Raw genomic sequence first — 222,448 nt, 5'->3', positions numbered from 1 at the left:
GCAATGGTCGGCGCCATGATCGGCACGGGGCAGGCTTTGGCGGAAACGGGTGCGGAAAGCGCCGAAGGGGCGCTCGACAAGAGCCCGCTCTATCTGCGTATCCGCGAGGTGCTTGCCGAGGCGATTGCCTCCGGGCGGCTGCCGAAGGGCGCCCTGCTGCTGGAAGGGCCGGTCGCGACCCTCTTTGCCTCCACCCGTACGCCGGTGCGCCAGGCTTTCGCACTTCTGGAGGCGGCGGGACAGATCCGGCGGTTCGATGGGCGCGGTTTTCTGGTGGGGCAGGGGCGCGGCGGGCCGAAGCGGGCGGTGCTGACCGCCGAGATGCTCGGCCTCGACGAGGAGGCGCCGGCCTTGCGCAAGGCACCGGCCTGGGAGGCGATCTACGAGAGCCTGGAGCGCGAGATGGTGCATCTGTCCGTCTTCGGCCGCCACCGCATCAACGAGGTGGAGCTGGCCCGTGCGCGCGGCGTCGGCCGGCAGGTGGCGCGTGATGCGCTGACCCGGCTGGAAGCACTCGGCATCACGGAAAAAGACGAGCGCATGCGCTGGACGCTGGTGCCGCTCGATGAGCAACGCATGCGCGACCTGCACGATATCCGCGTCGCGCTGGAGCCGCTGGCGCTGAGCCAGGCTGCGCCCTTCATCCCGCCCGCGGAGCGCGGTGCGATGACGCAGCGACTGGAAGAGGCGCTGGCCGTCTATCCGGATCTCTCCGTCGAAGCGATGGACGGCCTTGAGACCGACCTGCACATCACCTGCCTTGGCTATTGCCCGAACCGCGAATTGCTGATCGCGCTGCGCCGTGCCCGTTTCATGCTGAATGTCAGCAAGCACATTATCGGCGTTTCGCACCGGATGCCGGCCGACGAGCCCTTCATAGCGGAGCATCTGGCGGTGTTCCGTGCGCTCGACGTCGACGACAGGGCGCGTGCGGCCGAAACGCTCCGCCATCACATCACGGTCTCGCTGCCCAAGGTGATCGGCCGCGTCGCGGAGCTGCGTGCGGCGCACCGGCCGGACATGCCTGCCTATGCGACGCCCGTCACCCGGTGAGGAGGAAAGGATGACGGTCAGGCGCATCGTCGCGAATATCGAAACGGCCGATCCGGCGGGTGTGGCCGCTTTTTATCGCGGGATACTCGGGCTGGGGCTGCTGATGGACCACGGCTGGATCGTCACCTACGGCACGCAGGATCGTATGCCATTGCAGGTGAGCTTTGCCTCCGAGGGCGGTTCCGGCACGCCGGTGCCGGGTCTTTCGGTCGAGGTGGACGATCTCGATGCCGTCTATGCGGCGGTCCTTGAGGGCGGTTACATCGTCGAATACGGACCGGCGGACGAGCCTTGGGGTGTGCGACGGTTCTTCGTGCGCGATCCTGCGGGCACACTCGTCAACATCGTCATGCACCTCTGACGGTCAGGTGATCGCGCCGACCTGCCAGGGCACGAATTCGTTGTCGCCGTAGTCGAACGCTTCGCTCGCCGTCTTGCGGCCGGAGGCGGTTTCGATGACGAATTCGAAGATGCGGCGGCCGGCCTCCTCGATCGTCTCGGTGCCGTCGACGATCGTGCCGCAATTGATATCCATGTCCTCCTTGATGTGTTCGTACATCGGCGTGTTGGTGGCGATCTTGATGCACGGCGCCGGCTTGTAGCCGGAGACCGAGCCGCGACCGGTGGTGAACGCGACAAGATTGCAGCCGCCGGCGATCTGGCCGGTCACGGCCGCCGGGTCGTAGCCGGGCGTGTCCATGAAGACGAAGCCCGGTTCCGTCACCTCCTCGGCATATTCATAGACGGCGTTGAGCGGCATCGAGCCGCCCTTGGCGACCGCGCCGAGCGATTTTTCCAGAATGGTGGTGAGGCCGCCGGCCTTGTTGCCGTGCGAGGGGTTGTTGTTGAGTTCGGCGTCGTTCTTTGCCGTGTAGTCTCGCCACCAGTCGATGCGGGCCAGCAGTTTTTCCGCCACTTCAGGCCGGGCGGCGCGGCGGGTCAAGAGATGTTCCGCGCCATAGATTTCCGGCGTTTCCGACAGCACCGTCGTCGCACCCTCCTTGACCAGGAGATCCGAGGCGATGCCGAGGGCCGGATTGGCGGAGATGCCGGAATAGCCGTCCGACCCGCCGCATTCGAGGGCCAGCTTGATGCCCGACAAAGGCTGTGGCGTGCGGCGGATGCGGCCGACATCCGGCAGCATGTCGTCGATCATCTCGCAAGCCGCCTCGATCGTCTTACGCGTGCCGCCCTGGTTCTGGATCATCATGGTGCGGAAGGTTTTCCCCTCCTCCAGCCCGGCCTCCTCGACCAGCGGGCCGTACTGAAAGGTCTCGCAGCCGAGGCCGATCATCAGGATGCCGCCGAAGTTCGGGTTGCGCGCATAGCCCTTGAAGGTGCGGGTGAGAATGCGTCCGCCCTCGGACTTGAGGTTCAGCGCGCAGCCGCCGCCATAGGTCAGCGCCACCACGCCGTCGATATTGTCATGGCCGGTCTCGCGGAACTTGCGGGCATAATGCTCCGCCACATAGCGCGAGACCGTGGCGGAACAGTTCACGGTCGAGAGGATGCCGATGTAGTTGCGCGTGCCGATGCGGCCGTTGCCGCGATCGTAGCCATCGAACGTGCGACGCTCAGCCGCCGGCACCATTGCCGGGAGCGCATTGTCGACGCAGAATTCGTGTTTCAGCGCCACGTCGAGAATGGCAAGGTTCTGCAGGTGAACGTGTTCTCCGGGGCGGATTGCCCGTGTCGCATATCCGATGATCTGGCCGTATTTCCGCACCGGTTCGTTTTCCGCGATCGGTGCGATTGCCACCTTGTGTCCGCGCGGTATGCGCTCGATGGCGGAAACGCCGTTCACCAGCATGCGGCCGGCGTCGACATTGGCAGGAACGACCCCGACATTGTCTTTCGGGTTGAGGACGAGCACGGGGGGGATGTCGGCGAGCATGGCGGCTCCTGCTGTTGAGGTCGGCGCATTATGCACTTTGTCAGCAAAAGTCAATATTGCGATTTGCCTGTGCTCCGCAACAGGTGGTAATGGCCCTGGCCGTCAATTTGTCGTATGATTGCTTCCGATTTGTATGATCAATGATTGAACTGGTGGAGGCAACGTGGCGGAGAAGCTCGCAAGACAGGCGCATCGGCCGTCATCGCGCCGACCCCGGGTGCGTCATAACGTGACCGCGGCGATCGGGGGCGATATCTGCGGCGGGCGTTTTCCGCCCGGCGGGGCTCTGCCGCGGGAAAGCGACCTGTGCGAAAGCTATGGCGTCAGCCGCACCGTCATCCGTGAATCGCTGAAGGTGCTGGAGACGAAGGGGCTCGTGCGAGGCCGGCCGAGGGTCGGCACGCTGGTCTGCGACCGTTCGGAGTGGAACGTGCTCGACGCGCAAATCCTGGAATGGATGGGCCCGGACGTGCTCTCGGCCGAGCTTCTCGGCTCCATCCTCGAAGCACGACGCACCGTCGAGCCGGCTGCCGCCTTCCTCGCGGCCGCCCGCGCGACGGCGCAGGAGATTGCCGACCTCGAGTGCGCCTGTGACGACATGAGCTATGCCGAAGGCGACCTCAAAGCCTTCACCGCCGCCGATACACGTTTCCACGAGACGCTGCTGAAAGCGAGTCACAACCAGGTTTTCCACCAGTTGTCCTCGATCATCCACGCTGCCCTTTCCTACGCGTTGCACGCCTCCAACCGGGCGACGGAGCGTCATGACGAAGCGCTCGGCGTGCATCGGGCGCTGGTCGATGCGCTGCGTTTGCGGGATGGTGCGCGCGCGGAGGCCTGCTCGCGCCATATTCTCGATCTCGCCGCGCGAGATATCTCCGGCCTGATGGGGCGCACCGAGGTGCCATGACGAAGCTGGCGGGTGTGGCATCCCGGGCTTGACGATGAACGCACGGGATATGAAGGCGGCGGCGGTGGACGCAAGCCTTCGTCATGCCTATGTCATACGGGCACACCGCAAAGGAGAGATTCATGCGCCCCATCACCGGTTTCGTCGTCGCCGCACTTACGGTCCTGTCGCTGGCAGGATGCAGCACGACCGCTGCGAACAACACGACCTACGCTCGCCCGGCGGCTTCGGGCGGCGGCCTTTCGATCCCTCTGAATTGATGGGATGCCGGTGATCGCCTTCAGGCGTTTCGGAGCGGCAAGGTGATGGTGGCCAGGTAGCGGCCGCCATCCACCGGACCTGACGAGAAACGCCACCGGTTGCCGAAGCGGGCCTGCAGCCGCTCCCGGATGTTGCGAAGGCCTATGCCCATTCCAGGCGGCTTTCTGCCCATGTCCTCAGTTGGAAGGTCGTTCTCGACACTCAGCACGAGATGATCCCCCTCCCGTTTCGCCTCAAGCACGATCGCGACGTGTTTTCGCGACGGGCCGACGCCATGTTTGACGGCGTTCTCGATCAGCGGCTGGAGAATGAGATTGGGGACCATCACCCCTTCCAGTTCGGCCGGCAGACGGATATCGAAGGCCATGCGGTCTGCGAAGCGCTCATGCTCGATTTCGAGGTAATCGCGCTGCAGGGCGATTTCCTCGGCCAACGGGACATCGTGGAGCGGGTCGAGCGAAAGCGTCTTCTGGAGAAAGCGCGAAAGCGACAGGACCATGCGGTCGGCCCGCCCCGCCGATCCCTCCTCGATGAGGCCGGCGATGGAGTTCAGGGTATTGAAAAGAAAATGCGGGTTGAGTTCGTAGCGCAGCGCCCGCATCTCCGCGTCCAGCTTGCGGCGCTGCGCATTGAGCAGGGAGAGCGCCGCCACATAGAAGCCGAAGACAATGCCGTTCCAGATCAGGCTGAAGCGGAACTGCAGGAGAGCCTTCTCCCAGGTATTGGCGATGGCGAAGCCCGGCACGCTCTGGCCGCCGGGCAAGGCGTGCGGGCCGACCGTCATGATGACGGTGATGTCGAACACCGCCTGGGTGGTCGCGGCGGCGAACACGCAAAGCGTGCCGAAACCTATCGCCTGGACCTTCGACAGATTTTGAAGGCGCTGCAACACCCTTGCGAGAAGCAGCGCGAGCAGGATGCTGCTCAGCCAACCCGGTGCGATGATGGGCAGGCCGCCGGGCAACATGAGAATGTCGTTGATCGATAGCGCCGTCCACAGGGTGACGGCCAACACGAGCGCTTCGCGTCCATTCAACATGCCGGCCATGAATACTCCTCGAAACCGCCTTTCCCGGAGGCGGTTGTCCGCCATGCCCTCAGCTATGCCTTGGAAGTGGGCTCAGGAGAATGCCGCGTGCACCCTTGTTCACGGAAAAACCCGGCTTGCGCAGAGGCAAGCCGGGCTTGAGGTGAGCGAGTGGCCTTTAATGCGAGTCGGCCATGCGGGCGGCCTCGACGGCATCGGACTGCTCGAAGCGTACGCCGTTGAAGAAGGCGTTCAGCAGCACGGCGACGATGGAGGCGAGCACGATGCCCGATTCGATGATGGGATGGATCGCATGCGGCATCCACATCAGGTAGTTCGGGGCCAGCAGCGGGATCAGGCCGAAGCCGACCGAGACGGCAACCACGAAGAGGTTGTTGCGCGAGGACTTGAAGTCCACCGTCGTGAGGATGCGCACGCCCGTCGCGGCCACCATGCCGAACATCACGAGGCCGGCACCGCCGAGAACGAAGGTCGGCACGGCCTCGACGAGGGCACCCATCTTCGGGATGAGGCCGAGGATGATCATGATGATGCCGCCGGCGACGCAGACATAGCGGCTCTTCACGCCGGTGACGCCGACGAGGCCGACATTCTGCGAGAAGCTGGTATAGGGGAAGGTGTTGAACAGGCCGCCGATCATCGTGCCGATACCATCGACACGCAGACCTGCGGTCAGCTTCTGCTGGGAAACCGGCTTTTCGGTGATTTCGCCCAATGCCAGGAACATGCCGGTCGATTCGATCATGACGACGATCATGACGAGCGTCATGGTGGCGATCAGCACGGGATCGAAGATCGGCATGCCGAAGCGCAGCGGCGTGACGACGGCGAACCAGCCGGCATCGGCGACGCGGTCGAAATGCATCATGCCGAGGATGGAGGCAGCAACGCAGCCGATGACGACTCCGCTGAGGACCGCGATGTTGCTGATGAGGCCGCGGCCGAAGCGAGCGATGGCGAGGATCGAGACGAGCACCAGTGCCGACAGCGCGATATGGCTCGGCTCGGCATAGACCGGGTTGGACACGGTCGGTGCGATCGCAAAGCCGCTGGGCACGGCAGGGCCGCCGCTTTCGGCGAGCGTCTTCATCTGGGCGAGCCATTCGGCATGCGCCGGGTCGATCAGCTTGGGCGCGGTCGGGCCGAAGGGGTTGCCGAACGTCCAGTTGATGCCGACGCGCATCAGCGACACGCCGATGACGAGGATGATGGTGCCTGTCACGACGGGCGGGAAGAAGCGCAGCAACCGGCCCATGATGGGGGCGATCAGCAGCGCAATGAAGCCGGCACCTATGATGGCGCCGAAGATCATGCGGGCACCCTCCGTTCCCGGCGTCATCGTTGCCATGGAGACCATCGGGCCGACGGAAGCGAAGGTCACGCCCATCATGACGGGCAGACGGATGCCGACATGCCGGCCAAAGCCGAGCGACTGGATAATGGTGACGAGGCCGCAGACGAAGAGGTCGGCAGAAATCAGGAACGCCACGTCCTGGGGGCTGAGCTGCAGGGCGCGCCCGACGATGAGCGGCACGGCGACGGCGCCGCCATACATGACGAGTACGTGTTGGATGCCCAGCGTCGCGAGCCTGCCTGCGGGCAGTTTCTCGTCCACCGGGTGTATGCTGGATGCGTCGCTCATGGATACTCCTCCGATCACGTCGACTTTTCGAATGCCCGTCCTCCAACGGGGTGCGCCATCTTTGGTAGAGGGGTAGACGGCCGCAAGCATAGCCAGGCGATAAACACTTTACGGTTTCCTGGGGTAATCGAGTGGTGGAGTATGCGCGCCGCGTGCCGCCGACCTGCCGGATTCGGGTGTAATTTCACCTGCTTGGCGCTGGTCCGCAGTGCGATATGCGGCTGGACGTGCCACCCATATGACCGCAAAATACCCCTCGCCGTCAACTCTTTCCTGCACGGCATATGTGTATTTCCGCGTAGCCATCCGGACGGAGCAAAAAGCCGGCGGCATGCGGCGTGCCGCGAGGAAAGCCGGACAATTTTCAAGAGCCGCGCCGGCGCGGGCTGAAAACATGACGGTGTGATGGGGAGTTGGAGCGCGCTGTTGGATTCTCCGAATCCTCACCTTGCAGGCGCCGGTTTCCGGTCAGGATCAGGGGCGGGTCGGCGAAGCAGGTTTTGTGCTGTGGGGGAGAATGCTTCGTACCCAGCGCCCGGCCTTGCCGGCAAGACGCAACGGCGGAAAAGCAAAAGGCCTTCCGGTTTCCCGAAAGGCCTCTGGAATTCGAATGGTGGGCGTGACAGGGATTGAACCTGTGACCCCTACGATGTCAACGTAGTGCTCTCCCGCTGAGCTACACGCCCATCCGATGAGGGGCATAGACCACAAAACCCTGAGGCGCGTCAATAGCTTTTTGAAGCTTTTTTTACGGGCCGATTTTGCGGTCTTTTCCGGGGGTTAGGCGGCCAGCATCTTGTTGACTTCTTCAACGAGATCGCGCAGGTGGAACGGTTTTGACAGAACCTTGGCGTCCTTCGGGGCCTTGGAATCCGGGTTGAGCGCCACGGCGGCGAAGCCCGTGATGAACATGACCTTCAGGTCCGGGTCGAGTTCCGTTGCGCGGCGGGCCAGCTCGATACCGTCCATCTCCGGCATCACGATGTCGGTCAGGAGCAGCGAGAAGGGCTCTTCGCGAAGCCGGTCGTAGGCGCTGGCGCCGTTGTCATAGGACAGCACCTGGTAGCCCGCCTTTTCGAGCGCCTTCACGAGGAACCGGCGCATATCGTTGTCGTCTTCTGCGAGGAGAATCTTGGGTGTCATGGAGTTCGGGAACCGTTGCTAAGGTTGTCTGCCCGCGGACGGGCGGTTCTGTTACAAGAGCGTATTCCGGTAAATATCCGGTGAATGGGGCAGGGCAAGCCCTTATCCCTTGTTTCTCAGTATGGACACGCAGGGTGGCCGCTGGCAACATGGCACACGCAATGACTTGAAGGCATGGTAAAGGGCAACAATGGCGGAGGCTTTGAGCGAAAACAGCCACTTCGAAGTGCTGGAGCCGGTTTCGCAAAGCGTGCCCCTCGTCTTCAATTCCCCCCACAGCGGCCGACGTTATCCACAGGGCTTTCTGGCGCAGTCGCGTCTCGATTCACTTGGTATCCGCCGTTCGGAAGACCATTATGTCGATGAGCTGTTCTCGGTCGCGCCGGCGCTCGGCGCGCCGATGCTGATTGCGCACTTCCCGCGTGCCTGGCTCGACGTCAATCGCGAGCCCTACGAGCTCGACCCGCGCATGTTCGAGGGGGCACTACCCTCCTTTGCGAACATCAATTCGATTCGGGTCGCCGGCGGGCTCGGCACCGTGCCACGGGTCGTCGCCGAGAACATGGAGATCTACCGCCAGCGCTTTCCCGTGGAGGAGGCGCTGGAGCGGGTCGAGACGGTCTACAAGCCCTACCATGCGTGCCTGCGCCGTCTTGTCGTGCGCACCCATGTCACCTTCGGCTTCTCGGTGTTGATCGACTGCCATTCGATGCCGGGCAATATCCGCGTCTCCGGCACGGGCATGCGGCCGGATTTCATCATCGGCGACCGGTACGGCACCAGTGCGTCGGGCGAGCTTTCACGCACTGCTATGCGGCTTCTGGAGGACATGGGCTTTTCTGTGGTGCGCAACAAGCCCTATGCGGGAGGCTTCATCACCGAACATTACGGCCGGCCTGCCAAGGGGCTGCATGCCTTGCAGATCGAGGTGAACCGCGGCCTCTATGTCGATGAAACGACACTGGCCAAGCGACCTGATTTCGCGGTGCTGCAGACGGCGATTTCAGCGTTCCTGCAGGATTTTTCCGACCATGTCGAGGAATACGCCGTCGACCGGGCGCTGGCGGCCGAATAGGGGCCGGTCTCCTCTCAAAAAAAACCGCGCTTGGGGCGCGGTTAAGTCTAGGGAGGAAACACCCAAGGAGGGTATTTACAGCCACGAGTGACTGTAAGAAAACAATAATATTGCGCTGCACAAATGTCAAGCGCAACTGCGGAACAAATTTGCGATCCGTTAAGCAATTTCCTTTGCCTGCGCTGCGCGGGCTTTCGCACCATCCCGGTTCCGTTTTGCGTGTCGATGCAGTAAGGAAGGGCGGTCCGCAGTCCCTCCGAGAGATCCCCCATGTTGCCTGATCGCGCCTTCTTCGACCGCCTTGCCGAAGCTGCAAGGAAGGAAACCCTGCCACGCTTTCGCGCCGGTGCCGATGTCGTCAACAAGGAAGCTGCTGGCTTCGATCCGGTGACGGAGGGCGACAGGGCGGCGGAGCTGGCGATCCGGGCGCTGATCGAGCAGCATTTTCCGGAGCATGGCATCCTTGGTGAAGAGCATGGTTCGGTCGGTCTCGACCGGGAATATGTCTGGGTCATCGACCCGATCGACGGCACGCGGGCCTTCATTTCCGGCGTGCCGGTCTGGGGCACGCTGATCGGCCTCTACCGCAATGGCGAGGCTGTGATGGGGCTGATCGACCAGCCCTTCACCGGCGAACGGTATTTCGCTGACGGCAAGGCGTCGCACTATGCCGGGCCGGACGGCAGCAAGGTCCTGTCGACCCGCTCCTGCAACAGCTTGTCCGACGCGATTCTCTTCACCACCTCGCCGCATCTCTTCACGGAGAGCCGCAAGACGCGGTTCGAGGCCGTGCAGGAAAAGGTCCGGCTCTTCCGCTATGGTGTCGACTGCTACGCCTATGCGCTGCTTGCCGCCGGCCATATCGACCTCGTCGTCGAATGCGGGCTCAAGCCCTACGATGTCGGCGGCCTCATTCCCGTCATCGAGCAGGCGGGCGGCATCATCACCGCCTGGGATGGCGGCCCGGCGGAAATGGGTGGCGAGATCATCGCGGCGGGCAGCCGCAAGGTCTATGACGAGGCGATGGCGCTGCTGAAGGCATGAAGCTTCGCGGTCAGGCGCCGAGCCCCGTCCGCTCGGCGTCGCTTCCCGGAATGAAGGCGTCGATCGCAGCGAGCGCCTGTGCGCGATAGCGGTCAGCCTCCTGGAACAGCTCGTGCCGCGCGCCGTCGATCTCGATGAGGCGGGCGGCGCGGAAGATGCGTGCGAGATCGCCGATTGCCTTGCGCGGCACGAGGGCGTCCCGCGTCGGGCACAGCAGCAGGGTGGGAATGCGGATGCGCGTCAGATGATCCTGGTGCGTCACGCGCGCCATGGTCTTCAGCGTCTCGTTCAGCCAGCGGGCGGAGGGCCAGCTGATGGAAAGCTCCGGATGTTCGGTGAAGATACCGGCATTGCGGGCAAATCGCCTTTGATCCGACGTCACGATGTTGTGTGCGAAGTCCAGCGGTGGATCACCCTTGCGGAAGGTGCGCTTGCCAAGACCCAGCAGTGAGGCGAGGCGGGCGATGATGGTGATCTTGCGCTGGCTCATCGACTGGCCGGCGAGCGCGATGAAGGGTGCGGCGAGCACCATGCGCTCGATGCGATTTTCAAGGGCCGGCGCCTGCGAGAGGGCGACGAGCGCGCCGGTCGAATGGGCGACGATGAAGAAGGGGAGGCGGGCATCCGGCAGCACGATCTTCTCCAGGAAGAGCGAGAGATCGGCTTCGTAGTCGGAAAACCGTATCACGTGGCCGGCACGGCTGTCCGGTATCAGCCGGTCCGAGCCGGCCTGGCCGCGCCAGTCGAAGGTGGCGACCCACAGGCCGCGGGCCGTGAGGTCGTTGATCGTCTCGAAGTATTTCTCGATGCATTCGCTGCGGCCCTGCAGCAGCACGACCGTGCCCTTGGCCTCGCGCTCCTTCGAGCGGAACACGGCATAGCGGATCTTCACGCCGCCACTGCCTTCCAGGAAACCGGCGGAATGGTTCTCCGGAACGGGATTGTCGGCGGTGGCGTTAAGGATGGAATCCATGGCGCTGGCGGGTCTCGGCGGGCGTCGATGATCGATGGATAGGCGCTGGCGCAAGTGTCGTCAAAGAAAAAAGCCGGCTGCATGTGGGCACGGGGGTGGCTTCACATGCAGTCCGGCGCAATTTGACCGGGAAGGAAGGGACGTTACACCCCGGTCGTCAGAAGTTTTCGCTTCCGATGATGCTGTTCTAGCGGGATCAATCTGAACGCTGCCCGAAGTCGCCGTTCATCCACCGTTCATCTCGAAAATTTTTAGGGCGTGGCCTTTTCGGCCGCTTGGGACCCCTTGAACGGCCGAAAACCCATTCCCATCTCATCGTCACGGGCGCCAACAGGGTCCGTCGAGGTTTCCGTCGCCAGAATGGGGCGGAGGCCGGTTTAACCGGGCTGCACCTTTAGAAATCGGGTGTTGCCTTCAGGAAGATCGCAACCGTTGCTCTAAAGGAGGACACCATGCGTCACGTCGATTTCTCCCCCCTCTATCGCTCCACCGTCGGCTTTGATCGCCTCTTCACCATGCTCGACAGCCTCGGTCAGCCCGATCAGGCCCAGACCTATCCGCCCTACAACATCGAACGCACCGGCGAAAACACCTATCGCATCACCATGGCGGTGGCCGGTTTCGATGAGAGTGAACTGTCGATCGAAGCGCGCGAACATGCGCTGACGGTCAAGGGTGAGAAGAAGGACGAAGCGGCTGAGGAAAACCAGTATCTTTACCGCGGCATTGCCAAGCGCGCCTTCGAGCGCCGCTTCCAGCTCGCCGATCATGTGGAAGTGCGCGCCGCTTCGCTGAAGAACGGTCTCCTCCACATCGATCTTCTCCGCGAGATTCCGGAAGCCGCCAAGCCGCGCCGTATCGAGATCGCCGCCGTCCAGCGCGAAGCCAAGCAGATCGAAGCGCAGACGAACTGATTTTTCGCTGTCTCGGGAATGAACAAGGGCGGCGCCGCAGGGCGCCGCCTTTTTGGTGTGTCAAAGCACTGACAGGAACCTGTCGACGTCCTCTTCTGTCGTGGCGAAGCTGGTGACGAGGCGAATGAGGGTTTCGTCCGCGCGCATGGTCGCCTTCAGCTCGGGGCCGGCTGGCCAGTCGTAGAAAACCGCGCCCCTGTCCTTCAAGGCTTTCATCGCATCGTTGCGGATGACGACGAAAAGTTCGTTCGAGCCGGTCGGCCACGCGAGGCGTGCTGTATCCGATGTGGCAAAACCGGTCGCAAGGCGGGCGGCCATGGCGTTGGAATGGCGGGCGAGTTTCAGCCACAGGCCGTCCTTGAAATAGGCGTCGAACTGGGCGGCGATGAAGCGGGACTTGGAGAAGAGCTGGGCCGAGCGCTTGCGCAGGAAATGCATCTGCTGCGCCTTGCCGGGATCGAACAGTATCAGCGCTTCGGCGCACCAGCAGCCGTTCTTCGTGCCTCCGAAGGAGAGGATGTCGATGCCGCGTTTCCAGGTCATTTCCGCCGGCGTCGTGCCGAGATGCGCTAGGGCGTTGGCGAAACGCGCGCCGTCCATGTGCAGCGGCAGGTGCGCCTTCTTCGCGACGTCTGAAAGGGCGGCGATTTCGTCCAGCGTATAGGCCGTGCCGGCTTCGGTCGCCTGGGTGATGGTAACGGCCATCGGCTGCCCGCCATGCACGAAATCCGGTGGGAAGCGGCCGATGGCCGCGGCAAGTGCATCCGGGGAGAGCTTGCCGGCGGGGCCGTCGATCGGCACCAGCTTGGCGCCGGTGGCGAAGAATTCCGGCGCATTGCATTCATCGACATTCACATGGGCCTCGCGGTGGCAGAAGACCTGGCCGCCGGGGCGATTGAAGCTGGCGAGCGCCAGCGAATTGGCCGCCGTGCCCGTGCCGACGAAGAAGACCGCGACGTCGCGTTCGAAAATCTCGGAAAAGGTCTTTTCCACACGCTTGTCGAGGTCGCTGGTGCCGTAGGCCGAGGCGAAGCCGCCGGCTGCAGTCACGAGGCTCTGTGCGATGTCGGGATGGGCGCCGGCCCAGTTGTCGGAAGCGAAAAACATGCGGTTTCCAGTTCGAATGAGGCTGCGAAAGGACCATAATGGAGAAATGAAGGCGATCAATCGCCGAAAACCGCCGAAAGTGCCGCATGGCTCCAGAATGAAAGGAATGGAAACAATGTGCCGGGTGTCCGTAATTTAATTTCAAGCATATGGCGGGGCGGGCAATTTTTCTTCATGAGGTGGTGATTATTTGGCATGATGGCCTTGCGGCCGGGGGGTGTTTCTGGCATAGAGCCCATGAAATAGGACAGGTTTACTGTCCTATTTCGGTCAAGAGACCGAAGAGGCACCGTCCGCGACTGCGGCGCGTTGCCGAAACGGCGCCGGGGGAGGGAAGAGAGTTCTTCCGAAACCCTGGCTGTCCAGACGGTCCTGATGATCATTCCGGTCGACCGTCGCTTGTTGGTCGCATCGGGTTCATGAAGCAGTCGCTCGCGGGGCCGGCCCAGCCGAAAGGCAGATGACGGTCACACGGGCGAAAACGAATGCCCGCAGGATGGGCCACAGGAGGGAAGACGATGATGGAGAAGACCCAAGCACATGACTGTCGGCAGACCCGGTCGCAGACGACTGCGGCGGGCGCCAAAACGCGCGCTTCTACAACGGGCCTGCCGAAAAAACAGGGACTCTATGACCCGCGCAACGAACATGATGCCTGTGGCGTCGGCTTCGTGGCGCATCTGAAAGGCAAGAAGTCGCACCAGATCGTGCAGGACGGGCTGTTCATGCTCGAAAACCTGACGCATCGCGGCGCCGTCGGCGCAGATCCGCTGATGGGCGACGGTGCAGGCATTCTCGTTCAGATTCCGGACCGCTTCTTCCGCGAGGAGATGGCCAAGCAGGGCATCACGCTGCCCAAGGCAGGCGAATATGCCGTCGGCCACATTTTCATGCCGCAGGATGAGACGCTCGTCGATTATTTCAAGAAGGTCATCGGGGACGTCGTTGCTGAAGAGGGGCAGGTCCTCATCGGTTTCCGCGACGTGCCGGTCGACAATTCTTCCCTCTCCAAGGCCCCTGAGATCGCCGCCACCGAGCCGCGCCATGTTCAGGTCTTCGTCGGCGCCGGCCGTGAGGCCGCGACGAACGGCGAATTCGAGCGCCGCCTCTTCACCCTGCGCAAGGTGATCTCTAACCGTATCTACGACGAATATGAGGGCGAAGAGAGCAACTTCTACCCGGTCTCGCTCTCCTCGACGACCATCGTCTACAAGGGCATGTTCCTCGCCTACCAGGTGGGCGCCTATTACAAGGACCTCGCCGATCCGCGCTTCGAATCGGCCGTCGCCCTCGTGCACCAGCGCTTCTCGACGAACACCTTCCCGTCGTGGAAGCTGGCGCATCCCTATCGCATGGTCGCCCATAACGGCGAAATCAACACGCTGCGCGGCAACGTCAACTGGATGGCGGCCCGCCAGGCCTCTGTTTCGTCGCCGCTGTTCGGCGAGGACATCACCAAACTCTGGCCGATCTCCTATGAAGGCCAGTCGGATACCGCCTGTTTCGACAACGCGCTCGAATTTCTGGTGCGCGGCGGCTATTCCATGGCGCATGCGGTCATGATGCTGATCCCCGAGGCCTGGGCCGGCAACCAGTTGATGGGCCAGCAGCGCAAGGCGTTCTACGAATACCACGCCGCGCTGATGGAGCCGTGGGACGGCCCAGCCGCTGTCGCCTTCACCGACGGCCGGCAGATCGGCGCGACGCTCGACCGCAACGGCCTGCGTCCGGCGCGCTATCTCGTCACCGACGACGACCGCGTCATCCTCGCCTCCGAGGCCGGTACGCTGCCGGTCAAGGAAGAGAGCATCGTCAAGAAGTGGCGCCTCCAGCCGGGCAAGATGCTGCTCATCGACATGGAAGAGGGCCGCATCATCTCCGACGAAGAGGTGAAGTCCGCGCTCGCCGCAAAGCACCCTTACCGGGAATGGCTCGACAACACCCAGATCATTCTCGAAGACCTCGGCCCGGTCGAGCCGCGGGCGCTGCGCCGCGACGTCTCACTGCGCGACCGCCAGCAGGCCTTCGGCTATACCCAGGAGGACACCAAGCTCCTGATGTCGCCGATGGCGACGACCGGCCAGGAGGCGATCGGCTCCATGGGTACGGACACGCCGATCTCGGCCATGTCCGACAAGACCAAGTTGCTCTACACCTATTTCAAGCAGAACTTTGCGCAGGTGACGAACCCGCCCATTGACCCGATCCGCGAGGAACTGGTCATGAGCCTCGTCTCCTTCATCGGCCCGCGGCCGAACATCCTTGACCATGGCGGTGCGGCCAAGGCCAAGCGCATGGAAGTGCGTCAGCCGATCCTTACCAATGGCGACCTCGAAAAGATCCGCTCCATCGGCCATGTCGAGGACCGCTTCGACACCAAGACGCTGGACTTCACCTATGACGTCTCGCGCGGTGCCGAAGGCCTGCCGGAAATCCTCGACCGGCTCTGCGAGCGCGCCGAACAGGCGGTCACCTCGGGCTACAACATCATCGTGCTCTCCGACCGCCAGATCGGCCCGGACCGCGTGGCGATCCCGGCGCTTCTCGCTACCGCCGCCGTGCACCACCATCTGATCCGCAAGGGTCTTCGCACCTCGGTCGGCCTCGTCGTTGAATCCGGCGAGCCGCGCGAAGTGCACCACTTCTGTCTTCTCGCCGGTTACGGTGCGGAAGCGATCAACCCGTACCTGGCCTTCGACACGCTCACCGACATGCACAAGCGCGGCGAGTTTCCGAAGGAGGTGGATGCGGAGGAAATCGTCTATCGCTACATCAAGGCGATCGGCAAGGGCATCCTGAAGGTCATGTCCAAGATGGGCATTTCGACCTACCAGTCCTATTGCGGCGCGCAGATTTTCGACGCCATCGGCCTGTCGTCCGACCTCACCGACAAGTACTTCTTCGGCACGGCGACGACCATCGAGGGCATCGACCTCAATGCCATCGCGCAGGAGACCTTCAACCGCCACAAGGCCGCCTTTGGCCGTGATCCGCTGCTCGCCAACACGCTGGATATCGGCGGCGAATATGCCTACCGCATGCGCGGCGAGGAGCACGCCTGGACGCCCGACGTCATTGCCTCGCTGCAACATGCGGTGCGCGGCAATGCGGCCGATCGCTACAAGGAATTCGCCGAACTGGTGAACAGCTCGGCGCTGCGCATGAACACGATCCGCGGCCTGTTCTCCATCAAGGGCGCGGAAGCGGCCGACCGTAAGCCGATCTCCATCGACGAGGTCGAACCGGCGGTCGATATCGTCAAGCGCTTCTCGACGGGCGCGATGTCCTTCGGCTCGATTTCCCGCGAGGCGCACACGACGCTGGCCGTCGCCATGAACCGGATCGGCGGCAAGTCGAACACCGGCGAGGGCGGCGAGGAAGCCGACCGTTACCTGCCGCTGCCGGATGGTTCGATGAATCCGGAACGCTCGGCGATCAAGCAGATCGCTTCCGGCCGCTTTGGTGTGACCACCGAATACCTGGTCAATGCGGACATGCTGCAGATCAAGGTCGCGCAGGGCGCCAAGCCCGGCGAGGGCGGCCAGTTGCCCGGCCATAAGGTGGATGCGACGGTTGCGAAAACCCGTCACTCCACGCCGGGCGTCGGCCTCATCTCGCCGCCGCCGCACCACGATATCTACTCCATTGAGGACCTGGCGCAGCTCATCTACGACCTGAAGAACGTCAACCCAGAGGCGGATATCTCGGTCAAGCTCGTCTCGGAAGTCGGCGTCGGCACGGTTGCCGCCGGTGTCGCCAAGGCGCGTGCGGACCATATCACCATTGCCGGCTTCGACGGTGGCACGGGTGCTTCGCCGCTCACCTCGCTGAAGCATGCCGGTTCTCCCTGGGAAATCGGCCTTGCCGAAACGCACCAGACGCTCGTGCTGAACAAGCTGCGTTCGCGCATCGCGCTGCAGGTTGACGGCGGCCTGAAGACCGGTCGCGACGTCGTCATCGGCGCGCTGCTCGGGGCCGACGAGTTCGGTTTTGCCACCGCGCCGCTGATTGCGGCCGGCTGCATCATGATGCGCAAGTGTCATCTCAACACCTGTCCGGTGGGGGTCGCCACGCAGGATCCAGTGCTGCGCAAGCGCTTCAAGGGCGCGCCGGAGCATGTCATCAACTACTTCTTCTTCGTTGCCGAAGAGGTGCGCGAAATCCTGGCCTCGCTCGGCGTTCGCTCGCTGAACGAGATCATCGGCGCCTCCGAGCTGCTCGAAAAGGAGAAGATGATCTCGCACTGGAAGGCCAACGGTCTCGACTTCTCGCGCATCTTCCACAAGGTCGAAGCGCCGAAGGAGGCGACCTATTGGACCGAGCGGCAGAACCATCCGATCCATGACGTGCTCGACCGCAAGCTGATCGAGGAGGCCAAGCCCGCGCTCGAATCGAAGACGCCCGTCGCCTTCGAGGTCGACATCAAGAACGTCGACCGTTCGGCCGGCGCGATGCTGTCGGGCGCCGTCGCCAAGCGTTACGGCTTCAAGGGTCTGAAGGACGACACGATCTCCGTGAAGCTGCACGGCACGGCCGGCCAGTCTTTCGGCGCGTTCCTTGCCCGCGGCGTCACCTTCGACCTGATTGGCGCCGGCAACGACTATGTCGGCAAGGGTCTTTCGGGCGGCCGCATTGTCGTGCGTCCGCCGGAGGGCAACCGGGCGGTGCCGCATGAATCGATCATTGTCGGCAACACGGTGCTCTACGGCGCGATCTCGGGCGAGTGCTACTTCAACGGCGTGGCCGGCGAGCGGTTTGCCGTGCGCAATTCCGGTGCCGTCGCGGTCGTCGAGGGCGTGGGCGATCATGGCTGCGAATACATGACGGGCGGCGTCGTTGTCGTCATCGGCCAGACCGGCCGCAACTTCGCGGCCGGCATGTCGGGCGGTGTCGCCTATGTGCTGGACGAGGAAGGCGATTTCGCCCGCCGCTGCAACATGGCGATGGTCGAGCTCGAGCCGGTGCCGGAAGAGGACGACATGCTGGAGAAGCTGCACCACCATGGTGGCGACCTCATGCACAAGGGCATGGTCGACGTGTCCGACGACATGACGCGCCATGACGAGGAGCGGCTCTACCAGCTCGTCTCGAACCACCTGCACTATACCGGCTCGCCGCGGGCCAAGGAGATCCTCGACCAGTGGGCCGAGTATCGTCCGAAATTCCGCAAGGTGATGCCGGTCGAGTACCGCCGCGCGCTCGAAGAGATGGAGCGCATGAGGATGGGGATCGCTGCCGAGTGAGGCAGCGGTTCACCTACCTTCACCGACTGATTGCGCTTGGTGTTGCGGTCGCAGTCCCCGGGATTGCGACCCTCGTGAACGGCGAGATCAGGATCGAATTCATCGTACTGGGATTGGTAGCGGGAGTTGCCTACTGGTACTGGGGCCCAGCCGCCCCGTTTTGAGCAAGGATTACAAAAGTGGGCAAGGTTACTGGTTTCATGGAAATCGACCGGCAGGTGGCGAAGTATCAGCCGGCCTCCGACCGCATCCGCCATTTCCGCGAGTTCACCATTCCGATGTCGGACCCCGAGGTGCAGAAGCAGGCCGCGCGCTGTATGGATTGCGGCATTCCCTATTGCCACGGCCCGACGGGCTGTCCTGTCCACAACCAGATCCCGGACTGGAACGACCTCGTCTATAACGGCAACTGGGAAGAGGCGATCCGCAACCTGCATTCGACCAACAACTTCCCTGAATTCACCGGCCGCGTCTGCCCCGCGCCCTGCGAGGAAGCCTGCACGCTGAACCTGGAAGACGCGCCGGTTTCGATCAAGACCGTCGAGCAGGCGATCGCTGACAAGGCCTATGAGATGGGCTACATCGTGCCGCAGCCGGCGACGGTGAAGACCGGCAAGAAGGCCGCGGTCATCGGTTCCGGCCCGGCCGGCATGGCGGCCGCCCAGCAGCTCGCCCGCGCCGGCCACGAGGTCCATCTCTACGAGCGCGAATCCAAGGCCGGCGGCTTGCTGCGCTACGGCATTCCGGACTTCAAGATGGAGAAGAACTTCATCGACCGCCGCGTCGACCAGATGCGGGGCGAGGGCGTCACCTTCCATTACGGCGTCAATGTCGGCGTCGACAAGCCGATGGACGAGATGCTCGCCGAACATGACGCCGTGCTCTATTGCGGCGGCTCCGAAACGCCGCGCGATGCCGGTATTCCGGGCGTCGAATTTACCGGCGTGCACGATGCCATGCCCTATCTCGTGCAGCAGAACCGCCGCGTCGGCCGCGAGAACATCGACAGCGTCGGTTGGCCGTCGGATCCGATTCTCGCCGGCGGCAAGCATATCGTCGTCGTCGGTGGCGGCGATACCGCGTCGGACTGCGTCGGCACGGCCTTCCGCCAGGGCGCAGTGAAGGTCACGCAGCTCGACATTCGCCCGCAGCCGCCGGAAAAGGAAGACAAGCTCGCCGTCTGGCCGTTCTGGGCGACGAAGATGCGCACTTCCTCCTCGCAGGCCGAAGGCGCCGTGCGCGAGTTCCAGGTCGGTACGCTCGAATTCGTCGGCGACGAGGACGGTGTGCTGACGGGCGTCAAGTGCTGCCAGGTGGACGATCGCCGCAAGCCGATACCCGGCACGGAGTTCATCATCAAGGCGGACCTTGCCTTCATCGCCATCGGCTTCCGCGGGCCCTTCACGAACAGCGTGCTGAAGGATCTCGGCGACAAGCTCGCGATCAACACCGACAAGCGCGGCTCCTCGAACGTCATCGCCAACGACCGCGACTACAAGACCTCGGTGGAAAAGCTCTGGACCGCCGGCGACGTGCGTCGCGGCCAGTCGCTGGTCGTCTGGGCGATCCGCGAAGGCCGCCAGGCCGCCCGCGCGATCGACGAGGCGCTGATGGGTTCCACCACACTGCCGCGCTGAGGTTTTTGACAACGATGAAAGGGCGCTCCGGGAAACCGGCGCGCCCTTTCATCGTTGGTGAAGTGCCCCTCATCCGCCTGCCGGCACCTTCTCCCCACAAGCGGGGAGAAGGCGTATGCCGCATCGCTTTCCAGTGTTTTGGGCGTGGCCTTGCCGCAAAATCCCTTCTCCCCGCTTGCGGGGAGAAGGTCGCGGCAGCGGGATGAGGGGCCGCGCCTGCCTCAGACGAAGAGGAAGTCCGACGCCGAGAGGTTGGCGAGCTTGATGTCGTCGAGGCGCAGTTCGCTCTGACCGAAATCGAACACCACGTCCTTGCCGCCATCGGCCGTGCGGGCGATGTCGGTGAGGTCGGCGAAGCTGGAGACGCCGAGGCTCTTGGAAATCTCGATCGTGTCGAAGTTCGCCTGGAAGTCCTCGATCTCGGTCTTACCGGTCTTGAAGACGAAGGTGTCGCGGCCGGCGCCGCCTTCAAGCTCGTTGTTGCCGGTGCCGCCGTCCAGGCGATCGTTGCCGGACCCGCCTTCGAGATCGTCATTGCCCGAACCGCCGAAGAGCTGGTCGTTGCCCGAGCCGCCTTCCAGGTCGTCATGGCCGGAGCCGCCCCAGATCTTGTCGTTGCCGGCGTCGCCCGAAAGCTTGTCGTTGCCGCCGTGGCCGGAGATGCGGTCGTTGCCGTCGCCGCCGGAGATGGTGTTGGCCTTGCTGTTGCCGTTCAGCACGTCATCGCCCGAACGCGGGTCCTTCGGCTCGTCGGTGTCAACTGCCTTGAAGGAGAAGTGGCTTTCCTTGAGGCTCGACAGCTTGGTGTCCTCGAGCGTCAGCGTATTGCCGTTGCCGAAGTCGAAGCGCACGTCTTCGCCGCCGTCGACGGACTTGGCGATCGCCTTCAGCTCGGCAAAGCTCTTCACGCCGAGGGCGCTGTCGATGATGATCTTGTCGGCGCTCGTGGAGAAATCGTCGATCTCGTCGCGGCCGGCGGAGAAGACGAAGGTGTCACGGCCCGAGCCGCCGGTCAGCTCGTCATTGCCGGTGCCGCCCTGCAGCCAGTCGTTGCCGGTGCCGCCTTCCAGGTCGTCATTGCCGCCATAGCCGAAGAGCTTGTCGTTGCCGCCCTTGCCGTAGAGGTCGTCGCCCGTCGACTGGCCCTTGAGCGTGTTGTTGGAAGAGGTGCCGATAATCTTAACCATGAGGAGTGTCCTTGTTCTTTTGGGAGGTCAATGGAATGGGGAGAGGGCGGGGATCAGTCTTCGCGCTCGAGGCGAAGGATCTCACCGGTGTAGCTGTCGATCTTGGCTTCGCTGATCACGTTTTTTGCATCCACGATCTTCGCCTCGAAGTGGCCGTCGTCCATTTCGAGCTCGCGGATAACGTAGCCCTTGGCCGAAAGTTCCGTGGCGACCTGTTCCAGCGTCTTGCGAACGGGTGCAGTGGTGGTTTCTGCAAGGGCCGGCACGCTAAGGGCAAGCAGGCTGGCGGCGAGAAGGCCGGTCGTGATGGGGCGCATTTGCGAAGTCCTTTCCTGTCGTTGTGAGGAGAGGTTTCGCACAGCCCGCCTGTTGCTTGCCTGACAGGCGCTGTCAGCGATTTGTCAGCTTGATGCGCGTATAGGTAGGCCCATGATCAAGAAGATATTGACCCCTTTTCCGCTGGCGCTGGCCCTGTTCGTCGCCCTTTCCGTGGTGCCGCCGATGGGCGCGCAAGCGGACGATGACGACGATGCGGTAGAGCATGAAGAAGCGCGCCGCGCCCTCGAACAGGGCCTCGTGCGTCCGCTCGAGCAGATCATCGTGGAAGCCCGCAAGCATGTCGAGGGCGATCTCATCGAAGTCGAGCTTGAGCGTGAAGGCGATCGCTATATATATGAGCTGGAGTTCATCCAGCCGTCCGGCCAGATCATCGAGTTGCAGCTCGATGCCAAGACGATGGCGATCGTAGAGGACGACGACGACTGATGCGCCTGCTTCTCGTCGAGGACGATGCCCGCATTGCGGCCGATGTTTCCGCCGTGCTGACGGGGGCCGGCTATACCGTCGAGACCGCCTCGGACGGCAAGGACGCCTGGTTCCTGGGAGATACGGAGGATTATGACCTCATCATCCTCGATCTCGGCCTGCCCAGCATGGATGGCATGTCTCTCCTGAAGCGCTGGCGCGCCAACGGCCGCCACATGCCGGTGCTGGTGCTGACAGCCCGCGGAAGCTGGGCCGAGCGTGTCGAGGGCATCGATGCCGGCGCCGACGACTATCTGCCGAAACCTTTCCAGTTCGAGGAGCTGCTGGCCCGTGCCCGTGCGCTCATCCGCCGGTCCGTCGGGCACGGCGCGGCGACGATCGCCATCGGAACCGTCACCATCGACACACGGGCGATGCGCGTCAGCGTCAACGGCGTGCCGCAGTCGCTGACACCGCTCGAGTATCGCCTCGTCAGCTATCTCGGCCATCACCGCGACCGCATCGTGCCGCCGACCGAGCTGCAGGAACACCTCTACGGCGATGATTTCTCCCGCGATGCCAATGCACTGGAAGCACTTGTCGCGCGCCTTCGCAAGAAGCTTGGCGCGGTTGCCATCGGCACGCGGCGCGGCTTCGGCTACTATATGGGCGAGACTGCTCCGTGACGCGCCGTTCGCTGCGTCTCCGCCTGGCGCTTGCCGGCGCCGCATCCATCATCGCCGCCCTCGTGGCGGCGTTCTTCGTTCTGTCGACACTGTTCGAGCGGCATGTGGAGCGGCGCATCGCCGCCGAGTTGATGCTGCATCTCAACCAGGTGATCGCCGGTCTTGCCGAACAGCCGGGCGCCACGCTCCACCTCGTCAAGCCGCCGGTCGATCCGCGGTTCGAGCGGCCGCTTTCGGGGCTCTACTGGCAGATCGAGGGGGACGGGAAGCGGCTGCGCTCCCGTTCGCTCTGGGACGATGTGCTGGCCCTGCCGGATATCCCGGCCGGCGGTGTGCATACGGCGACCATCAAGGGGCCGGGGGATGCGGCGCTGCTGCTCGTCGAGCGTGAGGTTGTGACCAGCGAGCGGGCCGGGGCGCTGCCCCTGCGTGTCGCCGTCGCCATCGATCGAACTGATATTTCGCGCGCCACGGATGAATTCGAGGGAGATCTTCTGCCCTATGTGCAGGTGCTCGCCGTCCTTCTCCTGGCTGCGAGCTTCGTGCAGATCTTCGTCGGTCTTCGTCCGCTGGCGACGCTGACGGAGCGCCTTTCGGCCATTCGCGCCGGCAAGGCGGAACGGCTCGGGACCGATTTCCCGGACGAGGTCCTGCCGCTCACCGGCGAGGTGGATGCCCTCTTGCAATCGCGGGAGAACCAGTTGCGCAAGGCGCGCGAGCGGGCAGCCGACCTTGCCCATGGTTTCAAGACACCGTTGCAGATCCTCTCCGGCGACGTGCTGCGCCTGCGCGAGCGGGGCGAGGAGAGCGTCGCTCGCGATATCGAGGCGATCATCCTGCGCATGCGCCGCCATGTCGATCACGAGATGGCTCGCGCCCGCCAGGCTGAGCGCGGGCACACGGCACGCAGCGATCTCGGCCGCGTCGCCTCGCAGGTCGTCAGCGTGGTCTCGCGCACGCCGGCCGGGCGTGACCTCGACTGGCAGCAGGAAATCGAACCGGGCCTCATTCTGCGCATCGATGCAGAGGACCTCGCCGAAATCCTCGGCAGCCTTGCGGAAAATGCCGCGCGTTACGCCAAGACCACCGTCGGTATTTTTGCCCGGGCGGAGGGGGCGGCCGCGGTCATCGAAGTCGTCGATGACGGGCCGGGCATCCCCGAGGAGGAGATCGAGTTCGTGCTGAAGCGCGGCGGCCGTCTCGACACGACGAGCGAAGGCGCGGGATTGGGACTGGCCATTGCGGAGAGCTTCGTCGAGGAGGCGAATGGCAGCTTCGTGCTGGAAAACCGCAAGCCCGGTCTCTGTGCCCGAATCATGTTGCCCCGGATCGTGGCCTGATTCGACTGCCGAGCAGCGAAAGGCGCACAACAGCCGCGAAGGCAGGGCGCCGTCGCAGCACCCGTCTATGATCAAGGCGTTGCGATTTTATTCAAGCGGAAATCGTCGACCCGGCCGAGCGGGGCGTCGGCGATCTCGCCCTTCTCCACCAGCTTTTCGCGCAGGCTCTTGCCGTTGCCTTTGATCGCCGCGCCCCCGAGCAGTGCGGTGCCGCCATCGAGTGCCGGGTCGGAGAGGCTGATCGGCAGGGTCTTGGTGATTTCGGTATCCTCGGCCGGTGCGGTCACCACCAGATCCTTGAGGTCGCCCTGCAGTCCGGGGCCGTCGGCAGCGGCGTCGCCCAGCACGCGGCGGATTTCCTTCTCCACATAGAAGGCGAGCTTGCGTTTGCCGGCCTTGGTGAAGTTGATGCCGTCGGAGCCGCGCAAGCGCACCTGCTGACCGTTGATGTCGGAGCCGGAAATGACGAACTTGCCGTTCTCGTCGACGAAGCCGTCCCAGATATCGACGAATTCGCCACCGGCCTTCTCGACACCAGCACGATAGATGGTGTTCAGCGTCGTCATGTCGGCCGTCATGGCCGAAGACTGGAAGGCCGGCATGCCGATCCACATCATCGGTTTGCCGCCCTGGCGGGCGAGCGTGGCAAGGCGCTCCACCCGTGCTTCATATTCCTTTGTCCAGGCCTCGGAACGGAACTTTTCCTTCTCGCCGGCCACCGCCATCTGCTGCCGGTCGTTGGCGCCCATGCTGAGCACGACGAGGGCGGGCTTCGTTTCCGCGATCAGGCCGGGCAGGGAAGCCGGCCAGTTGTAGTAGTCCTCGCGTACGATGCCGGAAGAACCGTTGGTCCGCCGCTCGACGATGATGCCGGGTGTCGATTCGAAGGCGGCGACGAGGCCTTCGCCGAGGCTTCCGGCAATGAAGTCGCCGACGACAAGCACGACCTTGGCGTCCGGCAGCTTCTCGATCGCCGCAGGCTCCGGTTTCGTCGCGATGGTCGTCGTCTGCTTCTTCTTGCGGTTGACGGTGCGCGGCTTCTTGATTTGTCGCTCCGGTGCAGCCTCCTCGCGCTTCGGTTTGCCGAAGAGCAGTTCCAGGATGGTCTTGCGCTCCTTGCGCTGCTGGGCTTCGGCCGGAAGAGCGGTCACCACGATGCTCGCCCCAGCCACAAAGGCCAGTCCGAGGCGCACAATCCGCATGGTCGTTGTCGTGCTCATCGCGAAGGCTCCCGTCTCGACCGCTACCCTGCCGGATCCCGGTGGCGGTATGATGGCAAATGCGCGGGCCAAGCGAAAGCCCGAACAAGAAGGGGCGCCGGAGCGCCCCTGTTCGTCTCTATGGGATTCGAGCACTATCGCATGTCGGGGCCGGGGCGCCTTCGCCTCGCTGCGACAGGCCCTAGCGGCGCAGGGCCTTCAGCACTTGCAGGCTCGGCTCGCCATCCGCCGAGAGGCCCATGCGGTTCTGGAAGGCTTGAATCGCGGCCTTGGAGCCGGAGCCGAAATTGCCGTCCACTTCGCCGTCGTAGTAGCCAAGTTCCTTGAGACGGGTCTGCAGCTCGAATTTTTCCGTGATGTCGAGTGTGCCCTCCGGACGCGGCCAGCGCTGCTTGACGCCGCTATAGCCGGCGAGCTGGTCGGCGAGCATGCCGACACCCATCGCGTAGGAATCCGATGCGTTGTAGCGCTTGATAACGAAGAAGTTCTTGGTCATCAGGAAGCCCGGCCCGCCGTTTGCCGGCAGCTTCAGCTCGGCGCGGTCTGCGCCGTTCTTGAAACCGGAGCCGTTCGGGCGCGTGAAGCCGAGCTTCGCCCATTGGGCAAGCGTCTTCGTCTGGCCGGAATATTTGCTGCCGCCGGTCGGTACGATGATCTCGTAACCCCAGGTCTTGCCGGCCTGCCAGCCGTTCTTGGCAAGCAGGTTTGCGGCGGTCGCCAGTGCGTCCGGCACCGAATTCCAGATGTCGCGGTGACCGTTGCCGTCAGCGTCGACGGCATAGATCAGATAGCTCGTCGGGATGAACTGGGTATGGCCCATGGCGCCGGCCCAGGAGCCGGTCATGTCGGAGGCCGCAATGTCGCCGCGCTGGATGATCTTCAAGGCGGCAATCAGCTGCGTGCGTGCAAACTTCGCACGCTTCTTGTCGGCATAGGCGAGTGTTGCGAGCGCTCGCGGTACGTAGTGCAGCCGGTCGTCCTTTTCGAGCACCGCGCCGTAGTTCGATTCCATCGACCAGATGGCCAGCAGGATGTTGCGATCGACGCCGAAATGGCGCTCGAGGGCGGCGAGCGTGCGGCCGTGTTTTGCCGCCATTTCCTGGCCGATGCGCACCGTGTACGGGTTGACGCGCGAATCAAGGTAGTCCCAGATCTTGTGCTTGAATTCCGGCTGGTAGGCGGCCTTTTCGAGGACGGCCGGGTCGGGTGTCTTGACGCCGGAAAACGCCTTCTGGTAGGTCGATTTGCTGATACCGGCTTCCGATGCCGTCGCGTAGAAGTCGGCGATCCACTTCTGGAAGCGGGCGTCCGCGCGGGCTGCGGTGGCCTGGGCGAAAAGCCCGGCCGACAGGAGGAGAGTGAGCGCGGATCGGCGCAGAACGGTTTTCAGATTCTGTGTCATCAGCTGTCGTGTCCGTTTCTCAAATTTCGGTACGATGGCGTGGAACCACCGGCTGAACGCAAAACTTATAAAAACGAAGTCAACAAATTCTTTACCATCAAAAATTTGCCCCGTCTTCCTTCGCAAAAAAGTCTTCCTTTGCAAAAAAATAGCAATTGGCTTCTATTTCGGCACAAATACGTCCCGGCCATGATGGCGACGGGCGCAACGAGGTGAATATGTCGCAGGCACGCAAGGTTCGCAAAGCAGTCTTCCCAGTGGCCGGTCTCGGCACCCGCTTCCTCCCGGCCACCAAGGCCGTTCCGAAGGAAATGCTGACCGTCGTGGACAAGCCCGTCATCCAGTATGTGGTGGACGAGGCGCTGGACGCCGGCATCGAGCACCTGATCTTCGTGACGGGGCGTTCCAAGGCGGTCATCGAGGACTATTTCGACATCCAGGTCGAACTGGAACAGACGCTGCGCCAGCGCAACAAGACCGCCGAGCTGACGCTGCTCGAAAGCATCCTGCCGGTCGCCGGCTCGACGAGCTTTACCCGCCAGCAGGAGCCGCTGGGTCTCGGCCATGCCGTCTGGTGTGCCCGCGAACTGGTCGGTAACGAACCCTTCGCGCTGCTCCTGCCCGACATGATCATGAAGGGTGAGAAGGGCTGCCTGAAGGGGATGGTCGAGCTTTTCGAGCACAGTGGGGCCAACGTCATTGCTGTCGAGGAATGCGCGCCGGAGCAGTCCCATAAATACGGTATCGTCGGCGTCGGCGAAAAGATCGGTGACGGTTTTGCCATCACCAAGATGGTCGAGAAGCCCCCGCAGGGCACTGCGCCCTCCAACTTCTTCATCAACGGCCGCTACATTCTCCAGCCGGAAATCTTCCCGATCCTTTCCACGCAGGAGCGGGGCGCCGGCAACGAGATCCAGCTCACCGACGCCATGGTGAAGCTTGCCGATGTCCAGAAGTTCGCCGCCTACCACTTCCGCGGCGAGACCTATGACTGTGGCGCCAAGGACGGCTTCATTCTGGCCAACATCGCCTTCGCGCTGGCCCGTGCGGATATCCGCCCGGCTGTCGAAGGCCCGCTGAAGGAACTCGTCGCCAAGCTGAAATAGGCTTTAGCGGCGCAGGACGAGGCCGATGCCGGCGCGCGTGACGCCGGTGTCGCTGCCGCGCGACTGGCTCGTCAACTCGTAGGAGACGTCGCCGGTCAGCGCGAGCCAGCGGTTGAGGTCCCAGGTGAGACCCGTGCCGACCAGGTAGACATTCTGATCGGCACTGCCGGACGAACGGAAATCCCGCCACGTATAAGCGCCGCTCAGGCGCGCGACGAGGTTCTCGCGCAGTTCGTGCGTCAGTTCGGCCGTAGTGGCATAGGAGACGTAGCCGCTTTCGCCCGCGGTGGTAGACGGTTCGATCGCCGTGGCGAGGCCGAGCCGGAGTTCCGTGCCACGCTGCGGCGACCAGGTGAGCGTGCCGTCGAGCGCGAGGGCAGCGATCGATTTCAGGCGGCTGTCGTCGAAGGCGGAGCGCCGATAGCCCATACCGAGATCGCCACGCAGCTTCTCGCCAAGGTCGATTTCCACGCCGGCACGACCGACCACCGTTGAACTGGAACGCTCGTAGCCGAGTGAATCGCGTTTCTCGTCATAGATCGAACGGCCGATCGAAGCCTCGAGATAGGGAATCAGTGCCGGCGACAGTTCGAAGCCGACGCGTCCCGTCAGCGTGCCTTCCGTGAAATTCCGATCGGAAAGGCTGAGTTTCCCGCCATTGGCGAGTTTTACCGACCCGTAGACCTCGCGATCGATCTCGGCGCCGATCGTGCCGCGGATCACGCCGAAATCGCGCTGGACGCGCGCACCGGCGGTAAAGCCATGCACGCCGGACTGGGCGCTGGCACCGTCGACGGCGTTGGGATCGGCGGAATCCTCGCGTTCGAAACTGTAGCCGGCGGTGAGGTTCGCGATGGTGTCGTCGCTGAGGTCGAGGCGCAGGTCGCTGTCGATGCGCGCCTGCGGCTCCGTCTCGCCGGTGCCGCTGATGTTGCGCTGGTAGATGCCCTCGGCATTGATGATCAGTTGGTGGCGGGACCAGTCGGAGGTCAGCGAGCCGCGAAAACCGGTCTGCGAATAGGTCCGGCGCGTCGTGCTGCCGGCCTTCGTGCGCTCATGGCCGATGCTCTGGGTAATCGATGGACGCAGCACGAACGTGCCGACGCGGATGCCGGTCGGCTCATAGGGGTCGCCGAAACTGCTTCTCGTCGCGTCGGCGCTGCCTTCCCGCAGGTTCAGCCGCTCACCCTCGCTGGCGGTGCGCCGGATGGCGTCGTTGTCGCTTGCGGCTTCGGAAAGCGCCTCGGCCTGGTCGCCCGTGAGGGCGGGGTCGCTCAGCGCTTCGGTCGATGCCGTGGTCTCGGCACCCGGCAGCGCCGTCGTGTCCGGCGTCTCGCTTCCGGTTGCCTGGACGAGGGGGTCGAGCGGCTCCTGGAATGTGGGTGTCTCGTTTACGGTCTGCTGCTGGGCGAACGTCGGGGTGGCTGCAAGCATGGTGCCGGCAAGCAGAAGACCGGCCAGAGGCCATGACAGGCGGGGCATCCTTGCCTCGCGATCTCTTGCTTCTACCTTTGGCATGTCTGCGGCCTGCGACCCTTTTTGATTTCCTAAGCGAACGTAAAGTCTAATGCTGTTTTGCTTACACGGGCGCTTCGCGCTTAAGTGTTTGGAAAACGGCGTTATTTTCCACGTCTCCGCATATGGTAACACTCTATTAGCCAAGGGTTAGTTTATGGTTAACAGGTGGTGAAAATCTGTAAGGATCTCTTTTCCCTTACCGTGTTTCAGCAAAGCACGCTGTGCATCGCTGCAAGCGAGGGACCTCTTCGAAAATTCGGTGGAGCGAACTCTCGTCCCATGCGACTACGCTGCTAGTGCTCTGAACTGTCGATTGAAACGCCCATGCTGAATCCGATATGGGAAACACCATTGGCTATGATGACGATTGCGGAATGGTCGCCGCTGTCGAAGACGATTTCCGTAATGAATTCCCGGATAGCTGCATGGACTTTCGAGCGAAGACCTAGGGTTACAGTTTCCCTGACATACCATCATCCGTTCGTGCCTTCCCCCGTGGCATGGGATGCCCTGTTGTCTCCAATACGATGACGGGATGTCCCATTTTGACGGCGATCTTGGAATGCTGGATGGTGGAGCTTCTGTCGCTGCGCGATTGGCATTTCCGCTTCCGACCTTAATTTCTGCCGTTCATGGCAGGAGGTGAGGACGCTTAAAGCGTCCCCTGCAGATCGCTAGTTTCTTGAATCAAATCTGTCGTGGGTTGCGTGAACTTGGTGAGATCTGTATGGAGCATAGTATCAAATATCGCAATTTATGAATTGATATCAGTAATTTAGTTGACGTGAATGGAAAGAGAGGGGAGCGTCATGCTGTTTCGATCCGGCAAAAAATTACAAGATCTGGTCAACGGTCGGAATCAAGCCTACCACACTCCTCAAGAGCGACCGTTCGTCGCCGGCATCGGCGAGGTTCTGTCGCCTTGGTATGCCGTCGTCCTTGCCCTATCCCTTTGCGGTGCGCATTCCGCATATGGCGCGGACACTGCTCTCAACTTGGCGGAAGGGCAAGTCCCGGTAGACACCCAAAATTGGGCCTTGCAGGTCACGCCCTATTTGTGGGCGTCCGGCCTCGACGGGCGCATTTCTCCGTTTCAACGAGGCCCGACGATCGGCGTAGAAAAGTCGTTCTCCGACGTCATGGACGACCTGAATTTCGGCGGCTTCATCAACATCTGGGGACGCCACGACCGCTTCGTCTTTTCGGGCGACATCATGTATGTCGATACGACGGATGGCCATGGGGTCGGGCCCCTGCCTGCATTGACGATTCCGGGTGTCGGCGTGATCCCGCCGGGCGGCAACATCGATGCGAAGGTTGACACGAGGCAGTTCACTGCCACGATGATGGGCGGGTACCGGGTTGTCGATACATCGCAGTTCACTCTGGATGCCCTTGGCGGCGCTCGCTTTTGGTACATCTCGAACGATGTAACGCTTACCGGGAGCATTGGCGGCTTGAGAGGGTCTGTCAATCACGACGAAAGCTTCGGCTGGGTCGATCCACTGGTCGGTCTACGCGCCTTCCTTCCTATCACGGAAAAGTTGTCGGTGCAGGCGCAGGCTGACATCGGCGGATTCGGCGCCGGCTCCGATCTCACATGGTCGGCGCTGGCAACCGTCAATTATGTCTTCAGCGATCGCCTATCCGCCTCCGTGGGCTACAAGGTACTCGACGTTGATTACAAGCGCGGCGGTCACGTCTATGACACGCGCCTCAGCGGCCCGGTTCTCGGCCTGACCTATCGGTTCTGATCGGCAACGGTTTCGCGTAGCCTTCTTATGGATGGAATGATGTTCAACATGTCTCGGTTCACACGCTTCCTCGTTACCTTGACCGCCGCTGCGGCGCTGCTGACCGCCGAGGCCCAGGCCTGCACACGGGTCGTCTATCAGGGGCCTGACGGGCGGATTCTGACGGGCCGCAACATGGACTTCAAGGACCCGATGATCAGCAACTTCTGGGTTTTTCCCCGCGGTATGAAGCGCAGCGGGGCCGCCGGTCCGCGGTCGGTGGAATGGACATCGAAGTTCGGCAGTCTGGCCGTTTCCGGCTACGATATCTCGACGGTCGACGGCATGAACGAAGCCGGCCTCAACGCCAGCCTGCTATGGCTCAACGCCACGAAATTTCCGGAGGACGACGGAACGACGTCGCGCATGTCGCTCTCGATCTGGGCGCAATTCTACCTCGATCAATTCGCAACGGTCTCGGAAGCGGTTGAATATACGCGCGCCCATCCTGTGCAGGTCGTGAGCGGTGAAGTGCCCGGCCGTCCCGGCAGCCTCGCGCCACTGCATTTGACGCTCTCCGACGCCACCGGCGACAGCGCCATTCTTGAGTGGATCGATGGAAAGCTGAACATCCATCATGGCCGCGCGTATCAGGTGGTGACGAACGATCCGCCTTATGATGACCAACTCGTCTTGCAAAAATACTGGAGTGCGGTCGACTCCCTCAAATTCCTTCCCGGCAGCGGGCGCTCCGAAGACCGTTTCGTACGCGCCGGCTTCTATATCAACACGGTGACCCAGAGCGACGATCCCCGGGTTGCCGCCGCTGCCGTTTTCAGCGTGATCCGCAACGCTTCGGCACCCTATGGCGTAAGCATTCCAGAGGCACCGAACCTTTCCACGACCCGCTGGCGTGTGGTGGCGGACCAGAAGAGCATGCTTTTCTATGGTGAATCGGCAACGTCACCCAACGTTTTCTGGGTGGATTTGAAGAAACTCGACTTCTCTGAAGGCGCGCATGTCCGCAAACTGGATCTCGGCGTGGACATGGCTCGTATCCTTGCCGGCGAGGCATCGGACCAGTTCGCCCCTGCAAAGCCGTTCGACTTCATGGAAGCCGAATGAAGGCTGTTTTTTGCCAGCCAATTGGAAAGTCGCTGACCGCTTTCCCCCCCTTCTCAGGCATGTTCAAATCAGCCCTGTAATCTAAGGGCTAAATCGGACATACCTCAGAAAACGCTTCGTTCGCCCTTTTGGCAGATGGCTGTATCCCGAGGACATGTTCAACGGTTTCGGAAAGGATCGCAGCATGTCCCATCTCAAGGCCCTCAAGCTCGCCAGCGCAGTTCCGGTTCGCTCCGCTGCCGATCCGGTGCAGCGCGTCCGCGAGAAGATGGTCGCCGTTCTGGCCAAACTGAATATGCCACCGAGAAGATCAACAAACACGGCATCGTTGATAGCGGCGATGCGCTGGATAAGGGCATCGGTTGCCTGACCGCTGAGCGCTACAAATGGCTCGCCGACGAATTGGTCAGGGTGGGGTTGCTGAAGCAGGAAACCGACTACACCAAGGCTTTTGACACGCGCTTTTCCTGAAAGGGTGTCGGATTGGCATTGAAGAAGCCGTAGCCCGGTTTAGGTGATGTTGCAAAGTTCGGTCGCGAAGCTGAGCTTCTCGCGACCGAATATCGCGACAAGAAAATCGCTGATTTCTGAGTGTTGGAGGATTTCGGCGGAAGTCAGGATTTGCGCGACACGATCACGGCATTTACTGCTTCAACGAAGCCTGCACCTCCCGGCCCGCGCGTAATCCAGCGCGGCGATTGGGGGAGCTGGTCGAGGTAGTCAGTCACGGTACTGACGCCTACCGTATGCTGGAAGAACGAGAACATCGGCGCGTCGTTAGTGGAATCTCCGGTGTAAAGGACCGCCGAGCGGTCAGCGTCTATGTCGAGGTCATAGTGTTCTAGAAGCACCCGCCGCGCCATCGCCAGCTTGTCATATTTCCCGAGCCAGCCGAGCACCCAAAGATTGTTAACTGTGGCATCGGCTGAAGCGTCGCAAAGTGCGTTAAGGATCGCGGCGCGCACTTCCGCATCCTTCGGTTGTTCAAAGGCAAGGCTGGTGAGCCGGAACGGCTGATCGTCGGTAAAGCTGGCGGAAGGAACGGCGCGTTGCACTTGCCGCCCGATTTCCTCGAGGCGTTTGGATACGGCCGGACGGTCATCATCACTATGCCAGAAATGTCGCTCGATGCCATGTCCGGCATCATGACGGCGGAAGAAGAACCCGCCATTTTCCCCGATTACGCCATCCACGGGCCACATGCGGGCCATCTGATCGCACCATCCGGCCGGGGCGGCGGTTACCGGAATTACCTTCACTCCTGCCGCCTGCAAATTCTCAAGAGCTAAATAGGTGTGCCCCGCAAGCCGGCCTTGATAGGTCAGCGTCTCATCCATGTCGGTCAGGACGAACTGCACATCTCGAAACGTGGAAATGTCGGCGTGTTCTAGCGGTCGCACATAGTCCTCCAGGAGTGATTGTCGCAAAAATTGCGAATATTGTTCGAGTTCTGCGCATAACATTCGCGGCGTTGCAGAGTACGGATTTTTGCAACGACAACGCCGTTGGTAGGAATGGTGTGCATCCCATCCAGCTCAGTTCCGCACCTCGGCGAACACGTCTAGCAAAACAGTACATTCTTGCGGCAAGTCTTTCGCGCCAGTCGTGCCCTTCAAGACCCGCGCCTCGAGAATCTTCTCGATAGCGACCTTCGCCGCGCGCACATGCACCGGAACGTCATCGTCAAGCCTTTGGCCGAATTGTCATTTCCATCATTCACACCTCAGACGCCAGTTCATCATGGCGCCTCTAAAATCTGGTGCATGCGCATTGTGTATGTAAAGCAACACTGGCTAAATCGTTGTGGTTAACGCTTGGTTGCCGACCGCCAGCTCACTCGCCGTAACAATCTGCGTTCTTTCGTGCATGGACAGAAGATTGCAAAAGCGCTAACGAGGCGCATGATCAAAAGACAGGCAAAAGTTGACAGTGCCGGCGCCATTGCCTCGGCAATCCGTACCGTCGAAACCGAAAAGGCTGGCCTTGCCGCCCTTTCGACGGCCCTTGAAGGGCGGCTCTTCGACGCATTTTGCGAAGCTGTTCGCGTCATCGGCGATATCAGCGGCCGCGTCATCGTGACGGGTATCGGCAAGTCGGGGCATATCGGGGCGAAGATCGCCGCGACGCTTGCCTCCACCGGTACGCCATCCTTCTTCGTGCATCCCGTCGAGGCCAATCACGGCGATCTCGGCATGATCGGGCGTGACGATGTCATCCTCGCCATGTCCTGGAGCGGCGAAACGGCCGAACTGCAGGGTATCGTTTCCTATTCCCGCCGTTTCTCCATCCCGCTGATCGCCATCACGTCAGGCGAGCGCTCGGCTCTTGCCCGCGAGGCGGATACGCTGCTGCTGCTGCCGAAGGAGCAGGAGGCCTGCCCGCACGGCCTGGCGCCCACCACCTCCACGCTGATGCAGCTTTCCCTCGGTGATGCGCTTGCGGTTGCCCTTCTCGAAGCCCGCGGCTTCACCGCAACGGACTTCAAGACCTTCCACCCCGGCGGCAAGCTCGGCGCCAGTCTTTCCCATGTCGGCGACATCATGCACAGCGGCGAAAACATGCCGCTCGTTCCTCTCGGCACGTCCATGCCGGATGCGGTTCTGCTCCTGTCGCAGAAGCGTTACGGCTGCGTCGGCGTCATCAATGACGAGGGCATTCTCGTCGGCATCGTCACCGACGGCGATATCGCGCGCAACCTTTCGCGCAATCTTGCCGAACTCAGCGTCGACGAGATCATGACGCGCGGCCCCAAGACGGTGAAGCCGTCGACCTTGGCAACCGCCGCGCTTGGTCTGCTCAACCAGTACAACATTTCCGCGCTGATCGTTACGGACGAGACATTCCGTCCTGTCGGCGTCGTGCATTTCCACGACCTGCTGCGAATCGGCGTCGCCTGATCCGCATCCTCCACGGCTCGTACCAAAACCCCCGCATTTCCCGGAAATGCGGGGGTTTTGTTTCAAGCAGGCTCGACCATGAGATCGCGGCCATTGCTGGCCGTGACGCGCACGCGCGCGCCGACCGGCAGGTCCGGGCCCTGCACGCTCCACATCGTATCATCGAGGCGAATGCGACCGCGGCCTTCGCTGATCGGCTGCTCCAGCGTCGCGGTGCGGCCGACGAGGCTCTGGCCGCGTTGATTGAGATGAGGCTGGTCGGAGGCGGTGCCGCGTGCGCTGACGATGCGCCGGCCGATCAAAACGGCGACAAGCGACAAAACGGCAAAGACCAGCCATTGCACATGCCAGGTCCAGAAGGCCGTCTCCCAGAGCAGCAGCGAGAGAGCGCCGGTGACAACTGCCGCGATGCCGATCCAGACGAGGAAGACGCCGGGCATCAGCACTTCGAGGATCAGCAGCACGATGCCGAGTACCCACCATGCCCAGGGGCCGAGTTCCGTGACGATGCGCTGGATCATCTCAGCTTCCCTGCGGCGTATCGAACGGGTTTCGGAACGCAGGCGTCGAGGCGGTGGTTGTCGTGGCGGGCGTCGACTGGCGCGTGCGCGGCGTGCTGGCCACCTGCGCGCCGCCGCTCCCAAAGACTTCCCTGGCGATCGCACCGATACCGCCGAGCGAACCGATGAGCGAGGAAGCCTCCATCGGCATCAGCACGACCTTCGAGTTCGGCGCCTTGCCGATCGAGGCCATAGCCTCGGTGTACTTCTGTGCGACGAAGTAGTTGATGGCCTGCACGTCACCGGCTGCGATGGCCTCGGAGACCATCTTCGTTGCCTTGGCCTCGGCTTCGGCGAGGCGTTCACGCGCCTCGGCATCACGAAACGCCGCTTCGCGCTGGCCCTCGGCCTCGAGGATCGCAGACTGCTTGGCGCCTTCCGCGCGCAGGATCTGTGCATTGCGCGAGCCCTCCGCTTCCAGCACCTGCGCGCGCTTTTCACGCTCGGCCTTCATCTGCCGCGCCATGGAATCGACGAGGTCCTTCGGCGGCGCGATGTCCTTGATCTCGACGCGGGTGATCTTCACGCCCCAGGGATTGGCGGCCTCATCGACGACGCGCAGAAGCTGGTCGTTGATCTTGTCGCGGTTGGAGAGCAGCTCGTCGAGGTCCATCGAGCCCATGACCGAGCGGATGTTGGTCATGGTGAGGTTGATGATGGCATGCTCGAGATTGGCGACCTGGTAGGCCGCCTGGGCGGGGTTCAGAATCTGGTAGAAGGCGACGGCGTCGGAGGCGACGCTGGCATTGTCGCGTGTGATGACTTCCTGCGTCGGGATGTCGAGCACCTGCTCCATCACGTTCATCTTCGCACCGATGCGGTCGATAAAGGGGATGATCAGGTTAAGGCCGGGATCCAGCGTACGCGTATAACGGCCGAAGCGCTCTACCGTGTACTGATATCCCTGCGGAATGGTTTTGATCCCGGCAAAAAGAATCAGGATGACCAGCACCACGAGGGCGATGACGACGATATCCAGTCCGGCTAAATCCATAGTTCTTCTCTCCAACAGACAATGCGACGCGGCGCCACTTTAAGGAATACGGACCGCGACGCCAGTCTATTTGGACGAAGACAAGATTTATCCGGTATCAGATCCAGCCGGAAAGCTCGCGTCGCACGACCTTTTCGAGGACGGCCATGCCCTCGGGCGAATCGTTGAGACAGGGAATGTGCGCGAACTTCTCGCCGCCATTGTGCAGGAAGCTCTCGGCGGCCTGCTCGGCGATCTCCTCCAGCGTTTCCAGGCAGTCGGAAACGAAGCCGGGATTGAGAACGGCGATGCGCTTGATGCCTTCCTGTGCCAGCTTCTCCACGGTCTTGTCCGTATAGGGCTGCAGCCATTCTTCCGGCCCGAAGCGCGACTGGAAGGTAACGACGAGCTTCTCCTTCGACCAGCCGAGCCGTTCGCGCAGCAGCCGTGCGGTCTTCTGGCACTGGCAGTAGTAGGGATCGCCCTTGTCGAAATAGCTTTGAGGAATACCATGGAACGAGGTGAGCACCCGCTCGGGCTCCCAGTCGAGCGTTGCCAGGTGCTTCTCGATCGAGATGGCGAGCGCGTCGATATAGGCCGGGTCGTCGTGGTAGGGCGGCACGGTGCGCAGGGCCGGCTGCCAGCGCATCTTCAAAAGAGTCTCGAAGGCCTTGTCGTTGACGGTTGCCGTGGTTGCGGCCGCATATTGTGGGTAGAGCGGGAAGACGAGGATGCGTTCGCAGCCGGCCTTCTGCAGATAGTCCATGCGCGAGGCGATGGAAGGCTGGCCGTAGCGCATCGCCCAGTCGACGACGACCTCGGAGCAATCGGAGAGGGCCGTTGCCATCAGCTCGGCCTGGCTGCGCGTATAGGTGCGCAGGTAGCTCTCGTTCTTCTCCTTGTTCCAGATCGTCTCGTAGGCCTTGCCGACCTTGCCCGGGCGGGTGTTGAGGACGATGCCGAAAAGGATGGGATACCAGGCGATCCTCGGCCATTCGATGACGCGCTTGTCGGTCAGGAATTCCTTCAGGTAGCGGCGCATCGAGGTGTAATCGGTACCATCGGGCGTGCCGAGATTGACCAGCAGCACACCGACCTTCCCGTGTTTGACGGGCGTGTGGTCGGCGGGCTTGGCGGCGATGTCCTGCATGGTGCGGTCCTCGGCGTGCGGAGTGTCGTTCATTGCTCTTGGGCTTTTTCTTCTTGCAAGTGCGGGTGCAAGACCGCGGCATGCGCGCTGGATTGCTCCTAACGCGGCGGACGCCCGGTCGGCTCAGAATCGTTCTAAAAAGAAATGCCGGCCCGGGAAAGCCCGGGCCGGCAGAAATAGTGGAGACAAATTGTCCTTATTTGGTCGGGATGGACAGTTCCGTCCCGACATGCAGGGCGCGCGGCCGCGGATTGCCGTTGGCTTCCGCAATCTTGCGCCATAGCGTGCCGTCGCCATAGGCCGCCTTGGCAAGATCCCAAAGCGTGTCGCCACGGGCGATGACATGCTTGCCGCCGGCCGCCACCGTTGCGGTTTCGGCCGTCGTGGTCGTGGTGCCCGATGCGGCTTCGCCGGATGTTGCGGTGCCTTCGGCCGACTTGGTTGCCGTTTCGCCTGCAGCGGGCTTGGCCTCGGTTCCGGTCGCTGTCTCCGTGCTTGCCGGGGTCTCGACGACCGTGGCGTTGGCGACTTCCGTGATGCGGCCATCCGTATAAGGCTGGTAGGGGCGGTGTGCTGCAAGATAGTCGGCGACGACCAGTTCCAGGTTCGGGCCGAAATCGTAAGCGTTCTGACCCGCCTTGGCGAAGACCGAGTAACCGTCACCGCCGGCGCGCATGTAGTTGTTCGAGACGATGCCGTAGGTCTTGGCCGGATCGAGCGGCACGAAGGCCTCGCCTTCCTTCACCTCGACGGAAACGACGCGGCTGCCTGCCGGCTTCGACTTGTCGAAGGAGTATTTCATGCCGGAGACCTGCGGGAAGCGGCCAGCGCCCTCCTCGATCTGGCCGAGGCCGTTTTCGAGAGCGGCGACGAGGTCCGAGCCCTTGAGCTGGAAGGTGGCGACCGTGTTCTGGAACGGCAGCACCGACAGCACTTCGCCCATGGAGACCGGGCCGCCGTCGATGGAGGCGCGCAGGCCCCCGCCATTGGTGATGGCGATGGTCATGCCCTGGCTCTTGGTGCGGTCGAGGATGGCGTCGGCCACCAGGTTGCCCATCGCGCATTCGGCGGCGCGGCACACTTCGCGCGAGCCGTCGATCGGCGCGGCGCTCTCGGCGACGATCTTGTTCTTCAGCTCCTCGATCGGGCCGCCCAGCTCCTTGATGCGGGCGAGCACGGCCTCGTCGGGCTTGATGGAGCCGTCGATCAGCACCGGTTCACCGGAGGATTCCTTCACGACGCCCGCATCGTCGAAAACGACCTTGAGATTGCCGAGATACTTGGAGTAGGCCGCGGCCTGCACGACGGGCACCTTGTAGCCGCCGGGATTGTCGACCAGCGTCGGGTAAGGGCCTTCCGCCTTGTCCGAGGTGTTGGAGAGGAACGTGTTGGTGTGGCCGCCGACCACCACGTCGACGTCGGGGATCTTGGCGATGGCCGCGAGGTCGCGCGGATAGCCGACATGGGTCAGCGCAATGATCTTGTTGACGCCCTGCTTCTTCAATTCGCCGATGGCGGCGGTAATGTCGGCGACGTCGTCGCCGATCAGGACATTCGGGCCGGGCGAGGAGAGTTCCGCCGTGTCGTTCGCCACCGCGCCGACGATGCCGATCTTCTGGCCACCCTGGTCGAGCACGATGAACGGCTTGATGCGGTCGCCGATCTTCGAGGAGGCGCTGGCCGCGACGTTCGCGGTGACGACGGGGAACTGCACCTTGTCAAGGAAGGTCGCGAGGCCATCCTCGCTGTCGTCGAATTCATGGTTGCCGACGGTCATGGCGTCGAATTTCATGAGATTGAGGAACTCGGCCTCCACCGCGCCCTTGTAGGTGGTGTAGAAGAGCGAACCCTGGAAGTTGTCGCCTGCATTGAGCAGCAGCACGTTCTTGCCCGTCAGTGCCTGGCGCTGGGTGTCGATCGCGGTCTTGAGGCGGGCGACGCCGCCGAAGCACTCACCCTTGCCTTCCTCCTCGGCAGAGCAGGTCGAATCGAACTTGTTGATCGCCTCGATGCGCGAATGCAGGTCGTTGATGTGCAGGATGTTCAGCTCGTAATCGGCAAGCGCCGAGCCGCTGGAGAGCGCGATGATGGAGGCGGCCAGAAGGCCGGATCGGAAAAACGTCATGGTCCTCTTCTCCTTGTTTGCCCGCGATGCCGCGGGAGGGGCGATCCGTTTCTCGATAAACCGGAAACATGACAGCCAGCCGGCGGATGTTTTCACCGGTCGCGGAGGAGTTCAAGAGAAAAGGTGAGGGGCCACAGGCCGCGCATGTTTATGAGGTAAAACGAAAAAAGGGCCTTGCGGCCCTTTCCGTTAATATGCCGGTCGCTCAAGCCCGGCGGGCAAGCGAGAACTGTGCGCCTTCCGCCGTCGTGCAGTTCAGCTGGCTCTGGCTGACCAGCGCGCAATTGACCTTGGACTGGGTGTTGCGCACCAGCGAGGTCATGTTGATCTCGACCAGCGTCGGCGAGGTGTTGATGTAGGTACCGGAGGCGAGAAGCTGGTTCGTGTCGGTCGTGCGCGTCGTGAACGTGCCGGCCTGGAAGGTGGAGACGATGCCGTTCGGGTCTACCCAGGCCCCCTCCACGCCCTGCGCCACGGGGCGCTGGGTCACCGGCAGGTCGCGCGGTGCGCGCTCGGACTGGCACGAGGCAAGCGCGACGGCGGCGGTCAGCAGGCTGAGGACTGTGATCGGCTTCATATGGGTCTCCCAGGGTCACGGCGGCGCGAACCACCCGTCCAATTCGGCAAACCATGCCGCGAAGAGACGTCGAAAGCAAGACGCGCCGCCGGGGCGACGGGCATTATCCCATTGAAAGCGAAGACGCCCGCGGTTTTGCCGCGGGCGTCCTGTTGCGAAATGAAGGCCGGTTCAGCGAACCAGAATGTTCCTGAACTGCCACGGATCCTTCGTGTCGAGGTCTTCCGGGAAGAGGCCCGGGCGGCCGTCGAGCGGGGTCCAGTCGGTATAGTGGCCTTCGACCGGGCCGAGATAGGGCGTCTGCACTTCGAGGCAGCGCTTGTAGTCGACCTCGTCGGCTTCCACGATGCCGGCCTTCGGGTTTTCCAGCGCCCAGACCATGCCGGCGAGCACGGCGGAGGTCACCTGCAGGCCGGTCGCGTTCTGATAGGGGGCGATGCGGCGGGTCTCTTCCAGCGACAGGCGCGAACCGTACCAGTAGGCGTTCTTGTCGTGGCCGTAGAGCAGCACGCCAAGCTCGTCGACGCCGTCGACCAGTTCGTTCTCGTCGAGAACGTGCAGGACGGGCTGCTGGTTGCCGCCGTTGCCGAACATCTCGTGCAGCGAGATCACGGCGTCGTTGGCCGGATGGTAGGCGTAGTGGCAGGTCGGGCGGTAGGTGACGTGTCCGTCCTTGTCGCGCACGGTGAAGAAGTCGGCGATCGAGATCGACTCGTTGTGGGTGACGAGGAAGCCGTATTGCGGGCCGGGCGTCGGGCACCAGGAGCGCACGCGCGTGTTGGCGCCGGGCTGTTCCAGGTAGATCGCTGCCTTGCAGCCCTTCTTGTGCTTCTTGGCGTTCTTCGGCATCCAGTTCTCGTGGGTGCCCCAGCCGAGCTCGGCCGGCTGCAGGCCTTCCGAGATGAAGCCCTCGACCGACCAGGTGTTCCAGAAGGTGTTGAACGGCTTCGGGTTCTTGGTGCGCTGGGTATCGCGCTCGGCGATGTGCACGCCCTTGACGCCGACCTTCTTCATCAGTTTGGCCCAGCCTTCGCGGTCGTCCTGCGTCGGCTCATCGAACTTGATGTCGAGATCCCTGGCAAGGTTCACGAGCGCCTGCTTGACGAACCAGGAGACCATGCCCGGATTCGCGCCGCAGGTGGAGACCGCGGTCGTGCCGCCGGGGTTCTTTTCCTTTTCCTTGCGCAGCGTTTCGCGCAGCGCATAGTTGGTGCGGTCGGCGTTCTTCATGCCCTTGTCGAAGTAGAAGCCGAGCCAGGGTTCGATGACCGTATCGACATAGAGCACGTCGAGCTTGCGGCAGAGCTTGATCAGGTCCACCGAGCCGGTATCGACCGAGAGGTTGACGCAGAAGCCCTGGCCGCCGCCTTCCGTGAGGAGCGGCTTCAGGAGGTCCTTGTAGTTCTCCTTGGTGACATGGGCCTTGACATGGCGCACGCCGTGGCGGGCGTAGATCTCCGCGTCGGCGGCGTCTTCGCGCGGCTCGATGACGATCAGCCGGTTCCGGTCATATTTGAAGTGGCGCTCGATCAGCGGCAGCGTGCCGCGCCCGATGGAGCCGAAGCCGATCATCACGATCGGGCCGGTGATCTCGCCATAAACCGGATAGGTGCTGTCTGCCATTTGGTTCTCCTGCGGACGGCCGCTTTTGCTGTAAAATCAGGGTCTCGACGGGCCCCATAGCATAATATGGCAGCGCTAGAGCACAGTTTTCTGTCACAATAAAGGGCGGCCGTGGTTTTCCGTCGTGATATTCTTAACTGGCCGCAACCGCCCGCAATTCCGCCACCAGCGCCGCCCTTTTCGTGGCGAGCCCCTTGTAGGTCGCTTGCGGCAGGTTCAGCGCTTCCAGCTGGTCGGCAAAGACGAGCGCAATCTTCCGCGCATCGGACAAGGTGCGCAGCGCGGCAAGCGGATCGGTATAGATGCGGATGGTGAAGAGGATGTCGCCGGAGACCGGCAGCTTGCGCAGCGTCTGTCGCTCGACACGGGCGAAGGTAGTCTCGAGCGACAGTGCGTGCCCGTCCGGCAGGGCGCCATGGGCCTTGGACGCAGGGTAGTGCAGGTCGGCATCCGGATTGATCGACCAGTTGAAGCGGAAGACCGGTTGCTCGACCTTCAGATTGTCGAACATGCGGTTGATCAGAAGGGCATTGCGCGTACCCTCGCCGAAATCCGGTACGGGCGCATGGATATCCTCCATCCGCCGGCCGAATTTCTCCGGCAGGGACCACGAGGAGGGGAAGGCGACGTAACCGGCGACAAGGCGCCAGCCTGTTTCGTCGCGCCGCATCAGCACGAGGTCCTCCTGCACAAGCGCACCGGCGGTGACAAGCGGCGCGTCGTCGGCGTCGAGGGAAATGGTGCGCGCATCAGTGGCGATCGCCGATCCTTCGCGGCGATAGAATGCGGGATGCTGCGTCGCCACATGGTCCGCGAGAAGGTCGAGAACCTCCTGTTGTGCGGCACGCGTGCCGACCTCCTCCACGAAGACGACATCACGCTGGTCGGCGATCAGCCGGTCCTTTTCGAGAAGGTAGCGTTCGAGATCGCCATCCGGTTCGATCCAGCGTGCAGGGTCGAGCGGACCGAGGCCGATGGTGAAGAGGCGGGCAGAGCCATCATAGGGCGTGTAGGCGGGTGTTTTCATGAAAGCGTTGCCCGGATGAGCCCGCGCAGGGAATTGCCGACGAAGACCGTGCCCTCGCCGAAGTCTTCCGGCCGCAGGATCTGCTCAGCTGCCTTGCCGCTTTCCAGCAGTTCCTGTCGCAGCACGCCGGCCAGCAGGCCACAGGCGAGCGACGGTGTCTTGAGGATACCCGTGCCGTCATCCAGGAAGAGCGAGGTGATGGTGCCCTCGCAAAGCATACCGTGTTCGTTGAGAAGGAGGACTTCGTCTGCCGTCTCGGTGGGGAATTCGGCGCGGGCCGCGGCATAGGCGGCGCGGCGCGAGGTCTTGTGGCGCAACAGTGGATCCACGGACGAAAGGCGGGTTCTGGCGATTTTCAGGCGCCAGATCGCGTCGGGCGCGAGCGGCGTGAACGGAGCCGTCTGCACGTCGATCCGGCCGTCGGCAAAAAGTTCGAGACGGATGCGCAGAGGCGAGATACCCTGCAGGGCAGGAGCGGCGAGCGCCGTTAACAGGGCCTGCCGCGCCTCCTCTGCGCCGTTCAGTCCAAACACACTCGCCGAATGTGCGAGCCGCGTCAGATGCCGTTCCAGCCGCAGGAAACCGGTGCCGGGTTCCCAGCGCAGGGTCTCGATCAGCGAGAGATCCATTGATCCCCCACCGCAAAGCGCGCCTTCAGCAGGCACTCCTCATATTCCGCTTCGGCGGTCGAATCGAAGACGATGCCGCCGCCGACATTGAAGACCGCTTCGCCTTCTTCGAAGATCGAGACGGTGCGGATCGCCACGTTGAAGCGCATGGTGCCGTCGGGCGCGATCACGCCGATCGCGCCGCAATAGGCGTCGCGCGGACCATCCTCCAGGTCGTGCAGGATTTTCATGGCGCTCATCTTCGGCGCGCCAGTGATCGAGCCGCAGGGGAAGAGGGCGGCAAAGATGTCGCGGATCGAGATGTCGGGCAGCAGTTTCGCCCGCACATGGCTGACCATCTGGTGCACGGTCGGATAAGTCTCGACGGCGAAGAGTTTGGGCACGGTGAGCGTGCCGACCTCTGATATGCGCGAGATGTCGTTGCGCAGGAGGTCGACGATCATGCGGTTTTCCGCCTGCGATTTCGGATCGGCCTGCATGGCGGCGATGATGTCTGCGTCCTCCGCCGCATTGGCGCCGCGCGGCGCAGTGCCCTTCATCGGATGCGTCTCGATCCAGCCGTCCTTGTCGATATCGAAAAAAAGTTCCGGCGAGCGGGAGAGGAGAAGCGGCCCGTCGAGCGAGACGAAGGCGCCGTAGCGCACGGGCTGGCGTTCGATCAGCGACCAGAAGGCGGCGAGCGGATCGCCGGTCCAGCGGGCACGGATCGGCATGGTGAGGTTCGCCTGGTAACAGTCGCCCTCCCTCAGATGCCGGTGCAGGCGGCCGAAGCGGCTGCGGTAGGTCTCGAAATCCCAGCCGGCTTTCGGCTCGGTGAGGAAGGGTTCGTTTTCCGTGCGCTGGCGCGGTCTTGCCAGCGGATGGTCGTCCGCCGGCTTTTCGAAGATGCCGAAGCTCATCAGCGGCGTCGGGCGGTTCTCCGGCGCGAAGGGCGCCAGCTTCTCCTCGAAGAGATGGCCGGCCTCATAGCTCATGAAGCCGGCGATCCAGTGGCCGTTGTCATGCGCCGCCTGCAAGGCCGCGAAGGCGGGTTCGAAGCCGGCGCGATCGCGCACGGTGACGAGGCCAAGCGGCTCGGCGAAAACCACCGTCCGGTCCTCGCGGTCGTCCCTGAGGAGCACAAAGCGTTCGCGGTCGGTCATGCGCGGCTTCTTCTTTCGAGATCAGGCCTTATCAAGCGCTTCCAATTCGTCGATCAGCCCTTCGATCATCGACAATCCCTTGCTCCAGAACGACGGATCGCTCGCATCGAGGCCGAACGGTTTCAGCAGCTCGGTGTGGTGCTTGGTGCCGCCGGCCTTGAGCAGGTCGAAGTATTTTTGCTGGAAGCCGGCTTCGGCTTGGCTGTAGACGGCATAGAGCGAGTTCACGAGGCAATCGCCGAAAGCATAGGCGTAAACGTAGAAGGGCGAGTGGATGAAGTGGGGGATGTAGGCCCAATAGGTCTCGTAACCCTCGGAAATCCGGATCGCCGGGCCGAGGCTTTCCTCCTGCACGGAGAGCCAGAGTTCACCGATCTGGTCGGAGGTGAGTTCACCCTCTTTGCGGGCGGTGTGCACCTTGCGTTCGAATTCGTAGAAGGCGATCTGGCGCACGACCGTATTGATCATGTCCTCGACCTTCTGGGCGAGCATCGCCTTGCGCTCGCGTTTGTCCTTGGTCTTGTCGAGCAGACTGCGGAAGGTCAGCATTTCGCCGAAGACCGAGGCGGTCTCGGCAAGCGTCAGCGGCGTCGAGGCCATCAGCGCGCCCTGGCCGCCGGCCAGCACCTGGTGCACGCCATGGCCGAGTTCGTGGGCGAGCGTCATCACGTCGCGCGGCTTGCCCATGTAGTTGACGAGCACATAGGGGTGCGCGGAGGGTACCGTCGGATGTGCGAAAGCGCCCGGCGCCTTGCCGGGGCGCACCGGTGCGTCGATCCAGCCCTTGTCGAAGAATTCTCGGGCGATATCGGCCATCTCGGGCGCGAAGGCGCTGTAGGCTGACAGCACGGTATCGCGCGCCTCGCTCCACGGAATGATTGCGTCGGGTGTCTCGGGAAGGGGCGCATTGCGATCCCAGAACTCCATCTGCTCCATTCCGAGCCATTTTGCCTTCATCGCATAGTAGCGGTGCGAGAGGCGCGGATACGCTTCGCGCACAGCCGCGGCGAGGGCTGCAACGACCTCGGGTTCGACGCGGTTGGCGAGATGCCGGCTGTCGGCGATGTCGGAAAAGCCGCGCCAACGGTCGGCGATTTCCTTGTCCTTGGCGAGCGTGTTGGTGATCAGCGTGAAGGTGCGGATATTATCCTTGAAGGTTTTTGCCAGCGCTTGCGCCGCCTTGCGCCGGTCATCCGGGTTGGGCGACTGGAGCTGGTTGAGGGCGATTTCCAGCGGCACTTCCTCACCGTCGATCGTGTAGCGCAGCGAGGCCATGGTCTCGTCGAAGAGCCGGTTCCAGGCCGCCGCGCCCGTCATGGATTTTTCGAGGAAAAGCTGTTCCGTTTTGTCGTCGAGCTGGTAGGGCTTGTCCTTGCGCAGGTCCTCGATCCAGGGACGGTAATGCGCGGCAAGCGCGTCCTTCGCCAGCGCCGCCTCGATGCGCTCGTCCGCTATCCTGTTGAGTTCAAGCGAGAAAAACAGCAGATGCGCGCCGAGATCGGTCAACTTGGACTGGATGTCGCCGTAGAATTTGCCGTTGGCCGGATCGGTCGTGTTGGTGAAATAGGTAAGGCCGGCGAACGAGATGAGGCGGCCCATCACGTCTTCCAGCGCCTCGAATTCGCGTACGGCCGCGCCGATGCCGTCGTCGCCGGTTTTTTCCGTCGCGGCGTCCAGCTTGCCCTTCCATTTTGTCTCGAAGGCGAGCGAGCCGGCTTCTGCCTTCTTCATGTCGCCCTGGAATTCGAGGGAGGTCTGCGAGGGATAGAGATCGGCAAGATTCCAGCCGGGAAGATCGCCCAGTTCGGCGCTGGCGGCGGCGTCCGCCGGCGCGAAGTCGATGCGGGGGGATTGGAAAAATCGGGTCATCGTCTGTCTCTCTTCCAGGTGGGCGGGCAGGTGGGCGGATCGGCCCCTTGCTTGCGTCGGCGTTGGTTAAAATGCAAGCCTTTCTCAAAACGGCATGTTCAACCCTTTCTGCCATGGTCCCCTGGTGTTGAGTTCCCTTGGGCGTGCATGACGCACGCTTCAGGCAAGGAGGTTCCAGTGACGGCCCATATTCTTGTCATCGACGATGATCCTGTCCAGCGCAGGCTGTTGAAGAACATGATCGAGCGCTCCGGCCATGTCGCCCATATGGCGGAAAACGGCCGTGCGGGGCTCGATCTGCTCGATCGCAAGGGCGGTCTGATCAATGTGATCCTGCTCGACCTGATGATGCCGGAAATGAACGGCTCGGCCTTCCTCGATGCGCTTGCCGAGCGGGAGAACACCATCCCCGTCATCGTGCAGACGGGGCAGGGCGGTATCGAGACGGTCGTGATGGCCATGCGCGCCGGCGCCTTCGATTTCGTGGTGAAGCCGGTCTCACCGGAGCGGCTGAACGTTGCCGTCGGCAATGCGCTGAAGATGGACCAGCGCGAAGGCCGCGGCCGCGGCGGGCGTCGGGGCCGCAGCGAGGCCGTACATTTCGACGATATCGTTTCGGCCAGCCCCGAAATGCTGCGCGTCATCGAGCTTGGCCGCCGCGCCGCCCAGTCGAACATCCCCGTCGTGCTGGAAGGCGAATCGGGCGTCGGCAAGGAAATGGTCGCGCGTGCCATCCAGGCGGCCAGCGACCGGGCGCAAAAGCCCTTCGTTACCGTCAATTGCGGTGCGATCCCGCACAATCTCGTCGAAAGCATCCTGTTCGGCCACGAGAAGGGCGCCTTCACCGGTGCGACGGAGCGCCATACCGGCAAGTTCATGGAAGCCGACGGCGGCACGCTGTTCCTTGATGAGATCGGCGACCTGCCGCTCGAAGTGCAGGTGAAGCTTCTGCGTGCGGTGCAGCAGGGCGAGATCGAGACGATCGGCGCCCGCTTCCCGCAGAAGGTCAACGTCCGCCTCATCTCTGCGACCAACCGCGACCTCATCAACGAGGTGCGCGAGGGTCGCTTTCGCGAGGACCTCTACTATCGCCTCAACGTCTTCCCGGTGACGATCCCGGCGCTGCGCAAGCGCAAGGAGGATATCCCGGTTCTGGTGCGTGCCTTCGTGCAGCGCTTTGCCGGCGAACAGAAGCTCGCCCGCCCGCTTGGCGTCTCCGCTGCCGCCATGGCGCTGTTGACCGCCTATGACTGGCCGGGCAACATCCGCCAGCTCGAAAACGCCATCTTCCGTGCCGTCGTGCTTTCGGAAGGCGCAGAACTTACCGCCGCTGATTTTCCGCAGATCGCCGCACAGGTTCCGGGCTACGGCCTTGCCGAAGACGGCGTCGTCACCTGGGAATCGGCGAGCCAGCGTCTGCCCGAGCCGGCCGCCGAAACGCGCCTGCCCAGCGTCTATCCGGACTTTCGCCCGAACGATTCGGCAAGCGTCGAAACCGGGCCGGACAACGCCATTGCCAGCGTCGACAAGGGCGGCCACGTGCGCAAGCTGGCCGATGTGGAGGAGGAACTGATCCGCTTTGCCCTGAAGTTTTATCATGGCCAGATGAGCCAGGTTGCCCGCAAATTGGGCATCGGCCGCTCGACTCTTTATCGCAAACTGAAGGATTATGGCATCGACCCGGACGATCCGTTGAAAGAAGCTGCGTAAAAACCCCTTGAATCCCGGCCACTTGCGATTTCTCGATTGCCGTTTATTCCCTGTTAGTGGATTGTTCACTATAACGGGTGCGCAACGACGAGTGTGGCGTATTTGCCATGCTCTCACCGCAATTGGCAGTCATCTGGGATAACGGACGTTCGTTGTCCTTCGGACGGGGAAAGAGTTGGCAAATTTGTTCGCATCGATGAAGCGCCCCGGGGCCTCCCTGGGCAGCCTCTGCAAGACAGTGTTGCAAAAGCTGCCTAAGGCATTGTCCACGGCTGTGCTGTCTGCTGCCCTCATCCTGCCCACGGCCATTCCCGCGACGGTCCAGGCCGAGAGCGGCAACCGCACGCTCAAGCTCTATTTCATCCATACCAAGGAAAAGGCCGAGATCACCTTCAAGCGCAACGGGCGTTACGATGCGCGCGGCCTGAAGCAGATCAACCAGTTCCTGCGCGACTGGCGCCGCAACGAGCCGACGAAGATGGATCCGCGGCTCCTCGACCTCGTGTGGGAAGTCTACCAGAAGGTCGGCGGCAAGGGTTACATCAACGTCGTCTCTGCCTATCGCTCGCCGGCAACCAACGGCATGCTGCGTTCGCGCTCCAAGGGTGTGGCGAAGAAGAGCCAGCACATGCTCGGCAAGGCGATGGACTTCTATATTCCCGGCGTGAAGCTCGCCAACCTGCGCGCGGCCGCCATGAAGTTCCAGGTCGGCGGCGTCGGCTATTACCCGACCTCCGGTTCGCCCTTCGTGCATCTTGATGTCGGCAGCGTGCGCGCCTGGCCGCGCATGAGCCGCCAGGAGCTTGCCCGCCTCTTCCCCGACGGCAAGACCATGCATGTGCCGACAGACGGCAAGCCGCTGCCCGGCTACCAGCAGGCGGTGGCCGACTACAAGCGCCGCGTCGGCGCGGACTCGATCCAGGTGGCCGGCGGCGGCTCGAGCCCGACCGCGTCCAAGCGCAAGGGCGGCTTCCTTGCCGCTCTCTTCGGCGGCGGCGGCGACGAGGATGAAGAACCCGAAATGATCGCCAGCAGCGCCACCATTGCCGACAGCTTCGATGAAGGCGGCGAGAGTGCGGGCGCGAAGGCGAAGGTCGTCGAAGAAAAGAAGCCGGTCGTGGCGGAAGCCGAGACGGAGCTTGCCTTCAACGCGCCGGTGCCGGGCAGCCGCCCCGCCTTCAAGGCCGCCGAGACGACGAGCGAGCTTGCCCTTGTCGCTCCGACGACGAGCGGCGCCGTTGCGGCCCTCGAAGCGGCGACGACCGAAGAGCAGAAGCCTGAATTCGAGGACCTTGCGACCTACAAGATCCCGCTTCCCGTCATGCTCGGTGCGCGCACCGAGCCCGGCGATGCCGAGCCTGGTGCGGTCATGACCGCCGAAGCGGCCGTCGAGGATGCGGAGGAGCTGGCCATGGTTCCAGTGCCGGGCCTGCGTCCCGAGGTCTCGCTTGACCAGACGCAGACCGCGCTGATGGCGGCTGCGGAAGCCGATGTCGCGCTGCCGACCGCTGCCGACCGCTCCGGGCTTGCCGCGCTTGCCGATCCGACGACGGATGGCACTGCCGGCGGTCCGGTCGAAATGGCGGCGCTCGTCTCCACCAATGCCGGAGGCACGCGTTCGCTGGCCGGGCTCGACGCCTTCGACGGCAAGCCGGCGGAAGAGACGATGTCCAAGGGCGGCCGTCCGAAGAAGAAGGATGCCGATGCGGCAAGCCGCGGTGCCATCCGCACCGAGCCGAAGCTGACGCAGAAGATCATCTCGCAATGGGCACTGACCCAGGGCCGTGTCGCGACGCTCTCGAAGCCCGTCAAGGCGCCGCGCTTCGTCAGCCGCACGCTGCGTGCCGCGCCTACGACGGTCTACATGGCCGGCTTCCAGTCGGAAGGCAAATCGATCGATGCCGGCCGCTTCAGCGGAACCGCCGTCAACTTCATGGAAGTGCGCAAGTTCCAGAACGCCGAGAACTAAGGTTCGTCGATCATTCCAATAAAAAACCCGCCGGAGCGATCCGGCGGGTTTTTTGTGGTCTGACCTTGCCTCTTCTCAGCCGCCATGCCCGGGTTTGACCCGAGCATGGCGAAAAAGAGGGAGACGGCTCACGCTTCCGGCGGAAGTTCGATCATGCCGAGGGCCTGCAGGTAGGTGTCGAGGATGGCTTCCTGCTCCATGCGCTCGTCCTTGTCCTGCTTGCGGATCTGGATGACCTTGCGCAGGATCTTGGCATCGAAGCCGGTTCCCTTGGCTTCGCCATAGACGTCCTTGATGTCGTCGGCGATGGTTTTCTTTTCTTCCTCGAGGCGCTCGATGCGCTCGATGAACGCGCGAAGCTGGTCGCGGGCGACGCCGTGGGCATCCGACATGGTCTTCTCCTTGGATGGGATAAAATTCGAAGGCCGTGACTTGCCGCGAACTTCCGGCAAGATCAAGGCCTCCCGCCGATTTTCACGGGGGTAAGGCTCATTCCTTCGGGCGGTTCACCTCGAAGGCGGCCTTCTGTGCCTCGCTCGCCTCGCGCTGGTGGCGCGCGCGCCATTCTTCGTAAGGCATGCCGTAGACGATCTCGCGGGACGCCTCCTTGTCGAGCGGCACGCCCGCTTCGTTCGCCGCCTCGCGGTACCAGTTCGACAGACAGTTGCGGCAGAAGCCGGCGAGGTTCATCAAATCGATGTTCTGCACGTCGCTGCGCTCGCCGAGATGCTTGAGGAGGCGCCGGAAGGCGGCGGCCTCGAACTCGGTCTGCTGTTCCTTGCTGAGCTCGGTCATCGTCTTGGCCTCAATAGGGTCCCGTGCGGGAGGGGAATACGGCATAGGTGTGCAGCGTCTCGTCCGCATTCAACCGGGCGAAGACCGGAGCGAGGCGCTCCACCCAGCGGGCAATGCCTGCCGCATCGCCGATCTCGTCCTGGCGGATTTCGATGAGGGCATGCGGAATGCCGGGCTTCATGCAGTGGCGGAACATCGTGTCGCCGCGCAGCGCCCCGTCATAGGGCTCGTTGTCGCCCACCACGACGTCGCCGGGCGCTTCAAGCGCCGCCAGCAGCGGGTGCACGGCGCGGGGATCGCTGTCCCAGAGCACGGTGACCTGCCAGGGGCGGGCGGCACCCTTCCAGGCCGGCGTGAAGGAATGCATGGAGAGGACGAGCGGCGCCTTGCCGGTCTTGTCGGCAACGGCGCCGATCGTGCGGGACACGGCATCGTGATAGGGGCGATGGAAGGTTTCCAGCCTGTATTGCCATTCTTCTGATGTGATTGGGTGATTGCCTGGAATGATCGCGCCGTCGGAAATGCGCATGATGAGTGTCGGATCGTCCTCGCCGCGATTGGGGTCGATCAGGAGACGGGAAAAACGGCTCATGACGACCGGCGCATTCAGCCGGGCATTGAGGCCGCGCACCACGCCCTCGACGCCGATATCGTAGGCGATATGGCGCTCGAAGGCGCTGTCCGGCAGGCCGAGGCGGCCATAGCGTTGGGGGAGATGATGGGTGGCGTGGTCCGCCAGGATGACGAGCCCGAGGCCGAGGTCGCCGTCAATGATTTCGAAGGGGGAGTGATCCTGCATGCCTTTTGCCGAATTGCGCCGCTCATGCCGACTGATCGCATGGGGCGATGGGAGCCGCAAGCGCAGCCTCTCGCCTTTCAGGAAAGATTCCTTCTCCTGTCGTGAAATTGTAATCGATTAGTGTTGCGTTGACATTCATGCCCTGCCGTCGCAAGAAAGCGCTTATTCAAATCAACGGAGTTGCATCGGAAGCCGTGAGAGCCAAGAGCCATCGCCCGTTTTTCCCGAAAGCCCGCGGCCTCTTCCAGGCCGGCCTTTTCGCCTTTGCCGGCTTTGCCGCCCTGTCCGTGCCGGATACGGCGAAAGCCGATTTCCGCGTGTGCAACGGCACGCAGAACCTTGTCGGCGTCGCTATCGGCTACCGTGCCAAGGAAGGCTGGATGACCGAAGGCTGGTGGCAGGTTCCCGCGACCACCTGCGCCACGCTGATCGAGGGTGAGCTGCAATCGCGCTACTACTATCTCTATGCCGAAGACGCCGCTCGCGGCGGCCGCTGGACCGGTGACGTCAACATGTGCGTCGCCGAGAACGAGTTCAAGATCACCGGCGTGCAGGACTGTTTCGCACGCGGTTTCCAGCGCATGGGCTTCAAGGAATATGACACGGGCCGACAGGGGAGCTGGATGGTGCAGCTCTCAGATACGCCAGGGACCCAGGAAAGCCAGAACTGATGAGACGGAACAGAAAAGTCAAAATCCTCGCCACGCTCGGACCCGCATCGTCCGATGAGCAGATGATCCAGAAGCTGCATGAGGCCGGGGCCGATCTGTTCCGCATCAATATGAGCCACGCCAGCCACGACGTGATGCGCACGCTGATCAGCCGCATTCGCGCGGTGGAAGCCCGCTGTGGTCGCCCGATCGGCATTCTTGCCGATCTCCAGGGGCCTAAGTTGCGCGTCGGCAAGTTCGCCAACGGCTCGGAAGAGCTGAAGCCCGGCCAGACCTTCACGCTCGACAACAAGGATGTGCCCGGCGACAACACACGCGTCTACCTGCCGCACCCGGAAATCCTCGAAGCCGTCAAACCCGGCCATCGCCTGCTGATCGACGACGGCAAGCTGCATCTGCGCGCCGAAACCTCCGATGGCAAGTCCATCGTCTGCACGGTCGTCTCCGGTACCAAGATCTCCGACCGCAAGGGCGTCAGCCTGCCCGACACGCTGCTCGGTGTCGGCGCGCTGACCGAGAAGGACCGTGTCGACCTCGATGCGGTTCTGGCTACCGGCAGTGTCGACTGGGTGGCGCTTTCCTTCATCCAGCGCCCGGAGGATCTTGCCGAAGTGCGCAAGGTGGCCCGCGGCCGCGTAGGCCTGATGTCGAAGATCGAAAAGCCGCAGGCGATCGAGCGTATCGACGAGATCATCGAACTGTCCGACGCGCTCATGGTGGCGCGTGGCGACCTCGGCGTGGAAATGCCGCTGGAAGCCGTTCCGGGCCTGCAGAAGCAGCTTATCCGCGCCTGCCGCCGCGCCGGCAAGCCGGTCGTCGTCGCCACGCAGATGCTGGAATCGATGATCTCCGCACCGGTGCCGACCCGCGCCGAAGTCTCCGACGTCGCGACCGCCGTCTTCGAGGGTGCCGATGCCGTGATGCTGTCGGCCGAATCCGCCTCGGGCGACTATCCGGTCGAAGCCGTCTCGACCATGGCTTCGATCGCCAGCAAGGTCGAGCGCGACCCGCACTATCCGGGCATCATCTATGCCCAGCGCTCGACGCCGGAAGCAACGGGCGCCGATGCCATCTCGCTGGCTGCCCGCCAGATTGCCGAGACGCTGAAGCTGTCGGCCATCGTCTGTTACACGTCTTCGGGCACGACGGGCCTGCGCGCTGCGCGCGAGCGGCCGGATGTGCCGGTCCTGGCGCTGTCGCCGGTCATCGAGACGGCGCGCCGTCTGTCGGTCGTCTGGGGCCTGCACTGCGTCGTCACGGGCGATGCGGAGGACCTCGACGATATGGTGAACCGCGCCTGCCGCATCGTCGTTGCCGAAGAGTTCGGCAAGCCGGGCGACCGCATCATCATCTCGGCCGGTGTGCCGCTGCGTACGCCCGGCGCGACCAACATGCTGCGTATCGCCTATATCGGGGCGGACGGCGTCAGCGGCGTCTGAGCCGTCATTCCTCGTGATCTTTCGCAAGGCGGGCCTCGGCCCGCCTTGCTGATTCCTGGAGGTCGCGCGGCTTGCCGGCGATCTTTTCCAGTGCCTCGATTGCAAGACCGGTGACGATATAGTCCGGCTTGTGGCCGAGATTGCGGATCCAGACCAGTTCCGATCCCGCTATGTCATGCGCCAGCCCCTGTGAGTGGATCTCCTCGTAGACGACACCGTCCGTGTCGCCGGTTATGATCACCGTCGGTGTATGGATCGCGCTGTAGCGTGGCTGGATGCGGCGGACATAGTCCAGGAGATTGGCGACATCGGTGGCGTTGTTGCGGAAGGCGTCGGGGCGCAGAACAAGGGCGGGGGCCGTCTCGGTTATATAGCCGTCGGGGCGCCTGTTGGGTGCGAAGACGAAGTGTGTGCCGCTGTCGATGCGGGACAGGCCTGCGGGGAGCGCGACGATGCGGGTGAAGAGCCAGCCGAGGACGGGCATTTTCGCAACGTCGTAGTACCAGTCGATGCCGCCGGGCCAGGGGTGGGTGGCCGGGGCGAGGAAGAGCAGGCCGGCCGTCTTCTCGGGATGTTCCAATGCGAAGCTTGCGGCGATGGCGCCGCCGAAGGAGTGGCCGACGATGATCGCCCTCTCGATGCCCCGTATCTCCATCAGGCGTGCGATGGCGTGGGCCTGCCCGTCTGGCCAGGCGTTTTCCGGCCCGCCGCGCTCCGAATAACCGTGGCCGGGCCGATCAAGGAAAAGCATGGTCGCCCGGCCCTCCAGCTGTGTCCGGAAGGCATGCATTTGGTCGCGCAGGTTGCCGCTGGCGCCGTGGATGAAGACGATGGGGGGCAGATCGGCATCTGCGCCTGCGGTCACCAGCACGCTGTTCATGCGAAAGCCGCCGACATCGACCAGCTCACCGATATTGGGGAATGCCGCCTCGATCGCTCGTGCCTTCCACGCCGTGAAGGCGTAGCCAGCAAGAGCAAGGGCGAAAGGGAGGGCGAGCAGGGCTGTCAGCATGGTGCGGAGGGCGGAGGGCAAGGCAGGGTCCGGTTTCAGGCGGTGGAAGTAACCGATCTACGAAAACCGCGCCGTGCCGGTTCACTGCCGAAGGTTATGTCCGCTGGCCGGTCAGCTTTTCGGCAAGGTCCCCCATTTCCTTCTGCGCCTGCCGCTCGGTTGGATAGATGTCAAGGAAGCGCTCCCAGGCTCTCAGCGCCATCTCGTCCCGGCCCGACTGCGCGAGGATCGCGGCCATGCCGGCGAGTGCGCCGAAGTGGCGCGGTTCGATGGCCAGCACCTGGTTGATGTCGGACATCGACTTGCGATAGTTGCCCATCTTGAAGTGCAGGGTGGCCCGTCGGTTCCAGCCTTCGACATAGTCGGGCTTCAGGCGAATCGCCTCATCGAGAAAATCGAGCGCCGCGGCGTTCTTTTCTTCGGATATTGCCTTGTCGGCCCACTGGATCAGGAGGTTGATGCTGGCACTACCCGACTCCTGCCATTCCCGGCGAATCTGGTCGGCGATGCCGCGGGCGCTATCCGCGTTTCCCTCGTGTTTCAGCTCGCTGAAGAGCTTGTCGAGGCGTTGCGCCGGGGTCGTGAAGGCGCTGGATGCAGCTGGATCGACGGATGCCTTTACGGCCTGCGCAAGCGCGGCAGTCGGTGCGGTACCGATCAGGGAGAGGGAAAGGCAGAGTGCTGAAAGCATAAAAAAGCGCATGGCGGTTATTGTAAACCGCCATGGCCCAACTTCAAATCGATATTTCTCGATCACCACATCCCATTGCAGGATGGCGACCGCGGCGACAATCAGCCCTGACGAGCCTTGAAGCGCGGGTTCTGCTTGTTGATGATGTAGATGCGGCCCTTACGGCGAACAAGGCGGTTCTCGCGATGACGAGCCTTGAGCGACTTGAGCGAATTCTTGATCTTCATTTTTCTGATCCGCGTATTGCAGGGCGACTCGAGTTCGCCGGATTTCCTCAATCAAAAACGCGCCGTTTCGGGCGCGCTTTCGGGTTGGCAGGCATGTACCCTGTCACTTTTGTGCTGTCAACCATTTGCGGCGGGTTTTCCGCGACACAGGCTGGTTTTCCAGCGTCCCTGACGGCTTTTTTGGCCTTTGTGCGCAGTTTTCCCGGAATCGCATCAGCCCAGAATTTGCGTGACATGCCCCATTTTGCGGCCTGGCCGGGCTTCCGTCTTGCCGTAGAGATGAACGAGCACGCCGGGTCTGGCGAGCCATGCGGGAACGTCCTCGATATCGTCGCCGACGAGATTCTGCATCACGCAATCCGAATGGCGGCGAGGGTCGCCGAGCGTATGGCCGGCGACGGCGCGGATATGCTGTTCGAACTGCGAGATGACGCAGGCCGCCTCCGTCCAGTGGCCGGAATTGTGCACGCGCGGCGCGATCTCGTTGGCCACGAGCCCGCCATCCGGCAGCACGAAGAACTCGACGCCGATGACGCCGACATAGCCGAGCTGGTCGAGTATGGCGCGTGCGGCCTTGCGGGCCTGGTCCGCGGTCGCCTCGCTGATGCGGGCGGGCAGGGTCGAGGTGTGCAGGATGCCGTTCTGGTGGACGTTTTCCGCCGGGTCGTAGCAGGCGATCGTGCCGTCGCGGTCGCGTGCGGCAATGATCGACACTTCCCGCTCGAAGGGCACAAGGCTCTCGAGGATCAGCGGTACGCCCCCAAGTGCCTCGAAGGCGCCATCGCGCTCTTCGGCGGGTGAACGAAACAGCCGCTGGCCCTTGCCGTCGTAACCGAGGCGGCGCGTCTTCAGCACGCCGACGCCGCCGAAGCGGTCGAGCGCGTCTTCAAGCTCGGCCTGGCTGTCCACGGCGGCGAAGTCGGCGGTGAGGATGCCGCAATCGCGGATGAAGCGCTTCTCGACGAGCCGGTCCTGCGAGACCTCCAGCGCGCGCGACGGCGGATAGACCGCAACGGTGGCGGCAAGCGCCTCGGCGGCGGAGACCGGCACGTTCTCGAATTCGTAGGTCACGACGTCCGAGACGCGGGCAAGCTCTGCAAGCGCATCCGGATCGTCATAGGCTGCGATGATCTGGGCGTTGGCGACCTGCGCGGCCGGACAATCGGCCTGCGGTTCCAGGATCACGGTCCGCAGGTTCAACCGGGCAGCCGCCATGGCCAGCATGCGGCCAAGCTGACCGCCGCCGATAATGCCGATCGTGCGTGTGCTCATAGCGGGCCGTCCACGGGATACTCGGCGATGGCGTTCGACTGGTTCTCCCGCCATTCATCGAGGCGGTGGGCGAGCTCGGGGTCGCTCAGTGCCAGAACGGCAGCGGCGAGCAGGGCGGCATTGACGGCGCCGGCCTTGCCGATGGCGAGCGTGCCGACCGGGATGCCGGCAGGCATCTGCACGATGGAGAGCAGGCTGTCCTGGCCGGAGAGCGCCTTGGACTGGACCGGAACGCCGAAGACCGGCAGCGGCGTCATCGCCGCGGCCATACCGGGCAGGTGGGCGGCGCCGCCGGCGCCGGCGATGATGATCTTGAAGCCTTCCGCCCTCGCGCCGCGGGCGAAGCTGTAGAGCCGGTCTGGCGTGCGGTGCGCCGAAATGATGCGGGCCTCGTAATCGACGCCGAGCGCATCGAGCGTATCGGCGGCGTTTTTCATCGTCTCCCAGTCGGACTGGCTTCCCATGATGATGGCGACGGGGGGCGTTTCTGTGGTGTCCAAGGCGTCTCGTCCGGTTAGGCGATGATGTCGGGGATGATCTGGTCTTCCAGCTTGGAAATCTTGTCCTTGAGGACCAGTTTCTTCTTCTTCATGCGCTGGATTCTGAGGGCTTCGCAGCCGACCTGGATCATTGCATTGATAGCGGCATCGTAGTCTTCGTGCTCCTGGCGAAGCCGTGCGGCGGCAAGCCGCAATTCAGCCTGTTCCTGGTCTGCCATGCTATTCTTTCCCCGTCGTCGGCGGCGCGGCAGAACCGCGGTCCCCAGCTTGTATGAAGGCTGCTCCTACCACGAAACCCCTGGTAACGGGAAGTTATCCCTTGCCACGTTTTCGCCTTCGACAAATGAAAAATGACATGGCACACTAGTTCTGTTGCAACCTGGATCACCCGGCATGCAAATGACCGGGTGCAAGCAAAAGGAAGGAACTGTCACATGACGATTGAGGCTCATCTGGCCACGCTCGAAAAGAAGCACTTCGCTCTGGAAGCAGAGCTGCACGCTGCAATGAACCAGCCCTCCTCTGAGGACCAGACGATTGCAGACATCAAGCGTCGCAAGCTGCGCATCAAGGATGAGATCGAGCGCATTCGCGGTTCGTCTCACTGAAAGGACAGGGATTTTTCCAAAATTACGGAAGGGGTGAGGGTCGCGGAACAGTTGGTCTGTATGGGAGGACCAGGGTAGGAGCCCATTTCGCGAAACCGCTCCCGGTACACGAAAACATTAGATGTCGAGACGCCCTGGCCGCCATGATGACGCGCCGGGGCGTTCTGTTTCAGGATGGGACGAAGGCGTTACGCCCAGAACTGGTCGAGCCAGAGATTGAGCCGGTCGAAGCCCTTCGCGTTGATGGCGTAGATGCGCTTCGTGCCTTCGGATTTGACGCTGACGAGATTGCAGTCGAGCAGGGCCTTCAGGTGCTGCGAGACAGCCGGGCGGCTGATCGGCAGACCTTCGGAAAGCTCGTTCACCGTGCGCGGCGCGCGGCGCAGCTCCTCCAGCAGGAACCTGCGGTTGGGGTCGGCAATCGCCGTAAAGGGGTCCGGGTGCGCCATGGCGGGAAGCTATGGCAAAGCAGCATTTGCGGCAAGCGTTTTGTGCGCTGCGAAGGCCCTGGATCTCCGGGCTTAGAGGAAGGCCAGAACCCCGTCCCAGGAGAGCTTCAGGCCGGCGATGAGGGCCATGGCATACATGAAGGGGTAGAAGACCTCGGGCTTCATGCGCTTGACGAGGAAACCACCGATAGCGGTTGCTACGATGGCGAGCGGCACCAGCGTGGCGGAAATCGTCAGGTTGGTCGTGTCGAGCTGGCCGAGGGCGAAATAGGGGCCGAGCTTGATCGCGTTGAGGATTGCGAAGAAGCGCACGCCTGCACCGGTATAGTCGCGCGGGGGCAGCTTCAGCGGCAGGCCGTAAACCTGGAAGGGCGCACCGCCGGCATGGGCGACGAAGCTGCCATAACCGGACAGCGTGCCGAAGAAGGCGGCAGGTAGCAGCCGGTGCGGCTTCGCCGGGACGACATAGCCGCGCCGTGCGCGCCAGCTGTTGTAGAAGTAGCGGGCGACGAAGAGCACGGTGATGAGGCCGATGATGAGGCGCAATGCGTCGCGTGGCACATAGGCCGATGTCGCCCAGCCGATCGCGATGCCGACGAGGGCGCCGGGCAGCAGCATTTTGAGCAGCGTGCGGTCGTTGTGCTGGCGCCAGATCCAGAGCGAGACGCAGTCCATGACCACGAGGATGGGCAGCAGGATGGCGGCGGCTTGCACCGGCGGAACGGCCATGGCAAGCAACGGCACGCCCATCAGGGCCAATGCCTCGCCCATGCCGCCCTTCGTCAAACCGACCAGGAGAACTGCGGGAATGGCGGCATAGTAGATGGTGGGGTCGATGGACATGGAGGGCGATTGATCCTGTTCGTCCTTCCGTCTATCCGCTTTGATCTGTTATGACGAGCCTGAGTGCCGTATTCTAAGGAAGTTCATCCATGTCCGATGCCGAACCCCGCTGCCGTCTGGTGCTGATCCTCCCCGAGGGCGAGGACCTTGCCGCCCGCGCCGCGATGCTGGAGGGCGCACTGAAGGGCGGTGACGTCGCCTCGGTGATCCTGCCGCAATACGGGCTGGACGACGGCCAGTTCCAGAAACATGCCGAAACCCTGGTTCCAATCATCCAGCAGGCAGGCGCTGCAGCGCTCGTTGCCGGCGATACCCGCGTTGCTGGCCGCGCGAAAGCCGACGGCATTCACATCACCGGCGGGCTCGAGGCGCTCGGCGAGGCCGTCGAGAAGTTCACGCCGAAACTTATCGTCGGCGGCGGCAACGCGACCGACCGGCACAAGGCACTGGAGATCGGCGAGGTGCAGCCCGACTACATCTTCTTTGGCAAGATCGGCGGCGACATCAAGCCGGAGGCGCACCCGAAGAACCTTGCGCTTGCCGAATGGTGGGCCTCGATGGTGGAGATTCCCTGCATCGTGCTCGGTGGTACGGATCCGCAGTCCGCGCTTGCTGCGGCCGAGACGGGTGCGGAATTTGTGGCGCTCGACAGGGCGGTTTTCGCCGATCCGGCGCAGGCGCCGCATGTGGTTGCCGCCGTCAATGCGCTTCTTGACGAAAAAGCGCCACGGTTTGAGCAATAGTAGGCGCGCATGATCAGGGCCGTTCTCATCCAAGCTTGCCGTATCGCGCCGGTGGCGTTTCTCGCCGCGGGTGTCGTCGTGGCCATTCCCGCCCTTGCGGAAACGGCGAAGAAGGGACCGTCCGTCACGGCCGGCAGTGCTGAGGTCGCCAAGGATCCGGCGACCGACGTTGAGCCGGTATCTGTCGATGACGCGTCTGCTGCGAAGACGGACAAGCAGACGGAAAAGCCGGCCGATGGCCCTTCGACCGGCCTCTCGGTGCTCGACCGCATGGGGGCGGACCTGCCGGCATTGCCGGCGGAAAAACCCTTTACCGGGAAGATCGACGAGGCGTATGGCGCTTTCCAGCGCGGGCGCTACCTGACGGCGATGGAGCTGGCCCTGCCGCGCGCGCAGCTCGGCGATCCGGCAGCCCAGACACTGGTGGCCGAGGTCCTCGATCGCGGCCTCGGCGTCAAGCGCAACCGCGAACAGGCCATGTTCTGGTATGAGCAGGCGGCAGGCGGCGGCGATCCGACCGGCATGTTCAAATATGCCATCCTTTTGATGGAGCGCTCGGGCTCGAAGGAAGACCGCACCAGGGCGGACGAGCTGATGAAGAAATCGGCCGAGCTTGGCAATGCCTCCGCCCAGTTCAACTATGCACAGGTGCTGGTGGCCGATTCTCCGGGAGAAAAGGGCCTGCGCGCCGCGTTGCCCTACTATGAAAAATCCGCCGAGCAGGGCATTGCCGATGCGCAATATGCCGTTTCGCAGATTTATATCGGTTTGAAGGACCTGCCGGAGGAGAAGACCAGGCGCGCCCGTGAGTGGCTGCTGCGCGCGGCGCGCGCCGGCTTCGATACGGCCCAGCTCGATCTCGGCATGTGGCTGGTTAACGGCACGGGCGGCGAGCGTGACTACGAGGCCGGCTTCAAGTGGCTGAAGCGGGCGGCTGGCGGCGGCAATGCCGTGGCCCAGAGCAAGCTCGCCCAGCTCTATATCCATGCTATCGGCACGAAGGCCGATCCGGTCGAGGCAGGCAAGTGGTTCGTTCTGGCGCGCCGCGCCGGGCTCAACGATCCCTCGCTCGAGGACTTCTATCTCGGCCTCAGCGACACACAACAGAAGGCTGCAGTCGACGCGGCGAACAAGTACCGGTCCGGCTCCTGAGGCCGTCCCGTTTACCCTTTGCAGCATCAGGCCCCCTGCATTGCAGCCGTTGCAGGGGGCGAAGGCTTGAAACTTCGGGGGATTTGTGGTTTTGAGGCCACATATTCCGGTCACGGCGTGCTTTCGCGCCGCGGCTCTGCCGTTTCGAAGCGCCGGACATTCCCGAAGGATTATTTCTACATGGCTCGTTCAGCTCTTCTCAACGTCATGGTTCAGGCCGCCTTCAAGGCCGGCAAGTCGCTCGCGCGCGACTTCGGCGAGGTGCAGAACCTGCAGGTCTCGCTCAAGGGCCCGGGCGACTATGTCTCGCAGGCCGACCGAAAGGCGGAGAAGCTGATCCGTGAAGACCTGATGAAGGCCCGTCCGACCTACGGTTTCCTTGGCGAGGAATCGGAAGAGATCGCCGGCACCGACGGGGCACATCGCTGGATCGTCGATCCGCTCGACGGCACGACCAACTTCCTGCACGGCATTCCCGCCTTCGCCATTTCGATCGCGCTCGAGCGCAACGGCGAGATCGTTGCTGCCGTGGTGCTGAACCCGGCGACGGATGAACTCTTCACCGCCGAGCGTGGCGGCGGCGCCTTCCTCAACGATCGGCGCCTGCGCGTTGCGGCCCGTAAGAACCTGTCGGATGCGGTCATCGGCTGCGGCGTGCCGCATCTCGGCCGCGGCAACCATGGCAAGTTCCTTATCGAGCTGCGCCACGTGATGGGTGAAGTCGCCGGCATGCGTCGCCTCGGCTCTGCCGCGCTCGACCTTGCCTATGTCGCTGCGGGCCGTTTCGACGGCTTCTGGGAACGCGATCTGGCGCCGTGGGATCTGGCGGCTGGTATTCTCCTGATTCGCGAAGCCGGCGGCTATGCAACCGATCTGACGGGCGGCAGCGCCATGCTCGACACCGGCACGATCATCGCGGGCAACGAATATATCCACAAGGCGCTGGGCGAAGTCGTGCATCGCCCGGTGCCGACCCGCTAAGACCCGCAAATGGGCGGCGCATTCCGCGCCGCTGTTGCCGCTAAGCCCTTCAATTCGGCGCAATCTTCCTCTAGTCTCCCGCCCGACAAGGAAGCGGAGAGACGACGACATGGCGAAGCTTGGGCTGTCGGGTTGGGGAGGGTCGCCCGAGACCGGGGAAGATTATCCCCACAAACTCTCAAGCCCCATGGCCTTCTTCTGGACGATGGTGATCTTCCTCATCATCGTCGGCTTCGTGGCCGCCATCCTCTTCCGCCAAGCGCAATCGGCCTTCCTCAGCAACCCCGGCCTGAACGGCCTTATTCTCGGCGTTCTGCTGATCGGCATCCTGCTGGTCTTCAACCATGTGCTGGCGCTGCGGCCGGAGGTGCGCTGGTTCAATTCGTTCCGCGCGGCCGGCAGTGCCGAGAAGGTCGGGCGCGATCCCGTCCTGCTTGCGCCGATGCGTGCTTTGATCGGTCGGCGTCATTCGGTGGCGCTCTCGACCACGGCGTTGCGGTCGATCCTTGATTCCATCGCCACGCGCCTCGACGAATCGCGCGACACCTCCCGCTACCTGATCGGCCTTCTCGTCTTCCTCGGCCTGCTCGGCACCTTCTGGGGATTGCTCGGAACGATCGGCTCGATCAGCGCCGTCATCCAGTCACTCGATGCCGGTGCCGGTACGGCGAACGACATTCTCAACGCGCTGAAGGAAGGCCTTTCCGCGCCGCTCGAAGGCATGGGAACGGCTTTCTCCACCTCGCTTTTCGGTCTCTCCGGCTCGCTGATTCTCGGCTTCCTCGACCTTCAGGCCGGCCGCGCGCAGAACCGCTTTTATACGGAGCTGGAAAACTGGCTTTCGTCCGTCACCGATGTCGGCTCGGAGCTGCAGCCGGTGGTCGACATGGCGGCCAACTCCTCCACCGACGTGCAGGCGCTGGCCCAGCAGATCCTCAAGCTGGCGCAGGAGGGCGGGCCCGGGCGTTCGACCGCGGCCATGGCCAGCCTTGCCGAAGGTATCCAGGGCCTCGTCAAGAACATGCGCAGCGAGCAGCAGATGTTGCGCGACTGGATCGAGGCGCAGCAGGAGGAAGCGAAAGCGCTGCGCCGCACGCTTGACCGGCTTGCCGCACGCAGCGGCGAGAAGACCGTCGAGCGCCTGCCGGAGCGCACGACGGAAAAGGTGCATAAGGCCGGGGGCGAATAAGGATGGCGCTCGCCCGCAACCGGCGCAGCCAGCGCACGGTCGATTACTGGCCGGGCTTCGTTGACGCGCTGTCGACGCTGCTGCTCGCCATCATGTTCCTGCTTACGGTCTTCGTGCTGGCGCAGTTCTTCCTCAGCCGTGAAATCTCCGGCAAGGACGACGTGCTCAACCGGCTGACCAGCCAGATCAACGAGCTGACCCAGCTTCTGGCGTTGGAAAAGAGCGGCAAGCAGGACCTCGAGGATGCGCTAGCCAATCTCCAGGCCTCGCTTGCCCAGTCGGAGAGTGACCGTACCCGCCTGCAGCAACTGCTCGACAGTGGCGCCGGGGTTTCGGATGCCGCCAATGCGCGGGTCACGACGCTGGAGGGCGAGCTCGATTCGGAAAAGCAGGTGAGCGCCCGGGCCATGAGCCAGATCGAGCTGCTCAACCAGCAGATCGCGGCGCTGCGCAGCCAGATCGCCGCCGTCGAGGAGGCGCTGCAGGCCTCCGAAGCCAAGGACAAGTCGTCGCAGACGAAGATCGCCGATCTCGGCCGCCGCCTGAATGTCGCGCTGGCGCAGCGCGTGCAGGAGCTCAACCGCTACCGTTCCGATTTCTTCGGGCGCCTGCGTGAAATCCTTTCCGACCGGGAAAACATCCGCATCGTCGGCGACCGCTTCGTCTTCCAGTCGGAAGTGCTGTTCCCCTCTGGCGGCAACGACCTCAACGAGGCGGGGCAGGCGGAAATGAGCAAGCTTGCCACCGCGCTGCTCGATCTTGCTCGCGAGATCCCCTCGGAGATCAACTGGGTGCTGCGCGTCGACGGGCACACGGACAATGTGCCGCTGTCGGGCACGGGCCGCTACCGCGACAACTGGGAGCTTTCTTCCGCCCGCGCGACGTCGGTCGTCAAGTTCCTGATCTCCAGGGGCGTTCCGGCCAACCGGCTTGTTGCGGCTGGGTTCGGCGAGTTCCAGCCGATCGCCGAAGGCAGCGATGATGCGGCGCGGGCAACCAACCGTCGCATCGAACTGAAACTCACCGAACGCTGAAGCAATCCCGCCGAAGCGGAATTGCTTCGGACAGGCAGGGTCAGTCCATCTGGATGTTGGCGCCCTCGACAACCGGCTTCCACTTGGCAAGCTCGGCCGTGACGTGCTTGCCGAGTTCTTCCGGCGTCGAACCAACGATGGTGGCGCTGAACTCCTTCATGCGCTCGGCGACGGCCGGATCCTTCAGCGCCGCGTTGGCTGCCTCGTTGAGCTTGGTGACGACCTCGTTTGGCGTGCCGGCCGGGGCGAAGAGCGCGTTCCAGGTATAGGTCTCGTAGCCGGGAATGCCCGCTTCGGCGATCGTCGGCACGTCGGGGAACGAAGCGGCGCGCTCCTTCGTGGTGACGGCGAGCGCCCGCAGCGTACCAGCCTTGATGTGGCCGGAGGAAGACGGCAGGTTGTCGAACATGATCGGGATCTGGTTGCCGATCACGTCGTTCAGTGCCGGGCCGGAGCCCTTGTAGGGCACATGCTGCATGCTGACGCCGGCCATCGATTTGAAGAGCTCTCCAGAAAGGTGCAGCGGCGTGCCATTGCCGGAGGAGGCATAGCTGTACCCTTCCGGATCGGCCTTCAGCAGGGCCAGCAGTTCCTCGACATTCTTGGCCGGCAGCTCCGGATTCACCACCAGGACATTCGGCACGATGACCAGCAAGGAGACCGGCGCGAAGTCCTTTTCCGCATCGTAGGGCTTGGTCTTGAGGATCAGCGGGTTCAGTGCATGGGTGGCGACGGTCGCCATCAGGATCGTGTAGCCATCGGGTTCGGCGCGCGCCACACGGTCGGCCCCCAGGCTGCCGCCCGCGCCGCCGACATTTTCCACGATGATCTGCTGGCCGAGGATGTCGCCCATCTTCTGCGCGATGATGCGCGCGACGACATCCGTCGAGCCGCCGGCGGCGAAGGGCACGACAAGCGTGACGGTCCTGTCGGGAAACTGCTGGGCGCTGGCGGGCTGGCCGAGTGCCAGCGATGCAAGCACGGTGGTGCCGAGGGCCATGAGGGTCCGGCGGGTGAGCGTCGAAAATGTCACGTGGTTTCCTCCCGAGGTGACGTGAAGTCCGCCACCTCAGGATAGGGCGCCCAGCCCGTCAGGCAAGGGGCCGCATTCAGCCGGTTGCGCGGTCTTCTCCAAGGAACGCCTGACCACCGTGATCGAACTGCAGGCGGGCGAGGCGGGCGTAGAGGCCGTCCTGCCTTATGAGTGACTGGTGGGTGCCTTCCTCGACGATACGGCCGGCCTCCATGACGAGGATGCGGTCGGCCTTCAGAACGGTTGCGAGACGATGAGCAATGACGATCGTCGTGCGCTTGCCCATCTGGCCGTCGAGGGCCTTCTGGACGAGCGTTTCGCTTTCCGCGTCGAGCGCGGAGGTCGCCTCGTCGAGCAGCAGCAGCGGGGCGTCCTTGAGGATGGCCCGGGCGATGGCGATGCGCTGGCGTTGGCCGCCGGACAGCGTCACGCCGCGCTCGCCCACCATGGTGTCATAGCCCTTGTCGAGCCGTGCGATGAATTCTTCCGCCTGTGCGGCCCTTGCTGCGGCCTGCACGGCCTCGTCGCTCACGCCGGTCATGCCGAAGGCGATGTTGTCGCGGATCGTCGCAGCAAAAATGGTGACGTCCTGCGGCACCAGCGCGATACGGCGCCGCAGCTCTTCCGGATCGGCGGCGCGAAGGTCGACGCCGTCGAGAAGCACGGTGCCGGTATCGGGATCGTAGAAGCGCAGCACCAGCGAGAGGATCGTGCTCTTGCCGGCGCCGGAGGGGCCGACGATGGCCACGGTCTCGCCCTGCCTTACTGCAAAGTCCAAGCCGTTGATGCTGCGATAGCCGGGGCGGGCGGGATAGGAGAAATGCACATCGCGGAAGGTGAGCTCGCCGCGGGCGGGCAGCGGCAGGGCCACGGGGTTCGCGGGCGCGGTGATGGCGGGCGGCTCGGCCAGAAGTTCGGTGAGACGCTCGGCAGCGCCGGCAGCCTGCGAAAGCTCGCCCCAGACTTCCGACAGTGCGCCGAGGCTGCCGGCGGCAAAGACTGCATAGAGCAGGAACTGGCCGAGCGTGCCGGCCGAAAGCGTGCCCGCCAGCACGTCGCGCGCGCCGAACCAGAGCACGGCAACGACAGAGCCGAAGATCATGGCGATGGCAAAGCCGGTCAGCAGCGAACGGGCGCGGATGGCGGAGCGTGCGGCGCCATAGGCCTGCTCGACAGCACCGAAGAAGCGGGCGCGGGCGGCGTCTTCCGCGTTGAAGGCCTGGAGCGTGCGGGTGGCGCCGATCGCCTCGCCGGCATAGGCGGAGGCCGCGGCCAGCGTGTCCTGCGCCTCGCGCGAGCGGCGGCGCACCGAGCGGCCGAAGGCGACGAGCGGGAAGACGATCACCGGAATGGCGGCGATGACGAGGCTGGAGAGTTTCGGGCTGGTATAGACCATCATGGCGATGGCGCCGAAACAGAGGATGAGGTTGCGCAGCGCGACGGAAGCGGTGGCGCCGACGGCGGATTTGATCTGTGTCGTGTCGGCGGTCAGCCGCGAGACGATCTCGCCGGACTGGTTGACGTCGAAGAAGGCGGGCGAAAGCCTCGTCACATGGGAAAAGACGTCGCGGCGCAGGTCCGCCACGATGCGTTCGCCGAGCGTGATGACGAAGTAATAGCGCATGGCGCTCGCCAGCGCGAGCAGGCCGGCCAGCGCGAAGAGCATCATGAAATAGGTGTTGATGAAGCCGGCATCGGCGCCGGAGAAGCCGTGGTCGATCATACGGCGGACGGCGAGCGGCAGGATGAGCGTGGTGACGGCGGCCATTACGAGGGCCACCAGCGCCCCGGCGACGAGGCCGCGATAACGGCCGATATAGGGAGCGAGCCTGCCCAGCGGACGAATGTTGCGGCGCGCCGATTTTTCCTGTGCGCCCTGCTCTTTGTCTGTGGACACCATACCCCCGTTTCCAGCGCCTTCCGGCACGAATTGTCTTTCGGCTCTTGTTATCCAGACGGCCTTCCTGTATAGGCTCGCCATCGAATTGGGAAGCCGTAGGTCCGACCGACCGCGGCTTCATTTACGTCTTTGGCCCCGCTGTCGCAATCCGTTGCGACAATTGGCCCCCGGAACAGGCAGGAAAGTTGTCATGAAGGCTGATATCCATCCCGCATACCACACCATCAAGGTTGTGATGACCGACGGCACCGAGTACGAAACCCGCTCGACCTGGGGTTCGGAAGGCGCAACGATGAACCTCGAAATCGACCCGAAGTCGCACCCGGCCTGGACCGGCGGCAACCAGCAGCTCATGGACCGCGGCGGCCGCGTCTCCAAGTTCAAGAAGCGCTTCGAAGGCCTCGGCCTTTAATCCGCCTGCTTCGGACGAATTTGAAAAACCCGGCTTCGGCCGGGTTTTTTGCGTTTTGGGAGGGGATGATCCCGGCGGGCAGGCGAGGGCGGTCCGTGCAACAAAAAACCCGGCCTGAGCCGGGTCTCCATCGTCATGTCTGGCCTGTCGCTCAGTTGTTGCCGAAGGCCGTTTGCAGCAGGTTGATCTGGGCCTGCACGCTGTTCTGGTTGTCGGGTGCGAAGGTCTGAACCTCCTGCGGGCGATAGATCTCGCGGTCGAGCAGGGCGATGCGGTTCTGCAGGCGCAGCGAGCGCTCGATGAGGTCGCGGAAGGCTTCCGGCAGGTCGTTCCAGCCGGGTGCGGTCTTGTCGACGTTGAAGCTGTCGAGGCGGACCTTGTTCTTTTCCGAAAGCACCTGGTCGCGGCTCATCTCGCCATTGTTGACGGCGCGCTGCAGGAGCAGCCAGGAGGCCATCTGCATCAGGCGGGTGGTGAGGCGCATCGACTCTGCCGCATAAAGCACGGAGGCCATGCGGGGCAGCACCTTGGAAGCCTGGCGGCCGACGCCATCGAGATAGCTCGCGGTCTCCTCGACCAGACCCATGCCTTCGGCGTACAGGGACTTGAATTGCGCCGACGACGCAACGTGGCCAGCGAAGCTGACGGTATTCAATCCTCTTTCGGACATGGTTTCATCCCTGTTGAACGCATCACATGCAGGTAACGGAAGGTCGGCCCGTGGTGTTCCAATCGGCCGGTCTATGTCGTGAGGATGATCCCATAACCTAATTCGCGCAAGGGTATTCTTAAGAAAGGGTTAATCTCCACAATTCTTTCGGGACAGGTTCCTTTTGTGGGCGCGGCAGACAAAAAAAGAGCCGCGGAAAGCGGCTCTCAAGGTAAAACAGGGAGAAAAATCAGACCGAACCCCGAAGGGTGAAAATGTCTGAACCCGGAAGGACCGGATGTTCAAGTAATAACAGGGAAGGCTTAATGGCCGGTTAACTCTATTGCCGGTTTGCTTGTGTCTGTGCCTTTTCGGCAAGGCTGCGGCAGTCCGACGCACCTACCGGAACAGGTTTTCCGCGGCCGATCGGCTGGCGCCCTTCTTCAGCTTTTCGGCCTCCAGCCGTTCGATTTCCGCGCGCAGCAGGTTGATGCGGGCGGAAAGCTCGTCGACGGACAGCAGCGCGAGGTCGCTGCCGATCTCGTGAGCGATCTTCCTTGCCGGGCGGTCGTCTTCGAAAAAGCTCATGCGGGTCGCTCCTCCTGTTGCTCGTCGGCGGCCTGCGGCTGGGCGAGGGCGCGCGGCGAAAGCTGAAGGCTTTCCGGCGTGGTGAGCGTGCCGGGATTGAGGGTTGTGTAGTTCTCGCGCATCTCGGCCGGCTTTGCGGCGCGGCGCCGGCTGCGGAAGATGGCGTAGGCGGTGATCAGGATATGCGCCCAGCAGGTGACCATGAAGAGCGCATAGGGGCCGACCGCCGACATGATCGGGCCGCCGATCGTCGGGCCGATGATCGTGCCGACGCCATAGAGCAGCAGCAGGCCGCCGGAGACCTTGACGAAGTCTTCCGGGCTGGCGAAGTCGTTGGCGTGCGAGACGGCGATCGGGTAGAGCGCGTTCGCCATGGCGCCATAGAGCGCCGTCAGCACCAGAAGCATGGTGACCGAGGCGGGCTGGAAGACGAAGAGCGACAGACCCGCCGCGGCGGCGATGGCGGACAGCGCCGCGAGCACGATGCGCCGGTCGACGCGGTCGGACAGGCGGCCGGCGGGCAGCTGCATCACGGCGCCGGCGAAGATGGCGACACTCATCATGATGGCGATCGTGCTGGGCGAGAGGCCGGCATTGGCGCCGAAGACTGCGCCGAGCGTGCCGAAGGCGCCGTTGGCGATGCCGATCAGCACGATGCCGACGCTGGCGACCGGCGAGGTGCGGTAGAGCGCGGGGATGTCGAGCCTGACCTGCTTGAGCGGCTGCGGCGAGGCGGCCGTGGAGAGCGTCGTCGGCAACATGGCAAGGCAATAGAGGATACCGGCGAACATGAAGAGCAGGGGCGTCGTCACGTCGCCCAGCGCCACGGTCATCTGGCCGCCGACGGTGCCGACGAGGGTGATGGCGATGTAGAGCGAGAAGATCAGGCCGCGACTTTCATTGGTTGCGCGCTCGTTCAGCCAGCTTTCGATGATCATCGAGGTGCCGGCGATCGAGAAGCCGGTGACGGCGCGCAGCGCGATCCACCAGAACGGATCGACCAGCATGCCCGTCAGAAGCGCGATGATGGCGATCAGCGAGGCGAAACCGGAAAAGGCACGGACATGGCCGATGCGCTTGACGACGGTCGGGGCGAGAAGGCAGCCAAGAACGAAACCCGAGGCCCAGGACGTACCCAGCAGGCCGAGCATCGTCGTCTCATACCCTTCGAAGGCGCCGCGCATCGGCAGAAGCAGGCCGTGCAGGCCGTTCCCGAGAAAGAGGAACAGCGTGCCCATGAGAAGCGCGAAGACGGATATGAGGTTTTTTCGCATGAGGTTTTCGTGAGTTTCGCCAATGGGTAAGGAATAGCGCACCTGTCCGCGATTGCCAGATGCAAAGCACGTGGGCGTACGAATTTCAGGTCTCGTGCTGATCGCTTGGAAAAGTGTCTGAGGTGTGACAGGAAGGGGGGAGAAAGGCCGTCATGTCGAAAATCCTTCCCGCCCTGCTGCTTGCCGTCATGCTGCTGCATCTCATCCGGCCTCTCGGCCTGCCGGGGCTGAAACGCCGCGCGGATTTCTGGAAGATCGCCGTCGTCGCCATCGCCCTGATGATGCTGACCGTGCTGGTCCGTCCGTAAGACAAGGCTGTTGCCGGAAAGGCCCGGCGGATCGAGATCAAAGGACCGCAAACCACTCCTTTGTTGCGGTTCGGCGCGGCAGCGCCGTCTCGGAAACGCAAAAGGGCCACCCGAAGGTGGCCCCCATGAGGTTTGGTCCGGCGTGGACCCGGGTCTTTGGACCCGAAGGAAGGCGTGATCAGAACGAGGGCTGCCTCGTTGCGTTCACCACAATTCCCATGCCCGAAGCCAAGACCGAAATCTCATTAGACATTGGATCACCTTCCTTTCTGAACGTTGACGATGTCAGGAATGTAGGCGATCCACCGCCAAGCGCAAGGGCTTTGGCATTATTTCTGTTGGCGCAGGATATCGACGCCCGGCAGCGGCTTGCCTTCCATCCATTCGAGGAAGGCGCCGCCGGCGGTCGAGACATAGGTGAAATCGTCGGCAACGCCGGCATGGTTGAGGGCCGCGACCGTATCACCACCACCAGCGACAGAGACGAGTGCGCCTTCCTTGGTGCGTGCGGCGGCATGTTTGGCAGCAGCCACCGTCGCGGTGTCGAAGGGCGCGATTTCGAAGGCGCCGAGCGGGCCGTTCCAGACGAGCGTCGAAGCGCGCGAGATCCAGGCGTTGACTGCCTCGATCGTCTTCGGACCGACATCGAGCATCATGGCGTCGGCCGGAATGGCGTTGACATCGACCACTTCGTTCTCGGCATTGGCCTTGAACTCGCGGGCGACGACACCGTCTTCCGGCAGAACGATGGCGCAGGTTGCGGTCGCAGCCTCGATCATGATCTGCTTGGCGGTATCGGCAAGGTCGTGCTCGCAGAGCGACTTGCCGACATTGGTGCCCCGGGCGGCGAGGAATGTGTTCGCCATACCACCGCCGATGACCAGTGCGTCGACCTTCTTCACAAGGTTCATGAGGAGGTCGATCTTGGTGGAGACCTTGGCGCCGCCGACGATGGCGACGACAGGGCGGGCCGGATTGCCGAGGCCCTTTTCCAGCGCTTCCAGCTCGGCCTGCATGGTGCGGCCGGCATAGGCGGGCAGCAGATGCGCAAGGCCCTCGGTCGAGGAATGGGCGCGATGGGCGGCGGAGAAGGCGTCGTTGACGTAGATGTCGCCACTGGCGGCGAGAGCCGCGGTGAAGTCCGGGCTGTTCTTCTCCTCACCCTTGTGGAAACGGGTGTTTTCGAGAAGCAGGATATCGCCGTTCGCCAGGGCGGCGATGGCGGTGGCGGCCGGCTCGCCGATGCAATCGGCGGCAAAGCCGACCTTTCTGCCGAGAACGTCGTTGACGGCGGGCAGGATCTGCTCAAGCGACATGTCGGCGACGACCTCACCCTTCGGGCGGCCGAAATGGGCGAGCAGGATAACCTTCGCGCCCTTTTCCGAGAGTTCGCGGATGGTCGGGGCGACGCGTTCGATGCGGGTTGCATCGGTGACCTTGCCGTCCTTGACGGGCACGTTGAGATCGACGCGGACGAGCACGCGCTTGCCGGCGATATCGGTGAGGTTGTCGAGGGTCTTGAAGGTCATGGGGCCGCTCCGGAAGTCTGGTGTCTGGTCATGAAAAAACACCCGGGCATCGCTGCCCGGGTGTTTTGCGTTTCTGCTTAGATCAGCTTGCCGAGGGCAACGGCCGTGTCGGACATGCGGTTCGAGAAGCCCCACTCGTTGTCGTACCAGGACAGGATACGCACGAGGTTGCCGTCGAGGACCTTGGTCTGGTCGGCAGCGAAGTTCGAGGAATGGCTGTCGTGGTTGAAGTCGATCGAGACGAGGGGGCCGGTGACGTAGTCGAGGATGCCCTTCAGTTCGCCTTCGGCGGCGGCCTTGATGGCGGCGTTGACTTCGTCAGCCGTGACGTTGCGCGACGGCACGAACTTCAGGTCGACGACCGAGACGTTCGGGGTCGGTACGCGGATCGCCGAGCCGTCGAGCTTGCCGGCGAGCTGCGGCAGAACGAGGCCGACGGCCTTGGCGGCACCCGTCGAGGTCGGGATCATGGACAGGGCTGCGGCGCGGGCGCGGTACAGGTCCTTGTGCATGGTGTCGAGCGTCGGCTGGTCACCCGTGTAGGAGTGGATCGTCGTCATGTAGCCCTTCTCGATGCCGAAGGCCTTGTCGAGAATATAGGCGACGGGCGCCAGGCAGTTCGTCGTGCAGGACGCGTTCGAGATGACGAGGTCGTCTTTCGTCAGCGTGTTGTGGTTGACGCCGTAGACGATCGTCTTGTCGGCATTGTCGCACGGTGCGGAGACGATGACGCGCTTGGAGCCGTTGGCGAGATGCGCGCCGGCCTTTTCCTTCGTCGTGAACAGGCCGGTGCATTCCAGCGCGATATCGACGTCGCCCCAGGGCAGTTCCTTCGGATCGCGGATCGCGGTGACGCGGATCGGGCCGCGGCCGACGTCGATCGTGTCGCCGGAAACGGTAACGGTACCCGGGAACTTGCCGTGCACGGAATCGTAACGAACGAGATGCGCGTTGGTCTCGACCGGGCCGAGGTCGTTGACGGCAACGACTTCGATGTCGGTGCGGCCGGATTCGACGATTGCGCGCAGAACGTTGCGGCCGATGCGGCCAAAGCCGTTGATGGCAACTTTCACAGTCATGTGGGGTCTCTCCCTATCAATAAACGTTTGGCGGGGGAGGGCGCGACAGCTCGCGCCCTACGCACTCAGGCGAGCTTGGCTTCCGCGGCGGCGACAACGGCCTCCGGCGTGATGCCGAAGTGCTTGTAAAGGTCCTTGTAGGGACCGGATGCGCCGAAGGAGGACATGCCGACGAAGAGGCCGTCCGAACCGATGAAGTGATCCCAGCCCTGGCGGATGCCGGCCTCGATGGCGATCTTGACCGGCGAATTGCCGATGACCGCCTGCTGGTAGGCTTCCGGCTGCTCGGCGAAGAGCTCGAAGCAGGGAACCGAGACGACGCGGGTCGAAACGCCCTTGGCCGACAGCGCCTGCTGCGCCTTGACCGCGATCTCGATTTCCGAACCGGAGGCAAAGAGCGTCACCTGGGCATCGCTGGCCGAGACGAGATCATAGGCGCCGCGGGCGCAGAGGTTTTCTTCCTCGTACTCCAGACGGACCGGCATCAGGTTCTGGCGGGTCAGCGCGATGGCGGACGGGCGGTTGTGGCTTTCGAGGGCAAGCTGCCAGCACTCGGCCGTTTCCGTGGCATCGGCCGGGCGGAAGACGAGCAGGTTCGGGATGGCGCGCAGGGCCGCCATATGCTCGACCGGCTGGTGCGTCGGGCCGTCTTCGCCAAGGCCGATGGAATCGTGCGTGAGGACGTGGATGACGCGGATGCCCATCAGGGCGGCAAGGCGGATCGAGGGACGGCAGTAGTCCGAGAAGATCAGGAAGCCGCCGGAATACGGGATGAGGCCGCCATGCAGCGCCATGCCGTTCATGGCTGCCGCCATGCCGTGCTCGCGCACACCGTAGTGGATGTAGCGGCCGGAGAAGTCTGTCGGGGTGATCGACTTGGTCTGGCTCGTCTTGGTGTTGTTCGAGCCGGTGAGGTCGGCCGAGCCGCCGATCGTTTCGTTGAGAACGCCGTTGATGACCTCGAGCGCGTCTTCCGAAGCCTTTCGGGTCGCCGGGTTCGGCTTGGTTTCGGCAAGCTTCTTCTTGTAGGCGGAGATGGCCGAATCCAGGCTGCTCTCGAGATCGCCGGCAAAGCGGCGGACGAACTGCGCCTTCTTCTCGGCGTCCGTCTTTTCGAGGCGCGCGTCCCATTCCTTGTGGGTCTTGGCAGAGCGAAGGCCGGCAAGGCGCCAGGCGTCAAGCACGTCGGAAGGAACGACGAAGGCTTCCGATTCCCAGTTCAGTGCCTTGCGGGCGGCGGCGATTTCGTCCGCGCCGAGCGGCGAACCGTGCACCTTGTGCGTACCGGCCTTGTTCGGGGCGCCGAAGCCGATCGTCGTCTTGCAGGCGAGCATGGTCGGCTTGTCGGATTTCTGAGCCACTTCGATCGCCGCGGCGATCGCATCCGGATCATGACCGTCGACAGCGATCGTGTTCCAGCCGCTGGCGCGGAAGCGGGCGTGCTGGTCGGTCGAGTCGGCGATCGAGATCGGGCCGTCGATGGAGATGTTGTTGTCGTCCCAGAACACGATCAGCTTGTTCAGCTTCAGGTGGCCGGCGAGCGAGATTGCTTCCTGGCTGATCCCCTCCATGAGGCAGCCGTCACCTGCGAGAACGTAGGTATAGTGTTCGATGAGGTCGGAGCCGAACTCGTCGCGCAGCTTGCGCTCGGCGAGCGCCATGCCGACGGCATTGGCGATGCCCTGGCCGAGCGGACCGGTGGTCGTCTCGATGCCGGCGGCATGGCCGTATTCCGGGTGGCCGGCCGTCTTGGCGCCGAGCTGGCGGAAATTCTTGATCTCGTCGATCGTGATGTCCTCGTAGCCCGTCAAATAGAGCAGCGAGTAGAGGAGCATCGAGCCGTGGCCGGCCGACAGCACGAAACGGTCGCGGTTCGGCCAGGACGGGGTCTTCGGATCGAAGGAGAGAAAGCGGGTGAAAAGAACCGTTGCGATGTCTGCTGCGCCCATAGGCAGGCCGGGGTGACCCGAGTTCGCCTTTTCCACGGCATCCATGGAAAGGAAGCGAATTGCGTTCGCCATCCGGTCGTGTTTTTCGCGAGAGATCATGACTGTTCCGTATTCTTCGGGGTGTCAGGGCCGGTGCCGTTTCCGGCATCGGTTAGGAAGCGGGTGACACATAGCAGGTAAGCCGTCGGAGTCAACGAATTCGGCGGTTTTTCCGGCCTTTGCGGGGGGGGTCCGGCGGCTTTTTTGCCGCGGCAACGGGGCTGTATCGGGCACCTTGCGCAACCCGCCGCGATGCTGATCCACAGCGGCTTTCCCGCCGCGATGGCCGTGCTGTTGACGCTCGTGCCCGCAGTTGAATACTGTCAATGGGAGAGAACCGGCGCTGGCGGCGGCGATTCGTGTTTTTTGAGAGTGCCGGTGAAGGCTTTATGACGAACGGGGAAACAGTCAGAGCGGCGATCGAGGAGCTTCGCAGAGCGATACTCAGCCTCGACAATGCGCTCGACATGCGCTTCGACCGCGAACGCGACCACGGTGAGGTCGAAGGCGAGGTGCGGCGTGTCAATGCCGATCGCTCGCGGCTCGCCCAGGAGCTCGACCAGTCCGAATTCCGTGCAAACCGCCTGGAGGAGGTCAACCGCGAGGTCTCCCGGCGGCTCGTCACGGCCATGGAAACCATCCGGGCCGTGCTCGATCGATAATCAGTCAGGAAATCCCGCATGGCACAGGTAACCGTACAGATCGATGGCAAGGCCTATCGCATGGCCTGCGAAGAGGGCCAGGAGGCGCATCTCGAAGAGCTCGCCTCCGGCTTCGATCAGTATGTCGGGCACCTGAAGAGCCAGTTCGGCGAGATCGGCGACCTGCGCCTGACCGTCATGGCCGGTATCATGGTCATGGACGAGCTCAACGACGTCAAGCGCCGGCTGAGCAAGCTGGAAGCGGAGACGGAGGATCTGCGCAAGGGGCGAGAAGGCGTGATGAGCGAGGTCTCGCGCAGCGAAGACGCCATCGCCCAGGCGCTCGGCGAACTGACGAGCCAGATCCAGGGCATGGCGGCCAAACTCTCAGGCAAGCCGCCGGTCAACTGAACCTAAACAATTGCCACTGGCGAAGCGGCCGCTTTGCGCCTATATAGCGGAGGCGATCTGCGCTTCCCGACAGGAACCACAATCCCTGGGGCCATACTCGATCCAAAGGGAGCTGTCCCTGACCCGGCCCGTGGGCTTGGTCACACGGTGCCCACCTACGTTTGTAGGCACCCAGGATCGTAAATCTCCATCGGTCGTCGTGGATCGCACTTTTTATTTTACATTTCAGTCATTTCTGCTGAATGCATGGCTTTCGCCATGAGATATGCATGATTTCCGGGGGACGCTTAGCCGCGTGCCCGCTATCGATTGTTGAAATTGAAAACCTTCCTGGATCTTCGGCTAGGCGCTCCTTAAATTTTCGCTGTAATCCGTGATCAAAACGACAATCATGGATTGATCACGATGAACGAGGAGCGTCCTTTAACAGATCGTGCTGTTTGGTTGTTTGTCGCAATCGCGATGGCTGGCGGGATGTTCGCAGCGGGTCTCGCGATACGCGCCTTCGTGTCGGGCAGGATAGCGCTTAAACACTCGGTCGTGACTGAGATTGATAAGCCGTTCTTCTTTTACTTGCTGACGGCGCTTTTGGGCCTGCTCGCGATGTGGATGCTTGGCGAAGGCATACGGATTGCCATCAAGCATTTGCCTGAGCGCCGTTGAACGTCGGGTGGACGAATTGAGGATTATTCAGGCGCTGTATTTTGTCATCGGACTCCTCGTGTTTTACACGGCGTCCGCGGCCGGCTTTTACAAGTACGGCGTCCCTGTAGGCCTTCTGTTTATAGCGGGAGCGGTTGGATTGAACATTCTCCGCGCGCGAAGGCGGGGATGACAGCCGGCACTTCAGGTCCCTGTCTCCTTCTCGCGAAGTTTTTTGCGTTTATGTTTACGAGATGAGATTCATACAAAAGGCCGCCTCAAGGGCGGCCTTCGTACTTGGTGTCTGTGGCAAGCCTTTACGCCGCCGCTTTCAGTTCCTTGTCGATCATGGCGCGGAGGCTCCCGAGATCCTTGGCGAAGGCGCGGATGCCTTCGGACAGCTTTTCGGTGGCCATGGCGTCTTCGTTCAGCATCCAGCGGAAGGCCTTTTCGTCGAGCTTGATCGGCGAAACCTTGGCGACCTTTTCCGGCGAGAGCTTGCGCTCCAGCGTGCCTTCGGCCGCATCGAGTTCCTCGAGTAGGGCCGGGCTGATCGTCAGGCGGTCGCAGCCGGCCAGGGCTTCGATCTCGCCGGTGTTGCGGAAGGAGGCGCCCATGACGATCGTGTCGATGCCGTTCGACTTGTAGTAGTCGTAGATGGCGCGGACCGAGAGAACGCCCGGATCTTCTTCCGCCGTGAAGGTCTTGCCGGATGCCTTGACGTGCCAGTCGAGGATGCGGCCGACGAAGGGCGAGATGAGGAAGACGCCGGCATCGGCGCAGGCGATGGCCTGGGCCTTGTTGAAGAGCAGCGTCAGGTTGCAGTCGATACCGTCCTTCTGGAGGACTTCCGCGGCGCGGATGCCTTCCCAGGTGGAGGCGAGCTTGATGAGGATGCGGTCGCGGGCGATGCCGCGTGCCTCGTAGGCCTTGATGATCTCGCGGCCCTTGGCGATGGAGGCTTCGGTGTCGAACGAGAGATCGGCGTCGACTTCCGTCGAGACGCGGCCGGGCACGAGTTCGGCAAGGGCTGCGCCGACGGAGATGGCGAGACGATCGGCCACGGCCGAGACGACGCCCTCGCGGTTGCCGCCCTGCGACTGGCCCCAGCGGATGGCCTCCGCGACGGTGTCGGCAAACATGGGCGTGCCGAGCGCCTTCAGGACGATCGTGGGGTTGGTGGTGCAATCGACCGGCTTCAGGCGGCGCACGGCTTCGATGTCGCCGGTGTCTGCCACGACGGTCGTCATCGCGCGGAGTTGTTCAAGCTTGGACGTCATATCCGATATCCCGAATGGTTGTTGCTGGGCCGCGTTCGGCTCGAACGCCAGGCCCTCCTCCATGTTCCCTGTGAAAGCGCGCCCGGCAACTGTGCTTCCTGTTTCAGTCACCGCGCGGGCTGGCACAACCAATCTGCCGACGGAGTGCCGCCAGCCGATATGAGGCGGACTATCATCGTTTCCTCGGGAAAAAGTCAAGCACTTTTGATCAATCTTCTGAACATATGTCGCATTTTTCGTTTCCCGTGTTATGGTGCGCCCAGACATTGCAGACAAGGATGGAGGCGACGTGGCAAGGCTCCGGCGCGACACACACACGGCCTATTCGGAATCGGCGGCACTGCGCCTCCGGGCGGCCTGGCTCTATTACAACCAGGGCCTCACCCAGAAGGATGTGGCGGAAAAGATCGGCGTCAGCCGCACCACGGTCATCCGCATGCTGGATGAAGCGCTGAAGCGCTCGGAGGTGCAGATCTGGATCAACGAGGGTGTTGCCGATTGCGTCGAGCTCGCCGTGCGGCTGGAGAAGGCCTATGGGCTCGACGAGGCGGTGGTGGTGCCGGCGGCCGACAGCGCGGAGGCGACGGCCAAGGGCGTCGGTCTTGCGCTCGGCCAGTTCCTGACGGAGGCGATTCCGGATGATTGCACCGTCGGCGTCGGCTGGGGGCGCACGCTCACCGCCTCGCTCGCCAGTTTTCGCCCGGTGCGGCGGGAGCGGGTGAAGGTCGTCTCGCTGCTCGGCGGCGTCGTCGAGGCGCACCACATCAACCCGATCGAATATACTTGGCGGCTTGCCAGCCAGCTCGGGGCGGAATGCTACCTGTTCCTGGCGCCGCTGCTCGTTGATTCGCGGGAAACCAAGCGCAGCCTCATTGAGAAATGCGGCCTGAAGACGTTGTTCGAACTGGCGGAGAACATGGATATCGCGGTTGTCAGTTGCGGCGACATCGGCCCACGTTCCAGTTCGCTCTCGCGAGATTTCATTGCCCGGCACGAGCTGGAAGAGCTGATCGCGGCCGGCTGCGTCTGCGATACGATGTGCAATTTCCTCGATGCGGAGGGCCACACGATCGACCATCCGATCCGCCATCGGGTCATGTCGATCGATCTCGACACGGTGAAGAAAGCGCGCCACATCGTGCTCGTCTCGGGCGGGGCGCACCGCGCCCCGGCGATCCGTGCCACCATCCGCCGCGTCGGCTGCAACACGCTGATAACGGACGAGGGCGCGGCGCTTGCCATGCTGCGGCTGGCAGAGGCCTCTGCCGCCGCCTAGAGCATTGCCAGCCGAAGCGGGATCGGCTCGGCGTCGGACAAAGCGGAAATGCTCTAGATCAGCCTGAGGCGGGCGGCACGGGTGATCGCGCCCGTGATGTTGCGGGCGCCGAGCTTTTCGATCGCGCTGTGCATGGCGTCCGTCACGCGCGCCATGGCGATGTCGGTTTCGAGCACGATATCGGCCGGCGTCCTGCCGTTGGCGGCAAGTTCGAGGCACCGCTTTTCGATCTCGGTCAGCTCGGGGAGGGGGGAAAGATCATTTTCCGAGGACATGCGCCCCGCTTAACCGCTGAAGCCTGCTGCCGAAAGCACAAGCTGTTCCAATGCTTAACGGGCCGGGGCGGTTTTTTACCTCTTTGTCCCGTTGCGGCACAGATTCTGCGACCTCCCGTCGTCGCAACGGGATGAGGATTTGCCTTCCGGCGCTGCTAGCTGATAAGCCACGGCAGCACGGCTGGAGACGACAGTGACACCCAAGGAACAGAAGGCGGCGATCCGCAACGAGCGACTGGCGCTGCGCGATGGAATGGCGCCTGAAGCGCGCATCGAAGGCAGTCTCGCCATGGTGGAGCTTGCGGGCGACCGTATCGAATTTGAACCCGGCACTGTCATCTCGGGCTTCTGGCCGATCCGCTCGGAGGCCGATATCCGGCCGCTGATGGCGCATTTTCGCACGCGCGGGGCGCGGCTTTGCCTACCCGTCGTGCTCGACCGGGAGACGATCATCTTCCGGGAGCTGGTCGTCGGGGCGCCGGTCATCAAGACCGGATTCGGTACGATCGGGCCGGGGCCGGAGGCGGCGGCACTGGATCCCGATATCCTTCTCGTGCCGCTCTCCGCCTTCGATCGGGCAGGCCACCGCATCGGCTATGGCGCCGGCCACTACGACCGGGCCATTGATCGCCTCAAGGCAAAAGGCCGTGTGCCGAGACTGATCGGCATTGCTTTCGATTGCCAGGAAGTGGCATCAGTACCCGCGGAGCCGCATGACGTCGCGCTGGACGCGATCCTCACCGAAAGCGGCCTTCGTTTGTTCCAACAGGTTTCGTAAGGTTCTTCGATGCGTTTTCTCTTTCTCGGCGACATGGTGGGCAAGACCGGGCGGACGGCCGTCTGGCAGCGCCTGCCGGGGCTGATCAGCGATCTCAAGCTGGATTTCGTGGTCGTCAACGGGGAGAACGCGGCGGGCGGCTTTGGCATCACGGAAGATATCTTCCTTGAGACGATCAACGCCGGCGCCGACGTCGTGACGACCGGCAACCACGTCTGGGACCAGAAGGAGGCGGTGACCTTCGCCAGCCGGCACGACCAGTTCCTGCGCCCCGCCAACTACCCCGCCGGCACGCCCGGCCGCGGCGCGAACCTCTTCATCGCGCGGAACGGCGCGCGCGTGCTGGTCGCCAACATCATGGGCCGGGTCTTCATGCACCCCGAACTCGACGACCCCTTTACCGCGGGCGAGACGATCCTCGCCTCCTGCCCGCTCGGCGAGCAGGCCGATGCCGTGATCTTCGATTTCCATGCGGAGGCGACCAGCGAGAAGCAGTGCTTCGGCCACTTCGTCGATGGTCGTGCCAGCGTCGTCGTCGGCACGCACACTCATGTGCCGACCGCCGATTGCCAGATCCTCAATGGCGGCACCGGCTACATGTCGGATGCCGGCATGTGCGGCGACTACGATTCCTCCCTCGGCATGGAGAAGGAGGAGCCGCTCAACCGCTTCATCTCCAAAATGCCGAAAGGCCGCTTCGAGGCGGCGTCCGGCCCGGCGACCATCTGCGGCCTGGCGGTCGAGATTTCCGACCGCACCGGCCTTGCCGAAAAGATCGCCCCGCTTCGCCTCGGCCCGCGTCTAGCCGAAACGCTGCCGGATTTCTGGGCCTGATCTCGAACGTCGGCCGAACCTCAGATCATGTGGCGCAGGTGATCGGCCGAGCCGTTTGAAAAGTTGAGATGCGCCTTCACGCCGACGTCGGGTTCCTCGTCGGGGTTGAAGTTGGCCTTGGCGATTTCCCAGCCGAATTTCAGCTTGCTGCCGGTCGAGGCCCAGACTTCCGCGTCCTCGATTTCCAGCGCCAGCAGGGTGAGCTTCGGATCGTTCTTGCCGTGGTCGAACCACGCCTCGACGACGGAACTCCAGTATTCGTCGATCTTGATGGGATCCTTGCGTACGGAAATCCGGCCTGCAAGGCAGGCATGGTAGTCGTGGTCCTTGCCGACGACGCAGAAATGGGCGCGCGTGCCGGGCGAAATGGCCTCGACGATCTCGGCGTCGGTCTTGGTGAAGAACCAGATCGTCGCGCTCTGGCGGTCGAGCTGCGGGGCCATCGGCTGCATGTGCATATGGCTGCCGTCGACGCCCAGCATGCCGGCATGGATCCTGTCGATCTCGTCGAAAAGCTGTTCCTTCGGGTTCTCGCGTGCCTTGGTGAGGTTGGACATGGCTGCTCCTCGCAATCGTTGGATTGATGGATGGAGAACGTGAGGCGGCGTGCAAGGTTCCGCGCGAGATGGCTCAACGGATTGTGATCGGCCGGCCGGCCGCACAATCTCGACCCGCCGGCCTCGCGGGCGCATAGTCGCGCCGACCAATGAACGGAGCCGCCGATGCCGCATCTCCTGCTCATTCCGTTGATCCTTGTCGCCGTCGCGGTTTTTGCCGCTCCGCGGGTATCATTCGCGCAGGCGGAAGCGCCGGTCAGCCAGTGCCAGATGATCGCGCGCTCGTTGCCCTCCGTCACCTTTGCCAGCTTTTCGGGCGGCGCGGCCCTCAAGGTGCAGGCCAAGGCGAACGAGGAGGTGCGCATCACCTATGTCGGCCACTCGACCTTCTTCATCGAGACGCCGGCCGGCGTGAAGATCGCGACGGACTACAACGGCTGGTACAAGCCGCCGGCGCTGCCGACCGTGGTCACGATGAACAAGGCCCATTCCAGCCACTACACGCTGACCCCGGAGCCGGGCATCGAATATGTACTGCACGGCTGGCTGGATGGTTCGGAAAAGGGGGCCGATCACGACGTCGTGGCGGGAGATACCTATATCCGCAATGTGCCGACCGATATCCGCGGCTGGGGCGGGGCGATGGAGCCGAACGGCAATTCCATCTTCATCTTCGAGGTGGCGGGCCTGTGCATCGGCCATCTCGGCCACCTGCACCACGAATTGACCGAGAAACAATATGCCGAAATCGGCCGGCTCGACGTGCTGATGGTGCCAGTCGATGGCGGGCTGACCATAGGGGCCGAGAGCATGAGCCGTGTCGTGCAGCGCCTGCGTTCGGCGCTGATCCTGCCGATGCATCGCCGTGGGCCGCCGATCAGCCAGTTCCTTTCCATGTTCGGCGAGGGCTTCGATGCCGTGACCGATGACGACGCGACGATCACGGTTTCGATCCGCAACTTGCCCAAGCGGCCGACGATTCATATTCTCTCCGGCGTCTGATGCCCGGAGCTTTTCATGCGTTTCCTTCTTGCCGTGCCCGCCGTCCTGCTTTCCTCCGCTCTTGCCTTCGCAAGCAGCGCGCCGACGCCGGGTGGCCCCGGTGCGGAGTCCGGCCAGCCGCGGGAGATCGTCACCCCGCCGGTTGAAAAGCTTCCGACGCGCTCTTTCGGCGTCGTCGAAAGTTTCGTCATGCCCTCAGGCAATATCGGCTGCATCTACATTCCCGAGGGCGGCACGGAGACCTATCAGCCGGCCGATGGCGGTCCCGAACTCTCCTGCGACCGCGTGGAGCCGAAATATGTGCGTGCAACGCTCGGCCGAAGTGGCAAGGCGGTGGTGCTTACCAATGTAGGCGACCAGGGATGTTGCGGCGGCGACAGGACCATCGCCTATGGTGAAACATGGTCGGCCGGCCCCTTTACCTGCTATTCGGAGCGCACGGGGCTGACCTGCGAGCGCACGGATGGCCACTCCTTCCTGTTGAGCCGGGCACGTCTGCGTGCCGACTGATGCGGGGCACCGCTTTGTTTGCGGGACTGCTGGACGTGCGCCAGCAATGAAATTATAAGGCGGCATTCCGAAAATCGGGGCGGCAGGGCGACGCTTTACCGCGGCGACACGCCCCGCACACCGCCGGCGACCAAAGAAAAGGGCGCCGAACAGATGAGACAGGGGTGCCATGGCTGGCCATTCACAGTTCAAGAATATCATGCACCGCAAGGGTCGGCAGGATGCCGTGCGGTCGAAAATGTTCTCCAAGCTTGCCCGTGAAATCACGGTCGCGGCAAAGACGGGTCTGCCTGACCCGTCGATGAACGCCCGCCTGCGCCTGGCGATCCAGAACGCCAAGGCGCAATCCATGCCGAAGGACAATATCGAGCGCGCCGTCAAGAAGGCCTCCGGCGCGGATAGCGAGAACTACGAGGAAGTCCGCTACGAGGGTTACGGCCCGGGCGGCGTCGCCGTCATCGTCGAGGCGCTGACCGACAACCGCAACCGCACCGCTTCCTCCGTCCGTTCGACCTTTTCCAAGGCCGGCGGGGCGCTCGGCGAAACCGGTTCGGTCTCCTTCTCTTTCGACCGCGTCGGTGAGATCACCTACAAGCTCTCGGTCGGCGATGCCGACGCCGTCATGGAAGCTGCCATCGAGGCTGGCGCCGAGGACGTGACGACCGACGAGGACGGCCACACGATCGTCTGCGGTTTCGAGGATATCGGCGACGTTTCCAAGGCGCTGGAAGACAAGCTCGGCGAAGCCGAGACGGTCAAGGCGATCTGGAAGGCCCAGAACACCGTGCCGGTCGACGAGGAAAAGGCGCAGTCGCTGATGAAGCTGATCGACACGCTGGAAGACGATGACGACGTGCAGAACGTCTATTCGAACTTCGAGGTTTCCGACGAAGTGATGGCCAAGCTTTCGGCCTGATCGACGACGCCAGTGAAAAAGGCCGGGCGCCGCAGGGGCCCGGCTTTTTGTTTGTCGGTAAACCTGCCCGCCCGTCTTCGTCACTCTCGGTTTTGGGCCGAGGAGCCATGATGCGGAAGAGACGGGGCGGATTTGTCCGCAGCCTGAAGGTTGAGGCGCTTCAAGGTGGCTTTTTCCGCTATGCCGCTTCCGCCAGCGCCTGTTGTGCCCGGGCAAACAGCCGCACGGAATTCAGCCGGGCCTCCATGTCATGGATCGGCATCGAGACGATCAGTTCGTCGGCCTTGGTGATCGACAGGAAGTCGGCGATGCGGCGCTTGATCTTTTCCGGCCCGCCGACGACGGCATATTGCAGCGTGTGCTCGACATTGATGCGCTCGTTCTCGCTCCAGTGCGGATCCATGTCGTCGACCGGGGCCGGGAAGGCGCCGGGCGTGCCGCGGCGCAGGCGCACGAAGGACTGCTGCATCGAGGTGAAGAGATAGTCCGCCTCCGCATCCGTATCGGCCGCAGCACCCATCACGCCCACCATGGCATGGGGTTTGTCCAAGTACTGCGAAGGCTCGAAGCGGTCGCGATAGATTTCCAGCGCCGTCAGCAGCATGTCCGGTGCGAAATGCGAGGCGAAGGCGAAGGGCAGGCCCAGCATGCCTGCGAGATGCGCCGAGTAGTGGCTGGAGCCAAGCAGCCAGACCGGCACGTTGCTTCCCGCACCGGGAATGGCGATGACCTTCTGCTCGGGGCTGACAGGCCCCATCAGCTGCATCAGTTCGACGACGTCCTGCGGGAAATTGTTGGCGGCGCTGTCGAGATTGCGGCGCAGCGCCTGCGCGGTGCGCATGTCGGTGCCCGGCGCGCGGCCGAGGCCGAGATCGATCCGGTCGGGAAAAAGCGCGGCAAGCGTGCCGAACTGCTCGGCGATGACGAGCGGTGAATGGTTCGGCAGCATGATGCCGCCCGAGCCGACGCGGATTTTCTCCGTGCCCGCCGCGACGTGCTGGATGACGAGCGAGGTGGCGGCGCTGGCAATGCCACGCATGCCGTGGTGTTCGGCGAGCCAGAAGCGCTTGTAACCGAGTGCCTCGGCTTCCTGCGCAAGGCGCCGGGAGTTTTCGAGCGACTGGGCGACGGTGCCGCCTTCGATGACCGGGGAAAGATCGAGGATGGAGAAGGGCACCATGGCCGCGGCCTCTTTGTGAGCAGATTTGATTGTTCTCCCATGTAGGTTCAGTTTCGTGAAATCCAAGCGATGGGTTCGGGGTTTTCGCAGTGTCGCGTGGAATTGCCGCTCTGTTTTTGTTTTGTTCACATTTCGCTGGCAGGGTCCGCCCGTGGGTATTAGGGTTTCGTCATGCAGGAAACGATTCGCATCATCGGCATCGATCCGGGGCTTCGCCGCACCGGCTGGGGCGTCATCGAGACGCTTGGCAATTCGTTGCGCTTCGTCGCGTCCGGCACCGTCACCTCCGATGGAGACATGGATCTCGCCTCCCGCCTCTGCCAGTTGCACGACGGTCTCAGCGCAGTGGTGCACAGCTATCAGCCGCACGAGGCCGCCGTGGAGCAGACCTTCGTCAACAAGGACGCGACTGCGACGCTGAAGCTCGGCCAGGCGCGCGGCATCGCCATGCTTGTGCCGGCCCGCGCCGGCTTGCGCGTCGCCGAATATGCGCCGAATGCGGTGAAGAAGGCTGTCATCGGCGTCGGCCACGGCGAAAAGCAGCAGATCCACATGATGCTGAAGGTGCTGATGCCGAAAGCGACCTTCACCGGCAACGACGCTGCTGATGCCCTTGCCATAGCCATCTGCCACGCCCACAACCGCCAGGGCCTCTCCGGCCGCCTCGCCAAGCTCGCCGGCTGATTTGTTCTTGACTTGTTCCGGTTTGGCCAATAAGTAATACCGCAGAGGTATTACCATGCGCGTGACGGAAAAAGGCCAGGTGACGATCCCCAAGCCAATCCGTGAGCGGCTCGCCATTGAGCCCGGTTCGGAGGTGGATTTCGTCGTGTCCGATGAGGGCGTGATGCTCGTCAAGGTGGGCGACGGCAAGCCGGACTTCGATGATTTCGATGCCTGGGCGGCTAGCGTTCAGGGAACGTGGAATCTGGATGGCATGACGCCGGACGAATATTTCGAATGGCTGCGAGGACCGCGTGATGACCTCGACCGTCGTTGATACCAACGTCCTTATCGACATGTTGGGGCCGGACCGGCCGCAGCGGCGCTGGTCCTTCGCCGCCCTGAAGCGATGCCTGGAGCAGGGGGAACTGGTTCTCAATCCTGTCGTATGGTCGGAGCTTGCGACTTCGTCGCTGAGTGAACTGGAACTGAATCTCGCTTTCGGCTGGCTGCGCATGCGGCGCGAGGCTTTATCCTATGAAGCGGCCTTCGCTGCCGGCAAGGCGCACTATGCCTATCGCCGGGCCGGCGGGCTGCGCGAGCGAACGCTTCCGGACTTTCTCGTCGGCGCCCATGCTGCGGCGCGTTCCCATCGCCTGCTCACCCGCGACGCCGCGCGCTATCGCAGCTATTTTCCCGCGCTCGACATCATCTCCCCCGAAACCCATCCCTGACGGATTCTTTCATGATCGGCAAACTCAAGGGCACAATCGACGAGATCGGCGAGGACTATGTGGTGCTCGACGTGCACGGCGTCGGTTACGTCGCTTTCTGTTCGGCACGTACGCTCGGCAAGCTCGGTTCAAGCGGCGAGGCGGCGGTGCTGTTCATCGAGACCTATGTGCGGGAAGACCAGCTCAAGCTGTTCGGCTTCCTGACGGCACTGGAGCGGGAATGGTTCCGGCTGTTGCAGAGCGTGCAGGGCGTCGGCTCCAAGGTGGCGCTGGCCGTGCTGTCGACACTGACACCGGGGGAACTGGCGAACGCCATCGCGCTTCAGGACAAGACGGCGGTGTCGCGCGCGCCGGGCGTCGGACCGAAGGTCGCGGTGCGCATCATGACGGAGCTGCGCAACAAGGCGCCGGCCTTTGCCGGGGAGGCGTCTGCCTCGATCGGGCTCAAGCAGGAGCTGGGTGAAGGCGTGGCCTCCGCGCCGGTTTCCGATGCCGTCTCGGCGCTCACCAATCTCGGCTATTCGCGCGACCAGGCGGCCAACGCCGTCGCTGCGGCGCTGAAGAACGGCGGGGAGGGGGCCGACAGCGCCAAGCTCATCCGCCTCGGCCTCAAGGAATTGTCGCGGTGACGCGGTTGCCTTCCGCCGTGGACAATGGGATTAGGGCGCGATGAGCGACGAGAACAGACTGCTTTCGCCGGAAAAGCGCGGCGAGGACATCGATACGGCCTTGCGGCCGCAGACGCTGGACGATTTCACCGGCCAGGCGGAGGCGCGGGCGAACCTCAAGATCTTCATCGAGGCGGCGAAGAACCGCGGCGAGGCGCTCGACCATGTGCTCTTCGTCGGCCCGCCCGGTCTCGGCAAGACGACGCTGGCGCAGATCATGGCCAAGGAGCTCGGCGTCAATTTCCGCTCGACGTCCGGCCCCGTCATCGCGAAAGCCGGCGACCTTGCGGCGCTTTTGACCAACCTTGAAGAGCGCGACGTCCTCTTCATCGACGAAATCCACCGCCTCAACCCGGCCGTGGAGGAAATCCTCTATCCGGCCATGGAGGATTTCCAGCTCGACCTGATCATCGGCGAAGGCCCGGCGGCGCGTTCGGTGAAGATCGACCTGTCGAAGTTCACCCTGGTCGCCGCCACCACGCGCCTCGGCCTGCTGACGACGCCGCTGCGCGACCGTTTCGGCATTCCGGTACGGCTCAACTTTTATACGGCCGAGGAACTGGAACTGATCGTGCGCCGTGGTGCGCGGCTGATGGGCCTCGGTATGACGGACGAGGGTGCGCGCGAAATCGCCCGCCGGGCGCGGGGCACGCCGCGCATTGCCGGCCGCCTTCTGCGCCGCGTGCGCGATTTCGCCGAAGTGGCAAGGGCCGAGGCGGTAACGCAAAAGATTGCCGACGAGGCGCTGACGCGGCTTCTCGTCGACAATATGGGCCTCGACCAGCTCGACCGGCGCTATCTCTCGATGATCGCGCACAATTTCGGCGGCGGGCCTGTCGGCATCGAGACGATCGCAGCGGGGCTTTCCGAGCCGCGCGATGCGATCGAGGATATCATCGAGCCCTACATGATCCAGCAGGGTTTTATCCAGCGCACGCCGCGCGGCCGTGTTTTGACCGTAAATGCCTGGAAACATATGGGACTGACGCCACCGAAAGATCTGGAGGCGACGCAGTTCAGGCTGTTTTCCGAGGACGATTGAGTGATCACACGCCGCGGTTTGCTGAAGGCTTTTGGAGGCTTCATCGCCGCGGGCTTCGCCTCTTCGGCCTATGCGGTCGGCGTCGAGCCGATGCTGCGGCTGCGCACCACGACCTATCGGCTGACGCCGCCCGGCTGGCCTGAGGGGTTGAGGCTTAGGATAGCGGCGCTGGCGGATGTCCATGCCTGCAAGCCCTGGATGACGGCTAGCCGCATCAAGGCTATCTGCAAACGAGCGAATGCACTAGACGCCGACCTGATCGTCCTGCTCGGCGACTACGCCAGCGGTATGAATCTGGTGACGGACTATGTCCATTCAAGCGAGTGGGCCGAGGCCATGTCCGGCCTCTCTGCGCCGCTCGGGGTTCACGCCATCCTCGGCAATCACGACTACTGGGAGGACCTTACCTTTCAGCGGAATCCGGTGATTGAGACATTTGGAGAAAAAGCGCTTAAGGCGGTTGGCATTCCTGTCTATGTCAATCAGGCCGTTCGGCTCGAAAAGGACGGCCACGTGTTCTGGCTGGCCGGACTTGGGGATCAATTGGCGCTTCGGCCGGGCACGGCTTTCGGGCGGCGAAGCTTCGTCGGCGTCCACGATCTGCCCGGTACGCTCGCCCAGGTGACCGATGATGCGCCAGTGATCCTTCTGGCGCATGAGCCCGATATTTTTCCGGATGTGCCGGATCGTGTGGCGGTGACGCTGTCGGGCCATACCCATGGCGGGCAGGTTCGCCTTCTTGGTTACTCGCCCGTGGTGCCGTCGCGATACGGCAACCGCTACGCCTATGGCCATGTCGTCGAGGGCGGGCGGCATCTTTGCGTTTCCGGCGGACTTGGCTGCTCGATTGCGCCGGTTCGTTTCGGTTCGCCGCCGGAAATCATGGTTGTCGAGCTCGGGTGAGCGCGAAAACCTTGCAATTGCGGGCGCTTTGCGGAAGAGAAGCGCCATGACGGATTACAATCACCATCTCTCGGGCGAGCTCACGCACGACGGACACCGGCTTGCACAGCGGGTCTACTATGAGGACACGGATTTTTCCGGCGTCGTCTATCACGCCCGCTACCTGCATTTTCTGGAACGCGGGCGTACGGATTACCTCCGCCTGCTCGGTGTCGAACAGGGCAGCCTCATTCTGGAAGAGGACCGCGAGGGTCTGGTCTTTGTCGTGCACCGCATGGAGATCGACTTCAAGGCGCCGGCGCGCATGGACGACATCCTGACCATCCTCACCTCGACGGAAAAGGCCGGCGGGGCGAAGATGATCCTCAACCAGGAGATCCGTCGCGGCGAGCAGCTTCTGATCGCCGCCCGCGTCATCATCGCGGTCATCAATTCCGCGGGCCGGCCGCGGCGCCTGCCGGAGGGGCTTGCGGCGCGGTTCCTTGCGAAAGCGCAGTAAGTGGCCGGCATACATCAGCAGTAACACTCCCTTAACCATAATGATGTCTTACTCGCTCCATGAGGATGGTTTTGTGCACTGCACGTCATCCTTTAACCAAAATTGCCGTGAAGAAGGCAGGTTGTAAGCGTTTGACCGGCATGGCGGCCGGCGGCATCAACCGGACATTCTTGACGGACATGCGGAGCGGGTGCGGATCTAATCCTCCTGGCAACGTCTTGTTTGTGAATGCCGATGCGAGATCCACCTCCCAGGAGACCGCGAAGGCGTGAATGTTACCCGGTTCGAGCCGCAAGGGCCCGTGCCGGGTGTTTGGATTCGGGGACATAGGTCTATGGAACAAGTGGGTTTGGAAGCGGCGCATAATGTGACCCTGTGGGGTCTCTTCATGCAGGCCGGGTTCGTCGTGAAGCTGGTCATGCTCGGCCTCATCGCCGCGTCCGTCTGGACCTGGGCCATCGTCGTCGACAAGACGGTGAGCTACGGAAAGGCGCGTCGCCAGCTCGACAGCTTCGAGCAGGTCTTCTGGTCCGGGCAGTCGCTGGAAGAGCTTTATCGCACGCTCTCCGACCGCCAGACGTCGGGCATGAGCGCCATCTTCGTCGCAGCGATGCGCGAATGGAAAAAGAGCTTCGAGCGCGGGGCGCGATCGCCGATCGGCCTGCAGATGCGTATCGACCGGGCCATGGACGTGACGTTGTCACGCGAATCCGAAACGCTGGAAGCGCGCCTCGGCTCGCTCGCCACCATCGGTTCGGCGGCACCCTTCGTCGGCCTCTTCGGTACGGTTGTCGGCATCATGACCTCGTTCCAGGCGATTGCCGGATCCAAGCAGACGAGCCTTGCGGTTGTGGCACCCGGCATCGCCGAAGCGCTTCTCGCCACCGCCATCGGCCTCCTTGCCGCAATTCCGGCGGTTATTGCCTACAACAAGTTCTCTGCCGATGCCGGCAAGCTGACGGCGCGCATGGAAGGGTTCGCGGACGAGTTCTCCGCCATCCTGTCGCGCCAGATCGATGAAAAGCTGCAGCCGCGCGCCGCGGCGCAGTGACCGGCCTTTAGAAAGACGGAGACGACCCCATGGGCATGTCAGTCGGAGCGAAAAATGCGGGCGGTGGCCGCCGCCGGCGCGGCGGAGGCAAGAAGGCCCCGATGAGCGAGATCAACGTGACGCCGTTCGTCGACGTCATGCTCGTGCTGCTCATCATCTTCATGGTGGCCGCGCCGCTGATGACTGTCGGCGTGCCGCTCGACCTGCCGAAGACGCAGGCCAAGGCCCTGAACGCCGATACGCAGCCGATCACCGTTTCCGTCAAGGCGGACGGCCAGGTCTACCTGCAGGAAACGCCGATCCCTGTCGACGAGATCGCCGCCAAGCTCCAGGCCGTAGCGACGACGGGCTATACCGAGCGCGTCTTCGTGCGGGGCGACGGCACGGCGCCCTACGGCGTCATCGCCGACGTGATGTCGCGCATCCAGGCGGGCGGATTCACCAATATCGGCCTCGTCACCGAGCAGAAACCGGACACGTGATCGCACGCCATGAAGGGCAGTCTCGCCACATCCGCCGTCATCCACTCCCTGGTTCTCACCTGGGCGCTGGTTTCGCTCGGCAGTCCTGAAAGTTTCGACGTCGCCAATGTCGAGGCGATGCCGGTCGATATCGTGTCGATCGAGGAGCTGACGCAGATCCAGCAGGGCGACAAGAAAGCCGAGCTGAAGGAAAAGGCCGCGCCTGTTCCGACCAAGAAGCAGACGCCGGTCGAGAATGCGGAAAACGCCGGCGAAAATGATGTCGACCTGAAGAACCTGCCGACGCCGGAGGAAAAGCCGCGCGATATCGAGACCGCTGCCGCGCCGGAAAAGGCCGAAAAGGTCGTGCAGACGCCGGACACCAAGCCCGTCGAGGACGTGAAGCAGGAAGAGACTGCCAGCGAGCCCTCGACCGAGGTCGCCGCGCTTCCCGAGACCAAGCAGGAGGTCAAGCCGGACCCGAAGCCCGAGGCGACGCCGTCCGAGGAAAAACCCGCCGAAGTCGAGGACGCCGAGGCGCTGCCGGACAAGATCCCGCTTCCCGAAATGAAGCCGAAGGTCGAGACGAAGAAGACCGAGACCGCGGAAAAGCCGGCCGAGAAGAAGGTGGAGACGGCGAAGGCCGAGACCGCCAAGACGCCCGACCGCAAGAAGGACCAGAAGAAGAAGCAGGAAAAGGCGAGCTCGCTGAACGAAAGCGATTTCAACTCGGACGAGATCGCTGCGCTTCTCAACAAGGAAAAAGCGGCCGGCGGCGGCGCGAAACGCTCGCAGGAGCAGGCCGCGCTCGGCGGCAAGAAGACGACGAGCGGCACGAAACTGTCGCTGAGCGAAATGGACGCCCTGCGCGGCCAGATCCAGAACAACTGGTCGATCATTCCCGGCCTTGCCGACTCCGCCGACGTGCGCATCCAGGTCAAGATGCAGCTCGACCAGAACGGCGACATCATCGGCGAGCCGGAAGTGGTGGCGACGGGCGGTTCGGATTCCGCGCGCCGGGCGCTGGCCGGCGGTGCCCGCCGCGCCATCATGAAATCGCGGCCCTTCAAGGGCCTGCCGCCAGAAAAATATGACGCCTGGAGCGAAGTCGTCGTGAACTTCGACCCCAGCCAGATGATGTAAGAACTAGGAAGGCCTAGATTTATGTTCAGACGCACTCTTCTCCGTTTGCTGGTCGTGCTGACCGGCCTTGCGGCCTCCCTGCCGCAGGCCTGGGCGCTCGTGGAAATCAACATCAACAAGGGCAATGTCGAGCCGTTGCCGATCGCCGTTACCGACTTCATCGCCGGTGGCGATCTCGGCCAGCGCATCACCGACGTGATCGCGGCGGACCTGAAGCGGTCCGGCCTCTTCGCGCCGGTCAACAAACAGGCCTTCATCGAGAAGATCGCCAACCCGGACCAGGCACCGCGCTTCGACGACTGGAAGGTCATCAATGCGCAGGCCCTCGTCACGGGCCGCGTGACGCAGGAAGGCGATGGCCGCCTGCGCGCCGAATTCCGTCTCTGGGACACCTTCGCCGGCAAGCAGATCACCGGCCAGCAGTTCTATACCCAGCCGGAAAACTGGCGCCGTGTGGCCCATATCATCGCCGATGCGATCTATGAGAGCCTGACAGGCGAAAAGGGCTACTTCGACACCCGCATCGTCTATGTCGCCGAGAGCGGCCCGAAGAACGCCCGCAAGCGCCAGCTCGCCATCATGGACCAGGACGGCTTCAACGCCCGTGCCCTCACCAATTCCAACGAGCTGGTCCTGACGCCGCGCTTCTCTCCGAGCCGCCAGGAAATCACCTACATGTCCTTCGAGGGCAACCAGCCGCGCGTCTACCTGCTCCAGTTGGAGACGGGGCAGCGCGAAGTGGTCGGTAATTTCCCGGGCATGACCTTCTCGCCGCGCTTCTCGCCGGATGGCCAGAAGGTCATCATGAGCCTGCAGCAGGAAGGCAATGCCAACATCTACACGATGGACCTGCGCTCGCGCACGACGACGCGCCTCACTTCGACGGCCGCGATCGATACCGCACCCTCCTATTCGCCTGACGGCACGCAGATCGTGTTCGAAAGCGACCGGGGCGGCAGGCCGCAGCTCTATGTGATGGGTGCCGACGGCTCCAACCAGCGCCGCGTTTCGTTCGGTGACGGTTCCTACTCCACGCCGGTCTGGTCTCCGCGCGGCGATCTCATCGCCTTCACCAAGCAGTCGGGCGGCAAGTTCTCGATCGGCGTGATGAAGACGGATGGTTCGGGCGAGCGCATCCTGACATCGGGCTTCCACAATGAAGGCCCGACCTGGGCGCCGAACGGCCGCGTGCTGATGTTCTTCCGCCAGCCGGCCGGCGCCGGCGGCCCGCAGATCTATTCGATCGACCTTTCCGGCTACAACGAACAGGCCGTGCAGACCAAGGGCTTTGCTTCCGACCCGGCCTGGTCGCCGCTTCTGGAATAGCAACACATATGAGGCGGGCCTGCCGCGTTCTTGCCGCAAAGTCCTGTAAATCAGGCGGCAGCGAGACGCGGCAGGCCCGTCTCCATTTGATGCGCGGGGGCCGGGGACGGTCTTACAAGCAATCGTTAACCATAAACGTTGAACGCGGATTAACCGACCGCGGTTACAGTCTGGCAACCCTGATTGAAACCGACGCTTCAACGAACTTGACGCAAGAACTGATGCAAGGAGACCGGCTCATGAGCCGCATTCATTCCCCGGCCGCTGGCCGCATGCAGACCATCGCCCGCAATCCGGCAATGATCGCCCTGTTCATGAGCCTGGCACTTGCTGGCTGCGCTTCCAAGAAGAACATGCCGAACAATGCCGGTGACCTCGGCCTCAATGGCGGCGCTGGTGCCGCGACGCCGGGCTCGCAGCAGGACTTCACCGTCAATGTCGGCGACCGCATCTTCTTCGACACGGACTCGACTTCGATCCGTGCCGACGCCGCAGCGACGCTCGACCGTCAGGCCCAGTGGCTGCAGAAGTACCCGAACTACGGGATCACGGTCGAAGGCCATGCTGACGAACGCGGCACGCGTGAATACAACCTGGCGCTCGGCGCACGCCGTGCAGCTTCGACCCGCCAGTACCTCGCGTCGCGCGGTATCCCGGCAAACCGTATCAAGACGATCTCCTACGGCAAGGAAAAGCCGGTCGCCGTCTGCGACGATATTTCCTGCTGGTCGCAGAACCGCCGCGCCGTGACCGTTCTTGGTGGCGCCGGCATGTAATTCCTTCTTCGGAAGGATGCGGGAAAGGCGGCCGAGAGGCCGCCTTTCTTTTTTCAACACACTTTGGCCGAACTCCGTTGCTTTTTGAGAGTATTTGGAAAACTCTTCGGCAGCGCTTCGGCGTACAATGGGACCAACAGGACGAAGATAGATGAAGAAACTTGTCGCGGCAGGCGTTCTCAGTCTGGCAGCGGTAGCAGGCATGGTCGGGCCGATCAGCGCATCGCCGCTTTTCCCGCTTGCCAACGGTTTTCTGCCGGCAAAGAACGAACGGATGGAAACGGGTGAGGTTATCCTCGCGCAGGCCATGGATCCGCGCGTCGGGCAGCTCGAAGAACAGATCCGCAGCCTCAATGGCCGGATCGAGGAAATGAGCTACCAGCTCCTCCAGATGCAGGAGCAGATTCGCAAGGCGCAGGAAGACAACGAATATCGCTTCCAGGATCTCGAAAGCGGCAAGAGTGGCTCCGGCAAGAGCGGCGCCCTTGAAAAGCCGGTGAATGGCGGCACGGCCGACCAGCAGATCGCCTCGAACAGGGTGCCGGCGGATGATCCCGCCGGAGCCGACACGCGGAACCAGACCGCGGGCAACCAGAACACGGGCGGTGGCGCGCAGCCGCAGGAACTGGGGTCCATCCGTTTCGACGAGAACGGCAACCCGATCGGTGCCGAGACCAATCCGGACCTCAACAACCAGAGCACCTCGATCGGCAACGACAACACGCTGCCGGGCGTCGAGGACGGCCTGCCGCAGGCCTCGCAGTCGTCGTCCGCCTCGCTCGACAATCCCGACGACCTCTACCAGGTGGCCTACGGCCATGTGCTTTCCGGCGACTACCAGCTCGCCGAACGCGAGTTTCGCGACTATCTCGACATCTTCCCGAAAGGCGAGAAGGCGGCCGACGCCAATTTCTGGCTGGGGGAGGCACAATATTCGCAAGGCAATTTCAACGACGCCGCCAAGACTTTCCTCAACGCGCACCAGACGTTCAGCAAGTCGAAGAAGGCGCCGGAAATGCTGCTGAAGCTTGGCATGTCGCTTGCCGCGCTCGACAACCGTGAAACCGCCTGCGCCACGCTGCGCGAGGTGAACAAGCGTTATCCCGACGCTTCCAAGGCCGTGAAGACCAAGGTCTCCTCCGAACAGAGCCGCCTGTCCTGCTGACTGCGGACGGAAGAAACGCCATGGCCCGCGCGGACGATCCCGTCGTCGAGGTAGCCAGCCGTTTTCTGAACAGTTTCAAACGCCCTGCGCATCTGCTCGTCGCCATATCCGGTGGCAGCGATTCAACCGGATTGCTCGTGGCCCTCGCCACGCTTTGCGCGACCGGGCGCTTTCCCGGCATCACCCTTTCCGCCTGCACGATCGACCACGACCTGCGCCCCGGCTCGGCTGAGGAGGCTGCTTGGGTCGGCGCACTCTGCGCGCGCTACGGTATTGGGCACAGCGTTCGCCGTTGGGAGGGAGGAAAGCCGCATTCTGGCTTGCAGGCTGCGGCCCGCGCCAAGCGCTACGACCTTCTTGCTGCTGCTGCCGTGGACATGGGAGCCGATGCCATCCTTGCGGCGCACACGCGCGACGATCAGAGCGAGACCGTGGCGATGCGTGCCGCGCGATCTGCGGAGGGGATCGGCCTTTCCGGGATGGCGGATGCCGTTCTGTTGAACGGTGCGGTCTGGCTGCTGCGGCCGTTCCTCGCCCTCGACCGGGCGGCCGTCCGTGCTTTCCTTGCGGCGCGCGGCGAAAGCTGGCGTGACGATCCGAGCAACGACAATCCTCGTTTCGAGCGCGTCCGTATCCGGGCGCGCGGCGTTCTGCCCGATCACGCGGGCAAGGACAGGGCGCTGCTTTCCCGGCAGGCCGCAATCTTCCTCACCGGAAACGCCCGGGCGGAAGGCGCCGCTTTTGTGCTGGAATCGGCGGCGATCGGCACGCTCCTCACCGATGCGGGCGCCTGGCGCGGCCTCCTGCTGTTGGCGGCAGTGGCGGGTGGGCGGGTTCATACTCTTGAAACGGCATCGGCCGAGCGCCTGCGAAGCTTCCTTGCCAGCGGCACACTGTCGCGGCTGACCGCCGGCCGCGTTGTCTTCGATCGCCGGCGCGATGGTCTTTTCCTCTATCGCGAATGCCGGGGCATCGAGACCCTTGTCCTTCCGGCGGGAGCGACGGCCGTCTGGGATGGGCGATACCGTGTCGTCAACCGCGCCAGCCGGGCGATCACCGTGTCGGCTTTCGGCAGCGGGGCAGGGCGAGGGGATGATGCGGGATTGACCGGCGCTGCCCTGCGCGCCAGTCGCGCCGCGCCGCGCCTGAAATTCGAGGACGGAGCGCGCGTGCCGGCGGATCTCGCCATTCTGGGGCCGCTGCTCGCGCCCCATGTCCGTTTCCTGCCGCGTTTCGACCTTCCGCTTGCCAATGCATTGGCAGGAATTCTCGGGTCTGTGCCGTTTTCGTCTCCGCCGAACGAATGAAGGCGCGCACGAAAGCGTTGTGGTAAGATAGAGGCAATGTCGATGGCGGCCGGCTGTAGGGCCGTGCGCGTCGTTGACGATATTGAGAGAAAAGCCCTGACCCTGTGCGCTTTGCCTTGGCAAGGCCGCAAGGCGACCCTATGTTAGGCGACAGAGAAGCGGCCGGGAAACTCCGGCCGGGAAAGTGCCCGGAACGTTCGATGAATCCCAATTTCCGCAACTTCGCCCTGTGGGCGATTATCGCCCTTTTGCTGATCGCGCTGTTCAGCATGTTCCAGACGAGCCCGGCGCAGACCGGCTCGCGGGAAATCCCCTATTCGCAGTTCCTCAAAGAGGTGGACTCGAGCCGGGTGAAGGAAGTCGTCATCACCGGTGAAAAGATCGTCGGCAGCTATGTCGAGACTGGCGCGACCTTCCAGACCTATGCGCCGACCGGCGACAACTCGCTCGTCCAGCGACTTGAAGCGAAGAACGTCGTCGTCAGCGCACGGCCGGAAACGGACGGTTCGTCCGGGTTCCTCAGCTATATCGGCACGCTGCTGCCCATGTTGCTGATCCTCGGCGTCTGGCTGTTCTTCATGCGCCAGATGCAGGGCGGCTCGCGCGGCGCGATGGGTTTCGGCAAGTCCAAGGCGAAGCTTCTGACCGAAGCGCACGGCCGCGTCACCTTCGCTGACGTCGCGGGCGTCGACGAAGCCAAGCAGGATCTCGAGGAAATCGTCGAATTCCTGCGCGATCCGCAGAAGTTCCAGCGCCTTGGCGGCCGCATTCCGCGCGGCGTGCTGCTCGTCGGCCCGCCCGGCACCGGCAAGACGCTGCTGGCGCGCTCCGTCGCGGGTGAGGCCAATGTGCCGTTCTTCACCATTTCCGGTTCGGACTTTGTCGAAATGTTCGTCGGCGTCGGCGCAAGCCGCGTGCGCGACATGTTCGAGCAGGCCAAGAAGAACGCGCCCTGCATCATCTTCATCGACGAAATCGACGCTGTCGGTCGTCACCGTGGCGCGGGTCTCGGCGGCGGCAATGACGAACGCGAGCAGACGCTGAACCAGCTCCTGGTCGAGATGGACGGCTTCGAGGCCAATGAAGGCATCATCCTGATCGCCGCGACCAACCGTCCCGACGTTCTCGACCCGGCGCTGCTGCGTCCCGGCCGTTTCGACCGTCAGGTCGTGGTGCCGAACCCTGATATCGTCGGCCGCGAGCGCATCCTGAAGGTGCATGTGCGCAACGTGCCACTCGCCCCGAATGTCGATCTCAAGGTTCTCGCTCGTGGCACGCCCGGCTTCTCCGGTGCCGACCTCATGAACCTCGTCAACGAAGCTGCCCTGATGGCCGCGCGCCGCAACAAGCGCCTCGTCACCATGCAGGAGTTCGAGGACGCCAAGGACAAGATCATGATGGGCGCCGAGCGCCGCTCTTCGGCGATGACCGAGGCGGAAAAGAAGCTCACCGCCTACCACGAGGCCGGCCACGCCATCGTCGCGCTCAAGGTGCCGCTCGCCGATCCCCTGCACAAGGCGACGATCATTCCGCGCGGCCGTGCGCTCGGCATGGTCATGCAGCTTCCCGAGGGCGATCGTTACTCGATGAGCTACAAGTGGATGGTCTCGCGCCTTGCCATCATGATGGGCGGCCGGGTTGCCGAAGAAATCACCTTCGGCAAGGATAACATCACCTCCGGTGCCTCTTCGGATATCGAGCAGGCGACGAAGCTGGCCCGCGCGATGGTCACCCAGTGGGGCTTCTCCGACCAGCTCGGCCAGGTCGCCTATGGTGAGAACCAGCAGGAGGTCTTCCTCGGTCATTCGGTTGCGCAGCAGAAGAACGTCTCCGAGGCGACGGCGCAGAAGATCGACAACGAGATCCGCCGCCTGATCGACGAGGCCTACACCGAGGCCAAGCGCATCATCACCGAGCAGAACCACGAATTCGTGGCGCTGGCCGAAGGCCTGCTCGAATACGAGACGCTGACGGGTGACGAGATCAAAGCGCTTATCCGCGGCGAGAAGCCGGCGCGCGATCTTGGCGACGACACGCCGCCGCACCGTGGCTCCGCCGTACCGAAGGCCGGCCACAAGAAGGGCGGCGAGGCGGAAGGCGGGCTTGAACCGCAGCCGCAATAAAGACAGCGCCCAACGGAGTTGAAAACGGCCGGGAAGTCTATCCCGGCCGTTTTCCTTTGGTAACGGACTGTAATGAATTCTGATATTCGGGTGGCTGTCCTTTGCCGGCTTTTGTGGCAAAGAAAGGTGATAGCTCTACGCCGTTTTAAGGATTGGATTACCGCGCGGATTTATCGTTACCTTCTGCCCTGAAATGGGTGTGCGGGTGCGGCACATTGAATGCGAAAGCCGTTCCGGAAAAAGTGCGCAGCGGTTTTGCGTCCGGAATTGCGTAGAGACAAAAAGCCAGAGCAGGGCGTAGCGCAAAGCGCCGCCCAGGCCGGCGATTTCAGGAGTGAACATGAAACGTCGTTATTTCGGCACGGACGGTATCCGGGGACAATCCAACATCTTCCCGATGACGCCCGACCTTGCCATGCGGGTCGGCATCGCCGTTGGCACGATCTTTCGCCGCGGCGCGCATCGCCACCGGGTGGTGATCGGCAAGGACACGCGCCTTTCCGGCTACATGCTGGAAAACGCCATGGTCGCCGGCTTCACCGCCGCCGGTATCGATGCCTTCATCCTCGGCCCGATCCCGACGCCTGCCGTTGCCATGCTCACGCGCTCGCTGCGCGCCGATATCGGCGTGATGATCTCCGCCTCGCACAACCCGTTCTACGACAACGGCATCAAGCTCTTCGGCCCCGACGGCTACAAGCTCTCTGACGAGATCGAGATGGAGATCGAGGAGCTGCTCGACAAGGACATCACGGCGCAGCTCGCCAAATCCGCCGAGATCGGCCGGGCAAAGCGTATCGATGGTGTGCATGACCGCTACATCGAGCATGCCAAGCGCACGCTGCCGCGCGACACGACGTTGAAGGGTCTGCGCGTTGCGATCGACTGCGCCAACGGCGCCGCCTACCGCGTTGCGCCTGCTGCCCTCTGGGAACTCGGCGCCGACGTCGTGACGATCGGCAATGAGCCCGACGGCCTCAACATCAATCTCGACTGCGGCTCCACCCATCCCGAAACCCTGCAGCGCAAGGTGCACGAGGTGCGCGCCGATATCGGCATCGCGCTCGACGGCGATGCCGACCGCGTGCAGGTCATCGACGAGAACGGCAAGATCATCGACGGCGACCAGCTGATGGCCGCTATTGCCGAAAGCTGGGCGGCGGACGGCATGTTGCGTGGTGGCGGCATTGTCGCGACCGTCATGTCCAATCTCGGCCTCGAACGTTTCCTCACTGGCCAGGGCCTCAGCCTCCAGCGCACCAAGGTCGGCGACCGCTATGTCGTCGAGCACATGCGCCAGCACGACTACAATGTCGGCGGCGAACAGTCCGGCCATATCGTTCTGTCGGATTTCGGTACGACGGGCGACGGCCTCGTCGCCGCCCTCCAGGTGCTCGCCTGCGTCAAGCGCAGCGGCAAGACGGTCAGCGAGGTGTGCAATCGCTTCGAGCCGGTGCCGCAGGTGCTGAAAAACGTGCGGATCAAGGCCGGTCAGCCGCTGGAGGACGCCACCGTTCGCCAGGCGATCGCCGACGCAGAAAGCGAACTTGCCCGCAATGGCCGCCTCCTCATCCGCCCCTCCGGCACCGAGCCGCTGATCCGCGTGATGGCGGAAGGTGACGACCGGGCGCAGGTGGAGCGCATCGTCGATGAGCTGGTGGACGTGATCGGCGCGGTACGCAACGCCGCCTGAGCCGCTCTGCCGCGTATTTCTTGAGAGGGTCGAAGCATTGCTTCGGCCTTTTCTTTTATCGGTAAGTCGTGGGGGCGGTTGTCGTGAAAATCCTTCGATTTTTATTTGTTGTTTACCGAATTCATGAACGGCCATTAACAAATACGGTAAATGTTTGTAGTTAATCGCCCCTTAACCTTTCCTCGCCATTATCCATGCCTGATCGAGGGACTTGGAATCCGGCGCGCCGGCCAACCCAAGCAAAGCCTATTGGAGCAAGGCCATGAGGAAAGTTTTGAGTGGCGTGGTTGCCGTCCTGCTGACGGGCACGTCGGGTTATGCGGCCGACATCTACCAGCCGGAGGTCATCGAAGCGCCGGTGCAGGAAACCGTCATCGAGACGGGCGGCTGGTATTTGCGCGGTGACATGGGCTGGTCCTACAACAAGATGCGCGGGGCCAACTTCTATCAGGGCTCGAACGATACCTATCGCAGCTTCGATTCCACGCGCCTGAAGAGCGGCTTTACCATCGGCGGTGGTGTCGGTTACCAGATCAACGATCACTTCCGCACGGACGTGACGCTCGACTACATGTTCAAGTCCAAGTTCAAGGGCTCGACGACGGGCGGTTGCGGCGTTGCGGTGAACTGCACCTCGACCGACGTCTCCTCGCTGACGGCCCTCAGCCTCCTCGCCAACGCCTATGTCGACATCGGCACCTACGGTATCGTGACGCCCTATGTCGGCGCGGGTATCGGCGGCACTTATGTGAACTGGAAGGGCCTCAAGAACACCTCGTGCGAAACGGGCGACCCGACCAACTGCGACCCGAGCTTCGATCACCGTGGCCGGAAGAGCTGGCGCTTCACCTACGCGCTGATGGCCGGCGCCTCCGTCGATGTCACCTGCAACCTGAAGGCCGACGTCGGCTATCGCTTCCGCCACGTCACCAAGGGCGACATGTTCGGCTTCAATGCCGGCGGCGGCCCGGGCTACGACAAGGGCTTCTACAGCCACGAAGCGCGTGCGGGTCTGCGCTACTCCTTCAACGGCTGCGACCAGCAGGCCTATATCCCGCCGGTCGAAATCCCGATCGAACAGCCGGTTTACAAGTAAGCCCGTTCTTTCGACTGTCCTGCAAGGCCGCCCTCCGGGCGGCCTTTCGCATTTCGGAACGTGCTGTGGATCCCGGTACTTAACCGTTTCTTCATGCCTTAAGATTTATGGTTAACCAACGGTGTAGGGCAGCGATCTCCTAAGGATGCGTGGTCGTGCGCCCATCACGCAACCGCCGGCCTGTCCGGCCTTGAGGGATCGAGACCATGTTCCGCCGCATTGCACCGCTTGGTATTGCCGTTCTTGCCGGCCTCGTCGCGACGAGTGCGCCAGCGAGCGATCTCGACATCATCAATGCGCCGGAAATCGATGTTTCCGGCAGCACGGTGGCCGAGGGCTGGTACATCCGCGGCGACCTCGGTTATTCCGGCTGGGTCAAGCACGACAAGCCGAACTACCGGATCGACGCCTTCGGTGCGACCTTCGCGGAAGGCGATTTCGACAATGCCCGCTTCTCGAAGCCCGTCTCCTATGGCGTGGGCATGGGTTACCAGTTCAACAACTTCCTGCGCGCCGACCTGACGACGGATTTCTTCAACGGCTCGCTGCGCGGCAGCTCGAGCCTCGACTCGCCCTGCATCACCGCCCCGGCGGGCACGACCTGCCGTCTCGGCCAGAAGGCGGATTACAGCGCGGCCAACTTCCTCGCCAACGGCTATGTGGATCTCGGAACCTATGCCGGCATAACGCCCTATGTCGGCGCGGGTGCAGGCGTGACCTACATGAAATGGGACAGCTTCCGGACCAACGCGAACTGCCGGAACGACACGGGATCCTGCGCGGGCGCAACCTTCGACGAGATCCGCGTGAAGGGTGACGACAGCTGGCGCTTCACCTATGCGCTGATGGCGGGCGCCGCCATCGATCTCACCGAACGCGTCAAGCTGGATCTCGGCTACCGCTTCTCCGACATGGCGGGCGGCAAGGCCTTCGGCGGCAGTGCTGACGTGCCCGGTGTCGGCACCGTCAGCGTCAAGGGACGTGACGAGGGGTTCCAGAAGCACGAATTCCGTGCCGGTATCCGCGTCTCCACCTGGTAAGCGACCTCTTCTGTCTTGTGCAACGACGCGTCGGGAAACCGGCGCGCCGTTTCCTTTGCGCCGGATCATTTTTCGTTTCCGACATATTCCGCTTGACTTGAGAGCGGCTCTTCCATATTCACGGCGGCGGGACACCCTTCCCCAACGAAGGGCTATCTATCTGGAAGGATAGCGATCATGACGAAGACCGTCACACCGCCGGACGTGCGTCCGAACAATACTCATTTCTCTTCTGGCCCTTGCTCGAAGCGCCCCAACTGGTCGCTCGACGCGCTTTCCGATGCTCCGCTCGGTCGTTCGCACCGCGCCAAGATCGGCAAGACCAAGCTCAAGCAGGCCATCGACCTTACCCGTGAAATCCTGGAAGTGCCTGATGATTATCGCATCGGCATCGTGCCGGCCTCCGATACCGGCGCCGTCGAGATGGCGCTGTGGTCGCTGCTCGGCCCGCGCGGCGTTGACATGGTCGCCTGGGAAAGCTTCGGTTCGGGCTGGGTCTCGGATGTCGTGAAGGAGCTCAAGCTTCCCGACACGCGCAAGATTACGGCCGACTACGGCTTGCTTCCCGACCTTTCCACGATCGATTTCGACCGTGACGTGGTCTTTACCTGGAACGGCACCACCTCGGGCGTCCGCGTCCCGAACGCCGACTTCATCCCGGCCGACCGTCAGGGCCTCACCATTTGCGACGCGACCTCGGCCGCCTTCGCGCAGAACCTCGACTTTGCGAAGCTCGACGTCGTCACCTTCTCCTGGCAGAAGGTTCTGGGCGGCGAGGGCGCGCATGGCGTCATCATCCTGTCGCCCCGCGCTGTCGAGCGTCTCGAAAGCTACACGCCGGCCTGGCCGATGCCGAAGATCTTCCGCATGACCAAGGGTGGCAAGATCATCGAGGGCATCTTCCAGGGCGAGACGATCAACACGCCCTCCATGCTCTGCGTCGAGGACTATATCGATGCGCTCCTCTGGGCAAAGCAGGTCGGCGGACTCAAGGGCCTGATGGCCCGCGCCGACGCCAATGCCAAGGTCATCTTCGACTTCGTCGAGAAGAACGACTGGATCGCCAACCTCGCCAAGGAACCGGCGACGCGCTCCAACACCTCGGTCTGCCTGACGATTGCCGACAAGGACGTGCTGGCGCTCGACGCTGATGCACAGGCCGCTTTCGCCAAGGGTTTCGTCGCCCTGCTCGACAAGGAAGGTGTCGCCTACGACATCGGCGCCTACCGCGACGCTCCGTCGGGACTGCGAATCTGGACCGGTGCGACCATCGACACGGCTGACCTTGCGGCGCTGATGCCCTGGTTGACCTGGGCTTTCGAGACCCAGAAGGCGACGCTGGCCAAGGCTGCGGCCTGATTTTTTCGCGACCGGCTTCGTCCCCTGGGCGAAGCCACCTTTGATCTCATCTCCCTAGACTCAATTGAAGGAGGCCTCTCATGGCACCTCGCGTACTCGTATCCGACGAACTGTCGGAAACCGCCGTCCAGATCTTTCGCGATCGCGGCGTAGACGTCGATTTCCAGCCGCAGCTCGGCAAGGACAAGGACAAGCTTGCCGAAATCATCGGCAACTATGACGGCCTCGCCATCCGCTCCGCCACCAAGGCGACGGAAAAGCTGATCGCTGCTGCTGCCAACCTCAAGGTCATCGGCCGCGCCGGCATCGGCGTCGACAATGTTGATATCCCGGCCGCCTCGCGCCGCGGCATCATCGTCATGAACACGCCCTTCGGCAACTCGATCACCACGGCGGAACACGCGATCGCCCTGATGTTCGCCGTCGCCCGCCAGCTTCCTGCCGCCGACGCCTCCACGCAGGCCGGCAAGTGGGAGAAGTCGAAGTTCATGGGTGTCGAGATCACTGGCAAGACGCTCGGCGTCATCGGCGCCGGCAATATCGGCTCGATCGTCTGCTCGCGCGCCATCGGCCTCAAGATGCACGTCATCGCCTATGACCCGTTCCTCTCCAAGGAGCGCGCCGAGGGGATGGGCGTGAAGAAGGTCGAGCTCGACGAACTCTTTGCCGAAGCCGATTTCATCACCATGCATGTGCCGCTGACGGACAAGACCCGCAACATCATCGACGCGGCGGCGATCGCCAAGATGAAGGATGGCGTGCGCATCGTAAACTGCGCCCGCGGCGGCCTCGTCGTAGAGGCTGATCTTGCCGAAGCGCTAAAGTCCGGCAAGGTCGCCGGCGCCGGCTTCGACGTCTTCGAGGTCGAGCCCGCCAAGGAAAGCCCGCTCTTCGGCCTGCCGAACGTCGTCTGCACGCCGCATCTCGGCGCTTCCACCACGGAAGCGCAGGAGAACGTCGCCCTGCAGGTCGCCGAGCAGATGTCGGATTACCTGGTGCGCGGTGCTGTCTCCAACGCCATCAACATGCCTTCGATCACGGCTGAGGAAGCGCCGATCCTGAAGCCGTTCATCCGGCTTGCCGACGTGCTCGGCGCCTTCGTCGGCCAGGTCACGGAAAGCGCGATCAAGGAAATCGAGATCCTCTACGACGGCGCGACGGCTTCGATGAACACCAAGGCGCTGACCAGCGCGGTGCTTGCCGGTCTCATCCGCTCGCAGGTCGCCGACGTCAACATGGTCTCCGCGCCGATCATGATCAAGGAAAAGGGCATCATCCTCTCCGAGGTCAAGCGCGACAAGTCGGGCGTTTTCGACGGTTATATCCGTCTGACGGTGACGACGGCCAACCAGACCCGCTCGATCGCCGGCACGGTCTTCTCCGACGGCAAGCCGCGCTTCATTCAGATCAAGGGCATCAACCTCGACGCCGATGTGGGCAACCACATGGTCTACATCACCAACACCGACGTTCCCGGCATGATCGGCTTCATCGGCACCACGCTGGGCGAGGGCGGCGTCAACATCGCCAACTTCCAGCTCGGCCGTGACAAGCAGGGCGGTGACGCCATCGCGCTGCTCTATGTCGATGCCGCCGTTTCCGAAGACGTGATGAACAAGCTTCGCGCCAACCCGGCGATCCGCCAGGTCAAGTCGCTGGTCTTCAACGTCGACTGATCGTCGTCCTCCCAAGACGAAAAGAAAGGCCCGCCGGATGTCTCCGGCGGGCCTTTTCGTTGAGGTGTGCTGCTGCGGCGGTCAGGCAGCGCGGCGCATCTCGCCGCGGCCGGAGCCGGCCAGCTGGAAGTGGGCGATGCGGCCGGCGAGCTGGCCGCTTTCCTGCGCCAGCGTCTGGCTGGCGGCCGAGGTTTCTTCAACCATCGCAGCGTTCTGCTGGGTCATCTGATCCATCTGGTTGACGGCGGTGTTGATTTCCCGAAGGCCGACGGCCTGTTCCTGCGCGGCGGTCGCGATGGCGACGATGCGCTCGTTGATATCGTTGACACGGCGTTCGATATCGGCGAGCGAACTGCCGGTTTCCTCGACGAGGTTGACGCCGGCCGAGACCTCCGTCGTGGAGGCGTTGATCAGCGTCTTGATCTCCTTGGCTGCATTGGCCGAACGCTGGGCGAGCTCGCGCACTTCCTGGGCGACGACGGCAAAGCCCTTGCCGGCTTCGCCCGCACGGGCCGCTTCCACGCCGGCGTTGAGCGCGAGCAGATTCGTCTGGAAGGCAATGTCGTCGATGACCCCGATGATCTCGCCGATCTTGGAAGAAGAGTGCTCGATGCGGCCCATCGCGTCGATCGCGTTGCGCACGACTTCGCTCGACTTTGCGGCGCCGGCGCGGGCTTCGGAAACCATGCGCTTGGCTTCCTCTGCGCGCGCGGTGGAGTTCTGCACGGCGGCGGTGATCTCGTCGAGTGCGGCGGCGGTCTCCTCCAGCGAGGCGGCCTGCTGTTCGGTGCGCTGTGACAGGTCGTTGGCTGCGCGGCTGATCTCGCCCGCACTGCCGTTTACCACGGCTGTGGATTCCGCGATGGCCGCGATGGTCGATTTCAGGGCATCGGTGGCACCGTTGAAGTCACGGCGGAGCTTCTCATAGTCGCGGCCAAGGTCCGGCACATCGACGGTGAGATCACCTTGGGCGAGGCGTTCCAGTGCGGAGCCGATGGTTTCGACGACACGCGACTGGCTGCGGGCGACGGCCGCCTGGTGCTCCTCGTTAGCACTGCGCTCACCGTCGAGCAGACCCTGCTGCTCGCGCTGGCGGATTTCCAGCTCGTTGCGCTCGATGACGGAGTTGCGCAGCAGCACGAGTGCATCGGCCATGTTGCCGATCTCGTCCTTGCGGTCGGTATCCGGCACGGTGGAGTGCGTTTGATTGCGCGAGACTTCGAGCATCACGTCCTTCAGGCGGTTGATTGGACGGCTGATCGAGCGGCCGATGGCGAGTGCGGCGAGAAGCGTTGCAGCGCCGGCAAGCAACGTGATGGCGATCGTCGTCGTCAGCGACGCAGAATACTTCGCGGCAAGGTCGTCGGCATAGACGCCGGTGCCGATACCCCAGCCCCAGGGCTTGAAGCCCTGGATATAGGAGAACTTCTCGACCGGTTCACTCTGGCCCGGCTTGTCCCAATAGTAGTCGACGAAGCCGCTGCCGGGGTTCTGGGCAAGCTGGATCAACTCGATGTTGAAGGCCTTGCCGTGCGTGTCCTTCAGCCCGCGCACATCCGTGCCGATCAGCTTGGCGTTCAGCGGATGCGCCACCATCATGCCGTCGAAGGAGTTGATGAAGAAATAGCCGCCTTCGCCGAAGCGCATGGCCATGACATCGGCGATGGCGCGCGTCTTGGCTTCCTCTTCGGAAAGCGCGCCGTCCTTGGCGAGCTTCTCATAGGAGGCGATGACGGAGATGGCGGATTCCGTGACGTTGCGCAGCATCTGGCGGCGCTCGTCGTTCACCTCCTCGTTGGCGGCCTGTGTCTTGTAGATCATGGCGGTAGCCATGAAGAACAGCGCCATGGCGGTGAGTAGATAGATGCGGGTGGAAATGCGGATGTTTTTCACGACTTAAAACTCGAATAGATCCATGTTGACGGTGAGTGCAACATTAAAAATCTAAACAAGATTTAAGTGACGGCCCCAGTTTTAGGGATGAACGTCCTGCGATTACAGGTTCTTACAGGTCATTTCTAGCGTCTGTCAGGTCTTCTTCTCTTTCGGTCGCCCCCATTCGGCTATCGCGATTCCGCCGAGCACGAGAAGAAGTGCGACGACATGGAACATGTGCATGGTTTCGCCGACAAGGGCCACGGACAGAATCGTGCCGAAGACCGGGATGGCATTGATGAAGAGGCCGGCCCGGTTGGCGCCGATCATCTCCACGCCGCGTACATAGAGCACCTGCGAGAGCAGGGAAGGAAAGATGCCGGCATAGAGCACGATGGCCCAGCCGGTCGTATCCGGGAAGATGGCGGCGCCGCGCGATACTTCCCAGAAGAAGAGTGGAATGGCACTGAGCAGCGCGCCGAAGGCCGGGGCGGCGATGAAGCTCTGCCAGTGCATCTCCGGTTTCCAGCGCAGCGAGACCGTATAGGCGGCGTAGACGATGCAGGCACCGAGCATCAATGCATCGCCGAAGTTGAATTCGAGTTCCGCCAAAGTCGAGAAATCGCCATGAGAGGCTGTTACCAGAACGCCGACCAGCGTGACGGTGAAGCCGAGGACCTGCGCGATCGAGGCCTGGATGCGGAAGAGCGCGAAGTTGAAGACGAAGATCAGCATGGGGATGCCGGCCTGCTCGATGACGGCGTTGATGGCGCTGGTATAACCGAGCGCCGTATAGAGCAGGGCGTTGAAGGCGGTGAAGCCCAGGGCACCGTAGAGCAGCAGCTGCAGCCAGTGCCTGCGGATCGCCGGCCAGTCGCGTTTCACCTGCGGCAGCATGAGGATCAGGATGATGCTCAGTGCGACGATCCAGCGGAAGGTGGTCAGCACCATCGGACTGACATGGCCGACGGCAAGCTTGCCGGCCACCGAGTTCGCGCCCCAGAAAAGCGAGGTGATGCACAGGTAGAAATAGGCTCTGCTGTTCAAGGCAACTGGGTCCGGTGGGTGGAAGGATGCATGCAGGGCGGGCCGGCTGGCGCCTCACATAAGGTGAAAAAGCACGAGATGTCATGCAAAAAGCGGATTGTGGCCGTCATAACAGGGTCGCATTCCCAAAGACAACACAGTATAGATGCGCGGGTTTGTGTCAGGCGCGCGCGCATGTGTGCGTAACAGTAAAGCGCTCGCGCGCGAAAACGGGAAAGATGAAATGACGAACGTCGTGGTGGTCGGATCTCAATGGGGTGACGAAGGCAAGGGCAAGATTGTCGACTGGCTTTCCGAACGCGCGGATGTCATCGTCCGCTATCAGGGCGGCCACAATGCAGGTCATACGCTTGTTATCGATGGTGTCAGCTACAAGCTGGCGTTGCTGCCGTCCGGCCTCGTGCGCGGCAAGCTCAGCGTCATCGGCAACGGCGTCGTCGTCGATCCCCACCACTTCGTGGCGGAAATCGAGAAGCTGCGCGGCCAGGGCGTGAACATCACGCCGGAGATCCTGCGCATCGCCGACAACGCCCCGCTCATCCTGTCCCTTCACCGCGATCTGGACGGCTTCCGTGAAGATGCGGCCTCCAACAGCGGCACGAAGATCGGCACGACGCGCCGCGGCATCGGCCCCGCCTATGAAGACAAGGTCGGCCGCCGCGCGATCCGCGCCATTGATCTGGCCGACAAGGACGCGCTGCCGGCGAAGATCGACCGGCTGCTGACTCACCACAATGCGCTGCGGCGTGGTCTCGGCCTGCCGGAAATCTCGGTGGAATCGATCGAGAAGGAACTGATGGAAGTCGCCGACCGCGTGCTGCCCTATGTCGATCAGGTCTGGCGCATTCTCGACGACCACCGCAAGGCCGGTTCCCGCATCCTTTTCGAAGGGGCGCAGGGCGCGCTGCTCGACAACGACCACGGCACCTATCCCTTCGTGACCTCGTCGAACACGGTTGCGGGCCAAGCCGCCGCCGGTTCCGGCCTCGGTCCGACGGCGATCGGCTATGTGCTCGGCATCACCAAGGCCTACACGACCCGTGTCGGCGAGGGACCGTTCCCCTGCGAACTCGATGACGAGATCGGCAAGCATCTTTCGACTGTCGGTCGCGAGGTCGGCGTCAATACCGGACGTCCGCGCCGCTGCGGCTGGTTCGATTCGGTTCTCGTCCGCCAGACCGTGAAGACCTCGGGCATCACCGGCATCGCGCTCACCAAGCTCGACGTTCTCGACGGCCTCGATGAGCTGAAGATTTGCGTCGCCTACAAGCTCGATGGCCAGGAGATCGACTATCTGCCGGCCAACCAGGCAGCACAGGCCCGTGTCGAGCCGGTCTATATCACACTCGAAGGCTGGAAGCAGTCGACGGTCGGCGCGCGCAGCTGGGCGGATCTGCCGGCCCAGGCGATCAAATATGTACGTCAGGTCGAAGAGCTGATCGGCGCCCCGGTCGCGCTGCTTTCGACCAGTCCGGAGCGGGATGACACCATACTTGTGACCGACCCGTTTGAGGACTAATCTCAAGCTCAACACCAGTTCCGTGACGTATTCCAATGAGATAGCGAGCGGACACGACGGAAAGTTCTGATGGCGGATTTTGTAGCAGTCATTCGAAGGGCCGTGGATGGCCTCTCGGACAACAATGCCGAGATGCGGCAGAAGGTTTACGAGAAGGCTCGCGGTGCCGTACGCCGGCAGCTCGAATCCATGAACCCGCGCCCTTCCGATGACCTTGTGAAACGCCAGCTCGACAAGCTTGAGGCGGCGATCGATAGCGTCGAGCTGGACCACGCCGAGGCGTTGCCGGCTGACGACGCCGCGCCCGAACCCGTCGAAGAGGTGTTGCAACCGGAGTCGGTGGCGGAAGAAACCGCCGCCGTTGCCGAGCCTGAGGAGGCCGTTGCCGAGGCTGAGCGGGAGCCGGAGCATCACGAAGACCCTGTTGCCGAGCCCGTTGGGCAACCCAACGAGGACGAGCAGACCGCTGAGGAAGAGCCCGCCGCCGAGGCGCCGGCGGAAGAAATGCCGGCTGCCTATGCCGAATCCCAGCCTGTCGAGCCCGTTGCGGAAGACCGTGACGAAGAGGAAGCGGAGCCGGCCGCCGTCGAGGCGCACAACGAGCAGTCCTGGCATGTCGAGGCTGCACCGGCCGACGACTATGTTCCCTCCTGGCAGGAGCCGGAGCAGGAAACCGCACGGGAGACCGATGCGGAGGAGACGGCCGCGGCCGTCGAGCCGCAGGCGCAGACCTATCCGGTGCATGACGAGCATGCGCCCGAAGCCGAACCGGTGGCGGATGCTCGCATGCCCGCGGCCGAAGCCCAGTGGAACTGGAACGAGGCGAGCGCTGCTGATGTGAGCGCCGAGAACCGTGCTCAGCCGGCCGAGACCCCTGTCGACCCGCTCGCCTGGGACTGGCCGGAGGAGAAGGCTGCCCAGCCGGCGGCAGTTCAGGGACAGGCAACGTCTTCCCGTGATTGGGGCGATCTTGACGAGCTTCTCGGCCACAGCCCGAAGGCTGGTGCGGCCGCAGCAGGTGCGGCCGTCGCGGCGGAGGCCGGGTTTGCCGATGCGACGCCGTCCACGCCCGTCGTGGAGACGGCGCGGGCGCCGCAGCGTTCCTTCCGCGCCGAGCCGCGCAAGTCGCGTATCAATGTCGCGGCGCTTGCAGCCGTGGTGGCGCTGGTCGCCATTGTCGGCGGGGCGGGTGCTGCCTACTGGTTCAACCGCGAAACGGTGAACGGCTGGGTCAACGAGCGCATTGCAGCGTTCACCGCTCCCTCCACCGAGACGCCGGCGGAAACCCAGAAGACGAACGAAACCGCCGAAGGCGGCCGCAATCTGCCGGCGAGCACCACGTCGGGCGAGACTGCCCAGACGCCGGACGGAGCCGGCGGCACGACGACGAACACCGAGGTCGCCGCGGCGACCCCGAGCGCCAACGGCAAGTTCACCCAACGCCTCCTGACGGACGGCACCGAGGTAGATGAAGGTCCGGCGGCCGCGCTTGACGGTGCGACGTCGGAGGAAGGTAAGTCGGTTGCCGCCCAGACGCCGGAAACGGCTGGCGTGACGACGGAAGGTGGCGCAGCCGCTGCCGGCGGCACGACGACGGGTGAAGCGACCCCGGGCACCACCGACGGCGCGGCGCAGACCCCTGCCGGTACCGGTGGCGCCACGACGACCGAGGGCGGCACGCCCGCTGCGACCGGTGAGCAGCCGGCGCTCGGTGTGACGCAGAAGATGTTCCTCTATGAGGAGCGCCTCGGCCAAACGGCGCCGACGGCGATCGAAGGCACGGTGGCATGGTCGAGCGCGGAAGAGTCGCCGGGTGGCGATGCCAAGCCCGAACCTGTGGTGCGCGCGCAGGTCAATGTGCCCTCGAAAGGTTTGACGGCACTGATCACCTTCCGCCGCAATGGCGACCGTTCGCTGCCGGCGAGCCATCTGGTGGAACTCGTCTTTTCGCTGCCGGAGAACTTCGAAGGCGGCGGCATCGAAAGCGTGCAGCGCGTGGCGATGAAGCGCACGGAGCAGGACCGCGGCGATGCGCTGATCGCCGTGCCGGCAAAGATCACCGACGACTTCCACATGATCGCGCTCAACGACTTCCCTGAGGCGATCGCCAAGAACATCGACCTCCTGCGGACCCGCAGCTGGATCGACATTCCGATCACCTATCGCAATGGCCGCCGCGCGCTGATTACGCTCGACAAGGGCACTGCGGGCGCGGAAGCCTTTGACAAGGTGATGAAGGCCTGGGCGACGCTGGGTGCGCCGGGCAGCCAGTAAGGGCGCGAACCTCTGATCCAGAAAGGGCCGGCAGCAATGCCGGCCCTTTCTTCGTTATGGGACCCATTCCAAAAGCGCCGCGCGGCGGGCGCCGCTGCCGATCCTGCGCGTTGCCACGATTTCCACTTTCCCATCGGCGGGACTGGGCTATTCTACACCTCCGGAAGCGACTCATGACTTTCGGAGGTTCCGTGGATTTCTCGACCTTGCTTGCCTTTGCTGCGGCCTTTTTCGTGTTCGCCGCGAGCCCTGGACCTGACAACATGACGATCGTCGCCCGCACGATCTCGCACGGGGCGGCCTCGGGCATCGCCTATGGGGCCGGTACGGTTGCCGGCATTCTCATCTTCCTGACATTGGCCGCATTCGGTCTTTCCGTCATTGCTGCCGAGATGAGTGTCGTCATGACGATCCTGCGCTACGCCGGAGCGGCCTATCTGGTCTGGATGGGGGTGAAACTGTGGACGGCGACGCCGGTCGTGCCGGAGCTGCAACCGGTGGCCGAACGGCGTGGCCTGCTGAAGATCTTCGCGACCGGCATTGCGCTCAACCTGGGCAATCCGAAGATGCCGTTGTTCTACGTGGCACTCCTGCCGAATGTCGTCGGGGCGTCGCTGCCCCCCGGCCATCTCCTTGTGCTGATGGCGGTGATCCTTGTGGTCGAGGCCGTGGTGATCGGCGGACATGTGATCCTTGCCGGCCGTGCCCGCAAGCTGCTCCGGACGCCTGCCGTTGTCCGCCGCATGAACCGCGCGGCGGGCGGTGTCATGGTGGGGGCCGGGGTGGCGGTTGTCGCGGCACGGTAACCACCGATGCCAGGGCGCAGGCGATGGTGCAAAGACAAAGGGGCCGGCAACGATGCCGGCCCCCTCCAATATCCAGGATGCGTTACCTTCAGGCGTCTTCGATTACGCGGACTGCGCGGGCCTGCTCGGCCGCATACTTCTGCACGGCTTCCTGTACCTTCTCGAAGGCGCGGACCTCGATCTGGCGGACGCGCTCGCGGCTGATGTCGAACTCGGTGGAGAGTTCTTCCAGCGTCACCGGATCCTCGGCGAGGCGGCGAGCCTCGAAGATGCGGCGTTCGCGCTCGTTGAGGACGCCCATGGCGCGCGCCAGCATGGCGCGGCGGGTATCCAGTTCGTCCTGCTCGATGAGCGTCTGCTCCTGGCTGTCGTGGTCGTCGACGAGCCAATCCTGCCACTGGCCGGATTCGCCCTCGCCGGCCTTGATCGGCGCGTTCAGCGAAGCATCGCCGGTGAGGCGACGGTTCATCGAAACGACTTCCTCTTCCGAGACCTTCAGCTTGGTGGCGATTTCCTTCACCTGGTCGGGCTTCAGATCGCCGTCGTCGATCGCCTGGATCTTGCTCTTCATGCGGCGCAGGTTGAAGAAGAGACGCTTCTGGTTGGCGGTCGTGCCCATCTTCACCAGCGACCAAGAGCGCAGGATGTACTCCTGAATCGAGGCCTTGATCCACCACATGGCATAGGTCGCAAGGCGGAAGCCGCGCTCCGGATCGAATTTCTTGACGGCCTGCATCAGGCCGACATTGCCCTCCGAGACGACTTCGCCGATCGGCAGGCCGTAGCCGCGATAACCCATGGCGATCTTGGCCACGAGACGAAGATGGCTCGTGACGAGCTCATGGGCGGCAGTACGGTCGCCGTGCTCCTGGTAACGCTTGGCGAGCATATATTCCTGCTGCGGCTCAAGCATCGGAAACTTGCGGATTTCATCGAGATAGCGGTTGAGACCACCTTCTCCAGCCGTGATCGACGGCAGCGTATTGCGGGCCATTCAGCACCCCTTTCTGAGACGGCTTCCATTCCGGCAAGCCTTGGTATGGAGCTTGATCCTGAAAACCGGATCCCCGTCAGCAACCATGCTCCCTGTGGGTCATGGCGATCCCACGATCCTATAGATAGGTATGGCAAAACAATGGTTCAAGGCGCCGCAGGCTTCACGGCTGCGTGAAGGCGGAGGGGCGGGACAGATTGTACGACACAGCCTCAAAATGGGGTCCCGCGCCTGAGAATCAAGGCCTGGCAGGCATTCAGACCGCCCGCAGCGCTTCGAGCAGCAGCTCCAGGTCTTCCGGCGGAGGGGCTTCGAAATGCATGGTCTCGCCCGTCGCGGGGTGCTCGAACTGCAGCAGGAAGGCATGCAGCGCCTGGCGGTGGAAGGCGTTCACGACCTGGCGCGCGTCGTCCGGCAGCCGGTTGGCCTTGGTCTTGAACGCGCCGCCATATTCCGGGTCGCCGATCAGGGGATGACCGATATGGGCCATGTGCACGCGGATCTGGTGCGTACGGCCGGTTTCGAGATGGCACTCGACGAGAGAGGCAAGGCTGGTGCCGTCCTCGGTCTCGCCGTAGCGCTCCACCACTTCGTAGTGGGTGATCGCCTCGCGGGCATCGTCGGCGTCCTCGCGCTTCACCGCGCGTTTCGTGCGGTCGGCGCCGCGGCCGAGCGGGGCGTCGATCGTGCCCTTGAGCTGGCGGGGGCGGCCCCAGACGACGGCCTGGTAGGCGCGCTCCAGCGGACCGGTGCGGCCGTGGTCGGCGAACTGGTCGGAGAGGTGGCGGTGCGCGGCGTCGTTCTTGGCGGCGACCATGACCCCGCTGGTCTCCTTGTCGAGCCGGTGCACGATGCCAGGGCGTCGCACGCCGCCGATGCCGGAAAGGCTCGCTCCACAGTGATGGATGAGCGCATTGACCAGCGTGCCGGTCCAGTTGCCGGCGCCAGGATGGACGACGAGGCCGGCCGGTTTGCAGATGACGATCAGGTCGTCGTCCTCGTAGAGCACGTCGAGCGGGATATCCTCGGCCTTCGGCTCGGGATCGCGTGGCTCCGGCAGAGCGATCTCGACGCGATCGCCGGGATGGATCTTGCGCTTCGGTTCCCCGATGGCCGCTCCGTTGACGAGCACGGCGCCTTCCTCGATCAGCGCCTTGATGCGGCTGCGCGAGAAATCGCCGGCAAGCGTTGCGGCGAGCCAGGCGTCGATACGCCCTTCGGCCTCTTCCGGTACCGTCAGGACTTTTCTTGTGGCGTCGGCTTCTTTAAAGGGGTCGGTCATCGTTCACTACACTCATTGCCGGAAGGGCGCCTGCCATGTCCAACATCGAAAACAACGATCAGGAAGACAAGCCGCTCGACCCTGTCATGGAAAACGTTCGTCGCAAGATGATGCGCCTGCAGCTGGTCTCGGGCGGCATCATGCTCTTGATGTTCATGGCGGTGCTTGCGGCCATTGTCTATAAGATCAACACGCGGGATGGCAAGCCGGAAGCTGTGGCCTCGTCCGGTGAGGCCCTCGCCGTGCCGAGTGATGCGCCGCTCAAGGCGACCGCGACGCTGCCCGATGGTTTCGCCGTCTCTGCAGTCTCCAATTCCGGCGGGCAGATTCTGTTCTATGGCGTGATGGCCGACGGCGCGCGCAAGGCGTTCCTGTTCGACATCGCGGCCGGGCGCATCGTCGCCGAGGTCGCGGTCGCTGGCAACTGATCCGGCATGGCGGCGCAACCGGTTCGGATCGACGATCCTGCAGACCCGCGCATTGCGGGATTCGTGTCGATCCGTGAGCGTGACCTGACGGGCCGGGACGGCCTGTTCGTCGCCGAAGGCACGGTGGTGCTGCGCATGCTCGGAGCGCCCACGGCCCGCGAGAACGGTTTTGCCGCCGAGGCTATCCTGCTGCTCGAAAACCGCCTCGCGGGTGTTGCGGATGTGCTGGCTTCCTTCCCGGAGACGGTGCCGGTTTATATTGCCTCGTCCGCGGTCTTCGATGCGGTCGCCGGCTTCAACATGCACCGCGGCGTGCTGGCGCTGGGCAGCAAGCCGCCGGTGGAACAGGGGGGCACACTTCTGGGCCGTCTGCCGGAAACGAGCCTTGTTCTCGCAGGATGCGGCCTCTCGAACCACGACAATGTCGGCTCGATCTTCCGCAATGCCGCGGCCTTCGGCGCGGATGCGGTGTTCCTTGATGAGACGTCCTGCGATCCGCTCTACCGCAAGGCGATCCGTGTCTCCGTCGGCTCGGTGCTGAACGTGCCGTTTTCCCGTGGCCTCGGGGCCGAAGCCATGCTTGACGGCCTTGCGCAAGCAGGGTTCGAGATCTGGGGGCTTTCACCACGTGGTGCGGTACCGGTGGCGGACATCCCGGCGGCGCGACGCATCGCTCTCGTACTCGGCACGGAAGGCGAGGGGCTGCCTGACAGCATTCTCTCTTCCTTCCGGACGGCGCGCATCCCGCAGCGGCCGGGGCTCGACAGCCTCAATGTCGCGACGGCGAGCGGCATCGCGCTCTACCAGATCGCCCTTGCCATGGAACGTGTCGCCTAGACGCTCCTGGTCCGGCCCTTGTTCCGCACGATACCTATCAGCAGCGCACGCCATCCCACAGTTCGTTCGGCGTGCCGCTCTGGTCCTGCCAGGTGCCGGTGAAGCCGCTGAAATCCGGCTGGAAGGTGATGGAAAGCTTGCCGCTGCCATACATGTCCTGCCAGTCGAGCGTGCGGGCAAGGCCGTTGCCGGGCGGGCTCTCGGCCAGCGTTCCCGGGGTTCGACCGTCGCCGTCGGCGAATTCATAGGTGCCGCTCAGCCGACCGTCGCCGGCAAGCTTCAGCACCGTGACCGCCTCGACGAGAACACCGTTGCTCCAAAGCCGACCACAATAGCGTCCGTCGATACCGGCTGCTTGCTTGGGCGAGGGAGCTGTCGCGCCGGTCACGCCGATGATCAGGGCCAGAATGGCAATCTTCATTCCACACTCCCGCCTATGCCTCGTCGCGGTTGATCTGCCCGCGCACGCGCTGGGCGAGGCTGCGCTCGTCGCCGTCGAGAGCGGGGTCGATCGTGGCGATGAGATCGTGCACCGGTGAGCCGGCCCCCTCCCGGGTGGCCGTCAGCACGATCATCTTGCTGGCAAGGTCGGCCATCTCCTCGCGCAGGGCCGCGTCGTTTTCGCCGGTCTTCGCCGCCATCAGCCGTTCGGAAAGAGCCGTTCCCTGATTGCGTACGTCCTCTTCCAGTGCCGCAATGTCGATCGGTGGCGGGGCCACCTTGTCGCTGCGGCGCGGGGCGAGCCGGCTCGCGGCAATAGTGCGGGCAAGCCCGGTGGAACGCACGGCCTTCACGGCTTCCTTGTTTTCCGTTGTCAACGTCTTCACCTTGTCGCGCAGGCGGCTGATTTCCGCGATGCGCCGTTCGATCGCATTGTCCTTGTCGGCGCTGCCGGCAAGCTCGCGCGTCAGCCGTGTTTCGAGCTGGCGCACGCGGCCTTCCTCGCGCGACAGGCGCACTTCCAGTGCCTTGGCACTCTGGCTCGCCGTCTTGATATCCTCGCGCAGCTTGTCGCGCTCGTCCTTGAGATTGCCGATACGGCTTTTCAGGTTCTCCATCGTCGTGTCGCGGGTCGCAAGATCGATCTTCATCGTGTCGAGATCGGCTTCGAGATGGTTGATGCGGCTGTGCAGCGTCTCGATGTCGGCGACCTTGCCGCGGATTTCGCGGTCGGCCGTCGCGAGCGCCGACTTCAGCTGTTCGGTCTTCATTTCCTCGCGCCGCAGCGCCGAGCGCATGTCGCCGGCCTCGATGTTCATGTCGGCGATCTGGGCATGCAGCTCGGCATTTTCCGTGCCGATCGCCGCGGCCTGGGCCAGCAGCTTCTCGTTGCGCACCATTTCCAGCGTGTGTTTTTCGCGCTCGCGGCGCACCCCTTCCGACAGGCGGGCGTTTTCCGCGGCATAGGCGGCGCGGGCCATGTCCTTCTGTGCGCGCACTTCCTGCGGGCTCAGCGGCATGGTGGCGCGCATGCGGTCCTCGGTGAATTTGACGATGCGCTTCTGGATGGCCGGCGCGACGAGCAGGCCGGTCAGCGTGGCGGCGAGAAAGCCGAGCGCGAAGAGAAGGGCATACTCGATCACGGGTCCACTCGTTTCAAAACTGGCCCAAAACGGGTTCGAACGAGCCCACTATAGCGGCTCGCTCGACCTTGCGGGAGGGGCTTTCCCTCAGAAATCAACTCTCGGTTAACCTGACGGGTGAGGGGGCCGTTTCATTCTCAGAAGGGATTCCAGGTCGGCTCGCGGGTCAGCTTGAGATAGCCGGCGTTGATGCCGAGGCGGGCGCCGACGCCGGTGCGGATCGGCACGAGCACGACGTCTCGGTTGACATTGACCTGCATGCCGACGCCGGCGATCACATAGGCCGAGCCGGAGACGCCGCCGTAGCGCTCGTAGAGCGAGTTAACGTCGGGCAGATTGTAGACGAGCATCATCGTCCGGCTGCCCTGGCCGCCCCAGTCGAGGCCGAGCGAGGGACCCTGCCAGAAGACCGGATGCTGGCCGGCATTCTTGGTGTTGAGCGTGCCCTCTCCATAGGTGAGGCCCGCGACGAAGGCGCCGGAGCCTTCCTGCCCAAGGATATAGCCGTTCGGCAGGCCGTGAGCCTCGAAGGCGCGCTCGACCACCTTGGCAAGGCCGCCCGAGGTCGAGCCGAAGAAGCCGTGGCCGGCATCGACGATTTCCTGCATGGAATATTGGCCGTTCTGCTGCGCCTGCGCCGGCAGCACCGTGAGAAGCGCCAGGATCGTTGCTGTTGCGATCCTGCACGCCATCCTGACCAGATTTGAAACACCCATGTCCCGTTCGCCTTTCTTCATGTACCGGCCCCGTTCCATGCTGCAATTTGATCCGATCGTCTTAACAATCGGTTTACCAAATGTGGTGTCATTATGGCTGTCTTCAAATCGGGCACGCCTCGCGCAATTCCGGCGTGCTATGCGTCGCGCAGGATGCCCGCGAATGTGCCCATGCTAGGGCCGTCCGCGTGAAGTGATGCGTGGATCTGGGAGAAATTTATGGCGAAAAATCCGAACCTTACGCTGACCGGTCCCGACCTGGCAGCGCTTCTGTGCAGCCGTGTCTGCCATGACGTCATCTCGCCTGTCGGCGCGATCAACAACGGGCTGGAATTGCTCGACGAGGGCGGCGCCGATGCCGATGCGATGGATCTCATCCGCACCAGCGCGCTCAATGCCTCGGTCCGGCTGAAGTTCGCGCGGCTCGCTTTCGGCGCCTCCGGCTCGGTTGGCGCCTCCATCGACACGGGCGAGGCGGAAAAGGCCGCGCGTGATTTCGCTGCCGCCGAAAAGAAGACCGAGATCACCTGGACCGGACCGCGCGCCATCGTTGCGAAGAACCGGGTCAAGCTGCTGCTCAATCTGTTCCTCGTGGCCTACGGCGCCATTCCGCGCGGCGGCTCGATCGACGTGACGCTCGACAATCCGGAATTCGACGCGACCTTCAAGCTCGCGGCCCGGGGCCGCATGCTGCGCGTGCCGCCGAAGTTCATGGAAATCCTCTCCGGCACGCCGGAAGAGGCCGTCGATGCCCATTCCATCCAGCCTTATTACACGGTGCTGCTTGCCGACGAGGCGGGTATGGAGCTCGACGTCGCCGCCAGTCCCGAAGAGATCGTCTTTTCGGCACGGGTCGTTCCGGCCTCGGAATAATCGATGGCGGCCATGGTTCGTTAACCATGGCCGCTAACGCTTTGTTTGCCAGTCGCCGGTAGAGTTGCATCCTGTATTGTTCCCGTCCAACGGGCGGGAGACCTAGGAGCAGCGAATGCAGCGGTTGATGATCGCCGATGGTTCCGACGTCGTCCGGAAGGTCGGCAAGCGTATTCTCTCCGGCTTCGATTTCCTCGTTCTGGAAGCATCGAGTTCGCTGGAAGCTCTCGTGCGCTGCGAGGCGGAACTGCCCAATATCCTCATTGTCGATTCGACGATGGACGGGGCTCTCGAACTCATCGGCAATATCCGCAACCTGCCGCAGGGCAAGTCGGTGCGCATCTATTACTGCGTCGTCGAGGCCGATCTCAAGAAGATGATGATGGGCAAGCGCGCCGGTGCGGACGACTTCCTGCTCAAGCCTTTCGACCGCAAGATCCTGACGCAGGTATTCGGCAGCCTGTCGGCCGCCGCCTGAAACGCCCCACCATCTGGTTGATTTTTGTGGACGCGGCCGCTCGCCAAGAGCCGGCCGCGTTTTTGTCTGAGCTTTGCAAGGTAAAAACTTTCGCACAAAAGGAAAACCCGCCGGCAAGCGGCGGGTCGAAATCTCGAGCGGCGAGGGGAGAGCCGATCAGGCGCTTTCGGCGAAGTCGCCATCGGGCTCGCGCAGCACATAGCCGCGGCCCCAGACCGTCTCGATATAGTTCGCGCCCCCGGCGGCGTTGGCCAGCTTCTTGCGCAGCTTGCAGATGAAGACGTCGATGATCTTCAGTTCCGGCTCGTCCATGCCGCCATAGAGGTGGTTCAGGAACATTTCCTTGGTGAGCGTCGTGCCCTTGCGCAGCGAGAGCAGCTCGAGCATCTGGTATTCCTTGCCCGTCAGGTGGACGCGCTGGCCACCGACCTCGACCGTCTTGGCGTCGAGATTGACGATAAGCTCGCCGGTCGAGATGACCGATTGGGCATGGCCCTTGGAACGACGCACGATGGCGTGGATACGGGCGACGAGTTCGTCCTTGTGGAACGGCTTCGTCATGTAGTCGTCGGCGCCGAAGCCGAGGCCGCGCACCTTGTCCTCGATGCCGGCCATGCCGGAGAGGATGAGGATCGGCGTCTTGACCTTGGACAGGCGCAGCGTGCGCAGAACCTCGTAACCCGACATGTCGGGCAGGTTCAGATCGAGCAGGATGATGTCGTAATCATACAACTTGCCCAGATCGACACCTTCCTCGCCGAGGTCGGTGGTATACACATTAAAACTTTCGGACTTCAGCATCAGCTCGATGCTCTGCGCCGTCGCGCTGTCGTCCTCAATGAGTAGAACCCGCATATCTGTCCCCTTTTCCGCCGCTCAAGGTACCTGGCCCCCTACGCGATACGGATCCAGTCGTTGCCTGATTTGGAGGCTGCCACGAATTGGTTAACAAATCCTGATTCCCTTTGGCAAGGTGTATCGATCTGTTAATTATTTTAGGCAGCTCCCTGATTTCATGGATGAATCAGAAATGTGTCTCTTAAACTGTCTCTTTAAGAACCACGGTTAACCGACTCTTTCGACTCATCAATGTGGCGAACCCGTTTTTTAGCGAACCGCATTTACTGAGCCTTAAATCATCGGACCTATGATTAACGATGCCCGTAAACGAAAGGTTACCAGCGGTAGGGTTTTATTAATATCGCTGAATTTTTTTTAAGACCCGGTGCGTTTTTCCGGGTTTCGGGCGGAGTGCCGGTCTCCGGCGTGCGGTTAAAAGCCGTGCTTCGGGCACTGATTTGGAATGCCGGGTGAACGGGTGTCGCGTTTTGGTGGCCGTTCGCTCCAATGCCGGGGTCTCGCTATCCACGGGAGTATTGCGTATGAAGTCGCGTGAGAGCCTAGTTCGCCTGAAGGAATTTCAGGTGAAAGAGAAGAGACGGCAACTGGCCCAGCTTCAGTTGATGATGTCCGAATTCGAACGGATGTCGAAGGAACTGGAAAGCCAGATCGCCATCGAAGAAAAGAAATCCGGGATCAACGATCCCAACCACTTCGCTTACCCCACCTTCGCCAAGGCGGCGCGCCAGCGTTCCGACAACCTCCAGGTCTCGATCCGGGAACTGAAGGTGCAGCAGGATGCGGCCGAACTGGCGCTGGAAGAGGCGGAGGCGGAGTTCGCCAAGGCTTCGGCGCTCGAAGAGCGCGACAACGCGGTCCGGCTACGCGCCTGACCCGGTCCGGTTTTGAAGAACCCTCGCGAGCGGCCGCAAGACCGCTCACGAGGGCTCTTCGCGTTGTTTAAGGTTCCGTCACAGATTGACGACGTCGTGCCATTCCTTGTGGCGCATGGCCTGGGCGCGGAAGAAGGGGCAGAGCGGCATGATCTTCCAGCCGCCCTTGCGCGCCTCTTCCACGGCATGGGCCGCCAGGGCCTGACCGACCCCCTTGCCGCGCAGCGCATCCGGTACGCCGGTGTGGTCGACGATGACGAGCTGCGGCGAGGCGCGTGAATAGGTCACCTCCGCCTCATGGCCCTCGACGGTGGTCGAGTAGCGGCCTTTCGAGCCGGTTTCCGCGTTCCTGATGTCCATGGTGCTCCTCGCTCCTGTTGTCTGGTGCCATCCTTTCCTGTCTGGCGCCCTCCCGCAAGCGCACGGGATGTGAACAGAGCGTGCTGCGTCCGCGCCACCGCGGTGCTATGCAGGGGCATCGAAACCAGCGTTGGCCTGCCATGATCCTCGTCGTTCCCGTCCTTCTCGTGCTCTCTGCGCTGTTCCTCGCCTTCGGTCTCGTCCTGCCGCTCGTGCGTTTTGAAAAGCTCTACTTCTTTGACGAGACCCCCTCGCTGATCGATATCGTCGTTTCGCTCTGGGCGCAGGAGAGCGGAGGCCTTGCGGTGCTCGTCGCGCTTTTCTCCATTGTCTTCCCGGTGGTCAAACTTTTTGCGATCGCGCTGGAGGCGACCGCGCCGGCGCCGCCCGCGGGCAAGGCGAGCTGGCTTACCCGGCTGCTGCCGATCCTCGGCAAATGGTCGATGATGGATGTGATGCTGGTCGCGCTGGTCATCGTCGCGGCGAAGACGAGCGGCATGGCCTCGGCCTTCACTCAGCCGGGTCTCTGGTTCTACGCCGCCTCGGCGATCATGACCGGCCTGCTGCAGATGAAGCTGCGGCCGCATGGAGCGCGGCCTTGACCGGAAACGAAACTACGGCCGCGCAGGGCGCAGCCGTAGAGGGTCTTGATCGAAAATGAAACGGTCTAGTGGCGGTACTGCTGGATGCGCGTGGTGCGCAGGCCGGCCAGGCCGTGATCGTTGATGGAGGACTGCCAGGAAAGGAACTCTTCGACGGTCAGCGTATAGCGCTCACAGGCTTCTTCGAGGCTCAAAAGCCCGCCACGTACGGCGGCGACGACTTCTGCCTTCCGGCGAATCACCCAGCGCCGCGTATTGGCCGGCGGCAGATCGGCGATCGTCAGGGGGCTGCCATCGGGGCCGATGACGTATTTAACGCGGGGTCGTATCAGATCGGTCATTGGACTCTCTACATAAACTCAAGACCATATGCCGGGACTGTAGCCCGCCACATTTAAGATTTGCCTAAGCGCATGCTAACAATTTTCTAATCTTTTGAGCGGCTTCGCCTGTTGTATTCCGGGGCGTAAGTACTGACTTCCCTTACGTTCACCGAGCCGGGCCTGCGCGGCATCCGCATGGGAGCCATGCAAATATTTCATTTCCCTTTTATTCAAACACTGCTAATACGCCCCCAAATTTAAGGGCGGCGTCGATGGATGCCACCGGAAGCCCTAGGCTGCATCATCATGAATTCCCTCCGCAAGCTGTTCCCCCCGGGATATGGCTTCCGCGGCGTTTTTCGTCGCCGCTTTTCTGAAGGGGTGCGCCTGAAGTTTTCCGAACCGAGAATGCACACGCTCCCGGCGTTCGCGCCGGCTGTTGGAAACGGAAAATGAAAGACCCAGACAACATGCTCCTGCAGCAGGGCTGGTCGCCTGAATTCTTGTCCACGGCCAATCTCGAATCCGTGCAGACCGAATATGAGGTGCTGCACCTCATGCGCCAGTGCGCCAACCATTTCGGCTTCAGTCATTTCCTGGTGTCGCGCTTTCCTGCCAACGAGCAGCAGCGCTTTGCCGAACGGCTGCTTGTCAGCAACTGGCCGGCCGATCTCGTGCGCAAATACGATGCGATGAACCTCTTCCATCTGAGCCGGCTGGCGATCGAGACGGGCATGACGAAGTTGCCCGTGCAGGGCGACAGCTCGCTGCTCGCCCCATCGGACTGGGAGAACGGCCAGGTGGGTGAGGCGATCGCGCTGGCCGAAAGCCATGGTCTTGCCGCCTCGACAGCCTTTCTCCTGCATTCCACGACATCCGACCCCTATCTGATGGCCTTTTCGGGCACGCAGGTCCCGCTCGCCCGCCGGGCGTTGACGGACCTGCATTTCGCCGCCCTCCAGCTTTTCGAATGCCTTGAAAAGACCTTCGTGGCGGCAACGGCGAGTCGGGAGAAGCTGTCGAGCCGCGAGGTCGAGTGCCTGCGCTGGGCGGCCGCCGGCAAGAGCAGCGACGAGATTGCGATCATCCTCGGCATCTCGGCCTATACGGTGAGCAGCTACTTCAAGAGCGCGACGCGCAAGCTCAAGGCGGTCAACCGCATGCAGGCGATCGCCATCGCCCTGCGCCTGCGCCTCATCTGATATCCTGCGCACACGCGCCTGCCGGCGGGCCGGAAAGGCAGGGCCGGTGTGTGGCCGGGACGACGAGGTTTCCGGCCTTCTCTTGCCCTCGGTGCGGCAAGTTTCTATATGTCGCCCGAAAGACGCCGCGCCGGTCGCGGGGCGTCGCCCTTGCGTCAAGCAAACCCCAGTGAAAGGTGACCTGCGGCAAGCCTCCTGGCGCTGCAGTACCGGAACGGACCTCGCGTGAACAGTCTCGATTTCGATCGCAAGCCGGAAGATACCCGTGTCGTCGTCGCCATGTCGGGCGGCGTGGACAGCTCCGTCGTGGCCGGCATCCTGAAACGTGAAGGCTATGACGTGCTCGGCATCACGCTGCAGCTCTACGATCACGGTGCCGCCGTGCACCGCGCGGGCTCCTGCTGCGCGGGTCAGGACATCGACGATGCGCGCCGTGTCTGCGAAACGCTCGGCATTCCGCACTACGTGCTCGATTATGAAAAGCGCTTCCGCGAGACGGTGATCAATCCGTTTGCTGAAAGCTATATTGCCGGTGAAACGCCGATCCCCTGCGTCGCCTGCAACCAGACCGTCAAGTTCGCCGATCTCCTCATCACCGCCAAGGAACTTGGCGCCGATGCGCTCGCGACCGGCCATTACATCCGCTCCCGGCCGAACCCGACGCCTGACGCGCCGCAGCGCCGTGCGCTCTATCGCCCGGTCGACGCCGAGCGCGACCAGAGCTACTTCCTGTTTGCCACGACCCAGGAGCAGATCGACTATCTGCGCTTTCCGCTTGGCCATCTCTCGAAGGCCGAAACGCGGGCGCTTGCCGAGGAGATGGGCCTCGTCGTCGCCAAGAAGGCCGACAGTCAGGACATCTGTTTCGTGCCGCAGGGCAAGTATTCCGACATCGTCAACAAGCTGAAGCCCAATGCGGCGCTTGCCGGCGATATCGTGCATATCGACGGCCGCGTGCTCGGCCGCCACGACGGCATCCTGCATTATACGATCGGCCAGCGGCGCGGCATCGGCATCGCAACGGGCGAGCCGCTCTATGTCGTCTATCTCGACGCGCGCTCGCGACGTGTCATCGTGGGGCCGAAGGAAGCGCTGGAAACGCGCCGGCTTTATCTGCGCGACATCAACTGGATCGGCGACAGCGACGTGGAAGCCGTGGCGGCTGCCGGCTTCGATTGTTATGCCAAGGTGCGCTCGACGCGCCCGCCGCGTCCTGCCCGCCTTCTGTCTGGCCCCGGTGGCCTTTATGTGGAGCTTGCCGAAGGGGAACCGGGCGTGGCGCCCGGCCAGGCCTGCGCGCTCTATTCCGGCGAAGGCGAGGATGCCCGTATCCACGGCGGCGGTTTCATCCTGCGCTCCGAGCGGGAGCCGGCGGCCGAAGACGCTCTCCGGCGCATTCTGTCCACCCCGGCCGCGGCCTGACCCCCCGCATTTGCCAAGGCCTTCGTGAACAAAGTGATTTTTGTGCGAACGTCGCTTGACACCCGCGGGAACAGCGCCTTATAAGCCGCGCACCGGACGGAAACAGACATCGTTCTGTTCCTCTTTTCGGGCGGCGGAGTAGCTCAGTAGGTTAGAGCAGAGGAATCATAATCCTTGTGTCGGGGGTTCGAATCCCTCCTCCGCTACCAGCCGGTTTTCCAGAAAAACTTCTTGTGGTCCGCATGGCGACAAACGCTATGGCCTTTGCTTTGCGACACCTGTCTCTCGTGACGATATGGGTGTAGAATGGGGCATGAGTGAAGCCCGGACTTTATTCGAGGTTCTGCGCCAGTCGGTGACGCCTGGGGTTGTCGATGCACTCGAACGGCTCGTTCGGGATGCGCCGGATCGCAAGCTTTGCCGTGTCAATGCACTCGCCTTTGCCTCAGCCGAGGGGCTTGGCGAGGAAGATGTGATTGCGGGTTTCATGCAGGCCACCCGGCTCGGTATCTTCGATCTTTTCTGGAATGTCCTGTGCCCGGGATGCGGCGGGGTACTCGATGCCGGTACGTCGCTGAAGAGCGTGCAGAGCACGGAATACACCTGTGCGCTCTGCGCCGCCGGCTACGAACCGACGCTCGACGAGATGGTCGAGGTGACGTTCACGATCAGTCCTCGCGTGCGCCATATCGCCGCCCACAATCCGCATGAACTGCCACCGGGGGAATATTTTCGGCAGGTCTATTGGGGCTCGGGGCTCGACCTGCCGGACGAGGGCTACGAAGAGAAGGTCGATGAATTCGTACTCGAGGCGTTGGAATTGCCGCCCGGCGAGAAGGCGGTCATCTCGCTGCAGCTGCCGGCGGAGTTCGTCATCGTCTTCGAGCCCGTGACGCATGCGGCGCAATTCCTCGACGTCCGCGGGGAGCCGACGCGGGAGCGGCGCAACCTGACCCTGGTCTTCGATCGCACACATCGCCACAACGAGACACTGGTGCTGCAACCGGGGCCCTTGCGCATCCAGATGGAGAACCATGTCGATGTGCGCGCACTGCCATCTGTCTGCGTCGCCAATGAGGCGCTGCATACCTTGCTCGGCCAGCGCCGTCCCTTCCTCACAGCCAAGCGCTTGCTGTCCAACCAGACGTTTCGCGACCTCTACCGCACCGATACGCTGGACATCGACCAGCGGTTGAAGATCACCAGTCTCACCTTTCTGTTCACCGACCTGCGCGGCTCGACGGAACTCTATGAGCGGGTCGGCGATCTCGCGGCCTTTGATCTCGTGAGGACGCATTTCAAGGTTCTCAGCGAGATCGTCGCTGCCGAGGCCGGTGCGGTCGTCAAGACCATCGGCGATGCCGTCATGGCGACCTTTCCGACGCCGGACCGGGCGGTGGCGGCGGCCATGCGCATCCGCGATGCCATGCGTGCCCTGAACGATGCGCGCGGCAGCGAGGACCTGCTTCTGAAGATCGGCATTCACGAGGGGCCATGCATTGCGGTCAATCTCAACGAGCGGCAGGACTATTTCGGCCAGACGGTCAACATCGCCTCGCGTGTCCAGCATCTTGCTACTTCGCTGGAAATCTTCGCCACCGGCTCGGTGCTGCGGGACGCCCGCGCCTCCAGCCTGCTGTCGGATCGCGGCGTGAGCCCTGTCGCACACAACGTCACCCTGCGGGGCATTGCCAGCGAGATCAGCATCTTTGCCATTCCCTGATGTCGGCGCCTTGTTGCCAGCCGTTATTCCCGACCCCCGCGTCCAATACGACCCGGTAAGCTCCCACGAGCCGAAAGGCGTTGGCCGGTGCAGTCTGGTAACCATATCTTCAAGAGATCGTCGCACTGTCTCGCGCAGGAGACAGGTGATGGTGAAGACGGCGGGCAGGCGGAAGAAACGGGCGGGAACCAAGCGGGCGGCACCGGCGCGGCGCGGCGGCGGCATGGCGCATTGGTATTTGCTGGGCGCGGCGGTGGTCGGCGGCATTCTCTATATGGACAACCGCCTGCCGGCCCCCGAAACGCAGGCGACAGGGATCAAGACAGCCTCTGTCGAGCGCAAGCAAAAGGTGGTCGAGCGCGAGGCTGTGCTGGCGCGCCCGAAGCAGCGGCCGGTCGAAAAGGCCGTGGAGCAGGCCCTGCCGATGCCGGAGAAACTGCCGGCCTTTTCGGGCAAATGGTTCATCTGCACGACGCAGACGGATTACTGCGTGCTCGATGGCAACACGATCCTCTATGCCGGCCGCAAGGTGCGGCTCGCCGATGTCGATACGCCGGCGATCGCTGGCGCGCGCTGCGATGCGGAGCGCCTGCGTGGGGGGGATGCGAAGCTTCGCTTGCGCGAAATCCTCAACGAGGGGGACGTCACGCTGGTGGCGAAAGGCGGGACGTCCGGAAAGGCCGGCGCAGCGCCACATCTCGTGCTGCGGGGCGGCCAGTCGGTCGGCCAGCGGCTGGTCGGGGAGGGGCTGGCGAGGCCATGGACGGGCAGGCACCAATCCTGGTGCGGTTGACGGATTCGTCCTTGCGCAACCTGTACCTTTCCGGCACAAGCCAGACGCAAGCCTGCGTCCCTATGCTTTCCGTTAACCGGGATGGTGCCGGCTGGAAAGGGACAATGACATGTCTAACGACCTTGAGCGCTACAGCGATCCGGACAATGCAACGGTCGCGCTCTTCCTCCTTGAAAATGATGTCGACGAGCTGACGGACATTCTTGTGGCCGCGCTGGATGAGGCTTTCCGCATTCTCGGGGATGAGGCCTCGCCTGCAACGGTGCACTGATCGCTGACACGAAAGAGGGGCCCTTGAGGCCCCTCTCGCTTTTTCAGCCATGCGATGAAGGGCTTATCCCGCAGCGACGACCTGACGCTGCACGCCGAGGCCGGCAATGGAGACTTCCATGCGGTCGCCGGGCTTCAGGTAACGCGGCGGCTTCATGCCCATGCCGACGCCGGGCGGTGTGCCCGTGGTGATGACGTCGCCGGGTTCCAGCGCCATGAACTGCGAGATGTAGTGCACTAGGAAGGGCACCTTGAAGACCATGGTGCTCGAGGATCCGTTCTGGACGCGTTCGCCGTTGACGCTGAGCATCATGGCGAGGTCGGCCGTATCCACTTCGTCCGTCGTGACCAGCCAGGGGCCGATCGGGCCGAAGGTCGGGCAACCCTTGCCCTTGGTCCACTGGCCGCCGCGCTCGAGCTGGTAGGCGCGCTCGGAAATGTCGTTGCAGACGCAATAGCCGGCGACATAGTTGAGGGCATCGGCCTCCGAGACGTAGGAGGCACGCTCGCCGATGACGACGGCAAGCTCGACTTCCCAGTCGGTCTTTTCCGAACCGCGCGGGATGAGGATGGTGTCGTCAGGACCGACGACGCAGGAGGGGGCCTTGTTGAATAGCACCGGCTCGCTCGGCACGGCCATGCCGCTCTCGGCTGCATGGTCGGCATAGTTGAGGCCGACGGCGATGAAGTTGCCGACGCGGCCCACGCAGGCGCCGAAGCGGCTGCCTTCCGGCGCGAGTGGCAGGCTCTTCGGATCGAGGGCGGCAAGGCGCTTCAGGCCTTCGCGACCAAGCACGTCGCCTGCAATATCCGGCACCACGCCGGAAAGGTCGCGGATCTTGCCGTCCGCGTCGATCAGTCCGGGCTTTTCCGCGCCCGCCGCGCCAAAGCGCACCAGTTTCATGAGAACCTCCGTTGGATGTCACCGATTTCGGTTGCGCGCACCATTCCCTTGGTTTTACATGAAGTCAACGATTTTCGAAAATCCTAAAGCTTTTATAAATTCGGCGGGATGAGATGGAGCAGAAGAAGGCAGGCGGGCGCACCCTGGCGGGCGATGCCTACGAGGCGATCCGGCAGGCGATCCGCACGGGCGCGTTCAAGCCCGGCGACCGGTTGCGCTTTGCCGATCTCCAGGCGCTGTGCGACATGAGCGTGACGCCGGTGCGTGAGGCCCTGGCCCGGCTGACGGCGGAAGGGTTCACCGTGCTGGATGATCATCGCGGCTACAGCGTTGCGAGCCTCTCGCTGGCGGAGCTGCGCGACATCACGGCGACGCGGCAGCTTTGCGAGGGCGAGGCGCTCCGGCTTTCGGTGCTGCGGGGAGATGCCGACTGGGAGGGAAGGGTGATCGCGGCACACCATCTGATGGCACGCATCCCGCAGGCGCGCGAGGATATCCCCTCGGCGATGCGCGAGGACTGGGAGGCGCGCCATGCGGTCTTTCATGCCGCGCTCGTCTCGGCTTGCGGCTCCCCGAGCCTGCTGGAGATCTGCGACAAGCTGTTTTCACGCGCCGACCGGTATCGGCGGCTTTCCGTCAGTCTCGCCGGAGCCACGCGGGATGTGGCCGGGGAGCACCGGCGGCTGATGGAGCTTGCCCTTGCGCGGGACGCGGAAGGCGCCGCTGCGGCGCTGCGCGACCACTACGGCAGGACGGCCGCGGCACTAGAGGGCTTTTTCACGCCCTAACGTTGCTTCTGCGCTTTCCCGAAAAAAGAACGGGAGCGGCAAGCCTTCGCCTGCCGCTCCCGTTTTGTCCGGCACCGGGTATGCTACCCGGAAGCGCTGTTTCCGCTTATTTGCTGGCGACGGTTGCCGAGCCGATTTCCGCACCGCCGCCGATCGCCACGTTGAGGGCGACGAAGTCGCGGGCAAGCTGGCGGATCGCGGAAGCGAGCTGCAGGCGGGCCGTTGCGACGTTGCGCTCGGCGTCGAGCACGTCGAGGATGGTGCTTGCGCCGCCGCGATAGCTTTCGCGGGCAAGATTCAGCGTCTGTTCGTAGGAGTTCACGACCTTGCGCTGGGCTGCGACGGTCTGGCCGTCGCGAATCAGCGCGGCCTGCGCGTTCTCGACCTCTTCCACGGCGTTCAGCACGGTGGATTTCCAGGTCAGATACTGCTGCTCGGCTTCCGAGCGGGCAATCTTGACACGCGCCTTCAGCGAGCCGCCGTTGAAGATCGGCAGCGTCAGCGTCGGGCCGAAGGACCAGCTCGTCAGGTTGCCGGTGGCGGCGCTGGTGAAGTTGCGCGTCGCGCCGATCGAGCCGCCGAGCTCGATGCTCGGATAGAGGTCGGCTTCGGCCACGCCGATCTGCGCCGTTGCCGCCTCCAGGCGGCGCTCGGCCGCGCGGATATCCGGACGGTTGCGGATGAGGTCTGCCGGAATGCCTGTGCGCGTCGCATACCGCGGCATCGGCTGTGCCGAGCCCTTGATCAGGCTGGACGTGATCGTGCTGGCCGGCAGACCGAGCAGGGTCGCGATGTGGTTTGCCGACTGGTGGAAGCCGGTCTCAAGCCCGGGAAGCTCGGCCAGCGTCTGGTTGACGAGGCCTTCTGCCTGCAGCACGTCGAGGCTGGAGGCGGCACCCGCTTCCTTGATCTCGTTGGTCAGCTTCAGTGTCTCGCGACGCGATTCCAGGTTCTTGCGGCTGAGTGCCAGCGCTTCCTGGTAGTAACGCGCATTGACGTAGCTCGACACGAGATCCGAGAGGTAGGCGAGGCGCGCAACGTTGACGTCGTCATAGGCGGCGTCGAGCGAGGCGTTCGCGGCTTCCTTCGAACGGCGGTACTGGCCGAAGAAATCGAGCAGCCAGGAGGCGCTCGCCCCGGCGGTCAACGATTTCGAGGAGGATGAATAGCCGCCCGAGGTGCGGCGCAGGTAGTCGCCGTCCTGGCCGCTTGCCGATGCTTCCGCCGAAGCGCCGATGCTGGGAAGCGCGCCGGCACCGGCCACGACGACATTCGCCTCTGCCGCCGTGATGCGCTCGAGGGCCTGCAGCACGCTGAGGTTTTCGGCCATGCCCTGGTGGACGAGATCGTTGAGGCGCTTGTCGCGGAAGGATTCCCACCACGGATTGAGCGTCACGCTCTCGCCGCTCGTCGCCTTGCTTTCGGAAAACTTGGCCGGAAGGGCGGTCTCAGGCTTCTGGTAGTCGGGGCCGACGACGCAGCCTGACAGGAGAAGCATGCTCAACGGAAAAAGCGTTCTGGTGAAATTCATGGGCCTACCCTGCCAGCGGTCGTGGCGTACTTATTAACAGAACAAAATCGCGATTCATTCTTTATTCATGTTTGGCGGCAAGATCGAGCCTCCCCCTAAAAAAAGAATGGTCCCACAGCGTTTTTTCCCCGCTTCCTTCAAGGGGTGTGTCCGCAGGGCAACGGGAAGCTTTGCCCCCGGTTTTCGGTTTTGCCCGCCAGGCGCAAGCGCATGGTTGTGCCTGCGCGATCTGGTTGCGTCACGGCTTTTCCCCGGAATGTTCGTCTTCGCGACATATTTTCCTGAAAAATGCTGCGGACGCGAAGATTATTTTGCGATTCGAATTGTCACACAAATTCCGCAGTAATTTATTCCAAATTTCTGCGGATTCCATTGACAAGGAAAGGAGGGGCGCTTATGTGTTGGAGCATCGCATGAAGACCGCATGCGTTTTATTCCGGTCACCTCTGACGCGTCCATTTTAGAGCGTCAGCGCCAGCAAGAGGGAGTGTGTCATGTACGATATCAACTGCATCGCCTCCGTGCGTGTGGCGTACTCCTGTCGTGAAACGATTACAGGGAAAGCGCATACGGCACTCCGTCGAATGTGATCTGACTTCCCTCCTCGATTTTAGCGCAAGATTTGAATGAGCTGTGCCTTCGGCGCGGCAGGAGTTGTTATGCAAAAGCAGGTTATCGAAATCGGTGGTGAGGCCGTCGGTGTTGTCGTTCCCGATGAGGATCGGCTGAAATTCGTGGCCGTCAAATATTCCGTTTGGGATCTGGATTCCCAGCGTTTCTCCTCGGCTGACGAGGTGCGCGCGGCAATCCGTCGTCTTCTCAACGATCCGTCCGCTTCAACGCGGGCGATGTCGCCGGCCCGTATCGCGGCCGCCTGAACCCAATCCAGATGATCCGGTGTCCCTGGCACCGGGATCCACCGGCCCCGCCCGCCAGCGGGGCCGGTTTCGTTTTGTGGACAGTGCATTCACCGGGCAGCGGCTGGCGCGGGATGTCGAATGCTGATTGTGTAGCCTTCGAAAGGAGGTGCCTCATGGTCAGCGGCATCCATCACATCACGGCGATTACCCGGAAGATCCAGGCGAACGTCGATTTCTACGTGGGCTTCCTCGGCCTGCGCCTCGTCAAGCGTACGGCGGGTTACGAGGACGCCGATCAGCTTCATCTCATCTATGGCGACGCGGCGGCCAGCCCCGGCTCGCTGGTCACCTTTCTTGCCTGGGAGGATGGCTCGCCCGGTCGCGTCGGTCTCGGCCAGCCTGCGGAGATCGCCCTCTCCATCAAGCCGGAGGCGATCGGCTTCTGGCTGACGCGCGCGCTGACGCAGAACATCGCGATGAGCGGCCCGGCGCAGGAGTTCGGCGAGCCGGTGCTGCGGCTGAAGGACCCGGACGGTATCATCGTCAAGCTCGTCGGTGAAGCGGGTGTGGACGGCCCGGCGCCGCATGTCACGAAGGACATTGCGGCCGCCGATGCCATCCAGCGCATCCGCGGCGCGACAATCTTTTCCGAGAAGCCGACCGAGACCGCGGCCTTCATCGCCGGTCATTTCGGTTACCGGGAGGTGGCGGTAGCGAATGGCATCACCCGTCTCGCCGGCGATGTGGCCGACGTACTCGACATCCGCGACGCGAGCGGCTTCTGGACGTCCGCGCCCGGCACCGGGACGATCGACCATGTCGCACTGCGCGCGCCGGACCGCGCCGCGGTAGAGGCCGTCGCTGCTCGACTCGCCACCGAAGAGGCGGATGAGACCAACATGCACGACCGGAAGTACTTCTACTCGCTTTATGTGCGTGAACCCGGTGGTGCACTGCTCGAATACGCGACCGATGGTCCCGGCATGACAGTGGATGAACCGCTGGAGGCGCTCGGGGAGAAACTGTTCGTGCCGAAGCATTTTCGCGCTGACCCGGAGGATGTGCGGGCGCGGCTTCCACAGTTCTCCCTGCCGGGAGAGGAACGCATGACCGAGCGGGACCTGCCCTTCATCCACCGGGTGCATCGGCCGGAAAATCCTGATGGCACCGCTGTCGTGCTCCTTCACGGCACCGGCGGCAACGAGGCGAGCCTTCTGCCTTTCGGAACGAAGCTCGCGCCCAATGCCGTGCTGCTCAGTCCGCGCGGCCGCAGTGTCGACGAAGGCTATCCGCGGTTCTTCCGCCGGCTGACTGCCGTCACCTTCGACCAGAAGGACATTGCAGGGGAGGCGGAAGCCTTCGCGGCCTTCATGGAAGGGGCGAATGCGGCCTATGGGCTCGATCCGGAGAGAACGCTGTTCGTCGGCTATTCGAACGGTGCGAACATGATCGGCGCGATCATGCTGCTGCATCCCGGCATCATCCGCAACGCGGTGTTGTTGCGGGGCATGAACGTGCTGGAGACTGTGCCGGAAGCGGACCTTTCGGGGGTGAACGTGCTGATGATCACCGGTCAATCGGATCCTTACGGGGTCTATGCCGGTGACCTGGAGGCACATCTGAGGGCGGCCGGCGCATCGGTCGAGAACCGGCTGCTTGCCGCAGGCCACGATATCGGCATGGCGGATATGGAGCTCGCCCGGGCCTATAGGGAACGCATACTCGGTTGACGCCGGGGCGAACGGAAAGGGGGCGCTTCCTGCGAAGCGCCCCCTTTTTTTGCCGTGGATCGGGTCCGTTACCGCGTGTATTCCGTCACGAAGGCAGAGAAGCCGGCGATGAAGTCGCCGAGTTTCTTTTCGGTCGCCTCGTCGGCGATGCGGCCGTCCTGAATGACGCTGCCGGCGCGCGAGACCAAAAGCTTGGCGCCGAACCAGGGCACGGTGCCGAGCGTGCGCATGACGGGAAGCCAAGCCTCCTGCGACAAAAGCGTTCCGAAATTGCCCGGCGAGGCGCCGGTGATGGCGAAGGGCTTGCCGCCGAAGACGCGGGCGATGTCGGTGGAGGGTCGGCTCATCCAGTCGATGGCGTTCTTGAAGACGCCCGGAATGCCGTTGTTGTATTCCGGCGTGAAGAGGACGACGCCATCGGCTGCCGCCACAAGCTCCTTCAGGCGCGTCACCGCTTCGGGAATGCCCGCTTCGGCCTCAATGTCGCCGTCATAGAGGGGAATGCCATGGATCGAGCCTTCGGTGATCGCCACCCCTTCGGGCGCCATGGCGAGGGCAGCGCGCAGCAGCGCCGTGTTGTAGGAACCCTTGCGAAGGCTTCCCGAGATTGCCACCAGTTTCGTCATCCCGACTCTCCTTTCAAAACAAAGGCATAAAAAACCCCGGCGGACCGTTTGTCACGCCGGGGTTTTGTTGAAGCCTAGACGAGTGGCTTCAGCCGTGCCTCGATCTGCGCACGGCGCGGTTCAAGGAAGGGCGGCAGGGACAGGCTTTCGCCGAGCGTTTCAAGCGGCTCGTCCACGGCGAAGCCGGGACCGTCCGTGGCGATTTCGAACAGGATGCCGTTCGGCTCGCGGAAATAGAGCGAGCGGAAGTAGAAGCGCTCGACCTCGCCGCTGGAAGGCAGACGGAAGCCGCGCAGGCGCTCCGTCCAGGCATGCAGCGCTTCCTCGTCCGGTGCGCGGAAGGCGACGTGGTGCACCGCGCCGGCGCCCTGGTGGGCGACCGGGAGATCCGGCTCCACGGCGACATGCAGCTCGGCTGCGGGGCCACCTTCGCCCATCGAGAAGACGTGCACGTCACCCGCACCGTCCGGATTGGGATAGGTCGCGGTCTCCTGCATGTTCATCACCTGGATCAGCACCGCTTCCGTGTTGCGGATATCCGGCACGCTCAGCGTGATCGGCCCAAGACCCTTGATCTGGTGTTCGGCCGGAACCGGACTCCGTTCCCAGGGGTTGGCGGGCGTGCCGGCATCGTCCACGACAAGGCGGAAGCGCTGTCCTTCGCCATCCTCGAAATCGAGGCTTGCGCGGCCGCTGACATCGCGGATCTCGCCGGCCTTGACCTTCAGCTCGCCGAAGCGGGCCTTCCACCATTCCAGCGTCGCAAGACTGGCGACGCGCAGGCCGGTGCGCGAGACGCTGTGCGTGCCGCGCCGTTCGTGGCCGACCGGCCAGTCGAAGAAGGTAAGATCCGTGCCGGGCGAGGCGAGACCGTCGGCGTAGAAGAGGTGGTAAGCGCTGGTATCGTCCTGGTTGACCGTCTTCTTGACGAGGCGCAGGCCGAGGACCTGCGTGTAGAAGCGCAGGTTCTCCGGCGCGTTCGCGGTGATTGCCGTCAGGTGGTGGATGCCCGTGAGCTGCAGGGTCATGACGAAGCTCCTTTCCCCGGATGTCCGGGATGGCTGTGCTGCCCCGCTTCGGGGCCTTGCGTTGAGGCGAATATCGCCCTTCGCAGGCACGGCCGGAAGATCGGGCTGGACGAACGGATCGTTCACTTTTCTTGAACGGCAAGGGCCTCCGCCGCGTCCACCGGCTATGGTTGGGACGCGTTTTCCACCCATTCTGTTCCACAACCGGTTGGTTCAAATTTTATCCATTCATAAACCAGCATGCGCTTACGCTGCCGGCCTGCGAAATGACTTCGTCCCTGTTTCGCCGCGTCTGCCGGCATGTTCCGCCATTCTTGTGATGACTGCCGCTGCGGATTTTCCCGCGCGGATGGGAGGAGACGTTATGCTGCCGAAGACTGCGACTGCCCGAAACATGTTCGCCATCGTGGCGGCTGGTGTTGCCACCACCGTTGCGACGGCGGGCGTTCTGCTCTTTCTGTCCTACCGCGCCGTGGAAGAGCGCTCCATTTCGGAAATGGTCAACGCGGCAGAGGCGAGCGCGGGCGAAGTGGAGACCTACTTCGCGCAGGTCAAGGCGCTGAGCTGGAACATGCGCTCGGCGCTCTACGCGATGAAGGCGACGAATGCCCCGAGCCGCGAGACGATGAACGGCATATTCGACCGTCTGATGGCCGACAATCCCTTCGCGCTCGGCGTCAGCACCGGCTGGGAGCCGGATGCCTTCGACGGCAAGGATGCGCAATACGTGAACCAGCCGGGACACGACGCCACGGGTCGCTACATTCCCTATTTCGTACGCAACGCGGGCAAGGTCGACATGGTCGCGCTCGTCGATTACGACAAGCCCGGCCCCGGCGACTATTATCAGGTGCCGAAGGCCACGGGCAAAGATCTCCTCACGGAGCCTTATAGCTATGTCATCGGCGACAAGAGCGTGCTGATGACGTCCTTCATGGTGCCGCTCAGCTTCGACGGCGCCTTCAAGGGCGTTACTGGCGTCGATATCGCGCTTGACGCGCTGGCTGCCGACATGGCGCAGTTGAAGCCGCTCGGCGAAGGTTATGTCGCATTGCTCAGCCAGGGCGGCAGCATCGTGAGCTATCCGGATGCGGCGGTTCTCGGCAAGACGCTCGGCGATTCCGGTCTCGACACCGCGGCCTGGCAGGCGCTGATCGCCAATCCGGAAAAGGCCATGGAAATCACCGATGCCAACGGCCTCACCTCCATGGCGGTGGCTGTGCCGGTGCCGCTGGTGCCGGGCACGACCTGGTATACGGTGGTCGCGGTGCCGAAGTCGGTGCTCTTTGCCAATCTCTCCGCGCTTGCCGTCACCTCGATCATCGTGATTGCCATCGCGACCGGCCTGATGATCGCCATCGGCTGGTTGCTCGCCGCCCGCTTCCGCAAGCGTCTCGAAACCGTCATCGTCGCGACGAGCGAGATCGCGCATGGCCGCACGGATGTCGATCTCAGCGAATCCGAGCGTAAGGACGAGATCGGCGAAATGGCCCGCTCGCTTGCCGTGCTGCGGGATGCGACGCTTGCCAAGGTGCGGCTCGAGGGGGAAGCGGAGCAGAACCGTGCGCTTTCGGAAGACGAGCGCCGTCAGCGTGCCGAGGAGGCTGCCGAACGCGAGCGCCAGACGCGCATTGCCGTCGATGCGCTTGCCGAAGGTCTCCACAAACTGGCCGATGGGGACATGACGCATCGCATCGAGCAAGCCTTTGCCGGTTCGCTCGACCAGGTCCGCCACGACTTCAACGCCTCGGTCGAAAAGCTGCAATCGGCGCTGCGCTCGGTCGGCAGCAACGCCAATGCCATCCAGGCCGGCTCGGCGGAAATCCGCTCGGCCTCCGACGATCTCGCCAAGCGGACCGAACAGCAAGCTGCCTCCGTTGAGGAGACGGCTGCCGCGCTCGAAGAGATCACCACCTCGCTCAAGGACGCCACGAAGCGGGCCGAGGATGCCGGTCAGCTCGTCGAGCGGACCCGCCTCGGTGCCGAGAAATCGGGTGAGGTGGTGCAGCGCGCGGTGAGCGCGATGAGCGGCATCGAGAATTCTTCGCGGGAGATTTCCAACATCATCGGCGTCATCGACGAGATCGCCTTCCAGACGAACCTCCTGGCGCTCAATGCCGGTGTCGAGGCGGCGCGGGCCGGGGAGGCGGGCAAGGGCTTTGCGGTCGTCGCACAGGAAGTGCGCGAACTGGCGCAGCGCTCGGCCAATGCCGCCAAGGAAATCAAGGCGCTGATCACCAAATCGGGCGAGCAGGTGAATCTCGGCGTGGCGTTGGTCGGCGAGACGGGATCGGCCCTGACGGAGATCGTCGATCAGGTGCAGGAGATCGACCAGAACGTCGCGGCCATCGTGCGGTCGGCGCGAGAGCAATCGACCGGCCTCAACGAGATCAGCGCCGCGGTGAACTCCATCGACCAAGGTACGCAGAAGAACGCGGCCATGGTGGAGGAGCAGACGGCGGCAAGCCACTCGCTTGCAACCGAGGCAGCCGCGCTCAACAGCCTGATCGCGCAGTTCCGCCTCGGCACCGGCGCGGCCGCTCGCCCGGTGATCGCCTCAGCTGCCGAGCATCGCCCGGCCACCTCCGGCGCGCGGGCGCTTGGCAACACGCTGGCCCGCGCCTTTGGCGGCGGTGGACAGGCGGCTGCGGCCAGTGCGGCGGCGCAGGATTGGGAAGAGTTCTGAGCCTTCCAACAGATCAATCTGAAAAGCGGCCCGTTCACCGGGCCGTTTTTTTGGACGAAAAAGGCGCACAACGTTTGTGCGCTGCACACAAATTGGCCATGCCGATACGGTCGTTCGACCGATGTTTTTATTATAAATCGCTTTAGTAATATGAAATCATTTTTGTATTTTGCGCGTCATCGATCTGGCACGCTTTCTGCTTTCTTCCTTGCAGGTCCAGAGGGGGCCGAAAGAGAAGCGTCCAACGAATGACGCTCCGATAAAGCCGTCGCGCAGCCCAGTGGGAACCGGAAAGGTTTCGCGGCTGCCGGCGGCTTTCTTGTCTGCACACGATGGCGAAGCTGCCGTTAGTGCGCTGAGAAATATGGCTTATTATATTCCTCTACCAAAGAATCTTCCCGGTTGGCTTTTTTGCCGGACTCCGCCACACTCGCCTGCGGCAAGACAGCGCCTGAAGAGGGTGCGGCTTGTCAGTCTGATCTTCGCGATATAATGAGGACCCATATTAAATGGGTATTCTGCAACGGTGGAGACGGCGATGACCTCAGCGGGTAATAGGGCGGGCAGGATGCTGCTGGCGGTGCTGGCGCTTTCCGTCGCCGTCTGGCCGGCATGGGCCGACAGCGCGGCGCGGCCGGTCCACACCGCCGCCGTGCATTTCGAGGAGCGCGAACAGACGATCAGCATTACCGGGGAAGTGGTCGCACGGGTGGAGACGGATCTCTCCTTCCGCGTCGGAGGCCGTATCACCGGTTGGTTCGTCGATGTCGGCGGTGCGGTCAAGGAGAGGCAGGTCCTGGCGCGGCTCGATCCCGAGGAGCAGCGGGCCGATGTCGAGGCGGCGGAAGCCGGCGTGCGCGCTGCGGAAGCACAGCTCAAGCTCGCCCGGGCCAATTTCGACCGCCAGAAATCCCTGCTGAGCGACGGCATCAGCACCCGCCGGGATTTCGACGATGCCGAAACGGCCCTGCGCACGGCCGAAAGCGCCCGTGAGGCGGCGATCGCCCAGCGCGACACGGCAAAGGAGGTGCTGTCCTACACCGAACTGCGTGCGCCCGCCGACGGCATCGTCACCGCGCGTCTGGCCGAAACTGGGCAGGTGGCGCAGGCGGCGCAGACCATGTTCACGATTGCCGATACCGGTCCGCGCGACGCCGTCTTCAATGTCTATGAATCGCTGTTCTTCGCCCGGCCGGCGGAAAATGGGGTGACCGTTACCCTGCTCAGCGATGACAGCGTGCGCACGACCGGCAATGTGCGCGAGGTCTCGCCGACAATCGACGCTGAGACCGGCACGGTGCGCGTCAAGATCGCGATGGACCGCACGCCGCCGGAGATGACCCTCGGCTCCTCGGTCGTCGGCGTGGGCGCCCTGGCGCCGCGCCGGGTGGCGGTGGTGCCGTGGCAGGCGTTGTCGGCTGGGCTTGATGGCAAGCCGGCGCTGTGGATCGTCGACAAGGCGAACAGTACGGTGGATCTGCGCCCGGTGGAGGTCCTGTCCTTCGAGACCGATGTCGCGCTGCTTTCGGGCGGCATCGAGGAGGGGGAAACCTACGTTGCCAATGGCACGAAGCTGCTCCGCCCCGGCCAGACCGTCACCGCGATCGAAGGAGCCGCCCGATGAGGAAACATGTACCTCTCGCAACGGTCGTCATCGCTGCCATGGCGCTTGCCGGCTGCAAGAAGGAAGAAGAGGCGGCCGCACCGCCGCGTCCGGTTCTCTCCATGGTGGTCGTGCCCACCGCATTGCCCGGAACGCGCTTTGCCGGCACGGTGCAGGCCAAGGTGCAGGCTGCGCTCGGTTCGCGCGTTTCCGGCCGCCTCGTCTCGCGCACCGTTCATGTCGGCGATCTCGTGAAGAAGGGCGACGAGCTCGCCGTCCTCGATGCGACGGCCTATGAACTTGCCGTGCGCTCGGCCCGTGCCGAGCTTTCCAGCGCCGAGGCGACGCTTTCAAGCGCGATCGCGACCGAGGAGCGCCAGAAGACGCTGCTCCAGTCGAATGCTGCGGCCAAGGCCGCCGTCGAAAGCGCCGAACAATCCCGCGAGGCGGCCGATGCCGGCCTGACGCGAGCGAAGACGGCGCTGGTCAAGGCGGAAGAGCAGCTTTCCTACACCCGCATCCTTGCCGAATTCGATGGCGTCGTCGTGGCGACCGGTGCCGAGGTTGGGCAGACCGTCTCGCCCGGCGAAGCGATCGTCACGGTGGCGCGGCCCGACGAGCGCGATGCAGTGGTCGATATTCCCGAGACGGCGGAGGCCATCGCCCTCGGCAGCCGCTTCACCGTCTCCCTGCAGATCAACCCCGACGTCACGGTGAAAGGTGTGGTGCGCGAGGTCGCGCCGTCCGCCGATGTCGTTACGCGCACGCGGCGGGTGAAGATCGCGCTGGAAAACCCGCCGAATACCGTTCGCCTCGGTACAACCATCACCGCCGAGCTCGAAGGGCCGGGCCTCACTGCCATCGTGATCCCTGAAACCGCCGTGTTTCGGAAGGACGGCAAGCCGAATGTCTGGCTGGTCGATGGCGAGAAGGGCGAGGTGCATCTGGTGCCGATCGAGACAGGCCCCGTTGCCGGGCGCACGCTTCAGGTCACAGGTGGACTGAAAGCCGGCTACCGGGTCGTCACGGCTGGGGTGAACAGCCTCGAAGAGGGACAGAAAATCAAGGTTGAAGACGAGGCAGGCCTATGAAGAAGTTCAACCTTTCGGACTGGGCGCTCGATCATGCATCGCTCGTCTGGTACTTCATGATCGTCTTCGCGCTGCTCGGCTTCTTAGCCTACCAGGATCTCGGCCGCGAGGAGGATCCTTCCTTCACCATCAAGACGATGACGATCAGCGCTGCCTGGCCCGGGGCCTCCGTGGAAGAGACGACGCTGCAGGTGACCGAGCGCATCGAGCGCAAGCTGGAGGAACTGGAATCGCTCGATTTCACCCGCAGCATCACGACACCCGGCCAGACGCTGATCTTCGTCAACCTCAAGCCGACGACCCGTGCACGCGACGTTGCTCCCACCTGGGTGACCGTCCGCAACATGATCAGCGACATCAGGGGTGAATTCCCCTCCGGCGTCGTCGGCCCGGCCTTCAACGATCGCTTCGGCGATGTCTTCGGCAATATCTATGCCTTCACCGCCGATGGTCTCTCGCCGCGCCAGCTGCGCGACTATGTCGAGGATGCCCGCCGGCGCATCCTCACCGTGCCCAATATCGGCAAGGTCGATCTCGTCGGGGCTGAGGACGAGGTGATCTATCTCGAATTTTCGACGCGCCAGCTTGCCGCCCTCGGCATTTCCACCCAGCAGGTGGTGTCCACGCTGCAGGCCCAGAATGCCGTGGCGCCCTCCGGCGTGGTGCAGGCCGGCGGCGAGCGCGTCAGCGTGCGCGTCGGCGGGCAGTTCGCCTCGGAGGCGAGCCTTCGCGACGTCAATCTGCGTGTCAACAACCGCTTCTTCCGCCTCAGCGACATCGCAACGATTACCCGCAGCTACGAGGACCCGCCATCGGCGCTCTTCCGCTTCAACGGCGAGCCGGCCATCGGCCTTGCCATCGGCATGAAGCAGGGCTCGAACCTGCTCGAATTCGGCGCGGCGGTGGAAAAGGAGATCGAGCTGCTTTCCCATGAACTGCCGGTCGGCGTCGACGTGCACCTCGTCTCCGACCAGCCGAAGGTGGTCGAGGAGGCGGTGTCGGGTTTTACGCGGGCACTGTTCGAGGCTGTCATCATCGTGCTCGCGGTCAGCTTCGTCAGCCTGGGTATCCGCGCGGGTCTCGTCGTGGCGCTGTCGATCCCGCTGACGCTCGCGATCACCTTCGTCTTCATGTATTACGACGGCATCTCGCTGCAGCGCATCTCGCTCGGCGCGCTCATCATCGCGCTCGGCCTGCTCGTCGATGATGCGATGATTGCCGTCGAGATGATGGTGGCGCGGCTGGAAATGGGGGATTCGCTCCGCAAGGCGGCGACCTATGTCTATACGTCCACCGCCTTTCCCATGCTCACCGGCACGCTGGTGACGGTGGCGGGTTTCATTCCGATCGGCCTCAACAACAGCGCGGCCGGCGAATTCACCTTCAGCCTCTTCGTCGTCATCGCCATCTCGCTCGTCGTCTCCTGGGTGGTTGCGGTCATCTTCGCGCCGCTGCTCGGCGTGACGATCCTGCCGAAGACGATGAAGAAGCATCACGAGCAGAAGGGCTGGTTCGCCCGCACCTTCGCGCGCCTGCTCGATACCTGCATGCACTGGAAATGGACGACCATCGTCGCGACCGTACTGGTCTTCGGCGTTTCCGTCTTCGCCATGCGCTTCGTGCAGGAACAGTTCTTCCCGTCCTCCGACCGGCCGGAGCTCATCATCGACTGGTCGCTGCCGCAGAATGCCTCGATTGCCGAGACCAATGCGCAGATCGCCAAACTGGAAGAGGAGAAGCTCAAGGGCAACCCGGACATCGAGCGCTGGTCTTCCTATATCGGGCAGGGCGCGGTGCGCTTCCTTCTGTCCTTCGACGTTCAGCCACCGTCGCCGGCCTTCGGCCAGACGGTCATCGTCACCAAGGACCTGGAGGCGCGTGACCGGCTGAGGGCCGATCTCCAGGCCTATCTGCGTGAGACCTTCGTCGGCACGGACGCGCTGGTGAAGCTGCTCGACATCGGTCCGCCGGTCGGCCGGCCGATTCAGTACCGCGTCAGCGGTCCGGATATCCAGGAGGTGCGCAAGCAGGCGCTTGCCTTCGGCGAAGTCATCGGCAAGGACACCCGGCTCGGGGACATCGTCTACGACTGGAACGAGCCCGCCCGCGTGGTGAAGGTCGATGTTTTGCAGGACAAGGCACGCCAGCTCGGCGTCACCTCGCAGGACATCGCCTCCGCTCTGAATGGTGTCGTCGGCGGCACGGCCGTCACCCAGATCCGCGACGACGTCTACCTGATCGACGTCATCGGCCGGGCGCGGGCCGCCGAGCGCCAGTCCATCGAGACGCTGCGTCAGCTCCAGCTGCCCACGGCCAACGGCACCTCCGTGCCGCTCGCCGCGGTGGCGAACTTTCGCTACGAAATGGAGCAGCCCGTCGTCTGGCGTCGTTCCCGCCAGCCGACCATCACGGTCAAGGCAAGCATCACCGGCGGCGTGCAGCCGGCGACGATCGTCTCGCGGCTGGAAAAGGACGTTTCCGCCTTCCAGGCGGAGATGCCCTCCGGCTATGCGGTCGAGGTTGGCGGTACGGTGGAGGAAAGCGCTGACAGCCAGGCGCCTATCGTCGCGGTCGTGCCGCTCATGCTGTTTGCCATGGCGACGATCCTGATGCTCCAGCTCCAGAGCTTCTCGCGGCTCTTCCTCGTCTTCGCCGTGGCGCCGCTGGCGCTCATCGGGGTCGTCATCGCGCTGCTCGGCAGCGGGGCGCCGCTCGGCTTCGTCGCGATTCTCGGCGTGCTGGCGCTGATCGGCATCCTCATCCGCAACTCGGTCATCCTCGTCGTGCAGATCGAGGACCTAAGACGGGAGGGCATGCATGCCTGGAGGGCCGTGCGCGAGGCGACGGAGCATCGCATGCGGCCGATCATGCTGACGGCGGCCGCCGCCAGCCTCGCGCTCATCCCCATTTCGCGCGAGGTGTTCTGGGGGCCGATGGCCTATGCCATGATGGGCGGAATCATCGTCGGCACGGTGCTGACGCTGCTCTTCCTGCCGGCGCTCTATATCGCCTGGTTCCGTATCCAGCCGGAAGAGGCGGAGGTGCCTGTACCCGAACCTATCGAGGCGGTGTGAGGCAGCCCTGCCGGTCCCGCGCGGCGAACCCGTTCCGCGCAGGCGCGATAACCGCCACCCATATTTTTGCCCATCTCCCCCGTCACTGCTTTCTGCGCCCGGTCGCCCCCGGAAGGTCAGAGCCGGGCAAGGCATGTGCATAAACTGTGGGTTGGGAGGCGCGTTCGCTGTCGGGCGGGTGGAGGAAAAGTTGCGTTCTTTTTGTCGCACTCCTTCTGAAAAAGCTGGTGGAAAAAATTGATTTTCAACGCCAAACGGCCCGCCGTCTTTTCAGACCGTAACGAATGTGCAAGGGATTTGCTCCATGGTGTCGGCGGGGGCCGCATGGGCTTGCGTGGTGGGACAAGGTTTGGTCATGGGACTTGACGAGACATTGGAACTGCATGTCTATGGCGCCCTGTCGTGGCAAGCGGCTGGCTCTTGCCCCGTGCCTTGTGAGGTACGGTCGAAGGGAAATGCTAAGTGATGATCGCAATTGAAGACGTGGGCACGCCGCGCAGGCTTTTGGGCGCATTTGCGCGGATTATTGCGGCGGGTGCCCTGTTGACGCTGGCGGGCTGCGTGGTTCCGAGCGATGGCCCGTTGACCCACGAGGTCCTTTCGGCCGGCGCGGACGGCAAGTCCTACGAAATTCCCCAGACCAAGCTGATCTTCGACGTCGTGAATGTCGATCAGCGCGTTGCCAACAGTGTCAGCGCGGCCAAGCGGTACGGCCTGTCCAGCACCTTCGGCTTCGGCGGTGGCGGCGGCACGCCGGTCATCGGCGTCGGTGATCGCCTGGAAGTCACGATCTTCGAAGCGGGCCCGGACGGCCTGTTCTCCACAAATGATCGCAAGTCCACGACGATCCCCGTCATCGTGCAGCCGGATGGCCATGGCCAGATTCCCTATGTCGGTTCCGTGCGCTTTGCCGGCATGACGATCGATTCGGCGCGTGCCACGATCGTCGATGCGCTGAAGGCGAAGGCCGTCGAGCCCGACGTCATCGTTTCCATGGCCGGCAATGCCTCGCGCACCGTTTCCATTCAGGGCGACGTCAACAAGTCGGGCATCGTGCCGCTCGGCCTCAGCGGCCAGCATATCAGCGAAGTGATCGCCATGGCCGGCGGCGCCGCCAAGCCGCCCTATGATACCTATGTCAGCCTCAAGCGCGGCGGCAAGACGCGCAGCGTGCTGCTGCAGTCGGTCATCGACAATCCGAAGGACGACATCTACGTCAAGCCGGATGACCAAATCTATCTGACCTATGACCCGCAGACCTTCGCTGCACTCGGCCAGACGAAGAAGTCCGGCAAGATTCCGTTCGACGCGGCCAAGCTGAGCCTTGTCGAAGCTGCGGCGCTGGCCGGCGGCGGCAATGTCGCGACGGCCGACCCGAAGGGCTATTTCGTCTTCCGTTACGAGGACGAGAACGTTTACCGCACCGTTGTCGGTGATGATCGCTTCCGCGACCTCATCGCCCGCGGCATGGTGGCGGATTCGGAAGGGCGTTATCCGATCGTCTATCGCCTCGATCTCGGGGCAACGCAGAGCTATATCGTCGCGCAGAACTTCCCCGTTCGGAACAAGGACGTCGTCTATCTGGCGCGCCACGTTGCGACGGACCTTGCGAAGTTCCTGACGATCGTTTCCAGCGGTTCGAGCGCGGCCTACAATATCCAGCGCACGGCGGACCTGCTCTGACGGGTGGGATTCGGCCCGCTTGATGCGGTGATGCCTGTGCGGCGCTCCGGCATTGCCGGGGTCGCCGGCCTCGCGCGCTCCGCAGATTAGCCGGAATGGCTTTCGAGGACTGCATGGCCGGCAAGGCACGCAAAACCTATGCGCTTCTTTCCTTCGGCCTCTGGCAGCAGCGGGCAGATATCGCACGCCTGCTCGATGCGGAGATCGTTGCATGGCCCTTTGCCCTGCCCGGGCGGATCGACGGGTTCGTCGGCTGGGGACGCCGGTCGTCCGGCCTGCGCGCGGTGCGGCTTGCGGCACGCGCCGGCAAAGAGGCCATCACCCTTGAGGATGGCTTCCTGCGCGGCTTTGCAGCGGGGCGCGGGGAGCCCAGCCATTCCTATGTGGTCGACCGGGAGGGCATCTATTTCGATGTGCTCCATCCGAGTGGCCTCGAACGGTTGCTGTCGCAGCCGGTGACCGATGCCGCTGCGCTGGCGCGAGCGAGCCGGCTGATGGCGCAGCTGCGCGCTGCGCGCCTGTCGAAATACAACAACAGTCCAGTGCTGACGCCGGCAGCTGCCGGTGTGCCGCAAGGGCGGCCCTTTGTCCTGCTCGTCGATCAGGTGGCCGGCGATGCCTCCATTGCCGGGGCAGGGGCGAGTGCCGCGAGTTTCCGCGCCATGCTGGAGCATGCGGCGGCCCATCACCCGGGAAAGACCCTGGTCGTGCGTACCCATCCGGCGGCAGGCGACCGCAGCCTCTTGCGGCAGGCGGCAAGTGCGCTGGGTGTCGAGATCGTCGTGCCCCCGCGCATGAACCCCTGGCCCCTGCTGGAGGAAGCCGACAGCGTCTACACGGTGTCAAGCCAGCTCGGTTTCGAGGCGTTGGTGGCGGAGCGGCCTGTCCATTGTTTCGGCACCACCTACTATTCCGGTCGCGGCCTCACGGTCGATCATGGCCAGCTGTCGCCCGTCCGTCCGTCCGCCTCGCTCGAACAGGTCTTCCACGCAGCCTACATCGACTATTCGCATTATCTCGACCTGCACACGCGCCAGCCCTGTGCCCCGGAGCGGGCGGTCGAGCAGGCGATCACGGTGCGCGACCAGCGCGCGCGCATCGGGCGCAAGGTCTTTACGGCCGGCTTCTCGCCCTGGAAGCGCAGGGCCATGGCGCCTTTCCTGAAGGGCATGGCGGGTGACCCGATCCATGCCCGCTCGATCGACGCGGCGGTTGCCGCAGCGAAGGCGGCAGACGGTGTCGTCGCGCTGTGGGGAAGCGATGTGGCGCTGCCGGCCGATGTATCGGCAATGCGGCTTGAGGATGGCTTCATCCGGTCCCGCGGGCTGGGGGTGAATCTCACCATGCCATCCTCCATCGCGATCGACGGGGAACATGTCTACTATGATGCACGGGGAGAAAGCCGGCTGGAGGCGCTGATCGCGCATGGTACGGTCGACGAGGATCTTCGGCGGCGGGCGAGCGACCTCATAGGCCTGCTGGTGCAGCGCGGTGTCTCCAAATACAATCTCGGCACGGCGGCCGACCTGCCGGCGGTTGCCGAAGGGCGGGTGAAAATCCTTGTGCCGGGGCAGGTGGAGAAGGATGCGTCCATCCGCTACGGCTCGCCCGTGGTGCGCTCCAATGCCGACCTCGTGCGCGCGGTTCGGGCCCTGTTTCCCGATGCCTTCATCGTCTACAAGGCGCATCCGGATGTGGTTTCTGGCGTGCGTGATGGTGGCGCCGAGCCGCAGGAGGCCGATCTCATCGCTCGCAGCGGCGATATCCTGCAATGGATCGGCTGGGCGGACCGGGTCGAGACGATGACCTCGCTGGCCGGCTTCGAGGCGCTCCTGCGCGGCAAGGCGGTCGGCGTCCATGGGGCGCCATTCTATGCAGGCTGGGGCCTGACCGACGATCGCTTGCCCATTCCCCGCCGCTTGCGCCGTATCGATCTTGAGGTCCTGGTGGCTGAAAGCCTTGTCCGATACCCGCTTTATATCCATCCTCTCAGTGGTTTGCCGTGCCGTCCGGAGGATTTGGTTGAAGAAATTTCGGGTGCCGCCATGAAATCGCCCGGAGTCGGGCGGAAGCTCTTTTTGTGTGCGGCGCAACAGATCAACCGCGTGGGGGTGTTGCTTCGCGACTCGCGGTTGCGGTAAAAGACGGTCAGAAACGTGGGAACACATCCGAGTCGCCGTCTTGTACGCAGCAGTTGTCTGTATGCCGGGGGATCGGCGAGAAAATCGGGGAGCATGGCAGATGCGGTTGCTAAAACGGCGCCTTTGTGCGAATACCATTCCATCCAGCAGCATAATTTGAGTTGAGCCGACCTGTCATGAGCGTACAGCATGATACCGATTTGAAGGCGGGTCGCTCCGACGCAGAGGGCGTCGCTGGAGCGCGTGGATCGCGGCTGATCAATCTGGCGTTGCGCCGAAAGCTCTCCAAGCGGTTCCCTTCCAAGAGCGCACCGCGCGTTCTCTTCCTGCAGGGCCCGGTCGGTCCCTTCTTCCGCAAGGCTCAGGCGCTGCTCAATGACAGCGGTTTCGATGCCTGGCGTGTCTGTTTCAACGCCGGAGACCGGTTGTTCGCCCGCGGTGGCAAGAGCCTGCATTTCTCCGGAACGGCCGATGTCTGGCGGGACTGGTTTACCGAGATCGTCGGCGAGCATGGCTTCGATCATGTCGTGCTGTTCGGCTGCGAGCGCGAGATCCACAAGATCGCCATCGAGCAATGCGCCACGCTCAACATTCCCGTGCTCAGCCTTGAGGAAGGGTATATCCGCCCCGGCTTCGTCACGATGGAGGTTGGCGGCAACAACTGGCGCTCGCCGATCGCGGGTCTTCTACCTTCCGACAAGGATGACGAAAAGCGTCGCGAACGCACACGCGGGACGAACTTCCCGTCGTCCTTCGGTGCCATGGCAACCTATGCCTTCACCTATTTTTCGGTGCGCGGCGTCTTTTCGACGCTGAGCGAACGCAAGCTTTTCCACAAGCACAAGCGGTCTCTCGCGCCCGAGGCATTCTACTGGATCAAGAACTACTACCGGAAGTTCCGCAATCTCGGCAGCAATTACCGCACGATGGAGCGGCTGCTTGAGCACCACGACAAGAAATATTACATCGTGCCGCTGCAGGTGCATGACGACAGCCAGCTCGGCGCGGCGGCAAGCGGCTGGAACAACCAGAAGCTCATCCTGAAGAGCATCGTCTCCTTTGCGCGAAACGCGCCACCGACGCACCAGCTGGTGTTCAAGATCCATCCGATGGAGCGGGGACACAGCCAGGACAAGCAGTTCATCCGCCAGGTCGGCGTGCTCAACAACGTCTCGGATCGTATCCACATCCTCGACAGCGGTTCGCTGGGCCTGATGACGCGGCATGCGGCGGGCATGGTGACGATCAACAGCACGTCCGGCCTGTCGGCATTGCAGCACGGCATTCCGCTTGCCGTTCTCGGCCAGGCCTTCTACCGGCATCCCGCGCTCGCCTTCTGCGTCAACAAGGGTATCGAGCTGGACAGTTTCTGGTCATCCGGCCACGTGGCGCCGGTGGCGCAGCGGCGCGACTACCTGAACTGGATCGCGCAGGAATGCCTGCACCCCGGTGACTACTATGCCTATGAGGGCATCGAGGTTGCGGTGAATTCGCTGCTCGAGAAGCTGCGGGCGGTTGATGCGGCAGGCCGGGTGGTGGAACTGCCCGAGGCGTCCAACGTCATGCCCCTGCTGGCCCAATCGCAGTAGACGGTGGCCGGGACCTCCGCCCCGAGGTTTTCAGGAAAGCTGAGCGTCCCCAACATGGTTGCGGGGCGCTTTTTTCTTGTTTCGGAAATCAGGCCGAACGGCGCTGGCTGGCGGAAGTGCGAAGGATCTCTTCATGCACCTCGATCGCTTCCTCGATGTCGTTGTAGAAGGTGAGCTGGCCATTGTTCATCACGCCGCCGATGTCGCAGAACGAGCGCAGGAGGCCGGAGGAGTGGGAGACGAGAAGCAGGGTGGCGTTCTCGCGCCGCTCGTCGAAGACGTCCTTGCATTTCTTCTTGAAGGTGGAGTCGCCGACGGCGATCACCTCGTCGATCAGGTAATATTCGAAGCCGATCGCCATGCAGATGCCGAAGGAAAGGCGTGCCTTCATGCCGGCGGAATAGGTTTTCACGGGCATATCGAGATAGGGGCCGAGCTCGGAAAAGTCGGCGACGAAATCCAGAACCTTGGTGCGGTTCTTGCCGTAGATATCGGCGATGAAGCGGGTGTTCTGCGCGCCCGTCAGCTTGCTGTGCACGCCGCCGCGAAAACCCAGCGGCCAGGAAATCTTGCCTTCGCGCAGGATGCGCCCCGAATCGGGCATGTCCGCGCCGGAGATCAGGCTCATCAGCGTCGACTTGCCGGCGCCGTTGCGGCCGAGGATGCCGACATTGGTGCCGGGGCGGAACGCCGCCGTGAACCGGTCGAGGATGACCTTCTTGCCGCCGCCCGGGCGAGGGAAGGCCTTGCTGACATTGTCGAAGATGATCATCAGTCTATGATCTTTCGGCGGAACAGGCGCTCCAGCACGAGCGCGGATGTGAGCAGCGCGGTCGAAAGCCCGAGCAGGTAGGGCTTGCTCAGCAGCGCGTGGTAATCGAGATAGGTCGACGTGCGGAACCATTCGACGCAGTGCAGGAACGGGTTCCACCACAGCACGGCCTGGAAGCCCGGCGGCATTTCCGCGGGCATGAAGAAGACACCGGACATCAGCATCAGCGGCATGCTCAGCATGCTGAGGAAGGTGTCGTAGCGCGGTACGAGCGCGCTCATCGTTGCGTTAAACGCTGCGAAGGAGAAGGCGAAGTAGAGGATCGCTGCCATACCCTCGGCAAATTCGCCGGGATAGACGATGACGTCCCGGTCGAGCGAAATGGCGAGCCCGCCCATGAACACGGCGCAGATGATCATCCAGATCGTCGTTTCCAGCAGGAAGGTCGCCACCAGCGTATCGAGCGGCCTGACCAGCGGGTAGGTCAGCATCGGCTGGTTGCTCATGATGGCGCGTTCCGTCTTGCGCGAGATGCCGCGCGTCATGCGGAAGCCGAAGACACCGGCCAGGATGAACAACAACGCATTGTCGCCGAAGGGCACATGTGCCTTCAGCTGTGTGTGGATGAGGAGGAAGATGCCGACATAGGCGGCGGGCTCGGCCAGGATCCAGATGAAACCCAGCCGGCTTTCCCCGAAGCGCGTCACGGCGCTGCGAACGACCAGCGCAGCAATCACCCGCGCGTTTTCGCGCAGGGCATAGCTTAGGGGTTTTTCAGCGAGCAGAGCCATTCCGCCACTCTCTCCTCATCGCGATCAGATCGCATGATCCTTCACGGACCGGAAGGCGAAGTAACCGATCAGCCAGAGGCACGACGCCGCGGCGAGCATGATGAGCGTGTTGATAGCACCCAGCGGATAGAGGGCAATTTCCGGCTCGCGCGGCTGCACGTAGACGGCGAAGTAACGCTCCTGCTTCTGCGCTTCCTGCATGGCTGCTTCCAGTGCGGCAAGCGAGGTCGTATAAGCCTTGACGGCGAACTCCTGCTCGACGCTGAGCTCGGTGAAGCGGTCGATCATTTCGGGCAGGGCCCGGCCGGCATCCAGGCCGCTGCGTGTTGTCTTGTTGCTGCTGTCGTCGTTGGCGCCATCGCCGCTGATGCGCTTCTTCTGCTCGATCAGCTGCTCTTCCAGGGCGATGATCTGCCGCTCGATGACGCGGGCGGACGGCGCATCCTTGCTGACCGAATCGACCAGCGCCTTGTAGCGGGTGCGCAAAGAAGCGAGTTCCTGTTCGAGCGAACTGATGATCGTGGCTTCCATCGTCGCAACCGCTGTCGGATCGACGGCCTGTTCGGAAATGCGCAGGTCTGTGATCTGCCCACGGATGTTGCGCAGCCGCTCTTCCGAGCGTGCGACCTGCTGGTTGGCGACCTCGACGAACTGCCGGCGCGACTTTTCCGAAAGCGTGTTGACCAGGTTTTCCGAGACGGTGAGGACCGCGTCGGCCACCTTCTTCGCGTCCGACGGCGAGAAGGCGAAGACGCGCATCGTCACGTTGCCGGTCGTGGAATTGTAGCTGACATTGACCATGTCGCGCCAATAATCGCGGAACTCGTCGAGCGGACGGCTCTCGTTCTCGCGATAGAGGAAGTCGATGCTCGGACGGGAATAAACGGTGCGGATGTCGACGCCGGTCTGCTCGCGGATGTCAGGCAGGATCTGCGAGGACTGGATGTAGTCGGCAACCACGTAGGAATCGCCCGACTGCGCGCTGTTTCCGACAAGCGCGGTCAGGCCGAGGGCGTTGAGCGAGGACGAGTTCGAGCCGCGCACCGAGAACTGGGTCTCGACCACGTATTGCGGGCTGGCGAGGAAGAGATAGTAGAGGCCCGTCAGGATCGTCGGCAGGACCGCGGCCAGCAGGAAGGAAATGATCGGCCAGGGAAGCTGTCGCTTCTGCTTGGGGATTGCGGGCAGGGTCAGGACGGAACTGACGAGGTCGGCGGGCTTGCGCGCGCGTATTTCCGCCCGCGATCCAAGATTCTCGTCGTCATCGATGGCCGGATTGACCGGACGCTTTGCTGCGCCCTGCTTGATCTTCACGACCTTCTGTTCTGTTGCGCGCTGGCGGGCCCGCTGCTTGGCGATTTCAAGCAGGCTGCTCGTGTTGTCGGCGACGTGGGTCGGGGTTTCCGCCACGAGGGGCGCTTTCTCATCTTTCACGTCGGCTCACTCTTTCCAACAGCAAACGGGGGCGTCGCCTAAATGCTTGTCGCCGCAACTTATTCGAAATTGCCTTTACAGACAATAAAAATGCCGCGGCGGCCCGGTGGTCGCCAACGCCGCCCGCAAGACGAACGGGAGCGGAAAATCCACCCCCTCCGGTCGGCGCGCATTCCTCTTCGAGCAATCTGGTTATTTTGTGGTCGCCGCCGGCCCGCCGCTCCAGTCGGCACTTGCGGCGATGAAGTCCGGATTGGCAAAATCCGCGTCGTTCGCCTGCTGGATCTTGCCGTAGAGCAGGGGTGCGCCGTCAAGCGTGCGGGTGTGCCCGCCGGCTGCACGCAGCACCGCGTCACCCGCGGCCGTGTCCCATTCCATGGTGCGGCCGAAGCGGGGATAGACGTCGGCGAGCCCCTCGGCGACGAGGCAGAATTTCAGCGAGGAACCGATCGCCGTGCAGGCGTCGATACCGTGGTCGTCGAGAAAGCGGGCCGTTTCGGGCGTGGCATGCGACCGGCTGGCGACCGCGGTCAGCGCGTTGCCGCATTTGCGGCAGCCGATGGACTGGCGCCTGGAAATCGTGCCCTCGCCATCGACTTCGAAGCGTTCCGCCCGCTCGCCGTCGGCGATAAAGCCGGTCGAGAGCGCGGGCGCATAGACGATGCCGGCGACCGGCGCCCGATCGCGGATGAGCGCGATGTTGACGGTGAATTCACTGCGCCCGGCAATGAACTCCTTGGTGCCGTCCAGCGGATCGACCAGGAAGAAGACGCCGCCCGAAACATCCGGCACGCGGCCAGCGGCCACAGCCTCTTCGGCGACGACGGGAATCTCCGGAAAATGCTGTGCGAGTGCGGCGAGAATCAGCCGTTCGGCCTCCTCGTCGGCCATGGTCACCGGCGACTGGTCCGCCTTGTACTGGACATCGGCCCCGGCCTTGTGGATGGCCATGATGGCGCTGCCTGCGGCCAGTGCCGCGCTTTCCAAGACTTGCCTCAATTCCATCCTGTCTGCCTGCATGGTTCCGGTCCGGCTTTCCTGCTGATGCCATAGCTGCGGGACGGCCTGAAAGCAAATGCGCCGTCTTTCCGGCCTCGATAGCAGCATGTGGACAGTCCCGGATCCCGGATGCGACAAGATGACGCCGGCCTTGCCGTTTGTGCTGCATATGCGAATGTGGGGCGACTGATGCAGGATTTCGCATGCGCTACTCCGCCCTTTCGATCTTCAAACAAGCCTTTGCCGGCAACCTCGGCTGGAAGCCCACCTGGCGGGAGCCACAACCCAAGCCCCACTACGACGTGATTATCGTCGGTGGCGGCGGGCATGGTCTTGCGACGGCTTACTATCTTGCCCGCGAGTTCGGCATCCGCAACATCGCCGTGGTGGAGAAGGGCTATCTCGGCTCCGGCAATGTCGGACGCAACACGACCATCGTGCGCTCCAACTATATGCTGCCCGGCAACGAGCCGTTCTATGAGTTCTCGCTGAAACTGTGGGAGGGGCTGGAGCGGGAGCTGAACTATAATGTCATGCTGTCGCAGCGCGGCATTATCAGCCTTTACCACAATGACGGCCAGCGCGATCACTATGTCCGGCGCGGCAACGCCATGATGATGGAGGGCGTGGCGGCCGAGCAGCTCGATCGCGAGACGCTGAAGAAGATGCTGCCCTTCCTCAACTTCGACCACGCCCGCTTTCCGATCATCGGCGGCCTTCTGCAGCGGCGCGCCGGCACGGCCCGGCACGATGCTGTCGCCTGGGGTTTTGCACGCGGCGCGGACCGGCTCGGCGTCGATCTCATCCAGAACTGCGAGGTGACCGGCATCCGCAGGGAAAACGGTATCGTCACCGGCGTCGAGACGACGAAGGGCTTCATCGGCTGCAACAGGCTGGCGCTCGCCGCCGCCGGCAACACCTCGCGCGTCGGTGAAATGGCCGGGCTGAAGCTGCCGATCGAGAGTCACGTTCTGCAGGCCTTCGTCACCGAGGGGCTGAAGCCCTGCATCGACCACGTCATCACCTATGGCGCAGGGCACTTCTACATCTCGCAGTCCGACAAGGGCGGCCTCGTCTTCGGCGCGGAGATCGACGGTTATTCCTCCTATGCCCAGCGCGGCAACCTTGCGACCGCCGAACATGTCATGGAGGAGGGGGTGACGATGATCCCCGGCCTATCCCGCGTGCGGGTGCTGCGTGCCTGGGGCGGCGTCATGGACATGTCGATGGATGGCTCGCCGATCATCGATCGCACGCCGATCGACAATCTCTATCTCAACTGCGGCTGGTGCTACGGCGGTTTCAAGGCGACGCCGGCCTCCGGCTTCTGCTTTGCGCATCTCATCGCCAAGGGGGAGAGCCACCATGTGGCGCGCGCGCTCAGGCTCGATCGTTTCGAGCGCGGTTTCCCCATCGACGAGGCGGGTGCGGGCACCCAGCCGAACCTGCATTGAGGATGCCATGGCGAGCCTGATTTCCTGTCCTCATTGCGGGGTGCGCCCCAAGGAAGAGTTTTCGATCCGCGGCGATGCGACCCCGGCCCGCCCGGCGCCGATGGCTTCGGACGAGGCGTGGCACGATTATGTTCATGTCCGCACCAATCCACGCGGGCGTATCCGCGAACATTGGCAGCATGCCGCCGGCTGCCGGCGCTGGCTGGTGGTGGAACGGGACAACTTTACCCACGAGGTGTTTTCCGTGACGGATGCCGCCACGGCGCAGGGAGGCGCGCAATGACCGCCTATCGCCTCGCCTCCGGCGGCCTCATCGACCGCAGCAACACCATCGGCTTCACCTTCGACGGGGCGAACCTTTCGGGCCATGCCGGCGATACGCTCGCCTCGGCGCTTTTGGCCAACGACCGGCTGCTTGTCGGCCGCAGCTTCAAGTACCATCGCCCGCGCGGCATCGTGACGGCCGGGCCGTCGGAGCCGAATGCGCTGGTCACCATCGGTACGGGCGCGCGGCGCGATCCGAACACGAAGGCAACGGTCGCCGAGCTCTATGACGGCCTTGCGGCCACCAGCCAGAATCGCTGGCCGAGCCTCGCCTTCGATATCGGCGCGGTGAACGACCGCCTGTCGCGTTTCCTGTCCGCCGGCTTCTACTACAAGACCTTCATGTGGCCGGCCGTCTTCTGGGAAAAGGTTTACGAACCTCTGATCCGCCGCGCCGCCGGCCTTGGCCGCACGGACCTTCCGCGTGATCCCGATGCCTACGAGAAGAGCTGGGCGCATTGCGACCTTCTCGTCGTCGGCTCTGGCCCGGCGGGGCTCGCCGCGGCGCTGGTCGCCGCCCGCTCGGGGCTGCGTGTGATCCTTGCCGAGCAGGATTTCGCCCTCGGCGGGGCGCTGCTTTCGGAAACGACCAGGCTTGACGGTGAGGCGTCGTTCGTCTTTGCCCGGCACGCGATCGACGAATTGCAGGGGCATCCTGGCGTTACGCTGTTGTCCAGGACCACGGTCTTTGGCTGGTATGACGACAATGTTTTCGGTGCCGTCGAGCGGGTGCAGAAGCACAGCGCGACGATCGACGCGGCAAGGCCGGTCGAGCGCCTGTGGCGCATCGTGGCGAAGCACGCGATCCTCGCCACCGGTGCGGAGGAGCGGCCGCTGGTCTTCGGCGGCAATGACCGGCCCGGCATAATGATGGCGAGTGCCGCCAGCACCTATGCCAACCGGTTCGGCGTCGCCGCCGGCCGGTCGGTGGCGATCTTCACCAACGGCTCGTCCGGCTACCGCACGGCTGCAGACCTTTCCGCGCAGGGTGTGCCGGTTGAGGTGCTCATCGACAGCCGCACGGAGGCTGCGGACCGAGCGCCCGATGGTGTGCGGGTCATGCGTGGCGGCAGCATCGTCGATACGAAGGGGAGCAAGCGTCTCCGCGCCGTGGTTGCTGATCGCGGCGGCTTCGAGGAATTGATCCCCTGCGACGCCCTGGCCATGTCCGGAGGCTGGAGCCCGGTCATCCACCTTGCCTGCCAGCGCGGCGGCAAGCCGGTCTGGTCGCAGGCCCTGCAGGCGTTCCTGGCGCCGGACGCGGGCGACGGCCTCGTCATGGCCGGTGCCGCGGCGGGGCACTATCGGTTGTCCGAATGTTTCGAGGACGGTGCGCGCAAGGCGGCCGCCGTCGTGGAAATGTTTGGCCGCCCTGTTGCCGGCTTCGAGCGTCCCGTCGTCGGCGAGGAGATCGATCCATCTTTCACGGCGCTCTGGCATGTGCCGGGCGCCAAGTCGAAGGCCTTCGTCGACTTCCAGAACGACGTGCACGGCAAGGATCTCGGTCTTGCCCTTCGCGAAGGCTTCGGCCATGTCGAGCATGCCAAGCGCTACACGACGAGCGGCATGGCGACGGACCAGGGCAAGCTCGGCAACATCAACGCCATCGGCATCCTGGCCACGATGCGCGGCGTCAGTCCCGCCGAGGTGGGCACCACCACCTTCCGGCCGTTCTATACGCCCGTCTCCTTCGGCGCGCTCGCCGGTCCCGCGCGTGATGAACATGCGATGCCCGCCCGCCGCTCGCCGCTGCATGGCTGGGCGACCCGGCACGGTGCAGTCTTCATCGATGCCGGCCTCTGGTATCGCTCTTCCTGGTTTCCGAAGGCTGGGGAAAAGACCTGGCGGGAAAGCGTCGATCGCGAGGTCCGGACCGTGCGCGAGCATGCCGGCCTCTGCGATGTCTCGACGCTCGGCAAGATCGAGGTCTTCGGCCCGGATGCCGCCGAGTTCCTGAACCGGCTTTATTGCAATCCCGTGCTCAAGCTTCCCGTCGGCAAGGCTCGCTACGGGCTGATGCTGCGCGAGGACGGTATGGTCTATGACGATGGCACGGTGAGTCGGCTGGCCGAAGAGCATTTCCTGGTGACGACCACCACGGCCATGGCCGCGGGCGTGCTTTCGCATATGGAGTTTGCCGCACAGGCCCTCTGGCCGGAGCTTCGCGTTCGCTTCCTGTCGGTCTCCGACCAATGGGCGCAGATGTCGATTGCCGGGCCGAAGGCGCGTACGATCCTGCAGGCCGTCGTCGAGGACGATCTTTCCGATGCAGCCTTCCCGTTCCTCGCCGCGCGTGAGGTGCGGCTGAAGGGCAATCTGAAGGCACGGCTCTTCCGCATCTCCTTTTCCGGCGAGCTTGCCTATGAGCTGGCGGTGCCGGCAAGCTATGGCGAAGCGGTGGCCGACGCGCTGATGCGGGTGGGCGCACCGCACGGCCTCTGCGCCTATGGTGTCGAGGCGCTGAACGTGCTGCGCATCGAGAAGGGCCATGTCACCCATGCCGAGCTCGACGGTCGCGTGACGCCCGACGATGCGGGCCTCGGCCGCATGATGGGCACCGGCAAGCCGGATTTCATCGGCAAGCGGCTCTCCACCCGCTTCGGCCTGACCGCCGCCGACCGCGCCCAGCTCGTTGGCTTGAAGGCACTGGAGGCGGACAAGGACATGCGCGCCGGCGCGCATCTTCTCAAGGACGGTGCCAAGCCTTCGACGATCAACGACCAGGGCTGGGTTAGCTCCGTCTGCTTCTCACCGACGCTCGGCACGCATATCGCGCTTGCCTTCCTGAAATCAGGGCGCGAGCGCTACGGCGAGAAGATCGTCGTCTGGGACCAGCTGCGCGGTGTGGAGACATTTGCCGAAGTCTGCGATCCGGTCTTCGTCGATTCGGAAAACCGAAAGCTGACGGCGTGAGGTAAGACCATGGCTTACGAGTATCAGGCAGTACACGCGCTGGACGGCACGATCGGCGCCGTCCCCGGCGAGCGGACCAACCATCTTGCCGTGCACCGTGCCACGGCCATCGCCGTGGTGCTGGCGGCACGCGGCCACGGTGCCGAAGCGGCCGGCATCCTCGTCGCCGACGGTGCGTTCGAGGCCCGCTTCTGCGGCCCGGGCGAATGGCTGGTGCTGTCGGAGGTGCATGCGCCGGAAACGCTGGCTGCCGAACTGTCCGTCCGGCTCGGTGCCTTCGCCTTCGTGGTCGACCAGAGCCATGGCCGCGTGGCGCTTACCCTGTCCGGCCCCGATGCGGCACGCATCCTTGCGAACGGTATCGCTGTCGACCTTCATCCGGAGGCCTTCGCCGTCGGGCGCGCTGCGAACGTGCTGTGCAACCATCTCTCGGTCAATCTCGCCCGCACCGGTGCCGATCGTTTTGATCTCGTGGTGATGCGCAGCTTTGCCGAGGCACTGGTCGCCGATCTCAAGGTCATGGCGCGCAGTCACGATCTCTCCGTCGATTTCGCCACGCGCTGACAAAAACATCCGGAGCGACATGGCACTTCGCACCTCGGGCTTGCCGGGCGTCGGGGGAACCCAATAGGCTGCATTCGCGCCGCATTGAATTCCCTTCAACCCGGAAAAACCGGAGTTTTCATGAAGAGCCATGCAAGGGTCGTCGTTATCGGGGGCGGCGTTGTCGGCTGCTCCGTCCTTTACCACCTCACGAAATTCGGCTGGACCGATGTCGTGCTCGTCGAGCGTTCGGAGCTGACCTCCGGCTCGACCTGGCACGCAGCCGGCGGCATGCACACGATCAACGGTGATCCGAACGTCGCAAAGCTGCAGAAGTACACGGTGGAGCTCTACAAGGAGATCCAGGACTATTCCGGCCAGGACATCGGCCTGCACATGACCTCGGGCATGATGCTGGCATCGACCAAGGATCGCTTCGACTGGATGAAGTCGATCCTCGCCAAGGGCCGTTACATGGGCCTCGATGCGCATCTCCTCACGCCGAAGGAGGCGCATGAGCTGATGCCGCTGCTTGATCCGGACCAGTTTGTCGGTGCGGTCTTCGATCCCGTCGAGGGCCATCTCGATCCCTATGGCACGACACACGCCTATGCGAAGTCCGCAAAGAAGAACGGCGCCGAGATCTATCTGCATACCAAGGTGGAAGATCTCGTGCAGCGCGAGGACGGCAGCTGGCGCGTCATCACGGACAAGGGCGAGATCGTTGCCGAGCATGTGGTCAATTGCGGCGGGCTCTGGGCGCGTGAGATCGGCCGCATGGTCGGCCTCGAACTGCCCGTGCTTGCCATGGAGCACATGTATCTCATCACCGAGGACATGCCCGAGGTCATCGAGTTCAACCGGACCACCGGCAAGGAGCTGATGCATTGCGTCGACTTCGACGGAGAGATCTATCTCCGCCAGGAGCGCAACGGGATGCTGATGGGCACCTATGAAAAGGCCTGTCGGCCTTGGTCGCCGCTCACCACGCCGTGGGATTTCGGCCACGAGCTGCTGGAAGAGGACATCGCGCGAATCACCCCGGAGCTGGAGGTCGGCTTCCGGCACTTCCCGGCCTTCAACAAGGCCGGCATCAAGAAGATCATCAACGGACCTTTTACCTTCTCGCCCGATGGCAATCCGCTCGTCGGGCCCGTGCGCGGCATGACGAACTTCTGGTCGGCCTGCGCCGTCATGGCCGGCTTCAGCCAGGGCGGAGGCGTCGGGCTGGCGCTCGCCAACTGGATGATCAACGGCGATCCCGGCTTCGATGTCTTTGCCATGGATGTCGCGCGCTACGGTGACTATGCCACGCTCGCCTATACCAATGCCAAGGTACGGGAAAACTATTCGCGCCGCTTCTCGATCCGCTATCCGAACGAGGAGCTGCCGGCCGGCCGGCCGCTGCAGACGACGCCGATCTATGACAGGCTCAAGGCGGCCGGTGCCGTCTTCGGGGCATCCTATGGCCTGGAGCAGCCGCTGTGGTTCGCGCCTGCCGGCGTGGAGGACCGGTTCTCCTGGCGCCGCTCGACGGATTTCGAGACCGTCGGCGCGGAAGCCCGTGCCGTGCGCGAGAGCGTCGGCCTGATGGAGACCTCGGGCTTTGCGAAATATGTAGTGAAGGGGAGGGGGGCGGCGACCTGGCTCGACCGGCTGCTCGCCTGCCGCCTGCCGGAAACCGGACGCATGGCGCTTGCGCCCATGCTGAAGGATGACGGGAAGCTAATCGGCGACTTCACGCTTGCCAAGCTCGGCGAGGGGGATTTTCTGCTGATCGGTTCGGGGATCGCCGAAGACTACCATATGCGCTGGTTCGAGACGCACCTGCCGCGGGATGGCTCCGTCACGCTGGAGGCGCTGAACCTCTCGCTTGTCGGCCTTGCCATTGCCGGGCCACGGGCGCGCGATGTGCTGGCAAAGCTGACGCATCGGGATGTTTCAAACGCGGCGTTTCCCTTCATGGCGGTGCGCCGGATGGATCTCGGCATGGCGCCGGCTGTCGTCGGGCGCGTCAGCTATACCGGCGATCTCGGGTACGAGATCTGGATGAAGCCGCAATACCAGCGCTATCTCTACGATCTCATCCTCGAAGCCGGGGCCGAGTTCGGCATCCGCCTGTTCGGCCTAAGGGCGCTGAACGCCCTGCGCCTCGAAAAATCCTACGGCAGCTGGTCGCGCGAGTATCGCCCGCTCTACGGCCCGGCGGAGGCCGGGCTGGAGCGATTCGTGGCCACGGGCAAGGCGGCGGAGTTCATCGGCAAGGACGCGGTACGGGCTGAGCGGGAAGCGGGCGGTGCGCTCCGCTTGCGTACCTTCGTCCTTGCGGCGAAGGATGCCGATGTGATCGGCGACGAGCCCATCTATCTGGATGGTGCGGTGCGCGGCTGGGTCACTTCGGGGGGCTATGCGCATGCTGCCGGCCTCTCGGTCGCGGTCGGCTATGTGCCGAAGGAGATCGCCGATGTCGAATCCGGCTGGTCGATCGAGCTTCTGGGCGAGATGCTGCCGGCGCGCCTGCAGCCCGAACCGCTGTTCGACCCATCCGGCGCGCGTATGCGCGGCTGATTTGCTCTCGCTTACATGGCGTCGTGCCAGATCGGCACAGCGCCGTTTGCGACTTTCGTGCATCTTTTTGGGCAAAAGCGCCGCGCTTCGTGCCGAAATTTTGGTTTTCCTGGCGTCAAACGCGCCATTTAACCGTTCTTGCTAAAGAAATTGTCGATCCGGGCTTTTTGGGCTTCCCTTTTGTATTGAAAGCGGTATGGAATCCGGACTGTCAAACAAGCTCGGAAAAAGAGCAGACAAGAACAAGAGATGCGGCCCTCAGGAACCGCATCCGGGGGATAGCAAATGGAATACTTTGTCCAGCAGCTCGTCAACGGGCTGACGCTTGGATCTATTTATGGTTTGATAGCCATCGGCTACACCATGGTTTACGGCATCATCGGCATGATCAACTTCGCCCATGGCGATATCTTCATGCTTGGCGGATTTGCCGCTCTCATCGTCTTTCTCGTCCTCACCAGCGTGTTTGTCGGCCTTCCGGTCGTCATACTTTTGCTGGTCATGATCGCTGCGGCCATGCTGACGGCATCGCTGTGGAACTGGACGATCGAAAAGGTGGCCTACCGGCCGTTGCGCGGCTCGTTCCGCCTGGCGCCGCTGATCACCGCAATCGGCATGTCGATCGCGCTGTCGAACTTCATCCAGGTCACGCAGGGTCCGCGCAACAAGCCGATCCCGCCAATGGTGTCGTCGGTCTACAACGTCTTCGGCATCTCGATCTCGCTGAAGCAGCTGATCATCATGGTGCTGACGGTCATCCTGCTGGCGACCTTCTGGTACATCGTCAACAAGACCTCGCTCGGGCGTGCCCAGCGCGCGACGGAACAGGATCGCAAGATGGCGGCCCTGCTCGGCATCGATGTCGACCGGACGATTTCCGTGACCTTCATCATGGGCGCCTCGCTTGCTGCCGTCGCCGGTACCATGTACCTGATGTATTACGGCGTGACCGTCTTCACCGACGGCTTCATTCCGGGCGTCAAGGCCTTCACGGCTGCGGTTCTCGGCGGTATCGGCTCGCTTCCGGGCGCCGTGCTCGGCGGTCTGCTCATCGGCCTCATCGAGAGCCTGTGGTCCGCCTACTTCACCATCGACTACAAGGACGTCGCGACGTTCTCCATCCTCGCCATCGTCCTGATCTTCAAGCCGTCCGGTATTCTCGGACGACCGGAAGTCGAGAAGGTTTGATCCATGTCCAACATTTCGAACACTCATGAGCGCGCCGGCGGGAACCTGACGGCGCAGGCTCTGCGCGAGGGCTTTTTTGCCGGTCTCGTCGCACTCGGCCTCTTCGTCCTCTTCGTCGGTCTCGAGACCACGCAGAACATCCGCAACGAGCTTGTGCTGAACCAGCGCTGGGGGCTGCTTGCGATCTTCGTGGTCGTCGCTGCCGTCGGCCGCTTCCTCTCCGTCGCCTATCTGCGTCCCTGGGCCGCGGCCCGCAAGGCGGCCGCTTCGGCCAAGCCGGCGGAAGGCGAGGAGAGCTTCTTCAAGCGCAACTTCAGCAAGATCGCCATCGTTGCGCTGCTCATCTATCCGCCGCTGATGGTCATGCTCTTCGGCGTGCAGGGCTCGCTGAAGTGGGTCGACAATTTCGGTATCCAGATCCTCATCTACGTGATGCTCGCCTGGGGCCTGAACATCGTCGTCGGTCTCGCCGGCCTGCTCGACCTCGGTTATGTCGCCTTCTATGCGGTCGGTGCCTATTCCTACGCGCTGCTGTCTCAGCAGTTCGGCTTCTCTTTCTGGATCCTGCTCCCGCTCGCCGGCATCCTTGCGGCCTTCTGGGGCATGATCCTCGGCTTCCCGGTGCTGCGCCTGAAGGGTGACTACCTTGCCATCGTGACGCTGGCCTTCGGGGAAATCATCCGTCTCGTGCTCATCAACTGGACGGAAGTGACCCGCGGCACCTTCGGCGTGTCGGGCATTCCCAAGGCTTCGGTCTTCGGTATCTGGTCGTTCGACGTCAGCGCGCCGAACAACTTCGCCAAGGCCTTCGGTCTGCCGATGTCCTCGGCCTATTACAAGATCTTCCTCTTCTATCTCATCCTGGCGCTGGCCCTGCTCACCGCCTACGTGACGATCCGCCTGCGCCGCATGCCGATCGGCAGAGCCTGGGAAGCGTTGCGTGAAGACGAGATCGCCTGCCGTTCGCTCGGCATCAACACGGTGACGACCAAGCTGACGGCTTTCTCCATCGGCGCGATGTTCGGCGGTTTTGCCGGCTCCTTCTTCGCTGTGCGCCAGGGCTTCGTGTCGCCGGAAAGCTTCGTCTTCCTCGAATCGGCGATCATCCTTGCCATCGTCGTTCTCGGCGGCATGGGCTCGCTCGTCGGTATCGCCATTGCCGCGGCGGTCATGGTCGGCGGTACGGAGCTCCTGCGCGAGATGACGTTCCTCAAGTCCATTTTCGGACCTGACTTCACGCCGGAACTCTACCGCATGCTGATCTTCGGCCTCGCCATGGTCGTCGTCATGGTCTGGAAGCCGCGCGGCTTCGTCGGAAGCCGTGAGCCGACCGCGTTCCTCAAGGAGCGCAAGGCGGTCTCCGGCAGCTTTACCAAGGAAGGGCACGGCTGATGGCGCCCGGAACGAATACGATGACGAAAGATCCCATCCTGAAAGTAGAGCATCTGTCGATGCGCTTCGGTGGTCTCATGGCCATCAACGACCTCTCCTTCGAGGCCTACCGCGGCGACATCACGGCGCTCATCGGCCCCAACGGTGCCGGCAAGACCACGGTGTTCAACTGCGTGACGGGCTTCTACAAGCCGACCATGGGCATGATCACCATGTGCCAGAAGGGCGGCAAGCAGTTCCTGCTGGAGCGCATGACCGACTTCGAGGTCAACCGCGATGCCAAGGTGGCGCGCACCTTCCAGAACATCCGGCTGTTTTCCGGCCTGACGGTTCTGGAGAACCTGCTCGTCGCCCAGCACAACATGCTGATGAAGGCCTCCGGCTATACGATCCTCGGCCTACTCGGCATGCCCGCCTACAAGAAGGCTGCCGGCGAATCGATCGATGTCGCAAAGTACTGGCTGGAAAAGGCGAATCTCATCGAGCGTGCCGACGACCCGGCGGGCGATCTGCCCTACGGCGCGCAGCGGCGTCTGGAAATCGCCCGCGCCATGTGCACGGGGCCGGAGTTCCTGTGCCTCGACGAGCCGGCCGCAGGCCTCAACCCGCGCGAATCGCTGGCGCTCAACGAACTCCTGCGCTCGATCCGCAACGACAGCGGCACGTCGATCCTGCTCATCGAGCACGACATGTCCGTTGTCATGGAGATTTCCGACCATGTGGTCGTGCTCGAATATGGGCAGAAGATCTCCGACGGCACGCCGGACCATGTGAAGAACGATCCGAAGGTTATCGCGGCCTATCTCGGTGTCGAAGATGATGAGGTCGAAGAGGTGATCGAGCAAATCGAGGTGATCGAGGGCACGCAGGGAGGATCGCAGGAATGAGCGATACGCTTCTCAGCGTCAAAGGCGTGGAAACCTACTACGGCAATATCCGCGCACTCGCCGGCGTCGATGTCGAGGTCAAGAAGGGCGAGATCGTCTCGCTCATCGGTGCGAACGGCGCCGGCAAGTCGACCCTGATGATGACGATCTGCGGCAGCCCGCAGGCCCGCGCCGGCACCGTCACGTTCGACGGCGAGGACATCACCCGTCTGCCGACGCATCTGGTCGCCCGTCGTCGTATCGCCCAGTCGCCGGAAGGGCGCCGCATCTTCCCGCGCATGACGGTCTATGAAAATCTCCAGATGGGCGCGAGCCTCGACAATCTGAAGTATTTCAACGAGGACGTGGAAAAGATCTTCACGCTCTTCCCGCGGCTCAAGGAGCGTCAGGCCCAGCGCGGCGGCACGCTTTCGGGCGGCGAGCAGCAGATGCTCTCCATCGGTCGTGCGCTGATGGCGCGTCCGAAGCTCCTGCTTCTCGACGAGCCCTCGCTCGGTCTTGCCCCGCTGATCGTCAAGGGCATCTTCGACGCGATCAAGAAGCTCAACCAGAACGAGGGCCTCACGGTGTTCCTCGTCGAGCAGAACGCCTTCGCCGCTCTCAAACTCTCCGACCGGGCCTATGTGATGGTCAACGGTCAGGTGACGATGAGCGGTTCGGGCAAGGAACTTCTGGCCAATCCGGAAGTGCGCGCCGCCTATCTCGAAGGCGGCCGGCACTGAGGGTGGTCCCGCGCAGGACCCGCATGGATCCTGCGCCGATCCTAGGATTTACGGCGGCTGGCGCATATCCTGCGGGACGCGCGGCCCTGTAAGGGGAGTATGTATTATGCAGGGAATTCTCTACGAAGAACCGTCGATCTGGCAGTTCCTGTTCATCACCGTCATCATGGGCGGCTGGACGGCCTGGCGTACCGGCAAGAGCGTCGCCGAGAACTGGCAGAGCTACGCCACGCTGGTGATTTACGTGCTTCTGCTCGGTGCGGCGATCCGCTTCGTTCACCATGCGCTGTTCCACGGCACCATGCTCACGGTGCAATACTATGTCGTGGACACGGTCGTGCTTTTGTTGTTTGCTACGCTGGGTTACCGCTACTATCGCACGCGGCAGATGACCAATAACTATTACTGGCTCTATGAAAAGGCATCGCCCTTTTCCTGGAAAGCGAAATAACCAGAGGGAAGCCCGCGGCCGGTTTTCGGTCGCGGCATAACGATATCGGCGCAATGATGCGGGTGTTGCGACCGGTTGAAACAAGCCCGCTTTAAATTTGGGAGTAACAATATGAAGAAGTCTCTCATGTCGGCTGTTGCTTTGGCTGCAATGGTCGCCTTCAGCGGCAGCGCCTGGGCCGACATCCTGATCGGCGTCGGCGGCCCGCTGACCGGTCCGAACGCCGCCTTCGGCGCGCAGCTGCAGAAGGGTGCCGAGCAGGCCGCTGCCGATCTCAATGCAGCCGGTGGCATCAATGGCGAGCAGGTCAAGATCGTGCTTGGCGACGACGTTTCCGACCCGAAGCAGGGCGTTTCGGTCGCCAACAAGTTCGTCGCTGATGGCGTGAAGTTCGTGGTTGGTCACTTCAACTCGGGCGTTTCCATCCCGGCTTCGGAAATCTATGCGGAAAACGGCGTCCTGCAGATCTCGCCGGCATCCACCAACCCGACCTACACCGAGCGTGGCCTGTGGAACACCTTCCGTACCTGCGGCCGTGACGACCAGCAGGGTGCTGTTGCCGGTTCCTTCGTTGCTGCCAACTTCAAGGACGCCAAGGTCGCCGTCCTGCACGACAAGACGCCGTATGGCCAGGGTCTTGCCGACGAGACCAAGAAGTCGATGAACGAAGCCGGCGTCACCGAAGCCATCTATGAAGGCGTCAATGTCGGCGACAAGGACTTCTCCGCACTCATCGCCAAGATGAAGGAAGCCGGCGTTTCGGTCGTCTATTGGGGCGGCCTGCACACCGAGTTCGGCCTCATCGAGCGCCAGTCCGCAGACCAGGGCCTGAAGGCCACCTTCATCTCGGGCGACGGCATCGTTTCGAACGAACTGGCTTCCATCGCCGGCGATGCCGTCGACGGCACGCTGATGACCTTTGCGCCCGATCCGCGCAAGAACCCGGCCGCCAAGGACCTCGTCGAGAAGTTCCGCGCTGCCGGCTTCGAGCCGGAAGCCTACACGCTCTATGCCTATGCTGCCGTTCAGGTCATCGCTGAAGGCGCCAAGGCTGCCGGCGGTACCGACGCGCAGGCCGTTGCCGAAGCCATCAAGTCCAAGGGTCCGTTCCAGACCGCGATCGGCGAACTCGGCTTCGACGAAAAGGGCGACATCACCCGTCCGGACTACGTCATGTACACCTGGAAGAAGGGTGAAGACGGCAAGTACACCTACATTCAGAACGAGTAGTCGTTCTGACGGAACGGGCGGCGCATTGCACGTCGCCCGGCCGCTTGAGCTTGAGCCCGGCCTTCGTGCCGGGCTTTTTTGTCGCCGGCGGGGCTCTGCGATGATGGTGGGCACACGGTTGGGGCTTGCGTGTCGAGGCGTCCTGGTGAAACCTGCACCAAAGAGTGTCCCAACTCCGGTATCGAAACCCATGAACATTTATGCAGAACCGCCATCTGGTCTTGAAGGGGAGGTTCCTTCCCAGCGCCTTCAACGCGCACGCGGGCACGGGCGACTGGCTGCGAAGGCTTCTGCCGCCGGCACGCGGCTCGACGTGCTCTTCCAGGAGGGCTGCGCCAAGATCCGCCTGCCCAAGACCTTCGACGGAACGATGGAAGCGGTGTTGATCAACACGGCAGGTGGGCTCACCGGCGGGGACCGTGTCCTCTGGGAGCTGGAGGCTCGCGCCGGAACGCGCCTGACGGCGACCACGCAGGCCTGTGAACGGGCCTACAAGGCACATGCGTCCACTGCGAGTGTGGAGACCCGCATTGCTGTCGGTGCCGGTGCGCGAGTCGACTGGCTGCCGCAGGAGACCATTCTCTTTGATCAGGCGGCACTCGGCCGCCGGCTGGAGGTGGATCTTGCCGAAGACGCCACGTTCCTTGCGGTCGAGGCCATTCTGCTCGGTCGCAAGGCGATGGGCGAGCGTATGGAGGCCGGGGTTTTCCGGGACCGCTGGCGCATCCGCCGCGCCGGCCGGCTGATCCATGCGGAGGAAACCGCGCTGGCCGGCGGGATTGCCGCGCTGGCGGACCAAAGGGCGACATTGGCCGGTGCTCGTGCCTTCGCCACCGTGCTCTTCTGTGGCGCTGCAGCAGAGGCGCATCTGGAGCCGCTGCGCCGGCTGCTGGTGGACGGGGAGGGCGGTGCCAGCCATTGGCAGGACAAGCTCGTTCTGCGCCTCGTTGCGCCCGATGGGTTCGCGCTTCGCAAAAAGCTGATCCCGATCATTTCGCACCTGCGTGGCGGCGCGGGCGTACCGAAAGTGTGGACCCTCTGACCCCCTGCGGTTTCGAGCCGGGTTCCTGTTTTACGTATGTCATGCGCGCAATTCCCCTGTTTAATATCGTACGACGTGAATCAAGCGATGGACCATCCATGAACCTGACTCCCCGCGAAAAGGACAAACTGCTGATCGCCATGGCCGCGATCGTGGCGCGCAAGCGGCTGGAACGCGGCGTGAAGCTCAACCATCCCGAGGCGATCGCGTTGATTACCGATTTCGTCGTCGAGGGTGCGCGTGACGGCCGGGCGGTTGCCGAGCTGATGGAAGCAGGTGCCCACGTGCTGGCGCGCAACCAGGTGATGGAGGGCATTCCCGAGATGATCCACGACATTCAAGTCGAGGCGACCTTCCCCGACGGCACGAAGCTCGTGACCGTGCACGAACCGATCAGGTGAGATCATGCTGGACCTTCGACCGAACTGCGAATGCTGCGACCGCGACCTGCCGCCGGAAAGCCCGGAGGCGATGATCTGCACGTTCGAATGCACCTTCTGCACCGATTGCGTGACGGGTGTTCTTGGCGGTGCCTGTCCGAACTGCGGCGGCGAGTTCGTGCGCCGCCCGGTCCGGCCTGCGGCACTGCTCGCAAAATATCCGGCCTCCACCAAGCGGGTCCTGAAGGCCGAAGGCTGCGGGCCGGCAGCCGCGGCGTGAGGAGGGTATCATGATCCCCGGTGAAATCATTGCCGCTTCCGGCGACCTCGAACTCAATGCCGGCTTGCCGGTCACCACGCTAGATGTTTCCAACACCGGCGACCGGCCGATCCAGGTCGGCAGCCACTACCATTTTTACGAAACCAATGCGGGTCTCGCCTTCGATCGGGAGAAGGCGCGGGGCCTGCGTCTCGACATTCCAGCCGGCACGGCGGTGCGTTTCGAGCCGGGGCAGACCCGTACGGTTCATCTCATTCCTTTTGCCGGCAAGCGCGAAATCTACGGTTTCCGCCAGGGCGTGATGGGGAAGCTCTGACATGGTGATACGTTCCTGCCTCCTGCTCGCCACCGCGCTCCTTCTTCTCTCTGCCCCTATGGCCGCCGCGCAGGACGGTGAGCCGGAGGTTGATTGCCAAAACGCCCAGGCACAGATCGAGATGAACATCTGCGCCGGCCGCGATTATGAAGCCGCCGACGAAGAACTGAATGCCGCCTACAAGGTGACCATGGCCGCGGCGCGCAAGATGGACGAACAGGCCCGCGAGATGGGCGAGCACTATGTCGGCGCCGTTGACGCGTTGAAACGTGCCCAGCGAGCCTGGATCGGCTACCGGGACGGGCAGTGCGAGCTGGCCGGCTTCGAGGCGCGCGGCGGCTCCATGGAACCGATGCTGGTTTCCGGTTGCCTCGCCGACCTGACGCGCAAACGCACGGCCGAACTGAAGGCCGTCTCCGAATTTTCCGGAAATTGAGGAGGCGGGCGGTGTCGCGCAGGATCGCCATTGTCGGAAACGGGCCCGTGCCAGACGGGCTTGCCGCGGCGATCGATGCTGCCGATCTCGTGATCCGCTTCAACGACTGCCGCTCCCTGGGGCGCGGGGGTGACAGGACCGATATCGTGGCGGTCTGCAACACCGGCCGCCCGGCCCTGGCGATGCTGGGCAGTGGCCATTGGAAGGCAAGTGCCGCGGTGCGGCAGGCGCGCGAATTCTGGTGCGTGCGAGCCGCGCAGATGTTTGCCGCCATGCGCCCGGCCCTTGCCGTGAGCCATCCCGATCTTGACGATTTCTGCGACGACTACACGCTCGGCTTCGAGACATTCGCGCACGCCACCGGCCGGCGGATCGACGTGATCCCGTCTGCGGTGCATCATGCGCTCGATGCTGCGCTGGCGGTCTTCGACCCGCCACCCTATGTGGTGCCGAGTTCCGGGCTGATCGTCATCGCCCATGTGCTCGACACCGTCGCCAAGGCGGGCGATCGTGTTTCCATCGCCGGGTTCGGTCACGAAGGGTGGCAATGGCACCCCTTTGTCGCCGAGCGGCGCTGGGTGGATGCCCAGATTGCTGCCGGCCGTCTCGACCGGCTGGAGCGCCTCTGATGGGCGCCGATCTACCGGAGCGGCTCCCGATCTTTTGCCGCCTTGCGCGACGCCAAAGCGATGCCGCTCCGGTTGGCAAAGTTTCCGACCATCCGAACAAGACACCTGCCTCCCGGGGAAGTTGACCATGTCCTATCGAATGTCCCGTGCCGCCTATGCCAACATGTTCGGCCCAACCATCGGCGACAGGGTACGGCTGGCCGATACCGAGCTCTTCGCCGAGGTGGAAAGGGATTTCACCAGCTATGGCGACGAGGTGAAGTTCGGTGGCGGCAAGGTCATCCGCGACGGCATGGGCCAGAGCCAGGCAACGCGAGCCGAGGGGGCCGTCGACACGGTCATCACCAATGCGCTGGTCATCGACCACACCGGTATCTTCAAGGCCGATGTGGGCCTCAAGAACGGTCGCATCGCTGCGGTTGGCAAGGCGGGCAATCCCGATACGCAGCCCGGCGTCACCATCATTGTCGGCCCCTCGACCGAGGTGATTGCAGGTGAGGGCAAGATCCTCACGGCGGGCGGCATGGACGCCCATATCCACTACATCTGCCCGCAGCAGATCGAGGAAGCGCTGGCGAGCGGCATCACCATGATGCTTGGCGGCGGCAGCGGCCCGGCACATGGTACGCTTGCCACCACCTGCACGGGCGCCTGGCATATCGAGCGCATGATCGAGAGCTTTGACGCCTTTCCGATGAACCTGGCGCTCGCCGGCAAGGGCAATGCCTCACTGCCGGCGGCGATCGAGGAAATGGTGAAGGCCGGGGCCTGCGCGCTGAAGCTGCACGAGGATTGGGGGACGACGCCGGCGGCGATCGACTGCTGCCTTTCCGTCGCTGATGACTACGACGTGCAGGTTATGATCCATACGGACACGCTGAACGAAAGTGGCTTCGTCGAGGACACGATGGCCGCCATCAAAGGCCGCACCATCCATGCCTTCCACACCGAGGGGGCGGGCGGCGGCCATGCGCCGGACATCATCAAGGTGTGTGGCCATGCCAATGTCATTCCGTCCTCGACCAATCCGACACGACCCTACACGGTCAACACGATCTCCGAACATCTCGACATGCTGATGGTCTGCCATCACCTGTCGTCGTCGATTCCGGAGGACATCGCCTTTGCCGAGAGCCGTATCCGCAAGGAGACTATCGCGGCCGAGGACATCCTGCACGATATCGGCGCCTTCTCGATCATCTCCTCTGACAGCCAGGCCATGGGCCGCGTCGGGGAGGTGGCGATCCGCACCTGGCAGACCGCCGACAAGATGAAGCGCCAGCGCGGCCGCCTTGCCGGCGAGACGGGCGAGAACGACAACCTGCGCATCCGTCGCTACATCGCGAAATACACAATCAATCCGGCGATCGCCCATGGCCTCAGCCACGAGATCGGCTCCGTCGAGGTCGGCAAGCGGGCCGACCTCGTCTTGTGGAACCCGGCTTTCTTCGGTGTGAAGCCGGACATGGTGTTGATCGGCGGCGGGATTGCGATGGCGCCGATGGGCGATCCGAACGCTTCCATCCCGACGCCGCAGCCGGTGCACTACCGCCCGATGTTCGGTGCCTTCGGCAAGATGCGCACCAATTCCTCCGTCACCTTCGTCTCGCAGGCGGCGATCGATCTCGGCCTGCGCGAGCGGCTCGGCGTCGCCAAGCAGCTGCTGCCGGTGCGCAACACGCGGACCATCTCCAAGGCCTCGATGGTGCTGAACGACCTGACGCCGCATATCGAGGTGGATCCGGAGACCTACGAGGTGCGGGTGGACGGCGAATTGCTGACCTGCGAGCCCGCGACCGTGCTGCCGATGGCACAGCGCTATTTCCTTTTCTAGGCGGCTGCCGGCCAAGCGGACCTTTCCGCATATCCCTTAACGGAAGTTTCAAAACGGGACAGTTAAACTTCTAGCGAAGGCATTAGCTGAATCTGAAAGAAAGTGCCTTAGGGTCTCCTTGTTCATTATGGAGAGATGTATGCGTGGCAGGCTGGCCCTTTGGCTGAGGGCCCAGTGGGAGGCGGGTGTCTTCCAGACGCGGGCCGATATTTCGATGTTCGTGCTGAACACCGTCCTGGTGACCATCACGCTTGCCACTGCGGGCTATCTGATGGCTACGGCAATCCTCGCGAACTTCGGCCTGCTCCCCAACCCCTTTGCTGCCGCTCTCGGTTTCGATACTCCCACGACGGTGCTGGTCGCGGCGAGCGTTTCGGCCCTGATCGCCTGGCTTCTGGGCATGGCAGTGCATGAAATGGCGCTGTCACGCGCCGAATTGGAACGGCTCAGCCGGCTGGATTCGCTGTCAGGCCTCCTGAACCGGCGGGCTTTCATCGCTGATATGGCGGAGAAGAAGGTTAACGGCTTTTTCGTGCTGTTCGATGTCGATCGATTCAAGCTTGTCAACGACACGCATGGGCAAGCGGTGGGCGATGCGGTCATCGTTGCCGTTGCAGAGGAGCTTGAGCGGGTCTTTGCCGCTCCCCATCTCGTCGGGCGTGTCGGCGGCGAGGAGTTCGCCGTCTTCATCGAGAACGACGACCGCGGGGATTGCAGCCTGCTGGTGGAGGAAGCCCGTCGTTCCGTTGCTGCGCGCCGAGTCGCGGGTGCCAAGGGTCCGGTCACCGTCACCCTGTCGGCCGGCATCGCGGATCGAGCTCAAGGCCGGTCGTTCGAAGCGATCTTCGAGGCGGCGGACCGGGCGCTCTATCTTGCCAAGTCGCTCGGCCGCGACCGGACGATCCATGAGGACGAGGGTGAGGGACTGCTGGAGCCGAGCCGCCGCGTTGCCGCTGGCGGGCGCCGGCGCTGATGACGACCTACGCCAAATGACGTAGGTCGATGCTTCGGCGGTTTCCTCGACAGGGCAAACGTGCTCTTGTCGGGGGGACTTGATCCATCGAGACCCGAGGTCGCCTCTTGCCCCATCGCTCCACGGAAATCCTGCCGTACGGAACCGGCGGATCCCGCACGCCCATCGACGCCGTCATTCTCGCCCATGATCAGCGCCATGTGCGTCGCAAGCTCCTGCACATGCGCAGCGACGATGTCGTGATGCTCGATCTCCGCGAACCCGTACAGCTTGCCCATGGCGATCTCCTGCTCACGGAAGCGGGCGAGGTGATCGAGGTGATCGCCGCTGCGGAGGAGCTCTACGAGGTGGTGCCGAAGGATCGCCTGCATCTTGTCGAGCTTGCCTGGCACCTCGGCAACCGTCACCTGCCGGCGCAGATTGAGGACATGCGTATCCTCATCCTGCGCGACCATGTGATCCGGGATATGCTGAAGGGGCTCGGTGCTGCGGTGCGGGATGTCGTGGAGCCCTTCCATCCGCTGCGCGGCGCCTATCACGGCGCGGGGCACGGCCGCCACCATCACAGCCATGGCTGACACGGCGTCGCCTGCGGCTCTGCTGCGCCTGATGACCTGGCTCTCGCCGGCCTTTCCAGTCGGTGCCTTCTCCTATTCCGGCGGTTTGGAGCAGGTGGTGAGCGATGGCGATGTGAGCGATGCGGAAACGCTCCGTACCTGGCTCGTGAGCATCCTTGCGCACGGCAATCTCTGGAACGATGCCGTGCTTTTCGCCGAGGCGCATCGGGCCTTCGGCGATGCCGGGCAGCTGACGGAGGTTGCCGAACTCGCGGCGGCATTGTCGGGCTCAGCGGAGCGGTATCGTGAGACGACGCTGCAGGGCGAGGCCTTTCTCGCCGCTGCGGCGAGCTGGCCGCATCCGGTGTTGGCGACGCTCGGTGCCGTCGCCGCCTATCCGGTGGCCGTCGCTGCCGTTTCGGGCGGGCATGGCGTTGCGGCCGAGGCGGCGCTTGTCGCCTATCTGCACGCGGTCGCCTCGAACCTTACCTCGGTCGCCATCCGCTGTGGCGTTATCGGCCAGCGGGGTGGCGTGGCGCTACTAGCGGAGCTGGAGGGGACGATCCTCACGCTTGCGGCGGCGGCAGCCCGTTCGACGCTCGATGATCTCGGTTCGGCGGCCATCCGGGCGGATATCGCCAGTCTGCGGCACGAGACGCTGGCGACACGGCTGTTTCGCTCATGACGGCGCGTGCGGCGATGCGCGGCACGGCGCGGAGTTTCAACGAAGGGGTTGCGGCGCTCCCGGCCGGCTATCCCGGATCTACCGGAGGTTTCCCATGACATCGAAGAATGGCCCCCTGCGCGTCGGCATCGGTGGCCCGGTCGGCTCGGGCAAGACGGCGCTCACCGAAAAGCTCTGCAAGGCGATGCGCGAGCACTTTTCCGTCGCGGTCGTTACCAACGACATCTATACGAAGGAGGATGCCGAGGCGCTGGTGCGCATGCAGGCGCTGTCGTCCGACCGCATCGTCGGCGTCGAGACGGGCGGCTGCCCGCACACGGCGATCCGCGAGGATGCTTCGATCAACCTCCAGGCCATTGCCGATCTCAACCGGCGGTTCCCCGATCTCGACGTGGTCTTTATCGAATCGGGCGGAGACAATCTGGCCGCAACCTTCTCGCCGGATCTCGCGGACCTGACGATCTATGTCATTTCGGTCTGCCAGGGAGAGGAGATCCCGCGCAAGGGCGGGCCGGGTATCACGCGTTCGGACCTGCTGGTCATCAACAAGAAGGATCTTGCCCCCCATGTCGGGGCAGATCTGGACGTCATGCAGCGCGACGCCGAGCGCATGCGCGCCGCCCGGCCCTTCGTCTTCTCCGATATGAAGCGGGGAGAGGGGGTCGGCCGTATCGTTGATTTCCTGCGCGTCGAGGGCGGCCTCTGATCCCGCCCCGGCAAACGTCTCTCAGATCCGTCGAAGGGCTTCGGGGTCGCTTACATGGACGAGCCGGCCGCGCACATTGACGCCGTGGCTGCGCAGCATCGAGAAGGCGCGCGACAGTGCCTCGGGTGCAAGGCCGAGCCTGCCGGCGAGCAGGCTCTTCTGGTAGGGCAGGCGGAAACTTGTCGCCTTGTCGTCTGCCGGGCACTGGGCGAGCAGGTAGCGCGCCACGCGCTGCGGTGCGGTGTGCAGCCGGTCGTCGGCAAGGCTGGCAAAGGCCCGTGACAGTTGGCCGGACAAGGCGTTGGCGAGCGCCATCGCCAGATCCGGCCGCCGCCCTGCAATGTCGCGCACGCGCTTCAGGTCGAAACGCGCGATGAGGGAAGGCTCGGCGGCCTGGGCAGTAGCACCGTAGCGGCTTCCGTCGAGCACGACGCTTGCGCCGATGAGGTCGCCGGGACCGTAGAGTTCGACATCTGCTTCCCGGCCGTCCGGGTCGAGCTTGTAGACGCGCACATAGCCGGAGAGAACGGAATGCAGCATGTCCGCCGGCTCACCCTCGCGAAACAGCATCTGGCGTGCCGGCAGGTTGCCGATCGCCGCTATCTCCATCATCGCCGCCACGCTCTCCACGCCAAGGGCGGACAAGAGGCCGGAATTCAGCAGGGTTTCCCGTTCCCGGGCACCGGGTTTCATCAGCCTGTTCATCGATCTCACTCCATGCTCCCGCAGGCATCATCGGTCTTCGATGGGAGAACGATAGTCGAGGAAGAGGAAGTCTTATTTGATTTCGATCAATGAATACGAAAACGGCCGGTTCGACGTCTGTCGAACCGGCCGTTTGTTTGGCTTTGCCGTTATTCCGCGGCGAGTGGCGAGTGATGCACCACGCTGAAGGGCTTCCGCCCGCCATTTTTCTTCTCGAGCGTCTCGATACGCTTTTCGAGGTCGGCGACGTCGCGGCTGGTCTGGTCCGCCAGGCGGGTCAGCGCCTCCGGCTCCATGGCCAGCAGCTCATCGTCCTTCTTGCCGACAAAGCGGCCAAAAATCCAGCCGAGCAGGCGGGACAGATCGTCCATGATGAGGAAGAAGGACGGAACGACGACGAGCGAGAGCACGGTCGACACGATGATGCCGCCGATGACGGCGATCGCCATGGGCGAACGGAAGGAGCCGCCTTCGCCGACACCGAGCGCCGAGGGCAGCATGCCGGCCGACATGGCGATCGAGGTCATGACGATGGGGCGGGCGCGCTTGCGACCGGCCTCGATCATGGCTTCCACCCGCTCCATGCCGTGATGCATCATCTCGATGGCGAAATCGACGAGCAGGATGGCGTTCTTCGTCACGATGCCCATCAGCATGAGGATGCCGATGAGGACGGGCATGGAAAGCGCGTTCTGCGTCAAGATGAGGCCAGCGGCCACGCCGCCGATGGCGAGCGGCAGCGACAGGAGGATCGTGAAGGGCTGGATGACGTCCTTGAAGAGCAGGATCAGCACCATCAGCACGAGCAGCAGGCCGAGCAGCATCGCATTGGCGAAGGACTGCTGCATTTCCCCCTGGATCTCGGCGTCGCCGCTCTCGGCGAATTGCACGGTAGGCGGCATGTCGATGCTGTTCGCGATCTCCTTGAAGCGGGCGGTGGCCGTGTCCAGCGCAACGCCGGGCTTGAGGTCGGATCCGATGGAGACGACGCGGTTGCGGTTGTGCCGCTTCACCGAGCTCGGACCTTCCGAATATTCGATGTCGGCGACGCTCGACAGCGGTACCATCTGGCCGCTCGCCGTCTGGATCTTCAGGTCGCGGATGGCCGAAAGGTCGGCGCGGAAATCGCGGTCGACCTGCACGCGGATGGGGATCAGGCGATCGTCCAGCGAGACCTTGCTGAGCTGGGAATCGATGTCGCCGATGGTGGCGACGCGGACGATTTCCGAGATCTGCGCCGTCGTGATGCCGAGGCGGGCCATCTGGTCGTCGCGCGGACGGATCTGTAGTTCCGGCCGCGGCAGCGAGCCTTCGGAGCTGATATTGGCCAGGACCGGATCGGCGCGCAGTTTCGATTCCAGCACGGCGACGGTGTTGTTGAGGTCCGCCTCGTTGTTGGAGAGAAGGTTGAAGGCAAGGTCGCGTTCGCCGCGATCGTTGAGCTTGATGATGCGCACGTCCGGAATGTCGCGCAGGCCCGCGAAGATCTCCCGCTCGATATCCCATTGCGGACGCAGGCGGCCCTTCGCCTCCACCTTCGGCAGATAAGGTCCGATGACCGGAATCCCGCCGAGCACGTCGTTCACCAGCTTGTGGGTGAGCGAGTGCTCGAGCTTGTCGAGGATGACGGTCACCGAGGCGCGGCGCAGCTCGAGATCGCCCTTCGGCGAGGAGCCGCCGAGCACGAAGACGCTTTCCACACCATCGATGTCCTTGACCTTCTCATAGATCTGCGTCGTCGTACGATCGGTATCGTCGAGCATCGCATCCGGCGGCAGTTCGACAGAGAGAACGACGCGGGAAGCGTCTTCCGGCGGCAGGAAGCTGCCGGGAACGGTGAAGAGCAGCATGACGGAGGCGATAAGGAAGGCGACGGCGGCAAGGAGCGTCGCATAGCGGGCATACCACTTGCGCGTCGTCGTGCTGACGACCCAAGTGTAGAAGCGCATGAAGACGCCTTCCTTCTCCTCGCCATGGCCGTCGGCATCGCCGGAGCGCATGAGATAGGCCGCCATGACGGGCGTTATGAGGCGCGCCACCGCAAGGGAGAAGAACACGGCCACCGCGACCGTCAGACCGAACTGGATGAAGTACTGGCCCGGAATGCCCGGCATGAAGGAGACCGGCACGAAGACTGCGATGATGGTGAAGGTCGTCGCGATGACGGCAAGGCCGATTTCGTCGGCGGCCTCGATCGCGGCCCGGTAGGGTGTCTTGCCCATGCGGATATGCCGGGCGATGTTCTCGATCTCCACGATCGCGTCGTCAACGAGGATGCCGGTCGCCAGCGTCAGCGCCAGGAAGGAGACGAGGTTCAGCGAGAAGCCGAGCATGTCCATGACGAAGAAGGTGGGGATCGCCGAAAGCGGTAGCGCCACGGCGGAGATCAGCGTCGCCCGCCAGTTGCGCAGGAAGAGCAGCACGACGGCGACGGCAAGCAGTGCGCCTTCCAGAAGCGTGTGCAGCGCCGCTTCATAATTGCCATAGGTGAAGTAAACGGCATCATCGACGAGATCGATCGAGACGTCGGGATATTGCTTGCGCACCGTGTCGAGCGAGGTGGCGACGGATTCGGCGACCGTCACTTCGCTGGCGCCTTTCGAGCGGAACACGGCGAAGGTGACGACGGGATTGCCGTTGAAGCGTGAGAAGGAGCGCGGCTCCTCATAGGTGTCGGTGACCGTGCCGAGTTCGGAAAGCCGCACGAAACGGCCGTTCGGCAGCGCGATCATCGTGCCGTTGAGCTTTTCGACGGAGCGGGCGTCGCCGAGCGTACGGATCGCCTGCTCGGCGCCGGCGACCTGGCCGCGGCCCGAGCCGACATCGGCGTTCATGCTGCGGATCTGCCGGTTGACGTCGGCGGCCGAGATGCCGAAGGAATCGAGCTTGCCTGGATTGAGGTCGATGCGCACCTCGCGGTCGGCGCCGCCGAAGCGATCGATCTTGCCGATGCCCGGCCGGCCCTGCAGGGCACGCTTGACCTTGTCGTCGACGAACCAGGACAGCTCCTCGAGCGTCATATTGGGCGAGGAGACGGCAAAGCTCTGGATCGCCTGGCCTTCCACGTCGATCTTCGTGACGACGGGCTCTTCCACAGAGGCCGGCAGGTCGCTGCGGATACGGTCGATCGCGTCCTTGACGTCCTGAAGCGCCTGGTTGGTCGGCTTTTCGATCTCGAAGAGCACGGATGTGACGGAGCTGCCGTCGGTGACGGTCGACATGATGTCGTCGACGCCTTCGATGCCGGCGACCGCGTCCTCGATCTCCTTGGTGACCTGAACCTCCAGCTCGGCGGGGGCCGCGCCGCTCTGCTCGACGGTGATGGCGATCAGGGGAACGTCGATATTGGGAAAACGGGTGATCGGCAGGGCATAGAAGGATTGGATGCCGACATACATCAGCAGGAAAAACCCGAGCAGCGGCGCAATCGGATTGCGAATGGACCAAGCTGAAAAATTCATGTCCCCAAAGTCCTTGGTAAGAGACCAGACGTTTGCGTATGATTCCGTGCAGGTCCGGACGCAGAACAATGGTGCGCCGTTGCCGGACCTCGTCCAGGCATCCGGCCCCATTCCGGATCACCCGCCATGCGACCGGGCGCCCCAGCCCGGCATTCTCCGCCCTGGGCGGTAGTAGCCCCGCTGCGGCGGGGTCATTGCTTCACTTGGTGGCCGATGCCTGCTCGGCGTGGACCGGATTGACCCGGTCGCCGTCACGAACATAGGCGCCGGCCTTGGCGACGACCTCGTCGCCGGCCGTAAGGCCGCTGACGATCTCGATCCCCTGGCCGTCCTGGATGCCAGTTTCGACCGGCACCAGCTTGACCACACCGTTCTCGACCTTGCGGGCGACCGTCTTGCCGCCTGCTGTGGTGATGGCGGAGAGCGGCAGCACAATGCCCTGCTTTTCCTCCACGATGATTTCCGCGCTTGCGAACATGCCGGCACGGGCCTTGCCCGGCTCGTCGAAGCGGATGAAGACGCGGCCGAGGCGGCTTGCCGGGTCGAGTGTCGGTTCGACGAGGCGGATCGTGCCGGTAAGCGTCGCGGCGCCGCCCGCGAGCGTGACGGTCGCTTTCTGGCCCGGCGCGAGCTTGAGGACGCCGTCCTCTGAAACGTCGGCCTTCAGCTCGATCTCGCCGTCGCGGATGACGGTGAAGAGCGGTGCGGCAGCGCCGCTGGCGATGGCGCCGATCTTGGCCGTTCGTGCCGAGACGATACCGGCGACCGGCGATTTCACCGCGGTGCGGGCAAGCCTCAGGTCGATGTCGTCGATCTGCGACTGGGCGACCTTGATGTCCGCCTCGGAAACGGCGATCGCCTGCTTTGCGGAATTGACGCGGGCGAGCGCTGCATCCGCAGCGGCAACGGCCTGGTCGGCGGCTGCCTGTGACTGCGAGCCGGACTTGACGAGCCGCTGGGCCCGGTCGCGAACGCGCACGGCTTCGTCGGCATTGGCCTTGGCTTCGACGAGCTGGGCGTGGATCTGCGCGAGGGCGGCGTTGGCCTTGGCGAGCGACGCCTCGGTCTGGCTCTTCTCCAGCACCAGCGCATCGTCGTTCAGGGTGGCGAGCGTCCCGTCGGCCTCGACCCGATCGCCGACATCGGCGGCAAGGGTGCGGATGGAGAGGCCATCGACGAGCGGCGTGACATAGACATCCTCGACCGCCTGGACCGAGCCGGTGGCGAGCACGCGGTCGGTGAGGGGGCGCGTTTCGGCGGCGGTGACGACGATTGCCGGAAGGTTTTGCGCCTGCTGTTTGCCGGCTTCACCCTCGGCCGGATCGGCGGCGAAGGCGAAAAGCGGCGTTGCCGTCAAGAATGTCGCGACGGAAAAAGAGAGTACTTTCCTGCGTCCAGAAGCCATAGGCCGAACTTTCCCAAAAGCATGACTTTATGATCTCGGTCCGGACGTTGTTCTTGAGGTTCTTGCCGGACCCTATTCCCTAAAAATATGGCGGACACAGAGCGGCTCCCCAGCTCCTCCACACTCCGCTGTGCGGTCTATGTAATCGGCGCACCTTGTCCTTACAAGGGGTAACGAAATGGTGCCTCATTATTTTATGCGTTTGGCATTTCAATGGCAATCGCGACGCGCTGTCGCAGGTGCTCCATATGTTTTTCTTTGTGCCAAAAACGAAACGTGCGGGGCTTGCGGCCCCGCACGTCGCGCATCCGGCAGAAAAATCGTTTACTTCAGCGCTTCGTCGGTCACTTCGTGTGTCCAGGCGCCTTCCGGTTCCTTGGAGATGACCGGGTCGGAGCCGCCGGCAAGCAGCGAGGCGACGGTGCGCTTGTAGTCCGCCTCGTCGAGCGCGCCGTTGGAGCCGGCCGTCAGCTTGGCCACTTCGCCCATCATGCGCTTCTGGTGTGCCTCGGTCTGTGCGCCGGTCGAGTCGTTTTCAAGCACGATCTCGGCGGCTTCGTCCGGATGCTCCTCGGCATATTTCCAGCCCTTCATGGAGGCGCGCACGAACTTGACCATCTTTTCCTTGAAGGCCGGGTCCTTGAGCTTGTCCTCCAGAACGTAGAGGCCGTCTTCCAGCGTTGCCACGCCCTGATCCTCATACTTGAAGGTGATGAGGTCCTCCGGCTTGATGCCGGCATCGAGCACCTGGCCATACTCGTTGTAGGTCATGGTGGAGATGCAGGCAGCCTGCTTCTGGATCAGCGGATCGACGTTGAAGCCCTGCTTCAGCACGGTAACGCCATCCGGCCCGCCGTCGGTCGGAATCTTCAGGTGGCTCATCCAGGACAGGAACGGATATTCGTTGCCGAAGAACCAGACGCCGAGCGTCTTGCCCTTGAAGTTCTCCGGGCCGGTGACGCCGGATTCCTTCAGACAGGTGAGCATCATGCCCGAGGACTTGAAGGGCTGGGCGATGTTGACGAGCGCCACGCCCTTTTCGCGCGTGGCGAGAGCAGACGGCATCCAGTCGACGATGACATCCGCGCCGCCGCCGGCGATCACCTGGGCAGGCGCGATATCCGGGCCGCCCGGCTTGATCTCGACATCAAGGCCTTCCTCTTCGTAGAACCCCTTGTCTTTCGCGACGTAGTAGCCGCCGAACTGGGCCTGGGTCACCCATTTCAGCTGCAGAGTCACCTTGTCGGCGGCCTCGGACTGGAACGCGGCAAGCGAGAAGGCGCTTGCCAGCAGGAGCGATGCGATCTTCGTTTTCATGTCAGTTCCCTCTTTTCTTTATTTTACGCCTGTCCACCGCGGACAGACGGATGCCAGAACGTGACGGTCCGCTCGATAAGCGCGACGATCCCGTAGAAGACGGAGCCAGCCACCGCGGCGACCGCGATTTCGGCCCAGACCATGTCGACATTCATGCGGCCCACTTCCGTGGAGATCCGGAAGCCCATGCCGACGATGGGCGTTCCGAAGAATTCGGCGACGATCGCGCCGATCAGCGCGAGCGTCGAATTGATCTTGAGCGCATTGAAGATGAAAGGCCAGGCGGCGGGAAGGCGCAGCTTGACGAGGGTCTGGAACCAGTCGGCGGCATAGGTGCGCATCAGGTCCCGCTCCATGTGGCTCGTCGCGGCAAGGCCCGAGACGGTGTTCACCAGCATGGGGAAGAAGGTCATGATGACGACGACGGCGACCTTCGACTGCCAGTCGAAGCCGAACCACATCACCATGATGGGCGCGACGCCGATGACGGGCAGCGCCGAGACGAAGTTGCCGAGCGGCAGGAGCCCTTTCTGAAGGAAAGGCGAGCGGTCGATGAGGATCGCCACGAGGAAGCCGAGGCCGCAGCCGAGCCCATAGCCGACAAGCACGGATTTGAGAAACGTCTGGCGGAAATCCGCCCACAGGGTCGGAACGGAACTGATGAGCCGCGCCCAGATCATGCTCGGCGGCGGCAACAGGACGGAGGGGACGTTGAAGCCCCTGACGATGCCTTCCCACAGGACGAGGATGGTGATGCCGAAGACCAGCGGCACGGCGAGGCGCGCCGCCCGGTCCGTGGCCGGGCTCGTGAACTTCTGGCGCACGAGCCATTCGTTGAAGGCCCAGGCGGCAAGCCAGAAGACGATGGCGGCGATGAGGACGCTATAGTTCATGCCCGCGCCCCCATGCGCTTGAGGACAAGGCCATGGGCAAAGCCCACGACGATGACGAGCAGCGCCGCCACCGCCGCGGCCATGAACAGCGCCGCCCATATCTGTACCGTCTGGCCGTAATAAGAGCCGGCAAGCAGGCGCGCGCCGAGGCCGGCGACGGCGCCGGTCGGCAGTTCACCGACGATGGCGCCGACGAGCGAGATGGCGATCGCCACCTTCAGCGAGGTGAAGAGATAGGGCATCGAGGCGGGCCAGCGCAGCTTCCAGAAGGTTTGTGCGGAAGAGGCATTGTAGGTGTGCATCAGGTCGAGCTGGATCTGCTCGGGACTGCGCAGGCCCTTCACCATGCCGACGACGATGGGGAAGAAGGAAAGGTAGGTCGAGATCAGCGCCTTCGGCATCAGGCCGGAAATGCCGACTGCGTTCAGGACAACGATGATCATCGGCGCGATAGCGAGAATGGGGATCGTCTGGCTGGCGATGACCCAGGGCATCAGCGAACGGTCCATCGCCCGGTTGTGCACGATGGCGATGGCAAGCAGGATGCCGAGCACGGCCCCCATGGCAAAGCCGAGCAGTGTCGCCGAAAGCGTTATCCAGGAATGATAGACGAGGCTTCGCTTGGAGGTGACGGCCTTGTTGACGGTCGTATCCCAGAGTTCGGCGAAGACCTGGTGCGGTGCCGGCAGCACGGGCCGCTCCTGCATCATGGTCTTGGGCAACAGCTCCATGAAACCGATGGTGGTTCCCGCCCGCGCCGCCGTGTCCCGCTCGAAGGGGGCGTTCAACACGACGACGAAGACATACCAGAGCACAACGAGTGCCAGCACGACGGTGCTTATCGGCAGCAGGCGGTCGCGCAGGAAACCGGGTTCCGCCATGGCTCAGCTCCTTGCCGGGGAGGGCAGCAGCATCAGCCCCATGGCCAGAATACCGAGGCCGACGCCGGCGAGCTGCGTGCTGCTGAGCCGTTCGCCGAAGAACAGGAAGGCAATGACATTGATCAGCAGCAACTGGGTAATGGCGGAGAGCGAAATGGCAATGCCAAGCCCGCCTTCGCGCATCAGTTTCAGCATCATCAGGTTGCCGACGATGTAGAGCGCCAGGGAGAACAGCAGGTAGAGGATGTTCGTGGTGCCGATATAGGCGCGCGAAGCGGTCGCTGCGGTGATGAAGACGGCGGTCGCGCCGAACAGCCAGAGCACGAACGAGAGCTTCATCAGGCGTGCTCCTCGTAGCTGTGGCCGGCGCGCAGCCCCTCGCGCACCCGGTGGGCGATTTCGAGGAATTCCGGCGTTTCGCGGATGCCGAGCGGACGCTCCTTCGGCAGGGGCGATTCGATCACGTCGGTGACGCGGCCGGGGCGGGGACTCATCACGACGATCTTCGTCGAGAGGTAGACGGCCTCGGGGATCGAGTGGGTGACGAAGCAGATCGTCTTTTCGGTGGCGGCCCACAGTTTCAGGAGCTGCTCGTTGAGGTGGTCGCGCACGATCTCGTCGAGCGCACCGAACGGTTCGTCCATCAGGAGAAGGTCGGCATCGAAGGCGAGCGCGCGGGCGATCGAGGCACGCTGCTGCATGCCGCCGGAGAGCTGCCAGGGATACTTCTTGCCGAAGCCCGACAGGTTGACGAGATCGAGCGTGCGCTCGATGCGGGCCTTCTGGTCGGCCCTGGAGTAGCCCATGATCTCCAGCGGCAGGGCGATGTTCTTCTCGATCGTGCGCCAGGGATAGAGCGCGGCGGCCTGGAAGACGTAGCCATAGGCGCGGCGCCTGCGGGCTTCTTCCGGCGTCATGCCGTTGACGGTGATCTTGCCTGATGTCGGCTTCTCGAGATCTGCGATGACGCGCAGGAAGGTCGTCTTGCCGCAGCCGGAAGGGCCGATGAAGGAGACGAAGTCGCCTTTCTCGACGGCAAGGTTTACCCCGGTCAGCGCCGTCACGGGGCCGTCGGCGGTCTGGAAGGTCAGGCCGAGGTCCTTTGCTGAGACGACGGTGCTGGAAGGCGTGGCATGGGACATGGCGGTCATCTTTCGGCGCGGGTTGCGGCAGACTGCATGTCCATTCTCAGCATTGCAATCGGCATTGTCTGCGGTATCACTTTGAGCACGGAATTCTCACGCTGGAGCCGGGGGAGACGATGGCGGTGGACGCGAAGGCCGAATGCCGGGTGGTGCGCCCGGGCGGCACGTATGACGGAAAACAGGGGTTCAGCTATTTCGAAGGGATTGCCCGGGAGACGGTCGGCGCCTCTGGCATCTGCATGCATCTCCTGACGATTCCGCCGGGCGGACGGGCGAAGGCGCACATGCATGAGAGCCACGAAACGGCGATCTACATGCTCTCCGGCGAGGCCCACACCTGGTACGGCGAGCGACTGGAGAACCATGTCGTCGTCAGGGCGGGCGAGATGTTCTACATCCCCGCCGGCGTGCCGCATCTGCCGGCAAACCTTTCCGACCAGCCGGCTTCGGCGGTCATCGCCCGGACAGATCCCCACGAGCAGGAGAGCGTGGTGCTCCTGCCGCATCTCGAGGCGCTGGTTGCGATTTAAAAGGCGGGGGATCAGGCCACGGGGCCGATCTCCCTCCTTGAGGGGGAGATGTCCGGCAGGACAGAGGGGGGTATATCGCCGCGGCCCAATCCTCACGTCTTGCACCGCATCAGCGGCCCCCAGCGCGTGCCGTCCGGAAAGCTCACGGTGTAGCCGCCGTTCTCGGGTGTCAGCGTCAGTTCGTGCGGCGTGGTCTCCTCGTATCCCTCCTCGTGGCACTCGGCGGAGATCTTCGTCGCGCCGTCAACCTGTTTCCCGTCGCCCTTGAATTCGCAAAAGGAGGCCGCGGTGGTGACGCCTTCCTTGTTCAGCAGGAAGAAGAAATCGGCACCGGAGGATTCACCCGTCTCGGCATAGTGGCAGCCTTCCTTGTTGCCATAGCTGCCGTCGACAAGATCGGCTGCCGTCCCCGCCGAACCGGCGAGTGCGATGCCGAGAAGAAGGGTGAGGCGGCCGCTGCGGATCATACGCCGCTCGCCGGAATGCCGCTGCGCTCGACCTTGCGCGGCGCGGTGATCTCCTTCCAGGTCGACAGCGCCTTGTTGACGGCGGCAAAGGGCTCGCGCTTGACGAACTGGCCGTGGCCCTCGCGCGTCTTGACGGTCGATTCCTCGATGGCGACCACGCCGCGCGTCAGGGTGAAGCGTGGCAGGCCGACGACGTCCTTGCCTTCGAAGACGTTGTAGTCGATCGAGGACTGCTGGTTCTTCGACGAGATGGTCTTCGACCGCTTCGGATCCCAGACGACGATATCCGCATCCGCACCGACGAGGATGGCGCCCTTGCGCGGATAGACGTTGAGTATCTTCGCGATGTTGGTGGAGGTGACGGCGACGAACTCGTTCATGGTGAGCCGGCCGGTGTTGACGCCGTTGGTCCAGAGCATGGGCATGCGGTCCTCAAGGCCCCCGGTGCCGTTCGGGATCTTGCGGAAATCACCGGCGCCGGTGCGCTTCTGGTCCGTCGTGAAGGCGCAGTGGTCGGTCGCCACCACCTGCAAGGAGCCGCTCGCAAGGCCGGCCCAGAGCGAATCCTGGTGCTGCTTGTTGCGGAAGGGCGGGCTCATGACGCGGCGTGCGGCGTGGTCCCAGTCCTTGTTGAAATATTCCGTTTCGTCGAGCGTCAGGTGCTGGATCAGCGGCTCGCCGTAGACGCGCATGCCGTTCTGCCGGGCGCGGCGGATGGCTTCATGTGCCTGTTCGCAGGAGGTGTGCACCACATAGAGCGGCGCACCCGCCATATCGGCGATGATGATGGCGCGGTTCGTCGCCTCGCCCTCGACGGACGGCGGGCGCGAATAGGCGTGGCCTTCCGGCCCGTTGTTTCCCTCGTCCATCAGTTTCGCCTGCATCGCCGCGACGACATCGCCGTTCTCCGCGTGCACGAGCGGCAGGGCGCCGAGCGCGGCGCAGCGCTGGAACGAGGCGAACATCTCGTCGTCGTTCACCATCAGCGCGCCCTTGTAGGCCATGAAATGCTTGAAGGTGTTGATGCCCTTCTCCTCGACCACGGCCTTCATCTCGTCAAAGACCTGTTCGCTCCACCAGGTCACCGACATATGGAAGGAATAGTCGCAATTGGCGCGGGTCGACTTGTTGTCCCAGCGCTTCAGCGCATCGAGCAGCGACTGGCCGGGATCGGGCAGGCAGAAATCGACCACCATGGTCGTGCCGCCGGCAAGCCCGGCGCGCGTGCCGCTCTCGAAATCATCGGCCGAATAGGTGCCCATGAAGGGCATTTCGAGATGCACATGCGGATCGATGCCGCCCGGCATGACATAACAGCCCGCCGCATCCAGCACCTCGTCGCCGGGAAGATCAGGGCCGATCTCAATGATCTTCCCACCCTCGATCTTGACGTCCGCCTTGTAGGTGAGGTCGGCGGTGACAATGGTTCCGCCCTTGATGACTGTGCTCATGTTGGTCCGCTCCCTGTCTCGATTTTTGGTGGCGCACAAAGCGCGAGACCGCCCGACAGACCGGGCGGCAAAAGATCACTCGGCGATGCCGGCAGTCTCGATCACCGCATGGAGCAGCACGTCGGCGCCTGCGGCGGCCCATTCCTTGGAAATGTCCTCCGCCTCGTTGTGCGAGAGGCCGCCGACGCAGGGACACATGATCATCGTGGCCGGCGCGACTTTTGCCGCCCAGCAGGCGTCATGGCCGGCGCCGGAGATGATGTTCATGTGGCTGTAGCCGAGGTCTTCGGCGGCCTTGCGTACGGTGGCGACGAGGGTCGGATCGAAGGTGACGGGGTCGAAATGGCCAACCGCCTCGACGGAACAGCCGACGCCCAGCGCCGCGCAGATTTTCGGCGCCTCTGCCTCGATGCGGGCGCGCATGCCGTCGAGTTTCTTCTGGTCCGGCGAGCGGATGTCGACGGTGAAGACGACCTTGCCGGGCAGCACGTTGCGCGAATTGGGCGAGAAGAACACCTGGCCGACGCCGCCGACGGCGCCCGGCTGGTTCTCCATGGCGACGGTCTGCACCATTTCGAGGATGCGGGCCATGGCGAGGCCGGCATTGACGCGCATCGTCATCGGCGTCGAGCCTGTATGCGCCTCGCGGCCGGTCAGTGTGAATTCCAGCCACCACAGGCCCTGACAGTGGGTGACGACGCCGATGTCCTTGCCTTCCGCCTCCAGGATCGGGCCTTGCTCGATGTGATATTCGAAATAGGCGTGCATCTTGCGCGCGCCGACCGTTTCGTCGCCGATCCAGCCGATGCGCTGCAACTCCTCGCCGAAAACCTTGCCCTCGGGGTCCTTGCGACCATAGGCATAATCCTGCGTATGCACGCCAGCGAAAACGCCTGACGCCAGCATGGCGGGGGCGAAGCGGGCGCCTTCCTCGTTCGTCCAGTTGGTGACGACGATCGGGTGTTTCGTGCGGATGCCGAGGTCGTTCAGCGAACGCACGACCTCAAGGCCGGCAAGCACGCCGAGCACGCCGTCATATTTACCGCCGGTCGGCTGCGTATCGAGATGCGAGCCGACATAGACGGGCAGGGCGTCGGGATCGGTGCCCGGGCGCGTCATGAACATGTTGCCCATCGTATCGACACCCATGGTGAGGCCCGCGCCGTCGCACCAGGCCTGGAACAGGCGGCGGCCTTCGGCGTCGGCGTCGGTCAGCGTCTGGCGATTGTTGCCGCCGGCAATGCCGGGGCCGATCTTCGCCATGTCCATGAGGGAATCCCACAGGCGGTCCGCGTTGACACGCATGTTCTCGCCGGGTGCGGCCATGTCTATGCTCCCATGTCGTCGGGCTTTTGCAGCCCCATTCTCGTTCCCACCGGCTGGCGGCGCCGTTGTTGTTTTGCGCCTTCCGATCAGCAGTTGCCTTTGTGTGATAACTGGCTGATAATTTGACCGGTTGGTAAACATTACAGCTTCCGTTGCGGCACTCAAGCCGAAAAACCAAAAACTTGGGCTGCGCCGAAGAAAATGGCGGCTGGTTAAACTGGTGAATTTGGCGGCACTTTTCCGGTTCGACGGGCAAGGCCGAGGGGGCACGATGGCATTACCAAGGGCAGCGAGGACACAGCGGCGCACGCGCATCCAGGAGGCGAAGGAGGAGCAGATCCTCGAGGCGGCGCTGGAGGTTTTCTCGCTGCACGGCTTTCGCGGTGCCACCGTCGACCAGATCGCCGAGGTGGCCGGCATGTCGAAGCCGAACCTGCTCTACTACTTCCGTACCAAGGAGGCGATGCACCGGGCGCTGATCAACCGGGTGCTCGATACCTGGCTCGATCCGCTGCGCGAATTCGATGCGGAAGGCAACCCGGTGTCGGAAATCCGCAGTTACATCAGGCGCAAACTGGAGATGGCGCGCGATTTTCCGCGCGAAAGCCGGTTGTTCGCCAATGAAATCCTGCAGGGCGCGCCGAACATCGAGGACGAACTGAAGGGGCCGCTGAAGTCGCTCGTCGACGAGAAGGCGGAAGTCATCCGCACCTGGGCGAAGGCGGGCAAGATCGCCAAATGCGACCCGTATCACCTGATCTTCTCGATCTGGTCGACCACCCAGCACTATGCCGACTTCGACGTGCAGGTGCGCGCCGTGCTCGGGCAGGACCAGGCCGGCGAGGGCCGGTTCGAGGATGCGGCGCGCTTCCTCGAACAACTCTTCATCGGCGGTCTCAATGTCAGCGAAGAGCCGGTCTGACGCCCGTTCCGAGCCGGATCAGTCCGGCAGAAGCGCCATCAGCGCCAGGCCGCAGGCGGTGACGAGGGCGCCGGCCAGGACCGGCAGGCTCGCCCAGCCGTGACCCAGAATGCCTTCGAGCAGGATGATGAAGCTCGGCGTCAGATAGCCGTAGCCCAGCAGCTTGGAGGCCGGCAGGCGCATCGAGGCATATTGCAGGAGCAGGAACGTGCCGGCCGTGGTGACGACGGCCAGATAGGTGACGGCAGCGTAGACAGCGACGGGCAGGGCGGAGAAATCCGTTGCGATCAAGCTTCGGATACCTGGCGGGATCAACCAGAGCGTTGCGCCCACCGTTACCCAGAAGCCGAAACCGACGGCCGATTCGCCCCGGTCGAAGCGGCGGATCAGCGGCACGTAGAGCGCATGGCAGACGACGCCGACGAAGAAGGTCATCTCGCCGGTGCCGACATCGAAGGCGAGGATGGCATCGATATTGCCCCGGAAAATCACCCACACGGCGCCGGCCGCGGCGATGAGGAGACCGGCGAGTACGCCGGGCCGCGTCCTCTGGCCGAGCACCGGCAAAGCGAAGCCGGCACTCAGGAGCGGCATCAGCGTGAAAACCGCGCCGGTGGCGACGGGGCTGGTGAACTCCAGCGCCATGAACATGGTGAGCATGTAGATGGCGATCAGCCCGCCGAGCAGCAGGAAGCGCCAGGCCTGCTTCGGCAGCGTCAGCGGAACCCTGAAGGCGCCGAAGGCGAGCGCCGCCATGACGACGACGGTCAGGATGTAGCGCCAGAGCATCAGCGGCTCGGCCTCCATGTAGCGCGCCGCTAGGCCCCCGAAGGAGAAGGAGCCGGCGATCAGCACCGCAAAGAGCAGCATGGCGAGATGCCCCTTCAGCTTTTCGCGGCCTTTTGCATGGATGGAGAGGCCCGCCGGGGCCGGCATACGCTTCGTCAAGAAAATCACCCTATTGTCTGCGGTGCGGCATGCTCATAGAGCAAATCCGGCATGTGTGCGTAGCTGTTTTGCATCCGCAACAGCGAAAAGTCGGGGCGCGCCACTCCCACAGGAAAGCCGCAATCGCCGCCCATACGCCGGCGGCACGCGAGAGGACATTGCATGACGACGGCCATCGGCTTCAAGGACACGGACCGCAAGACGAGCGAACTGCTCGAGGACATCATCCACTCGATCAAGGGCGAGCACATCACGCTGCGCGATCTGCTCGCGATGATGGGCGAAAGTGGCCTGCTCCTGCTCTGCGCCTTTCTGTCGCTGCCCTTTCTGTTCCCGGTCTCGATCCCTGGCGTTTCCACTGTCTTTGGTGCCGGTATCGTCCTGATCAGCGCGGCGATCACGCTCAACCGGTTGCCCTGGCTGCCGCAAAAGGTCGCCGACCGGCGGCTGGAAAGCGGCAAGCTGCGGCCGGTGCTGGAGCGTGGCGTGAAATTCCTGCGCAAGTTCGACCGCTTCTTCAAGCCGCGCATGACGGGGCTGACGTCAGGTGCCGTGATGAACCGCGTCAACGGCCTGGTGCTGATGGGGGCGGGGGTTCTTCTCATGGCGCCGCTCGGGCTCATTCCCTTCTCCAACACGCTGCCGGGCGTCGCCATCCTGCTGCTGGCCGCAGGTATTTCGCAGCGCGACGGGCTGGTGGTGCTGGCCGGCTATGGCATGGTGGTGATGACGATCGTCTATTTTGCCGGGCTGGCGCTGCTGGCCTACAGCGCCGGGCAGAGCTTCAATTTCTTTGGGTGAGAGCGGCTTCGCATTTGACCCGAAGCCTCGCTGCAACGGGTGTGTCGCATAGCCCCGGCTTGAGTTTGCATGCGTGACGTTTACGATGGACTCCCAAGTCGGCGATCACTGGGTTCTATCAAGGAAGCAGGGAATGAAGCTTCATCGCGTGACGCATGTCCTGGATGTCAACGATACCAATCTCTCGGGTTCGGTTTTCAATGACGCGAACTTGTCAGGTGTCACCTTCAACCAGATCAACTTCTCCGGCGCTCGCTTCAATGACAGCAACATGTCCGGGTGGCGTGTCAACGACGTGAACCTGTCGGGGTCCCAATTCCAAAACGTCAATCTTTCTGGGGTCGAGTTCACGAATTGCAGGCTCGCCGGCGCCACTCTGAACGGCATACCCCTTGATGATCTCGTTGCACTCTACGAGGCGTCGCGGAAAGCCTGAACTTCCCGCGACGAGGCTTTTTCTACTCCGCAGCCTGCCTGGCCATCGGGTTGTTCGGATGCGTCGTCCAGTTGGCGTAGTTCGGATCCACCGTTTTTCCGGTGCGCTGGTCGAGCACGCCGGGTTCCAGTTCCACCATGGTGATGCAGTTCTCCACCGGGCAGACGTTGACGCAGAGATTGCAGCCGACGCACTCGTCCTCCATCACCTCGAAATGCCTGACGCCATCGACGAACTGGGTGATCGCCTGGTGCGAGGTGTCCTCGCAGGCGATGTGGCAGCGTCCGCACTTGATGCAGGCATCCTGGTCGATGTGGGCCTTTGCGATGTAGTTGAGGTTGAGGTACTGCCAGTCCGTGACGTTGGGCACCGCGCGGGCGATGACGTCGTCGAGGCTGCGGTGGCCCTTGGCGTCCATCCAGCTTGAAAGCCCGGTGATCATCTCCTGCACGATCTTGAAGCCGTAGGTCATCGCGGCCGTGCAGACCTGCACATTGCCGGCGCCGAGCGCCAGGAACTCGGCCGCATCGCGCCAGGTGGTGATGCCGCCGATGCCTGAAATCGGCAGGCCGTAGGTTTCCGGATCGCGGGCGATCTCGGCCACCATGTTGAGCGCGATGGGTTTCACCGCCGGGCCGCAATAGCCGCCATGGGTGCCCTTGCCGCCGACCGTCGGGTTGGGCGCGAAGCTGTCGAGGTCGACGGACACGATCGAGTTGATCGTGTTGATCAGCGACACCGCATCGGTGCCGCCGGCCTTGGCCGCGCGCGCCGGCTTGCGGATATCGGTGATGTTGGGCGTCAGCTTGGTGATGACGGGCATGCGGGTGTACTGCTTGCACCAGCGCACCACCATTTCGATATATTCCGGCACCTGGCCGACCGCCGCGCCCATGCCGCGCTCGGACATGCCGTGCGGACAGCCGAAGTTGAGCTCGATACCGTCGGCGCCGGTCTCTTCCACCAGCGGCAGGATCGCCTTCCAGCTCTCCTCTTCGCAGGGCACCATGATCGAGGCGATCAGCGCCCGGTCCGGCCAGTTCATCTTCACCTGCTTCATCTCGCGCAGGTTCGTGTAGAGGTCGCGGTCGGTGATCAGCTCGATATTGTTGAGGCCGAGAAGCCGTCGGTCGGCACCCCAGATCGCGCCGTAGCGCGGGCCGTTGACGTTGACGACCGGCGGGCCTTCTTCGCCGAGCGTCTTCCAGACCACGCCGCCCCAGCCGGCCTTGAAGGCGCGCTCGACATTGTAGGCCTTGTCGGTTGGCGGCGCGGAGGCGAGCCAGAAGGGGTTGGGCGACTTGATGCCGACGAAGGTGTTGCGAAGATCAGCCATGTCTCATCTCCCTCAAGCGACGGCAACGGAAGGCTGCACACCGGCAGCCAGCATGCGGTTGATCGAATCGGCCGCATCGCGGCCCTGTGCGACGGATGTGACCGTCAGGTCTTCACCGGCCTTCACGCAGTCTCCCCCCGCCCAGACATTGGCGACGGACGTACGGCCTTCCGCATCGATGGCGATGCGGTTGCCGGCCATGGCGAGCGAACCGAGGCCGGCGGCCTCGAACGTCTGGCCGATGGCCTTGAAGATCTGGTCGGCGGCGAGCGCGCCGATTTCGCCGGTGCCTTCGAGCTTGCCGTCGCGCATCTCGGTATATTCCACCTCGATGCCGGCGACATGGCCGTCTCTTGCGATGACGCGTTTCGGCTGGAGCCAGTGGCGGATCATCACGCCCTTGGAGGCGGCAAGGTCCTGCTCGAATTCCGAGGCGTTCATCTGCTCCTTGCCGCGGCGGTAACAGATCGTCACCTCCTCGGCGCCGAGGAGCTTTGCCTGCACGGCGGCGTCGATCGCCGTCATGCCGCCACCGATGACGACGACGCGCCGGCCGACGGGGATCGTCGCCTTGTCCGTCGCCTGGCGCAGTTCCGCGATGAAATCGACCGCATCGACGACGCCGGGCAGGTTTTCGCCCTCCGCGCCGAGCGCGTTGACACCGGAAAGGCCCATGCCGAGGAAGACGGCGTCGAAATTGCCGGTGAGATCGGCAAGTGTGAAGTCGCGGCCGAGTTTCAGGCCGTTCTTCACCTCGATGCCGCCGATCGCCAGCACATAGTCGACTTCGCGCTGGGCGAAATCGTCGACCGCCTTGTAGGTGGCGATGCCGTATTCGTTGAGGCCGCCGGCCTTTTCGCGTGCTTCGAAGATCACGACGTCATGGCCATCCATGGCGAGGCGGTGGGCGCAGGCAAGTCCCGCCGGGCCGGCCCCGACGACCGCCACAGCCTTGCCGGTGCGGGCGGCGCGTTCGTAAAAGTGTTTGTTCTCCGTCATCGCCACGTCGGTCGCGTAGCGCTGCAGGCGGCCGATTTCCACCGGGCGGTGCTCGGCGGTGTTGCGCACGCAGGCCTGTTCGCAGAGCGTCTCGGTGGGACAGACGCGGGCGCACATGCCGCCCAGAATGTTCTGGTCGAAAATGGTGTTCGCCGAACCGATCGGGTTGCCCGTCGAGATCTGGCGGATGAACAGCGGAATGTCGATGGAGGTGGGACAGGCCGTCATGCACGGCGCGTCGTGACAGAAGTAACAGCGGTCGGCGGCGACCAGGGCCTCGTGATCGTCGAGGCGTGGATGCAGGTCGGAAAAGTTCGTGTCGTATTCGGCAGGCGCAAGACGCCCCCGATGGATCCCAGATTGCGTCGTTCCCATAGTTATCTCCCATTCGCGTGGGCTTTTTGAATGAGAGAACGGTAACTCAGGTTTATTTTTTTATCAAACGGTAAAATTTCAAAAGAAATGCTGGTTTTTCAGTGCTTGCAGCGGAAATAAATATGAGAAATCCGGTTATGTTTTTGTGTTGCATTGCGGGATACTGTTCCAGCTGCGCCGTCACATGGCGTTTGACAGGTCGCCGGAAAAGATGCAGCAAATCCTTTGGAACATCTGGGGAAAACCATGGCGAAGCGGACGGAAACAGCCGGGCGGCTGGACGATGCGGCAAGGGCCGGTTGGCTCTACTATGTCGCGGGCCGCACGCAGGACGAAATCGCTTCCGCCATGGGCATCTCCCGTCAGTCGGCGCAGCGGCTTGTCTCGCTCGCCGTCGCCGAGCGGCTGATCAAGGTGCGGCTCGATCACCCGATCGCTGAATGTCTGGAACTCGGCGAGGAGCTACGGAAGAAATTCGGGCTCGTGCATGTCGATATCGTGCCGAGCGATCCGGGCTCGACCTCGACGACGATTGGCATTGCGGAAGCCGGTGCGGCGGAAATCGAGCGCTGGCTGAAGAAGGCCGAGCCGATCGTGCTCGCCGTCGGCACGGGGCGCACGCTGAAGGCGGCGATCGACCAGCTTCCGGCGATGGAATGTCCGCAGCACCGCATCATGTCGCTGACCGGCAATATCGGGCCGGATGGTTCGGCGGCATACTACAACGTCATCTTCTCGATGGCCGACGCGGTGAAGGCGCGGCACTATCCGATGCCGTTGCCGGTTCTCGTCTCCTCCACGGAGGAGCGTGATCTCCTGCACAAGCAGAGCCTCGTGCAATCGACCCTCCAGCTCGGCCGACAGGCCGACGTCGCCTTCGTCGGGATCGGTGAACTCGGCGCGGATGCACCGCTCTGCCTCGACGGCTTCCTCGACCCGGAGGAAATGGCGCGGCTGATGGAGGAGGGGGCCGCCGGCGAGATCTGCGGCTGGATGTTCGACCGCGACGGCAAACTGCTCGACGGCAGCATCAACGAACGCGTTGCCTCCGTGCCGCTGCCGCCGCGCGAGACGACCACCGTCATCGGCCTTGCCAAGGGCAAGCGCAAATATACGGCGCTGCTTGCGGCGCTGCGCGGGCGCATGATCAACGGCGTCATCACCGACGAATCGACCGCTCGCCACCTGCTTTCGGCCTGATCGAGAGCCGTCTCCCACGCAGAAATTTCCCATGAGATTCAACAGGTGCTGCCCCGCCTTGTGCGGTGCAGCAACGATTGGTCGTTGACTTGTTGCGGCAATATGCGAGTAATTGCCCATGAGCAAAGCAAATGCTCAAAACCCTTCTGGGAGGAAGATGATGAATTTGAGAACCCTTCTGCTGGGCGTCAGCTCGGCCGCTCTCCTGTGCGGTTTCGCCAATGCCGAAACCCTGACCATCGCCACCGTCAACAATGGCGACATGATCCGCATGCAGGGGCTGACGGAAGATTTCACCACCAAGAACCCCGACATTGAACTGAACTGGGTTACGCTCGAAGAGAACGTGCTGCGCGAACGCGTCACGACCGACATCGCGACCAAGGGTGGCCAGTACGACATCATGACGATCGGCACCTATGAAGTGCCGATCTGGACCAAGCAGGGCTGGCTGGTGCCGCTCGACAATCTCGGTGCCGACTACGACGCCGACGACCTGCTTCCGGCCATCCGCTCGGGTCTGACGGGCGAGGACGGCAAGCTCTACGCCGCGCCGTTCTATGGCGAGAGCTCCTTCGTCATGTACCGCAAGGACCTGATGGAGAAGGCCGGGCTGACCATGCCCGACGCGCCGACCTGGGAGTTCATCGGGGAAGCTGCCCGCAAGATGACGGACCGCAATGCCGGCATCAACGGCATCTGCCTGCGCGGCAAGGCCGGCTGGGGCGAGAACATGGCGTTCCTGACCGCCACGTCCAACGCCTTCGGCGCCCGCTGGTTCGATGAAAACTGGAAGCCCCAGTTCGACCAGCCGGAATGGAAGAACACGCTCGACATGTACGTCAAGCTGATGGCCGATGCCGGCCCGCAGGGCGCATCGTCGAACGGCTTCAACGAGAACCTGGCGCTGTTCCAGCAGGGCAATTGCGGCATGTGGATCGACGCCACGGTTGCCGCCTCCTTCGTCTCTAACCCCAAGGAATCGACGGTCGCCGACAAGGTCGGTTATGCGCTCGCTCCCGATACGGGTCTCGGCAAGCGCGGCAACTGGCTCTGGGCCTGGAACCTCGCCATCCCGGCCGGCTCGCAGAAGACCGCGGCGGCGGAAAAGTTCATCGCCTGGGCGACCAGCAAGGACTACACCAAGCTCGTCGCCGAAAAGGAAGGCTGGGCGAACGTTCCTCCGGGCACGCGCTCCTCGCTCTATGCAAATGCCGAGTATGAGAAGGCGGCACCCTTCGCCAAGATGACGCTCGACTCGATCAATGCTGCCGACCCGAAGAACCCGGCCGTCAAGCCGGTGCCCTATGTCGGCGTGCAGTTCGTCGCCATCCCGGAATTCCAGGGTCTCGGCACGACGGTCGGCCAGCTCTTCTCGGCGGCGCTCGCCGGCCAGATGTCGGTTGACGACGCGCTCGCCCAGGCCCAGCAGGTCACCACCCGCGAAATGACCCGCGCCGGCTACATCAAGTAATACCTCCTCCCCAAGGACAGGCTGCCCGGACGTGATCCGGGCAGCCGATAGACGGGGTGTTGTTTCCGGCGCTTGCCCCTCACCTGCCTGCCGGCATCCACTTCCCGCAAGTGGGGAGAGGAACGATGGGCGCTCCATTCTGCCCCTTCTCCGTGTTTGCGGGGAGAAGGTCCGGGTAGGGGGATGAGGGGCGGCTCCGCCCTGGAATGATGTCGTGACTGCACAGGCCGGCCGGACCGGCTCTCGGGAGGAAATCATGGCGACGGAGAACACGCGCGGGCTGGCGCGTCTGATGTTGGCGCCCTCTGTGGGGCTGCTTCTGGTCTGGATGATCGTGCCGCTGGCGATGACGCTGTGGTTCTCGTTCCAGAACTACAACCTCCTGAACCCGGCCAATGTCAGCTGGGCGGGGCTGTTCAACTATCAGTACTTCTACACCGACCCGGCCTTTTTCCAGTCGATCTGGAATACGCTCGTGATCGTCGTCGGCGTGCTCTTCATCACCGTCATCGGCGGCATTGCCATCGCGCTTCTGCTCGACCAGCCGATGTGGGGGCAGGGCATCGTGCGCATCATGATCATCTCGCCCTTCTTCGTCATGCCGCCGGTGGCAGCGCTCGTGTGGAAGAACATGATCATGCATCCGGGCTACGGGGTGCTGGCGGATATCAACCGCGCCGTCGGCCTGCAGCCTGTCGACTGGTTCGCGCAATATCCGCTGTTCTCGATCATCATCATCGTCGCCTGGCAGTGGCTGCCCTTTGCGACCCTCATCCTGCTCACCGCGCTGCAATCGCTCGACGGCGAGCAGAAGGAGGCGGCGGAAATGGACGGCGCGGGTTTCGTGTCGCGCTTCGTCTACCTGACGCTGCCGCATCTCGCCCGCTCGATCACCGTCGTCATCCTGATCCAGACGATCTTCCTGCTCGGCGTCTACGCGGAAATCCTCGTCACCACCAATGGCGGTCCGGGTTATGCCTCGACCAACCTGCCGTTCCTGATCTACCGCACCGCGCTCCTCGGCTACGACGTCGGCGGCGCCTCGGCCGGTGGCATCATCGCCGTCATCCTCGCCAACATCGTCGCCTTCTTCCTGATGCGCGCCGTCGGCAAGAACCTGGACAAGTGAGAGAGGGACAAGACCATGGCTAGAGCCGTCTCAACAAGAAGAACCGTCGTCTTCACCATCGCCGCCTGGATCATCGCGCTGATCATCTTCTTCCCGATCCTCTATACGATCATCACCTCGTTCAAGTCCGAGACCGAGGCAATCCAGGGCTTCAACCTTCTGCCTTCTGGCACGGTCGAGAGCTATGCGGCCGTGCAGGCGCAGAGCAACTATTTCAAGTTCTTCCTGAACTCGGTCATTCTGTCGCTCGGCTCGACGCTCCTGGCGCTGTTGATCGCCGTACCGGCCGCCTGGTCGATGGCTTTCTCGCCGACGGCGAAGACCAAGGACATCCTGATGTGGATGCTCTCGACCAAGATGATGCCTGCCGTTGCCGTGCTGGTCCCGATCTACCTGATCTTCCGCGACACGGGCCTGCTCGACAGCCGTATCGGCCTCACCGTGATGCTGACGATGATCAACCTGCCGATCGTCATCTGGATGCTCTACACCTATTTCCGGGAAATCCCCGGCGAGATCCTGGAGGCCGCGCGCATGGATGGAGCCTCGCTCTGGGGCGAGATCGTCTACGTGCTCACCCCGATGGCGGTGCCGGGCATAGCCTCGACCATGCTGCTCAACATCATCCTCGCCTGGAACGAAGCCTTTTGGACGATCCGGCTGACGACGACGAATGCCGCGCCGCTGACCGCCTTCATCGCTTCGTTCTCGAGCCCGCAGGGTCTTTTCTGGGCCAAGCTCTCGGCGGCCTCGACGCTCGCCATCGCCCCGATCCTGATCATGGGCTGGTTCAGCCAGAAACAGCTTGTCCGCGGCCTCACCTTCGGCGCCGTGAAGTAACGAACAGACCTCGGGGAGGGACCATCATGGGCAAGATCATCCTGAAGAAAGTCAACAAGTCCTTCGGCACGACGCAGGTCATCCCGGGCATCGACCTTGCCATCGAAGACGGCGAGTTTGTCGTCTTCGTCGGCCCGTCGGGCTGCGGCAAGTCCACGCTGCTGCGCCTCATCGCGGGCCTTGAGGATACCACCAGCGGCACCATCGAGATCGACGGCAAGGACGTGACGTCGGCGGCGCCGGCCAAGCGCGGGCTTGCCATGGTGTTCCAGTCCTATGCGCTCTATCCGCATATGACGGTGCGCAACAATATCGCCTTCCCCTTGAAGATGGCGAAGACCGATCCTGCCATCATCGACAAGAAGGTGACGGAAGCCGCACGCGTGCTCAACCTCACCAACTACCTGGAGCGGCGGCCCGGGCAACTGTCCGGCGGTCAGCGCCAGCGCGTGGCCATCGGCCGGGCGATCGTGCGCGAGCCGTCGGCCTTTCTCTTCGACGAGCCGCTGTCGAACCTCGATGCGGCGCTGCGCGGCACGATGCGGCTCGAAATCAGCGAACTGCATCATCAGCTGAAGACGACGATGATCTATGTCACGCACGACCAGGTGGAAGCCATGACCATGGCCGACAAGATCGTCGTGCTGAACGCCGGCAATATCGAGCAGGTCGGCTCGCCGCTCGATCTCTACAACAAGCCCGACAATCTCTTCGTTGCCGGCTTCATCGGTTCGCCGCGTATGAACTTCGTCAAGGGTGAGGCGGCCAAGCCGTACAATGCGCCCACCGTCGGCATCCGACCCGAGCATATCCGCCTCTCCAAGGAGAGCGGGACGTGGAAAGGCGTGGTCGGCGTTGCCGAACATCTCGGCTCGGACACGTTCCTGCATGTTAATACCGACGGCATCGGCATGATGACCGTGCGCGCCGGCGGTGACTTCCCCGTCACCCACGGCGACAGCGTCTTCCTCACGCCCGACACAACGCGCCTCCATCGCTTTGACGACGCCGGGAAGGCGATCCGATGAAACGGCTGGAGGGCAAAAGCGCGCTGATCACGGGATCGGCGCGTGGCATCGGCCGCAGTTTCGCGGAAGCCTATGTGCGGGAGGGTGCGCGCGTCGCCATCGCCGACATCGCTATCGAGCGGGCGAAGGCGACGGCCGACGAAATCGGACCGGCGGCCTATGCCGTGGAGATGGACGTGACGCGGCAGGCTTCCATCGACGCTGCCATCGCGGCCTGCGTGAAGGAGGCCGGTGGCCTCGACATCCTCGTCAACAATGCCGCGCTGTTCGATCTGGCGCCGATCGTCGAGATCACGCGTGAAAGCTACGAAAAGCTGTTCTCGATCAATGTCGCCGGCACGCTCTTCACCCTTCAGGCGGCGGCAAAGCAGATGATCGCGCAGGGGCGCGGCGGCAAGATCATCAATATGGCAAGTCAGGCCGGGCGGCGCGGCGAAGCGCTAGTCGGTGTCTATTGCGCCACCAAGGCGGCGGTGATCAGCCTCACCCAGTCTGCGGGGCTGAACCTCATCAAACACGGCATCAACGTCAATGCCATCGCGCCCGGTGTGGTCGATGGCGAGCACTGGGACGGTGTCGATGCGCTGTTCGCCAAATACGAGAACCGGCCGCGCGGCGAGAAGAAACGCCTGGTCGGTGCGGAAGTGCCCTTCGGCCGTATGGGCACCGCCGAGGATCTGACGGGCATGGCGATCTTCCTGGCCTCCCAGGAGAGCAACTACATCGTCGCGCAGACCTACAATGTCGACGGCGGCAACTGGATGAGCTGAGGCCCGCAACGCGCGGACCTTGCCAGCAGACGAGACCGGAAGGAACGGACCATGACCACGAAACTGTCGCTCGCCACCCTCAAAGAGGTTGCCAGGACGGCTGCCGTTCCGGCCTATGAGCGCTCGGCCCTCAAGGCGGGCATCGTGCATTTCGGCGTCGGCAATTTCCACCGGGCGCACCAGGCGATCTATCTCGACGACCTGTTCAACCTCGGCCATGACCATGACTGGGCGATCATCGGGGCCGGTGTGCTGCCGTCCGACGCCGCCATGCGCGAAAAACTCGCAGGGCAGGATTTTTTGACGACGGTCGTCGAGCAGGACAACAACCGTTCCGGCGCGCGTGTCACCGGCGCCATGATCGGCTATCTCGCGCCCGGCAATGCTGCGGCGACCATCGCACAGCTTGCCAATCCCGCCATCCGCATCGTCTCGCTGACCATCACCGAGGGCGGCTATTTCATCAATCCGGCCTCCGGCGTCTTCGATCCCGGCCATCCGGCGATCGCCGCCGACGCCGCCAACCCCGCTGATCCCAAAACCGTGTTCGGGCTCATCCTCGCCGGCCTCAAGGCGCGCAAGGATGCCGGCCTCGCGCCTTACACCGTCATGTCCTGCGACAACATTCCCGGCAACGGCGAAGTCACGCACGCCGCCATTTCCGGCCTCGCGCACCTCTCCGATCCCGTGCTTGCCGACTGGATCGACACCAACGTCGCCTTCCCGAATGGCATGGTCGACCGCATCACGCCGGCGACGGGGCCACGCGAGATCGGTATCGTCGCCGACGAATACGATATCGATGATGCCTGGCCGGTCTTCTGCGAAGAGTTCAAGCAATGGGTGCTGGAGGATCACTTCCCGCAGGGGCGCCCGGCGCTGGAGAAGGCCGGCGTGCAGTTCGTGCCTGATGTCGCGCCCTACGAACACATGAAGATCCGCATCCTCAACGGCGGCCATGCGGCGATCGCCTATCCGGCCGCGCTGCTCGACATTCATTTCGTCCATGAGGCGATGGAGGATGTCGACATCCGCGCCTTTCTCGCCAAGCTGGAGCGGGAGGAAATCATCCCCGTCATCCCGCCCGTGCCGGATACCGACCTCAACGACTACTATGCGCTGATCGAGCGGCGCTTCTCCAATCCGAAGATCGCCGATACGATCCCGCGCCTTGCGCAGGACGGCTCCAACCGCCAGCCGAAATTCATCCTGCCGTCCACTGCCGATCGGCTGGCGCGCGGCGAGGACGTCATCGGCCTGTCGCTCGTCTCGGCGCTCTGGTGCCACTACCTCGCCGGCAAGACGGACAGCGGCAAGGACATCGCCTTCAACGACCCCAATATCGACCGCATCCGTGCCGCGGCGACGTCGGCCAAGAACGATCCGAACGCCTTCCTCGCCCTGAAGGATATCTTTGGCACGGTCGCTGTGTCCGACCGCTTCACCCGGCGGTTTGCCAATGCGCTTGCGTCCCTCCAGCAGAAGGGGACACGCGCAACGCTGAAGGACTATCTGGGCGACAGGCTCGTGAATTGAGGAAATCCTTACAAATCCGGGGCTTTCCAACGAGGGGAGCAGACAGTACCACGGGGGCCTGACAATGGAACGGGACGTCATGGCCGCCAAACAGACAGAACTGGTGATCTTCGATTGCGATGGTGTGCTCGTCGACAGCGAGCCGATCTCGCTTGCGGTTCTCGTCGAGGCCCTGGCGACGGCGGGTGTGGCCATGAGCGCGGAGGAGGCGCATGAGCGATTTCTCGGCCGCAGCCTGAAAAGCATGTCGGAAATCCTGCATGCCGACTATGGGCTCGCAATCGACGCCGCCTTCCTGGAAGCGATGCGCAAGGTGCTCTATGAGCGCTTTCGTGCCGAGTTGCAGCCCATCGACGGTATTGCCGAAACGGTGGAGCGGCTCGGCATCGCCCATTGCGTGGCTTCTTCCAGCCAGCTCGAACGCATCCGCCTGTCGCTTTCCGTCACGGGCCTCATCGATCGGTTCGAGCCGAACATCTTCAGTGCGAGCATGGTCGCGCGCGGCAAGCCGGCGCCCGATCTTTTCCTCCATGCCAGCGCCGTCATGGGTGTCGCGCCCGGGCATTGCGTGGTCGTGGAGGATAGCCCTGCCGGCATCACGGCGGCGAAATCGGCGGGCATGCGGGTGGTCGCCTTCACCGGTGGCTCCCATGCGCGCTCGCCGCGCCATCGCGAGGCGCTGCTCAGCCTCAACCCCGATGCCCTGTTTGACGACATGCGGGAATTGTTACAGTTTGTCCGCAAGGAAGAGGCCGGCGGGAAAGAGCATTGATGCGCGATCTGATCGTTGCGGTGGACATCGGCACGGGCAGTGCCCGGGCCGGCGTATTCGACCGGAGCGGCGCTCTGCTGGGACGGTCCGAGCACCCGATCGCCCTGCGCCGATCCAGCGTGAACCACGCCGAGCACGATTCGGAGAATATCTGGCAGGCGGCCTGTGTGGCGGTCAGGGCGGCGCTTGCGCTTGCGGGCGTCGCGGCGGACCGTATCGCCGCGCTCGGTATCGATGCGACCTGCTCGCTCGTGGTCCGGGACACGGAAGGACGACCGCTGGCGGTCTCCGGCGGCGCGGAGGCGCGCTGGGACACGATCGCCTGGTTCGATCACCGTGCCCTGGAGGAGGCCGACCTCTGCACGGCGACGAACCATCCGGTCCTCGCTCATTCCGGCCGGGTCATGTCGCCGGAAATGGAAATGCCCAAGCTGATGTGGCTGAAGCGTCACCATCCGGAACAGTGGGCGAAGACGGGCCATGTCTTCGACCTCGCCGATTTCATGACCTGGCGGGCGACGGGGATGAATGCCCGGTCGCGCTGCACGATGACGGCGAAATGGAACTACCTTTCCCATGAGAAACAGCCTTGGAATGCCGGCTTCCTGACGGCGATCGGCCTTGAGGATCTGCGTGAACGCGGTGCGCTGCCGCAGGAGACGCTGGCAGTCGGCACGGCTGTCGGCCCTCTTGCGCCGGAAGCGGCCACGGAGCTCGGCCTCGACACAGGCTGTGTCGCTGCGACCGGCCTCATCGATGCCTATGCCGGCGCGCTCGGCGTGCTCGGGCCTTTCGCGGGCACGCCGGAGATGCTGGAGCGGCAACTTGCCCTGATCGGCGGGACCTCGAGCTGTGTCGTCGCCTTTTCCCGCGACAAGCGGTTCGGTTTCGGGATGTGGGGTCCCTACTACGAGGTGGTGCTGCCGGGGTGGTGGCTGGTCGAGGGCGGCCAGTCGGCGACGGGCGCGCTGCTCGACCATATCGTGCGCGCGCACAGCGCCGGCGGCGAACCTTCGGCGGCGAACCATGCCCGCATCGCCGCGCGCATCCGCGAGATGCAGGCGGAGGAGGGCGAGGCTTTTGCCGCGCGGCTGCATGTGCTGCCGGATTTCCACGGCAATCGCTCGCCGCTGGCCGATCCTCATGCACTCGGCGTGATCAGCGGCCTCTCGCTGGATGCCTCCTTCGACGGGCTCTGCCGCCTCTATTGGCGGACCTCCGTCGCCATTGCGCTTGGTATTCGCCATATCCTCGAAAAGCTTGGCGCGGGCGGTTATCCGCTCGACACGCTGCATGTCGCCGGCGGCCATGTACGCAACCCGCTGCTGATGGAGCTCTACCGGGACGTCACTGGTTGCCGCGTCGTCGTGCCGGAGACCAGCGATGCGGTACTGCTCGGGACGGCGATGATGGCGGCGGTTGCCGGCGGGCTGCACGCCGATCTGGCGGCTGCAGGCCGTGAGATGTACCCGGGAAGCCGGGTCTTCCCTCCCGACCCCGCCCGCAAGGCCGGCTACGACCGGGACTATCGTCGCTTCCTCGCGCTTTACCGGCACCGGGCCGAGCTGGAAGCAATCGACTGACGGTTGAAAAAAATCTTCAGGGGGCTGGAACCAAATCCTGTGTCGGGGGTTTCTCTGGCGTCACTGGTCAGCGCATGTCCCCCAAATGCGAGGCCCTCGACCGGTGATCGACCACGATACCGTGTCCCCCTCCGGTCCGTGGATACTCAAGCAGCCAGTGTCTCCCAGACGCTGGCTGTTTTCCTTTGTGTCATTGCCGGAACATCGAGAATGGCTGTGCATAGCCTCCTGCCACTCGGATTGCGGACAAAATAAAGACGGCGGTGGGCGTGCCTCCCACCGCCGCCAGCCGCGCCGCCGCTGCGGCCGTCCGGGAGCGAGATCAGGCCGCGGCGTGCGCTTGCGGGGTGAAGAGAAGGGCTTGGTTGATGAGCACCTTCACCTGCTCCGGATTGAACGGTTTGGACACGAGGAAGGCCGGCTCGGGACGCTCACCGGTGAGCAGCCGCTCCGGATAGGCGGTGATAAAGATCACGGGGATGTCCGTACGGGCGAGAATGGAATTCACCGCATCGATGCCCGAGCTTCCATCGGCGAGCCGCACGTCGGCAAGGACGAGGCCGGGACGGCTGTCGCTCCAAAGCATTTCGGCCTCGGCCTGCGTGCGGGCGATCCCGGTGACACGATGGCCCATGCCGTTGACCATATGGGCAAGGTCGAGCGCGATCAGCGGCTCGTCCTCGATGATCATGATGCCCGTTTCGGCCTGCGCAGCGATCTCTGCGAAGGCGGCGTCCAGAAGGGTGCGGATGCTGCTGGTCTCGGCATCGAGGATGTCGGCCGTCTTCTCGACGGTAAAGCCTTCGACCGTCGCCAGCAGCAGTGCCTGCCGGCCGAGCGGGGGAACGCCGGAAAGGTCGAACGGGGCCTCTGCGCCGGGCGAAATGGCGCCGGCGCCACGGCTCACGGATACGGGGAGGGAGGAGATGATACGGCTGAGCAGGCCGAAAAGCCTGGCTTTGTCGTCCTCGCCTTCGGGCATCACGGAGGGATCGATGAGGATGGTCTCAAGGGTCGCTGCAACATAGGCATCGCCCGAGGGCTGCGTTCCGGTGAGGGCGCGTGCGTAACGGCGGAGCGCGGGAAGGTGCGGCCCGATGCGGTCGGAAATCGGCATGATGGTCCCCTGTTCTCAAATTGCTGCAATCGCAGTTGACGGTTTGAACGCGGAAGCCAAATTAAGGTTCCGGCGAAGGGAACTTTTTTTGATGCCGGGCATTTCCACGCCGAATTCGTCACAAGGCGCAGATGAAAGATGAGAGTGGCACTGTGAAAAGCGTGGACAAGAAAAGAAGCGGGCAACGATCACCCGCGAGCGAAGACCCCAATGCGCAGATTGCGATGAAGCTTCGCGCCTTCTACCATCAGGTACAGGACGAGGCGCTTCCCCAAAGATTCCTGGATCTTCTCGAGAAACTGGATGCCGTGGAAAGCCGCATCCAACGGGCCGAGTGAGGGTAGGATGGATCAGGAACAGACGACGTTCAAGCGGGAACTGCTGGCCGTTCTTCCGAGCCTGCGCGCTTTCGCCATCTCGCTGATCGGCCGGCACGACCAGGCCGACGATCTCGTGCAGGACACGATCATGAAGGCCTGGGCCAAGCAGGAGCAGTTCGAGATGGGCACGAACATGAAGGCCTGGCTCTTCACGATCCTGCGCAACGAACTCTACAGCAAGATGCGCAAGCGCGGCCGCGAGGTGCAGGATTCCGACGGTCTCTTCACGGAGAACATGGCGCAGCATCCCTCGCAATACGGTTCGCTCGACATGCAGGACTTCAAGAAGGCGCTGGAAAAGCTGCCGGACGAGCAGCGCGAGGCGATCATCCTTGTCGGCGCCTCGGGCTTTTCCTATGAAGAGGCGGCCGAAATCTGCGGCTGCGCGCTCGGCACCATCAAGAGCCGCGTCAACCGCGCCCGCCAGCGCCTGCAGGAACTCTTGCAGGTCAGTGGCGAAAGCGACTATGGCCCGGATGCGGTTTCTGCGCCGATTACGTCGCGCGCCTTTGCATCGTAGGGAAAAGCAACATCCGCCGCCCGCGCGCTGCGGGCGGCGGATAATTTAGGGGGAGCGGGGCGAAGAGCGTCGTCAGGCGAAAGCCAAGGGTGAAACCGGGCGCGGAATCGCATACCAGAGGCGTATGAAGGACAATGTTCTGACAGTATCGTCCGATATTGCAGCGGTTCTGGATGCGCCAGACCGTCTGGCGGCGCTTGACGCCGCGATGCCGGTGTTTCTCGGTCCAGATCCTGATTTCGACGATATTGCGGGCCTTGCGGCTGGACTCTTCTCCGCGCCGATTGCCCTTGTGACCATTCTCGGCCGCACGGATCAATGGTTTCTTGCTCGGCAGGGGACGCCGGAAATCCGGGCGCCGTCGGCAGATTCCTTCTGCGCGCGGATGATCGCCGAAAGCGGCGGTGAGCCGTTGATCATTCCTGATGCCTGCAAGGATGAGCGTTTTGCCGGCCTGCCAAGCGTCACCGCACAACCGCACCTTCGCTTCTATGCCGGGGCGCCGATCATGGTGGACGGTCAGCCGATCGGCACGGTCTGCGTCTTCGACGTCAAACCGCATGCGCGCACCGTGCCGGACCTTGTTCCGCGGCTGCGACAGCTTGCTTCGCTCGCCGCCTCGCTCATCAAGCTGAAGGACGAGGCCCGGCGGCGCATGCTGGCTGCCGAGGTACTTTCCCGCGACGAGAAGCGCCATGCCCTGGCGCTTGATGCCGCCAATGTCGCAAGCTGGTTGTGGGACCTGTCGACGGGCATGGTTTCCGGCAACGAGACCTTCTATCGCATGCTGGGCGTCAAGCCGGCCAAGCCCATGCGGGCGCGCAAGTTCTTCACTTCGGTCCATCCGGCGGACCGCAAGGTCACCATCGGGCGCCTGCGGGATGCGCTCGCCTCCGGCAAGGAATATGACGGCCTCTTCCGGGCGGCGAAATCCGGCCGCTGGTTGCTCGGGCGCGGGCGCGTGCACGAATGGGATGCGGAAGGGAGGCCGACGGTCTTCCTCGGTATCAATGTCGATGTCACCGACGGGCAACTCGCCTCCGAGCGCACGCGGCTCCTCCTGCGCGAGCTCAATCACCGGGTCAAGAACACGCTGGCCATGCTGCAGTCGCTTGCCCGGCAGACCCTTCGCCAGACGAGCGATCCAGTCGAATTCATGGACGCGTTCGCCGGCCGCCTGCAATCGCTGTCCGAGGCGCATGGCCTGCTCAGCGATCACGAATGGGGTGTGATCCACCTGAAGATGCTGCTGCAGAAGCAGATCATGCCCTATGCGATCGACTTCGACAGTCAGATCGAGATCCACAAGGACGAGGTGGAGCTGGGGCCGGACCAGGCGGTCGGCCTCGGTCTCGTGCTGCACGAGCTTGCCACCAATGCCCGCAAATACGGGGCGCTGTCGGTACGTTCGGGCAAGGTGGTGATCACCGCCCGCGTGGTGAAGGAAGACGATCAAAACGTGCTCAACATGACCTGGCACGAGGTCGGCGGGCCGCCGGTCAACCCGGACGGCCGGCGCGGTTTCGGCTCGGTGTTGATCGAGCGCAGTCTCGACAAGATCCTCGGCAGCAGCGTGCATGTCGAATATCTGCCCAAGGGCGTGACGGCGGTCATTCGCATGCCGCTCTGAGCGGCGTGCCGTCGGCGGACATCGGAAAATCAGTCGTCGTCGCGACGGGATTTCGGCGCGAGCAGGAAGCCGAGGGCGAGCGCGACAGCGGTTGCCGCGAACGGCTTTTTCACCGCGGCGGTGGCGGCTGCGGCCATCAGGTCACGGCGTGCGGCCAGTTGCCGGCGGCGGATGCGGCGCCGTTCCCGCTCTCGCCTGTTGCGCATGGCGACAACGGCCGACACGATGAGAGCAAGCAGCAGGACCCCCCCGGCAAGGCCGAAGAGCGCCGGCACGGTGCCGTAGTGCTGCGACAGCAGCACGGCGGTCGCAATGATGCCGAGACCGTAGGCCGTGATCAGCAGAAGCCCGATCACGGCGCCGGCGATCGCATTGCGCTTGGCGACGTCCATCGTCTCGTCCACCCGGTCGCTGACGCGGGTCACGAGATTTTGCAGGAGAATGGCTCCCAGTGAAAGCATGCCTTTGACGCTCCGCATAGGAGGGACGCCGGTTGGCGTCCCGGATCGTGCGAGGAAGGGATTAGCGCCGCAGGAGGGCGGCGATCAGGAAGCCGGCGGCGGCGGCGACGCCGAGGGTCGCAAGCGGATGGTCCTTCACGGCCTTGCGGGCGCGGCGGCCGGAATCGCGGTAGCGCTCCTGGAAATCGGCAAGAATGTCCTCGCCTGCCGCAATCATGTCACGGATATCGCCTTCGGCGCGATCCTTCAGGTCATGCGCAGCTTCGCTTGCCTGCACCCTTGCTGCACGGGCCTTCTTGCGAATGCCACTCGCGCCGCTGGAGGCATCGTCCGCAAGCAGCTTGGCGAGGGAGGCGATCTCCGCGCGCAGGTCCGCGATTTGTTCTTCGACGGCCTGGGCTTCGTCGTGAATCCCGTTGCGAAGGCTCTTGCTGCGCGATGAAAACAGTCCGTTGGCCATGCCGTTTCTCCTTTTTCGGTCGCCCGCAAACCTGCGGGCCGAACAGCGCTCCACCTTCCTGGCAGAACGGTTTTTCCGGTCAGACAACGGGTATGGGGGCAAAAGGTTCCGTAAGGTGCTGGAAAATCAGGCCGAAGCGGTGTGCGGCAGCACGAAGGGAACGCCGGTTGCAGGCACACCATTGATGCGCATGCGGCAGCCGAATACCGCCTCCATCGCATCGTCGGTCATCACATCGGCAGGTGGACCGGCGCGCTCGATGCGGCCGCTCCGCATCATCACCATGTGGTCGGCGAACATGGCGGTGAGGTTGAGGTCGTGCATGACGGCGATCACGCCACCGCCGCTTTCACAGTAGCGGCGCGCCAGCGTCATGATGGTCAGCTGGTGGCGGATGTCGAGTGCGGAGACCGGCTCGTCCAGCATCAGGAAGCATGGTTCGCCGTCGAGCACCGGTTCCCAGATCTGCGAGAGCACGCGGGCAAGCTGCACGCGCTGTTGCTCGCCGCCGGAAAGCTCCTGGTAGAAACGGCCGGCAAAGCCCGCGAGGTCGACGGCGGCGAGCGCTTCCGCGGTGATTGCATCGATGCGCTCGGCGTGGCGGTTCGGGCCGACGGTGAGGCCGAGGCGGACGATCTCACGCACGGTGAAGGGGAAGGCGATGGTGGCGGCCTGCGGCAGCACGGCGCGCTTGACGGCAAGCTGCCAGGGTTCAAGTGCGGCAAGCGCATGGCCGTTGATGGTGATCTCGCCCTTGCTGGGCAGTTCGCCTGCGACCGCTTTCATCATGGTCGTCTTGCCGGAGCCGTTTGGGCCCACGATGGCGGTCAGCTGGCCGGCCTTGGCTTCCAGCGACACGCCGTGCACGATGGTCTTGCCGGAAAGGCTGACCGAGAGGTTTCTCGCGGTGATCATAGTCTCTTACCAGCCGTTGCGTGTGCGGTCACGCAGCAGCACCCAGAGGAAGAACGGGGCGCCGGCGAGCGCCGTGATGATGCCGATGGGCAACTCCGCGGGCGCCACGATGGTACGGGCCAGCATGTCGGCGCCGAGCATCAGTACGCCGCCGAAGAGCGCCGAGGCCGGCAGCAGGTAGCGGTGGTCCGGGCCGATGACGATCCGCAGGAGATGCGGCACGACGATGCCGACGAAGCCGATGCCGCCGCTGACGGCGACCGAGGCGCCGACCGCGCCGGCGACGGAAACGACGGCGATGTATTTCAGCCGCTGTACCTTGACGCCCATGTGGAAGGCTGCGGCCTCGCCGAGGGTGATTGCGTTGAGGCCGCGTGACAGGAAGGGAACGACGACAAGCGCGAGCAGGATGATCGGCCCGGCGGCGAAGAGCTTTGCCCAGGTCATGCCGGAGAGCGAGCCGAGGCTCCAGAAGGTGATGTCGCGCAGCTGCTTGTCGTCGGCCATGTAGATGAGGATGCCGGTGATGGCAGCGGCGAGCGCGGAAATCGCGATGCCGGCGAGCAGCATGGTGGCAACGGAGGTCTGCCCCCCGCGCGTGGCGATACGATAGAGCAGCAGCGTCGTCAGGAGGCCGCCGATGAAGGCGGCGAGCGGCAGGGCGAAGGCGCCGAGCGCGATCATCACGCCCGCCGGGAGGCTTGCACCCAGCACGATCATCAGCACCGCGCCGAGGGCGGAGCCGGAGGAAATGCCGACGAGGGCGGGATCGGCGAGCGGATTGCGGAAGAGGCCCTGCATGACCGCACCGGACATGGCGAGCGCTGCGCCGATCAGAAAACCGAGCAGGGCGCGCGGCATGCGGATGTCGAAGACGATGATGCGATCGCGCATGCTGAGCGCGGTGTCCTCCGCGCCGCTGAAGAGCGCGCCGATGACATTGAGGGCGGAGGCGTCCGAGGCACCGGTCGCGATCGACAGGGCGAGTGCGACGGCCGAGATGGCGACGAGGGCAGCGAGCGTCAGGCGTGCGATCGCCGTCCGGTCGCCCGCCGCCCGGGACTGGGCGGAGCGCATCAAGAAGGAACCGCGTGCACCGTCGCCGCGCACGGCATCATTGAGAGACATTGCCGTAGAGTTCTTTGTTCAGGTCGCGGATGGCCGAGGCAGTGCGCGGGCCGAAGCCGAGCAGGTGCAGGCTGTTCATGCGCAGGATCGCCTTGCTGGCGGCAGCGGGTGTCACCGAGATCGCCGGATGGGCGAGGATTTCCGCGTCGCTGCTGCCGGCGCCGGGGCGGCTCATGACCATGATGACGTCCGGCTTGGCCTTGATGATCGCCTCGTCGGTGAGTGGCTTGTAGCCTACGAAAGCCCCCTCCGTCGCGTTGACCGCGCCGGCAAGCCCGATAATGCCGTCGGCTGCGGTGTGGCCGCCGGCCGCCACGACCTTTCCGTTCTGGAAGGAGAGGATGAACAGCACGCGCTTGCGCTCGCTTTCCGGCCGCTTGGCGGCGTCGGCAATGGCCGCATCGAGATCGGCTGCGACCGTCGTCTCCAGCTCCTTTGCCTTGTCCGGCACGCCGAGGAACGTGCCGACGACATCGATCTTCTTGAGGATGGCGGCGCGATCAAAACCTTCCGGTACGGTCTCGAAGGGGATGCCGGCGCTTTTGAGAACCGCGAGCGCATCGGGCGGGCCGCTGCCCTCGACAGCGAGGATCGCGGTCGGGTTCACGGCGATCACGCCCTCTGGCGACAGCTGGCGCATATAGCCGACATCGGGAAGCTTCAGCGCCTCCTCGGGGAAGGTGCTGGTCGAATCGCGGGCGACGAGACGGCTGCCTTCGCCGAGCGCATAGACGATCTCCGTCACAGCGCCGCCGATCGCCACCAGCTTCGAGCTGTCGACCTGCTGCATCTCCTGTGCGACGGCCTTGCGGATGAAGCCGCCCTGGCCCGTGGCCGCAAGCGGCAGGAGCAGCGGGGCGGAGAGGGCGAAGACGGTGAGGGCCACTTCCCACGGGCGGGCGCGGCGGAAATCGAAGCTCTTGCTCATGATCGTGGTCCTTCGCAGGTAACCGGCGCGCTGCCCAAATGCGAAAACGCGCTATTCGTCTTTCGGTACGGCGGTTCAGGCGGCAACGCTGTCGGGGCGCGGCAGGCTGTCGAGGATCTCGCGCCAGTCGGTGCGCTCCGTCATGCCTTCCTTCCGCTTGCCGAAGAACTGGATGATCATCTCGCCGCTGCCGTCATAAGCTTCCAGCGAGGTGACATGGCCATCGACGGTCGGCTTGCGCACCACCCAGCATTCGGCGATGTGGTCCATGCGCAGGTGCATGTGGAAGGTCGGGTCCATCACGTTGAGCCAGGGCCCCATCGGCTGGATGTTCTTCACCGGGCCGGTATGGATCTGGATTGTGCCGTGGTTGCCGACGAAGCACATGATGTCGCTCTCGCGCTCGGCGGCGGCCCGCATCAGGTGGCCGACGGCGTCGGCGGCAACCTGGTGGGCGAAGTCCTCTCCGACGCTGCGCACGGCGTCCTGGCGGCCGATCTTCAGCTTGCGCAGCAAACCGAAGAACTGGTGGGTGTCGGTCATCGCCGCCCAGTTTTCGCGCAGTGCAGCGACATCGACGGGACCGGTTTCCTCGACCTTTTCCGATACGACCTCGACGAAGTCCTGCGACTGGTCGTCCAGGCGGAAGTCGGCGACGATGGCCTCGTAGGCTTCGAGATTGGACGCGGGGCGCAGGTGCACCTTGTGCACGGCAATACCTGCCTTGTCGAAGAACTGCAGGCTGCGGCGAACCTGCTCCCCATCCGTCTTGGTCACGGCAAAACCGTGCGCCCAGGTGCCGGGGAAGATCCGCAGGTCGATGTTCTCGCCGAGCACGATCGAGGCGTGCTTGCCGGTATTGATTTTCTCGAAGACGCCGATCTTCTCGTGGACCACGCTCTCGTTGCGGGTCAGCGCCATGACCTCGCCGAGGGCTTCCGAGCGCTCGAGGAAGCGATTGGCATCGCCGTCGATGCGCACCGCCGTCAAGCCCACCTCGGCCGCGACGAGCGCGGCTTCCGAAATGCCGAGCTGTGCGGCAATGTCGCGCTCGCGCATCTTTGGGTTCTCTGCGCGAAAGGCGCGGATTTCGGCGGGGGTCGGGCGGGTCGTGTTGCTCATGGGCGCGGCCTTGATCGAATTTCCTGTCGTCCAGTCCCGTCCCGGTAAATTTTGTTGGCGGAACAGGGGTTTGACGCGGATTTTGCGTTTGCTATCTTGACTTCATTACTCATATTTATCTATGCACGCAATACCGGTGCGATAAAGTCATGTTAATTCTGGCGTTCACCGGATAGACTGACCGCGGCCGTCGCTCTCGGCCGACGGAAAACCGACAGCGAGACAGGCGAGCCCATGACCGTACGCACCCTTCTTCTTTCCGCGATGCTTTCTGCTGCCACCATCACCGGTGCCGCTGCCCAGGAGGCCACAGCGCCCAAGGGGCTGGATGTGGAGCTGAATGCGCTTGCCGGCTCGCAGAAGGGCTGCGTCTTCACCTTCGTCGCGGCCAATGGTTTTGAGCAGAACGTCTCCAAGGTCTCCTTCGAATTCGTCATCTTCAACGACAAGGGAACGGTCGAGCGCTTGGCGCTGCTCGATTTCCGCGACCTGCCGGCGGGCAAGTCCAAGGTGCGCCAGTTCGACGTGCCGGGCATCAAGTGCGAGACGGTGAAGAACCTTCTGATCAACGACGCGCCGGTCTGCGAAGGCGAGGGTCTCGCCAAGGGGCGCTGCATGGACGGCATCGTGACGCGCAGCAAGGCGGCGGCAGGCCTGGAAGGCTGAGTATCGGGTGCGCGGCACATGAGGCGCCGCGATGCATGAAACGCAATGACGGGTGATATCATGTCTGGAAGCAAGTGGCTCTGGCTCGGCGCGGGCACCCTTTCCTTGCTGGCGCATGCCACCGCAGCCGCCATTCTCACCATGGCGCCGGCGGCGGAAGAAGAGCAGGCGCTGGTTGCCGGCGGCGTCGTCGCCGAGGTGGCGATGCTTGGAAACGGTGCTTTCGAGGCCGTGGAGTCCGGCAATCCCGAAGACACGATCACGCCCGAAACCATCCAGCCTGACGTTACCGAGCCGGTGCCGCAGGAAGTGGCGGAAATCCAGCCGACCGAAATCGAGCCCGAAGTGACCGAGGTGATGACACCGACGGATCCGATCGTCTCCGAGCCGGTCGAGGAGCTCGTCTTGCCTTCCGCAGAGGTGGAGATCGCCGCGGTTCCGGTTCCCGAGATCAAGCCGGAGATCCGGCCGGAAGAAGAGATCAAGCCTGTTCCCGAGGTGAAGAAGGAAGAGCCGGTCAAGAAGGTCGAGCGCAAGAAGCCGAAGGAAAAGCCGGTCCGGAAGGCGGGCGAGAAGGGCAAGGCCAAGCAGAACGCGACGCGCGGCGAGGTCGATGGCTCGGCGGACGTGAAGACCGCGGCGGTGGGCGGCCAGAAGAAGGGCAATTCCTCGACCGCCGGCAACGCGGCCGTCACCAACTACCCGGGCAAGGTGCGCAACAAGATCAACCGCGCGAAGCGACGGGTTTCGGGTGGGGATCGCGGCAGCGTGGTGGTGAGCTTCACCATCAGCGCCAGCGGTGCGGCGAGCGGCATTCGCATCGCGCGCAGTTCCGGGGTTGCCGCGCTCGACAAGGCAGCCGTCGATTCGGTGCAGCGGGCGGCGCCCTTTGCGAAGATTCCGGAGGGCGCCGGCAAATCGTCCTGGGCCTTCAACGTGCCGATCGTCTTCAACTGAGACGTGTTTTCCCGCCGTGCTTCCGCCGGCGGGAGTTTTTTGCGCGAAAATATGACTTTACTAGTCATGTTTATACTTTACTCTGAAACTCAAGTTTTGTAGGTTGCCCCCGAACTGAGGCTCCGCCCATGCGGAGTGCCAAAGGGGAAGCGTGCATGAACTACGTGACTGCAGGCCGCGCGGAAGCGGTCTTGAAATCGATGATCGCCGAACGCGACCGGCGCATTGCGGATCTGGAGCGCCAGCTCGCCGCACTCAGAAAGCAGATCGCAGCCCCGCAGGAGACGGTCGCGGCAGCAGCGGCGCCGGCAGTTGCCCCGCGGGTCGAGGTAAGGGCGCCGCAGGCGCCCCGCAGCGTGGAAGTCACCAAGGTCAAGCGCCGGACGGGCGAAGCGGAGAGGAAGGCGATGCGCGAGAAGCACAGGCAGCAGCAGGCCCGCCAGCAGACGGAAACGGCGGACAAGGCGGATGGCAAGGCAGGCCTCGAGGGCCGCAGCTTCCTCTATGTCGGCGGCCGGGACTGCCAGGTGGCGCATCTGCGTCAGATCGCCAGCTCCTACGGCGCCAATCTCATTCACCATGACGGCGGCCTGCGCGAGGCGGTTTCCCGCATCGACAACGTCCTGCCCTCGGTCGACTGCGTCTTCTGCCCCATCGACTGTATCAGCCATGATGCCTGCATCCGCGTGAAGACGGGCTGCAAGAAGTGGGAGAAGGCCTTCGTGCCGCTGCGCAACGGCAGCAAATCCTCCTTCGAGCGCGCCCTGCAGAGCATGAGCCAGGGAGACACCACCCAGTGAATGACGAAAGACCCGATGCCTTCATGATGATCGGACTGCACAAGCTGGCTGCCCAGAACGGCGAGGGCCTCGTGCCGGAACTCTATGCCCTTCTGACGCGCCGTGCCGACATGCTGGAAAGTGAGAATGTCACGGAGTTCCCGCTGGCGAGCGCCCGTCCACCGGCGCGCGCTGCAAGCTTCGAGGGCATGCAAGCTCTTGAAGCGCGCAACGACAATGTCGTAGCCTTCCCGCAGCCGCGTCGCCTGCGGCGGGATTCGCTCTGACAGGACAGGTCTTCGATGTTCTTCGCCATGAACCGTTTCCGGATCGCCATCGGCCACGAAGAGGCCTTCGAGGCGATCTGGAAAGGACGTGATTCCAGCCTCAGCGAGATGCCGGGCTTCCAGTCCTTTCATCTGCTCAGGGGCGACACAAATGCCGAGGAGGGCTTCACCCTCTTCGCCTCTCATTCGATCTGGGCGAGCAAGGACGATTTCATCGCCTGGACCAAGTCGGAGAACTTCCGGCAGGCGCACAAGAATGCCGCGGCCGACAAGGGCATCTATCTCGGCCCGCCGAAATTCGAGGGCTTCAGCGTCGTCGAGGGTGCATGAGCGTGTACGACGATCCTGATCGTATCGAAGTGTTGCCGGTCCTGCCGTCGCTCGACATCGGCGAGACGCAGGATTTCTACGCCACGCAGCTCGGCTTCAGCGAGGTCGTCTACCGGGCGGATGATTATCTGATCCTCCGTCGCTGCCAGGGCATGGAGCTGCATTTCCGGCTCACCGACGACCGGACGCTCTGCGAGCGCACCTCCGTGTATCTGCGCGGCGGCGGCATCGGCGACCTCCACCGCGAGTTCAGCGACAGGGCTGTGTCGACGCTGTCACCAATGGAGGTGCGGCCGTGGAACATGGAGGAGTTCTATATCCATGATCCGCACGGCAATCTCTTGCGTTTCGCTCGTATTCCGCAGCGCTGATCTCAGCCTTCCCGGCGCGGCAGGAAAGCCCCGAGCGCCACGGCCAGCCAGCCAGCCATCATGGTGATGCCGCCCATCGGGGCCGACATCGGAAAGAGCCCGTGTCCGGCGAAGTGGCGCAGGACGAGGTCGCCGGCAAAGAGCGCGGTACCGAGCGCAAGCAGCAGGAAGGCGAGCGCCGCCGTACGCAGGCTCGGCCAGGCTGCATAAAGCGCCACCAGCGCCGGCGCATGGGCAAGGCACATGGCGGAGGCGCCGGCCATCAGGCGCGGATCGCTGCCGTGCGATGCCGCGGCGGCAGTGACGACGCCCGTCACCCCCATCAGGCCGGCAACGAGGAGGCTTGCGGAGCGGAGCGAAAACGACATCGGGCTATTCCTGGTTCTGCATATGGTGGGCGAGCCGCGTGACGGGCTCCAGGATGACGGCGCGCAGGCCCTCGCTCGATACGGTCTCCTCCAGTGCGCGGATGAAACAGAGCAGCCATTCGTCACGCTCGGCCGGGCCGATCGGGGCGACGAAATGGCGACGCCGCAGCATGGGGTGGCCGCGTTTTTCCGTGTAGAGCGGTGGTCCGCCGAGCCAGCCTGTCAGGTATTCGTAGAGCTTTTCCTCGCTGCCGGAGAGATCCGGCGGGTGGATCGCGCGGCAGCGCGCGGCTTCCGGCAATGTATCCATCAGCACATAGAAGCGGTGCGTCAGCGCCCTGACGGCGGCATCGCCGCCGATCACCTCGTAAAGCGTGATCGTCTCGCTTTGGCCGTCCCCGTTGTCGGTCGTGTCCGTCATGGGCTCTTTCCCGTTTCCCCGGTCTTAGCGCCCGCATCGGCGGCAGGCAATGCCGGCCATTTGCCTGCGACGAAGCGCGCCGCCATGTCGGAGTTTTGGTCGAATTGACAAGAAACCGTCCAGACGGTATGTTTATGCATGAGCACAGCCCACCACCGCAAGAAACATCCCGAAGCCGTCCGCCAGCAATTGCTGGAGGTCGCGGCAAAGCTGTCGCTGGAGAAAGGCCCTGCGAGCGTGACGCTCGACGCGGTCTCGCAGGCGGCGGGTGTCAGCAAGGGCGGCCTCCTGCATCATTTCCCGAACAAGCTGTCGCTGCTCGACGGGCTGTTTGCCGACCTTACGGAAAAATTCGACCGGGCGCTCGCCGACAGGATGCGTGACGACCCGGAGCCGAAGGGGCGCTTTACCCGGGCCTATATCTCGGTCTTCTTCCTGCCGGAAGGGATTGCCGACGGCGAAAAGTGGAAGGTGCTGACCGTCGCCCTCATTTCCGAGCCGCACCTGCGCGAGCGCTGGCGACAATGGGTGGAGCGGTACCTTGCGGAGAATGTCGGCACGGATTCCGCGCTCGACGCCATGCTGGTGCGCTACGCCGTCGATGGGCTTTGGCTTGCCGATCTTCTCGGCTCGCCGACCATGGATGCGCAAACCCGTGCCGCCATGCTGGACCGGTTGCTGGCGCTGACGCGTGCCTGATCCCTGATGATGATTTGCGCCAGAAGGCGCCAGAGAAACACCATGAACCTCACCGTCGTCTACGCCGTCCTCGTCGTCGCCATCGTCTTCGAAGTGCTGGGCACATCGGCCATGCAGGCCGCGCAGCACTTTACCCGGCTCGTGCCGACCGCCATGATGGTGGTCTGTTATGCCATTGCCTTCTTCTTCCTCTCCTGGAGCCTGCGCTACGTACCCGTCGGCATCGCCTATGCCATCTGGAGCGGGCTCGGCATCGTGCTGATCTCGGCCGTCGGCTATTTCGTCTTCGGCCAGAAACTTGATCTTGCGGCCCTTGTCGGCCTCGGCCTCATCATTGCCGGCGTGCTCGTGCTGAACCTTTTCTCCAAATCGACATTCCACTGAAAAACGACCGGAATCCTGGAGGCCCCCGCTTGCCAAGAATCGGGTCTGCCTCTATCGATTCCGACAAATTGAAAGCGGTTTCAATTTTCGGCCTCAGAGGAACGCTACATGGCAATACGCACCATCGTATGGGGTGAGAACATCCACGAGCAGACGAACGAGATCGTGCGCTCGATCTATCCGGACGGCATGCACACCACCATCGCCGAGGCGCTGAACCGGGATCCGGCGATCAGCGCCACCACCGCGACCCTGCAGGAGGCCGATCACGGCCTCACCGAAGCGCGGCTTGCCGAGACGGACGTGCTCGTCTGGTGGGGCCACAAGGACCATGGCGCCGTCAGCGACGAGGTCGTCGAGCGCGTGGCAAGGCGTGTCTGGGAGGGAATGGGTCTGCTGGTTCTCCATTCCGGCCATTTCTCGAAGATCTTCAAGCGGCTGATGGGGACGCCCTGCGCCTTGAAATGGCGCGAGGCCGGCGAGCGTGAGCGGCTGTGGGTGATCAACCCGCGCCATCCGATCGCCGAGGGGCTCGGCGAGAACTTCTTGCTGGAGCATGAGGAGATGTATGGCGAGCAGTTTTCCGTGCCGGAGCCGCTGGAAACGGTGTTCATCTCCTGGTTCGCGGGCGGCGAGGTTTTTCGCTCCGGCATGACCTGGCGCCGCGGCGCCGGCAACATCTTCTATTTCCGCCCGGGCCACGAGACCTACCCCACCTATCACGACGCCACCGTGCAGAAGGTGCTCGCCAATGGCGTGAAGTGGGCTTTCAACCCGCAGGGCACCTATGGCGCAATCCACGACGCGCCGAACGTGCCGGTCGAAGCGGCCCTGGAGCCGATCGTCGAGCGCGGCCCGAAACTGCATGAAGCCGGCGAAGCCGGATATCGCTGAGGACACCATGCGCCTGCTCGTTCTTGGAACCGGCGGCATGGCCAACACCCATGCCCAGCACTTTGCCGCGATCGACGGCGTCGACCTTGTCGGCGCCGTCGATGTGGACCCTTCGCGCGCCAAGGCCTTTGCCGATACGCACGGCATTCCCAACGTCTTCACCTCGCTGGAGGACGCCATCGCCTGGAATGGCTTCGACGCCGCCACCAACGTGACGCCCGACCGCGCTCACCACCCGACCACCCTGGCGCTGCTTGCCGCGGGCAAGCATGTGATGTGCGAAAAGCCGCTTGCAGAAAACTACGTCAAGGCGGACGAGATGGCGCGGGCCGCCGAGGCGTCCGGCCTCGTTACCATGGTGAACCTCACCTATCGCAACGTGGCGCCGCTACAGAAGGCGCGGGCAATGGTGCTGGCTGGCGAACTCGGTCACGTGCGCCATGTCGAGGCCTCCTATCTGCAGAGCTGGCTCGTCTCCAAGGCCTGGGGCAACTGGGCGACGGAAAGCCAGTGGCTCTGGCGGCTTTCCACCCGGCATGGCTCGAACGGCGTGCTCGGCGACGTCGGCATCCATATCCTCGATTTTGCCAGCTATGGCGCGGCGAGCGAGGTGGAGCATGTCTTTGCGCGGCTGCGGGCCTTCGACAAGGCGCCGGACAACCGCATCGGCGAGTATGACCTCGACGCCAACGACAGTTTCACCATGACCGTGGACTTTTCCAACGGCGCGCTCGGCGTCATCCACGCAAGCCGCTGGGCGACCGGCCATCTCAACGAACTGCGCCTGCGCATGCATGGCGACCGCGGCGCGCTGGAGGTCATCCACACGACCGAGGGGTCTCGCCTGCGCGGTTGTCTCGGCGAGGATGTCGAGCAGGCGGTCTGGCGCGAGCTCGATGCCGGCACGATGCCGACCAACTACGAGCGTTTTGCTGCTGCGGTGACGAGGGGAGAGCCCGTCGAGCCCGGCTTCCGCCATGCCGCGGAGCTGCAGAAGGTTCTCGATCTCGCGATCGAGACCGAAAAGGAGCGCTGTGAGCTGAAGGTCTGAGTTCAGACGGGCGCAGGACCTGTGGAGCCGCGAATGCGGAAATCGACGGGCCAGACCTCCTGCAGCGCCTCCGGCGGCTCGCCCTGCAGCCGCCGCAGGACCATGTCGCCGATCCGTTCGCCCGCTGCGCGGATCGGTGATTGCGTCGTGGTGACCGAAGGAACGAGATTGTCGGGGCTGAGATAGGGGAAAACGTCGTCATGCGCGATGAGCGAGACGTCTTCTCCCACGGCAAGCCCCGCGATGCGGATGGCCCGCATGGCGCCGAGCGCCGACATCATGGAGCCGGCAATGACCGCGGTCGGCGGGGCAGGAAGAGCGAGGAAGGCCTGCATCAGCCGGAAACCGGTTTCGTCCGTGAACGCGCCCCGGCCGATGAGGGCGGGATCGGCGGCCAGCCCGCGGGCTTTGAGCATCGTGTG

Annotated in this window: 218 protein-coding genes, 2 tRNA genes and 1 other RNA gene (1 of these 221 running past the window's edge); 132 read left to right on the top strand and 89 right to left on the bottom strand. The window is 63.5% G+C overall.

The window, feature by feature from the left end:
* Positions 1-3 precede the first annotated feature (3 nt).
* Complete coding sequence (locus tag K0P03_RS14900; protein ID WP_272789959.1) at positions 4-1,053, top strand: GntR family transcriptional regulator; 1,050 nt, start codon at positions 4-6, stop codon at positions 1,051-1,053.
* A 10-nt stretch (positions 1,054-1,063) separates the two neighbouring features.
* Positions 1,064-1,414 (top strand): VOC family protein, encoded by a 351-nt coding sequence (locus K0P03_RS14895; RefSeq protein WP_272789958.1) that lies wholly within the window; start codon positions 1,064-1,066, stop codon positions 1,412-1,414.
* 3 nt (positions 1,415-1,417) lie between these two features.
* On the opposite strand, the gene K0P03_RS14890 is transcribed toward K0P03_RS14895, so the two are convergent.
* Positions 1,418-2,947 carry a UxaA family hydrolase gene (locus tag K0P03_RS14890; RefSeq protein ID WP_130514090.1) on the bottom strand — a complete coding sequence of 510 codons (1,530 nt, stop codon included), beginning with the start codon at positions 2,945-2,947 and terminating at the stop codon, positions 1,418-1,420.
* Between the two features lie 163 nt (positions 2,948-3,110).
* Here K0P03_RS14890 and K0P03_RS14885 point away from each other — a divergent pair, with 163 nt between their 5' ends.
* Positions 3,111-3,857, top strand: a complete 747-nt coding sequence (locus K0P03_RS14885; RefSeq protein ID WP_272789957.1) for a FadR/GntR family transcriptional regulator — start codon at positions 3,111-3,113, stop codon at positions 3,855-3,857.
* 122 nt (positions 3,858-3,979) lie between these two features.
* Positions 3,980-4,117, top strand: coding sequence for a hypothetical protein (locus K0P03_RS14880; protein WP_023516037.1), 138 nt, complete (start codon positions 3,980-3,982; stop codon positions 4,115-4,117).
* 20 nt (positions 4,118-4,137) lie between these two features.
* Here the strand turns inward: K0P03_RS14880 and K0P03_RS14875 are convergent, their stop codons facing one another.
* The 4 genes from K0P03_RS14875 to cpdR1 form a co-directional block, all read right to left on the bottom strand.
* Positions 4,138-5,166 carry a sensor histidine kinase gene (locus K0P03_RS14875; protein ID WP_023516036.1) on the bottom strand — a complete coding sequence of 343 codons (1,029 nt, stop codon included), beginning with the start codon at positions 5,164-5,166 and terminating at the stop codon, positions 4,138-4,140.
* A 157-nt stretch (positions 5,167-5,323) separates the two neighbouring features.
* Positions 5,324-6,808, bottom strand: coding sequence for a nucleobase:cation symporter-2 family protein (locus K0P03_RS14870; RefSeq protein WP_023516035.1), 1,485 nt, complete (start codon positions 6,806-6,808; stop codon positions 5,324-5,326).
* A gap of 611 nt (positions 6,809-7,419) precedes the next feature.
* Positions 7,420-7,494: transfer RNA gene (locus tag K0P03_RS14865), tRNA-Val, on the bottom strand.
* 94 nt (positions 7,495-7,588) lie between these two features.
* On the bottom strand, positions 7,589-7,951 hold the full coding sequence (cpdR1, locus tag K0P03_RS14860; RefSeq protein WP_023512679.1) for a response regulator CpdR1: 363 nt from the start codon (positions 7,949-7,951) through the stop codon (positions 7,589-7,591).
* A gap of 190 nt (positions 7,952-8,141) precedes the next feature.
* Here cpdR1 and K0P03_RS14855 point away from each other — a divergent pair, with 190 nt between their 5' ends.
* Positions 8,142-9,026 carry an N-formylglutamate amidohydrolase gene (locus K0P03_RS14855; protein ID WP_023512678.1) on the top strand — a complete coding sequence of 295 codons (885 nt, stop codon included), beginning with the start codon at positions 8,142-8,144 and terminating at the stop codon, positions 9,024-9,026.
* A 270-nt stretch (positions 9,027-9,296) separates the two neighbouring features.
* Positions 9,297-10,070, top strand: coding sequence for a histidinol-phosphatase (hisN, locus tag K0P03_RS14850; RefSeq protein ID WP_023515713.1), 774 nt, complete (start codon positions 9,297-9,299; stop codon positions 10,068-10,070).
* 10 nt (positions 10,071-10,080) lie between these two features.
* Here the strand turns inward: hisN and K0P03_RS14845 are convergent, their stop codons facing one another.
* Complete coding sequence (locus tag K0P03_RS14845; RefSeq protein ID WP_272789956.1) at positions 10,081-11,043, bottom strand: alpha/beta fold hydrolase; 963 nt, start codon at positions 11,041-11,043, stop codon at positions 10,081-10,083.
* A 452-nt stretch (positions 11,044-11,495) separates the two neighbouring features.
* Between K0P03_RS14845 and K0P03_RS14840 the strand changes: the two genes are divergently transcribed.
* Positions 11,496-11,957 (top strand): Hsp20 family protein, encoded by a 462-nt coding sequence (locus K0P03_RS14840; RefSeq protein WP_023515711.1) that lies wholly within the window; start codon positions 11,496-11,498, stop codon positions 11,955-11,957.
* A 60-nt stretch (positions 11,958-12,017) separates the two neighbouring features.
* Here K0P03_RS14840 and K0P03_RS14835 read toward each other — a convergent pair whose 3' ends face one another.
* Positions 12,018-13,064 carry a threonine aldolase family protein gene (locus tag K0P03_RS14835; RefSeq protein ID WP_050743794.1) on the bottom strand — a complete coding sequence of 349 codons (1,047 nt, stop codon included), beginning with the start codon at positions 13,062-13,064 and terminating at the stop codon, positions 12,018-12,020.
* A 56-nt stretch (positions 13,065-13,120) separates the two neighbouring features.
* Positions 13,121-13,447: a hypothetical protein gene (locus tag K0P03_RS14830; RefSeq protein ID WP_156032032.1), complete on the bottom strand. Its 327-nt coding sequence runs from the start codon at positions 13,445-13,447 to the stop codon at positions 13,121-13,123.
* Positions 13,448-13,582: 135 nt separating this feature from the next.
* Here K0P03_RS14830 and gltB point away from each other — a divergent pair, with 135 nt between their 5' ends.
* Both gltB and K0P03_RS14820 read left to right on the top strand, forming a co-directional pair.
* Positions 13,583-18,307, top strand: a complete 4,725-nt coding sequence (gene gltB / locus K0P03_RS14825) for a glutamate synthase large subunit (protein ID WP_272789955.1) — start codon at positions 13,583-13,585, stop codon at positions 18,305-18,307.
* 179 nt (positions 18,308-18,486) lie between these two features.
* Positions 18,487-19,944, top strand: coding sequence for a glutamate synthase subunit beta (locus K0P03_RS14820; protein WP_050743796.1), 1,458 nt, complete (start codon positions 18,487-18,489; stop codon positions 19,942-19,944).
* A gap of 221 nt (positions 19,945-20,165) precedes the next feature.
* Here the strand turns inward: K0P03_RS14820 and K0P03_RS14815 are convergent, their stop codons facing one another.
* Together K0P03_RS14815 and K0P03_RS14810 are read right to left on the bottom strand one after the other, a co-directional pair.
* On the bottom strand, positions 20,166-21,131 hold the full coding sequence (locus tag K0P03_RS14815; RefSeq protein ID WP_130514098.1) for a calcium-binding protein: 966 nt from the start codon (positions 21,129-21,131) through the stop codon (positions 20,166-20,168).
* A 53-nt stretch (positions 21,132-21,184) separates the two neighbouring features.
* Positions 21,185-21,448 carry a PepSY domain-containing protein gene (locus K0P03_RS14810; protein ID WP_024271662.1) on the bottom strand — a complete coding sequence of 88 codons (264 nt, stop codon included), beginning with the start codon at positions 21,446-21,448 and terminating at the stop codon, positions 21,185-21,187.
* Positions 21,449-21,560: 112 nt separating this feature from the next.
* Here K0P03_RS14810 and K0P03_RS14805 point away from each other — a divergent pair, with 112 nt between their 5' ends.
* The 3 genes from K0P03_RS14805 to K0P03_RS14795 are packed head-to-tail and all read left to right on the top strand — an operon-like array spanning position 21,561 to position 23,901.
* A complete protein-coding gene (locus K0P03_RS14805) occupies positions 21,561-21,896 on the top strand; it encodes a PepSY domain-containing protein (protein ID WP_024271661.1) in 336 nt (111 codons plus the stop codon).
* Positions 21,896-22,561 carry a response regulator transcription factor gene (locus tag K0P03_RS14800; RefSeq protein WP_023515673.1) on the top strand — a complete coding sequence of 222 codons (666 nt, stop codon included), beginning with the start codon at positions 21,896-21,898 and terminating at the stop codon, positions 22,559-22,561. The genes K0P03_RS14805 and K0P03_RS14800 overlap by 1 nt, the downstream gene beginning before the upstream one ends.
* Entirely contained in the window at positions 22,558-23,901 is a 1,344-nt protein-coding gene (locus tag K0P03_RS14795) for a sensor histidine kinase (RefSeq protein WP_272789954.1), read from the top strand. The genes K0P03_RS14800 and K0P03_RS14795 overlap by 4 nt, the downstream gene beginning before the upstream one ends.
* A 71-nt stretch (positions 23,902-23,972) precedes the next feature.
* Here the strand turns inward: K0P03_RS14795 and K0P03_RS14790 are convergent, their stop codons facing one another.
* Entirely contained in the window at positions 23,973-25,121 is a 1,149-nt protein-coding gene (locus K0P03_RS14790) for an SGNH/GDSL hydrolase family protein (RefSeq protein WP_023515671.1), read from the bottom strand.
* A 181-nt stretch (positions 25,122-25,302) separates the two neighbouring features.
* On the bottom strand, positions 25,303-26,523 hold the full coding sequence (locus K0P03_RS14785) for a lytic murein transglycosylase (RefSeq protein WP_050743801.1): 1,221 nt from the start codon (positions 26,521-26,523) through the stop codon (positions 25,303-25,305).
* A gap of 218 nt (positions 26,524-26,741) precedes the next feature.
* Between K0P03_RS14785 and galU the strand changes: the two genes are divergently transcribed.
* Positions 26,742-27,629 (top strand): UTP--glucose-1-phosphate uridylyltransferase GalU, encoded by an 888-nt coding sequence (gene galU, locus K0P03_RS14780; RefSeq protein WP_050743802.1) that lies wholly within the window; start codon positions 26,742-26,744, stop codon positions 27,627-27,629.
* A gap of 3 nt (positions 27,630-27,632) precedes the next feature.
* Here the strand turns inward: galU and K0P03_RS14775 are convergent, their stop codons facing one another.
* Positions 27,633-29,111 carry an outer membrane beta-barrel protein gene (locus tag K0P03_RS14775; protein WP_272789953.1) on the bottom strand — a complete coding sequence of 493 codons (1,479 nt, stop codon included), beginning with the start codon at positions 29,109-29,111 and terminating at the stop codon, positions 27,633-27,635.
* Positions 29,112-29,956: 845 nt separating this feature from the next.
* Here K0P03_RS14775 and K0P03_RS14770 point away from each other — a divergent pair.
* The 3 genes from K0P03_RS14770 to K0P03_RS14760 all read left to right on the top strand — a co-directional run bounded on the left by K0P03_RS14770 (position 29,957) and on the right by K0P03_RS14760 (position 32,375).
* On the top strand, positions 29,957-30,901 hold the full coding sequence (locus K0P03_RS14770; RefSeq protein ID WP_272789952.1) for a hypothetical protein: 945 nt from the start codon (positions 29,957-29,959) through the stop codon (positions 30,899-30,901).
* 36 nt (positions 30,902-30,937) lie between these two features.
* The gene (locus tag K0P03_RS14765) at positions 30,938-32,005 is read left to right on the top strand and encodes a linear amide C-N hydrolase (RefSeq protein WP_443020554.1); all 1,068 of its coding nucleotides are present in this window, start codon (positions 30,938-30,940) and stop codon (positions 32,003-32,005) included.
* Positions 32,006-32,189: 184 nt separating this feature from the next.
* Positions 32,190-32,375 (top strand): hypothetical protein, encoded by a 186-nt coding sequence (locus tag K0P03_RS14760; RefSeq protein ID WP_272789950.1) that lies wholly within the window; start codon positions 32,190-32,192, stop codon positions 32,373-32,375.
* A 244-nt stretch (positions 32,376-32,619) separates the two neighbouring features.
* On the opposite strand, the gene K0P03_RS14755 is transcribed toward K0P03_RS14760, so the two are convergent.
* Entirely contained in the window at positions 32,620-33,405 is a 786-nt protein-coding gene (locus K0P03_RS14755; RefSeq protein ID WP_272789949.1) for an HAD-IIB family hydrolase, read from the bottom strand.
* A gap of 501 nt (positions 33,406-33,906) precedes the next feature.
* On the opposite strand from K0P03_RS14755, the gene K0P03_RS14750 reads away from it, so the two are divergent.
* The gene (locus tag K0P03_RS14750; RefSeq protein WP_050746171.1) at positions 33,907-34,902 is read left to right on the top strand and encodes a KpsF/GutQ family sugar-phosphate isomerase; all 996 of its coding nucleotides are present in this window, start codon (positions 33,907-33,909) and stop codon (positions 34,900-34,902) included.
* 62 nt (positions 34,903-34,964) lie between these two features.
* On the opposite strand, the gene K0P03_RS14745 is transcribed toward K0P03_RS14750, so the two are convergent.
* The 10 genes from K0P03_RS14745 to K0P03_RS14700 form a co-directional block, all read right to left on the bottom strand.
* Positions 34,965-35,423 carry an NfeD family protein gene (locus tag K0P03_RS14745; protein ID WP_023516169.1) on the bottom strand — a complete coding sequence of 153 codons (459 nt, stop codon included), beginning with the start codon at positions 35,421-35,423 and terminating at the stop codon, positions 34,965-34,967.
* Between the two features lies 1 nt (position 35,424).
* Positions 35,425-36,456 (bottom strand): SPFH domain-containing protein, encoded by a 1,032-nt coding sequence (locus K0P03_RS14740; protein ID WP_024271655.1) that lies wholly within the window; start codon positions 36,454-36,456, stop codon positions 35,425-35,427.
* Between the two features lie 97 nt (positions 36,457-36,553).
* Positions 36,554-37,585, bottom strand: coding sequence for a ferrochelatase (gene hemH / locus K0P03_RS14735; RefSeq protein WP_050746177.1), 1,032 nt, complete (start codon positions 37,583-37,585; stop codon positions 36,554-36,556).
* A gap of 196 nt (positions 37,586-37,781) precedes the next feature.
* On the bottom strand, positions 37,782-39,710 hold the full coding sequence (locus K0P03_RS14730) for a 5'-nucleotidase C-terminal domain-containing protein (RefSeq protein WP_130514106.1): 1,929 nt from the start codon (positions 39,708-39,710) through the stop codon (positions 37,782-37,784).
* A 205-nt stretch (positions 39,711-39,915) separates the two neighbouring features.
* Entirely contained in the window at positions 39,916-40,287 is a 372-nt protein-coding gene (omp10, locus tag K0P03_RS14725; RefSeq protein ID WP_023512861.1) for an outer membrane lipoprotein Omp10, read from the bottom strand.
* Between the two features lie 171 nt (positions 40,288-40,458).
* A complete protein-coding gene (locus K0P03_RS14720) occupies positions 40,459-41,910 on the bottom strand; it encodes a homospermidine synthase (RefSeq protein ID WP_050746168.1) in 1,452 nt (483 codons plus the stop codon).
* A gap of 133 nt (positions 41,911-42,043) precedes the next feature.
* Positions 42,044-42,937 carry a heme-dependent oxidative N-demethylase family protein gene (locus tag K0P03_RS14715; RefSeq protein WP_272789948.1) on the bottom strand — a complete coding sequence of 298 codons (894 nt, stop codon included), beginning with the start codon at positions 42,935-42,937 and terminating at the stop codon, positions 42,044-42,046.
* Positions 42,934-43,566 (bottom strand): aminotransferase class IV family protein, encoded by a 633-nt coding sequence (locus K0P03_RS14710; protein WP_272789947.1) that lies wholly within the window; start codon positions 43,564-43,566, stop codon positions 42,934-42,936. Before K0P03_RS14710 ends, K0P03_RS14715 begins: the two co-directional genes overlap by 4 nt.
* Positions 43,551-44,708, bottom strand: coding sequence for an aminodeoxychorismate synthase component I (locus tag K0P03_RS14705; RefSeq protein ID WP_272789946.1), 1,158 nt, complete (start codon positions 44,706-44,708; stop codon positions 43,551-43,553). The genes K0P03_RS14710 and K0P03_RS14705 overlap by 16 nt, the downstream gene beginning before the upstream one ends.
* A gap of 21 nt (positions 44,709-44,729) precedes the next feature.
* The gene (locus K0P03_RS14700) at positions 44,730-46,577 is read right to left on the bottom strand and encodes a M3 family oligoendopeptidase (RefSeq protein WP_272789945.1); all 1,848 of its coding nucleotides are present in this window, start codon (positions 46,575-46,577) and stop codon (positions 44,730-44,732) included.
* Between the two features lie 177 nt (positions 46,578-46,754).
* Between K0P03_RS14700 and K0P03_RS14695 the strand changes: the two genes are divergently transcribed.
* Together K0P03_RS14695 and K0P03_RS14690 are read left to right on the top strand one after the other, a co-directional pair.
* The gene (locus K0P03_RS14695; protein WP_050746163.1) at positions 46,755-48,287 is read left to right on the top strand and encodes a sigma-54-dependent transcriptional regulator; all 1,533 of its coding nucleotides are present in this window, start codon (positions 46,755-46,757) and stop codon (positions 48,285-48,287) included.
* Positions 48,288-48,462: 175 nt separating this feature from the next.
* Complete coding sequence (locus tag K0P03_RS14690) at positions 48,463-50,256, top strand: DUF882 domain-containing protein (RefSeq protein WP_371687632.1); 1,794 nt, start codon at positions 48,463-48,465, stop codon at positions 50,254-50,256.
* Positions 50,257-50,384: 128 nt separating this feature from the next.
* Here K0P03_RS14690 and K0P03_RS14685 read toward each other — a convergent pair whose 3' ends face one another.
* From K0P03_RS14685 to K0P03_RS14675, 3 genes are all read right to left on the bottom strand, one after another.
* Complete coding sequence (locus K0P03_RS14685; RefSeq protein WP_023516225.1) at positions 50,385-50,648, bottom strand: DUF2312 domain-containing protein; 264 nt, start codon at positions 50,646-50,648, stop codon at positions 50,385-50,387.
* Positions 50,649-50,745: 97 nt separating this feature from the next.
* Positions 50,746-51,051, bottom strand: coding sequence for a DUF1244 domain-containing protein (locus K0P03_RS14680; protein ID WP_272789944.1), 306 nt, complete (start codon positions 51,049-51,051; stop codon positions 50,746-50,748).
* Positions 51,052-51,061: 10 nt separating this feature from the next.
* On the bottom strand, positions 51,062-51,850 hold the full coding sequence (locus K0P03_RS14675) for an N-formylglutamate amidohydrolase (RefSeq protein ID WP_023516227.1): 789 nt from the start codon (positions 51,848-51,850) through the stop codon (positions 51,062-51,064).
* A 281-nt stretch (positions 51,851-52,131) separates the two neighbouring features.
* Here K0P03_RS14675 and K0P03_RS14670 point away from each other — a divergent pair, with 281 nt between their 5' ends.
* Positions 52,132-52,521 (top strand): DUF1036 domain-containing protein, encoded by a 390-nt coding sequence (locus K0P03_RS14670; protein ID WP_306414950.1) that lies wholly within the window; start codon positions 52,132-52,134, stop codon positions 52,519-52,521.
* Positions 52,521-53,960, top strand: coding sequence for a pyruvate kinase (pyk, locus tag K0P03_RS14665; RefSeq protein WP_024271184.1), 1,440 nt, complete (start codon positions 52,521-52,523; stop codon positions 53,958-53,960). The genes K0P03_RS14670 and pyk overlap by 1 nt, the downstream gene beginning before the upstream one ends.
* Positions 53,961-53,964: 4 nt before the next feature.
* Here the strand turns inward: pyk and K0P03_RS14660 are convergent, their stop codons facing one another.
* From K0P03_RS14660 to K0P03_RS14635, 6 genes are all read right to left on the bottom strand, one after another.
* Positions 53,965-54,972, bottom strand: a complete 1,008-nt coding sequence (locus K0P03_RS14660; protein WP_272790488.1) for an alpha/beta fold hydrolase — start codon at positions 54,970-54,972, stop codon at positions 53,965-53,967.
* 94 nt (positions 54,973-55,066) lie between these two features.
* A complete protein-coding gene (locus K0P03_RS14655; protein WP_272790487.1) occupies positions 55,067-55,684 on the bottom strand; it encodes a hypothetical protein in 618 nt (205 codons plus the stop codon).
* Between the two features lie 80 nt (positions 55,685-55,764).
* On the bottom strand, positions 55,765-55,890 hold the full coding sequence (ykgO, locus tag K0P03_RS14650; RefSeq protein WP_024271182.1) for a type B 50S ribosomal protein L36: 126 nt from the start codon (positions 55,888-55,890) through the stop codon (positions 55,765-55,767).
* 213 nt (positions 55,891-56,103) lie between these two features.
* The gene (locus K0P03_RS14645) at positions 56,104-57,162 is read right to left on the bottom strand and encodes a 5-(carboxyamino)imidazole ribonucleotide synthase (protein ID WP_272789943.1); all 1,059 of its coding nucleotides are present in this window, start codon (positions 57,160-57,162) and stop codon (positions 56,104-56,106) included.
* On the bottom strand, positions 57,159-57,626 hold the full coding sequence (purE, locus tag K0P03_RS14640) for a 5-(carboxyamino)imidazole ribonucleotide mutase (RefSeq protein ID WP_037408602.1): 468 nt from the start codon (positions 57,624-57,626) through the stop codon (positions 57,159-57,161). The genes K0P03_RS14645 and purE overlap by 4 nt, the downstream gene beginning before the upstream one ends.
* A 50-nt stretch (positions 57,627-57,676) precedes the next feature.
* Entirely contained in the window at positions 57,677-57,880 is a 204-nt protein-coding gene (locus K0P03_RS14635; protein ID WP_024271181.1) for a YdcH family protein, read from the bottom strand.
* 216 nt (positions 57,881-58,096) lie between these two features.
* On the opposite strand from K0P03_RS14635, the gene K0P03_RS14630 reads away from it, so the two are divergent.
* Positions 58,097-58,270: a YdcH family protein gene (locus K0P03_RS14630; protein ID WP_024271180.1), complete on the top strand. Its 174-nt coding sequence runs from the start codon at positions 58,097-58,099 to the stop codon at positions 58,268-58,270.
* A gap of 188 nt (positions 58,271-58,458) precedes the next feature.
* Here K0P03_RS14630 and K0P03_RS14625 read toward each other — a convergent pair whose 3' ends face one another.
* Positions 58,459-58,719 carry an ArsR/SmtB family transcription factor gene (locus K0P03_RS14625; RefSeq protein ID WP_023514873.1) on the bottom strand — a complete coding sequence of 87 codons (261 nt, stop codon included), beginning with the start codon at positions 58,717-58,719 and terminating at the stop codon, positions 58,459-58,461.
* A 72-nt stretch (positions 58,720-58,791) separates the two neighbouring features.
* A complete protein-coding gene (locus K0P03_RS14620) occupies positions 58,792-59,562 on the bottom strand; it encodes a sulfite exporter TauE/SafE family protein (RefSeq protein WP_023514874.1) in 771 nt (256 codons plus the stop codon).
* A gap of 89 nt (positions 59,563-59,651) precedes the next feature.
* Here K0P03_RS14620 and K0P03_RS14615 point away from each other — a divergent pair, with 89 nt between their 5' ends.
* The 5 genes from K0P03_RS14615 (at position 59,652) to K0P03_RS14595 (ending at position 64,661) form a co-directional block, all read left to right on the top strand.
* Positions 59,652-60,305: a thiamine phosphate synthase gene (locus tag K0P03_RS14615; protein ID WP_023514875.1), complete on the top strand. Its 654-nt coding sequence runs from the start codon at positions 59,652-59,654 to the stop codon at positions 60,303-60,305.
* A 9-nt stretch (positions 60,306-60,314) separates the two neighbouring features.
* A complete protein-coding gene (locus K0P03_RS14610) occupies positions 60,315-61,457 on the top strand; it encodes a tetratricopeptide repeat protein (protein WP_023514876.1) in 1,143 nt (380 codons plus the stop codon).
* Between the two features lie 180 nt (positions 61,458-61,637).
* Complete coding sequence (locus tag K0P03_RS14605) at positions 61,638-62,438, top strand: inositol monophosphatase family protein (RefSeq protein ID WP_050746175.1); 801 nt, start codon at positions 61,638-61,640, stop codon at positions 62,436-62,438.
* A 109-nt stretch (positions 62,439-62,547) separates the two neighbouring features.
* Positions 62,548-63,627, top strand: coding sequence for a MotA/TolQ/ExbB proton channel family protein (locus K0P03_RS14600; RefSeq protein WP_050746158.1), 1,080 nt, complete (start codon positions 62,548-62,550; stop codon positions 63,625-63,627).
* A 2-nt stretch (positions 63,628-63,629) separates the two neighbouring features.
* Positions 63,630-64,661 carry a peptidoglycan -binding protein gene (locus K0P03_RS14595; protein WP_023514879.1) on the top strand — a complete coding sequence of 344 codons (1,032 nt, stop codon included), beginning with the start codon at positions 63,630-63,632 and terminating at the stop codon, positions 64,659-64,661.
* A 40-nt stretch (positions 64,662-64,701) separates the two neighbouring features.
* Here K0P03_RS14595 and K0P03_RS14590 read toward each other — a convergent pair whose 3' ends face one another.
* Both K0P03_RS14590 and K0P03_RS14585 read right to left on the bottom strand, forming a co-directional pair.
* Positions 64,702-65,661, bottom strand: a complete 960-nt coding sequence (locus K0P03_RS14590; protein ID WP_371687634.1) for a Bug family tripartite tricarboxylate transporter substrate binding protein — start codon at positions 65,659-65,661, stop codon at positions 64,702-64,704.
* Between the two features lie 109 nt (positions 65,662-65,770).
* Positions 65,771-67,594 carry an ABC transporter transmembrane domain-containing protein gene (locus K0P03_RS14585; protein WP_024271179.1) on the bottom strand — a complete coding sequence of 608 codons (1,824 nt, stop codon included), beginning with the start codon at positions 67,592-67,594 and terminating at the stop codon, positions 65,771-65,773.
* A gap of 190 nt (positions 67,595-67,784) precedes the next feature.
* Here K0P03_RS14585 and rpmE point away from each other — a divergent pair, with 190 nt between their 5' ends.
* Entirely contained in the window at positions 67,785-68,006 is a 222-nt protein-coding gene (rpmE, locus tag K0P03_RS14580; protein WP_023516320.1) for a 50S ribosomal protein L31, read from the top strand.
* 151 nt (positions 68,007-68,157) lie between these two features.
* Here the strand turns inward: rpmE and rcdA are convergent, their stop codons facing one another.
* From rcdA to K0P03_RS14565, 3 genes are all read right to left on the bottom strand, one after another.
* Positions 68,158-68,676, bottom strand: coding sequence for a protease adaptor protein RcdA (gene rcdA, locus K0P03_RS14575; protein ID WP_023516321.1), 519 nt, complete (start codon positions 68,674-68,676; stop codon positions 68,158-68,160).
* 378 nt (positions 68,677-69,054) lie between these two features.
* Positions 69,055-69,243: a DUF1192 domain-containing protein gene (locus K0P03_RS14570; RefSeq protein ID WP_272789941.1), complete on the bottom strand. Its 189-nt coding sequence runs from the start codon at positions 69,241-69,243 to the stop codon at positions 69,055-69,057.
* Entirely contained in the window at positions 69,240-70,517 is a 1,278-nt protein-coding gene (locus K0P03_RS14565; RefSeq protein ID WP_024271177.1) for an MFS transporter, read from the bottom strand. The genes K0P03_RS14570 and K0P03_RS14565 overlap by 4 nt, the downstream gene beginning before the upstream one ends.
* 152 nt (positions 70,518-70,669) lie before the next feature.
* Here K0P03_RS14565 and K0P03_RS14560 point away from each other — a divergent pair, with 152 nt between their 5' ends.
* Entirely contained in the window at positions 70,670-70,825 is a 156-nt protein-coding gene (locus K0P03_RS14560; protein ID WP_024271176.1) for a hypothetical protein, read from the top strand.
* Positions 70,826-71,154: 329 nt separating this feature from the next.
* Here K0P03_RS14560 and K0P03_RS14555 read toward each other — a convergent pair whose 3' ends face one another.
* The 3 genes from K0P03_RS14555 to tkt all read right to left on the bottom strand — a co-directional run bounded on the left by K0P03_RS14555 (position 71,155) and on the right by tkt (position 75,481).
* Positions 71,155-72,354, bottom strand: coding sequence for a phosphoglycerate kinase (locus K0P03_RS14555; RefSeq protein WP_050746155.1), 1,200 nt, complete (start codon positions 72,352-72,354; stop codon positions 71,155-71,157).
* Positions 72,355-72,431: 77 nt separating this feature from the next.
* Positions 72,432-73,433: a type I glyceraldehyde-3-phosphate dehydrogenase gene (gene gap / locus K0P03_RS14550; RefSeq protein ID WP_023514642.1), complete on the bottom strand. Its 1,002-nt coding sequence runs from the start codon at positions 73,431-73,433 to the stop codon at positions 72,432-72,434.
* Between the two features lie 65 nt (positions 73,434-73,498).
* Positions 73,499-75,481: a transketolase gene (gene tkt / locus K0P03_RS14545; protein ID WP_023514643.1), complete on the bottom strand. Its 1,983-nt coding sequence runs from the start codon at positions 75,479-75,481 to the stop codon at positions 73,499-73,501.
* Between the two features lie 329 nt (positions 75,482-75,810).
* On the opposite strand from tkt, the gene K0P03_RS14540 reads away from it, so the two are divergent.
* The 4 genes from K0P03_RS14540 (at position 75,811) to K0P03_RS14525 (ending at position 77,136) form a co-directional block, all read left to right on the top strand.
* Complete coding sequence (locus K0P03_RS14540; protein WP_037408596.1) at positions 75,811-76,083, top strand: DUF4164 domain-containing protein; 273 nt, start codon at positions 75,811-75,813, stop codon at positions 76,081-76,083.
* 18 nt (positions 76,084-76,101) lie between these two features.
* On the top strand, positions 76,102-76,473 hold the full coding sequence (locus K0P03_RS14535) for a cell division protein ZapA (RefSeq protein ID WP_023514645.1): 372 nt from the start codon (positions 76,102-76,104) through the stop codon (positions 76,471-76,473).
* 51 nt (positions 76,474-76,524) lie between these two features.
* Positions 76,525-76,683: non-coding RNA, 6S RNA (ssrS, locus tag K0P03_RS14530), on the top strand.
* Positions 76,684-76,878: 195 nt separating this feature from the next.
* The gene (locus K0P03_RS14525) at positions 76,879-77,136 is read left to right on the top strand and encodes a hypothetical protein (protein WP_272789940.1); all 258 of its coding nucleotides are present in this window, start codon (positions 76,879-76,881) and stop codon (positions 77,134-77,136) included.
* A gap of 296 nt (positions 77,137-77,432) precedes the next feature.
* Here the strand turns inward: K0P03_RS14525 and tal are convergent, their stop codons facing one another.
* Positions 77,433-78,395, bottom strand: coding sequence for a transaldolase (tal, locus tag K0P03_RS14520; RefSeq protein ID WP_023512196.1), 963 nt, complete (start codon positions 78,393-78,395; stop codon positions 77,433-77,435).
* A 289-nt stretch (positions 78,396-78,684) separates the two neighbouring features.
* Here tal and K0P03_RS14515 point away from each other — a divergent pair, with 289 nt between their 5' ends.
* A complete protein-coding gene (locus K0P03_RS14515; RefSeq protein ID WP_023512195.1) occupies positions 78,685-79,671 on the top strand; it encodes a sugar-binding transcriptional regulator in 987 nt (328 codons plus the stop codon).
* 53 nt (positions 79,672-79,724) lie between these two features.
* Here the strand turns inward: K0P03_RS14515 and K0P03_RS14510 are convergent, their stop codons facing one another.
* Positions 79,725-79,946, bottom strand: coding sequence for an ATP-dependent transcriptional regulator (locus K0P03_RS14510; protein ID WP_023512194.1), 222 nt, complete (start codon positions 79,944-79,946; stop codon positions 79,725-79,727).
* 193 nt (positions 79,947-80,139) lie between these two features.
* On the opposite strand from K0P03_RS14510, the gene K0P03_RS14505 reads away from it, so the two are divergent.
* Both K0P03_RS14505 and K0P03_RS14500 read left to right on the top strand, forming a co-directional pair.
* A complete protein-coding gene (locus K0P03_RS14505) occupies positions 80,140-80,724 on the top strand; it encodes a 5-formyltetrahydrofolate cyclo-ligase (RefSeq protein WP_272789939.1) in 585 nt (194 codons plus the stop codon).
* Positions 80,725-80,733: 9 nt separating this feature from the next.
* Positions 80,734-81,558 carry a TIGR00282 family metallophosphoesterase gene (locus tag K0P03_RS14500; protein WP_023512192.1) on the top strand — a complete coding sequence of 275 codons (825 nt, stop codon included), beginning with the start codon at positions 80,734-80,736 and terminating at the stop codon, positions 81,556-81,558.
* 20 nt (positions 81,559-81,578) lie between these two features.
* On the opposite strand, the gene K0P03_RS14495 is transcribed toward K0P03_RS14500, so the two are convergent.
* Entirely contained in the window at positions 81,579-82,115 is a 537-nt protein-coding gene (locus tag K0P03_RS14495; RefSeq protein ID WP_023512191.1) for a pyridoxamine 5'-phosphate oxidase family protein, read from the bottom strand.
* A gap of 165 nt (positions 82,116-82,280) precedes the next feature.
* Between K0P03_RS14495 and K0P03_RS14490 the strand changes: the two genes are divergently transcribed.
* The 3 genes from K0P03_RS14490 to K0P03_RS14480 all read left to right on the top strand — a co-directional run bounded on the left by K0P03_RS14490 (position 82,281) and on the right by K0P03_RS14480 (position 84,543).
* Positions 82,281-83,117 (top strand): MBL fold metallo-hydrolase, encoded by an 837-nt coding sequence (locus tag K0P03_RS14490; RefSeq protein WP_272789937.1) that lies wholly within the window; start codon positions 82,281-82,283, stop codon positions 83,115-83,117.
* A gap of 15 nt (positions 83,118-83,132) precedes the next feature.
* Positions 83,133-83,627: a hypothetical protein gene (locus K0P03_RS14485; protein WP_272789936.1), complete on the top strand. Its 495-nt coding sequence runs from the start codon at positions 83,133-83,135 to the stop codon at positions 83,625-83,627.
* Between the two features lie 169 nt (positions 83,628-83,796).
* Positions 83,797-84,543 (top strand): YebC/PmpR family DNA-binding transcriptional regulator, encoded by a 747-nt coding sequence (locus K0P03_RS14480; RefSeq protein WP_272789935.1) that lies wholly within the window; start codon positions 83,797-83,799, stop codon positions 84,541-84,543.
* 178 nt (positions 84,544-84,721) lie between these two features.
* Here K0P03_RS14480 and K0P03_RS14475 read toward each other — a convergent pair whose 3' ends face one another.
* A complete protein-coding gene (locus K0P03_RS14475; protein ID WP_272789934.1) occupies positions 84,722-85,723 on the bottom strand; it encodes an LLM class flavin-dependent oxidoreductase in 1,002 nt (333 codons plus the stop codon).
* A 171-nt stretch (positions 85,724-85,894) separates the two neighbouring features.
* On the opposite strand from K0P03_RS14475, the gene ruvC reads away from it, so the two are divergent.
* From ruvC to serA, 20 genes are all read left to right on the top strand, one after another.
* Complete coding sequence (ruvC, locus tag K0P03_RS14470) at positions 85,895-86,407, top strand: crossover junction endodeoxyribonuclease RuvC (protein WP_023512186.1); 513 nt, start codon at positions 85,895-85,897, stop codon at positions 86,405-86,407.
* A gap of 55 nt (positions 86,408-86,462) precedes the next feature.
* Positions 86,463-86,723: an AbrB/MazE/SpoVT family DNA-binding domain-containing protein gene (locus K0P03_RS14465; RefSeq protein WP_272789933.1), complete on the top strand. Its 261-nt coding sequence runs from the start codon at positions 86,463-86,465 to the stop codon at positions 86,721-86,723.
* Positions 86,704-87,120, top strand: a complete 417-nt coding sequence (locus K0P03_RS14460; protein ID WP_050746148.1) for a type II toxin-antitoxin system VapC family toxin — start codon at positions 86,704-86,706, stop codon at positions 87,118-87,120. Before K0P03_RS14465 ends, K0P03_RS14460 begins: the two co-directional genes overlap by 20 nt.
* An 11-nt stretch (positions 87,121-87,131) precedes the next feature.
* The gene (ruvA, locus tag K0P03_RS14455; RefSeq protein WP_023512183.1) at positions 87,132-87,749 is read left to right on the top strand and encodes a Holliday junction branch migration protein RuvA; all 618 of its coding nucleotides are present in this window, start codon (positions 87,132-87,134) and stop codon (positions 87,747-87,749) included.
* Between the two features lie 40 nt (positions 87,750-87,789).
* Complete coding sequence (ruvB, locus tag K0P03_RS14450; protein ID WP_023512182.1) at positions 87,790-88,830, top strand: Holliday junction branch migration DNA helicase RuvB; 1,041 nt, start codon at positions 87,790-87,792, stop codon at positions 88,828-88,830.
* Positions 88,831-89,733 carry a metallophosphoesterase gene (locus tag K0P03_RS14445; protein WP_272789932.1) on the top strand — a complete coding sequence of 301 codons (903 nt, stop codon included), beginning with the start codon at positions 88,831-88,833 and terminating at the stop codon, positions 89,731-89,733. It abuts the gene before it with no gap.
* 46 nt (positions 89,734-89,779) lie between these two features.
* Positions 89,780-90,232 carry a tol-pal system-associated acyl-CoA thioesterase gene (ybgC, locus tag K0P03_RS14440; RefSeq protein WP_272789931.1) on the top strand — a complete coding sequence of 151 codons (453 nt, stop codon included), beginning with the start codon at positions 89,780-89,782 and terminating at the stop codon, positions 90,230-90,232.
* A 334-nt stretch (positions 90,233-90,566) separates the two neighbouring features.
* Entirely contained in the window at positions 90,567-91,283 is a 717-nt protein-coding gene (gene tolQ / locus K0P03_RS14435; protein ID WP_023514593.1) for a protein TolQ, read from the top strand.
* Between the two features lie 29 nt (positions 91,284-91,312).
* Positions 91,313-91,765 carry a protein TolR gene (tolR, locus tag K0P03_RS14430; protein ID WP_023514592.1) on the top strand — a complete coding sequence of 151 codons (453 nt, stop codon included), beginning with the start codon at positions 91,313-91,315 and terminating at the stop codon, positions 91,763-91,765.
* 9 nt (positions 91,766-91,774) lie between these two features.
* Positions 91,775-92,887 (top strand): cell envelope integrity protein TolA, encoded by a 1,113-nt coding sequence (locus tag K0P03_RS14425; RefSeq protein WP_023514591.1) that lies wholly within the window; start codon positions 91,775-91,777, stop codon positions 92,885-92,887.
* A 21-nt stretch (positions 92,888-92,908) separates the two neighbouring features.
* Positions 92,909-94,213, top strand: coding sequence for a Tol-Pal system beta propeller repeat protein TolB (tolB, locus tag K0P03_RS14420; protein WP_023514590.1), 1,305 nt, complete (start codon positions 92,909-92,911; stop codon positions 94,211-94,213).
* 239 nt (positions 94,214-94,452) lie between these two features.
* A complete protein-coding gene (pal, locus tag K0P03_RS14415) occupies positions 94,453-94,989 on the top strand; it encodes a peptidoglycan-associated lipoprotein Pal (RefSeq protein ID WP_023515469.1) in 537 nt (178 codons plus the stop codon).
* A 151-nt stretch (positions 94,990-95,140) separates the two neighbouring features.
* A complete protein-coding gene (gene ybgF / locus K0P03_RS14410; RefSeq protein WP_272789930.1) occupies positions 95,141-96,154 on the top strand; it encodes a tol-pal system protein YbgF in 1,014 nt (337 codons plus the stop codon).
* A gap of 20 nt (positions 96,155-96,174) precedes the next feature.
* The gene (gene tilS / locus K0P03_RS14405) at positions 96,175-97,461 is read left to right on the top strand and encodes a tRNA lysidine(34) synthetase TilS (protein ID WP_272789929.1); all 1,287 of its coding nucleotides are present in this window, start codon (positions 96,175-96,177) and stop codon (positions 97,459-97,461) included.
* Between the two features lie 200 nt (positions 97,462-97,661).
* Entirely contained in the window at positions 97,662-99,584 is a 1,923-nt protein-coding gene (gene ftsH, locus K0P03_RS14400) for an ATP-dependent zinc metalloprotease FtsH (RefSeq protein ID WP_023516766.1), read from the top strand.
* Between the two features lie 340 nt (positions 99,585-99,924).
* Positions 99,925-101,277 carry a phosphoglucosamine mutase gene (gene glmM, locus K0P03_RS14395; RefSeq protein ID WP_023517025.1) on the top strand — a complete coding sequence of 451 codons (1,353 nt, stop codon included), beginning with the start codon at positions 99,925-99,927 and terminating at the stop codon, positions 101,275-101,277.
* A 262-nt stretch (positions 101,278-101,539) separates the two neighbouring features.
* A complete protein-coding gene (locus K0P03_RS14390; RefSeq protein ID WP_023513693.1) occupies positions 101,540-102,373 on the top strand; it encodes an outer membrane protein in 834 nt (277 codons plus the stop codon).
* Positions 102,374-102,579: 206 nt separating this feature from the next.
* Positions 102,580-103,413, top strand: a complete 834-nt coding sequence (locus tag K0P03_RS14385) for an outer membrane protein (protein WP_023513694.1) — start codon at positions 102,580-102,582, stop codon at positions 103,411-103,413.
* Between the two features lie 177 nt (positions 103,414-103,590).
* Positions 103,591-104,772: a phosphoserine transaminase gene (locus K0P03_RS14380; protein WP_272789928.1), complete on the top strand. Its 1,182-nt coding sequence runs from the start codon at positions 103,591-103,593 to the stop codon at positions 104,770-104,772.
* A gap of 80 nt (positions 104,773-104,852) precedes the next feature.
* Complete coding sequence (serA, locus tag K0P03_RS14375) at positions 104,853-106,448, top strand: phosphoglycerate dehydrogenase (protein ID WP_272789927.1); 1,596 nt, start codon at positions 104,853-104,855, stop codon at positions 106,446-106,448.
* 81 nt (positions 106,449-106,529) lie between these two features.
* On the opposite strand, the gene K0P03_RS14370 is transcribed toward serA, so the two are convergent.
* Positions 106,530-108,341: a methyl-accepting chemotaxis protein gene (locus K0P03_RS14370; RefSeq protein WP_272789926.1), complete on the bottom strand. Its 1,812-nt coding sequence runs from the start codon at positions 108,339-108,341 to the stop codon at positions 106,530-106,532.
* A 135-nt stretch (positions 108,342-108,476) separates the two neighbouring features.
* Positions 108,477-109,370, bottom strand: coding sequence for a DMT family transporter (locus K0P03_RS14365; RefSeq protein ID WP_050746139.1), 894 nt, complete (start codon positions 109,368-109,370; stop codon positions 108,477-108,479).
* Positions 109,371-109,593: 223 nt separating this feature from the next.
* Between K0P03_RS14365 and K0P03_RS14360 the strand changes: the two genes are divergently transcribed.
* From K0P03_RS14360 to K0P03_RS14350, 3 genes are all read left to right on the top strand, one after another.
* Positions 109,594-110,889, top strand: coding sequence for an adenylosuccinate synthase (locus K0P03_RS14360; protein WP_272789925.1), 1,296 nt, complete (start codon positions 109,594-109,596; stop codon positions 110,887-110,889).
* A gap of 69 nt (positions 110,890-110,958) precedes the next feature.
* Entirely contained in the window at positions 110,959-113,163 is a 2,205-nt protein-coding gene (locus K0P03_RS14355) for a hypothetical protein (protein ID WP_272789924.1), read from the top strand.
* A gap of 191 nt (positions 113,164-113,354) precedes the next feature.
* Positions 113,355-113,969, top strand: coding sequence for a LysE family translocator (locus tag K0P03_RS14350; protein WP_272790486.1), 615 nt, complete (start codon positions 113,355-113,357; stop codon positions 113,967-113,969).
* 88 nt (positions 113,970-114,057) lie between these two features.
* Here the strand turns inward: K0P03_RS14350 and rpoH are convergent, their stop codons facing one another.
* On the bottom strand, positions 114,058-114,963 hold the full coding sequence (rpoH, locus tag K0P03_RS14345; RefSeq protein ID WP_024270820.1) for an RNA polymerase sigma factor RpoH: 906 nt from the start codon (positions 114,961-114,963) through the stop codon (positions 114,058-114,060).
* Positions 114,964-115,219: 256 nt separating this feature from the next.
* Positions 115,220-116,245: an RluA family pseudouridine synthase gene (locus K0P03_RS14340; RefSeq protein ID WP_050746136.1), complete on the bottom strand. Its 1,026-nt coding sequence runs from the start codon at positions 116,243-116,245 to the stop codon at positions 115,220-115,222.
* A gap of 35 nt (positions 116,246-116,280) precedes the next feature.
* On the opposite strand from K0P03_RS14340, the gene K0P03_RS14335 reads away from it, so the two are divergent.
* Both K0P03_RS14335 and K0P03_RS14330 read left to right on the top strand, forming a co-directional pair.
* Positions 116,281-116,673 (top strand): hypothetical protein, encoded by a 393-nt coding sequence (locus K0P03_RS14335; RefSeq protein WP_023514493.1) that lies wholly within the window; start codon positions 116,281-116,283, stop codon positions 116,671-116,673.
* 6 nt (positions 116,674-116,679) lie between these two features.
* Positions 116,680-117,510 (top strand): TrmH family RNA methyltransferase, encoded by an 831-nt coding sequence (locus tag K0P03_RS14330; RefSeq protein ID WP_272789923.1) that lies wholly within the window; start codon positions 116,680-116,682, stop codon positions 117,508-117,510.
* A 37-nt stretch (positions 117,511-117,547) separates the two neighbouring features.
* Here K0P03_RS14330 and K0P03_RS14325 read toward each other — a convergent pair whose 3' ends face one another.
* The 3 genes from K0P03_RS14325 to K0P03_RS14315 form a co-directional block, all read right to left on the bottom strand.
* Positions 117,548-117,931: a hypothetical protein gene (locus K0P03_RS14325; protein WP_272789922.1), complete on the bottom strand. Its 384-nt coding sequence runs from the start codon at positions 117,929-117,931 to the stop codon at positions 117,548-117,550.
* A gap of 13 nt (positions 117,932-117,944) precedes the next feature.
* Entirely contained in the window at positions 117,945-119,093 is a 1,149-nt protein-coding gene (locus K0P03_RS14320) for a hypothetical protein (protein ID WP_272789921.1), read from the bottom strand.
* A 137-nt stretch (positions 119,094-119,230) separates the two neighbouring features.
* Entirely contained in the window at positions 119,231-119,785 is a 555-nt protein-coding gene (locus K0P03_RS14315; protein ID WP_037407931.1) for a DUF1134 domain-containing protein, read from the bottom strand.
* A 243-nt stretch (positions 119,786-120,028) separates the two neighbouring features.
* On the opposite strand from K0P03_RS14315, the gene chpT reads away from it, so the two are divergent.
* Both chpT and K0P03_RS14305 read left to right on the top strand, forming a co-directional pair.
* Positions 120,029-120,682, top strand: a complete 654-nt coding sequence (gene chpT / locus K0P03_RS14310; protein WP_130514142.1) for a histidine phosphotransferase ChpT — start codon at positions 120,029-120,031, stop codon at positions 120,680-120,682.
* Positions 120,683-120,797: 115 nt separating this feature from the next.
* Entirely contained in the window at positions 120,798-121,160 is a 363-nt protein-coding gene (locus K0P03_RS14305) for a response regulator (RefSeq protein ID WP_024270821.1), read from the top strand.
* 156 nt (positions 121,161-121,316) lie between these two features.
* Here the strand turns inward: K0P03_RS14305 and ctrA are convergent, their stop codons facing one another.
* Positions 121,317-122,015: a response regulator transcription factor CtrA gene (gene ctrA, locus K0P03_RS14300; RefSeq protein ID WP_024270822.1), complete on the bottom strand. Its 699-nt coding sequence runs from the start codon at positions 122,013-122,015 to the stop codon at positions 121,317-121,319.
* Between the two features lie 527 nt (positions 122,016-122,542).
* Here ctrA and K0P03_RS14295 point away from each other — a divergent pair.
* Complete coding sequence (locus K0P03_RS14295; protein WP_024270823.1) at positions 122,543-122,893, top strand: hypothetical protein; 351 nt, start codon at positions 122,543-122,545, stop codon at positions 122,891-122,893.
* Positions 122,894-122,971: 78 nt separating this feature from the next.
* Here the strand turns inward: K0P03_RS14295 and K0P03_RS14290 are convergent, their stop codons facing one another.
* Positions 122,972-123,253: a GNAT family N-acetyltransferase gene (locus K0P03_RS14290; protein ID WP_023515013.1), complete on the bottom strand. Its 282-nt coding sequence runs from the start codon at positions 123,251-123,253 to the stop codon at positions 122,972-122,974.
* Positions 123,254-123,360: 107 nt separating this feature from the next.
* On the opposite strand from K0P03_RS14290, the gene K0P03_RS14285 reads away from it, so the two are divergent.
* The gene (locus tag K0P03_RS14285; protein WP_050746131.1) at positions 123,361-123,855 is read left to right on the top strand and encodes a paraquat-inducible protein A; all 495 of its coding nucleotides are present in this window, start codon (positions 123,361-123,363) and stop codon (positions 123,853-123,855) included.
* Between the two features lie 65 nt (positions 123,856-123,920).
* Here K0P03_RS14285 and sciP read toward each other — a convergent pair whose 3' ends face one another.
* On the bottom strand, positions 123,921-124,196 hold the full coding sequence (sciP, locus tag K0P03_RS14280; RefSeq protein ID WP_023515011.1) for a CtrA inhibitor SciP: 276 nt from the start codon (positions 124,194-124,196) through the stop codon (positions 123,921-123,923).
* 434 nt (positions 124,197-124,630) lie between these two features.
* Here sciP and K0P03_RS14275 point away from each other — a divergent pair, with 434 nt between their 5' ends.
* From K0P03_RS14275 to K0P03_RS14250, 6 genes are all read left to right on the top strand, one after another.
* Positions 124,631-125,380, top strand: a complete 750-nt coding sequence (locus K0P03_RS14275; protein WP_024270825.1) for a helix-turn-helix transcriptional regulator — start codon at positions 124,631-124,633, stop codon at positions 125,378-125,380.
* Positions 125,381-125,605: 225 nt separating this feature from the next.
* Positions 125,606-126,802 (top strand): tRNA 2-thiouridine(34) synthase MnmA, encoded by a 1,197-nt coding sequence (mnmA, locus tag K0P03_RS14270; RefSeq protein ID WP_023514316.1) that lies wholly within the window; start codon positions 125,606-125,608, stop codon positions 126,800-126,802.
* A gap of 132 nt (positions 126,803-126,934) precedes the next feature.
* A tRNA-Met gene (locus K0P03_RS14265) sits at positions 126,935-127,011 on the top strand.
* 104 nt (positions 127,012-127,115) lie between these two features.
* A complete protein-coding gene (locus K0P03_RS14260; RefSeq protein WP_050744056.1) occupies positions 127,116-128,525 on the top strand; it encodes an adenylate/guanylate cyclase domain-containing protein in 1,410 nt (469 codons plus the stop codon).
* A 148-nt stretch (positions 128,526-128,673) separates the two neighbouring features.
* A complete protein-coding gene (locus tag K0P03_RS14255) occupies positions 128,674-129,318 on the top strand; it encodes a thermonuclease family protein (RefSeq protein WP_272789920.1) in 645 nt (214 codons plus the stop codon).
* A 109-nt stretch (positions 129,319-129,427) separates the two neighbouring features.
* Positions 129,428-129,589, top strand: a complete 162-nt coding sequence (locus K0P03_RS14250) for a hypothetical protein (protein ID WP_023514549.1) — start codon at positions 129,428-129,430, stop codon at positions 129,587-129,589.
* A 63-nt stretch (positions 129,590-129,652) separates the two neighbouring features.
* Here K0P03_RS14250 and K0P03_RS14245 read toward each other — a convergent pair whose 3' ends face one another.
* Positions 129,653-130,492 carry a fumarylacetoacetate hydrolase family protein gene (locus K0P03_RS14245; protein WP_050744058.1) on the bottom strand — a complete coding sequence of 280 codons (840 nt, stop codon included), beginning with the start codon at positions 130,490-130,492 and terminating at the stop codon, positions 129,653-129,655.
* Positions 130,493-130,605: 113 nt separating this feature from the next.
* On the opposite strand from K0P03_RS14245, the gene K0P03_RS14240 reads away from it, so the two are divergent.
* Positions 130,606-131,280 carry a GntR family transcriptional regulator gene (locus tag K0P03_RS14240; RefSeq protein ID WP_050744059.1) on the top strand — a complete coding sequence of 225 codons (675 nt, stop codon included), beginning with the start codon at positions 130,606-130,608 and terminating at the stop codon, positions 131,278-131,280.
* Between the two features lie 106 nt (positions 131,281-131,386).
* Here K0P03_RS14240 and K0P03_RS14235 read toward each other — a convergent pair whose 3' ends face one another.
* On the bottom strand, positions 131,387-132,811 hold the full coding sequence (locus K0P03_RS14235; protein WP_023514546.1) for an efflux transporter outer membrane subunit: 1,425 nt from the start codon (positions 132,809-132,811) through the stop codon (positions 131,387-131,389).
* Positions 132,812-133,470: 659 nt separating this feature from the next.
* On the opposite strand from K0P03_RS14235, the gene K0P03_RS14230 reads away from it, so the two are divergent.
* Together K0P03_RS14230 and K0P03_RS14225 are read left to right on the top strand one after the other, a co-directional pair.
* Positions 133,471-133,689 carry a hypothetical protein gene (locus K0P03_RS14230; protein WP_024270827.1) on the top strand — a complete coding sequence of 73 codons (219 nt, stop codon included), beginning with the start codon at positions 133,471-133,473 and terminating at the stop codon, positions 133,687-133,689.
* A 155-nt stretch (positions 133,690-133,844) separates the two neighbouring features.
* The gene (locus tag K0P03_RS14225; RefSeq protein ID WP_272789919.1) at positions 133,845-135,401 is read left to right on the top strand and encodes a VOC family protein; all 1,557 of its coding nucleotides are present in this window, start codon (positions 133,845-133,847) and stop codon (positions 135,399-135,401) included.
* A gap of 68 nt (positions 135,402-135,469) precedes the next feature.
* On the opposite strand, the gene K0P03_RS14220 is transcribed toward K0P03_RS14225, so the two are convergent.
* Complete coding sequence (locus K0P03_RS14220) at positions 135,470-136,027, bottom strand: NADPH-dependent FMN reductase (RefSeq protein WP_272789918.1); 558 nt, start codon at positions 136,025-136,027, stop codon at positions 135,470-135,472.
* Between the two features lie 74 nt (positions 136,028-136,101).
* Positions 136,102-137,055 carry a ring-cleaving dioxygenase gene (locus tag K0P03_RS14215; RefSeq protein WP_272789917.1) on the bottom strand — a complete coding sequence of 318 codons (954 nt, stop codon included), beginning with the start codon at positions 137,053-137,055 and terminating at the stop codon, positions 136,102-136,104.
* Positions 137,056-137,419: 364 nt separating this feature from the next.
* Here K0P03_RS14215 and K0P03_RS14210 point away from each other — a divergent pair, with 364 nt between their 5' ends.
* From K0P03_RS14210 to K0P03_RS14180, 7 genes are all read left to right on the top strand, one after another.
* Positions 137,420-139,741 carry a methyl-accepting chemotaxis protein gene (locus tag K0P03_RS14210; RefSeq protein WP_272789916.1) on the top strand — a complete coding sequence of 774 codons (2,322 nt, stop codon included), beginning with the start codon at positions 137,420-137,422 and terminating at the stop codon, positions 139,739-139,741.
* Positions 139,742-140,279: 538 nt separating this feature from the next.
* On the top strand, positions 140,280-141,365 hold the full coding sequence (locus tag K0P03_RS14205) for an efflux RND transporter periplasmic adaptor subunit (protein ID WP_272789915.1): 1,086 nt from the start codon (positions 140,280-140,282) through the stop codon (positions 141,363-141,365).
* Complete coding sequence (locus tag K0P03_RS14200; protein ID WP_272789914.1) at positions 141,362-142,435, top strand: efflux RND transporter periplasmic adaptor subunit; 1,074 nt, start codon at positions 141,362-141,364, stop codon at positions 142,433-142,435. The genes K0P03_RS14205 and K0P03_RS14200 overlap by 4 nt, the downstream gene beginning before the upstream one ends.
* Positions 142,432-145,509, top strand: a complete 3,078-nt coding sequence (locus tag K0P03_RS14195; RefSeq protein ID WP_272789913.1) for an efflux RND transporter permease subunit — start codon at positions 142,432-142,434, stop codon at positions 145,507-145,509. Before K0P03_RS14200 ends, K0P03_RS14195 begins: the two co-directional genes overlap by 4 nt.
* Before the next feature lie 465 nt (positions 145,510-145,974).
* Positions 145,975-147,192 carry a polysaccharide biosynthesis/export family protein gene (locus tag K0P03_RS14190; protein ID WP_272790485.1) on the top strand — a complete coding sequence of 406 codons (1,218 nt, stop codon included), beginning with the start codon at positions 145,975-145,977 and terminating at the stop codon, positions 147,190-147,192.
* A gap of 95 nt (positions 147,193-147,287) precedes the next feature.
* Positions 147,288-149,333, top strand: coding sequence for a capsular polysaccharide biosynthesis protein (locus K0P03_RS14185; protein ID WP_272789912.1), 2,046 nt, complete (start codon positions 147,288-147,290; stop codon positions 149,331-149,333).
* Between the two features lie 176 nt (positions 149,334-149,509).
* Positions 149,510-150,922, top strand: a complete 1,413-nt coding sequence (locus K0P03_RS14180; RefSeq protein WP_272789911.1) for a capsule biosynthesis protein — start codon at positions 149,510-149,512, stop codon at positions 150,920-150,922.
* 88 nt (positions 150,923-151,010) lie between these two features.
* Here K0P03_RS14180 and K0P03_RS14175 read toward each other — a convergent pair whose 3' ends face one another.
* The 4 genes from K0P03_RS14175 to cysQ form a co-directional block, all read right to left on the bottom strand.
* On the bottom strand, positions 151,011-151,694 hold the full coding sequence (locus tag K0P03_RS14175) for an ABC transporter ATP-binding protein (protein WP_024270830.1): 684 nt from the start codon (positions 151,692-151,694) through the stop codon (positions 151,011-151,013).
* Positions 151,694-152,485, bottom strand: a complete 792-nt coding sequence (locus tag K0P03_RS14170) for an ABC transporter permease (RefSeq protein WP_023517035.1) — start codon at positions 152,483-152,485, stop codon at positions 151,694-151,696. Before K0P03_RS14170 ends, K0P03_RS14175 begins: the two co-directional genes overlap by 1 nt.
* Before the next feature lie 24 nt (positions 152,486-152,509).
* Positions 152,510-153,919, bottom strand: coding sequence for a hypothetical protein (locus K0P03_RS14165; protein WP_272789910.1), 1,410 nt, complete (start codon positions 153,917-153,919; stop codon positions 152,510-152,512).
* A 192-nt stretch (positions 153,920-154,111) separates the two neighbouring features.
* Entirely contained in the window at positions 154,112-154,918 is an 807-nt protein-coding gene (gene cysQ / locus K0P03_RS14160; protein WP_050744221.1) for a 3'(2'),5'-bisphosphate nucleotidase CysQ, read from the bottom strand.
* Positions 154,919-155,121: 203 nt separating this feature from the next.
* Between cysQ and K0P03_RS14155 the strand changes: the two genes are divergently transcribed.
* The 22 genes from K0P03_RS14155 (at position 155,122) to ureG (ending at position 176,428) form a co-directional block, all read left to right on the top strand.
* Positions 155,122-156,372 (top strand): sarcosine oxidase subunit beta family protein, encoded by a 1,251-nt coding sequence (locus tag K0P03_RS14155; RefSeq protein WP_272789909.1) that lies wholly within the window; start codon positions 155,122-155,124, stop codon positions 156,370-156,372.
* 7 nt (positions 156,373-156,379) lie between these two features.
* Positions 156,380-156,655 carry a sarcosine oxidase subunit delta gene (locus tag K0P03_RS14150; protein ID WP_050744068.1) on the top strand — a complete coding sequence of 92 codons (276 nt, stop codon included), beginning with the start codon at positions 156,380-156,382 and terminating at the stop codon, positions 156,653-156,655.
* Positions 156,652-159,609: a sarcosine oxidase subunit alpha family protein gene (locus K0P03_RS14145; protein ID WP_272789908.1), complete on the top strand. Its 2,958-nt coding sequence runs from the start codon at positions 156,652-156,654 to the stop codon at positions 159,607-159,609. The genes K0P03_RS14150 and K0P03_RS14145 overlap by 4 nt, the downstream gene beginning before the upstream one ends.
* 9 nt (positions 159,610-159,618) lie before the next feature.
* The gene (locus tag K0P03_RS14140) at positions 159,619-160,173 is read left to right on the top strand and encodes a sarcosine oxidase subunit gamma (protein ID WP_130514157.1); all 555 of its coding nucleotides are present in this window, start codon (positions 159,619-159,621) and stop codon (positions 160,171-160,173) included.
* A 120-nt stretch (positions 160,174-160,293) separates the two neighbouring features.
* A complete protein-coding gene (locus K0P03_RS14135) occupies positions 160,294-162,720 on the top strand; it encodes a GcvT family protein (protein WP_272789907.1) in 2,427 nt (808 codons plus the stop codon).
* Between the two features lie 285 nt (positions 162,721-163,005).
* Complete coding sequence (locus K0P03_RS14130; RefSeq protein ID WP_024270832.1) at positions 163,006-163,908, top strand: branched-chain amino acid ABC transporter permease; 903 nt, start codon at positions 163,006-163,008, stop codon at positions 163,906-163,908.
* 3 nt (positions 163,909-163,911) lie between these two features.
* A complete protein-coding gene (gene livM, locus K0P03_RS14125; RefSeq protein WP_050744072.1) occupies positions 163,912-165,300 on the top strand; it encodes a high-affinity branched-chain amino acid ABC transporter permease LivM in 1,389 nt (462 codons plus the stop codon).
* Positions 165,300-166,187 carry an ABC transporter ATP-binding protein gene (locus K0P03_RS14120; RefSeq protein ID WP_024270834.1) on the top strand — a complete coding sequence of 296 codons (888 nt, stop codon included), beginning with the start codon at positions 165,300-165,302 and terminating at the stop codon, positions 166,185-166,187. The genes livM and K0P03_RS14120 overlap by 1 nt, the downstream gene beginning before the upstream one ends.
* A complete protein-coding gene (locus K0P03_RS14115; RefSeq protein WP_272789906.1) occupies positions 166,184-166,909 on the top strand; it encodes an ABC transporter ATP-binding protein in 726 nt (241 codons plus the stop codon). The genes K0P03_RS14120 and K0P03_RS14115 overlap by 4 nt, the downstream gene beginning before the upstream one ends.
* A 106-nt stretch (positions 166,910-167,015) precedes the next feature.
* Positions 167,016-167,360 carry a DUF6867 family protein gene (locus K0P03_RS14110; RefSeq protein WP_024270836.1) on the top strand — a complete coding sequence of 115 codons (345 nt, stop codon included), beginning with the start codon at positions 167,016-167,018 and terminating at the stop codon, positions 167,358-167,360.
* Between the two features lie 111 nt (positions 167,361-167,471).
* Entirely contained in the window at positions 167,472-168,590 is a 1,119-nt protein-coding gene (locus K0P03_RS14105; protein WP_023514116.1) for a branched-chain amino acid ABC transporter substrate-binding protein, read from the top strand.
* A gap of 190 nt (positions 168,591-168,780) precedes the next feature.
* Entirely contained in the window at positions 168,781-169,632 is an 852-nt protein-coding gene (locus tag K0P03_RS14100; RefSeq protein ID WP_272789905.1) for an urease accessory protein UreD, read from the top strand.
* Between the two features lie 98 nt (positions 169,633-169,730).
* Entirely contained in the window at positions 169,731-170,033 is a 303-nt protein-coding gene (locus K0P03_RS14095; protein ID WP_023514118.1) for an urease subunit gamma, read from the top strand.
* 4 nt (positions 170,034-170,037) lie between these two features.
* On the top strand, positions 170,038-170,292 hold the full coding sequence (locus K0P03_RS14090; protein ID WP_023514119.1) for a DUF1272 domain-containing protein: 255 nt from the start codon (positions 170,038-170,040) through the stop codon (positions 170,290-170,292).
* A 10-nt stretch (positions 170,293-170,302) separates the two neighbouring features.
* Complete coding sequence (locus K0P03_RS14085; RefSeq protein ID WP_023514120.1) at positions 170,303-170,608, top strand: urease subunit beta; 306 nt, start codon at positions 170,303-170,305, stop codon at positions 170,606-170,608.
* Position 170,609: 1 nt separating this feature from the next.
* The gene (locus K0P03_RS14080; RefSeq protein WP_023514121.1) at positions 170,610-171,044 is read left to right on the top strand and encodes a lysozyme inhibitor LprI family protein; all 435 of its coding nucleotides are present in this window, start codon (positions 170,610-170,612) and stop codon (positions 171,042-171,044) included.
* A gap of 11 nt (positions 171,045-171,055) precedes the next feature.
* Positions 171,056-171,673, top strand: coding sequence for a Urease operon accessory protein (locus tag K0P03_RS14075; protein WP_272789904.1), 618 nt, complete (start codon positions 171,056-171,058; stop codon positions 171,671-171,673).
* Between the two features lie 127 nt (positions 171,674-171,800).
* Positions 171,801-173,507, top strand: coding sequence for an urease subunit alpha (ureC, locus tag K0P03_RS14070; protein ID WP_272789903.1), 1,707 nt, complete (start codon positions 171,801-171,803; stop codon positions 173,505-173,507).
* Between the two features lie 139 nt (positions 173,508-173,646).
* The gene (locus K0P03_RS14065; RefSeq protein WP_050744077.1) at positions 173,647-174,480 is read left to right on the top strand and encodes a GGDEF domain-containing protein; all 834 of its coding nucleotides are present in this window, start codon (positions 173,647-173,649) and stop codon (positions 174,478-174,480) included.
* Positions 174,481-174,587: 107 nt separating this feature from the next.
* Positions 174,588-175,058, top strand: a complete 471-nt coding sequence (gene ureE, locus K0P03_RS14060; protein ID WP_082342414.1) for an urease accessory protein UreE — start codon at positions 174,588-174,590, stop codon at positions 175,056-175,058.
* Positions 175,051-175,722, top strand: a complete 672-nt coding sequence (locus tag K0P03_RS14055) for an urease accessory protein UreF (RefSeq protein ID WP_272789901.1) — start codon at positions 175,051-175,053, stop codon at positions 175,720-175,722. Before ureE ends, K0P03_RS14055 begins: the two co-directional genes overlap by 8 nt.
* A gap of 94 nt (positions 175,723-175,816) precedes the next feature.
* Complete coding sequence (ureG, locus tag K0P03_RS14050; RefSeq protein ID WP_050744079.1) at positions 175,817-176,428, top strand: urease accessory protein UreG; 612 nt, start codon at positions 175,817-175,819, stop codon at positions 176,426-176,428.
* Between the two features lie 21 nt (positions 176,429-176,449).
* On the opposite strand, the gene K0P03_RS14045 is transcribed toward ureG, so the two are convergent.
* From K0P03_RS14045 to K0P03_RS14010, 8 genes are all read right to left on the bottom strand, one after another.
* Positions 176,450-177,133 (bottom strand): Crp/Fnr family transcriptional regulator, encoded by a 684-nt coding sequence (locus K0P03_RS14045; protein ID WP_023512057.1) that lies wholly within the window; start codon positions 177,131-177,133, stop codon positions 176,450-176,452.
* 149 nt (positions 177,134-177,282) lie between these two features.
* Complete coding sequence (locus K0P03_RS14040) at positions 177,283-180,594, bottom strand: efflux RND transporter permease subunit (protein WP_023515439.1); 3,312 nt, start codon at positions 180,592-180,594, stop codon at positions 177,283-177,285.
* Between the two features lie 199 nt (positions 180,595-180,793).
* On the bottom strand, positions 180,794-181,999 hold the full coding sequence (locus tag K0P03_RS14035) for an efflux RND transporter periplasmic adaptor subunit (RefSeq protein WP_082342415.1): 1,206 nt from the start codon (positions 181,997-181,999) through the stop codon (positions 180,794-180,796).
* A 324-nt stretch (positions 182,000-182,323) separates the two neighbouring features.
* Complete coding sequence (locus tag K0P03_RS14030) at positions 182,324-183,316, bottom strand: ABC transporter substrate-binding protein (protein ID WP_024270838.1); 993 nt, start codon at positions 183,314-183,316, stop codon at positions 182,324-182,326.
* A gap of 23 nt (positions 183,317-183,339) precedes the next feature.
* Positions 183,340-184,209, bottom strand: coding sequence for an ABC transporter permease (locus K0P03_RS14025; protein WP_272789900.1), 870 nt, complete (start codon positions 184,207-184,209; stop codon positions 183,340-183,342).
* Complete coding sequence (locus tag K0P03_RS14020; RefSeq protein ID WP_130514168.1) at positions 184,206-185,090, bottom strand: ABC transporter permease; 885 nt, start codon at positions 185,088-185,090, stop codon at positions 184,206-184,208. Before K0P03_RS14020 ends, K0P03_RS14025 begins: the two co-directional genes overlap by 4 nt.
* Positions 185,091-185,093: 3 nt before the next feature.
* The gene (locus tag K0P03_RS14015) at positions 185,094-185,429 is read right to left on the bottom strand and encodes a transporter (protein ID WP_023514108.1); all 336 of its coding nucleotides are present in this window, start codon (positions 185,427-185,429) and stop codon (positions 185,094-185,096) included.
* Entirely contained in the window at positions 185,429-186,232 is an 804-nt protein-coding gene (locus K0P03_RS14010) for an ABC transporter ATP-binding protein (RefSeq protein ID WP_037407945.1), read from the bottom strand. The genes K0P03_RS14015 and K0P03_RS14010 overlap by 1 nt, the downstream gene beginning before the upstream one ends.
* Before the next feature lie 119 nt (positions 186,233-186,351).
* Between K0P03_RS14010 and K0P03_RS14005 the strand changes: the two genes are divergently transcribed.
* A complete protein-coding gene (locus K0P03_RS14005) occupies positions 186,352-186,765 on the top strand; it encodes a cupin domain-containing protein (RefSeq protein ID WP_130514169.1) in 414 nt (137 codons plus the stop codon).
* A gap of 92 nt (positions 186,766-186,857) precedes the next feature.
* Here K0P03_RS14005 and K0P03_RS14000 read toward each other — a convergent pair whose 3' ends face one another.
* The 3 genes from K0P03_RS14000 to K0P03_RS13990 all read right to left on the bottom strand — a co-directional run bounded on the left by K0P03_RS14000 (position 186,858) and on the right by K0P03_RS13990 (position 190,009).
* Positions 186,858-187,232 carry a hypothetical protein gene (locus K0P03_RS14000; protein WP_272789899.1) on the bottom strand — a complete coding sequence of 125 codons (375 nt, stop codon included), beginning with the start codon at positions 187,230-187,232 and terminating at the stop codon, positions 186,858-186,860.
* Positions 187,229-188,683 (bottom strand): dihydropyrimidinase, encoded by a 1,455-nt coding sequence (gene hydA, locus K0P03_RS13995; protein ID WP_272789898.1) that lies wholly within the window; start codon positions 188,681-188,683, stop codon positions 187,229-187,231. Before hydA ends, K0P03_RS14000 begins: the two co-directional genes overlap by 4 nt.
* 75 nt (positions 188,684-188,758) lie before the next feature.
* The gene (locus K0P03_RS13990; RefSeq protein ID WP_023515507.1) at positions 188,759-190,009 is read right to left on the bottom strand and encodes a Zn-dependent hydrolase; all 1,251 of its coding nucleotides are present in this window, start codon (positions 190,007-190,009) and stop codon (positions 188,759-188,761) included.
* Positions 190,010-190,280: 271 nt separating this feature from the next.
* On the opposite strand from K0P03_RS13990, the gene K0P03_RS13985 reads away from it, so the two are divergent.
* A complete protein-coding gene (locus tag K0P03_RS13985) occupies positions 190,281-190,931 on the top strand; it encodes a TetR family transcriptional regulator C-terminal domain-containing protein (RefSeq protein ID WP_023515508.1) in 651 nt (216 codons plus the stop codon).
* 18 nt (positions 190,932-190,949) lie between these two features.
* Here the strand turns inward: K0P03_RS13985 and K0P03_RS13980 are convergent, their stop codons facing one another.
* Positions 190,950-191,879, bottom strand: a complete 930-nt coding sequence (locus K0P03_RS13980; protein WP_272789897.1) for a DMT family transporter — start codon at positions 191,877-191,879, stop codon at positions 190,950-190,952.
* A 162-nt stretch (positions 191,880-192,041) separates the two neighbouring features.
* Here K0P03_RS13980 and K0P03_RS13975 point away from each other — a divergent pair, with 162 nt between their 5' ends.
* Positions 192,042-192,680: an exopolysaccharide biosynthesis protein gene (locus K0P03_RS13975; RefSeq protein ID WP_023515510.1), complete on the top strand. Its 639-nt coding sequence runs from the start codon at positions 192,042-192,044 to the stop codon at positions 192,678-192,680.
* A 133-nt stretch (positions 192,681-192,813) separates the two neighbouring features.
* Positions 192,814-193,116 (top strand): pentapeptide repeat-containing protein, encoded by a 303-nt coding sequence (locus K0P03_RS13970; protein WP_024270840.1) that lies wholly within the window; start codon positions 192,814-192,816, stop codon positions 193,114-193,116.
* Positions 193,117-193,138: 22 nt separating this feature from the next.
* On the opposite strand, the gene preA is transcribed toward K0P03_RS13970, so the two are convergent.
* Positions 193,139-194,452: an NAD-dependent dihydropyrimidine dehydrogenase subunit PreA gene (gene preA, locus K0P03_RS13965; RefSeq protein ID WP_050744088.1), complete on the bottom strand. Its 1,314-nt coding sequence runs from the start codon at positions 194,450-194,452 to the stop codon at positions 193,139-193,141.
* A 12-nt stretch (positions 194,453-194,464) separates the two neighbouring features.
* Positions 194,465-195,826: an NAD(P)-dependent oxidoreductase gene (locus K0P03_RS13960; RefSeq protein WP_023515010.1), complete on the bottom strand. Its 1,362-nt coding sequence runs from the start codon at positions 195,824-195,826 to the stop codon at positions 194,465-194,467.
* 246 nt (positions 195,827-196,072) lie between these two features.
* Here K0P03_RS13960 and K0P03_RS13955 point away from each other — a divergent pair, with 246 nt between their 5' ends.
* The 9 genes from K0P03_RS13955 to K0P03_RS13915 all read left to right on the top strand — a co-directional run bounded on the left by K0P03_RS13955 (position 196,073) and on the right by K0P03_RS13915 (position 206,158).
* Positions 196,073-197,026: a sugar-binding transcriptional regulator gene (locus K0P03_RS13955; RefSeq protein WP_023514930.1), complete on the top strand. Its 954-nt coding sequence runs from the start codon at positions 196,073-196,075 to the stop codon at positions 197,024-197,026.
* 160 nt (positions 197,027-197,186) lie between these two features.
* Positions 197,187-198,500: an ABC transporter substrate-binding protein gene (locus K0P03_RS13950; RefSeq protein ID WP_023512975.1), complete on the top strand. Its 1,314-nt coding sequence runs from the start codon at positions 197,187-197,189 to the stop codon at positions 198,498-198,500.
* A gap of 256 nt (positions 198,501-198,756) precedes the next feature.
* Positions 198,757-199,629: a carbohydrate ABC transporter permease gene (locus tag K0P03_RS13945; RefSeq protein ID WP_023512974.1), complete on the top strand. Its 873-nt coding sequence runs from the start codon at positions 198,757-198,759 to the stop codon at positions 199,627-199,629.
* Positions 199,630-199,644: 15 nt separating this feature from the next.
* Entirely contained in the window at positions 199,645-200,469 is an 825-nt protein-coding gene (locus tag K0P03_RS13940; RefSeq protein ID WP_024270841.1) for a carbohydrate ABC transporter permease, read from the top strand.
* Positions 200,470-200,495: 26 nt separating this feature from the next.
* Positions 200,496-201,497, top strand: a complete 1,002-nt coding sequence (locus K0P03_RS13935; RefSeq protein ID WP_050744089.1) for an ABC transporter ATP-binding protein — start codon at positions 200,496-200,498, stop codon at positions 201,495-201,497.
* Entirely contained in the window at positions 201,494-202,267 is a 774-nt protein-coding gene (locus K0P03_RS13930) for an L-iditol 2-dehydrogenase (RefSeq protein ID WP_272789896.1), read from the top strand. The genes K0P03_RS13935 and K0P03_RS13930 overlap by 4 nt, the downstream gene beginning before the upstream one ends.
* Positions 202,268-202,318: 51 nt before the next feature.
* Complete coding sequence (locus K0P03_RS13925) at positions 202,319-203,803, top strand: mannitol dehydrogenase family protein (protein WP_272789895.1); 1,485 nt, start codon at positions 202,319-202,321, stop codon at positions 203,801-203,803.
* Positions 203,804-203,882: 79 nt separating this feature from the next.
* Positions 203,883-204,575: an HAD family hydrolase gene (locus K0P03_RS13920; protein ID WP_272789894.1), complete on the top strand. Its 693-nt coding sequence runs from the start codon at positions 203,883-203,885 to the stop codon at positions 204,573-204,575.
* Complete coding sequence (locus tag K0P03_RS13915; protein WP_272789893.1) at positions 204,575-206,158, top strand: FGGY-family carbohydrate kinase; 1,584 nt, start codon at positions 204,575-204,577, stop codon at positions 206,156-206,158. Before K0P03_RS13920 ends, K0P03_RS13915 begins: the two co-directional genes overlap by 1 nt.
* 322 nt (positions 206,159-206,480) lie before the next feature.
* Here K0P03_RS13915 and K0P03_RS13910 read toward each other — a convergent pair whose 3' ends face one another.
* On the bottom strand, positions 206,481-207,275 hold the full coding sequence (locus tag K0P03_RS13910; protein ID WP_272789892.1) for a response regulator: 795 nt from the start codon (positions 207,273-207,275) through the stop codon (positions 206,481-206,483).
* Between the two features lie 152 nt (positions 207,276-207,427).
* Here K0P03_RS13910 and K0P03_RS13905 point away from each other — a divergent pair, with 152 nt between their 5' ends.
* The 3 genes from K0P03_RS13905 to K0P03_RS13895 all read left to right on the top strand — a co-directional run bounded on the left by K0P03_RS13905 (position 207,428) and on the right by K0P03_RS13895 (position 209,805).
* Positions 207,428-207,613, top strand: a complete 186-nt coding sequence (locus K0P03_RS13905; protein ID WP_371260075.1) for a NepR family anti-sigma factor — start codon at positions 207,428-207,430, stop codon at positions 207,611-207,613.
* Between the two features lie 7 nt (positions 207,614-207,620).
* Positions 207,621-208,175, top strand: a complete 555-nt coding sequence (locus K0P03_RS13900; RefSeq protein WP_024270843.1) for an RNA polymerase sigma factor — start codon at positions 207,621-207,623, stop codon at positions 208,173-208,175.
* Between the two features lie 124 nt (positions 208,176-208,299).
* Positions 208,300-209,805 carry a sensor histidine kinase gene (locus K0P03_RS13895; RefSeq protein ID WP_050744093.1) on the top strand — a complete coding sequence of 502 codons (1,506 nt, stop codon included), beginning with the start codon at positions 208,300-208,302 and terminating at the stop codon, positions 209,803-209,805.
* 29 nt (positions 209,806-209,834) lie between these two features.
* On the opposite strand, the gene K0P03_RS13890 is transcribed toward K0P03_RS13895, so the two are convergent.
* The 6 genes from K0P03_RS13890 to K0P03_RS13865 form a co-directional block, all read right to left on the bottom strand.
* Positions 209,835-210,266 carry a hypothetical protein gene (locus K0P03_RS13890; protein ID WP_272789891.1) on the bottom strand — a complete coding sequence of 144 codons (432 nt, stop codon included), beginning with the start codon at positions 210,264-210,266 and terminating at the stop codon, positions 209,835-209,837.
* Positions 210,267-210,327: 61 nt separating this feature from the next.
* A complete protein-coding gene (locus K0P03_RS13885) occupies positions 210,328-210,726 on the bottom strand; it encodes a glycine zipper domain-containing protein (protein WP_023512968.1) in 399 nt (132 codons plus the stop codon).
* A 126-nt stretch (positions 210,727-210,852) separates the two neighbouring features.
* Positions 210,853-211,641 (bottom strand): heme ABC transporter ATP-binding protein, encoded by a 789-nt coding sequence (locus K0P03_RS13880; RefSeq protein WP_050744095.1) that lies wholly within the window; start codon positions 211,639-211,641, stop codon positions 210,853-210,855.
* A gap of 6 nt (positions 211,642-211,647) precedes the next feature.
* Positions 211,648-212,769, bottom strand: coding sequence for a FecCD family ABC transporter permease (locus K0P03_RS13875; protein ID WP_023512966.1), 1,122 nt, complete (start codon positions 212,767-212,769; stop codon positions 211,648-211,650).
* Entirely contained in the window at positions 212,756-213,697 is a 942-nt protein-coding gene (locus tag K0P03_RS13870; RefSeq protein WP_272789890.1) for a heme/hemin ABC transporter substrate-binding protein, read from the bottom strand. The genes K0P03_RS13875 and K0P03_RS13870 overlap by 14 nt, the downstream gene beginning before the upstream one ends.
* A 75-nt stretch (positions 213,698-213,772) precedes the next feature.
* Positions 213,773-214,819: a hemin-degrading factor gene (locus tag K0P03_RS13865; RefSeq protein WP_272789889.1), complete on the bottom strand. Its 1,047-nt coding sequence runs from the start codon at positions 214,817-214,819 to the stop codon at positions 213,773-213,775.
* Positions 214,820-215,053: 234 nt separating this feature from the next.
* Here K0P03_RS13865 and K0P03_RS13860 point away from each other — a divergent pair, with 234 nt between their 5' ends.
* The 6 genes from K0P03_RS13860 (at position 215,054) to K0P03_RS13835 (ending at position 218,209) form a co-directional block, all read left to right on the top strand.
* A complete protein-coding gene (locus K0P03_RS13860) occupies positions 215,054-215,485 on the top strand; it encodes a hypothetical protein (RefSeq protein WP_023512963.1) in 432 nt (143 codons plus the stop codon).
* 60 nt (positions 215,486-215,545) lie between these two features.
* A complete protein-coding gene (locus tag K0P03_RS13855) occupies positions 215,546-216,442 on the top strand; it encodes an energy transducer TonB family protein (RefSeq protein ID WP_272789888.1) in 897 nt (298 codons plus the stop codon).
* Positions 216,443-216,849: 407 nt separating this feature from the next.
* Entirely contained in the window at positions 216,850-217,242 is a 393-nt protein-coding gene (locus tag K0P03_RS13850; RefSeq protein ID WP_037407951.1) for a DUF2325 domain-containing protein, read from the top strand.
* Positions 217,239-217,508 carry a hypothetical protein gene (locus K0P03_RS13845; RefSeq protein WP_023512960.1) on the top strand — a complete coding sequence of 90 codons (270 nt, stop codon included), beginning with the start codon at positions 217,239-217,241 and terminating at the stop codon, positions 217,506-217,508. Before K0P03_RS13850 ends, K0P03_RS13845 begins: the two co-directional genes overlap by 4 nt.
* A 15-nt stretch (positions 217,509-217,523) precedes the next feature.
* Positions 217,524-217,838, top strand: a complete 315-nt coding sequence (locus K0P03_RS13840) for an antibiotic biosynthesis monooxygenase family protein (RefSeq protein ID WP_024270846.1) — start codon at positions 217,524-217,526, stop codon at positions 217,836-217,838.
* Complete coding sequence (locus K0P03_RS13835) at positions 217,835-218,209, top strand: glyoxalase superfamily protein (RefSeq protein ID WP_272789887.1); 375 nt, start codon at positions 217,835-217,837, stop codon at positions 218,207-218,209. The genes K0P03_RS13840 and K0P03_RS13835 overlap by 4 nt, the downstream gene beginning before the upstream one ends.
* Positions 218,210-218,211: 2 nt before the next feature.
* Here the strand turns inward: K0P03_RS13835 and K0P03_RS13830 are convergent, their stop codons facing one another.
* Together K0P03_RS13830 and K0P03_RS13825 are read right to left on the bottom strand one after the other, a co-directional pair.
* The gene (locus K0P03_RS13830; protein ID WP_023515057.1) at positions 218,212-218,577 is read right to left on the bottom strand and encodes a DUF423 domain-containing protein; all 366 of its coding nucleotides are present in this window, start codon (positions 218,575-218,577) and stop codon (positions 218,212-218,214) included.
* Between the two features lie 4 nt (positions 218,578-218,581).
* Positions 218,582-218,998 (bottom strand): group II truncated hemoglobin, encoded by a 417-nt coding sequence (locus K0P03_RS13825; protein ID WP_272789886.1) that lies wholly within the window; start codon positions 218,996-218,998, stop codon positions 218,582-218,584.
* Between the two features lie 138 nt (positions 218,999-219,136).
* Here K0P03_RS13825 and K0P03_RS13820 point away from each other — a divergent pair, with 138 nt between their 5' ends.
* The 4 genes from K0P03_RS13820 to K0P03_RS13805 all read left to right on the top strand — a co-directional run bounded on the left by K0P03_RS13820 (position 219,137) and on the right by K0P03_RS13805 (position 222,026).
* Positions 219,137-219,697 carry a TetR/AcrR family transcriptional regulator gene (locus K0P03_RS13820; protein WP_272789885.1) on the top strand — a complete coding sequence of 187 codons (561 nt, stop codon included), beginning with the start codon at positions 219,137-219,139 and terminating at the stop codon, positions 219,695-219,697.
* A 42-nt stretch (positions 219,698-219,739) separates the two neighbouring features.
* The gene (locus tag K0P03_RS13815) at positions 219,740-220,081 is read left to right on the top strand and encodes a DMT family transporter (protein WP_024270847.1); all 342 of its coding nucleotides are present in this window, start codon (positions 219,740-219,742) and stop codon (positions 220,079-220,081) included.
* Positions 220,082-220,189: 108 nt separating this feature from the next.
* Entirely contained in the window at positions 220,190-220,975 is a 786-nt protein-coding gene (locus tag K0P03_RS13810; protein WP_272789884.1) for a ThuA domain-containing protein, read from the top strand.
* A gap of 7 nt (positions 220,976-220,982) precedes the next feature.
* Positions 220,983-222,026 (top strand): Gfo/Idh/MocA family protein, encoded by a 1,044-nt coding sequence (locus K0P03_RS13805; protein WP_272790484.1) that lies wholly within the window; start codon positions 220,983-220,985, stop codon positions 222,024-222,026.
* Positions 222,027-222,028: 2 nt separating this feature from the next.
* Here K0P03_RS13805 and K0P03_RS13800 read toward each other — a convergent pair whose 3' ends face one another.
* Positions 222,029-222,448 carry the end of a LacI family DNA-binding transcriptional regulator gene (locus K0P03_RS13800; RefSeq protein ID WP_272789883.1) on the bottom strand. The gene runs 597 nt beyond the window's last position, so the window shows 420 of its 1,017 coding nt (coding positions 598-1,017); the start codon falls outside the window, past its right edge — the gene reads right to left on this strand; its stop codon occupies positions 222,029-222,031.

Origin of the sequence: Shinella sp. HY16, from assembly GCF_028534175.1 — a bacterium.
Taxonomy (GTDB): Bacteria; Pseudomonadota; Alphaproteobacteria; order Rhizobiales; family Rhizobiaceae; genus Shinella.
Note: the sequence above shows the minus strand (reverse complement) of the source record. Positions and strands in the feature narration are given on the sequence as shown.

Coding starts and splice junctions, on each gene's coding strand:
- K0P03_RS14030 (WP_024270838.1), bottom strand. CDS start 183,316: ATGAAAACGAAGATCGCATCGCTCCTGCTGGCAAGCGCCTTCTCGCTT.
- K0P03_RS14835 (WP_050743794.1), bottom strand. CDS start 13,064: ATGTTTTTCGCTTCCGACAACTGGGCCGGCGCCCATCCCGACATCGCA.
- K0P03_RS14065 (WP_050744077.1), top strand. CDS start 173,647: ATGCGTGGCAGGCTGGCCCTTTGGCTGAGGGCCCAGTGGGAGGCGGGT.
- K0P03_RS14830 (WP_156032032.1), bottom strand. CDS start 13,447: ATGATCATCAGGACCGTCTGGACAGCCAGGGTTTCGGAAGAACTCTCT.
- K0P03_RS14235 (WP_023514546.1), bottom strand. CDS start 132,811: ATGAATTTCACCAGAACGCTTTTTCCGTTGAGCATGCTTCTCCTGTCA.
- K0P03_RS13915 (WP_272789893.1), top strand. CDS start 204,575: ATGCGCGATCTGATCGTTGCGGTGGACATCGGCACGGGCAGTGCCCGG.
- K0P03_RS14475 (WP_272789934.1), bottom strand. CDS start 85,723: ATGGTGCCCTTCTCCATCCTCGATCTTTCCCCGGTCATCGAAGGCGGC.
- K0P03_RS14010 (WP_037407945.1), bottom strand. CDS start 186,232: ATGTCCCATGCCACGCCTTCCAGCACCGTCGTCTCAGCAAAGGACCTC.
- K0P03_RS13895 (WP_050744093.1), top strand. CDS start 208,300: ATGAAGGACAATGTTCTGACAGTATCGTCCGATATTGCAGCGGTTCTG.
- K0P03_RS13885 (WP_023512968.1), bottom strand. CDS start 210,726: ATGGCCAACGGACTGTTTTCATCGCGCAGCAAGAGCCTTCGCAACGGG.
- K0P03_RS14620 (WP_023514874.1), bottom strand. CDS start 59,562: ATGTCCATCGACCCCACCATCTACTATGCCGCCATTCCCGCAGTTCTC.
- ruvA (WP_023512183.1), top strand. CDS start 87,132: ATGATCGGCAAACTCAAGGGCACAATCGACGAGATCGGCGAGGACTAT.
- K0P03_RS14140 (WP_130514157.1), top strand. CDS start 159,619: ATGGCTTACGAGTATCAGGCAGTACACGCGCTGGACGGCACGATCGGC.
- K0P03_RS14500 (WP_023512192.1), top strand. CDS start 80,734: ATGCGTTTTCTCTTTCTCGGCGACATGGTGGGCAAGACCGGGCGGACG.
- K0P03_RS13950 (WP_023512975.1), top strand. CDS start 197,187: ATGAATTTGAGAACCCTTCTGCTGGGCGTCAGCTCGGCCGCTCTCCTG.
- K0P03_RS14815 (WP_130514098.1), bottom strand. CDS start 21,131: ATGGTTAAGATTATCGGCACCTCTTCCAACAACACGCTCAAGGGCCAG.
- K0P03_RS14700 (WP_272789945.1), bottom strand. CDS start 46,577: ATGACCCGATTTTTCCAATCCCCCCGCATCGACTTCGCGCCGGCGGAC.
- K0P03_RS14335 (WP_023514493.1), top strand. CDS start 116,281: ATGTCCAACATCGAAAACAACGATCAGGAAGACAAGCCGCTCGACCCT.
- K0P03_RS14570 (WP_272789941.1), bottom strand. CDS start 69,243: ATGAGCTTTTTCGAAGACGACCGCCCGGCAAGGAAGATCGCTCACGAG.
- K0P03_RS14810 (WP_024271662.1), bottom strand. CDS start 21,448: ATGCGCCCCATCACGACCGGCCTTCTCGCCGCCAGCCTGCTTGCCCTT.
- K0P03_RS13825 (WP_272789886.1), bottom strand. CDS start 218,998: ATGACGGACACGACCGACAACGGGGACGGCCAAAGCGAGACGATCACG.
- K0P03_RS13935 (WP_050744089.1), top strand. CDS start 200,496: ATGGGCAAGATCATCCTGAAGAAAGTCAACAAGTCCTTCGGCACGACG.
- K0P03_RS14090 (WP_023514119.1), top strand. CDS start 170,038: ATGCTGGACCTTCGACCGAACTGCGAATGCTGCGACCGCGACCTGCCG.
- K0P03_RS14630 (WP_024271180.1), top strand. CDS start 58,097: ATGACGATTGAGGCTCATCTGGCCACGCTCGAAAAGAAGCACTTCGCT.
- K0P03_RS14240 (WP_050744059.1), top strand. CDS start 130,606: ATGGAGCAGAAGAAGGCAGGCGGGCGCACCCTGGCGGGCGATGCCTAC.
- K0P03_RS14800 (WP_023515673.1), top strand. CDS start 21,896: ATGCGCCTGCTTCTCGTCGAGGACGATGCCCGCATTGCGGCCGATGTT.
- K0P03_RS14680 (WP_272789944.1), bottom strand. CDS start 51,051: ATGACCGAGCTCAGCAAGGAACAGCAGACCGAGTTCGAGGCCGCCGCC.
- K0P03_RS13985 (WP_023515508.1), top strand. CDS start 190,281: ATGGCATTACCAAGGGCAGCGAGGACACAGCGGCGCACGCGCATCCAG.
- K0P03_RS14170 (WP_023517035.1), bottom strand. CDS start 152,485: ATGGCTCTGCTCGCTGAAAAACCCCTAAGCTATGCCCTGCGCGAAAAC.
- K0P03_RS14105 (WP_023514116.1), top strand. CDS start 167,472: ATGAAGAAGTCTCTCATGTCGGCTGTTGCTTTGGCTGCAATGGTCGCC.
- ybgC (WP_272789931.1), top strand. CDS start 89,780: ATGACGGATTACAATCACCATCTCTCGGGCGAGCTCACGCACGACGGA.
- pal (WP_023515469.1), top strand. CDS start 94,453: ATGAGCCGCATTCATTCCCCGGCCGCTGGCCGCATGCAGACCATCGCC.
- K0P03_RS13920 (WP_272789894.1), top strand. CDS start 203,883: ATGGCCGCCAAACAGACAGAACTGGTGATCTTCGATTGCGATGGTGTG.
- rpoH (WP_024270820.1), bottom strand. CDS start 114,963: ATGGCCCGCAATACGCTGCCGTCGATCACGGCTGGAGAAGGTGGTCTC.
- K0P03_RS14775 (WP_272789953.1), bottom strand. CDS start 29,111: ATGCCCCGCCTGTCATGGCCTCTGGCCGGTCTTCTGCTTGCCGGCACC.
- gap (WP_023514642.1), bottom strand. CDS start 73,433: ATGACTGTGAAAGTTGCCATCAACGGCTTTGGCCGCATCGGCCGCAAC.
- K0P03_RS14560 (WP_024271176.1), top strand. CDS start 70,670: ATGTCGAAAATCCTTCCCGCCCTGCTGCTTGCCGTCATGCTGCTGCAT.
- K0P03_RS14325 (WP_272789922.1), bottom strand. CDS start 117,931: ATGAAGATTGCCATTCTGGCCCTGATCATCGGCGTGACCGGCGCGACA.
- K0P03_RS13990 (WP_023515507.1), bottom strand. CDS start 190,009: ATGGCCGCACCCGGCGAGAACATGCGTGTCAACGCGGACCGCCTGTGG.
- K0P03_RS14085 (WP_023514120.1), top strand. CDS start 170,303: ATGATCCCCGGTGAAATCATTGCCGCTTCCGGCGACCTCGAACTCAAT.
- livM (WP_050744072.1), top strand. CDS start 163,912: ATGTCCAACATTTCGAACACTCATGAGCGCGCCGGCGGGAACCTGACG.
- ctrA (WP_024270822.1), bottom strand. CDS start 122,015: ATGCGGGTTCTACTCATTGAGGACGACAGCGCGACGGCGCAGAGCATC.
- K0P03_RS14880 (WP_023516037.1), top strand. CDS start 3,980: ATGCGCCCCATCACCGGTTTCGTCGTCGCCGCACTTACGGTCCTGTCG.
- tal (WP_023512196.1), bottom strand. CDS start 78,395: ATGACGTCCAAGCTTGAACAACTCCGCGCGATGACGACCGTCGTGGCA.
- K0P03_RS13890 (WP_272789891.1), bottom strand. CDS start 210,266: ATGCTTTCACTGGGAGCCATTCTCCTGCAAAATCTCGTGACCCGCGTC.
- K0P03_RS14490 (WP_272789937.1), top strand. CDS start 82,281: ATGCCGCATCTCCTGCTCATTCCGTTGATCCTTGTCGCCGTCGCGGTT.
- tilS (WP_272789929.1), top strand. CDS start 96,175: ATGGCCCGCGCGGACGATCCCGTCGTCGAGGTAGCCAGCCGTTTTCTG.
- K0P03_RS13860 (WP_023512963.1), top strand. CDS start 215,054: ATGACCGTACGCACCCTTCTTCTTTCCGCGATGCTTTCTGCTGCCACC.
- K0P03_RS14890 (WP_130514090.1), bottom strand. CDS start 2,947: ATGCTCGCCGACATCCCCCCCGTGCTCGTCCTCAACCCGAAAGACAAT.
- K0P03_RS14260 (WP_050744056.1), top strand. CDS start 127,116: ATGAGTGAAGCCCGGACTTTATTCGAGGTTCTGCGCCAGTCGGTGACG.
- K0P03_RS13850 (WP_037407951.1), top strand. CDS start 216,850: ATGCGCGAGAAGCACAGGCAGCAGCAGGCCCGCCAGCAGACGGAAACG.
- K0P03_RS13955 (WP_023514930.1), top strand. CDS start 196,073: ATGGCGAAGCGGACGGAAACAGCCGGGCGGCTGGACGATGCGGCAAGG.
- K0P03_RS14190 (WP_272790485.1), top strand. CDS start 145,975: ATGATCGCAATTGAAGACGTGGGCACGCCGCGCAGGCTTTTGGGCGCA.
- gltB (WP_272789955.1), top strand. CDS start 13,583: ATGATGGAGAAGACCCAAGCACATGACTGTCGGCAGACCCGGTCGCAG.
- K0P03_RS13910 (WP_272789892.1), bottom strand. CDS start 207,275: ATGCCGATTTCCGACCGCATCGGGCCGCACCTTCCCGCGCTCCGCCGT.
- K0P03_RS14770 (WP_272789952.1), top strand. CDS start 29,957: ATGCTGTTTCGATCCGGCAAAAAATTACAAGATCTGGTCAACGGTCGG.
- K0P03_RS14250 (WP_023514549.1), top strand. CDS start 129,428: ATGTCTAACGACCTTGAGCGCTACAGCGATCCGGACAATGCAACGGTC.
- K0P03_RS14590 (WP_371687634.1), bottom strand. CDS start 65,661: ATGGCCCTCGGCACCACCGTGCTTGCATCGCTGGCACTCGGCCAGCCC.
- K0P03_RS14275 (WP_024270825.1), top strand. CDS start 124,631: ATGAAAGACCCAGACAACATGCTCCTGCAGCAGGGCTGGTCGCCTGAA.
- K0P03_RS13805 (WP_272790484.1), top strand. CDS start 220,983: ATGCGCCTGCTCGTTCTTGGAACCGGCGGCATGGCCAACACCCATGCC.
- K0P03_RS14110 (WP_024270836.1), top strand. CDS start 167,016: ATGCAGGGAATTCTCTACGAAGAACCGTCGATCTGGCAGTTCCTGTTC.
- K0P03_RS14315 (WP_037407931.1), bottom strand. CDS start 119,785: ATGGCGTGCAGGATCGCAACAGCAACGATCCTGGCGCTTCTCACGGTG.
- K0P03_RS14080 (WP_023514121.1), top strand. CDS start 170,610: ATGGTGATACGTTCCTGCCTCCTGCTCGCCACCGCGCTCCTTCTTCTC.
- ybgF (WP_272789930.1), top strand. CDS start 95,141: ATGAAGAAACTTGTCGCGGCAGGCGTTCTCAGTCTGGCAGCGGTAGCA.
- K0P03_RS14225 (WP_272789919.1), top strand. CDS start 133,845: ATGGTCAGCGGCATCCATCACATCACGGCGATTACCCGGAAGATCCAG.
- K0P03_RS14000 (WP_272789899.1), bottom strand. CDS start 187,232: ATGATCCGCAGCGGCCGCCTCACCCTTCTTCTCGGCATCGCACTCGCC.
- purE (WP_037408602.1), bottom strand. CDS start 57,626: ATGGGAAGCCAGTCCGACTGGGAGACGATGAAAAACGCCGCCGATACG.
- K0P03_RS14485 (WP_272789936.1), top strand. CDS start 83,133: ATGCGTTTCCTTCTTGCCGTGCCCGCCGTCCTGCTTTCCTCCGCTCTT.
- K0P03_RS14745 (WP_023516169.1), bottom strand. CDS start 35,423: ATGATCCAGCGCATCGTCACGGAACTCGGCCCCTGGGCATGGTGGGTA.
- K0P03_RS14035 (WP_082342415.1), bottom strand. CDS start 181,999: ATGGCTTCTGGACGCAGGAAAGTACTCTCTTTTTCCGTCGCGACATTC.
- K0P03_RS14220 (WP_272789918.1), bottom strand. CDS start 136,027: ATGACGAAACTGGTGGCAATCTCGGGAAGCCTTCGCAAGGGTTCCTAC.
- K0P03_RS14005 (WP_130514169.1), top strand. CDS start 186,352: ATGGCGGTGGACGCGAAGGCCGAATGCCGGGTGGTGCGCCCGGGCGGC.
- K0P03_RS14360 (WP_272789925.1), top strand. CDS start 109,594: ATGACGAACGTCGTGGTGGTCGGATCTCAATGGGGTGACGAAGGCAAG.
- K0P03_RS14805 (WP_024271661.1), top strand. CDS start 21,561: ATGATCAAGAAGATATTGACCCCTTTTCCGCTGGCGCTGGCCCTGTTC.
- K0P03_RS14135 (WP_272789907.1), top strand. CDS start 160,294: ATGAAGAGCCATGCAAGGGTCGTCGTTATCGGGGGCGGCGTTGTCGGC.
- K0P03_RS14565 (WP_024271177.1), bottom strand. CDS start 70,517: ATGCGAAAAAACCTCATATCCGTCTTCGCGCTTCTCATGGGCACGCTG.
- K0P03_RS13900 (WP_024270843.1), top strand. CDS start 207,621: ATGGATCAGGAACAGACGACGTTCAAGCGGGAACTGCTGGCCGTTCTT.
- K0P03_RS14870 (WP_023516035.1), bottom strand. CDS start 6,808: ATGAGCGACGCATCCAGCATACACCCGGTGGACGAGAAACTGCCCGCA.
- hydA (WP_272789898.1), bottom strand. CDS start 188,683: ATGAGCACAGTCATCAAGGGCGGAACCATTGTCACCGCCGACCTCACC.
- K0P03_RS14525 (WP_272789940.1), top strand. CDS start 76,879: ATGAACGAGGAGCGTCCTTTAACAGATCGTGCTGTTTGGTTGTTTGTC.
- K0P03_RS14855 (WP_023512678.1), top strand. CDS start 8,142: ATGGCGGAGGCTTTGAGCGAAAACAGCCACTTCGAAGTGCTGGAGCCG.
- ruvB (WP_023512182.1), top strand. CDS start 87,790: ATGAGCGACGAGAACAGACTGCTTTCGCCGGAAAAGCGCGGCGAGGAC.
- K0P03_RS13835 (WP_272789887.1), top strand. CDS start 217,835: ATGAGCGTGTACGACGATCCTGATCGTATCGAAGTGTTGCCGGTCCTG.
- K0P03_RS14710 (WP_272789947.1), bottom strand. CDS start 43,566: ATGGATCTCTCGCTGATCGAGACCCTGCGCTGGGAACCCGGCACCGGT.
- K0P03_RS14210 (WP_272789916.1), top strand. CDS start 137,420: ATGCTGCCGAAGACTGCGACTGCCCGAAACATGTTCGCCATCGTGGCG.
- K0P03_RS13855 (WP_272789888.1), top strand. CDS start 215,546: ATGTCTGGAAGCAAGTGGCTCTGGCTCGGCGCGGGCACCCTTTCCTTG.
- K0P03_RS14760 (WP_272789950.1), top strand. CDS start 32,190: ATGTCCCATCTCAAGGCCCTCAAGCTCGCCAGCGCAGTTCCGGTTCGC.
- K0P03_RS14635 (WP_024271181.1), bottom strand. CDS start 57,880: ATGGCAGACCAGGAACAGGCTGAATTGCGGCTTGCCGCCGCACGGCTT.
- K0P03_RS14130 (WP_024270832.1), top strand. CDS start 163,006: ATGGAATACTTTGTCCAGCAGCTCGTCAACGGGCTGACGCTTGGATCT.
- K0P03_RS14535 (WP_023514645.1), top strand. CDS start 76,102: ATGGCACAGGTAACCGTACAGATCGATGGCAAGGCCTATCGCATGGCC.
- K0P03_RS14465 (WP_272789933.1), top strand. CDS start 86,463: ATGCGCGTGACGGAAAAAGGCCAGGTGACGATCCCCAAGCCAATCCGT.
- ureC (WP_272789903.1), top strand. CDS start 171,801: ATGTCCTATCGAATGTCCCGTGCCGCCTATGCCAACATGTTCGGCCCA.
- rcdA (WP_023516321.1), bottom strand. CDS start 68,676: ATGTCCGAAAGAGGATTGAATACCGTCAGCTTCGCTGGCCACGTTGCG.
- K0P03_RS13925 (WP_272789895.1), top strand. CDS start 202,319: ATGACCACGAAACTGTCGCTCGCCACCCTCAAAGAGGTTGCCAGGACG.
- K0P03_RS14840 (WP_023515711.1), top strand. CDS start 11,496: ATGCGTCACGTCGATTTCTCCCCCCTCTATCGCTCCACCGTCGGCTTT.
- K0P03_RS14785 (WP_050743801.1), bottom strand. CDS start 26,523: ATGACACAGAATCTGAAAACCGTTCTGCGCCGATCCGCGCTCACTCTC.
- K0P03_RS14460 (WP_050746148.1), top strand. CDS start 86,704: ATGACCTCGACCGTCGTTGATACCAACGTCCTTATCGACATGTTGGGG.
- K0P03_RS14675 (WP_023516227.1), bottom strand. CDS start 51,850: ATGCAGGATCACTCCCCCTTCGAAATCATTGACGGCGACCTCGGCCTC.
- K0P03_RS14385 (WP_023513694.1), top strand. CDS start 102,580: ATGTTCCGCCGCATTGCACCGCTTGGTATTGCCGTTCTTGCCGGCCTC.
- K0P03_RS14020 (WP_130514168.1), bottom strand. CDS start 185,090: ATGGCGGAACCCGGTTTCCTGCGCGACCGCCTGCTGCCGATAAGCACC.
- K0P03_RS14295 (WP_024270823.1), top strand. CDS start 122,543: ATGAAGTCGCGTGAGAGCCTAGTTCGCCTGAAGGAATTTCAGGTGAAA.
- ureG (WP_050744079.1), top strand. CDS start 175,817: ATGACATCGAAGAATGGCCCCCTGCGCGTCGGCATCGGTGGCCCGGTC.
- serA (WP_272789927.1), top strand. CDS start 104,853: ATGGCACCTCGCGTACTCGTATCCGACGAACTGTCGGAAACCGCCGTC.
- K0P03_RS14115 (WP_272789906.1), top strand. CDS start 166,184: ATGAGCGATACGCTTCTCAGCGTCAAAGGCGTGGAAACCTACTACGGC.
- K0P03_RS13945 (WP_023512974.1), top strand. CDS start 198,757: ATGGCGACGGAGAACACGCGCGGGCTGGCGCGTCTGATGTTGGCGCCC.
- K0P03_RS14585 (WP_024271179.1), bottom strand. CDS start 67,594: ATGGTGTCCACAGACAAAGAGCAGGGCGCACAGGAAAAATCGGCGCGC.
- sciP (WP_023515011.1), bottom strand. CDS start 124,196: ATGACCGATCTGATACGACCCCGCGTTAAATACGTCATCGGCCCCGAT.
- K0P03_RS14895 (WP_272789958.1), top strand. CDS start 1,064: ATGACGGTCAGGCGCATCGTCGCGAATATCGAAACGGCCGATCCGGCG.
- K0P03_RS14540 (WP_037408596.1), top strand. CDS start 75,811: ATGACGAACGGGGAAACAGTCAGAGCGGCGATCGAGGAGCTTCGCAGA.
- K0P03_RS14390 (WP_023513693.1), top strand. CDS start 101,540: ATGAGGAAAGTTTTGAGTGGCGTGGTTGCCGTCCTGCTGACGGGCACG.
- K0P03_RS14845 (WP_272789956.1), bottom strand. CDS start 11,043: ATGGATTCCATCCTTAACGCCACCGCCGACAATCCCGTTCCGGAGAAC.
- K0P03_RS14495 (WP_023512191.1), bottom strand. CDS start 82,115: ATGTCCAACCTCACCAAGGCACGCGAGAACCCGAAGGAACAGCTTTTC.
- K0P03_RS14055 (WP_272789901.1), top strand. CDS start 175,051: ATGGCTGACACGGCGTCGCCTGCGGCTCTGCTGCGCCTGATGACCTGG.
- K0P03_RS14095 (WP_023514118.1), top strand. CDS start 169,731: ATGAACCTGACTCCCCGCGAAAAGGACAAACTGCTGATCGCCATGGCC.
- K0P03_RS14330 (WP_272789923.1), top strand. CDS start 116,680: ATGGCGGCGCAACCGGTTCGGATCGACGATCCTGCAGACCCGCGCATT.
- K0P03_RS14660 (WP_272790488.1), bottom strand. CDS start 54,972: ATGCTGACAGCCCTGCTCGCCCTCCCTTTCGCCCTTGCTCTTGCTGGC.
- K0P03_RS14100 (WP_272789905.1), top strand. CDS start 168,781: ATGAACATTTATGCAGAACCGCCATCTGGTCTTGAAGGGGAGGTTCCT.
- K0P03_RS14180 (WP_272789911.1), top strand. CDS start 149,510: ATGAGCGTACAGCATGATACCGATTTGAAGGCGGGTCGCTCCGACGCA.
- K0P03_RS14705 (WP_272789946.1), bottom strand. CDS start 44,708: ATGACCGACCGCGAACGCTTTGTGCTCCTCAGGGACGACCGCGAGGAC.
- K0P03_RS14510 (WP_023512194.1), bottom strand. CDS start 79,946: ATGTCCTCGGAAAATGATCTTTCCCCCCTCCCCGAGCTGACCGAGATC.
- ruvC (WP_023512186.1), top strand. CDS start 85,895: ATGCAGGAAACGATTCGCATCATCGGCATCGATCCGGGGCTTCGCCGC.
- K0P03_RS14175 (WP_024270830.1), bottom strand. CDS start 151,694: ATGATCATCTTCGACAATGTCAGCAAGGCCTTCCCTCGCCCGGGCGGC.
- K0P03_RS14015 (WP_023514108.1), bottom strand. CDS start 185,429: ATGAAGCTCTCGTTCGTGCTCTGGCTGTTCGGCGCGACCGCCGTCTTC.
- K0P03_RS13865 (WP_272789889.1), bottom strand. CDS start 214,819: ATGAGCAACACGACCCGCCCGACCCCCGCCGAAATCCGCGCCTTTCGC.
- K0P03_RS13880 (WP_050744095.1), bottom strand. CDS start 211,641: ATGATCACCGCGAGAAACCTCTCGGTCAGCCTTTCCGGCAAGACCATC.
- K0P03_RS14425 (WP_023514591.1), top strand. CDS start 91,775: ATGAAGGGCAGTCTCGCCACATCCGCCGTCATCCACTCCCTGGTTCTC.
- K0P03_RS14730 (WP_130514106.1), bottom strand. CDS start 39,710: ATGACGTTTTTCCGATCCGGCCTTCTGGCCGCCTCCATCATCGCGCTC.
- K0P03_RS14750 (WP_050746171.1), top strand. CDS start 33,907: ATGATCAAAAGACAGGCAAAAGTTGACAGTGCCGGCGCCATTGCCTCG.
- preA (WP_050744088.1), bottom strand. CDS start 194,452: ATGGCTGATCTTCGCAACACCTTCGTCGGCATCAAGTCGCCCAACCCC.
- K0P03_RS14195 (WP_272789913.1), top strand. CDS start 142,432: ATGAAGAAGTTCAACCTTTCGGACTGGGCGCTCGATCATGCATCGCTC.
- glmM (WP_023517025.1), top strand. CDS start 99,925: ATGAAACGTCGTTATTTCGGCACGGACGGTATCCGGGGACAATCCAAC.
- K0P03_RS14610 (WP_023514876.1), top strand. CDS start 60,315: ATGATCAGGGCCGTTCTCATCCAAGCTTGCCGTATCGCGCCGGTGGCG.
- K0P03_RS13870 (WP_272789890.1), bottom strand. CDS start 213,697: ATGAGCAAGAGCTTCGATTTCCGCCGCGCCCGCCCGTGGGAAGTGGCC.
- K0P03_RS14555 (WP_050746155.1), bottom strand. CDS start 72,354: ATGACCTTCAAGACCCTCGACAACCTCACCGATATCGCCGGCAAGCGC.
- tolR (WP_023514592.1), top strand. CDS start 91,313: ATGGGCATGTCAGTCGGAGCGAAAAATGCGGGCGGTGGCCGCCGCCGG.
- K0P03_RS14595 (WP_023514879.1), top strand. CDS start 63,630: ATGGCGCTCGCCCGCAACCGGCGCAGCCAGCGCACGGTCGATTACTGG.
- K0P03_RS14380 (WP_272789928.1), top strand. CDS start 103,591: ATGACGAAGACCGTCACACCGCCGGACGTGCGTCCGAACAATACTCAT.
- K0P03_RS14685 (WP_023516225.1), bottom strand. CDS start 50,648: ATGTCGGATGCCCACGGCGTCGCCCGCGACCAGCTTCGCGCGTTCATC.
- K0P03_RS14230 (WP_024270827.1), top strand. CDS start 133,471: ATGCAAAAGCAGGTTATCGAAATCGGTGGTGAGGCCGTCGGTGTTGTC.
- chpT (WP_130514142.1), top strand. CDS start 120,029: ATGGCGAAAAATCCGAACCTTACGCTGACCGGTCCCGACCTGGCAGCG.
- K0P03_RS13940 (WP_024270841.1), top strand. CDS start 199,645: ATGGCTAGAGCCGTCTCAACAAGAAGAACCGTCGTCTTCACCATCGCC.
- rpmE (WP_023516320.1), top strand. CDS start 67,785: ATGAAGGCTGATATCCATCCCGCATACCACACCATCAAGGTTGTGATG.
- K0P03_RS14715 (WP_272789948.1), bottom strand. CDS start 42,937: ATGAAAACACCCGCCTACACGCCCTATGATGGCTCTGCCCGCCTCTTC.
- K0P03_RS14765 (WP_443020554.1), top strand. CDS start 30,938: ATGATGTTCAACATGTCTCGGTTCACACGCTTCCTCGTTACCTTGACC.
- K0P03_RS14645 (WP_272789943.1), bottom strand. CDS start 57,162: ATGAGCACACGCACGATCGGCATTATCGGCGGCGGTCAGCTTGGCCGC.
- tolB (WP_023514590.1), top strand. CDS start 92,909: ATGTTCAGACGCACTCTTCTCCGTTTGCTGGTCGTGCTGACCGGCCTT.
- omp10 (WP_023512861.1), bottom strand. CDS start 40,287: ATGAAGCCGATCACAGTCCTCAGCCTGCTGACCGCCGCCGTCGCGCTT.
- K0P03_RS14340 (WP_050746136.1), bottom strand. CDS start 116,245: ATGACCGACCCCTTTAAAGAAGCCGACGCCACAAGAAAAGTCCTGACG.
- K0P03_RS14215 (WP_272789917.1), bottom strand. CDS start 137,055: ATGACCCTGCAGCTCACGGGCATCCACCACCTGACGGCAATCACCGCG.
- K0P03_RS14150 (WP_050744068.1), top strand. CDS start 156,380: ATGGCGAGCCTGATTTCCTGTCCTCATTGCGGGGTGCGCCCCAAGGAA.
- K0P03_RS14145 (WP_272789908.1), top strand. CDS start 156,652: ATGACCGCCTATCGCCTCGCCTCCGGCGGCCTCATCGACCGCAGCAAC.
- K0P03_RS14045 (WP_023512057.1), bottom strand. CDS start 177,133: ATGAACAGGCTGATGAAACCCGGTGCCCGGGAACGGGAAACCCTGCTG.
- K0P03_RS14790 (WP_023515671.1), bottom strand. CDS start 25,121: ATGAGCACGACAACGACCATGCGGATTGTGCGCCTCGGACTGGCCTTT.
- K0P03_RS13970 (WP_024270840.1), top strand. CDS start 192,814: ATGAAGCTTCATCGCGTGACGCATGTCCTGGATGTCAACGATACCAAT.
- K0P03_RS14305 (WP_024270821.1), top strand. CDS start 120,798: ATGCAGCGGTTGATGATCGCCGATGGTTCCGACGTCGTCCGGAAGGTC.
- ftsH (WP_023516766.1), top strand. CDS start 97,662: ATGAATCCCAATTTCCGCAACTTCGCCCTGTGGGCGATTATCGCCCTT.
- K0P03_RS14120 (WP_024270834.1), top strand. CDS start 165,300: ATGGCGCCCGGAACGAATACGATGACGAAAGATCCCATCCTGAAAGTA.
- K0P03_RS14900 (WP_272789959.1), top strand. CDS start 4: ATGGTCGGCGCCATGATCGGCACGGGGCAGGCTTTGGCGGAAACGGGT.
- tolQ (WP_023514593.1), top strand. CDS start 90,567: ATGGAACAAGTGGGTTTGGAAGCGGCGCATAATGTGACCCTGTGGGGT.
- K0P03_RS13815 (WP_024270847.1), top strand. CDS start 219,740: ATGAACCTCACCGTCGTCTACGCCGTCCTCGTCGTCGCCATCGTCTTC.
- K0P03_RS14025 (WP_272789900.1), bottom strand. CDS start 184,209: ATGAACTATAGCGTCCTCATCGCCGCCATCGTCTTCTGGCTTGCCGCC.
- K0P03_RS14185 (WP_272789912.1), top strand. CDS start 147,288: ATGGCTTTCGAGGACTGCATGGCCGGCAAGGCACGCAAAACCTATGCG.
- tkt (WP_023514643.1), bottom strand. CDS start 75,481: ATGATCTCTCGCGAAAAACACGACCGGATGGCGAACGCAATTCGCTTC.
- K0P03_RS14245 (WP_050744058.1), bottom strand. CDS start 130,492: ATGAAACTGGTGCGCTTTGGCGCGGCGGGCGCGGAAAAGCCCGGACTG.
- K0P03_RS13930 (WP_272789896.1), top strand. CDS start 201,494: ATGAAACGGCTGGAGGGCAAAAGCGCGCTGATCACGGGATCGGCGCGT.
- K0P03_RS14875 (WP_023516036.1), bottom strand. CDS start 5,166: ATGGCCGGCATGTTGAATGGACGCGAAGCGCTCGTGTTGGCCGTCACC.
- K0P03_RS13875 (WP_023512966.1), bottom strand. CDS start 212,769: ATGTCTCTCAATGATGCCGTGCGCGGCGACGGTGCACGCGGTTCCTTC.
- hisN (WP_023515713.1), top strand. CDS start 9,297: ATGTTGCCTGATCGCGCCTTCTTCGACCGCCTTGCCGAAGCTGCAAGG.
- K0P03_RS14625 (WP_023514873.1), bottom strand. CDS start 58,719: ATGGCGCACCCGGACCCCTTTACGGCGATTGCCGACCCCAACCGCAGG.
- K0P03_RS14600 (WP_050746158.1), top strand. CDS start 62,548: ATGGCGAAGCTTGGGCTGTCGGGTTGGGGAGGGTCGCCCGAGACCGGG.
- K0P03_RS14720 (WP_050746168.1), bottom strand. CDS start 41,910: ATGGCAGACAGCACCTATCCGGTTTATGGCGAGATCACCGGCCCGATC.
- K0P03_RS14290 (WP_023515013.1), bottom strand. CDS start 123,253: ATGGACATCAGGAACGCGGAAACCGGCTCGAAAGGCCGCTACTCGACC.
- K0P03_RS13840 (WP_024270846.1), top strand. CDS start 217,524: ATGTTCTTCGCCATGAACCGTTTCCGGATCGCCATCGGCCACGAAGAG.
- cpdR1 (WP_023512679.1), bottom strand. CDS start 7,951: ATGACACCCAAGATTCTCCTCGCAGAAGACGACAACGATATGCGCCGG.
- K0P03_RS14205 (WP_272789915.1), top strand. CDS start 140,280: ATGACCTCAGCGGGTAATAGGGCGGGCAGGATGCTGCTGGCGGTGCTG.
- K0P03_RS14480 (WP_272789935.1), top strand. CDS start 83,797: ATGGCTGGCCATTCACAGTTCAAGAATATCATGCACCGCAAGGGTCGG.
- ykgO (WP_024271182.1), bottom strand. CDS start 55,890: ATGAAGATCAAGAATTCGCTCAAGTCGCTCAAGGCTCGTCATCGCGAG.
- K0P03_RS14255 (WP_272789920.1), top strand. CDS start 128,674: ATGGTGAAGACGGCGGGCAGGCGGAAGAAACGGGCGGGAACCAAGCGG.
- K0P03_RS14615 (WP_023514875.1), top strand. CDS start 59,652: ATGTCCGATGCCGAACCCCGCTGCCGTCTGGTGCTGATCCTCCCCGAG.
- galU (WP_050743802.1), top strand. CDS start 26,742: ATGTCGCAGGCACGCAAGGTTCGCAAAGCAGTCTTCCCAGTGGCCGGT.
- K0P03_RS14355 (WP_272789924.1), top strand. CDS start 110,959: ATGGCGGATTTTGTAGCAGTCATTCGAAGGGCCGTGGATGGCCTCTCG.
- K0P03_RS13830 (WP_023515057.1), bottom strand. CDS start 218,577: ATGTCGTTTTCGCTCCGCTCCGCAAGCCTCCTCGTTGCCGGCCTGATG.
- K0P03_RS14200 (WP_272789914.1), top strand. CDS start 141,362: ATGAGGAAACATGTACCTCTCGCAACGGTCGTCATCGCTGCCATGGCG.
- K0P03_RS14740 (WP_024271655.1), bottom strand. CDS start 36,456: ATGGATTTAGCCGGACTGGATATCGTCGTCATCGCCCTCGTGGTGCTG.
- K0P03_RS13960 (WP_023515010.1), bottom strand. CDS start 195,826: ATGGGAACGACGCAATCTGGGATCCATCGGGGGCGTCTTGCGCCTGCC.
- K0P03_RS14040 (WP_023515439.1), bottom strand. CDS start 180,594: ATGAATTTTTCAGCTTGGTCCATTCGCAATCCGATTGCGCCGCTGCTC.
- K0P03_RS14605 (WP_050746175.1), top strand. CDS start 61,638: ATGGCTCGTTCAGCTCTTCTCAACGTCATGGTTCAGGCCGCCTTCAAG.
- K0P03_RS13820 (WP_272789885.1), top strand. CDS start 219,137: ATGAGCACAGCCCACCACCGCAAGAAACATCCCGAAGCCGTCCGCCAG.
- K0P03_RS14285 (WP_050746131.1), top strand. CDS start 123,361: ATGCAGGGGCATCGAAACCAGCGTTGGCCTGCCATGATCCTCGTCGTT.
- K0P03_RS13975 (WP_023515510.1), top strand. CDS start 192,042: ATGACGACGGCCATCGGCTTCAAGGACACGGACCGCAAGACGAGCGAA.
- pyk (WP_024271184.1), top strand. CDS start 52,521: ATGAGACGGAACAGAAAAGTCAAAATCCTCGCCACGCTCGGACCCGCA.
- K0P03_RS14155 (WP_272789909.1), top strand. CDS start 155,122: ATGCGCTACTCCGCCCTTTCGATCTTCAAACAAGCCTTTGCCGGCAAC.
- hemH (WP_050746177.1), bottom strand. CDS start 37,585: ATGCAGGACATCGCCGCCAAGCCCGCCGACCACACGCCCGTCAAACAC.
- K0P03_RS13810 (WP_272789884.1), top strand. CDS start 220,190: ATGGCAATACGCACCATCGTATGGGGTGAGAACATCCACGAGCAGACG.